Below are 224596 nucleotides of genomic sequence, written 5' to 3' on the forward strand. Positions count from 1 at the left end.
CGCCTGCTCCGCGGGCGAACGCACGCAGACGGCGGGAACTTCTGGTCCTGGCGGGACAAGATGTACGCCATCGCGGGCCGGCTCACGCCCGAATCGCTGGAGCGGGTCGCCACGGCCTGCTACACCGAGATGGTGGCGAGCGGATGGGGAGCCGTTGGCGAGTTCCACTACGTCCACCATCAGCCCGACGGCACGCCCTACCCCGACCACGACATGGAGCTGGCTCTCGCGCGTGCCGCCGAGACCGCTGGCATCCGCTTGACCCTGCTCGACACGTGCTACCTCGCCGGCTCGATAGGAACGGGGCTCTCAGCGCAGCAGCGTCGGTTCGGAGATGGCCACGCAGCGCGGTGGATCGCGCGGTGGTTCTCACTCCGGGAACGGCTCAGGGCCGATCATCCCCAGGTTGTGCTCGGCGCTGCCCTCCACTCCGTGCGGGCTGTGCCGACGGCCGCGATCGCAGAGATCACCCGCGCTCTCTCGGACGACGTTCCCCTGCACGTCCACCTGTCAGAGCAGGTCGCGGAGAACGAGCAGAGCCTGGCAGCCCACGGGCGCACGCCCACCGAGCTGCTCGCCGACGCCGGAGCGCTCACCCGCCGCCTGAGCGTCGTCCACGCGACGCACCTGAGCGAGCACGACATCGCGCTCCTCGGCGCAGCTGGCGTGCACGCGGTCTTCTGCCCGACCACGGAAGCCGATCTCGGCGACGGCATCGGCCCGGGCACGGAGCTCGCCGCCGCCGGCGCGCGGCTGGCGGTCGGCTCGGACCAGAACGCGGTTGTCGACCCCCTCCTCGAACTGCGCGGCCTCGAGGCCGGCGAACGGCTCCGCTCGCAGACGAGGGGACGGTTCTCGCCCGGTGAGCTCACCGAGATCGGCACGACGGCCGGGTACGCGTCGCTCGGCTTCGCCCCGCCTGCGACGCTTGGCGGGCCGTTCGACCTCGTCGAGGTCGACGCCGCCTCCGTGCGGACCGCGGGCTCGCACCCCGCACAGCTCGTGCTCACGGGAACGTCGAGCGACGTGCTCCGCACGGTGGTCGCGGGCCGGGTCGTCTGTGACCGCGAGAGTGACTCGGCGCGGATGGCGCGGGCGGCCGCCGAGCTCGCCGTGCTCTCGGCGGACCCATCATCCAGCGCCGACGGAATCTCAGCAGGGAGCAGCACATGAGCGCGACGGTCTTCAGGAACATCGGCGAGCTCACGACCAACGGAGACCTCGGGGTGCTGCACGACGCGGCGCTTGTGCTCGACGGCCAGCGGGTGGTGTGGGTCGGCGCGGACGTGGATGCGCCAGCGGCCGACAGCAGCTTCGACGTGGGCGGCCGAGCCGTGCTGCCTGGGTGGGTCGATTCCCACACCCACCTCGCCTTCGCGGGGGACCGGTCGACGGAGTTCGCGGCGCGGATGGCGGGGGAGACGTACACGGCGGGCGGCATCAAGGTCTCCGTCGAACGCACGCGCGCAGCGAGCGGTGACGAGCTGCGCTCGCTCATGGCCGAGCGCATCCGCACCGCCAACGTCAACGGCACCACGTGGCTCGAGACCAAGACGGGATACGGCCTCGATGTCGAGACCGAGGAGCGCTCCGCGCGCCTTGCGGCGGAGTTCGGTCAGGACGTGACGTTCCTCGGTGCGCACGTCGTGCCGGACGGCTGGGACGCAGACGACTACGTGGCCCTCGTGAAGGGCCCTATGCTGCAGGCGGTTCGTCCGTACGTGGCCTGGATGGATGTGTTCTGCGAACGAGGCGCTTTCGACGAGGCGCAGTCGAGGGCGGTACTGCAGGCCGGCCTCGACTCCGGTCTCGGACTGCGGGTCCACGGCAATCAGCTCGGTCCCGGCCCCGGGGCGAGGCTGGCGGTGGAGCTGGGGGCGGCGAGCGTCGACCACTGCAATTTCCTGGACGACGAGGACATCGATCGGCTCGCCGCGTCGAGCACCGTGGCCACGCTGCTTCCCGCCTGCGACCTGTCGACTCGCCAGCCGTTCCCGCCGGCTCGGAGCCTCATCGATGCCGGGGCGACGGTTGCGCTGGCGAGCAACTGCAACCCGGGAACCTCGTACACGACGTCCATGGCCTTCTGCGTCGCCACGGCGGTGCTGCAGATGCATCTGAGCGTCGAAGAGGCGGTCTGGTCGGCCACGATGGGCGGTGCCGTCGCGCTGCGTCGGCACGAGGGGGAGCTGCCGATCGGAGGGCTCATGCCCGGCTTCCGTGCAGACCTCCAGGTGCTCGACGCCCCCTCGGTCACGCACCTGGCCTACAGACCGGGGATGCAGCTGACGCAGGCGGTCTGGCAGGCGGGCATCCGTCTCGTCTGAGCTGCGCCGCTCCGCACGATGGGGCACAGGGCTCACTCCCATCGGAGCACCAGCCGCCAGCCGTCCGGGTCTCTGCGCAGGTCGTAGAGGCACGCGTCTGCGTCGTGCCCGTCGCGACTCGCGCTGACCCGCCAGAACTCGGTGTCGAGGCGCGACGGGTCGCCCTCGCCGGCCCACCAACGCTGCTGCACCCGCCGGTAGAACGACTGCGGCAGGCCATGCACGATGTAGGCGAAGCGCTCCCACCAGAAGACGGATGGGAGCTCGTCGACGAGTTCGACCTCGATGGGGTCGTCAAGCGCTGTGGTCATGTCGGAACCCTCGCAGGAGCCACCGACAATGACCGGGCGGTTCAGCCCTCGAGGTCGTCCACGCCTGGCAGCCAGCTCTTCCCCGGCCCGCCCCAGCTGCGCTTGCGCATGACCTTGAACGCATCCTTGTACCAGGGATGCTCGAGGCGGTCGGCGTAGATGATGCCGTTGAGGTGGTCGTACTCGTGCTGCAGGATGCGCGCGAACCAGCCCTCTGCCTCGATCTCGTACTGCGAGCCGTCCAGGTCGGAGGCGCGCAGCAGCGCGCGCTCGGACCTGCGGAGGGGGTAGCGCTCGCCCGGGAACGAGAGGCACCCCTCCGATTCGAGCTCGTCGTCCAGCTCGAGCAGGGACTCGGGCTCGGCCGGCGTCACGTACAACTCGGGGTTGATGGCCACGCCACGGCGCATCGTGCCATCCGCCTCCTCGTAGGAGTAGACGAAGAGGCGCTTGCCGACGCCGACCTGGGGGCCCGCGAGGCCGACACCGGGGGCCGCATCCATGGTCTCGAACATGTCCGCGACGAGCTGGCGGATCTCATCGGTGATCTCGTCGACCGGGGCTGCGGCTTCGTGGAGGACTGGCTCGCCGTAGATGCGAATTGGGAGAGTTGTCATCCCATCAGCGTATCTTCGCGGCAACATCCCTTCACGACGCGCGCCGCACAATAGGATTGCCCATCATGACCATCGCACCCCTCAGTGATCTGGCAGTGCTTCCGGGGCTCTCCCCGGTCCAGATGATCGGCATTCCCCTCGCGCTCGTCGGCGCGGTCTTCATGTCGCTGGGCGCCATGTACCAGCACCGCGGTGTCAGCAAGGTCGAGGCGGCGAGCGGCACGAGTGGTGCTGCCGGGCTCAACCTGAAGCATCTCCTGGCGCTGCTGAGTCGACCCTCCTGGGTCGTCGGCACCGTGATGCTCGGTCTCGCAGTGGTCTTGCAACTCGCTTCGTTCGTCTTCTCGCCGATCATCGTGGTGCAGCCGCTCGGAGTCGTCTCCCTGCTGCTCACGACGCTCCTGACCGCCCGTGCGATCCGCCAGCGGCTCCCGAACGTGAAGATCTTCGCGGTGGCGCTGTGCATCATCGGCGTCGGCGCATTTGTCACCGTGGCGGCGCTCTTCGCGAAGGAGGGGGCGATCTCCGATGAGCAGGTCTCGACGGTGCTCGTCCTCCTCGCGATCGTCGTGGTCGTCTTCGGCACGGCGTTCTTCCTGCTCCGCAAGCGCTTCAAGGCCCTCATCTACGTGCTGGGCGCCGGCATCATCTACGGCTTCGTCGCGACGCTGGCCAAGATCACGATCAACCGCATCCAGCACGACAACTTCGAGTGGCTCACCTTCATCTGCCTCGTCGCGCTGCTCGTCGCGACGGGCGTCGGCGGCTACTTCGTCCAGAACGCCTACGCCTCGGGACCGCCGGACATGGTCATCGCCGGACTCACGGTCATCGACCCGATCATCGCCGTGGCCATCGCCATCGCCGTGCTTGGCGAGGCGAGCGCTGCACCGTGGTACGCCTTCGTGATGTTCATCGTCTCTGGTGCCATCGCCGTGACGGGCGTCTTCGTGCTTGAGCGGGGCCAGACCGAGGATGAGGTCGAGGCGGTGCGCCGGAGCGCAGTGGACGGGCGCGGTGCACTCGATCTCGAGGGTCGCCGCCACGACGCCGAGGGCCGAGCTGCGGGCACGCCGTCCGACGATGCGGACCGAGTCGAGCAGCGAATCGAGGCGCCGGGCCGCAGCGCCGCCTCGAAGCACGGGCCCGCCCGCACCATCGACCAATAGCAGAGCTTCAGCGTGTGCTGCGGCTCCGCCTCAGCGCTCGGCCAGTACCATGACGTGAGATTCCGCGAGCGACGACCACCACCTGTCGCGAGCCCAGACGAGATCGAGGTCACCACCCCGTGCCGAATGAAGGTCGTTCACCAAGCAGCACCGCCGTCGCAGCAGATGGCGAGCGGCCGCTCAAGATCCTGATCGCGGGGGACACCTTCACGCCCAACGTCAACGGTGCCGCCAAGTTCACGGAGCACCTCGCCTCCGGAATGGCCGCGCGAGGGCACGACGTGCACGTCATGGTCCCTGCCGCCAGCAGGCGTCACGGAACGTGGACCGAGCAGTACGACGGTCAGAACATCACCGCCCACCGTCTCCGTTCGCACCGCTGGTGGGCACACGACTGGCTGCGTTACGCGCCGCCGTGGCACATCCGTGCAGAGTCGCAGCGTGTTGTCGACGAGGTGCGCCCCGACGTCGTGCACTTCCAGTCGGCTGTGATCATCGGCCGCGGTGTCGCGATCGAGGCTGAGAAGCGCGGCATCCGGATCATCGGCACGAATCACCTCATGATCGAGAACCTCGTCGATCATTCGCTCCTGCCGCAGGCTCTGCGCGGGCTTGCCGCGAGCATCTGGTGGAAGGATGCGCGTTCCACGCTCGGACGTGCGACGGCCATCACGACGCCGACACGTCGCGCCGCTGACTTCCTCGAGGCCAACGGCGGCATCTCCGATGTGCTCGCGATCTCGTGCGGCATCCGAACCTCCGACTACACCTTCGACTTCTCACCGCGTGAGGCGAAGCGCATCCTCTTCGTCGGTCGCGTGACCGGCGAGAAGAAGATCGATGTGCTGCTGCGTGCCCTCACGCTGCTCCCTGGCGACGTGCACCTCGACATCGTGGGAGGCGGCGACCAGAAGAAGAACCTGCAGTCGCTCGCGAAGCAGCTCGGGCTCGCCGACCGGGTGAGATTCCACGGCTACTTGAGCGACAAGGAGCTTCGCCGCATGTACACGCGCGCCTCCGTGTTCGCGATGCCATCGATCGCCGAGCTGCAGTCGATCGCGACGATGGAGGCGATGGCCTCCGGGCTGCCGGTCGTCGCGGCCGACGCGATGGCGCTGCCTCACCTGGTGCACGACGGCGAGAACGGCTTCCTGTTCGAGCCCAACAACAAGCGGGACCTCGCGGAGAAGCTCTCGAAAGTGCTCTCCCTCTCCTCCTCCGAGCGGGAAGAGCTGGGTCGCGCCGGACTCGACCTCGTGCGCATGCACGACATCGACCGCACGCTCGAGCTCTTCGAGCGCCTCTATCGGGGAGCCTCGGTCAAGGACGTCGCCCGCGACTCCGTCAACGAGCAGGATCACTCGCTCGACTGACCCGCGGGCGACGGCGCTCCGCCGATGCCCGCCTGCCTCACGCCGTTTCCGGCGCGGGGGCCTCTTGCTTCGCGGGCAGGGTCAGGATGCGCGCCCCGTTCGCCGTGATCGCGATGGTGTGCTCGGTGTGCGCGGTGCGGCATCCTGTCGCGCTGCGAAGCGTCCAGCCATCGTCGTCGGTGACGAGCGAGCGAGTGTCGGCCATGACCCAGGGTTCGATCGCGAGCAGCATTCCTGCGCGGAGGCGAACGCCGCGGCCGGGGCGGCCGTCGTTCGCGACGTGCGGGTCCTGGTGCATCGTCGAGCCGATTCCGTGCCCGCCGAACTCCATGTTGATCGCGTAGCCCGCGCTCGTGAGCACCGAGCCGATCGCGTGCGAGATGTCGCCCATGCGGGCATCGGGTCTCGCGACGGCGATGGCGGCCTCGAGTGCGCGCTCGGTCGTCTCGATGAGGGCTTCATCGCGAGGGTCGCGGGTGGGCCCGACGATGAAGCTGATCGCGGCATCCGCGGCGATGCCCTCGGTGATGATCGCGAGGTCGAGCGTCAGGAGGTCGCCGTCTGCGAGGCGGTAGTGGTACGGCTTGCCGTGGAGGACCGCATCGTTCACCGCGGTGCAGATGTAGTGGCCGAATGGGCCACGCCCGAAGGACGGCTCATAGTCGACGTAGCAGGAGGTGGCGCCTGCGTCGTGGATCATCGCCTTGGCCCAGCTGTCGATCTCGAGCAGGTCGGTGCCGACTCGGACGCGAGCCTTCAGGTCCTGCAGGATCGTGCCGACGAGTCGGCCCGTTCGTGCGGCGCGCTCGACTTCAGCCTCGTTGAGGATCTCGATCATCGGGGGACGTCCTTCCGGAGGTGCTGACTATGCCAATAAGTATCCCGGTAAAGATATATCGGATTAGTATTGGGTCATGGTCAGACTCCCGCTCAGCCCCGATGAGATCGAACGAGGGGAACGCCTTGGTCGGTTCCTCCGACGATCACGAGGCGACCGCGCCATGCTGCGCGTGGCGCTCGACGCGGGCGTATCGCCCGAGACGCTGAGGAAGATCGAGTCAGGGCGAGTCGCGACGCCTGCGTTCTCCACGATCGCCGCGATAGCCGGTGTGCTCGGCGTCTCGCTGGACGACGTCTGGGCTCAGATCAACGCGCCGGATGCCGAGGGCGACGCACCGGACGCCGGGGTGCAGATCCGCGCGGCCGGCTGACGGCTCCTAGCTCGACTGTGCGGAACGCGCTTCGAGTGCGGATTCCAGACGCTCGACCTTGCCGTCGAGCTCGCCGCTGTGGCCCGGGCGGATGTCGGCCTTCAGGACCAACGAGACGCGGCTCCCGAACTGCCCGACGGCCTCGGTTGCGGCCTTGACGACGGCGAACACCTCGTCCCACTCGCCCTCGATGGTCGTGAACATCGAATCGGTGCGGTTCGGGAGGCCGGAGGCGCGCACGACGGCGACCGCCGCTGCGACCGCGTTGTGCAATGACGCGTCGCCCTCTCCCGGGGAAGGGGCGTCTGGACTCGGGGTACCGCTTGGTGCGACGGAGAAGGCAACGATCATGCTGACCATCGTGCCACGAGGGGGCCTCGAGGTGGCCTGCAATCGAGACCTGAGTAGGGCGGGTGGGACTCGAACCCCTTTTCGAGCCTGTCGAGATGCCCGCCATTCCGTCGACTTCGCCGGTATGGCGCGGATCTCGCCCCATTTCATTTCAGGGGCAGGCAGGGCGATTTAGGGGCGTTTAGGCTCAGCGTGTGGGCAAAATGTGGGCACGCGGGGGAGCGGTCAGCGCTGTCGAGCGCGCCTTGTCCAGCGCCGTCGCCACATCGTCGAGATCGTCCTCGAACAGGTCGGCGTAGGTGTCGAGCGTCATCGCGGCGGAGGCGTGGCCGAGCATCCGCTGGACGGCCTTCACATGCGCGCCGGACTGGACGGCGAGGGAAGCGGCTGTGTGCCGCAGGTCGTGCGGCGTGATCTTCGCGGGGAAGTCTTGGTCGACGGTGCGGCATCGGTCGCTCGCGGCGGCGAACCACGCGTGGTCGGTCGCCGGAGGCTTGATGTGGTCCACGCCGTTTCCGAAGACGAGCGCGTCGCGGCCTTTGCCCTCGCACTGCCGCGCGAGCATGTTCGCGAGGAACGCTGGGAAGGGGACCGAGCGGCGTTCGTGCGACTTGGGTGTGCCGGTGACGATCCGCGACCCGACGCGGACTGCGTTCTCCTCGACGTGGATGCGGCGCCGGAGCATGTCGAGATGCCGTACGCGGAGTCCGGTCATTTCCCCCCACCGCATGCCTGTGTAGGCGAGGGTGAGTACGATCGTGCCGTGCTCGGCGGTGCGCGCCGTCGCGGCGAGCGCTTCGACCTGGGCGTGGCTGAGGTAGGCGCGGGGCGCTCGAGTCTTGCGGGGGCGCTTGACTCCGGCCGCTGCGTTGGCGACGAGGAGCTTGTCCCGGACGGCGTCGTCGAGGATGCCGTAGAGCACGCCCCAGCAGCGGGCGATGGACGTGGGGCTCAGGCCGAACCCGTGGAGCTCCGAGATCCAGGCTTCGACGGCGCTCGAGCGTATGCGGCCGATTGACTCGTCGCCCCACTTCGGTTCGACGTGCACGCGCCAGGCTGAGTCTTCGGTGTGCCAGGTCGACGCCTTCAGTACGGCCTTGCGTCGCGCGAGGCGCTGGGTGCCGAGATCGCGCACGGTGGCTCGGCCGGCGATGTCGGAGACGAACTCGCCCCGGAGCTTTGAGACCTCGACGGTGTTGGCGAAGGCCTCGGCCTCCCGCTTCGTCTTGAACCCGCGGCGGTCGGTTTGCTTGCCGTCGGGCTTCCGGTAGCGCACGCGGTAGCGGTTACCGGATGCTGTTTCGTATCTCTGGATGGTCGCCATGCTGTTCTGCTCTCATGATGCTAGGTCGAGGCGCTCCTCGGCTGCGCCATAGTTTTCGGGGTCGCGGAGCCAAGCCCGGAGTATGTCGGGTGTGACGTCGAGTTCCGCGCACCACTTCTCGGGGTTGTGCGGGTAGTGGCGCGCGCAGGCCGCTACTGCTTCTGCGGTGAGGAGTGCGTTCGCTGCCCAGCGATCTGCTGCTGCTTCGTTCTTCGGGGAGTCGTCCTCATGTCTGAGGATCGCGTGCCCGAGCTCGTGGGCGAGGACTGACCGGACCTCCGCCCATGTCTGTCCTTCTCGGATGGCGATGCATCCGTGGTCTGGATACCACGTGCCGACGTCGTCCATGGTTCGACGCCAGTGCACGGGTATCCCGAGGCGTTCTGCGAGGTCGAAGAGAAACATGGGCCCATGCTCCACTTGACCACCGACATAACTAGTCCTGGTCGGGGTCAAGCTCTTCCTGCGAGGACTTCTTCTTCGCCACCTTGCGGCCCTTGTCGATCTCATCCCAATCGGGCTCCGCCTCCACGCGCGGGCGGAATGGGGTCACGTTGTTGTCGAATGCTTCCTCAACGCGCCTGTTCTCCATCACGTAGATGAAGCGCGCGGACGTCATGAGATCGTCCTCGACTGCCGCCTCCGCCTCGATCACGATCTCGCTGACGGTGGTCCCGAGGGCGACGGCGAGCGCATCCATCACGTCGATGTCCATGGGGCGCTTGCCGCGCAGCATCTTGGAGAGCTGTGACTGGGATACGCCGGTGGCTGCTGCGAGCTCTGACTGGGTCACGTCGTAGCGGGCTGCCCTCCCTCGGAGGATGCCGACGATCTCACGGGCCAATTCTGTGGGTGTGTATTCCTGCACGACTCAGATCATGCCAGATGTGGACCAATTATGCGAGCCCCTCCCCAAGTCATGCCATATGAACTACGCTAGTCCACATGAACTACGAATCTCCCAGCAGCAAGGCGGCTCGATCCGTACGGGCGCTGCTCGCCGAGAAGCGTGAGTCGATCGAGAGCTTGGCTGAGGCTACAGGGATCGCTCACTCAACGCTGAAGCGACGCCTGCTCACCATCTCCCCGTTCACCATCGACGAGCTTTCGGTGATCGCAGAGCACTTCGGTGTGCGCGTCCACGAGCTGCTCACTCCACCCTCCGAGCGGCTCGCGGCGGTCTAGTCATGACCACAGCAACCGCCGAGAAGTTCCTCACCACGGACGAGGCAGCAGCGCTGCTCAACCTGCGTCCCGGTCTCCTGCGGGAGTGGCACTACCTCGACAAGCAAGACGGCGGAAGCCGGGGGCCGAAGCCTAGAAAGTTCGGCCGCCTTGTCCGCTACCCGGTCAGCGCGATCGACGCATGGCTCGCAGCGCAAGACCACTAGACGAAAAGAGGCCCCGCAGCTGGAACTGCGAGGCCCACGGAAAGGACAACACCTTGTCGCAATCCATCGCCACCCAGACTACCGCCCTCATGCCGTTCTCGTACGGCTCGCACGCCGTGCGCACCGTGCTTATCGATGGCGAGCCGTGGTTCGTGCTCGCCGACCTCTGCACGGTCCTCGGTATCGAGTCGGTCGCTCGCGTCGCGTCTCGCCTCGACGAGGGTGTGCGCTCGAAGCACACCCTGGAAACGGCCGGTGGTCGCCAGGCCATGACGGTCGTCAACGAGGCGGGCATGTACGACGTCGTCATCCGGTCGGACAAGGCCGAAGCGATCGCATTCCGCCGCTGGATCACCAGTGAGGTGCTTCCCTCCATCCGGAAGACGGGCAGCTACGCGGTGAACCCGCCGAGCGGTGCTGAGCTCATGGCGCTCGCCGTGCTCGAGGCTCAGCGCACGATCGCGGCGAGCCATGCGCGGGTCGCCGAGCTCGAGGAGCGGGCTGCTGAGGACGAGCCGAAGGTCGCGTACGTGGACACGTTCGTCGCCGACGGGGATCTGCGCCTCATGCGGAACGTCGCGAAGTCGCTCGGGGTCAGTGAGAGCCAGCTGCGCGCGGAGCTCGTGAACCACGGGTGGGTCTACGTCGAGTCGTCGACTCGCTGGTCCGACTCTGAGCAGCGCAAGCTCCGCATCTTCCGTTACTCCGCCTACGCCGAGAAGCGTGACTACTTCGCCCCGGTTCCGAACCACGACGCCCCGCGATTCAAGGGCGAGCTGATGCACACGCTGAAGGTGACGCCGGCGGGCGCGCTCGCCATCGCCCGCGCGCTGAAGACGTGGGGAGTGGCCGCATGACGTACATCGACTCTCCGTGGCACGCCGCCGCGCAGCTCCTCGCCCTGATCTTCGTCGTCGTCCTCATGTCGGCGGCCCTGCACCGCATCAACGACCGCGCCACCCGGGCTCTCGCTCTGGCCGAGATGGCCCTCGGAAAGGACGAGCACGTGACCGACTCCTACGACCGCTGGTCCGATCAGCGACTCACCGACGAAACCGAGCAGGAGAACTGGCGGGCCGCCCGCATCGGGCAGGCCATCGAGATGACCCCGGACCTCTGGGAGGTGCCCGTGAGTCGCACGTTCTCCGTGCAGGGGCGAACGCGGGTCGAGGCGCTCGAGAACGCTGAGCCGTACCGGGAGGCCTCATGAAGCGGAAGCCCGTCCCGGAGATCTGCCTGTACTGCCGCGACCGCGTCGGCATCGAGCGGTGGATCGTCCCCGAGATCACGTACGACGACGAGGGCGAAGGCCCCGAGCACTTCAAGACCAAAGACAGCGCAGAGAAGCGCATCGAGCAGTGGTTGGAAGACCACGCAACCGAGTTGGAGCCAGCATGAGCGTGAAGATCGCGGGCGGTATGCCCGACGAAGAGAACTCCGGCGTCTACCTGCTGCAAGAGCAGCTGGTGAAGCGCCCACAGGACCGGCACGTCGTTGTCATGGTCATCGACTGCGGTTCGCAGACCGTCAAGTACGGCGAGAAGGGCCGTGAGATCACCCCCACGGCCAGAGCGCTGTTCGTCGAGCCTATCCGCGACGAGGAAGACGTCAACGACGTCGTCGCGGCACTCGGCCGAGCCAGGGCCACGCGCCTCGGACGGGACGAGCTGGACTTCGAGGAGTTCGGCGTCGGTGATCCCTTCGAGTCGCTCGCGCGCAACGTCATCGACAGCGCTCGCGACTTCGCAGCGGAGAACGAGAACACCAAGCCACAGGAGCAGGACGATGACAACGACAACTGAACTCAAGCCCGGCCGCATCGTCGTTGATGCGGATGCACCCCGCGAGGTGTGGATGGACGAGCGCGGCGTCGGCGTCACCGCGTCGGTCGCGAAGGAGATCGCGACCGGCGGGCGCTCCGTCTGGGAGAAGCAGCTCGACACGATGCTCAACGGGTCGACGTGGTTCGGGAACGCTGACACGGAGCGCGGTCACCGTGACGAGGACGACCTCATCGCGCACGCCGCGACCATCGACCCCACCATCGAGGCCAACTCGGCCCTGTGGGCGCACGCCGACTCGGACGACTACCGGGCCACCCCAGACGGTGTCGGCGACGACTCGGTCGCCGAGGTGAAGTCGCTGAAGGAAGGCGACGGCTTCGGCCCGATCCCCGCCGACCACTACGCGCAGATGCAGTGGCAGATGTTCGTACTCGGCAAGTCCCGAGCCCTGTACGTGCGCAAGCGCGACGACGGGCAGGGTGGCGTCGCTGACCTCGACCACAAGTGGGTCGACCGCGACGACGACTACATCGAGTTCCTGCGCGAGCGGGCGGACGCCTTCATCGCATGGCGTGACGCCGACTGCCCGGCATTCGACGACGTCGACGACGTGCTCGGCGACCTCATCCAGGAGGCACTCGAAGCGAAGCAGGGCCTCGCGGCGCCGCAGTCCCGCGACAAGAAGGCCGCCGCCGCGCTCAAGAAGGCGCTCGAGGCTCGTTCGCACTCCGAGTACGGGGTGACCATCACCCTCCCGCTCGGCGAGGTGAAGCTCACCGCCGCCTCCCGCGTCCTCACCCTCGACGAGGAAGCCATCCCCGACCATCTGAAGGCGAAGCGCCACGCGAAGCTCACCGCCGCGAAGACCGCCCGCGACCGCGCAGACGAGCTCGAGCAGGAGCTCGTCCGCGAGTACGGCGTCACCACCCTCGGCTCGTCGCAGTCGCTCCGCATCACCACCACGAGGAGCACGAAGTGAGCCAGCAGACAGCGGAGACGATCGCCGACATCGAACGCATCGTGCTCGCCTCAGGCCAGTGCGTCCGCACCGCCGAGGTCGAGTTCTCCCAGGATGGGGCGACGTGGTCGCCGGTGTTCGCGAAGACCGACGACAGCCCGGTGCCAGCGTTCATCCGAGCCTCCGCGCAGCGCGCCGGCACCACCGAGCCGACGGTCGTGTTCCTCTCATGGGAGGAGGCGATCCCCGCCGACGACGAATACCACGGCCTGTGGATGCGCCGCCCGATGGCGCTCGCCGGGGCTCGCGCTCGCCGCGACGTGTACCGTCGCGCGTTCCGCGACCTCGTCGACATCGTCCCGAACCCCGCCGAGGGCGACGACCCCGACATCGACCGTGCCGCGGCCCCTGCTGAGGAACCGGCGCCGCGCGACTGGGTCGCCGAGCTCACGAACGCTCAGACGCTCGACGAGCTCCGCGAGGTGCACCACGCGGCCAAGAAGGCCCGTGCGGTCAAGACGGCCGAGTTCAAGGCGTGGAAGGTCCGGAAGGCCGAACTCGAAGCGCCCCTCAAGGAAGCCGTGGAGCGAATCGTCGACACGATGCCCGGGCTCGAGAAGCCCGCTGAGCGTGGCTCAGTCGGTGTTGCCCTCGAAGCGGCCCTTGACGAGGCCCAGGCTCGTCGCGTCCCGACTCCCCTCGAGGCCATGCGGGGTCGGCGATGACCGGCTACGTGGACCCCGCGAACGGCGAGGTTGTGGAGTCTCCGATGGAGCTCGTCCCGCTGAACCTCGGCGACATGGACGAGAACCAGATCGCGGCGCTCATCCCCACGCCGCTGCAGGCCGCAGCGGCGTTGCAGAAGGCCCGCTCGGTGAACTCGCGCCTGCCGGGCAAGCTCGACGGCTACCGCAAGGCCTTGCAGGCGGCCGACCGTGAGCTGAAGCTCGCCGTCGCCCTCGAGGTGAAGGCGCTCCGCGAGGACCACCCGAAGGCGACCCTCTCGGAGCTGCGCGAGCTCGCGACCGCTGACGAGCGCGTGCAGCGGGCCTTGGACGCCCGCGACACGGCCTGGCTGCTCTTCGAGTACGCGAAGGACTGGGCGAAGGCCATCGCCGCCGACATCGAGCTGCTCCGCAGCATCAACGCTAACTTCCGGATGGAGCACCGATGAACGCCCTCGAGCAGGCAGAGAAGCGCGTCCGCGACGCCAAGCACGATCTCGACGCGAAGCAGCAGGCGTTCGCCGCGGCACGGGCTCGCTCGTCCGCGATCACCCCGGGTGGGCTCGACGAACCGCTCGACCATGGTGTGCTCTCCGGCACGTCCCGCCGCTCGAATGCTCGGGCGAACGCTCGCCGTGAGGCGGCCTACGACGCCGAGGCGTCCGCGGCCCGTGCGCTGACGCTCGCGAAGCAGGAGCTCGAGGCTGCGCAGTTCCGCGTCGAGCAGACACGCCTCACGGCGCCCGTCGAGTACACGCGGGAGCAGCTGGAAGCCGCCACCCACGTCCGCACGTGGCGCGGGTGGGAGCGCATCGTCCGCGTCAACCGCGCCTCGGTGAAGGTGTTCCGGGAGCCGGGCATGGACGACCTCGTCAAGGTCGACAAGATCCTCGAGGTGCGCTGATGGCCGCCATCTCGCAGGTCGACCGGCAGCAGATGTACGCCCGCGACGTCCACAGGTGCATCCGGTGCGGCGCCGAGCAGCTGCTCACATGCCAGCACCGCGCGGCGGTCGGCATGGGCGGATCCAAGGTTCAGCCGCGCGTCCTTGAGTGCGTCACGGCGTGCCTCGAGTGCAACATGCGCTTCGAGTCGGACCTGCAGGGCGAGGCGCTGCGCTTCGGGTGGAAGGTGCGCCGGTGGGCGGACGCCGCGGCTGTGCCGGTGTTCTACCCGCTCGAGGGCATCTGGTGCGTGCTCATCAACGACACGCGCCGACCAGTCACAGAGGCCGAGGCGGTCGCGATGATGCACGCCGTCTACGGCCAGGAGCAGTACGAGAAGTGGGGGTTGGCAGCATGAGCAAGAAGTTCGATCGAGTGGCGTCGGTGTACAAGCACGCAACGTCTTGGGACTTCTCGACGGCCAAGGAGGTCGCCGAGAGCGAAGACCAAGGGGTGAGCCTCGTCTTCGTGCGGGACTTGAACGAGACCGAGTTCGTCGCCGGAATCGCAGAGCACGACGACGAGGTCGCCGACGCGGCCATCCGCGCTCTTGTGCCGTCGGTTCCGTTCCCACCCGCGGGAACGACCGAGAACAGCGCAGACGCGGACTACTACCGCTCCGCAGCCGAGAGCATCCGCTTCCAAGCCAGCCGCGGGAACGCGTTCGCCGGGAGCAACGTCACCGAGACCGTCGCGAAGCTCTGCGACGCCGTCGCCGACTCGCTGACCGCTGCGGAGGTGCGCCGTGGCTAGGTTCTGGTCAAGGATGCGCGCGTCGATGGCCTCTCGGTTCGTGTGTGGCGTGTGCGGGTTGCAGGGCGCGTGGCGGTTCTGGCTGTTCTCGGCGTTGCTCGAGGGGCGCGGTCACGAGCGCAGGGTGCACCCGGGGGTGTTTCGTGGCTGACTCGATCGTCGAATGGGGCATCTCGGTCGACACCGTCGAGGGCGTGCGTGTGCTGCGTTGCTCGAGCGAGGAGCAGGCCCGGACCGCGTCGGGGCAGTACGAGGGTGTCGTGGTGTCCCGCGAGGTTGTGGCGACCGAGTGGGCCGAGTCTGTGGCGGTGGCGGCATGAGACTTCCCAAGTTCGCCATGACGTACGTCGCCTACTTCCCGGAGCACGGCGTCCTGAAGGTCGGCCGCGCGTGGATCTGGCAGCGCCTCAACGAGCTCGGTGATCTGGGCGCGCACATCATCGTGCTGCAGCGAGGCACTGACGCTTCGTGGGAGCGGGAAGCGCTGAAGGTGCTGGCCCGCTGCTTCCCGAAAGCGTTCGCCAACTACATGGACGCCGAGCCCGTCTTGGGGAAGGGCGGCAAGGGCCACACGGAGTGTTTCGCCGTCGAGGAGTACGACCTGCAGTTCGCGCTCGACAGGTGCATCGAGGGATTCGCGAGAGGGAACGAGACAGGTGAGAACGAAGCAACGAATGATCGACGCGAGCGACCTCGCGTCGCCGGAGTACGAGAGGGTGCCGGACGAGGCGAAGCCGACAGCGTTCGGCCTGTGGTTGCACCTGGACCCGCTGGGGCGGGGGCCGATGGACCCGGAGTGGATCGCGGAGCGCGTCTACCCGAGGCGCGACCGGACGGCGGCAGCCGACATGGTGCTCGATCACCTCGTGATGCTGATCGATGCGGGCTTCCTGGCTACCTACGAAGCGGGTGGCTTCGAGTGGTTGCAGCTCTCGCGGCCGTTGAAGGTCGACAAGCGGGGTGTGACGATCACGACTCCGGACCCGCCCGGGCAGTTTCCATGGACGTCCATGGCTGGGGGGAGAGAGGGCGCGAGGGAGCGGGCGAGAGCCGAGGTGCGGGCCGAGCGGGAGGCGAGCGCAGCGGGCTGGGATGCCGTGCAGAGGGACCGCAGACGCGAGGTGCGCCGCCCGGACAAGCCGTTGGCGCTCAGCGCCCCGCCTGCGTTCTGTCACGAGCACATGCCGGCAGGCTCCGGCGGTACCCCCTGCGGACCATGCAGAGACACCCGCATCGTTCGCGAGGACTGGCTGAGATCCGCCATCTACGAACAGAAACTCACGACCTTCTACGAGCAAGGGGAAGCAGATGACTGGCATGGCGCCGATCTCGGCACCTTCTGAGCGTCTCACCGTCCTGTACGAGGGTCCGGCGCTGGCTCAGCTCAAGAGGGCAGCTCTCCGTGACGGTGTGCCCGTCGAGGGGTTCGTGCACGGGGCGTTGAAGTCAGCGGTGCAGGGCAAGCCTCGTCCCGAAGTAGTCGTGATCTCGACGCAGCAGAGCAACGACATCGTCCGTCTCATCCGAGCGAACTTCGACAACACCACGATCGCTGACTGGGTGCACGTAGACGTGTCCACCGTCGAGGCGATCCGAAAGGAGCTCAGCTGATGGCTGGGGACACGATCATCACTGTCGTCGGGAATCTGACCGCCGACCCGGAGCTGCGCTACACGCAGAACGGCTTGGCGGTGGCGAACTTCACTGTCGCGTCGACGCCTCGCGTGTTCGACCGCCAGGCGAACGAGTGGAAGGACGGCGAGCCGCTGTTCATCCGGTGCTCGGTGTGGAGGGAGTTCGCGGAGCACGTCGCTTCGTCGCTCGTGAAGGGCTCTCGGGTCATCGTGCAGGGCCGCCTGAAGATGCGCCGCTACGAGACCGAGCAGGGCGAGAAGCGCACGTCGACGGAGCTTGAGGTCGAGGAGATCGGCCCATCGCTTCGGTACGCCACGGCGCAGCTCACGAGGACGAGCGGTCAGGGCAAGGGGCAGACCTCGGGCACGACGTCGAGAGGGCAGGGCGAGCAGCAGCGGGGCTGGTATCAGCCGGACCAGCAGCCGTCGGCCGGACCAGCGCAGTCCGAGCAACCCACGTTCAACGACTTCGACGAGCCCCCGTTCTGATGGGTACTCCGACGTGGGCGCCGGAACCGCAGGCGCGCGAAACGAAGCGGGGCGCGTGTGGTCGCCGCTGCTGCTGGCGAGGCCCGCACGGCTCGTGTCAGCCCATCGACCCGGCCACGTGCCGATGCCATGCGGCACCGCCGGAACCGACCGCGAGAGAGAAGCTGTCCGCCCTCATGGCGGAGGCAAAGCAACTACAGGAGCAAACAGCATGAACACGATTTCAGAACTTCAGGTCCGCATCGGCGAAGTCAACATCGCGAACGGGTGGCGGGAGCGCGTAGAGACGTTCCCGACGAGTCAGGCCCGCGCGCATGCGCAGATCACGCGGCTCGCGCTCATCACTACGGAGGTGTCGGAAGCAATCGAGGAGATCCGCGTCGGTCGCCGCCCGGACGAGACGCACTACTCGCACTCCAAGGACTCGGCCTACAACGAGCACGAGCGCTACAACCGTGACGGTTCGTCGCGGAAGCCGGAGGGGGTGCCGAGCGAGCTGGCTGACGTGGTCATTCGCGCACTCGATGCAGCAGACGCCTGGGGGATCGACCTCGAGGCGATGATCGCGGAGAAGCTCGAGTACAACGCTCAGCGCGGATTCCGCCACGGAGGGAAGACAGCATGAGCGAGTCGGTGCGGGCCACGGTGTACCTGCAGCTTGAGGCTGAGCTCCACCACTACTCGCCGAGGGTGCCGGAGGTTCAGTCGGACATCGTGGGCGCCAAGGTCGTGAACTCGACGCAGAGGCGCTCAGCGAAGCCGAAGTCGGGGACGGTCGAGGTGAAGATCCAGGTCGAGATCCCCAAGGCGGCGTTCCTGGCTCTGCGACCGGAGGCGATCGTCGTGATCCCGGACGGCATGACACTGGCCCACCCGATCGAGGTCGAGGCCATCGACCCGAACGAGGAGGAGTCGTGAGCCGCGGGCAGCTGGCGCGGACGCCGGAGAACTTCCCGCTCATGAACGATCGGGCGGGCCGCCGCCGCAAGCGCCGGGCGTGGCAGCTCCTCGCTCGCGAGGGCAACGGAGATCCGCTCGTCGGGTTCTGCACGCTCCTCGAGCAGCTCGTCGACACGGCGTTCGCCGTCTTCGAGAACTTCGTCGAGGTCATCGCCGGAGCCTTCACGTCCAAGAAGCGCGACGACTACGCGCTCGTTCCCGCCTCGCACGCACCGATGGCAGCCCCACCGATGCCGTTGCGGAACGACGCCCTGTGGAACACCTGCCCGCACGGGTACATCGCCGAGGCATGCACGGGTCCAGATGACGCACACGAAGGAGACGCCGATGACTGAATGCCAGCACTGCGGGCGCTTGCTCGGTCACGCGCAGACCTGCCCTGTGAGCGTCGCCAAGCTCGAGGAGGCCGCCAACGTCGCGGGTCTGAAAACGGTCCTCGAGACACGGACCGCGATAGCGGTCGAGGCGGCCATGCAGCAACAGGAGTGGCTCATCGGGCAACGCCGAGCGCTCATCGCCGCCGGATGGTCCGAGCAGGGCGCCGAGACCGCCATCCTCCTCACCATCCAGAACTCCGCCAACCAGAGAGGCGCTCACCATGCCAGTTGACAACATGCCGCACATCACGGCGGAGTCCGCGGATCGGACGCTGACGCTCGGGGAGCTGCGCGAGCTCGTCGAGGCGGCGGCCCTGTATCCACCGTCGACCATCGTTCGGGGTCAGATGATCCCGTTCTTCCTCCCGGATCTCGGGAACACGAAGGGTGGGCGGATCATGAAGCTCGCTCTCGACAAGCCAGAGGAGGCCCGTCGTGGCTAGGTGCGAGCAGGAGATGTGCCCGTTCTGGGCTGGCGATGGTGGGTGCCCGTGCGCGGTGCTCGACATCGGGGAAAACGATCGAGAGGAGGCCCGTCGTGGCTGAGCAGGAGTACACGCCGACCGAGGCGGAGGGTGAGCGCATCGAGGAGGCAGCTTCAAGGCTCCGCCACTATGGCTACGGTCACCTCGCGGAGGCCGTAGAGCGTTTGGCCGAGGTCAGGGCCAACGAGCGCGCGAAGCGACCCGACCGGGAGCAGGTAGCGCGGACGCTGTTCCTCGTGGACAACCCGGATTGCCCGCCTGACCGCATCCACGAGAGCACGCTCTGGGCGACGCTGCGGGATGACTACCTGAGCTCTGCCGACGCCGTGCTCGCTCTCGAACCCGAGGCCCGCGAGGAGCCGGGGACGGCTGCGGTGCGTGCTCTGCATCATCGCACTGAGGTCGAGGTCGTGGAATCGGATTGCATGCAGGACGCGTGCGATCACTCGGAGGGGTGCCCGACGTCTCTGCAGGCGGTGTGCGCGCATTGCTTCTCGCCGGGTGGGGATGACCGGCACGACGACTACAGGGTGGTTCGTGAGTGGCATGAGTGGCCGTGCTGGACGATCAAGGCGCTCGGCGGCGACTCAACTCCCGAGGCCCGCGAGGTCACCGACGCGGAGGTCGAGGCGGCGGCACGCGTGATGTTTGACGGCGACCTCGAACCTGGGGGCACCGCCGAGTACACGTGGGCCGAGATGGTCGTCGAAGACAAGAGCCGAGCCGACATCTGGCGCGCGGATGCTCGCGCCGCTCTCGAAGCCGCTCGGGGGGTGTCCCGTGGCTGAGGGTATGGAGCCGGAGGTGCTGACGCTTCCGACTTCGGTGTCGGCGTGCGTGCTCATTCGCATCGGTGACAACGGGTTCGAGGCGACGTATCTCGAGGCCCAGTCTCGGGTGCCGATGCCGAGATCAGACGCGGCCAGGCTGCTACTGGATCTGGCTATGGACCTCGCAGAGCAAGCGAGGCAGCAGGGTGACGATGAGGGAGTATCTGGTGGCTGAAGTCGAAGTAGGCGGGGCGTTCGGTGCTCCGGAGCGTGTCGATCTGGCGCCGGTGCGCCACGCCCTGTCGCAGGCCCCTGACCTCCTGCAGCACCTCGCGCATCTCGTCATCAAGGGTCGCTTCGAGGATGGTCAGCCGGTGGCTCGTGACGTGCAGTCGACACCTGGCCGTATCGCTCCGATGGATCAGATCGATGCGACGTTCGCGTGGCTGTGGGTGCTGGCCGAGAAGTGGCAGCGCCCGGGGTTGGTGTCGGTGGAGCACATGGTGCGTCGTGCTGACTCGGGGAAGGTGCTGGGGCCTCGGGGGGTGAAGGGAACCCCGGACGGCGGCGACGTGCTGCTCGTATGGGCGAAGACGCTGGTGCATCGCATCGAGGCTCAGTGGGGAGTGCTCGAGATCGGCATGGGCGACCCGAAGGTCTGGGGCCAGTACGAGGCTCGGGAGTTCGTGGAGTCCGCTGACGCGAACCTGCTGCGGCCGTTGGCGATGTGGCCCCTTGACGAGCGCGCCCCGGTGCCGGCGAAGCCGAGGGAGTGCCCGACGTGCGGGGAGCGTGACGTGTGGGCGGATCTCGACTTGGTCACTGCTCTGTGCAAGTCGTGCCGGAAGACGGTGGTCGTGGAGCGGTGGGTGTCGGTCAAGGACGCCGCGCGCATCCTCGACGTCGCCGAGCGGACGATCCGGGACTGGCTGGCCGAGGGGCTCGCGTCGAAGCCGCTCGGCAGGGGGAGGGCTGTGGAACTCGGCTCGGCTCGAGAGGTCCGAGACATGCGGGCGGCGCGCTCGATTCTCAATCTGTCACCGGAACGAAAGCAGGTCGTCTGATGGGATTGTTCATCCGGAAGCTGGCGGCCGCCATCGTGCGCGAGCAGGAGGAGCGCGACCTCGCTGCCTATTACACCTGCGGACACGGGGTGAACACTCTCTATCGGGAATGCTCCCAGTGCGGGGACTTGCCGCACATGGAGTTTCGCGAGACGGCATCTTGAAGCAAACCGGCGCGAGAGAAGATGCTCGATCCGCCGCGTCTTCGGTATAGGATGCACCTGTGCGATTCGTGACTGAAGAGTCACGATGTTGAAGCCCCGGACCTGAACACAGGCCCGGGGCTTCTTGCTTTCCCTGCTGGTGTAATCGGCAGCACGGCGCGCTCTGGCCGCGTCGATCCAGGTTCGAGTCCTGGGCGGGGATCAATGCGGAGCCTGGCTCGAGACGCCGGGTGAGGTGCACTCTCCGCAGAAGACCTCAGGTCGACCGAGCAGTCGAGGTAAGCGGCAAGGCCACCCACCTGAGGCAACACTTCCAACACGTGCAGCCTCAGCTATGGGGTGTGCATCCGGTCACGCGCCCCGGGCACGAGAAGAGCGCGACTACTTCCCTACGGTGGGCGGTGTGCGGCATGGATGAAGACGACAACGAGTGCGTCATCCTCGGCAACGACTGAGCGAGGTGTGCTGTGCGCGTTCAGACAAGAGCGTTCAACGAGCTCAGGGCTGAGTTCCGTGCGCAGTGCGCCGAGGAGGACGCCGCGTGCTGGCTGTGCGGCCAGCGCAACATCGACTACCCAGCACCGTTCGATGACTACTCGAACGACGACCGCTTCCAGCTGGACCACTACTGGCCGGTGTCCACGCACCCCGAGCTGCAGGCAGACCCGGCGAACTTCCGCGCGAGCCACGCCGGGTGCAACCGTGAGCGCGGCAACAAGCCACCCCGCCCGGGGTTGGGCATCCCCTCCCAGGTATGGGTTCGGGTGTAGGACCACTACCCGAGGAGCACACCCCCTATGGCACGTATCCAGGTACTCGAGCTACCCACCCTCGTCGAGGGGGACCGGGTCACCACCCCCTTCGTGTTGGTCATCGACCAGGCCGAGCCGCAGACCGCAACGAGACAGAGCATCCTCGGCCCAGTGTCGGTGTCGCAGGCAGTCGTCACCGACGACTTCGAGCGTGCGGCCAAGGCGGCGGGGGCAACAGCGGTCATCGTCAGCACGCAGACCCTCGACGTGGTGCAGCCGTGAACAGGTTCGCAGCGCTCGGCCTCGCAGTCGAAGCCGCGTCGGGCAAGAGCATCATCGTCATCACTCGCACGCTGAGACAGAACGCCGACGTTCTCGACCAGCTTGTCGCTGTGCCCGACGCCAGTCACTGCATCGCGAAGACGCGAAGAGCGAACGGCGAGCAGAGCGTCGACTACCTGAGTGGTGGCACGGTACGCATACGGTCACACGGTCAAGGCACTCGCGGCATGAGCGCAGACATCATCTTCCTCGACGACGGAGTCGACCAGTTGGTGAGCGTCCCGCACGGGTGGGCATGCCTGAACGCCTCACTGGCCGCGTCACCGCACGCCGAGCTCGTCCGCACCTGAACCCACGGGGTAGGGGCGGTCAAGTTTCTGGGGAACCCGGAGGACGGCAGACTCATGCCGGTGTCGCTTCCTCTCCCTCCTGACCTTTCAGGGGGGTCGCGCGCGTTAAAAGGATGCGATTCTCTCCGCATCGCTCGGCAACGGTGTCGTTCTTGTCGGATCTCTTCGAGGGTGTGGTGATCGTGGCGGAGTTCGAGAAGAAGTCAGCGGTCGACGCGCTCAAGGAGTCGATCGCCGTCGCGACGCACCTGAAGCCTGAGCATCACGCGGCCATCGAGGCGGCCCGGGCGCTGGCGAGGCGCGTGGATGACCTGGACGCGAACGACTGGATCGTCGGCGGGAAGCTCGACAACGTGAGCATGCCGACGTACCTGCGGAGCCTGCAACTCCTCGGCCTGATGCCGAGCACGCCGGCCGCTGGGGCGAAGGGGAAGCCGCGCAATGACCTCGAGGAGTGGAAGCAGCGTGCACGTTCAGGTGGGGCGGACTGAACCGCGCATCTGGACCAAGCCGCTGCGGGAGCTGACGCGCGAGACGAGCCTCGGCTTCGAGGTCATCGACTTCGCTTCGCAGATCCTCGGTGTCACCCTCTACCCCTGGCAGAAGTGGCTGCTCATCCACGCGCTCGAGCTGCTCGCCGACGGGTCGTACCGTTTCCGCCGCGTGGTGGTGCTCGTCGCCCGCCAGAACGGCAAGACGTTGCTCGCCTCTGTGCTCACGGCATGGTGGCTGTTCATCGACTCCGACCGGCACCCTGACCGCGTCCCGCCCATCAAGTTCAAGGTCGTCGGCACCGCGCAGAACCTCGACATCGCTCGAGGCCCGTGGGCGGGCGTCAAGGCGTGGTGTGACCCGGACCCGGACGCCGGCGCGGACGACCTCGACGTGATCGAGGCGCTGCAGGCCGCGACGATGAAGGTCTACGACGCCAACGGCAAAGAGTCGATCATCCTGAAGTCGAAGGCGCACTACGAGGTGCGTGCGGCTGCTCAGGCCCGAGGCAAGCCCGCCGCGCGCGTCATCATGGACGAGCTGCGCGAGCAGAAGAACTGGGAAGCCTGGAACGCGGTGTCGCAGACGACGAAGTCGTTCTGGTCCGGCCAGCTATGGGGCTTCTCGAACGCCGGCACGCCCCGCGCGGTCGTGCTGCAGGCGCAGCGCAAGGCCGGCCGCGAATCGATCGCCGAGTGGGAGCAGTACGTCGAGTCGGGCATCATGTCCGCCGAGGCGTTCGCCAACGAGCACGACATCTCGATCGGGATCTTCGAGTGGTCAGCCGCTGAGGGGCTCCCGAAAGACGACGTCGAGGGAATCCTGCAAGCGAACCCCTCGATCGGGTACGGCGGCATCACCGTCGCCACGTGCCTCTCCGACGCGCGCAGCATGCCCGAGGGTGACTACCGCACGGAAGTCTTGTGCCAGTGGGTGAGCGCGCTCGTCGTGCCAGACGTGGATCAGGAAGCCTGGACGAAGTCAGCTGACGGTCCCGAGTTCGACGAGGCCGGAGAGGTCACCTACGAAGGCTCCCTGGTCTCGTCGACGTCGCCGCTCGTCGTGGGCGTCGACACATCAGCCGACCGGCAGATGACCTACGTAGCGATCGCCGGAGACACTGACGACGGTCGCATCCACGTCGAAGTCGTCGCCATGCGCGCCGGAATGCTCTGGACCGTCCCCTACGTCGTTGCCCTCTGCCAGCAGAACGGGACAACCTTCGTCGCCGTCCAGGCCCGCGGATGCGGGGCATCCGACTTCGTCGAACCGCTCAACAAGGCCGGGTTGACCGTCATCGAGATCCAGGGCACTGCGCTCGGCTCCTCGTGCGGTCGCACGCTCGACCGCATCCGCGATCGCAAGGTCGCCCACCGCGGCCAGCCGATTCTCGACATGGCCGCGTCCGGAGCCGTCACGAAGAAGCTCGGCGAGGTCCGCGTCTGGGACCGCGACGGGTCCATGCCGATCGACGCAGCACCGCTCGTCGCCGTGAGCAACGCCCTCTATGGGCTCGAAAACCTGCCCGAAGTCGAAGAGCAAGGCCCGTCCCCGTACGAATCGCGGGGCCTGATGGTCGTCTAGGAGGAGCCATGCGCAATCTGCGCGCGTACAAGGGCCGTCGTGTCGCCGTGTCTACCGTGACCGGCGAGTACAAGGGCCTGCTGGCCTCCGCGCACGTCGGCGGGATCGAACTCGAAGGTGCCGTCGCCATGGTCAGCGGCCAGGACGTGCAGCTCGCGCCGGTGGTGTTCATCCCGGCACACCAGATCGTGCATGTGCAGGTGGCCCTGTGAGCGAGGACTTCCCGACGCTCGCTGATCTCGGTCGCCGGCACGCGGAGCAGCCGTTCTACGTCGCCGACCCAGGTACGCCCCTCACCTCGTGGGCGGCAGGGCAGTCGCGGGACGCGTTCCGCAAGCAGCCCTCCGTGCGCAAGGTCACGGGCTTCATCGCCCGTCAGCTCGCGTCGACGTCCCTGCACTCGTACCGGCGCCGCGGTGACGACGACCGAGCGCGGCTCTCGAACCACCCCCTGGTGAGCTTCCTCGCCGACCCGGCCAAGTCGCCGGGCGTCTCGGCGATGGACTTCTGGGAGGGGATGCACCTCGACCGGCTGCTCTACGACCGGTCGGCGGCGCTCATCGAGCCCGACCCGAGCACGCTCCTCCCGAAGCGCGCCATCCGCCTCCCAGCCTCCCGAACCACGTTCCACGGCACCGACGGCGTCATCGAGTACGTCGAGACGTACGACGACCACGGCACCCGCAAGATCTACGAGCCCGACAAGCACTGGATGCTCCTCAACCGGGGATATCCGGGGGCGAGCGTCATGGGCGTCTCCGCCGTCGACACGCTCCGAGCGATCCTCGACGGAGCCGACGAAGCGGTGGAGTACCGCGCGGATCTCATGAAGAACCGCGCCGTGCTCTCGGCGGTCATCGAGAAAGAGAAGCCCTGGTCGTCGGAAGACGCGCAGCAGCGGTTCCAGCGATCGTTCGCCGAGTACCGCCGGGGCGGTTCCCGCGCCGGCGGCGTGCCCGTCCTCGAGGACGGCACGACGTGGAAAGACGTGCAGGCGCACAAGCCGATCGACGTCCAAGACATGGAAGCTCGAACGCTCTCCGAGGTGGAGGTCGCGACGGCCTACTGGATCTATCCGGAGTTGCTCGGCACCAGGCCCGGTACGTACGCCAACATGCGCGCCTTCCGCGCGATGCTCTACAGCGTCTGCCTCGGCCCCTACTTCGAGTCCTGGAAGCAGTCGGTGAACACGCAGCTCGTGCCACTGTTCACGCCGCAGAACATCTACGTCGAGCCCAACGTGCAGTCGAAGCTGTCCGGCTCGTTCGAGGAGCAGGCCGACTACATGTCGACGATGGTCGGCGGCCCGATCATGACCCGCAATGAGGGTCGCGCGCGTCTGAATCTCTCACCCATCGACGGCGGCGACGAGCTCATCGTGCCGCTCAACGTCACCGAGGGCGGCCAGGCGTCGCCCCAGTCTGGAAAGGCGGTCACCCATGGTGACGAAACAGTCCACACGGGTGGTGCTCGCGAAGGCGACGCCGTCCAAAGCATCGGATAGCGCGGCCTCGTTCGTCGGATACGCCAGCGTGTTCGACGTCATCGACACGTACGGCGACGTGGTGCGCAAGGGCGCCTTCGCCAAGAGCATCGACGCGCTCACCGCTGAGGGTGCGCAGCCACTCGGCGTCTACTACGCCCACAACATGAACGGCTCCCCGTACGGGCTCGTCGGCGTCGTGAAGTCGCTGACCGAGGACGACTACGGGCTCCGCGTCGAAGCGGATCTCTACGTCGACACGAACCCCGAAGCGAAGTTCCTCCACCAGGCCATGCAGGACGGCGTCATCAACGAGATGTCGTTCGCGTACTACGTGACGGAGAGCTCCTGGGCGACCCAAGAGGGGCAGGACGTCTACGAGATCAAGTCCGTCGACCTGCTCGAGGTGTCGGTGTGCCCGGTCGGTGTGAACCGACAGGCGCTCATCCAGGAAGTCAAGGCGCGGCTCACGCCCCGGGCGAAGGCCGACGCCGAAGACATCGGCGAGCTCACCCCGGTGATCGTCGAAGACGAGGGCACGGAAGAGCTCGAAGAGTCGAAGGCCGACGACGACGAGGAAGCGACCGCCGCCGCGACTCTCGCGGCCGTCCGCCCCCTCCTTGCTGACGCTCTGGCCGCGATCGACGCGCTCGAGAGCAAGGCAGCCACCGACCCAGACCCGGCGGAACCCCCCGCCGAATCAGACTCCAAGGCCGCGGCCGAGGAACCCAAGACGCCGACCGAGCTCCGCGCTCGCAAGGCACTCGCACTGGCGCACTCACGCGCCCGAAAGGAAAACGCATGAACCCCAAGGAGATGCTCGCCGCGGCACAGCTGAAGGTGGCCAACGCTGCCAAGCTCGTCCAGGCCGACGCGAGCGAAGAGAACATCAAGGCGCTCGAGGACGCGAACGTCGAGCACGACGAGGCATTCGCTCGCGTCGAGCGCGCTCAGAAGGCGCTCGGCGCCATGGAGCGCTCGGTCGAGGAGGAGAAGAAGACCGCCCCCGACATGCGCGTCTCGCTCGGTGAGCGATTCACGAAGTCCGAGTCCTACGAGGGCTTCCAGGCCAAGTACGGCCCCTCAGGCGTCCCGAAGGAAGCGTCGATCTCGCTCGACAACGTCAACGTCGGATCGCTCGCCGAGTACGAGGCGAACCGCAAGGCGGCGATGACGACCGACATCGCCCACGTTCCCCCGCAGCAGTTCGCGATGGTCGACCAGACCGTCCGCCCACGCCTGTCGCTGCTCGACCTCGTCTCGCGCGGCTCGATCAGCTCCTCGCACCTCGAGTACCTGCAGATCATCTCGGTCACCCGCAACGCGGACATCGTCCCGGAGAACACGGGCAACGACGCGACGGACACGCTCAAGCCGATCTCCGAGCTCGCCACGCAGCTCGCAGACGCGAAGGCCTACGCCTACGCCGACGGCTACACGGTCACGAACCAGCTGCTCGCCGACGCACCCGCGCTGGCGACGTTCCTCAACAACGAGTTCCGGTACTCGCTGCCGAACGTCGTCGAGGACAAGATGCTCAACGGCACCGGCACCTCGGGCGAGCCCCGCGGACTGCTCGAGACCACGGGCGTCCAGAACCTCACCTATGGGGCCGGCCCCAGCATCCGCAACTTCATCGAGGCGGTGCGCAAGTCGAAGACCAAGATCACCCTCGCCGAGGGCACCCCGCAGGCGGTCCTGATCAACCCCGAGGACGACGAGGCGATCGACCTGTTCGCCGACAACGACGGCCGCTACTACTCCAACGGCCCGTTCGGCACCGGCCCTTCCACCCTGTGGGGCATGCCGCGCGTTCTTTCGACCAAGATCCCCGTCGGCACGGCGATCGTCGGCGAGTTCACGCAGATGGCGCTCCTCGACCGCGAGGGCCTCTCGGTCGTCGCGTTCAACCAGCACAAGGACTACGCGCAGCGCAACCTCACGTACGTCCGTGCGGAGCTGCGCGCCGCGCAGGTCATCTGGCGTCCCGCGCGCTTCGCGGTCATCGAGTCGGCGTAGCCGGAAGAGAGGCAAATCATGGCAACGGTCATTGACGGCGTTCGATACGCCAACGGCGAGGAACCTCGCAGCACCACGGCAGGCCCCGGCCAGCCGAAGCACTCCCCGTTCGGCGAGTTCGAGAAGCGCCTCGAGCGCATCGAGGAGCTCATCGGCATCGATCACGCCGAAGTCGGCGCACCGGAAGGTGCGGCCGTCACGACCGCGGCGACGGGCGAGAAGCGCGACGGGAACCCCGACGCGAAGCAGGACGGCGAACCGCCGGCCAAGCGCCCCACGGCGCGCCGAGTCGAGACGAAGTAACCCGAGGGAGGTGATGGGCGTGACGCTAACCGCGTTCCTCCCAGCGAACTACGACGCTGCGTTCCTCGCGAACGCGGCGTCGCAGTCCATCCGGGGCTACTGCCACTGGCACGTCGCGCCCTCCATCACCGAGACGCTCGTGCTGGACGGGACGGGCGGCAAGGCGCTGCTCGTCCCGTCCATGCACATCACCGCGCTCACGAAAGTCACCTCCGGCGGCAACGACGTCACGGCCCGCGTGAAGTGGTCGCGCCGATCCGGCGTGCTCACGCTCGCCAGCGGATGGTCGCACGAGCTCGGCGACATCGAGATCGAGCTCACGCACGGCTTCGACCTCGCTGACGTGCCGAACCTCGCCGCCATCGTGGTCGCGATTGGTCAGCGCGCATCCGCCGGAAACGACGGCTACGTGCACGAGTCCGCGGGAGGCATGTCGCGTCGGGCGCTGACGGGCAAGGACGGCGCCTCGGCCGGAGTCCCACTGTTCGAGTCGGAGAAGGAAGCCCTCGATCCGTACCGGCTCACCTGGGGGTCGTGATGACGCTCCCGTTCGGCCCCATCCAGCCGATCCCGGAACCAACCATCAGCGGCTCGCTCCTCGGCGACTGGGCCATCTCGGTCACTCGCCTCCGAGCGGGATCAGCGGGGGAGGACCGCCGAGGAGAACCCATCCCGGGCGCCGACGTTTCCGCCGAGCTCCCGCCTGCGATCTTCCAGCCCGAGGGCAACGAAGCGCTCGTCGCGGCCGGAGTCTCCGCCACAGGGACAGAACCGACCGTCTACTGGCCCAACGCGAACCCGGATGTGCGAGTCGGTGATCGGCTCGTCATCGACGGCGACACGTGGTTGGTGCACGAGCGACCCTCGCGCACACCGCTCGGCTTGGTCGTGATCGTCCAGGGCGTCGAGAGCACGAGGGGGTCGCCATGAAGAAGCCGTTCAAGCCCAACAAGCGCGGCATGGCCGCACTCCTGAAGCAGGGCATGCGTGGCGCGGTCGCCGAGCAGGGACGCGCCATCCAGGGCCGAGCCGGTCCGGGCTTCGACATGCAGGTCAACGTCGGCACCCGTGCCCGCGCGACCATCATGACGGAGACCGACGCCGCGAAGCGCCGCCAGGTATCCGACCACGTCCTCGAGCAGGCAGCAGGGGCCGGGCTGACGTGAGCACACCGATCCGCCCGCCCGACGTCGAGGGCATCGTCCTCGACTACCTGAAGTCCTTCGTCGACGCGTCCGTCGTGTCGAAGCGTCCCGACGACGGCACCACGTCGTTCGTCCGCGTCATCGGCACCGGCGGGCCGGGACGCAGCCAACGGATCCTGCAGACCGTGCAGCTGACCATCGACAGCTACGCACCGACCCTGGGCCTCGCGTTCGATCTCGCGCAGGACGTCGACGCCGCGATCCACGCCCTGCCCTCATCGAACGAGCCGGTCAACTCGGTGCCGTGGTCCACGACGCCGCGCAACGACCCCGACCCCGACACCCAGTCACCCCGTTACACGGCCACGTACCAGCTGGTCGTCATCTGCCACTAGGAGGCAACCACTCATGACCACCAACGCGCTCAACGCGCTCATCTTCGGGTCGGACAACGACTCTGTCTACCTGGGCCCCGTCACGTCGCTGACGACCGTCGTCGGCCTCGCAACGCCTGTCCCCGCCGCTCTCGAGGATCGCGGGTGGATCGGCGAAGAGGGCCTGAACCTCGAGCTGTCCGACTCGATCGAACGCATCAAGGGCCACCAGGGCGGCAAGACGGTCAAGACGTTCATGTCGAGCTCGGACACGAACATCACCGTCGCGCTGCTCGAAACGAAGCTCGCGAACCTCCTCGACTACCTGAGCGCAAAGGCCACGAAGGTCGGAACGGGCAACGCGGCGATCGCGAAGATCGACGTGCCCGCGTCCCGTCAGGTCACGATGCTCAGCGGGATGATCGACCTCTTCGACACGTCCGGGAACGGCGCCCACACGCGCATCCTCCTCCCGACGATCTCCCTCGGAGAGCGCCAGGGCATCGCGTTCACCAACAAGGACATCACCGCCTACAACTACAACCTCGAGGTCATCGGCGGCTTCACGATCCTCACGAACGCCAAGGCGATCGTCGAAGACCCGAAGCTCCTCGCCGCGTAGGCGCCCTCGAACCCCCTGGCCGCGGCGCGCGCTCCCGCCGCGGCCAGGGTTCCACCCTCGGAGCGCACCCACCACCTCAGGAGCAAATCATGGCAACCGCCAACACCCGCAAGACCACTCCCGCCCGCACGACCCGCCAGCGGGCAGCAGCCGCCGGCGCGAAGCTGCCCGCCGACCACGCCGTCAAGGCCGAAGCCGAGGGCGAACTCATCGAGATCACCGTGCAGGGATTCGACCTGCAGATCGACCCGGAAGCGCTCAGCGACTTCCGTCTGCACCGCCGCATGGCGCGCGGCGGAGGCGACGGCCAGACCGCGCAGTTCGAGCTGTTCGACCGTGCCTTCGGCGACCAGGCAGAAGACGCGCTCGAGTCGCTCGCCGACGAACGCGGCTACGTTTCGCCCAAAGCCGCTGGCGCGTTGCTGCGCGAAGTGATCGAGGCGGCTGGCCTGGGAAAGTCCTAGCCCTCCCCGCGCTCCTCGCGGAGCACGCGGAGGCCATCGAGGCTGACCTGCAATCCGAGTACGGCGTGGACCTGTGTGACCTCTATCGAGGGGCCATTTCGGCACGCAAGGTCGCGACCTTCATCTGGATGCTCAAGCCCGGATCTCGCCTCGCCATAGAGCGCGGCGGACCCGGGGCGTGGTCCGCCGAAGTTCGAGCCATCCACGAAGAGGGCTACCGCACCATGATCGGCGGCTACGCCGGCTCCGGTGTGAAACGCGCGCAGGTGCCGAAGCCCATCGAGCCTCCCCCCGAGGGGTGGCTGAAGGCCTCGGAAGAGAAGCAAGACCGACAAGCGCAGAAGGCCGCCCGCTGGGCGCAGCGGCAGGACGCGCACTAGCCGGGGCCTGGCCATTCGTGGCGGGCCCCGGCCCCACAACTACACAGCGGAGGTGCCCTTTGGCGAAGAACGGCATCGACCTCGGCACGTACTGGATCCAGGTAGCACCGTCCGCTGACGGCTTCTGGACTGAGTTCCAGAAGCAGGTCGGCGGGTCCGGTGGCAAGCAGGCCGGAGTCACCCTCGGCAAGGCCGTGCAGACCGGATTCCAGGCAGGGCTCGGAGGGTTCAGCTCCGCCGCGCTCGACAGCCTCAGCAAGGACGTCGCGAAGGCGTCCGCCTCCTACGAGGCGGCGTCACGCAAGAGCGCCGACGCTGCTGGCAAGCTCCGTGTTGCCGAAGCGCAGCTCAACGAGATCCGCGCCAAGGGCGGGGACACCTCCGCTCGCCTCGTCGCCGCTGAGGAAAGGTTCGCCGCCGCCCAACGCTCCGCGGCCGACGCCGCCGGCACCAGCAAGGCGGCAGCCGATCGTGTCCGCGAGGCGAAGGAAAAGCTCGCCGACGCCGAAAAGAAGACCGCCTCCGCCACCGAAGCGGGCGGCAAGTCCGCTTCCAAATCAGAGGGCTACCTCGCCCGGCTCCGCACCGCCCTCTACTCGACTGAGGGCAGCTTCGACGGTCTCGGCACGGAGGTCAAGGAAACCAACGGACTGCTCGGCAACTTCGCCCTCGGCGGCGCGATCGCCGGCGTCGCCAGCTCCATCACGTCATCGATCACGTCGAGCATCGGCGAGCTCGCGTCCGAAGCCATCACCGCATCCGACGCGACGGACAAGTTCAAGGGCACCCTGAACTTCGCTGGCCTGGACGACTCCGCGATCTCGAACCTGACCGCGAGCACCCGCCAGTACGCCGACGAAACCGTGTACGGGCTCGACGACATCCAGAACATCACCGCGCAGCTCGCGTCCAACAGCGTCAAGGACTACGACAAGCTCGCCGAGGCCGCCGGAAACCTCAACGCCGTTTCGGGCGGCACCGCCGAGACGTACAAGTCCGTCGGCATGGTGCTCACGCAGACCGCGGGCCAGGGGAAGCTCACGACGGAGAACTGGAACCAGCTCTCCGACGCGATCCCCGGCGCGAGCGGTCGACTGCAGGAAGCGCTCCTCAGCGCGGGCGCCTTCACGGGCAACTTCCGCGAGGAGATGGCCGCCGGCGAGATCACCGCCGAGGAGTTCAACACGGCGCTGCTCGGGCTCGGCAACGACCCCGTCGCGGTCGAAGCGGCGAAGTCCGTCACCACGTTCGAGGGCATGATCGGCAACCTGCAGGCCACCGTCGTCGGCGGCCTGTCGGACGCGATCACTGAACTGAAGCCCCAGATCGGCACGTTCATCGGGTTCTTCTCGGACACCATCGAGGGCGCCGTGCCGATCCTCGTCGGCTTCGTGCAGGGCATCGCACCCCTCGGGGAAGCCGTCGGCGGGATCATCACGATCCTCACGACCGGCGACTTCCAGGGCGGCATCTTCGGCCTCGACGAAGACGCACCCGTGATCAGCTTCCTCTTCACGCTGCGCGAGTCCGCCCAGTCCGTGTTCGACATCCTCACGCAGGGAGACTTCACCGGCCCCATCTTCGGGCTCGAGGAGGACTCCGCGCTCGTCGGATTCTTCTTCAGCCTCCGAGATGCCGCACAGGGTGTCGTTGCGTGGTTCCAGGACGCATCCACCGGCGCCGTCCCCGCCATCATGGAGGGCTTCCGCGGCGTCGGCGACGTGCTCGGCGGCATCATCTCGTTCGTCGACTCCAACAGCGACTGGCTCGTGCCCATGACCGTGGGCGTCATCGCGTTCGTCGCCGCCTACAAGGCAGTCGTGTTCGTCACCGGCGTCATGGCCGCGCTGCGGTCCGGGACGATGCTCGCGACGGCTGCACAGTGGGCGCTGAACATCGCGATGAACGCGAACCCCATCGGGCTCATCATCGCGGGCGTCGCAGCCCTCACGGCCGGTCTCGTGTGGTTCTTCACGCAGACCGAGCTCGGGCAGCAGGTGTGGCAGAACATCGTCAGCTTCATCTCCACGGCCATCACCTGGCTGTGGGAGTCGGTGCTGAGCCCGGTGTTCACCGCCATCGGGGCGATCTTCACGTGGCTGTACGACAACGTGATCTCGCCCATCGTGGCGGGGATCGTCCTCTACGTGCAGGTGTGGGCCGCGATCTTCACCTGGCTGTGGGACAACGTCCTCTCGCCCGTGTTCACGGCCATCGGCGCGATCTTCTCCTGGATCTACAACAACGTCGTGATGCCGATCGTCACCGGCATCGTCATCCTCGTCCAAGCGTGGGCGGCGATCTTCAACTGGCTGTGGACGTCCGTGCTGTCGGTCGTCTTCGCGGCCGTCGGAGCGATCTTCAACTGGCTCTACACGAACGTCATCACGCCCATCGTGAACGGCGTCGTCGCGTACATGCAGCTGTGGGGGCAGATCTTCAACTGGCTCTACACGAACGTCGTGTCGCCCGTCTTCACGGCGGTCGGAGCGGTGTTCACGTGGCTCTACGAGAACGTCATCACGCCGGTGTGGTCCGGGATTCAGTCCGCGATCTCCGTGGTCGCTGACTGGATCACGAACACCCTCTGGCCCGGAATCCAGTCGGTCATCGGCTTCATCGGTTCGGGATTCGAGTCGATGGGCTCCACCATCGCGACCGTCTGGGAGAACATCAAGAAGGCGGCCGTCGCGCCGATCAACTTCGTCATCGAGACCGTCTACAACGACGGCATCAAGACGCTGTTCGACGACATCGCGGAAGCCGTCGGTCTCGACATTCGCATGCCGGAGGCCTCGCCGATCGCGTTCGCGCAGGGTGGCGTCCTTCCCGGCTACACGCCGGGTCGGGACGTGCACGAGTTCTACTCACCCACGGGTGGGCGGCTCGCGCTGTCCGGCGGTGAGGGCATCATCCGCCCGGACGCTCTCCGTGCGCTCGGCGGGAAGGCGTGGCTCGATTCCGTCAACGGCGCCCGAGGTTCCGCTGACGGCGTCGCGTTCGCAGGCGGTGGCATCTGGGACGACATCACCGGCGGAATCGCCGGGGCGGCCTCCTGGATCGGGGACGCGGTCGGGAACGTCGCGAAGATCATGTCGGACCCGTCCGGCGCGATCGACTCGCTCATCCGCACACCCGTGAAGGCGCTCCTCGAGTCCATCGGTGGCGGTTCCTTCGGGTCGATGGTCGCGGAGATCCCGCTCAAGGCCATCGACGGGATCGCGGAGTGGGCGCAGACCAACATCCTGCCGCCCTCACCGTCCGGCACTGGCAACTGGGCAGGGGGCATCACCCTCGAACGGCTGCAGCCGATCCTCGCGAAGTACCCGTCGCTGATGATCACCGACACCTACCGCGACCCGGCCTACAACGCCGCGGTCGGTGGCTCACCCACGAGCTACCACATGGATGCCACGAACCCCGCCGTCGACGTCGCCGGACCGTACTCGGTCATGGATGCGTTCGCGAACGAGGTGCGCAGCATCGGCGGGTGGCGGCAGATCCTCTGGGAAGTCGCCGGCCACTTCGACCACGTGCACGTCGCCAACCAGGGCGGCGTGTTCGGCGACCTCCCGACACGCACCTACGACTCCGGCGGCGTCCTCGAGCCCGGCCTGACCCTCGCCTACAACGGCACGGGGAAGCCGGAACCGATCATGACGGCGGGCCAGTGGGAAGCGATCGAGAACTACGCCAACGGCAACACGAGCAACGCCGGCATGCCGTCCGAGCTCGTCATCGTCGATCAGGACGGTCAGCTCATCGGGCGCATGCGCGTCGAGGCCGCTGACGTGGCCGTGCGGACTCTTGAGGAGGTCGGATGATCACGTTCCAGGCTCGCCACACGCAGCTCGCGACGGTGGTGACCGACGTCGTCCCTTCGGGGGTGGCGTACTCGGTCACCGCCGAGTCGGGCGGCGTGGACTGGCTGGTCGCGGAGGGGGTGGGGATCGGTGCCGCGGTTGCGGTGTCCGACCCCGCTGCGCCCGTCGACGAGCCGGTGACGTACACGACGAGGGTCGGGTCGACGGTGAAGTCCCGGCCGGGCGTCCGCGCTCACCGAGACGACGACACGATCGACACGATCCTCACTTCCGAGGACGGGCGTATCTCCGTGCCCGTCCTCTGGGAGGGTGACGCGGCCGTGACCATCGACCCGCGGGCCACCTACGCGTATCCGCTGGCTTCCCGCTTCGCGGTGCAGCATCGGGCGCTCTCGTCGACGGCGCCCGCGTGGTCGTTCGAGTTCCGTGTCGACATCGACCAGGTCGCGGACGCGCGGAGGCTGCTCGAGACGGGCCGCTTCTGGGTGCTCCACATCCCGGAGCGCTGCGACGGCGGGTCGACGATCCCGCGGGTGATGCTCGCCGGCGTCGACGGCACCATCTCCGAATCGCGGTGGCCGTTGGGCCGCACGTACTCGGTCAAGCTGCAGCAGCTGCAGGCGCAGCAGACGGGCCTCCCCGTGACGGCATGGGGCGACCCGGTCAGGCGGGTGTGGTCGGCGACGACAACGTTCGCCGGCATGCGGCGGAAAGTCAGGGGGGCGTGATGCTTGGTCTTCGCGTGGACTCATGGCGGGGCTCTGAGCGCCTCGAACGCGACCTGCCCGTCACGGGGTGGTCGTGGTCGGAGAAGGTCGGCGCGATGCCCTCAGGGCGCCTGACGGTGGACTTCCCGGCTGGCATGTACCCGACGGGCATGAACGACCCGCTGCGACCCGCAGGGCAGCTCCTGAGCGCCGAGATCATCCAGGACGGGCGCGCATACCCGCTGACGCCGTTCCGCATCACGGAGGCGTCTGAGGGCGTGAACGTGGTCGCGGACTCCGTAGACCTCGACATCGCCGAAGACCCGTGGCCGTTCCCGTCGTCCCCAGCGACCGGGGCGACGCTCCTGCGAGAGGCGGGTCGCCTCGCGGCTCCGCTCGTCGTGAGCCTCGCAGTCCCCGACGTCGCGCTCCCGCAAGGGCTGTCGTGGTCGGGGAAGCGGGATGAGGCGCTCATGGATCTCGCGGCGAGCCGTGGCCTGCGGTGGCAGCTCGAGTCGGACGGTTCACTGACGGCGGTGCCCCTCGGGAACCCCCTCGACCCGGAGCGCACGTACGAGCACGGCGTCGTCATGGACGCCCCGCAGAAGGCCAGCAGGTCGCGAGTGTCGAAGGCCACGGCCGTCCTGCCAGCGCAGGGCGACGAGCCCGCGCAGGTCGTCGTGCGGCGCCTGCTCGACGACGGCTACCAGCCTGACGTGTACGGCACGGTCGGGAAGGTCGAGCAGCTCCAGCAGGGCGCCACGCAGACGGACCTGCAGGCCGCCGCTGAGGCGATGCTCGCCGAGTCCGGCGGCACCAGAGACGTCCGCATTCACCCCGACCCGACACTGCGCGCGGGCATGACGATCCGCGTGAAAGTTCCGCGCCTCGCCGGCACCGAGATCATCCTCGGCCGCGTCGTGTCGCACACCCTCACCTCCGCGGGTGAGCACTCGGTGACGTTGACGGAGGCGCGATGACGGACAACACCATCCACCGCATCTTCCGAGCGCGGACGCGCAGGCGCAGCGGCGAGACGGCCACGCTCGGCGGCACGGTCGAAGAGATCGGCGTGGGCCGCGTGAAGGTGCGCATCATGCCGGAGCTCGAGCCCGTGTGGGTGCGAGCGGACGGCATCACCGCGATCGGCGCGGTCGTCGAGGTCGTCGTCGGCACGGACGGGCGCCCCATCGGGCAGGCCACCCTCGAAGCCATCCCGGACTCCGCGACCATCGCGTACGTCGGCCCCACCGGGGACGTGCTGCGCAACCTCACCGAGCGTCTCGGCGCTCTCGAATGACTTGGAGCACCTGAATGGCCTACACCTACGGGACAACCCCCGTGCACGGCTACCCGACACCACTCGATGACACGCCCCTGGACGCGACGTCGTGGGCGAAGCTCGTCGACACCATCGGCGTCGGCGTGCCCATGGTGTGCGCGAGCGCCACCGAGCAGGCCGAGTACCTGGCCGCGGTCACCGCCGCAGGCATGGGCCCCTCAGTGCGGTCCATCGTCCGCGTCTGCCGCACGGACCTGAACGGCCTCATCATGCGCAACAACGGCACCGGGTGGATTCGGGACTCCTCCGGCAGCCTCAGCGTGTACGGGCAGACGACATCCTCAGCGACGGACACCTCGAACACGTCACGCCTCATCGGCGCGATCCCCGTCGACCTCCCGTGCGCCGCGGACCTCTCGGTGACCGCGGACGTTCTCGTGCGACCTCCCGCCCTCCCTGCTGCCTGGGGTATCCGCGTGTGGTTGCAGGACGGCACGGGCCGTCAGCTCACGGAGAAGCGCCGCTACGGCCACAACATCGACCAGCTGTTCTACGCCGTCATCACGTCCCCCGTGTCCATGCCAGCGGGCGCCGGACGAGTGGAGCTGTGGGGGTCCGTGGACCTGAACTCCGGCCCCATCAACTGGTCGAACATCTCGATCGCCGCGCACTACGCGTGATCCACAACTACATCTAGGAGCACATCATGGCTGAAACCCGCGCGGTGACCTGGAAGGTCAACGACCCGCAGATGATCGGCGTCGACCTCCCGGTCGTGTTCACGCCCAAGTTCGTGAGCGAAGAGCGTGCGGGCGCGACGGTCCTCCCGATCCCTGTGCAGTCGGTCCTCGAGTCGGGGGTGCTGTCCGCGACGGCACTGCTCACCACGAGCGGCGAATGGGCGTGGCAGGTGACCGTCTACGCGCCCGGTCAGCGGTTCGCGTTCGACTTCCCTGTGCCAGCGGGCGCGACGCCACTCGATCTGACGACAGTGCCCATGATCCCGGCATGGCAGCCGTACGAGATGTGGCGCGGCGAGCTCCTGAACGCCGTCATCAAGGCGAAGGGAGACGGGTTCCGCAACCTGCGGGTGGACTCGTCTAACCAGCTCCTCGCGGACTACGTTCGCACCAACTCAGCTACGGGCGGGGAGACGGTGACGACCGTCACGGCGGGGACGATCGCGACCGTCGCGGGTGGGCTCACTGCGGCGCAGCAGACGATCTTCGACGCGCAGACAGTGAAGCTCAATCAGCTCGACACGCAGTTCGTAACGCGCGCAGCGGGCGCGGTCGGCGCGGTCGTCGTCGCCCAGCCGGTCGCGCCGACGGAGACCACCCGCAACGGCGTGCCGGTCGTGTGGATCGATACGTCCGAGGGGAAGACGGTCATCACGCCGACCGCCCCCACGTTCACGATCACGAGCTACACCATCCCGACACAGTCGGGCGTCTTCTACCGGGTGAACGGCACGACCCAAGCAGCCGGCACCTACACAGTCTCCGACGCCCGCACCCTGACCGTCAGGGCTGTCGCAGGATCAGGCTTCGTGCTCTACGGGACCTCCGAGTGGTCCTACACGTGGCTCGGCCCGACACCAACCCCCTCCGACGCGTACAAGAACGCCGTCCTTGCCTCCGGGCCGTCCGTGTATCTCCCGCTCGACGACGTCGCGGGGACGAGTGCCCCGCGCAATCTCGGTGCTGATGCGGTCACGGTTGCCGTGTCCGGGGGCGTGCAGCTCGGCGTTGCCGGCATCGGCGACGGCGTCCGGGCGGCGAAGATCACGGCCTCGACATCGGGGCGCGTCACCATCACGGGCATCTCCAAGCCAGCACGGACCGTAGCGACCGTCGAGGCCATCGTGACGGTTCCCTCAGTGACCTCCGGGCAGGGGCGAGTGTTCGGCAGCTCGTCCGGTGGAATCAACATCGGCCTGTTCAACGCACGCCCGATCGCCGGCGGCGGCGGCACAGTGCTCGCCGACGGCTCGGTCGTCGGGCAACGCGTCCACATGATGGCGATTAAGAACGGAGGAAACCTCAACCTGTTCGTCAACGGACAGCAGGTCGGCGCGCCAATCGTGAACTCCACGAACGTCTCCATCAATGAGCTCGGCATCGGCTACAACGGCACGAACTCAGGCATCGACGTGACGGTCGCGGGCGCCGCGTACTACGACAAGGCGTTGACTCCAGCTGATGCGCTCGCCCACGCGCAGGCTGCGGGGCTCGCGTGACCTGGAACGTGCACAACGGGTCAGCGTGGGTGCCGGCCAACCCGAAGGTGTCGATCAACGGCGCCTGGGTCGGCCCCACGAGCGGCCCGCCGGTGGCCCCGCTGAGGCAGGCTGCGATCAGGACGAAGGTTCCTACCGAGCCTCGCGGTTTCGGGGGCGCGACGCTCGTGTCGTTCCGAACTCGGCACACCGCGCCGCAGCAGATCGTTGGGCCGCGGCTCGGCTACGCGAATGCGGCCGTCTCGAACGACATGACGGTCACCGCCGGCATCGAGCTGCTCGACGGCACGCTCAAGCCTGCGCTCTTCGGTGGCCTCACGAGCGCGACGATCCAGTACCAGAAGCACGTCCGCAGCGACGTCGTGGATCTGACCATCCCGGCGGGCGACTTCTTCGTGCGGACGACGATGCAGGTCCCATCCGGCGGGCAGTTTGCTGGCCCCGCTCACGAGGTGCTCTCGCAGCCCCGCGGCGAGGCATTCGCCGCGGGAGTGAACTTCGCCCACGGCGGCACGGTGACGCCGTCGTACGGCACGTACCCGATCCTGCCGCTCGAGATCGTCGCGCCAACCACGCAGGTCTCCTTCGGCGTGGTCGGCGACTCGATCGCGATGGCGACTGGTGACCACCTCTGGGGGGCGAGCATCGGCGCGATGAGCGGCGGCTTCTTCGAGCGTGCTGCCATGACGGCGAACGTACCGAGCCGCCTCTACGGTCGAGGGGGAGAGGGCTTCAACGTCAGCGACGATGTCTTCACCCGCTACAACGGCTTCCCGGGGCTCGTGCATCTGCTCTGCGAGATCGGCACGAACGAGATGAACGCTTCCGTGCCGGGAGGGCCACGCGTCAACGCGTTGGCGTTCTGGAACAAGGTGAAGACCGTCAACCCGGGCATTCGCTTGTGGCAGTCAACGACCACGCCGTACACGTCGACGACGGATGGCTGGACGACGCTCGCCGGTCAGACCCTCGACCCGCGCTCGGTGGTGCATCCTGCGTGGAACAACTGGCTCCGAGACGGCGCACCGATCTCCGGCGGCGCCCCGGCTTCAACGGGGAGCTCAGGCTCGATCCGTGTCGGGCAGTCCGGTCACCCGTTGGAGGGCATCGTCGAGATCGCCGACAACCTTGAGTCCGCTCGGAACAGCGGGAAGTTCCGCGTCGACAAGGGCGCGCTCACGGCGGACGGTATCCACCCGAACGACCAGGGGCACATCCTCATGGCTGAACCGGTCGCGGCGTGGATGGCGAGCCTGAAGTAGGCGCTCCTACCAGGCGCGAGAGTCCATGAAGGCTTGCTGACATTCGAGGGTGCACAGGTCGCTTCTGTTGGAGAGCACCTTGTCGCAGTGCTCGCACACCTCGGGCCGGTTGCGTCTCGCGATGAACCATCGGATCAGACGGTGGATCGGCAGCACGGCAGCTCCTGACTTCGGGGTGGCCTCATTATGCACCGCTCACCCGCCTCGCGCACCCGTGCGGGGCTTTTCTCATGCCCATAGGAGGCACAGCATGACGTTCTCTAGCGTCGCTACCCGCATCTCGGGCAACGGCAACCAGCTCGGTCCACGCGGCCGCTCCGTGGATCACTTCGTCGTGCACCACGCGGCCGACTCGTCGCTCGCCAACGTGCTCGCGATGATGTCGTCCGGCTCGCGTGAGGTGAGCGCGAACTACGTCGTGAAGGACGGCCAGATCGTCGGTGTCGTCCCCGAGGAGCATCGGGGATGGTCGCTCTCGTCTCCTGAGTGGGACGGCCGTTCGATCACCGTGGAGACCTGCAACTCGGCAACGGGGGACGCGTCCGGCTGGCCCATCTCGGAGCAGTCGTACGAGTCGCTCGCGAAGCTCATCGCCGACTGCGCGACCCGATACGGGTTCCCCATCAACCGAGACCGAGTGCTCGGCCATCGGGAGGTGTTCTCGCGGCACGGAGCGTCGTATGCGACTGCCTGCCCGGGCGGCATCGACCTCGATCGGCTCGTGCGCATGGCGAAGGAAGCGCAGAGCGGAGCCCGCCCAGCCCCCGCTACACCCGAACCGACCGTGGAGGAATCCATGTACGTCGTATTCGTCGCCGAGACCAAGAGCAACTGGCTCATCACCCCGACTTTCGTGCGCAAGATCGTCGACCTGCCCGACGCGTCAGCGAAGGACACCATCGCGGGTATCGAGAAGCTCTCGAAGCCCAAGATCGTTCTCCCGTTCGGTGAGTTCTACGGCATCTGGTCGAACATCAACGCGGGCACCAAGGACGACTCTGCGACGGGCCGAGAGATCCGCGCCCTCGCAGAGCAGATCGCGGCGTCACGATGAAGCGCGTCTACGGCACAGAGGGCACCGGCCCGAAAGGCGCTGGCCGTTCGTCGGTCATGCTCGGCGATGACATCGCAGACCGCGTGCAGTGGGTGTCCAACGAGTTCGGTGCGGCAGGCAAGTCGTTCTCAGTGACGGACGGGTACCGCCCTGACGGGGTGCCCGCCGACTACTACGTCGACGACGCCTCGAAGACCAGCACGGGCGGCTTCAACCAGTGGTACGCCATCGGACAGCACAGGCGTCGTGGGGCTGCGTACGCGGCTCCTGTCGGCGGCTCGGACCACGCGAAGACCGGCCCTGGTCAGGGCGCTATCGACTGCTCTGTGCAGGACATGGCGTTGCGCCACGAACTCATGGGCGTCGTCGGTCTCATCCAGACGGACTCCACGGAGAGCTGGCATTTCGCTGTCCGCCGGACCCCCGCCGCTTGGTGGGACCGCAGCAAGGTCACCTATCCCAACACCGTCACTCCCAAGCCCGCCCCCCAGTCAGCAGTAATCGACTTCCAGGAGGAAGCAATGTACGTCGTATTCGTCGCCGAGACCAAGAGCAACTGGCTCATCACCCCGACTTTCGTGCGCAAGATCGTCGACCTGCCCGACGCGTCAGCGAAGGACACCATCGCGGGTATCGAGAAGCTCTCGAAGCCCAAGATCGTACTCCCGTTCGGTGAGTTCTACGGCATCTGGTCGAATATCAACGCGGGCACGAAGGATGACTCGTCCACGGGTCGCGAGATTCAGGCCCTCGCGAAGCAGCTCGCCGCGAAGAGCTGACCGTGACAGCTCGCGTCTCGTTCGGGCGGTGGGCATGGCGCGAGCTGTCCATCCACCCGTACCTGAAAGCGCTCTACCTGCTCGTCTACCTGACAGCGATCCTGCTCGGCCTGGCCGCGCTCATCGCACCGCCAGCGTCGATCGAAGTGGAGATCGGGCCCGCCCTCACCGTCGCGTGGGGGTGGCTCTCGCTGCTCGCGGGAGTCGTCGGCGCATCCGCGGTCCTTCCGGGCTGGTGGTGGGCGGAGAAGTTCTCCTGCGGCCTCCTGCTGATGGGCCTCGCCATCTACCTCGGCACCGTCATCTACGTGCAGAACACGTCGTCGGGCAACCGATGGGCGCAGATGACGCTGTTCAGCTTCGGCATCCTCCTCGCAGTGTTCCGCATCATCCAGACATGGAAGTACGCCTACGAGCCTCGACCGAAACTGAGGTAGCACGACGATGGACCTCGAAACGCTCCGCGTCATCGGCGCACTCGCCACGACACTCGGCGTCGGAACGATCCTCCCTGCAGCCGCACGGCGCCTGTTCCAGCTGCTCACGGGTCGCGCCGCGCGGGAACGGAGCGAGGTCGACAAGGCATGGGAGGACGTCGAGAAGGCCCGCCGCCGCACCGAGCACTACGCGCGGCGCACTCGCAAGGTCGAAGAGTTCGCATCACTCCTCGTCCGCCGACTCATCGCCGCGCCCTGCGTCGACGAGAGCACGATCCCGCCCTGGCCTGAGTACACGCCAGACACCGACAGCACCCCCACGAAGGAGTAACCGAATGTCCCACGCATCCCCATCCATCGAAGAGCGCTTCCCGACGTCCGTGTCGGCGGGCCCTCCCACCGACGAGCAGGTAGTGGCATCCGGCACGCTCCGGAAGGTGATCGTCGCTGCGGCAACCGCAGTGGATCGCCTCGTGCCCGCCGGCCGCGATAAGAGCATCGCGCTCACCGCCCTCGAAGACGCGCTCATGCGCGGCAACCGGGGCATCTTCAACCCACCGAAGGAGTGACCCGCATGGCCCTCATCCCTGAACCGATCGCGACTCAAGATCACGTCCGCTACCACCGCTTCGGCGGCGCACTCGTGCTGCTCGTCGTCGCCGCGGTGCTCGTCGTGCTGACGACGGGCGCCGCGCTCGCGCCGGCAGCGGCGACCGACGCCCCCATCATCGAGTTCACGCTCAGCTGGGTACTCATCCTGCAGCTGGTCATCGGCTCGCTGTTGCCGATCCTGGTGGGGCTCGTCACGAAGGCGTCCTGGTCGGGTGGCGTGAAGGGAGTGCTGCTCGCGGCGCTCTCGTTCGCTACGTCGATCGCGTCCTCGCTCCTGAACTCCGCCGAGACCGGCACCCCGTACGACATCGGCCAGGGCATCCTGCTCGGCTTCGCGACGTTCGTGACCGCCGTCGCCGTGCACTACGGCATTCTCAAGGGCTCGGGCATCTCGGCCGCCGCGCAGGCGTCCGGAGTCCACGACGGACCCAAGCACGCCGCCTGAGCCGCCCCACACGCGACTTCGCCCCCTCTCGCTGAAGCGATCCCGGACACCCGGGACGACGCTTCGCGGGAGGGGGCGGTTTCGTCGTTCAGTCGGTTGCTGTAGACGCCGAGCGTGACCTGTACTATCCGTCTAAGCAGAGAGAACGCATGCAACGAGACGGGGGACGTGTTAGCTTGTGACTAAACAACAGGTCGCTAACGTCTTCGAGGGAAGCGACGTCGTCAGCATCGTCACTGCCACGGACGGTCGAGACTTCGTCGAGGAGTTCCTTGAGGCACTGGAGCCCAGGGAGAGGGCGAAGATCTATGCATACTTCGAATGGTTGCGAGATGGCCATCGCATCAAGTCGCCTGAGAACATGCGACACATCAAGGACGTGCACGACCCCACCGGGTGCGGTGCTCAGGTTCATGAACTGAAACTCCATCAGAACGGTGGCCGCCGCTTGTATGTTGTCAAGTTCGAGAACCGCTGGTACGCAACGCACGGCGTACTCCGAAAGCCGCCCGACAAGAAAGTGCGCACTGAGGCCTTGAAGGCTTTCTCAATTTTTAATGACGTGTCCATCGACGAAACCGATGAGGAGGAATAATGTCTGCATTCGATCGGGAAGATCCCGAATTCAAGGCGATGTTGGCCGAAGAGGCTGCTATGTTGTCCGCTGCGGAATCCCTTTCAGCGGCCTTGGAGGAATCCGGGATGACACGGGCGGATCTTGCGCGTGCTCTCGGCGTTAGCCCCGCCGAGATTACTCACCGACTTCAAGGCGAGCGCAATATAACGGTCCGAACGCTTGCGGCAACTGCGCACTATCTTGGACGCCGCATACGCATCGAGTTAGAACCGCCGTCCAACGAAGGGTCGCGCTCCCATGAGCGCGCCGCGGAGAGCGGCTACCGGCGGTGGAGTGCACCGAAGGGGAGCAGTACAAAATTCGGTGAGGAGACGGGGCTCGCACGTCTGCGCCCACATGGGCTGGTGAATCACTGATGGTGCGTTCTAACTCCATCCGTCTCGCTGACCCGAGGGTGTTGGACATCAGTGCAGCTTCGCGATCTGTGCCTGAACCCCACGCAGATTGGTATGTGGGAGTCGCTCCAATTGCGGACACTCCCGAAGCGCGAGTTGTGATAGCCACCTTGCATGTACGAGGCAAATCAGGTGGCTGCGATGTCACCGTCGCCGCGCAGATGCTGCATCCGCGCGCGAGGAAGGTGACGACCGAAGAATTCCAGGAGGCTCTTGAACATTCCGATGCGCTGGAAGCGCTCTTCGATTTCGCTCGCATACAGGCGCGAGTGGTCATGGCGATCGTTGAATCCGACGACCAGGTGCCCGTCGCGTCTCCAGAGCCGGAGTTCTCAACGTTAAATCCCGCTGGCGACGACGAGCCCGAGGAGATTGAGCCTCAGTAAAGTGACAGGTCATCGAAACCGCCCCATCTCCTTCGGGAGGTGGGGCGGTTTCGTGCATCTACGACTCGTGCGCCTGCGCGGCCTTGACGATGCGGCTGATGTGCATGGGTGAGAGGCCGACATCCTCGGCGATGTGCGCGCGTGGCATGCCTGCTGCGTGGGCGGCGAGGACGGCGGCTTCCCGATCGGCGTGCGCCTGAGCGAGACGTCGGGCGGCTGCCGCGAGCTTTCGGCTGTGCTCTTCGTCCTGCGGGCGACGCTTCATCGGCGGTTGCGGACTGCAGTGACGAGCGCGGCGACGGCGACGGCGAGCGCAGCAATCCCGATGACGAGCGTGATGATTTCCATGGTTGCTCCTTGTAACGTGGGAGGGGTGGCCCCCGGTGCTTGGTTCACCGGGGGCCTCTCTGGTCAGTCCTTGCGCCTATTGCGCTTGGCTGTCTGCCAGAGGATGACGGCGGTCAGCAGGTTCACTGCCGCTGTCAGTAGGCCGATGATCTCCATCGGTCTCCCTCCTGTCACCGTGTTTCGGTGACAGGATAAGTGTAACATCATGTTGCATAAAAGAGCAACACGATGTTGTGCTTTTCGGGGTCTGGCCAAAGCTCGGGCATTCACCAGCCCTTCTTCCTCGTCGCGCGCTGCGCCATGTGGAGCAGTGCGACCGAGAGCTCGGACGCGAGGCTCTGCGCCGCGAGCGCATCGCCCTCGAGCGTGACTGGGCCGCGGATTTGCGCGTTGCCGTGCGAGATCGCCCATTCCTTCTCGCTCATGGTTCCGACCTCGAGGGCGTGGCGCACCTCGGCTCGCACACCGCCTTCGGTGATCCACTGCAGCATCTCGAGCCACGCGTCGAACACCTCGAGCGGTTCGAGCAGGATCGGCTCGTACGTGTCGCCGTCGACGGTGGCCGGCGTCGGCGCGAGCTCGCCGTCGACGTCCCGCAGTGGGGGCGTCTCGCCCCAGAGGAGCCAGGACATGCCGTCGACGGGCTTCGTTGCCACCGGGCGCCAGCAGACGATGCGTTTCGTCCAGTTCCCGTCGACCCGCTCGCGGACCGTCTCGCACCGCAGCGCCAGCGACTCGAGGGCGACTTCGGCGGTGACCTGCACGGCTGGTTCGTTCATGCCGTGGATGCTCGCACAGGCCGCCGACAGTGACCTCTCCGCGCATTGTCGGTGGTCGGTCGTAGCCTGCCGGCATGCTCACTCACCTTGAGCGCAGCCTCCTCGAGTTCGAGGCAGCGCACCTCAGACACACCGCGGCGAAGCAGGAAGGCATCCGGCAGCACGGCTTCGCGTCGTCGCCCACGGCCTACTACACGATGCTTAGGGCGGTGCTCGCGAACCCCGAAGCGGTCGAGGCGTTCCCGCAGCTGGCCGCCTGGCACAAGCGGGCCGCCGACGCTCGCGCCGGGACGAAGGAACGTCGACGCATTGAGCGGATGGAGAGCGCTTCGCAGAGAGTAAGGAACGAGCTCGCGAGCTAGGCCCGTTTCAGGGTGTGGGCAAAATGTGGGCAGAGCGCCCAGCGACTGACCAGCGAAGGCCCCGACTTCCGCACCATTCCGGGGGAGTAGGGGCCTTGCTCGTGAGTAGGGCGGGTGGGACTCGAACCCACGCATCGTCCAGTTATGAGCCGGATGCCTTAACCAGCTTGGCTACCGCCCCAAGCGCTGTCGATTGTATCCAGAATTCGCGCACACGTGCGGTGGGCGACGGGCTCGACGGGCGCAGGTCTAGACTGATGCCCCAGAAGCGGGGTCGGAGCCGACCTCGGATGCATGAAAAGCAGGGGATGATGAAGCGAGCTGAACAGCGAGCGCAGACGAGACAGGCGCTGCTCGAAGCGGCTTCGCTCGAGTTCGAGGCCAATGGCTATGCCGCCACAGTCCTCAGTGATATCTCGGACCGACTCGGCATGACCAAGGGAACGGTCTACTTCCACTTCCCGACGAAGGCGCTCCTCGCCAAGGCCGTCTCGGCGACCTGGACTGAGATGTGGGATGCAGAGATCGCTCGCTCCCGCGACCGCGGGCTCTCGCTCGACGAGCTCGAGTCACTGATGATCCGGATCGCAGAGCGGTTCCAGTCCGATTCGCTCATGCGGGCCACGATCCGTCTGGTGCGCGAGCGCGAGCTCATCGAGGAAGAACTTCCGAGGCCTTTCGACGCCTGGCTCGAAGTGACCAAGGAAGCGCTGCAGGCGTCTCGGGAATCGGGGGTGCTCCGCGACGACATCGACGTCGACGCGGCCGCCTGGCAGGTGCTCGCGAACCTGGTCGGCATCCAGATGCTTATGCAGGATCTGAACGACGGCAGGAGCATCGTCGAGCGCGTTCGAGAGATGTGGGCGGTCCACCGCGTGACACTCGCGAACCCGGGCCGAACGGCTGACGTCGCGTCGTCGTGAACATGTGATCGAGACGGGGCGCCGACCTCGTCGCGAGGAGACAGCGATGCCGGCAAAGATCAGTCTCTAGTAGGGCATGAAACTCCCGGAACCAGTCCTTTCGGGTGATTCCGAGGATCTTCACGGTCGACAGTATGGGAGGGCGTCGGGTTGTCACCCGGCGCCCTGTCGCGTCGAAAGGTCCCTCTGTGTCTGTGCTCACTCGTCTGAGTCTCAAGTATCGAATTCTGATCGGACTGCTGACCGCTGCAATCGCGGCGGCCGGAATCATCTCGACGGCGCAGCTCAAGCAGGAGCTCATGCCGTCGGTGGAGGTCCCGCAGGGATTCGTGACGGCGACACTGACCGGGGCCTCGCCCGACGTCATGGTGACCGAGGTCACCGAGCCCATCGAGAACGCTCTCCGTGGCGTCTCGGAAGTGCAGTCCGTGACGTCGACGACGTCGGAGGGGTTCGCCCAGATCGTCGTCTCCTGGAGCTTCGACGCTGACAAGACGCAGGTCGAGGCCGAGCTCCGATCCGCCGTCGAGTCGACGAAGTCGCTCCGCCCCGAGTCCTCTACGGCAGAGCTCAACACGTTCTCGCTCGACGCGCTCCCCGTGCTGACGCTCGGCGCATCCTCCGACACAGACACTGCGACGCTCTCGAAGACGCTCACCGACTCCGTGCTGCCCGCTCTCTCGCAGGTCGACGGAGTGCAGAACGTCGAAGTCTCCGGCACCCGCGAGGAGCGAGTGGAGATCAGCCTCCGCCAGGCGGACGTCGAAGCGCTCAAGATCGACACCGCGTCGATCGAACCGACGCTCACTGCCGCTGGCATCGTGCTCCCCGCTGGAGACGTCACGAGCGGCACCGGGGAGATCTCCGTGCAGGTCGGGTCGCAGCTCAGCTCCCTGGATGCCATCCGCGCCCTCCCGTTCACGACGGAGGACTCGACCGTGCTGCTCTCGCAGTTCGCGGATGTCGACATCAAGGAGATCCCCGCGACCTCCATCTCCAGGGTCAACGGCGCGGAGACCCTGACGCTGAGTGTCACGAAGGCGTCCGACGCGAGCACGGTCTCCGTCGCGCACGGCGTCACGGAGAAGCTCGCAGAGGTCACACCCGGACTGCCCTCGAACGTCGTCTTCACGGAGATCGAGAACCAGGCACCGTACATCGAGCAGTCGATCCACGACCTCTCGGTCGAGGGTGGGCTCGGCCTCATCTTCGCCGTCCTCGTCATCTTCCTGTTCCTCGCCTCGTTCCGGTCGACGATCGTCGCGGCGATCTCGATCCCGATGTCCCTGCTCATCACGATGGTGGGCCTGAACGTGGGGGAGTACTCGCTCAACATCCTGACCCTCGGAGCGCTCACCATCGCGGTCGGACGAGTCGTGGACGACTCGATCGTCGTGATCGAGAACATCAAGCGTCGGCAGGGTGACGGCGCCCTGACGATCGAGGGGATCGTGGGCTCCGTCGGCCAGGTCGCTGGCGCCATCACCGCCTCGACGCTCACGACGGTCGCGGTCTTCCTCCCGATCGCGTTCGTCGGGGACATCGTCGGCCAGCTCTTCCGACCGTTCGCGGTGACGGTCTCCATCGCGCTGGTCGCGTCCCTCGTCGTCGCGCTGACGATCGTCCCGGTGTTCGCGTACTGGATGCTGCGTCGCCCCTCGAAGCCCATGAAGCGCGAGCGGTTCGTCCGTGCGCGTGCAGCCCAGGCCGCCTGGACCGCACGCCAGGAGGAAGCAGCCGAGGGACGTTGGGCTCGTCGGTCGGCGAAGCTCGAGGCGAAGAACGAGAAGCGGGAGCAGCGCGGGAAGTCAGCGCTGCCGGTCCCCACCGCCGCCCCCGGTGTCGTCGCGGCACGGGGCGATGGTGAGGAGGGATCGCCGTACGACGGACTGCAGCGAGCCTTCGTGCCCATCCTCGACGCGACCCTGCGGCACCCACGCCGCACGATCGCGGCCGCGCTCGCCCTGCTGCTGCTCACCGGCATCGGCGCAACCGCGCTCCGTAGCGACTTCCTCGGCAGCATGGGTGATGAGACGGTCCTCGTCGAGCAGAAGCTCCCGCAGGGCACGACCATCGACGAGAGCTTGGCGGGCGCCGAGAAGCTCGAGGCCGTCCTCGCCACGAAGGGGAGCGTCGAGACGTTCGTGAGCTCCATCGGGGCCGGCGGTGCTGGCGGATTCGGGGGCGGTGACGCAGAGAGCACCTCGATCACCGTGATCCCCGCAGAGGGGCAGGATGCGGAGACGGTCGCCAACAGTCTGCGCTCGGACTTCGGCGGGCTCAGCGATGTCGGCGAGGTGACCGTGACCACTGCGGCTTCCTCAGCTCTGGCATCGGACGTTCAACTCGCAATCCAGGGCAACGACGCGGACTCGCTGAGCCAGGCGGCCACGCAGCTCGGCGATGCCGTCAAGGACCTCCCCGGCGTGACGGCGGTCTCGAACGACCTCAGCACGGGCGGCAACGTGGTCATGGTCGACGTCGACCGCAGCAAGGCGGCCGGCTACGGCTATACGCAGGCGACCGTCGGCCAGGCGGTCTCCGCCGCGCTGACCGGGACCCCGCTCGGCACGGTGCGCCTCGAGGGCGTCGACCGCGACATCGTGATCGCGCCGACGCAGGGGCCAGTCGCTCTCGACCAGCTCGCCCTCATGCAGCTTCCCGTGACGGCGGTGCAGCAGCAGCGTGCCATCACCGACGCGACGGACGCGTTCACGGAGGAACAGGAGACGAAGGCCGAGGAGCAGGAGGCTGAGGCGGTCGAGCAGATGCAGGAGACCGTCGACGACGCCGTCGAGGCTCGGGACACGGTGTCCGCGCAGCTCGGCGAGCTGCAGACCCAGCTCGCGACGCTGCAGACGGCGCCGCTGACCCCAGCGGTTCCCGACGCCGGCTCCAGCATGACCCCGGAGCAGGCGGCGCAGGCGGAACGGGACGCGCAGATCGCCGCCCTGACCGAAGCGATCGAGCAGGCAGAATCGGGCATCGAGCAGGCCAACGCCGGTGTCGACGCGGCCGTCAAGGCTCAGGAGGACATGGCGGCTCAGTCGCTCGAGGCAAAGGAGCTGCAGGCCAGGCAGGAAGGGCTCGCCGACACGAAGGCGACGCCCATCCGGCTCGGAGACATCGCAGAGGTCCGCGAGGAGGCGACCCCTGGCGCGATCACCCGCAACGACGGCGCGCGCCAGGTCACGGTCTCGGTCACTCCGGCCGAGGGGCAGTTGGGAACCGTCACGCAGGCCGTCTACGCGGCGACCGACGGTCTCGAGCTTCCCGCCGGTGTCACGTTCGTCGTCGGAGGTGCGTCCGCCGACCAGGACGAGTCGTTCCAGCAGCTCGGCATGGCGATGCTCCTCGCCATCGTGCTCGTGTTCCTCATCATGGTGGCGACCTTCCGCAGCCTGATGCAGCCGCTCATCCTGCTCGTCTCGGTGCCGTTTGCCGCCACGGGAGCGGTGGCACTGCTCCTGCTCACGGATACGCCGCTCGGCCTGCCGTCGCTCATCGGACTCCTCATGCTGATCGGGATCGTGGTCACGAATGCAATCGTGCTCATCGACCTCATCAACCACATCAGGGAACGTGGTTCGAGCGTGCACGACGCGATCGTGCACGGGACGAGGCTGCGCCTCCGTCCGATCCTCATGACCGCTGCGGCGACGATCTTCGCGCTCGTGCCGATGTCGCTTGGCCTGACCGGGGGTGGCGTGTTCATCTCCAAGCCGCTCGCCATCGTCGTGATCGGCGGCCTGATCAGCTCGACGCTGCTCACGCTGGTGCTGGTCCCCGTCCTCTACTCCAGCGTCGAGCGCCGGAACGATCGACGGGCTGCCAAGCGCGCGGCTCGCAGGGAGCGCAAGGCCGAGGCGGCCGCCGAGAAGACGGCAATCGCCGCGGCTCCCGCCGGAAGCTGACGCAGGGTGGTGCCGCGCAGCAGCGCGGCGCCACCCTGAGCCGATGTGACGCGAGTCGGCGGCAGAATTCGGCAAGCTCCGACGATCGGGAGAGAATAGCCGGATGCATCCGATAGCCGCCCGTGCCCAGCTCGCGACCGCCCACCGCATCGTGGTCAAGATCGGCTCCTCATCGCTCACGGGCGCCGACGGGCACCTGAACCTCGAAGCCCTGCGCTCGCTCGTGCAGGTCATCGCGGATCGCCACGACAAGGGACTCCAGACCCTCCTCGTCACCTCGGGCGCGGTCGCCGCCGGCATCGGGCCCCTCGGTCTCCCATCGAGGCCGCGCGACGTGGCGACTGCCCAGGCTGCCGCCTCCGTCGGGCAGGGGATGCTCGTGGCCCGGTACGCAGAGGCGTTCGCGGATCGAGCCATCACGGTCGGGCAGATCCTGCTCACGGCAGAGGACACCGTGCGGCGCACCCGCTACAAGAACGCGCAGCGATCGCTCGAGCGCCTGTTCAGGCTCGCGGTCGTGCCGATCGTGAACGAGAACGACGCGGTCGTGACCGATGAGCTCCGCTTCGGTGACAACGACCGGCTCGCCGCGCTGGTCGCCCAGCTCGTCGGGGCCGACGCGCTTGTCCTGCTCACGGACGTCGACGGCCTGTACGACGGCCCGCCCAGCCGCGAGGGCACACGGCGCATCTCCGAGGTGCTCGGCCCGAGCGATCTTGAAGGCATCGAGGTCTCCGGCAGGGGCAGCGACGTCGGAACGGGTGGCATGCTCACCAAGCTCGAGTCGGTCTCCATCGCCACGGGATCGGGCATGCCCGTCGTGTTGACGAAGGCGGAGAACGCGCGCGCGGCCATCGACGGGGAGCGTGTCGGCACGTGGTTCGCCCCGACCGGGAAGCGATCGTCGCGCAAGCGGCTCTGGATCGCCCACGCCGCGCGGGTGCAGGGCAAGATCGTGCTCGACGACGGCGCCGTCGACGCCGTGCTCGGTGGGCGAGCCTCGCTGCTGGCTGCCGGAATCGTGGGCGTCGAGGGCGAGTTCGTCGCCGGCGACCCGGTCGAGCTGGTCTCGAAGGAGGGCGTCGTCATCGCACGAGGCCTCAGCGGCTTCGATGCCGTCGAGATCCCCGACATGCTCGGGCAGTCGTCGAGTTCGCTGCGCGAGTCGCTTGGGACCGGGTACGACCGCGAGGTCATCCATCGCGACGACCTGGTGCTCGTGCGCCCGAAGGGGATCCGCGTCGGCTGAGGGCGACCGCTCGCGGCGTAGAATGCTCTGTCATGACGATCTTGCAGGGTGAGCGCGCGGACACGGCGGACCAGGGCGACGCGGACGAGCTGGCGAGCACCGCCATCATCGAGCTCGCCGAGCGGGCACGGGCGGCATCGCGCGTGCTGGCTCGATCGACGCGTGCGCAGAAGGACGGGGCGCTCGTCGCCCTCGCGGAGGCCCTCGTGCGTGCGACGCCCGAGATCCTCGCCGGCAATGCGCAGGACCTCGAGCGCGGGCGCGTCTCGGGCATGTCCGAAGGTCTCCTCGACCGTCTCGCACTGGACGAGTCCCGCATTCGAGCGATCGCCGACTCCCTGCTCGAGGTCGCGGCGCTGCCCGACCCCGTCGGTGCAGTCGTCCGAGGATCGACCCTGGCCAATGGGCTCCGACTCCGACAGCTGCGTGTTCCGATGGGGGTCATCGGTGTCATCTACGAGGCCCGTCCCAACGTCACCGTCGACGTCGCCGGGCTCGCGCTGAAGAGCGGCAACGCCGTGCTCCTCCGCGGCGGATCCGCCGCCGAGCACTCCAACTCGGCCATCATCGGCACGCTTCGGTCGGCACTGGATGCGTACGGGCTGCCCGCCGATCTCGTGCAGTCGATCGACGAGTACGGCCGCCCCGGAGCCCGCGCACTCATGCGAGCCCGCGGGCACGTCGACCTCGTCGTCCCTCGTGGCGGTGCCGGTCTCATCCAGACCGTCGTCCGCGAGTCTCGAGTTCCCGTCATCGAGACGGGAGTCGGCAACTGCCACGTCTTCGTCGACAGCACCGCCGAGCTCGACATGGCGCTCGAGATCCTCATCAACTCGAAGACGCACCGAGTCGGCGTCTGCAACGCGGCAGAGACCCTGCTGGTGCACTCGGATGCGGCAGAGGCGTTTCTCCCCGGCGCCCTCGCGGCGCTTGCTGAGCGCGGGGTCCGCATCCATGGCGACGACCGCACGAGGGCCGTGGCGCCTCAGGGTGTCGAGGTGCTCGAGGCGACACACGATGACTGGGCGACGGAGTACCTCGACTACGAGATCGCAGTGCGAGTCGTCGACGACTTCGATGAGGCGCTCGTGCACATCCGCGAGTTCAGCACTGGCCACACCGAGGCGATCGTCACGAGCTCGCTGCAGGCCGCAGAGCGCTTCACCGCTGAGGTCGACGCCGCAGCCGTCATCGTGAACGCGTCGACGCGCTTCACGGATGGCGGCCAGTTCGGGCTCGGCGCCGAGCTGGGCATCTCGACCCAGAAGCTGCACGCTCGCGGGCCGATGGGGCTCGAAGAGCTCACGACGACGAAGTGGGTTGTCACGGGCGACGGCCAGATTCGCGCCTGAGCTGCGGCACCTCCCGCGCGAAGATCAGTCCAGGTGATGACGCGTTCCGTCAGGCTCGCCGCGTAGCCTGATCGGAGACGTTGAAGGGACGATCATGACCAGCACCCCACTGCCCATCGAGAACCAGCCGTCGAACTTCGACCAGCACGACGCCTTCGCCCAGGCGCCGAGCACGGAACGCCCCCAGGGCCTCGACCGAGTCTTCCTCGGTGAGCTCGAGGTGTCCCGAGATCGCATCTCGGGTCCGTACGGCTCCCTCCCGACGGAGGGCTCGACCGTGTTCGTCACGAACATGTCGCGCGTCGAGCGTGCCATCCCGACGTGGGCGATCATCGTCGCGATCGCCGGGTTCTTCGTCCTGACGATCTTCAGCCTCCTGTTCCTGCTGGTGAAGGAGGATCGCGTCGTCGGCGGATACGAGGTCCGCATTTCGAATCCGACGGGAACGCTCACGAGCTTCGTGCCGGTTGATGCGCGCTCCGCCGCCTGGATCTGGCAGGACCTCCAGGGCCGTGCGGCCGCCGCGCGGGAGCTCATCGCGTCGGTAACTTCCACCGTTCGCTGACGTTCATCTCGGCGACGCGGTGGCGCCGTGTTTCGGCGCTACGCTGGAGCGCGTGAAGGCCTACGACTCGCTGTCCGTATCCACTGTTCTCCCTCCTGAGCTCGCGCCGCTGCGCACTCTCGCCAAGAATCTGCGCTGGTCCTGGCGCTCGAGCGCTGAACGGCTCTTCGCCGGCATCGACGAGCAGCTGTGGCGAGCGTGCGGCCGCAATCCCATCGTGATGCTTCGCTCACTTCCGGCATCCCGCGTCGCCGAGCTCGCGGCAGATCCCGAGTTCGTCGCGCGGCTCGGTCACGAAGCCGAGGATCTCTCGGCCTACCTCGACAGCGACCGCTGGTTCCACAAGCACACGCGGGGTACCGCGGACGAGGCGACGAGCGTTGCCTACTTCTCGATGGAGTTCGGGATCACGGAGTCGCTCCCCGTCTACTCCGGCGGTCTCGGTGTGCTCGCGGGCGACCATCTCAAGAGCGCAAGCGACCTCGGGGCGCCGATCATCGGCGTCGGCCTCCTCTACACCTACGGGTACTTCTCGCAGACCTTGTCTCGCGAGGGATGGCAGCAGGAGGCTTACGCGGAGCATCCGCCGAAGGACCTCGCCGTCGATCCCGTGTTGGACGCGTCGGGTGCCCAGTCCCGCGTCTCTCTTGCCTTCCCGGACGGGCGGACGCTCGAGATCGCACTCTGGGAGGCCCAGGTCGGCACTGTGCCGTTACTGCTCCTCGACACGAACCTTCCGGAGAACCCTGAGGATCTCCGCGCGATCACGGATCGGCTCTACGGTGGAGACGCCGAGCACCGCATCCGGCAGGAGCTGGTGCTCGGCGTCGGCGGAGTACGAGCCGTGCAGGCGTACGCGGAACTCAACGGACGCCGGCAGCCGACCGTCTTCCACCTCAACGAGGGGCACGCGGGCTTCTCGGGCGTCGAGCGCATCGGTCAGCTGATGGCTGGCGGCGAGACGTTCGAAACCGCGCTCGCCGCAGTGCGGTCGAGCACCGTCTTCACGACGCACACGCCGGTTCCCGCCGGCATCGACCGCTTCGACGCACATCTCGTGCAGCGCTACCTCGGCTCGTCCGGCGGTCTGACCCTGGTGCCTGACGTTCCGCTGGCACGCATCATGGAGCTCGGGGCGGAAGACGACCCTGGCCGCTTCAACATGGCGCACCTCGGTCTCCGCCTCGCGCAGTACGCCAACGGCGTCGCGAAGCTGCATGGCGTCGTGTCCCGAGGCATGTTCGCCAAGCTGTATCCGGGTGTGGCCGCAGAGGAAGTCCCGATCGGCTCGATCACCAACGGCGTCCACATCCCGAGCTGGACCCGCCCGTCGATGCTCCGGGTCATCGAAGCCATGAACGGCGGACGCGAGCTCGCGACGTCCGGCACGTGGAACCACCCGGAGGCGGTCGGCGCCGAGGAGCTCTGGCGCATCCGCGGTGAGCTGCGGGCCGAGCTCGTCAGACGGGCCCGCGAATCAGTTCGCGCCTCGTGGCAGGCGCGAGGCGCACAGGACGCGGAACTCGGCTGGATCCGAGACGTGCTGGATCCCGAGCGGCTCACGATCGGCTTCGCTCGTCGAGTCTCGACCTACAAGCGCCTCACCCTCATGCTGCAGGACCGAGATCGGCTCGCCCGCATCCTCAACAATCCCGATCGTCCCGTCCAGTTCGTCATCGCCGGCAAGGCGCATCCCGCCGATATGGGCGGCAAGCAGCTCTTGCAGGAGCTGGTGAACTTCGCCGATGAGGCGGGGGTTCGCGACCGCATCGTGTTCCTCCCCGACTACAACGTCGCGATCGCGAAGCACCTCGTGGCCGGCAGCGATGTGTGGCTGAACAACCCCGTGCGTCCACAGGAGGCATCCGGCACCTCGGGCATGAAGGCCGTCATGAACGGGTGCCTGACGTTCTCGATCTCAGATGGCTGGTGGGATGAGATGGCGGACGACGCTGTCGGGTGGACGATTCCTGACACCAGCGGAGTCGATGAGCGCACGCGTGACGCTCTTGAGGCCGGTGCGCTCTACGACATCCTCGAGCACGAGATCGCGCCGCTGTTCTACGCGCGCGATGAGCGGGGCCTTCCTGTCGAGTGGGTAGAGAAGGTCCGCCGTTCCGTGTCGGTTGTCGGCCCGAAGGTCGCCGCCGAGCGCATGGTGCGGGACTACGTCACCGACCTCTACCTGCCTGCGGGCCGTTCGGCACGCGTTGCCTCCGACCTCGTCGCTACACGCTCGTTCGCGACTTGGCTCGGCGACGTGCGGGCGGCCTGGCCGGGCGTCCGCGTCGCGTCCGTGGTCGCGGAGAACCGCGAGCCGAAGGCGGGGGAGAGCGTCCGTCTCTCGGCAAGAGTCGAACTCGGCGGGCTGAGTACTGACGACGTCCTCGTCGAAGCCGTCGTGGGTGCTCCCGACGCCGAGGGTGAGCTGCAGAGTACTCGGATCGTCGAGATGCGGCCTGCCCACGAGGGGGGATCGACGTTTGTCGTCGACGTTCCGATCGACGAGCCTGGACTGCTCGGCTACACCGTCCGGGTGCAGCCGAGGCACGCGTTCCTGCAGGCTTCGGCCGAGCTGGGACTGGTCCGTCTCCCCGTGTAGGAGATCGCTCCTGGGTGGCGGCGCCGAAAGTAATGACAGGCTTGTCATTCGGCGTCGTCGTCGGGCATAATTCAAGTGACGACAGAAATGTCGACGTCTGGTAAACGATGCAGTTCGCATCCATTCATCACGTGATCGTTGGGGAAGACGAATCACCAAACGAATGGAGGAGAACTCATGGTTGCACCGAACGCAGGAGGGGTGCTCTACGTGCACTCCTCTCCTAAGGCGCTTTGCCAGCACGTCGAGTGGGGTGTCGGTCGCGCCCTCGGGTACGCCGTCAACCTTCCCTGGATCGACCAACCGGTCATTCCAGGGCAGTTGCGTGCGGAGTTCACCTGGGAAGGCGAGCCTGGCGCTGGGGCGGCCATCGCGTCGCACCTGCGCGGCTGGGCCCACCTTCGCTTCGAAGTCACCGAGGACGCGCGTCCTGGCGTCGATGGCGGTCGCTGGATGCACACGCCTGAGCTTGGTATCTACTACGCCCAGACGGATGCCTCTGGCGGCGTCGTGGTTCCGGAAGATCGCGTTCGGTACGCGATGGAGATCGCTGGCGGCAACGCCTCCGAGCTCCACCGCGAGCTGCGCCTCGCGCTTGGGCAGGCTTGGGACGACGAGTTGGAGCCTTTCCGCATCGCCGGCGACGAGAGTCCCGTCGTGTGGATGCACCACCGAGTCGGCTAGGCCCGCCAAGCGGATGGTCCGCTGAGAGGCGGACCGGAAGCTGTTCTCGACACTCCAAGACTGTGGCCCCTCAGGTTCTCACCTGAGGGGCCACAGTTCTTGCTGCCGGACGTCGAGGCGGCCGGCAGAGGGGGAGGATCTACACTCCGCGGAACGCGACGACGGCGTTGTGCCCGCCGAAGCCGAACGAGGTCGAGATGGCGACCTTGCCCGGTGCGTCGAAGGGACGCGGCTCGGTGACGACGTCGAGGTGGATCGCGGGGTCCTGCTCGTTGAGGTTGATCGTCGGGGGCAGTGTCCCCTCCGAGAGGGCAAGCACGGTGAACATGGCCTCGAGGGCTCCCGCGCCGCCGAGCAGGTGGCCTGTGGACGCCTTGGTCGCGGAGACGGGAATGGAGGCGAGGTGCTCGCCGAAGACCGACTTCAGCGCCGTGAACTCAGCGATGTCGCCGACGGGCGTCGAGGTGGCGTGTGCGTTGATGTGCGTGACGTCCTCGACGGACACACCGGCCTGGCCCAGTGCGGCGGTGATCGCTCGTGCCGCCCCGGTGCCCTCTGGGTCCGGTGCCGTGATGTGGTGTGCATCCGCCGTGACGCCCCCGCCGATGAGCTCAGCGTAGATGCGCGCACCGCGCGCGAGCGCGTGCTCCTCGGTCTCGAGCACGAGCGCCGCAGCACCCTCGCCCAGGACGAAGCCGTCTCGGCTCACGTCGTAGGGACGTGACGCGTGCGATGGGTCGTCGTTGCGCTTCGACAGGGCCTGCATCGCCGCGAAGGAGGCGACAGGGAGCGGGTGGATTGCCGCCTCGGAGCCACCGGCGACGACGACATCGGCGAGGCCCTGCTGGAGGTGCTCGTAGGCGTCTGCGATGGCTTCCGTGCTGGATGCGCATGCTGAGACGACCGTGCGAACACCGGCGCGGGCCTTGATGTCCATGCCGATCGCTGCTCCTGGGCCGTTCGGCATGAGCATGGGGACGGTGAGCGGCATGACCCGGCGCGGGCCCTTCTCGCGGAGCGTGTCCCAGGCGTCGAGGAGCGTCCAGACTCCGCCGATGCCGGTTGCCCAGTCGACGAGGAGGCGTTCGGCGGGGATATCGCCGACGGTGAGGCCTGCATCGGCGAAGGCCTCACGGCCCGCGATGAGCGCGAACTGGCTTGAGGGGTCGAGGCGCTTGGCCTCGTGGCGGGGGAGTACCTCGCTTGCCGGGACCTTTGCGGTCGCGGCGAATTCGATGGGGATCTCGTACTTCGCGACCCATTCGGCCTCGAGTGTGCGAGCTCCTGATTCACCGGCGAGGAGCGCTTCCCAGGTGCTGCGGGCGGTGCCGCCCAGCGGGGAAGTCGCACCGATGCCGGTGACGACGATTTTCTTGGTCATGACAACTGCTCCTGAATGAACTGGGGCGAAGGTGAGACAGTCACTAAGAGTGGGCGGCAGAAGCCGCCCACTCGAAGTGAGGGATCGTCCTTAGGACGCTGCGACGATGAAATTGACGGCGTCGCCCACGGTCTTGAGGTTTGCAACCTCGTCGTCCGGGATCTTGACGTCGAACTTCTCTTCAGCGTTGACGACGATCGTCATCATGGAGATCGAGTCGATGTCGAGGTCGTCGGTGAAAGACTTCTCAACGGTGACCGTGTCAGCCGCGATTCCGGTCTCGTCGTTTACGAGCTCAGCGAGTCCCGCGAGAACTTCGTCGTTGGTAAGTGCCATGGTGTTTCTCCTTGATTGTCAATGACCGAGCCAAGTGTATTGGTCGGCGGGGGTGCGTGGGGGAGGCGTGCGGTGACTTCTGGGGCCCGTTAGGGCAGGACGACGACCTGGGCGCCGTACACGAGGCCCGCGCCGAAGCCGATCTGGAGGGCGAGTCCGCCCGACAGCTCGGGGTTCTCCTCGAGCAGGCGATGCGTCGCGAGGGGCACGGAAGCGGCCGATGTGTTGCCGGTCGTTGCGATGTCACGGGCGATGATGACGTGGTCGGGCAGCGCGAGCTGCTTGGCGAACTCGTCGACGATGCGCATGTTCGCCTGGTGCGGGATGAACGCGGAGAGCTGATCGGCGGTCACGCCTGCTTCTTCCAGCGCGCGGCGCGCGACCTTCGCCATGTCCCAGACGGCCCAGCGGAAGACGCTCGGCCCGTCTTGGCGGAGTGTCGGCCACTCGGAGCCGCCCTGGCGGTAGTCCTGCAGGCTCGCGTTCATGGAGACGGCTTCCCAGCGGGACCCATCGGAGCCGAGGATCGACTTGGAGATGCCGGGAGCGTCGCTCGGGCCGATGATCGCAGCCCCCGCGCCGTCGCCGAGCAGGAAGGAGATCGTGCGGTCCGTGGGGTCGATGAGGTCCGACAGCTTCTCGGTGCCGACGACCAGGACATGCTCGGCGACTCCAGTGCGAACCAGCGCATCCGCCTGCGCGACGGCGTAGCAGTAGCCGGCGCACGCGGCGTTGAGGTCGTAGGCAGCAGCCGGCGTCGCACCGACCAGGTCGGCGAGGCGCGCAGCGAGCGACGGGGTCTGCATCTCGTTGCTGATGGTCGCGACGATGACGGCGCCGATGCGGCTCGGGTCGATGCCCGAGCGTTCGATGGCCTCGCGTGAGGCGTCGACGGCGAGATCGAGCGCGCTCGTCTCCTCGTTCGCTCGAACACGGGTGATGACTCCCGTGCGCTGGCGGATCCACTCGTCAGACGAGTTGATCGGCTCGATGATCTCCGAGTTCGGGACGACGCGCTCGCCGCGGGCGGCGCCCATGGCGAGGATGCGCGTGTACTGCGCGCCCGTCGACTGCACAAGGGTCGGTGTTGCTGTGGTCATGCGAGTCCTCTCGAGGATGCTCTTGGCAGTTCGGTGTGCTCAGGCGTCGGCCGCGATGCGTTCGCGTGCCACGTCGAGGTCTGCGGGAGTGGAGAGTGCGAGGGTCGGGGTTCCCTTGAGTGCTCGCTTCGCGAGTCCGCTCAGGGTGCCGGCCGGGGCGAGCTCGATGAGCGAGGTGACTCCGGCGTCAGCGAAGGAGCGCATGCAGGCGTCCCAGCGCACTGGCTGCGCGAGCTGCCGGATGAGGGCCGCACGGAACTCCACTCCGTCGGTGACGACCGAGCCGGTCTCGTTCGACCAGATCGTGCGGACGGGGTCTCGGACCTCGAAGTGCTCAGCATCCGCGGTCAGCGTCGTGCGCGCCTGCTCCATGTAGCGGGTGTGGAAGGCGCCTGCCACCTTGAGCGGGATCACGCGTGTTCCTGGTGCGGGCTCGCTGCGGAGCGCCGCGAGTGCCTCGGGTGCGCCGGCCGCGACGATCTGTCCGCCGCCGTTGAAGTTGGCGGGGGTGAGGTCGAGTTCCGCGAGGCGTGCGAGAACCACGTCCTCGTCACCGCCGAGAACCGCGCTCATGCTGGTGGGAGTGGCGGCGGCGTCCTGTGCCATCAGCTGCGAACGGCGCGCGACGAACCGCATCGCAGTGTCGGCGTCGAAGATTCCCGCCGCGTAGGCGGCCGTGATCTCGCCGACGGAGTGGCCGGCGACCCCACCGATCGCCGCTGCCGCGCCGGGGATCTCCATGAGGGAGTTCCAGGCGAGGATGCCGGCGGCGACGATGAGGGGCTGTGCGACTGCGGTGTCGCGGATCGTGTCGGCGTCAGACTCCGTGCCGTGCTTCACGAGGTCGATGCCGGACGAGGCGGACAGCTGCTCGAGGGTGTCTCGGTTCCTGGTGTCTTCGATCCAGGGGAGCAGGAAGCCTGGAGTCTGGGAACCCTGGCCTGGGCAGGTGACGACAATCATGGATTCCATCATGACAGCACCTGAGCGTTCAGCCCTGTAGCAACAGTCCCAAGAACTCGAAAGATCATTAGAGGTTTTCTAGTGCGAAGTGCGGCGGCTGCGTCGAGCCACGTTGCTTGCGGGGGTTCCGCCCGACTGGCGGCGGGGTTCTGGCTGCTTCGGCTCGGCGATGTTCCCGAGGATCAGCGCGCACTGGAGGATGAGCGCCTCTCGCGGTCCGGTGGCGTCCCAGCCGATGACCTCGCTGACGCGCTTGAGGCGGTAGCGGACCGTGTTGGGGTGCACGAAGAGCTCGCGGGCCGTCGCCTCGAGCGAACGTCCGTTGTCGAGGTAGCACCAGAGCGTCGTCAGCAGGTCGCTCTGGTGATCGGCGAGTGGCCTGAAGACCCTCGCTACGAGCGTCTGCCGTGCGAGCGGGTCGCCCGCGAGGGCACGTTCTGGGAGGAGCTCGTCGGCCAGCATGGGGCGCTGCGCCTTCCTCCACGCACCCGCCACTGCGAAGCCGGCGAGCGCGGCGCGGGCGCTGCGAGAGGCCTCGACCACGCTCGGCACGGGCGGGCCGAGGACGAGGCGGCCGTCGCCGAAGCTGGGCTCCAGCCGCTCGGCGATCTCCATGAAGGGCACCTGCTCGCCTTCGTCCCCTTCACCGGTGGGGTGGGCTCGACCGATGACGAGCACCAGCCGACCTCCCTGCACGCCGACGAGGAGGTCGACCTTGTTGTGGCGCGCCGTCCGGCGGATCTGGTCGACCTCGAGGATCCTCGGGGTCGTCCCGACGAGCACGCTGACCTCGCCGTGCCCGTGCCAGCCGAGCGCGGCGATACGGCTCGGGAGCTCGTCGTCGTGCTCGCCGGTGAGGATCGAGTCGACGACGAGCGCCTCGAGGCGCGCATCCCACAGGCCTCTGGCCTCGGCCGCGCGTGCGTACACGTCGGCCGCGGCGAACGCGATATCTCGCGAGTACTTCAGCACCGCTTCACGCACGTCGCCGTCGGTCAGCTTCGTGCGCTCCTCAACGACCTCCACGACAACCCGGATGAGCTGCAGCGTCTGCTGCAGGCTCACCGAGCGGAGGAGCTCTCGAGGTGCCGAGTCGAACACGTCGGCCGCCACCCATGGGGTGGCAGTCGGGTCTTCGAACCAGGCGATGAAGGATGAGATGCCCGACTGGGCGACGAGGCCTACGGCACTACGTCGCCCAGGGGGCATGTCACCGAACCAGGGAAGGGTGTCTTCCAAGCGCTTCACCGTTGCGGTCGAGAGCTCTCCCGAGATCGATCGCAGCCAGTTGAGCGTCTGTTCCTTCGTGCGTGGAGCGGGCATGATTCCGAACTGTGAGGAGGCGAGCAGGGGAGGAGCGCTGTTAGGCGTCTCCGCCCGCGCTGCCGCTCGTGCCGGCCTTCGGGTTGTGGAGGTCGTACTTGTCGATGGCCTCCTGCACGACCGAACGGTCGATCTTGCCCTGCGTCGCGAGGCGCTCGAGAGCACGAACGACGACGGAGTGGCTGTCGATCAGGTAGTACCGACGTGCGGCGGGACGCGTGTCGGAGATGCCGAAGTCGTCGGCACCGAGCGTCGTGAAGTCGTTCTTCACGAACGGACGGATCTGGTCCTGAACCGCGTGCGAGAAGTCGCTCACGGCGATGACGGGGCCTTCCGACGCCTGGAGCTTGTCCGTGACGAAGGGAACCTTGGGCTCCTCGTTCGGGTGCGTCCAGTTGTACTCCTCGGCACGGAGGCCGTCGCGACGGAGCTCGTTCCAGGACGTGACCGACCAGACTTCAGCCGCAACACCCCAGTCCTTCTCCAGGAGCTCCTGCGCTTCGAGGATCCACGGCACACCGACACCCGAGGCGAGCAGCTGGACGCGCGGTCCCTGCGCTTCGGTTCCCTTGAGGTAGTAGATGCCCTTGAGGATGCCCTCGACGTCCACGTTCTCCGGCTCAGCTGGCTGAGCCATCGGCTCGTTGTACACCGTGAGGTAGTACATGACGTTCGGGTCCTGCTTCGGGTTCTCCGACTGGGAATCCGGGCCGTACATCCGCTCGATACCCGCTTGCATGATGTGTGCGAGCTCGTAGGCGAAGGCGGGGTCGTAGGTGACGACTGCCGGGTTGGTGGCTGCGATGATCGGCGAGTGGCCGTCCATGTGCTGCAGGCCCTCGCCGGCGAGCGTCGTGCGCCCGGCCGTGGCTCCGATGAGGAAGCCGCGCGTGAGCTGGTCTGCCGCCGCCCACATGGCGTCGGCGGTGCGCTGGAACCCGAACATGGAGTAGTACATGTAGATCGGGATCATCGCCTCGCCGTGCGTCGAGTACGACGAACCGGCTGCCGTGAACGCGCCCATGGCGCCGGCCTCGTTGATGCCGACGTGGTTGATCTGCCCCTGCTCGCTCTCGCGGTAGGCGAGGAGCAGCTCGCGGTCGACCGACATGTAGTGCTGGCCGTTCGGGTTGTAGATCTTCGCGGTCGGGAAGAACGCGTCGACGCCGAAGGTGCGGGCCTCGTCCGGGATGATCGGGACGATGCGCGACCCGAAGTCCTTGGACCGCATGAGGTCCTTGAGGAGGCGGACGAACGCCATCGTCGAAGCGATCTCCTGCGTGCCGGAGCCCTTCTTGATGGACGCGTAGGTCTTGTCGTCCGGGACGGCGATCTGCGTGAACTTCGAGCGACGCTCCGGCACGAACCCGCCGAGCTCGCGGCGACGCTCCTGCATGTACTGGATCGCCTCGTTGTCGGGACCCGGGTTGTAGTACGGGGGCTGGTAGACGTCGGCCTCGAGCGCTGCATCCGAGATCGGGATGTGCAGCTGGTCGCGGAACGCCTTCAGGTCGGGAAGCGTGAGCTTCTTCATCTGGTGCGTCGCGTTGCGGCCCTCGAAGTGCGGTCCGAGACCGTAGCCCTTGATGGTGTGCGCGAGGATGACGGTCGGCTGTCCCTTGTGCTCGGTCGCCGCCTTGTACGCCGCGTAGACCTTGCGGTAGTCGTGGCCGCCTCGCTTCAGGCCCCAGATCTCGTCGTCGCTGTAGTTCTCGACGAGCTTGAGCGCCTCGGGGTCGCGTCCGAAGAAGTTCTCGCGAACGAATCCGCCCGACTCGGTCTTGTACGTCTGGAAGTCGCCATCGGGCGTCTCGTTCATCAGGGTGCGCAGCGCGCCCTTGTCGTCGCGCTCGAGGAGCGAGTCCCACTCGCGACCCCAGACGACCTTGATGACGTGCCAGCCGGCGCCGCGGAAGAAGCTCTCGAGCTCCTGGATGATCTTGCCATTGCCGCGAACCGGGCCGTCGAGGCGCTGCAGGTTGCAGTTGACGACGAAGGTGAGGTTGTCGAGGTTCTGGTTGGCTGCGACCTGCAGCTGTCCGCGCGACTCGACCTCATCCATCTCGCCGTCGCCGAGGTAGGCCCAGACGTGCGAGCCGGAGGCGTCCTTCATGCCGCGGTTGGTGAGGTACTTGTTGAACTGTGCCTGCCAGATCGCGTTGAGCGGCCCGATGCCCATCGAGACAGTCGGGAACTGCCAGAAGTCCTTCATGAGGCGGGGGTGCGGGTACGACGGCATGCCGTGCGGGGCAGCGGACTGCTCCTGGCGGAAGCCGTCGAGCTGCTCGGCGCTGATCTGCCCCTGCAGGAAGGCGCGCGAGTAGTTGCCGGGGGAGGCGTGCCCCTGGAAGAAGACCTGGTCGGGCCCGTCCGCGTGGTCGTAGCCCTTGAAGAAGTGGTTCAGACCCACTTCGTAGAGGGTCGCCTGCGAGGCGTAGGAGGAGATGTGGCCGCCGACGGCGACCCCTTCGCGCTGCGCGCGCTGCACCGTCATGGCCGCGTTCCAGCGGATCCATGAGCGGTAGGTGCGCTCCAGCGACTCGTCACCTGGGAACTCTGGCTCGTCCTCGGGCGCAATCGAGTTCACGTAATCGGTGGTTGGAACCATGGGAACGCCGAGGTGGCGCTCCCGAGACCGCTCAAGAAGGCTGAGCATGATGTCTCGTCCGCGCTGGTGTCCCTGCGCGTCTACGACCGCATCGAGCGATTCGCGCCATTCGGCGGTCTCCTCGGGGTCGCTGTCAACGTAATGCTCTGAGTACGGATCCTGGTTGTTAACAGCCACCGTCGACCTCATTTCGTTCCGGGTTCGTCACGTCTATGGCGCGCGCCAGGTTATGACGCGCAGTCCACCGGCTAGCCTATCTTTGGTTTGTGCGATGCACACGCAGGTTGGCGTGAATCCTTGTCGAAGCGCGCACAACCGAACATCGCCGTCGGAGAGGGCCTGATCGTGAGCGAATTCGCGCCGCCGCTTGAGCCCATTTCTCTGGTCGACCACCGGGGTGGGATGGGCGTGGTGGCCGGGCCGGCACCGTCATCGCGGCTCGTCGTGTTCGTTCCCATGGCATTCACGCCCGTGTGCGCCGACGAGATCTCCGACCTCGCCCAGCTGGTGAGTGAAGCCCGGAATCGGCCCGAGTGGGGCTCCGCGCTCGAGGCTCCCGAGGTGCTCGTCGTCTCGACCGACAGCTCAGCTGCGCTGCGAGCGTGGCTCGTCGAGCTCGGCGCGGATGCACTCCTCACCGGCTGCAGCGACTTCTGGCCGCACGGTTCGGCTGCCCGTGCGTATGGTGCGTTCGACGAGGCCGCTGGCACCGCGACGCGACGCTCATTCCTCGTCAGGGCCGACGGCAGCCACCGGGTTGCCGCATCCGCGCGCCCCGGTGAGGCCCGCGTTCGATCGGACCACGCGGCCGCGCTACACTTGCTCGCCGAGGGCCTTTAGCTCAGCTGGTAGAGCGCCACGTTTACACCGTGGATGTCGTCGGTTCGATCCCGGCAGGGCCCACCACTCCGTATCCCTGGTCAGGGCCATCTGCGTTTCCGTCCACTTCAGGAGCGCAGCGGTGGTTCCCAGCGGGAACGTGTCTTCGGTCAAGGAACCTGACATCGACTTCACGCCCCAGAAGAGTGCGCCCCGGACGACCAGGGCCCCGGCGCAGTCCATACGAGAGCGCCGCTGGCTCGACAGATGAGAGGCAGCGGCGCGGTCGTGATCTTGTCGACTAATAGGACAGCGTGACCTTGGACTTCCACACATTGCCGCTCTTGGCGCAGGTCGTTCGGAACGCGGCGTCATAGCCGTTGCCGCCCTGGCGGGCCATGTAGCGGTCGGCGTAGTGCTCGCACAGCTGGAACGAGGGGCCCGTCACGTAGGCGTAGGCGACTCCGGCCTGCGCGGGCGCCGCGGCGGTGACTGCGCCAGCGGCGAGCATGATCGCTCCAACGACCCCGCCGACGATCTTCTTCGTTGTGGAACCCATGGTGTCTCCTCACTCGGCTCTGTCCTGGTGCCACGACCATATCGGCGCCCAGCGATCCGTCGCCAGGGAAGTTCTGCCCGTTCCGCTGGGGACTCGCCCGGAGTCTGACTCAAGTTCTGGGACACCCCGTGACCGGCCGTGACAGTGGCGCACACATATCCATCGCCCCTCGAAGGGGAACACTCATGGGCGCACCCGCGCTCGCTTCGGGCGTCCGACCTGTACCGTCGAAGCATGAATCTCGAGGCGGGGGAAGAGAATGTGGTCCCAGACTTGCCACCTCGCTCTTCAGTGCCGGTGGGGGCAGAGCGCACCGACTCGTCAGGCATCGTGTGGAGGGCCGGAGTCGACGCCTGGGAGCGAGTCCCGGAACGCCACGGAATGGGTCTCTTCTTGAACGGGCGCCGCGCCGGGATATTCCGTGCTGTGGCTTTGGTGTCCGTGCTGGCAGTCATCTTTCTCGTGCCGCTCGTCGAAGCCTGGTGGATGAAAGTCCTGGTTTTCGCCCTCTGCGCCGTGCCGTTCTTCCTCGCAGTCGGGATCACCCGATGGGCGATCGTCAGAGACTCCAGGAACCCGGTGGACGAGCAGTAGACCTAGCCCTGAGCGGTTGGCAGAAGAGCACGTCGGTTGCCGGTGATCGCGCACGCTTCGGCGGTGAGAGTCGGGGCCCTCGCAGGTTGCTGAGAGACAGGTCCTGGGGCGCGTATCGATGGAGGCCGCGCGCATCTGGGTGCACGACACCGCGAGGCCTTCATCGTGCTTCCGATGTAACCCGTGGCGCTCGGGGATGGAGGAGCACCTGCGGATCGAGCTTGGGGAAGCAACGGAACCAGCATCACCTGGTAATTCACTTTCCAAGGCCGGTCTGTAGTGAAGGCCTTGGCCGTCGATCCCGCGACAGCCAGGTTCTATCCTGCGCCAAGGGGACCTGAGAAATCTTCGCGCGTGCTGGACTCTGCACAAGAGAGTGAAACGAGTTCCACGTGCCCCAATCATCCCCACTCGGGTATGCCCGTCTCCAGGCTCGGGAATCCAAAGACAGCGTTCACTTTGCCGCGTTACTCAACAGCACCGGCATCACGCTGGTCGACACGGAACATGCCGAGAGCTACAGCATCTCAGCGCTCCGAGGTCCATCCTTCATCTGTGCGTGGGCCAGCGTCCCCGCATCGAGCTACCAAGTGCACCGGATGGGAACGTCGATCGAGTCGCGGACCTTGTTCGTCTTCGCGAACGCCGGTCAGGTCCACGTCGGGTTGGACGGGCAGACGGTGCCGCTCGCCCGCGGGGAGGTGTCTGCCGTCGCCCCGGGGAGCTCAACCATCGAGCTCATCGCTGCGGGTGAGCGGACCGAGGTCATCCTGTTCAGCATCGACTTGCCGGTTGCCGGGCGCGGCGATTCTGCTTCTCCCTTGGAAGGCATCACGCGGCTCGTCGACCCAACGCTCAACACGTTCGTCTTCACAGCCTGCTACGGCCTCTCGCAGGCACCCACGCCAGTGTCCAAGGCGACCGCGGACACGATTGAACACGCTGCCGCAACCCTCGCCCGAGGCCTGCTGGCGCGCATGGCTCACCTGCAGGAGCCCGACCTCTACCTGGCCTCCTTGAGGCACATCCGTCTGCATGCTGCTGACGCCAGCCTCACCCCCGTCTCTCTCGCAGATCGGTTCAAGGTCTCGACGCGCAAGCTGCAGGTTCGCTACAACCAGGAAGGCGACACTGTCGTCTCCGCCATCAGACGAAGCCGGGCGGTCATCGCGCGCAGCATCTGGCAACAGGAGCCCTCCCTCGCCGCATCGGTCGTCGCCTCGAGGTCGGGGTTCGCGTCCGCTCGGGGCCTGCGACGCGCACTCGCCGAACTCCCCGACTGAGGTTGCCCACAAGACCGGGCTCGTGGGCGCACCACACCATGTTGGACGGGAGGTTTTCGAACCCGGTCGCGTGCGGTTGCTCGCCCTGCCACCTCAGACGCACCAGCTCAGTGAGATGTAGCCCGCGTGCCCACGAGCGGCCCCCGACAGGAGACCGGAAGGTGCAAGCACGTAGTTGCTGATGGGAGTGCCGAGGGCAGTCGCCGCGCGGTACGAAGAGCCAGCGGCTCCGGTGCCGGTGGAGATGGTGAGACGGGTGGTGCCGGTGAACTGCGACCCAACCATTCCTCCACCTCCGCCCCCTGCGTAGCCGCCGCCCCCGCCACCGGCGGAAGCGGCGAAGGAGCCCCCGCCGTTGTTCAGCCGGGCGGCACCGTTGCCGCCATTGCCGCCGCCGTTGGAGCCGAGCCCGAAGTTCTGACCGTTCGACCCCTCGACCCTGGTCGGCGGTCCCCAGTTGCCATTGGCGACCCGATACTGGGCCGTGCCACCGCGCGTGCCGCCGACAGGGCCATCCGCGGCGGTGGCAGGGTTCACCGCGAGTCCCGGAGCGGTGGAGTTCACCCTGCCGACCGCGCCGACACGTCCGTTGGGGGCGGAGCTACCGGCGTTCGCTGTCCCGTAGTTGAATCCAGTCGTCGCGTCCGGTGCCTGATACACGGTCGTCTGCTGCGTCGAGCCTTGAACGGTCTCTCGTACGGCGGAACCGCCTCCTCCGCCGGAGACCACGAGCGGAGTCCCACCGAGCGCTCCGAGCAGGAGTGCGCTGCCGCCACCACCGGCACCCGCAGGGCCACCAGGGTTGTCGCGGGGGCCGGGCGTCGAGTTTCCCCCACTGCCGTACCCAGTTCCGCCGGCGGCCGTGGTGCCGTCTGTCTTCACCTCGCCGCCCTGCCCGACCACGATCCCGAAGGTACGCTGCGCGACCGTGGCGTTGGTGGGCAGCGTGATGCGCCCACTGGAATTCGCCCCCTGGCCGCCAGCGACGGTGGAGCCCGCACCGCCCCCGGCACCCCGCACAACGAAATCGACGTACCTCGCCCCAGCGGGCACTGTGAAGGTGGTCAGCTGTCCGGCGGTGCTGAAGACCTGGCTGGCCGTCGTGCACGTCGATGCCGCCGCGACTGGAACTGCCGTTGCTGTTGCCAGCACGGGGAGGCTCCATGCCGCCCCGCGCAGAATGCTGCGCCGGCCATGGTCTTTTGCGTCACCTGTCATGTGTTCTCTCGCTTTTCTCGAGTCGTGGGGGACGCGGCTCGCGTGAGAGCGGCACGTGCGCATTCGGAACTGCTGCTCATCCTGGGGAGATCCGCGCGGGAATGCGACGGGTGATCTCCTGACTGCGGATAAGCGACGATTTTCTGCGCAAAATGTCCCGCACGCTTCTTTGTCGTTCCGTGGGGACTTCGAGCGAGTGCGTCACCGAAGAGCTGTAGACAGAGGCGCGTGAGTTGATGTCAGTGCGGTTCGGTGTCGTGAACAGGCACCCGAGCGGACCGCTGGCGACACAAAAACGCACGCAACCGACGAAATTCCGCATCTCAGCGCCGAAAAGCACTTCTGCGCCCCCCGCGTTGTTACTTTTCCCGCATGAACCCACGTGAAACCGCGCACCAGCCTTCAGGCACGCATCTCTCCCGGCGCAACATCGTGACAGCAGGGGCTTGGTCCGTGCCGATCCTGGTCTCGGCCATCTCCTCTCCGCTTGCCTCCGCATCCCGTGAGCCTCGCGTGGATCCGACGGTCACGCGTGTGAGCTCGGGAGGCAGCACGACGCAACCGTACGATCAGTCTCCTTTGCGGTATGAAGCGACCGGCACGTCGGCAAATTCGGCTATATACCAGGACAACAGCGCCTATAACACGCGCATCTACGTTCGCAATAACGGTCCGGAAACGATGCCAGCGGGGTCGACGCTCACCATTTCGATTGTCGTATATCCCGCCTCAGGCGCGTACATCGACATCTCCGCATTCCAATCCGGTACCGCGGCACTTGGTATCAACAGCTCCACTATGACGGGTGGAGCGTTGACGTTCTCGGGCCCTTCCGGATCCAGCGGTGGGTCAATGAATCGGGTCTTCACCATCAATCGCCCTATCCCATCGGGATCGGAGTTCATGATCCAGATCGCGTTCAATATCGCCGACATTAGCGCCGAGCGGCAGCAGGGCGGTCTCAGCGCCCGAATCACAGCCCCAACTGGAACCGTCGATACGAACACAGGCAACAACGTGCGCATCAGCGCGGGCGACGTGTACTACGTGCGCTAGCCGCGTTCCTTCAGGGGTTCGAGGAGCGTCTTCACCGAGCAGAACGCCCCCGCGCAGGCTTGTGAGCTCCCACGCTTGCCAGGCGAAGCGCGGGGGTGTTCGCGGTCCGCAGTCTTCACCGGCACCGGAGCGCTCGCCAGCGAGCACGAAGAATGCGCTGGTTTCGAGAGCACTCGTGGCGCTCGGCTCTCCAGCGGATCACGCCGAGTGAGGTGAAGCCTCAAGCAGGCGGCACACCCGCTACCCGAGGGGCGCGTTCATACTGGCTGCCCAGTCGCGGATCGCTCGACGCTCACTGTCGCCGCAGATGTACCCGTAGGCGCTTTCAGTGACCCCATCGCTCAGGGTCCAGTCGTTGAAGTAGCTATGGGCGTAGCAGTCGGCCATTGCTTCTTTGCTGCCCTGGAACAGGCCCTGGAGGAGGAGCGGTTGATAGCCGCCGGTCGTCCGGGTAACGCGTGTCGTCTGCCTTCTGGAACACGTGCGCGAGCTCATGCACAGTGGTCATCTTGCTGTGCCCGGCCGCGTCGACGATGCCTTCGCTGACAGACCCGCCCGCATTCACTTGGCGAGCCTGCGCATCGGCAACGCGCTGCTCCAGCTCCGCGCGGAACGTGCTTGTCTGGGAGGCGATGCTCTCGACGGAGTACACGCTGAGGTTTGGGTCCACCATCTTGGCGTCCTGGTCTTCCCTCCAGTCGAACAGCACCACGAGGGGCTCAACCGGGCATCGCTCGCCTCATCGTGTGCCCGTGTTCACGGGAGCAGAACCGTGGTGCACTCGCCGCGGGTCACTGTCAGCTGTGAGTGCCCAGTAACTAACATGTGGGCATGACCTCTCAGATGCCGTTCATTCGAGCCACATTCTCCGGCGCCCTCGTCAACCCGGCAGGAAACGGGTACGTGCCAGGAAACGTGGAGGTCAGCGACGGTTGGGTGACGCTCTGGGCACTCACGCCAGACGGGTGGACGGTCGTGGTTCGTGCGCCAGCGCCAGAGGTGAGCGTCAGGTCGACCGCGCAGAAGATCCGCCTCTCCGTCGGCGGACGGCAGTACCTGCTCCTCGCTGACCCCGATGCCGTGATTCGCGCGCTCGGGTACAGCACGGCCGGGGCCGTCGCGGCCGTCCTCGACCGACCGGTTGCGGGAGCCGCAGCCGACGTCGGAGCCCTCCGGAACCAGATCTCGGCTGCCAACTCGTGGAATGTGGGCGGAGGTCCGCAGTTCCTCGATGCCGCACGACAGTCCGGAGCGCGCGTCTCGCGGCTCGGGTACGGGGCGATCGCAGCGATCGGATGCGGAGCCGGCATCGCCGCGGTGCTGCTCGTCACCGTCATCACGGTCCTCATCATCACGCTCTGACGGACCCCAGCGCTGCCCCGTGCGGTGACGCCGTCAGGCCTATGCTGACCCGGTGCACATCACCGAACGTTTCGCGGGGCTCGTCGAAGCCGAACTTGCCGACAAGCCCTTCGCGGTCGTCCGAGTACAAGGCGGCTTTGACGTCGGCTTCGCACTCGCTGATGCCCGGTGGGTGAGCATCCTCGCGGTCAACGACGTTCGCGACAGCATCACGTACAACGTTCGAGTGAACGAGCGCGCGGGGAAGTTCAGCATCAACGACACCCTGCGTCGGATCAGCTGGAGCGCCGGGGTGTCAGGAATGGTCCCTCGACTCGGCTTCTCGATGTCGTACCAGTCGGGCCGGGTCAAGTACGGTCGCGTGATCCAGCTCGGCGTCGCGCCTGGTGGGTTCGAGGTGGCGTTCAGCCCCGAGGAGGAACGGGCTCGCATCAGAGCGATCGGGCAGGAGCTCGGTCTGAAGCCAGGGCTGAGCAGGTCTGCCCTGATCGGGCTTTGGACTGCTGGCGGGGTCATCGGTCTGTGCATCCTCGGCGCGGCGATCGCGCTCATCATCCAAGCGTTCCTCGGGTAGCGCCGCCGGACGCCGACCGACCTCCGGCAACACATTCGAGCGCCTGCGTGGGGCCGTTGTGCGCGCATCCGGACGTCCTTGTGCAGCAGCTCTGTCCAGGCCAGACGGGCTTTCCGAATGCAAGGTGAGTCAGATTCGTTGGTCCTGCCGGCCTCGAGAACAAGCGAGATACTGGGCCTGCTTGAGAAGTCACTCGCGCTTGTCTGGCGGACGAAAGAAAAGCCCACGCTTACGGCATCCTCAGGCCTTTTCGCGGATTGGTGGATGTTGAGCAGTGAACACGCATGAGCGACGAGGGCGGCCTCTGCCTCAACCGGGGAGCATCCAACGCACAGAAGGGAACAAGGGGGCCCAGAGTCGGGGACGACGATGTGATGGAACGTGAGAGCGGATGTTTCTGTGCGTACTTGACGACACCACCGCTCTTAGGGCTTATGCCTACTGCGCGCCGGTGTCAGTTCAGCAGCAATCCTGCGCACACGTTTGCCGCTGCATGCACAAGTGCCCCGGGCACGAAGGTCCCCGTCTTCTCACGCAACCAGCCGAGAATCCAAGCGGCCGCAAATTGGGCCGGGATGACAGGCCAGGCGCGGATATCGACCAGCAGAATCCCGAGGTGCGGCACGACGAACACCAGGGACTGCAACAGGTTTCCTTTCTGGAAGCCGAGTCGACGCGAGAGGACGCCTCCGAGAAGACCGCGGAAAAGAATCTCCTCGCCGAAAGCGCGCAGTACGACGCTGAGCGCGACTCCCAGGGAAGTGAGACGAGCAACTGACACGCCAGGGGCATCAACGACCTCAGCTGGCACCGAGACAATCGCCAGCCAACCCGCGAAGAGCAGCGGGAAGAGGAGGAGACCTGCCCACGCATAGCCGTTCGCCGACCCCCACGTTAGTCCGAGTTGCAGGCGTGCGGCAGCGAGCGTCCGATTCTCACCGCGCGACTGAACGAATAAGTAGATCGCCGCGGGGAGACAAAACAGCACGAACTCGAACATGTCCCAAACCTATCGGCGATACTGCCCACGTGGCCCCCGCGAGTTTGAGCGCCGGCGTGCTCATCCCAGCGCTCACTTGACCGCAGATGATCGAGTGGCGGTGCAGGAGAGCTAGCAACTCCTCCAAGGTCCGCCATTAGTGCGAGCACAGGGCAGTAGCTGCCTCCATCGAGGTCGCCGGTCGCGCCGGCGTGAGTCCGGTCCTCGTGATGACGAAGAGCGGCACACCACCCAGTCCGATGGCCACGGGCATCGCGACGAAGGTCGGAGTCCACGATTGTGCACGACACAGACGACGGTTGTGGTCGCCAGTTCGAGGGCGACGCCAGCAAGACACCCCGAAGCGCCAGCAGTGGCGTTGTGATCCACCAGTCCACGCTCCAGAAATGGACACCGAGCAGCGAAGTCCGCACAGGCCCGGAATCTACGGCGTATCCCAGCAAGGCGCTCGACGGCTCGTCGCTGGTCCTGATCAGGGCAGGTCGAGTTCCCACTCGCCCCGCTGGGAGACGAAGATCAGTGAAGGACCGGCCGCGAGCTCTCCTCGGAAGTCGGCATCCCTGCGCTGCTCGCTGACTGCCTCGTACGGTGTCTCTCCACCGCCGGTGCCGTCTGCGCCCGAGCGGTACTCCGTGATCGACATGCCGACCCCGGTGTCCGGCTTCACGCCCGTGAACGCGCCGCCCGGACCGTCGTAGAGATACGCGCCGTACCCCGTCCCGGATTCGGGGAGCTGGGGCGCAGAGTCGATGGGGCGAACGGTGACCTCCCAGGCTCCGTCGGCGTCGACGAGCAGTGCCGAGGGCGGCTCGTTCGCTGCCCACCACATCGTCTGGCCGGCGAAGGAAGTCGGGTCTGCTGTATAGCCCTCGATGCTCGTGTCGAGCAGGATCATCCCGAGAGCACCCTCGGAGTCCTCGGACCACAGCGTCAGGGGTGCGCTGCCGTCATAGGCGACGTCGATGATGCCGGAACGGGCCTTGGAGACCTCGGCGGGCAGCTCGACGCGCAGCTCGCCGGTGCCGCTCGACGTGTACTCATCGAATGTTCCGAAGGTCTCGGAAGCCCACTCGGCGGAGTCGGCCGCGGGAGCGAGCGAGGACGGTGGCGGAGGCGCGGAGTCTGTTTCCTGATTCTCAGGGGGCGCCACCGACGAGCATCCGGCCAGCACAACTGCTGCCGCGAGCAACGCGATCAAGAGCTGAGGACGTGCTCCGGCGCTTCGTCGAGAACTCGCTCCTGGACTTCGGCGCATGCTCTGAGCCTAGAGAAGTTGGAACATCATGGCGAGGGGTCTGTCTGCGCTCAAGAATCGTCGGCTCACCCTCAGTCCTTGCCGTCCGGCCTTCGTTAGGGTGGCACGGACCTGTATGGGCAGCGACAGCTCAGGAGAAGATCATGCCGAATCGAGCACACCGCGCCGAGGAGGAATCGCTCGCCGACTTCCTCGTGGATTACACCCCCGTCGAGGCGAAGTTCGCGTTGTCTACCGGCGACACTCCGCTCCTTCGAGCGATGCTGAATGCCGATCTGCTCGCCCGTGTCGGCATCGCGGAACGGCTCCTCGACGACGGCGCGGATGCCGCGGTCACGCTCGGGTCGGGGCTCAACGCCCTGCACCTGCTCTTCTCGAACCGAGAGCACGACCTCGACAGGGAAGCGGTGCTCGTCGGCCGACTCATCGCGGGCGGTGCCGACCCGAATGCGGTGTCCAAACGCCAGGGGCCGCCACTGCTCGTCATGATCGACTCGGGGATGGCGTCGCTTGCCGGGGTAGGCGCTGTCATCGACGCGATCACCGAGTCGACGACGATCGACCTCGAGGTGCTCGTCAACCGCAAGGGGAGACCGCGGAAGACGCTGCGTGACGAGATCGCGAGCACTCCGTGGCACCTTCCGGAGGTGAGGGAGCGCTTGGGGATTCCGCAGGATCAGTGAGGGCCGCTGACGCCGCGACCGGAGAGACCAGCCGTTCTCGCAGGAGTCCGGGCTTCGTCAGGTGGCAAGATGCGCGTTTCTCGTCTCAGCCTCCGACCGCGTAGACGTTGTTCGAGACCTGGGTCGCGTGGCTCGGCGCATCGTGCCCGTCCGGGACTACGAAGAACGTGGGTCCGCCTCCGGTACCTGTCGTCATCGTGCCGCCGGGCCCAGCGCATCCGTTGACCCAGTCGTCAGCGTTCGCGTAGGCGAGCAGGCAGACCGCGAGGTCGTCGGATCCAGCGCTCAACCAGAGGTCGGTACCGGCGTAGTGTCCGACCCACCGAACGGTGTCGGCGTCGAACTCATCCAGGGCATACTCGGGGAGGTCGGCGGGTACAACCTTGTCAGCTGGCGGTGCCTCGTCGAGGTCGGCGTAGGTGGATGCTGCGGCTGAGCACGCGGAGGTCGCTCCAAGCAGGAGTGCAGCGCCAGCGAGGGTGAGCGCCTTCGGAGTGCGTGACATCTCCCCATGCTGTCACGGGCGACTCCTCAGTGCCTCGAGGTACCGCCGAGTCATCCCCGTCTGCACGCGCCGCGCGATCGGACCGCCGATGCGCGTGAACCAGCGACCCGGAGCCGAGAACGCCACGATGCTGAACACGACCTCATCCGTCTCGGTCAAGCGGACCTCGAACCGTTCCTCACCTCGTTCCGGATGCCCGGGCAGCGTCCCATATGCGAAGCCACAGGAGGTCGAGGTGCGCTCGGCCCAGACGACGAGGCAGGGGATTCGGAACCGCAGCGGCCCGATGCGCAACCGCATGACCACGCGCGTGCCCTCGCGAAGCGGGACATCGGAGAGCTGAACCTCGGCTCCTGCTCGGCGCTGCGCCTGTCCTTCGAGCAGCTCGATGGCTGCCCGCTCGAACGTGCCGCGCCCGTGCCCGATGACGAGCGACTCGCGGACGTGGCGGTAGCCGCTCGGCAGCCTCTTCTCGGCGGTTGCGCCGACCTCCGCGTAGGTGAGCTCGGACATCGGGCGTCAGTAGTTCGCGGGCTCGTCGACCGCGGACGCAGAGACGACCGCGGCGATCTGCATGCCCTCTGTAGCGCTCGTGAACAACGCCACGAACAGGTCGTCGCCTACTGGCCAGAGGTCGACGTGCTCGATCGACGTCACCACCAGCTTGTTTGCCGCCCAGGAGTCCTTCGCTGGCGCTTCAGCCCGCGGGGCGCCCCATGCCGCGATGAACGCGGACCGCACGTCACTCATCAGGCTGGCGAGGGTCGTCTCTTCGTCGAGCCCGGTCGGCTCCCGCCCCGTGATGATCTCCAGCTCGTGCCCCCAGGCTGCGGTCGTCAGCCGCAGTCCATCGAGTCGACGGAAGCGGATGCCGTCGATACGCGGTTCGTGGAGCAGCTTCCTGCAGGCCGAGACGACCGCACCGATGTCCGCGGACGGCAAGACGAACGGGGTGGTGTCCGGCCCCGGTGCGGGACCCCCGGCCGGGACTTCCTGCTCCTCGCCCTTGACCTCACCGACCCAGGCGTCGAAGGGGTCCGGCTCGCGGACCGACCACTCCGGTGGCACCGAGACATCGAACTCCTGCTCGACCCAGGCGCGGAACTCTGCGAGGGCAGCTACCGATTCGGCGTCTTCGTCGATGGGTGCTTCGCCGATGGAGTAGCTGTTCAGCTCCAGGTAGCCGATGGCCAGGAGGCGGAGGAAGTCGACGGCGTCGTCAGCGGCGAAGAGTCGCTCGCCCTCGGAGCCGAGGACGACCACGCGCACCTCGTCGGAAGGGTCTCGCCAGAGCGCCGCGAAGCCTCCGGTTCCGTCGGTCTGGCCGAGGGGGAACAGTCGGTCGTGTCCGTTCTCTCCTGGCTCGAACCAGCCGGTGAGCGTCTCGGTGGGGGAGAAGGTGATGCCGAGCTCTGCCGTTCCGGCGTACGGAGTCAGGAAGTAGCCGTGCTTGTTCTCGAACCCCCACCCCTGAGCCTCCATCCACGTCCAGGCCCGTTCGAGGGGCTCCGGGATGCTCATCTCCGGCGGGAGCTTCGGTGTGAGGAGCTGTGAGAGTTTCGACATGGCTCAAGCATGCCTGCGTCGTTTGAATGAGTTCGGAGAATGAAGCTGCGTCCGGACGACGAGAGCCCCGCCCCACACTTCGTGGGACGGGGCAGGGGCTCGGCGGGAGCTACGGGCGGAGTAGCACCTTGCCGACACGGCCGGAGGTGAGGCTCGCCTCGACCGCATCCGTGATCTTCTCGAATGGGAACACCTCGGCTACAGGAACCGTTAGCTGACCAGATCCGAGGTGCTGGAGCAGCTCCCCGAACAGGCGCTGCTTGAGGCCGGCGTCGATGGACTGGCTGACCTTGCTGCCCCAGAATCCGCGCACCGTGGCCTGCTTGAAGATGACGTCACCGGAGGACAGCTCGAGCGTGGGGGACGCCATGGCGCCGAAGACGACGAGCTCGCCGTTCTCGGCGAGGAGCGAGAGCACCTCGCCGGCGGACTTGCCGCCCACCGACTCGATGCCGACCTTGATGGGTGCGCCGCCCGTGATCTCGGCGACCCGGTCCCGCCAGCCCTCGGAGCTGGTCGCGACGATGCGCTCGATGCCCTGCTCGCGCAGCTCCTCCACGCCCTCGTCACGGCGCACGAGGCCGACGACGTTCACGCCTCGCGCGGCTCCGAGCTGCGCGATCATGCGGCCGACCGCGCCATTCGCGGCGTTCTGCACGAGCCAGTCGCCGCGCTCGAGGCCAAGCGACTCGAGCAGGCTGATGGCGCTGAAGGGCATCGCGACGAGCTGCGCGGCCGCTTCGTCCGGGACGGAATCCGGCACGGGGACGAGGCCGGCAGCCGGGGTGGTCACGTACTCGGCCCAAGCGCCGAACGACCCGCCAGTGGCGACCCGCTGCCCGACAGCCAGCGAATCGACCCCGGCGCCGAGCGCGTCGACGATGCCGACGGCCTCGGTTCCGGCCCGCGCCGGCAGCTCCGGCTTGAAGCCGTAGGTTCCACGCACGGTCCAGAGGTCGTGGTTGTGGATGGGGGAGAGCAGGATCCGCAGGCGCACCTCGCCGGGGCCGGGCTGCGGAAGCTCGTGATCCTCGACGGTCAGGACGTCCTGGGGTTCTCCGAAAGTGGAGTGGGTGATGGTGCGCATGTTCAGTCCTCCGAGACTGTGATCGTGACGTCGATGTTGCCGCGGGTGGCGTTCGAGTAGGGGCAGACCTGGTGGGCGGCGTCGGCGAGTGCCTGTGCTTCGTCATGTCCCAGGTTCGGGATCACGACTTCCAGCAGCACGGCGAGCTGGAATCCTCCTTCGCCGTTCGGCCCGATGTGCACGCGGCCGCCGACGCTCGAGTCTCGAACGTCGACCTTCTTGCCTCTGGCGACGGCGTGCAGTGCCGAGTGGAAGCAGGCCGCGTATCCTGCGGCGAAGAGCTGTTCGGGGTTCGCGCCGCCGCCTGGCCCGCCCATCTCCTTGGGGATGGCCATCGTGAGGTCGACGGTGCCGTCGCTCGTGACGACGCGACCGTCTCGTCCCTGGCCGGTCGAGAGCGCTTCCGCGGTGTAGAGCACGTCCACAGCTAGTCCTTCTTTCCTTGTGATTCCGCCTGTGCGGCGGTGGTTTGCATGGTCTCAGTCAGGTGCTGCAGCGTGCGCAGGAGCGCCGCCGCCGATTCCTGGCTGTCGAGGCCGGTCCCCGCGGCGATGCGGGCCGGGATGTGCGAGAGCTGTCCGCGCAATGCGGTGCCGCGCTCGGCGAGTGCGACCACGACGACTCGTTCGTCACCTCGACGTCGTTCGCGGGTGATGAGTCCTGCATCCGCCATGCGCTTCAGGAGCGGTGAGAGGGTGCCGGAGTCGAGCTGCAGGAGCTCCCCGAGGGAGCTCACCGATTGCTCGCCGTCGTTCCAGAGGATCACGAGCACGAGGTACTGCGGATACGTGATGCCGACTGGCTCGAGCAGCTTGCGGTAGGCCTGCGTCGTGGCGCGGCTTGCGGCGTAGAGGGAGAAGCAGATCATCTCGTCGGTTACCGGCATGGATAAAGCATTGCACACAACTAAGTTGTGCACAACTCAATCTGGGAAGAGATCAACGCTTGCCCACGTGGCGGCTCAGGTCAGGTCTGGACTGGACTGGCAGAGCCGTTTGCGCCGGGCCTCGGCACGACGGCAAGAAGGCCACCTGCGCGGCCGGGGAACCGTGACCTGAACGTAGCCGTTCGGCCCGATCAGAGGGGATAGATTGATGGCTCCCCAACACGGAGGAGCGCCTGTGGCCCGCCCGTCGTCGAACAAGCGTCGCAGCCCCGGAGCGAGCGGCGCGAAGCGCGTCCGAACGACCACGCGGGCAGGTCGCGGGAATGCCCGCCCGCCGCGCGTCGGCTCGACGACAGCGAAGCGGAGCCAGCCGCCCCGCCGGCAGAACTCCTCCGCGCGGACTGCGACGCGTGCGAAGCGTTCGCCGAGCGCGCGCCGCGCGACTCCCTGGTGGACGCAGCCGACGACCGTGACCTCATCGCTCCGCTATCCCCGCCTCGCGGCGGCCGGCTTCCTGCTGGTTGTCACCGCCGTCACGCTCGCCGCCACGTTCGGAATCCTGTGGCTGTTCGTCCCCGACGTCGCTCTGCGCACCCTCGAGCAGTGCATCCAGTTCGGGACGCGCCTCGTGGGTCTCGGCCAGACCATGGTCGACGCCGTGGCTCGGCTGCTCTGACCGACCGCGGTCTTCCGCTCGCCCACCGTGCTCGTGCGACCGTACGGGGCCTCGACGAACGGGTGACGTCAGCGAGGGGATGCCCGCAGTTCAGAGCCGAGGGCGGATCGTGGAGGCGACTCGCTGCTGAACTGTCGCTCCGAGCAGGCCGCGGAATCGCGAGGCCCACCAGACGAGCGACGCGGCCGCGATGAGGGCGACGAGGAGGCCCACGACGTGGAGCGCCAGGAGAGCCATGCCGCGCTCCGGCAGCAGGAAGCCGTATGGCACCCACCCGTCAGTCGCGCCTCGCAGCAGCACGACGAGCATCCACAGGAGCGGGTAGGGGAGCACGAGCCAGAGCCCACGCCACGGGAGTGGGCGGCGATCTCCGACGATCAGCCAGTCGAGGACCACGTAGGCGGGGAAGACCACGTGCAGGATGGCGCTCACCCAGGGAGGTGCGGAGCCCGTACCAGGGACGAGGGCGTTGTAGATCACCCCGACGATGATCATGCAGCTCGTGGCGATCGCACGCAGCAGGGTGAGCCAATTTGGGGCCGTGCGCCCGCGGACAGCGAGGACGCCAGCGGCGATGAGGAGCAGACTCGTGAACAGGCTCGTCTGATTCGTGAAGTAGCCGAAGAAGTCGAACGGGTTGTCGTCGCCGACCTCGATCCTGCCCGCGTAGGTGAACCCGAGCAGCCCGATGATGCCGAGCCCGACGACGATCCGCAGCGCAGCGACAAGGGCAGGCGCCCTCGCGGTCGTCGTCTTCGGAGTGCTCGTCACCTGCGTCAGCCTAGGGCCGCGCGGCTGACACGTGACTGCGACCGGCCCATCTACGATCGGGACCGTGACCGACGACTCCCTCCTTCGCGACCAAGCAGCCCCCGACTCGCCCGAAGCCGGGTTGGCCGATGCCATCGATGAGGTCCTCGAGGCCGCGACGACGCTGCTCCTCGAGCGTGGCGACGCCGCCGTCGAGGATGGGCAGCTTGATCCGGTGTTCCGAGCCCACGTCGTCGGCATCCTCACAGAGGCGTGGACGAGGTTGGCCGGTCTCCGCGACTACGGGCACCTGCAAGCGCCCGCCGCAATGGATCTGGGCCTCATGCAGGCGACCGCCGATGTCCTCCTGTCGCAGGGATTGCACCCAGCGCAGCCCCTCGTCTCGGCGAACCTCCTGTTCGAGACCGCGCTCCCCGTCTTCGCGGGTCGCCTTCCTGTGCCGACCGTGACCGTCGCGCTCGTCCTGCACGCGAGCGTCTTCGGCAGGTTCGTCCCTGGTGCGCTCGCCTACGCCGAGACGCTGCGCACCCAGCTCTCCGGCGTCCAGCGAGTGGCCGAGCTCAGGCTGGCTCGCCAGCTTCGCGAGACCGTGCTGCCCTCGCTTGCCGGCGATGACGCTGCCCTCGTGGAGGCGATGGCCTGGGATCTGGAGCGTCCCGCCCCCGCAGGCTTCCCGGATGCCCTCATGGACTACGCCGCGCACGAGCTGGCGGGCGCGGCTCCCGTCGAGGTCACGGAGATCGGGACGAGGGGCGCGGTATCGGCGCCAGCCGCCGAAGAGCTCCACGCGATCGCCGTCGAGGCGATCCGGAACGCCCGGCGGCATGCAGGGGCGAGCCGCATCGACGTGGTCGTGCTCTGGCGGCCCTCCACGCTGGTGCTCACGGTCACCGATGACGGCACCGGCGCCGCAGCGCCCCTCGAGCAGCTCGCGGCGACCACGTTCGGGGTCGCATCCATGCGCCAGCGCGCAGCGCTGGTGCACGCCCGCATCCGCTTCGAGACGGACGAGACCGGAACGACCGTGACCATCACCTGCCCGACGACGGCTGGCCCGGAGACGACCCCGGAAACGAGCGCGGACGCCCGAGCCTGAGGCCCGGGCGCCCGCTCCCGTGGGACAGGGGAGCCCTACGGTGTCGGCATGCCGCCGTTCACGTTCAGTGTCTCGCCGAGCACATAGCTCGACTCGGGCGACGCGAGGAAGACGTAAGCGGGCGCAAGCTCAGCCGGCTGACCCATGCGGCCGAGCGGTGTGTCCTCGCCGAACTCCTCGACCTTCTCCGGCGGCTGCCCGTCGGTGACCTGCAGAGGCGTCCAGATCGGTCCGGGGGCGACGGCGTTCACGCGGATGCCCTTGGGCGCGAGCTGCTGGGCGAGCGCCTTCGTGAAGGCGTTGATGGTCGCCTTCGTCGACGCGTAGTCGACGAGGATGGCCGCGGGCGAGTAGGCCTGGATCGACGTCGTGTTGATGATCGTCGAACCCGGCGGGAGGTGGGGGATCGCGGCCTTGGAGATCTCGAACATCGCGTAGACGTTGACCTTGAACGTCTCGTCGAACTGCTCGCTCGTGAGCGTCGTGAGGTCTTCGTTGAAGATCTGCTTGCCCGCGTTGTTGACGAGGATGTCGAGTCCGCCGAGCTTCGCGACCGCCGCATCCGCGAGGCCCTTGACATACTTGTCGTCGGTCAGGTCGCCGGGGAGCTGCACCACGTTGACGCCCGCGTCCTGGGCGATGGCGGTGATCCGGTCGGCGTCCTCCTGCTCCTCGGGCAGGTAGGCGATGGCGACGTCGGCGCCTTCGCGGGCGAATGCGATGACCGTGGCCGCCCCGATGCCGGAGTCGCCGCCGGTCACGAGCGCGCGACGCCCCTTGAGGCGCCCGGATCCCTCGTAGGTGCTCTCACCAAGGTCCGCCGTGTCGCGGAGCTTCGAGTCGAGGCCCGGCTCGGTCTGGTCGTCGGAGTTCGGCGAGATCTCGCTGTAGAGCTTGGTGGGGTCGGTGAAGGTGTACTGATTTGCCATGTTCGTCTCCTGTACGTGGTGTCTGTCGTGGTGTGCGGGCGCCGAGCGGCGGCTAGATCGTCGCGACCGAGCCCGAGTCGACCCGGTAGTTCGAGCCGTTCACGAACGAGGCCCGGTCTGAGCAGAGGAAGGTGATGACGGAGGCGACCTCGCTCGGCTCGCCGCGGCGGCCCAGCTCCATGTACGGTCGCTCCTCGTCGAGGAACGACTCGATCGCCTCGTCGACGTCCGTGCCGAGCTCCTTGGCGCGCTTCTCCATCATCGCGTCGGTCATCGGCGTCGAGATGAAGGCCGGGGAGACCGCGTTCACGAGCAGTCCCTCCGACGCGTAGCTGCGCGAGAGTCCTTTGGAGAGCGCGAGGATGCCGGCCTTCGCCGCGCAGTAGGGAAGCTCGTCGTCGTAGGGCTGCACCGCATCCTCAGAGGCGAGGAACACGATCCTGCCCCAACCGCCCTTGCGGAGCGAGGGGAGGAACTGCCGGACGAGCCGGACGGGACCGAGCAGGTCGATCTCGACGGTCTTCGTCCATCCCTCGTCGTCGATCTCGTGGAATAGCCCCTGCGCCCCGGTGATCCCCGCGGACTGCACGAGGATGTCGATGTCGCCCACGTGCTCCTGCACGAAGCCGTGCAGTTCGGCGAGCTCATCGAGTCGGGTGATGTCGGCCGCGTGCGCGAACAGCCTGCCGTCCGGCGCCTCGAGCTTGGCGGCCGCCTCCGCGAGTGCGTCCGGGTCCTTGTCGCTCAGGACGACGATCGCGCCCTCGTCGAGCAGCTGCCTGGCGGTCTCCCAGCCGATGCCGGAGTCCCCTCCGGTGATGAGTGCCTTCTTGCCGGTAATGCCGAGATCCATGTGCGTGTCTCCAGTCTTGGTTCGAGAAGTGACGTGCGTGGGGAAGAGAAGAATGAGGGGGTCACTGCGGGCTCGCGGATGCCCCGAAGACGTTGGCGGGGCGACCGTGACCGACGCCTTCGATGGCGAAGATCGAGCCGCTGAGGGGTGCGTCGACGAGGTCGCTCTCGGTGAGGTTCTCTCGCGCCGTTCCGACGAACAGCGTCGAGAGCCCGTCGCCGCCGAAGGCGACGGACGTGACATTCGGCGCCGGAAGGGTGAGGTCACCCAGCGGCGACGCGCTCGCGTCCCAGTGCGCCACGCGTCCAGCCCCGTAGATGCCGTTCCAGAACGAGCCGTCGACGTCCCTGGCCAGCCCGTCCGAGTTGCGCCCGTGGATAAACGGCTCCAGCTCGCCGAGGTCGTCGGGGCCAGGGCCGTAGCTCGCCCGGTAGACGGTCTGCGTCGACGTGTCGGTCACGAAGATCGTGTCGCCGGAGTCGCTCCATTCGAGGCCGTTCGTCGTGTGGAACCCACCGAGGAGCAGTCGGACGGTGCCGTCGGCGTCGAAGGTGTACAGGGCTCCATCCGCCGCGGGCGACGTGGTGTTCATCGACCCGACGACGAAGCGGCCGAACGGGTCGACCTTGCCCTCGTTGAAGCGGATGCCACCGTGGGAGTGGACGACGGAGGCGATGGTCTTCTGCAGCTCACCGTCCGGCCCGAGCACGACGATGCGGTCCTGGAGCGACGCCACGAAGCCACCCCCGGCGGCTGGCTGCACGGCGCTGACCGGGGCGGGGAGAGCGGAGACTCGGTCGTCGCTGCCGTCGCGAGCCCCGTCGAGCCTCGCCCGATGGAAGGTGCCCATCGTGATATCGACCCAGGCGAGTTCGGAGGTGCGAGCATCCCACCAGATGCTCTCGACGAGCACCGAGCGCAGCTCGCGGAAGACGGTCGGTTCACTGGTCATCTGTGGCTTCTTCCGGTGCGAGCTGTCTGATCAGGAGGGCGGCGTTGATGAGCGCGAGGTGGCTGAGCGCCTGCGGGAGGTTGCCCCAGAAGGCACCGTCGCCGGTGGCGATCATCTCGGCGAGCAGCCCGACGTCGTTGGTCTGCTCGACGAGCTCGTCCATTGCCGCGATCGCCTCCGAGGAACGGCCGACGCAGGCGAGCGCCGAGACCCGCCAGAAGGCGCAGGCGACGAAGGTGTGCTCTTCGCTGGCGACTCCCGAGTACCGGTAGAGGAGAGCGCCGTGGCCGAGTTCCCTGCTCAGTGCGTCGATGGTGGACGACATGCGCTCACCGCGATCGAAGCCGCTCGGCGCGTGGAGCAGCACAGAGGCGTCGAGGCGATCCGAGCCGGGATGCATGACGTAGCTGGCGAGCTCCTCAGACCAGCAGTGCTCCAGCGTCCACGCTCGGATGCGCTCCCGTTCCGCTCGCCAGCGGTCGACGTCTCCTTCGATGTGCGCGCCCTCCGCGAGCGCGATCGCGTCGTTGAGCGCTTGCCAGCACCCCATCTTGGAGGAGGTGTAGTGCTGTTCTTCGCCGAGTTCCCACATTCCTGCGTCTCGCTTGCGCCAGTCGTCGCAGGCCTTGTCGGCCACCTTGGCGAGGAGTCGTGCGGTTTCGACGTCGAGGAGGTTGCCGTCTTCGACATAGGTGCGGCTGATGGCGATGAGGTCGCCGTAGATGCCGAGCTGCAGCTGCCCTTGCGCGGGGTTTCCCGTCACGACGGGGCCGTTGCCGCGCCATCCGGGGACGTCGTACTTCTCGACGCCCGCGCACGTCTCGCCGTTGAGCGAGTACATGACGTAGATGTCCGGGCCCTGCTCGCGGATGGTGCGCAGCAGCCAGGAGATGGCCGCGTGCGTCTCCTCTCTGAGTCCGAACCAGACGAGGGCGTGCGCGGTGTAGGCGAGGTCGCGGATCCAGGCGAACCGGTAGTCCCAGTTCTTGCCGCCTGCCGGGTTCTCGGGCAGCGACGACGTCCCCGCCGCGGCGATAGCACCCGTGGGACTGTAGATGAGGAGCTTCAGCGCCAGCGCGCTGCGCTGCACCTGCTTGGACCATGGGCCTTCATAGGAGAACTCCTCGGACCAGCTCAGCCAGCTCTCGATGGTTCGGTCGATGCCCTTGTCGACGTTCTCCGGCTCGGGAACGCGGAGGGGCTCACCCTCGGTGGCGGTCAGGACCAGCAGGTGCCGCGAGTCGAGGGCGGTCGTGAACCCGCCGCGGAGCTCGACCTCCTCCGCGCCGCTGCGCGGGTCGGCGCTCTCGGGGCCGTGCTCGCTGCCGACGACGGCGAGGGAGAGCTCGCCGCAGCGGATGATGGTGTGCTGACCGACGCGGTCGAGCCACGGGGATCTGGTGCCGAGCATCGTGCCGGGTACGACGCGCCAGGTGAACTCGACGCTGCCTTCGATGCCGTCGATTCGTCGGGCGAGCTCGGCCCAGGGCAGGCGCCCGGCGACGCCCGTGACCATGGCGTCGGTGACGCGTGCCACACCGCTCTCGCTCGTGTAGGTGGTCTCGAGCACGTTGGTCTGCTCGATGTAGCGCCTCGTGGACGTGAAGTCGCCCGCGGGGGTCAGCTCGACGTACCCGCCGGTCTTGTCGTCGAGAAGGCGCGCGAAGACGGGGAGCGAGTCGAGGTTGGGCAGCGGCAGCCAGTCGACGCGTCCGTCGGGTGTGACGAGGGCGATGGTGCGCCCGTCGCCTATGGCGGCGTAGTCGCGAAGGGGGAATCCGGGGGGAGTCTGCGTCATGAGGGTCACGACGCTACGGGAAGGCTCGGTCCGCTCCGTGGGAGTTTCCTCCGCGTGCCTGAGCGCCTGCCGCTACTCGTGAGCGCGCATGGTTAACGGGTCGCTCGCCTGGTGTCAACCCTCCTGTGACCTCACGGTCGGCGTGCGTAGCGTGCTGTGGACCGGGGAGTGCAGCATCCCGCCGTTGGGTATGGCTGGAGGGAGAACAGGGTGCTCGAGTTCATGGGCAGGATCGGGGTCGACGCCGACTTCTGGGACGGCAGCGCCCGGCTCCTCGAGGCCGCCGAGGAGTGCGCAGGGGACGCCCCGCAGATGCTCGGCGCCCTGCGCGAGCTCCCTCCTGTCCCAGTGCCTGGACGCGGTCGCACTCGCTCGCTGCTGCATCTGCTGTCGAGCATCGCCGCGATCGATCTCACCGCCGCCCGTGTCGTCGAGCCGCACTTCGACGCCGCCGCGATCCTCGCGCAGACGGGGGCGGAAGTCGGACGCGGTGAAGCCTGGGGTGTCTTCGCTTCTGCGTCGCCGGTGGCTGTCCGCTGGCTTCCGGGGGCAGACTCGCACAGCGTGGCCGAGGGTGCAGACGCTGAGCTGACCGGCACCAAGCGCTGGTGCTCGCTCGCAGCGAAACTCGATCGCGCCCTCGTCACCGCGTCGGATTCGATGGGGGAGTGGATGTTCGTGGTCGACCTCCGGCAGGCGGCGGTGGTGCCGCGCGGCGGCGGGGCACCCTTGACCGGCCTCCGTGGAGTGCCGAGCGGGCCGGTCGATCTCCACTCGGCGACTGCGAGAGCCGTGGGGGATGTCGCCGACTGGTACACCTCGCGTCCGGGGTTCGCTTGGGGTGGGATCGCCGTTGCCGCCGTGTGGTTCGGGGGAGCGGTGGCCCTCGGGCGTGCGCTCGAACGCGCTGTGGGCGGCAGGGAACCGGACCAGCTCGGTCTCGCCTGGCTCGGTGAGGCAGATCGTCTGCTGCACGGCGTCCAGGTCCAGCTCGACGACGCCGCCGACCGCATCGACGCGGGGAGCGCCGACTGGGCGCTTGCTCAACGGGTGCGCGGGAACACCGCCTCCGCCTGTTGGCGCCTGCTGGCACTCTGCGGAGAGGCCATGGGGCCTGGCCCCCTCGCCTTCGACGCCACGCACGCACGACGGGTCGCCGACCTCACCATGTATCTCAGCCAGCATCACGGAGCCCGCGACGACGCAGCTCACGGGCAGCAGCTCGCGGCCGCGCTGCACCGCTCCTCCGAAGCCCCATCGATCTCGGGGGACGACTCGTGATCGGCGCCGCATCGGTGGAGTTCACGCATCTGGACACGGGGACACCAGAGGCAGCCTGGCGGGAAGCCGGTATCGAGCACCTTCCGACCCTCGCGCTGGAAGATGCACTCGGTCCGGAGACGCTGCTCATCGTCGGAGCCGCGCACCCCGACGACGAGTGCCTCGGCGCCGCCGGCCTCATCCTCAGGGCACTCGCGGCCGGAGCCGCCGTGCGCGTCCTGCTGTGCACCTGGGGCGAGGCCTCGCACCCAGCTTCGCCGAGCGTCCAGCCCCCGGCGCTCGCCGAGCTGCGACGAGCAGAGTTCCACGAGGCACTCCGACGGCTCCGCACGAGTCCGTCCGCGGGGTCCGAGGCCACCGGCGGCCAGACGGGCTCCATCGAGTCGGTCGAGCTCGGCCTCGGCGACGGCCAGCTCTCGCAGTCCACCGACCTCATCGCAGACGCCGCAGCGAAGATGGTCCGGGATTCGCCGGCACAGCGTGTCGTCATCGCCGCGCCCTACCGGAGAGACGGACACACGGATCACGACACCGTCGGTGCCGCGCTCGCGCGGGCCGCCGCCGAGTCCGGCGCGCTGCTCCTCGAGTTTCCGATCTGGTTCTGGCACTGGGCACACCCCGCGCGCGACAGCGAGTGGCGTCACTGGATGCGACTTCCACTCGCTGCGGCGGAGACCAAGGCCAAGGCGGCCGCCCTCGACGCGCATGTCTCGCAGCTGTACGCGCTCTCCAACGAGATCGGCGATGAGACGGTGCTCGGGGCCAGCCAGGTCGAGCACTTCTCGAGGAGCTTCGAGGTCTTCCGGGTGACGGCGAGCGCGACGCGCGACGCCGGCTCGGCGAGTCACACGTTCGATGGCGTCCATGCAGACGCGGACGACCCTTGGGACCTTCGATCCAGCTGGTACGAGCGGCGCAAGCTCGCCCTCATGGTCGGGATGCTGCCCGACGAGACATACCGGCGCGCCCTCGAGATCGGCTGCTCCATCGGCGAGAGCACCGCAGCACTCGCTGTGCGGTGCGATCACCTGCTCGCCGTCGACGCGAGTGCCACCGCCCTCGGCCTCGCCGCGGCGAGACTCGCCGATCTCACGGGCGTCGATCTGGCCAAGGCAACCCTGCCGCACGAATGGGACAGACTCGGTCTCGGACCCGGTCAGCTCGATCTCGTCATCGTCTCCGAGACCGGCTACTACCTGGCGGAGGACGAGCTCTGCGAGCTCCTCGCCAACTCCCGCCGAGCCCTCTCGCCGACCGGCGTGCTCGTACTCTGCCACTGGCGTGGTCCGATCGACGGCTGGCCGCTCGACGGCGACCGAGTGCACGCCCTCGCAGCACGACTCGGCATGCGCAGCCTCGCCTCCTACTCAGAGGACGAGACCCTCATCGATATCTACGAGAACGGGATGCCGCCGAGCGGTGGCTCCTGCTTCGCCGCCGCTGCAGCCTCTGGTGCGCAGCAGTCTGCGAGCGCTGCCGGATGACGGTGACGAGTCCAGTGAGCGGTTCGGCGACCGGTGCGGGGAACTCGCGCACCCCCATCCGCGATCTGCGGATCGTGGTGCCCGCTCGCGACGAAGCGGAGACGCTGGCCGAGTGCCTCGCCGCGTTGACGGTCGCGATGGACTCGATCCGCTGCGCGAGCGCAGGTGTTCGGGTGCAGCTGGTCCTCGTCCTGGACAGCTGCCGCGACGCGAGCGCGCGGATCGCGGCCCGAGCCTCCGAGCGGGACGAGCGCATCCGCGTGATCGAGGGCCTGCACGGCTCTGTCGGCGAAGCCAGACGAGCGGGGGTGAGGGCCGCCCTCAGCCTCAGCTCCGGGGGCGACCCGACAGCCGTCGACCCGACCTCGACGTGGATCGCCTCCACCGATGCCGACTCCGCCGTGCCGCGGGGCTGGCTGCTCACACAGCTCGAGTTCGCCGACGCAGGCATCGACCTCCTGCTGGGGACGGTGAACGTCGAACCCCAGTCGGATGCTCCGCACGTCGAGGCCGGGTGGCGTCGGGACTACTCGAGCGTCGAAGGGCACCCGCACATCCACGGTGCCAACCTCGGCGTCCGGGCCTCGGCCTACCTCGCCGCCGGTGGGTTCCCTCCGATCCGGGAACACGAGGACACCGGCCTCGCCGCCGCGGTCAGCGCGTGCGGCTTCACCGTGCATTCGACGGCTAGCTCACCCGTCCTGACATCGGGACGGCAACGCGGACGCACGCCGGGCGGCTTCGCTGGCTACCTGGAAGACCTGTGCGCCCCGAATCTCGAGCCACGAGACAATCGGGATACGGCAAGCGAGAGGAGCAGGGCATGACAACGGCACGAGGATTCGACCACGACGTCTACGCGGGGTATCTCAACGCGCACCTCCTGGCCTCGGAGGCGGGGCTGCGCGCATTCAAGTCAGCCAAGGCAACGTGGGCCGGATCGCCGCACGAGCAGACGATGCGGTTGCTCATCGCCCACATCGCGGCCGACCGCCGCGACCTGGCGTCGCTCATCGATCAGCTCGGCTACCGCGAGTCATTCCTGAAGCTCTGGCTCACGAACGCGGCGCGCGTGGCCGGCACATTCAACCCGGTGAACATCCTGCGCCTCAGGCAGCGCCCGAGCACGCAGCTCGAACTCGACACCCTCACCGGCATGGTGCGCGCCAAGCTCTCCATGTGGGAGGCGCTCATCGCAGTGCAGCCCCGGGACCCGCGACTCGTGCTCTCCGGCTTGCAGGAACTCGAAGCGCGTGCGCACACCCAGATCGAGCTCATCCAGAGCATCAGCCGCGACTCCGTCGAGGAACGATTCCTCGAGCAGGACCCACGGGCGGGCGCAGGGCGGTGAGCCGCCGAGCGGTTGTCGTCGGGGCGGGTCCCAACGGACTCACAGCTGCAGCGCTCCTTGCGAGGCGCGGCGTCGAGGTCACCGTGTACGAGCGGGACCCCCAGATCGGAGGAGCGGCGAGGTCCGCCGAGCTGTTCGGGCCCGGTTTCGTGAGCGACCTCGGGGCTGCGGCGCATCCCTTCGGCGTCGCGAGCCCGGCGTTTCGCGAGCTTGAGCTCGAGCAGAACGGGCTCGAATGGGTGCAGCCCGAGATCCCGATGGCGCACCCGCTGCCAGGCGGCCGCGCGGCGATGCTGCACAGGGACATCGAACGCACGGCCCAGGAGCTCGGCGTCGACGGCCCCAACTGGCGACGCCTGCACGAGCACTTCTCGCACCATCCCTTCGAGACGGTGGAGAACGCGATGGGTCCGCTCCTGCGAATTCCCCCGCATCCCGTCGACATGGTGCGACTCGGGGTCTTGGGGGCCCTGCCGGCGGCGACGCTCGCGAACCTCGTCTTCCGAAGCGGCGCGGCCAAGGCACTCCTCGCCGGCTCCTCGGCGCACGCGACGCTGCCGCTCACCCGACCGCTGACATCGGCGTTCGGCATCGCCTTCGGCGCCCTCGGCCACAGCACCGGGTGGCCCGTGGCGAAGGGCGGATCGGCGAGCATCACGGATGCGCTCGCCAGGGTGCTGCTCGCCAACGGCGGCCGCATCGAGACCAACGCAGAGGTCACCGACCTTCGCGACCTCCCGCGGGCTGACGCCGTCCTCCTCGACCTCACGCCGAAGCAGATCCTCCGCATCGCCCCCGAGCAGCTGGAGTCGCGCTATGCCGCTCACCTCGCACGATGGAAGTATGGGGCTGGCGTGCACAAGATCGACTACCTGCTCGACGGGCCCGTGCCGTGGGAGGACGCGCGGGTCGCGTCCGCCGGCACCGTGCACGTCGGCGGGGAGTTCCGGCAGATCATCGAGGCCGAACGCGACATCAACCGCGGGCGCATGCCGGAGAAGCCGTTTGTCATGGTCACGCAGCAATCTGCTGCGGACGCGAGCAGGACACACGATGGCAGGCAGGTCCTCTGGTCGTACGCGCACGTCCCGAACGGGACAGCGCTCGACGTGCGCCCAGCCCTCGAAGCACAGATCGAACGCTTCGCGCCAGGATTCGCAGACGTGGTCCTCGAACGTCGAGAGTGGTCGCCGAGCGCGCTCGAAGCGTGGAACCCGAACCTGGTCGGCGGTGACATCGGCGGCGGTTCGATGGCGGGCACGCAGCAGCTGTTCCGGCCGGCGCCCTCGCTGCATCCCTACCGCGCCGGACGACGGGGACTCTACGTGTGCTCGTCGTCGACGCCGCCCGGGGGCGGGGTCCACGGCATGCCGGGTCTGCACGCTGCACGCGCCGTGATGCGCGATTGGGCACGCCGCGACTGAGCCGTCGGCGCGTCCCGCTACGGTAGACGCATGCATCCACCAGTCACCGGTCCCCAGCACGAGGTTGTGAGCGGACGAGTCCGCGTCAAGGTCGGCCGGGTCGCTGCGGTGCTCCGTTCCCTCGAGGTCGGCGGCGTGCAGCTCGTCGAGGACTTCGGCGACGATGTCCTCCCACCCTTCGGCGCTGGCCTGACGCTGTTCCCCTGGCCGAACAGGGTCAGGGATGGCCGATGGGCGCACGACGGGAAGACGCAGCAGCTCGACATCACGGAGCCAAGCAAGGGCAATGCCTCGCATGGTCTTCTGCGCAACACGGAGTACGCGGTCGTCGGAGAGACAGGCTCGGGCCTCGAACTCTCCGCGACGGTGTTCCCGCAGCACGGCTGGCCCTTCACGCTCCGCCACACGGTGCGGTACGAGGCCGTCGACGACGGCCTCGTCGTCACGCACACGGTCGCCAATCTCGGCACGCAGAAGGCGCTCTTCGCGGTCGGAGCTCACCCGTACTTCCGCGTCGGAGAGGAGCCGATCGCCGATCTCGTCGTCAGCGCCGACCTCGTCGAGCGCGTGCTGCTCGATGATCGACTGCTCCCGGTCGGAACCGAGCCCGTCGTGTCGGGAGGAACGTTCGACCTTCGTGCGGGTCGCAGGGTGGGCGATCTCGACCTCAACTACGCCTTCCGCGTCCGCCCTTCCGGTGACCGCACGCTGCTGACCGTCGAGTCCGCGGCCGGGGCCCGCCTCGAGCTCTGGGGCGACGCCGACTTCCGGCACCTCCAGCTCTACACGCCCGCCGACTTCCCCCGCCCCGAAGAGCACCACGGAGGCACTGGTCTTGCGTTCGCCGCGGAGCCGATGACGTCACCACCGGACGCCCTCAATTCGGGCGTCGACCTCATCGAGCTCGACGTCGCGCAGGTCTGGAGCAGTTCGTGGGGAGTTCGCTTCTCACCGGCAGACGAGAGCTGAGCTCAGACGCCCTTGCCCGAAGAACGGCGGACGACGAGCCGCGGTTCGACGAGCAGTTCCTGCGGCAGCGATTCGCTGCCCGCCTCGGCCTCGATGAGCCACCTCGCGGCTTCTCGTCCGATGACCCCGTTGTGCGGGTCGACGGAGGTGAGCGAGACACCGGCGATGGATGCGAGGAACGAGTTGTCGTAGCCCGTGAGCGCCACGTCGTCCGTCGTCAGGCCGCGCTCCTCGAGCGCACGTTGTACGCCGAGGGCGGCAAGGTCGTTTGGTGCGATGATCGCGGTCGGCGGGGTCGCACGGGACAGCAGGCTCGTCGCCGCGACGTAGCCTCCGAGCTCGGTGAAGTCGCTCTCCTGGACCTGCACGTGTCCGGCGAGTCCGTGCGCCGTCATCGCTTCCTCGTACGCTTCCGCCCGGCTGCGGCCGGCGGCGGCAAGCCCTCCGAGATGCGCGATGTCGCGGTGGCCGAGGGAGGTCAGGTGCTCGACCAGGAGGGCGAGGCCCTTGCGGTCGTCGGTACGCACGCAGCCCGCGTTCGGCAGCCCTTCGGCAAGGCCGGATGCCACGACGACGGGACGATCCTCCGCGAGAGCACCGAGCGAGGCGGCATCAGGAAGGGAGCCGGCGATGAGGACGCTCCTCGGCCGCAGATCGCTGAGCGTCGCGATCGTGCCCTCGTCGAGCTGGCGCACGGTCCCAGACTCGGGCAGCACGGCGGTTGTCATCAGCCCGCGCCGACCCGCCCGGTCGAACTCCAGGCTCGCCGCGTCGATGATCTCCGCGAACACGGGGTTGATCGGGTCTGCCACGAGAATCCCGATGAAGTCGCTCATGTTGGTCGCCAGCGACCTGGCCAGCAGATTCGGTCGGAACCCCAGCTCGTCGGCGGCTGCGAGCACACGGCTCTTCCGCGCCTCGCTGACCTTCTCCGGATCGCTGTACACGAGCGAGACGAGCGACTTGGACACGCCGGCAACCGCCGCCACGTCGCGAATCGTAGGACGCTTTGCGGGATTTGGGACAGCACGACGCTGTTGCTCTGACAAGAGGTCTCCTGGGGGAAACTCTGGGAGAAGGGCTCCGGGGGAGGGAGCTTCGGAGTGCTAACACTACGCGGAAAGTGCGGCACCGGACGGCAGCACCGCCGGTAGAATCGCCCCATGGTGACCCGACTGCGCGACGTGCTCATTTTCGGAGAGCGGAACTGGCCCTCGTCAGGAGCGGAGTCCTGGGACTCGGTCGGTCTCGTCTCCGGCGCGCTCGACGCTGAGGTGGGCCGCATCCTCCTCGCAGTCGATGCCGCCCAGCTGACCGTGAGTGAAGCCGTCGACACATCCGCCGACCTCCTGCTCGTGCATCATCCGCTGCTTCTGCGAGGCGTCACGACCGTGGCGGAGTCGAGCGCGAAGGGCTCGCTCCTCGCGCAGCTCATCCGCGCGGACTGCGCGCTTCTCGCAGCGCACACGAACGCCGACGTCGTGGAGACCGGCACGTCGGCGGCACTCGCCGCTGCGCTCCGGCTCGAGCAGGTCACGCCGATCGTGCCGTCCGCAGACAACCTCGACCGCGGCCTCGGACGCGTCGGCGTCCTCCCGCAGCCCATGACGCTCGGGGCGCTCGCACGGGCTCTCGCGGGCATACTGCCGGCAACCGCGACGGGGATCCGAGCAGCGGGCTCCTTCGACCGCCTCGTCGAGACCGTCGCGCTGTGCGGCGGAGCCGGCGACTCGCTGCTCGAGGACCCGAAGGTCGTCGGGGCCGACGTCTACATCACGAGCGATCTTCGCCACCACCCGGCCTCGGAGTCGCTCGAGCAGACACTCGCACGCGGTCGGGGGCCCGCACTCATCGACACCTCGCACTGGGCGAGCGAGTGGCTGTGGCTCGACCATGCTGCTCGTGAGCTGCGCGCGGAATTCCCGCAACTCGACGTCGAGGTGTCCGAGCTCCGCACCGACCCGTGGGAGTTCGCCATTCCCCAGTAGTGCGCGGCGGGCCACGTGCGCGCCCTGCGCGGGCGGCACACGACTTCACGACAGAATGAGGGAACTATGAACGACAACCAAGACATGAACCGGGGCCAGGCATGAAGGCCAGCGAAGCAGACCAGCGCCGTCTGCTCGACCTGGCCGAGGTCGACACCAAGCGCCGCCGTGTGCAGCACGTCGCGAAGAACCTGCCAGAGCAGCACCACCTGAACGCCCTCGACGAGGAACGGACGAAGCACCGCGCTGAGGTCGTGCAGCTGCTCGGGCAGCTCGAGGACTCGCGCAGCGAACTCAAGAAGATCGAGTCGGATGTGGAGACTGTCGAGGCGCGTCTGAAGCGCGACAACGACCGGCTGCAGGGTGCGTCGAGCCGGAAGGACATCGAGGCGCTGCAGCGCGAGATCGAGGTGCTCCAGCGGCGCCGCACGATCCTCGAGGACGGCGAGCTCGTGGTCATGCAGCGCGTGGAGGAGCAGACCGCGGCGCACGAGGGCGCGCTCGAATCGCAGCGAAGCGTCGAAGACCGCGCGCGGGAGCTCACGGTGCTGCGCGACGCCGCTCGCGACAACCTCAAGGGCGAGTACCGTGTCCTCTCCGAGCAGCGGGCGAGCGTCCTCGCGAGCCTGCCGGCTGACCTCGTCGCGCTGTACGAGAAGCAGCGTGAGCGCTACGGCGTCGGCGCGGCCGAGCTCATCGGCAACATCACGACCGGAACCAACGTGGCTCTCGACCGGCCCGAGCTCGAGAAGATCCGCCGCGCCGCGCCGGATGACGTCGTGATCTGCCCGGACTCTGGCGCCGTCCTGGTCCGCACGGAGAAGTCCGCGCTCTGATCTGAGAAAGTCGAGCGCCCGCCGCTGAGTTCTGACATACTCAGTGGCGGAGCGCCGACGGCGTCGCTTGAAGTGAAACGCATCGTTGCTCCTCAACTATTACTACGGATCGTCCGGCACGTACCTGCCGGTAATGAGGGAGTACTCCTATGGCAACTGTGACCTTTGAAAGCGCATCGCGCGTCTACACCGAGGGCGCTCGTCCCGCGGTCGACAGCCTGGATCTCGAGATCGACGACGGAGAGTTCCTCGTCCTCGTCGGACCATCCGGCTGCGGCAAGTCGACATCGCTGCGCATGCTGGCAGGGCTCGAAGAGGTGAATCACGGCCGCATCCTGATCGGCGACCGCGACGTCACGCACCTCCCGCCCAAGGACCGCGATATCGCCATGGTGTTCCAGAGCTACGCGCTCTACCCGCACATGACGGTCGGCGAGAACATGGGCTTCGCGCTCAAGATCGCTGGCATCAACAAGGAAGAGCGCGCCAAGCGTGTCCTCGAGGCCGCCAAGATCCTCGACCTCGAGCCGTACCTCGACCGCAAGCCGAAGGCGCTCTCCGGTGGTCAGCGTCAGCGTGTCGCCATGGGTCGCGCCATCGTGCGCAGCCCCCAGGTCTTCCTCATGGATGAGCCGCTCTCCAACCTCGACGCGAAGCTCCGTGTGCAGACGCGTACGCAGATCGCGAGCCTCACCCGCCGCCTCGGCGTCACAACGGTCTACGTCACGCACGACCAGACCGAGGCCCTCACGATGGGTGACCGCATCGCGGTCCTCAAGGACGGGGTCCTCCAGCAGGTCGGAACGCCGCGCGAGCTCTACGCGAAGCCGAAGAACGTCTTCGTCGCCGGCTTCATCGGCAGCCCGTCGATGAACATCTTCGGTGCCGACCTCACCTCAGAGGGCGTGCGCTTCGGAACCGACGTCATCCCGCTCGAGCGCGCCACGCTGGCAAAGCTCAAGTCCGGTACCGCCACGGTCGGAGTCCGCCCCGACGACATCATCATCTCGCGCGAGGAGAAGCCGGGCCTCAAGGTCGAGGTCGACCTCGTCGAGGAGCTGGGCGCTGAGGGCTACCTCTACGGCCACTCGATCATCGACGGAACGCGCACAGACATCGTCGCTCGCGTCGACGGCCGCAGCCACCCTGAGGTGGGCGAGACGATCTACGTCACCACGGACAACGACCACATCCACATCTTCGACCCGGAGACCGAGCAGCGCATCAGCGGTGCGCTCACGGAGGCCATCCGCCTGCAGGAGGCGAACGACGCTCTCGCGAGCGGAGCCGCCAACTAGCACGCTTCTCCAGAGCGGCGAACGCCCTCCCCAGATCACAGATCTGGGGAGGGCGTTCTGCTGTGCGACCGAGGAGATGCGTCGGTATGGGAGAGCGAGGGAGCGGGCACCACGAACTGCTGCGTCAGCGCACGACTGAGGGGGAGCCGGCTGGCTCCCCCTCAGTCGTGTGATGCGAGCGCCCGAGGGCGCCGACGGGATTAGCCCTTCGTGGATCCTGCCAGCAGGCCGCGGACGAAGTAGCGCTGCAGCGAGAAGAACACGATGAGGGGCACGAGGATGGAGAGGAACGCACCAGCCGTGAGGAGCGGCCATTCCTGACCACGCGAACCCGTGATCTCGGCGAGCAGCTTCGTCATGGGGGCCACCGCACCGTCCGCGAAGACGAGCGCGACCAGCAGATCGTTCCAGACCCAGAGGAACTGGAAGATGCCGAACGAGGCCACGGCGGGCAGCGTCAGCGGCACGATGATGCGGAAGAAGATCTGGCCGTGGCTCGCACCGTCGACGCGAGCTGCCTCGATGACCTCACGCGGGATCTCCGAGATGAAGTTGTGCAGCAGGAAGATGGCGAGCGGCATGGCGAAGATCGAGTGAGCGATCCACACCTGTGCGAAGCCAGCATCTGCTCCGAACGCGGCGATCACGGGGACACCGAAGATCTCACCGCGGGCGAAGAGCTGCAGCAGCGGCACGAGTGCCATCTGGATCGGCACGACCTGGAGGGCGAAGACGAGGATGAACAGCCAGTTCTTGCCTTTGAAGTCCATCCACGCGAACGCGTACGCGGCGAGCAGCGCGATCGCGAGCGGGATGACCGTCGCGGGGAGCGCGATGACGATGGAGTTCAGGAACGCCTGCGCCATCGTGAGCTGCGTATTGCCGGAGGCGAGCACTTCGACATAGTTGTCGAAGGTCAGGCCCCAGTTCTGGAAGATCGTCCACCAGCCGGTGCTGACGACCTCCGCCTTGGGTCGGAACGAGGAGACGAAGAGCCCGAAGGTCGGGATGGTCCACACCACGGCGATCGTGATCGCAGCGATGGTGGCCCAGCGGCTGGTGAGGTTCTTCTTCACCTTGCCGCTTGTGCTCTTCTCGCCTCGTGCGAGCTGTTCCGCCGTCTTCGTGTCGACGGGCAGTTCGACTGGAACGATGGCGCTCATCGGATCTCCCTCTGCTTCTTCATCTGGTTCGCGTTGTAGATGATGATCGGCAGCACGAGGATGAACAGCACGACCGCGAAGGCGGCCGATCGTCCGGTCTCGAAGGTCTTGAACTGCGTGTACATCTCGTTCGCGATGACGCTCGTGTCGTTCGCGCCCGCGGTCATCGTGCGAACGATGTCGAAGACCTTGAGCGAGGCGATGGAGATCGTCGTGACGACGACGACGAGCGAGGAACGGATGCCGGGGACCGTGACGTTGATGAATCGCTGCCACGGGTTGGCACCGTCGAGGGACGCGGCTTCGATCTGGTCCATCGGAACGCCCTTGATGGCGGCCGAGAGCACGACCATGGCGAAACCGGTCTGCACCCAGATGAGCACGATGATGAGGAAGAACGTGTTCAGTGGCGACTCGGCGAGGAAGTCGTATGGCTGCCCGCCGAACCAGACGATGATCTGGTTGAGGAGGCCGATCTGGTCCTGATCGGCTGGTCGTGCCGTGTACATGAACCGGAAGATGATGGACGCGCCCACGAACGAGATCGCCATGGGCATGAAGACGAGCGCCTTCAGGAACTTCTCACCACGCGACTTGTCGATGAACACGGCGTAGGCGAGGCCCGCGACTGTCGACAGGATCGGCGTCACGACGACCCAGATGATCGTGTTGAGGACGGTCCGGATTCCGCTTGGCTGCGTGAAGATCCAGATGAAGTTCTCGAGGCCGACGAAGTCGCCGGACTTGTTCGTGAACGCCTGGCCGGTGGTCTGGATGCTCGGGACGATGAGTCCGATGATCACCAGGATCAGCGCAGGTGCGAGGAAGCCGATGAGGCCGATCAGGTAGCCGGCGCCTTCACGCGACCGCTGGTCGAACCAGAAGAGCAGCGCACCGAGCAGGATGGCGACGATTGCCGCCCAGGTGTAGGTGCCGAGGATGAACACGAGTGCGACTGGGACTGCGATGCAGACGACGAGCCGCAGGATCGTGTATTTCTTGCCGGGTCGAGGGGCGAGCTCGACGAAGTAGACGATGAGCGCAACCACCGCGAGGAACGCGATGATGACGATCGGGACTTGCAGGAGTGGCGGCAGTTGGGCCAGCCACGTGAAGAAACTTGCCATTGTGACCTTCCAGGGTGGCAGACAAGCACGTGCGCGGGGGACGTCGTCGTCCGTGCGGTGGAATGCGTGTGGAGCACCCGGCGCGACGCCGAGTGCTCCACAACACGGTGCTTAGCTGGAGGGCCAGCCTGATTCGATCTGGGTGGTCACGGTGTTGACGTCCGTGCCGTTGATCCAGTCGATGATGCCCTTCCAGAACGTTCCTGCTCCCACTGCCGAGGGCATGAGGTCAGATCCGTCGAAGCGGAAGGTCGTCGCCGGGTCCTGGAGGATCGCGATGGACTCCTGCAGGATGGGGCTGGACGCGCTTGCCGGGTCGAGACCCGTGTTCGCGCTGATCACGCCTCCGAGGGAGACGCGGCTGTTCGCCCACTCAGGGCTGGAGAGGTACTCCTGGACCTTGACCGTGTCCTCGTCCGCGTTGAACGATCCCACGATCTCGCCGCCGCCCGTGACGGCGAGTTCCTTGCCCTCGACGGGCGGGGTCATGAAGGCCCAGACGTCGCCGTCCTCACCGACCGTGCCGCCCGCTTCGGTGATGAAGCCGTCGTAGAAGGAAGCCTGGTGGTGCAGCGCGCACGTGCCGTCGACGAGCTTCGCGGCTGGGTCGCCGAATGCGGTCGAGTTGATGGAGCGCACGTCGCCGAAGCCTGCGTTGACGTAGTCGGGGTTCGTGAGGATCTTGCCTGCTTCATCGAACGCGGCCTGGATGCGCGGGTCGGTGAAGGGAATCTCGTTCGCGACCCACTGGTCGTAGACCTCTGGTCCCTGCTGGCGGATGACCAGGTCTTCGATCCAGTCGGTGCCCGGCCAGCCGGTTGCGGCGTCTGAGCCGAAGCCGGCGCACCAGGGCGCGGTTCCGGTCTTGGCCTGGATCTCGCCGGTGAGCGTGATGAGCTCTTCCCACGTCTTCGGTACTTCGTATCCGTTGTCCTTGAAGAACTTCGGCGAGTACCAGACGAAGCCCTTGAGGTTCGCCATGAGTGGCGCCCCGTAGACCGTGCCGTCGTACGAGGAGTACGTCTTCCAGTCTTCCGACCAGTACTGCTCGAGGTTGCTGACGACGCCTTCCGGTGCCTCCGTGAGCAGGCCGCCACTGGCGAGGTCGCCCATGAGGCCGGGCTGCGGGAAGATTGCGATGTCCGGCGGGGTACCGCCCTGGGCTCGAACGGAGATCTGCGTCTCGAACTCCTTGGAGCCTTCGTAGACGATCTCGATGCCGTTCTCTTCCGCCCAGCCGGCCCACGATTCCTCGAGGAGCTCGGCTTCGGCGTCGACGATCGTGCCGTAGATCGTGACCTTGTTGTCGCTTGGGCCGCCCGTGCTGTCCTGCACGCCGGGGCCACCGGAACAGGCGGTCAGGGCGAGACCGGCGACTGCGAGTGCGGCAACCGATGTTGCGGCACGTCGCTTCGTGGATGTTGTCATTGAACTCCTCCTTAAGTCCTTGACTGCGAGCGAACCGCCGTTCCGGGCAGTCATTGCCCAGATTTGCTGCAAGAGCTCGTCGGTTCGGCCACGGCATTCCTGAGAGCTGCGTGTGGAAATGCCGTGCGCTTTTGGAGCGTACACGAACTCCTCAGTTGATCCACGCCGTTCACTAAGTCGTTATGAAGGGATGTCCAGCTGCGGTGAATATGGCACGTTCCTCGCTCTGACCCCTGCTCATGGAAGCATCATTCGCTCACGCTGGGTCAGGTTGTCTGGACAATTTCCGGAGCGTTCTCCAGGCACTACGATGGTGCGTGAGCAGGTCGACCAGGCGGTCGCGTCATGGGAAGCCATGCCGAGGAACGTCCGGGCTCCGCAGAGCAGGACGGTGGGTAACGCCCACCCGGGGAAACCCGCGAGACAGTGCCACAGAAAGCAGACCGCCCCGCCGCGTCCTTCGGGATGCAGGGGTAAGGGTGAAAGGGTGGGGTAAGAGCCCACCGGGCGTCTGGTGACAGGCGCCGCAAGGTAAACCTCGTCCGGAGCAAGGCCATACAGGGGATGACGACGCTGCTCGCTGAGTCCCCGGGTAGGCCGCTAGATGCACGCGGCAACGTGTGCGCGAGAGAGATGGCCGCCCCCGATTCACATCGGGACAGAACCCGGCGTATCGGTCGGCCTGCTCACTCTCTTGGTCGCGGTGCCGGGCTCGAAGCTGTTCTGGCTTGCGGCCCGGCCTCCGCCGTTCGATTCAGCGCGTGTCGAGGGTCGGGGATCAGACCCAGTGCTCGGCTGCGAGGCATGCTGAGCCGACGATGCCAGCGTTGTTCATGAACTCGGCGACGACGATGGGGGTCTCGACGTCGATGTAGTGCAGGAACTCGTCTGCCTGCTTGGAGATGCCGCCCGAGACGATGAAGACGTCGGGGGAGAAGAGCGCCTCGAGCTGACGGTAATAGGGAGTGAGTCGCGAACCCCATTCCGAGAACGACAGCTCATCGCGCTCGCGCACCTTCGACGAGGCGAACTTCTCGTAGTCGCTGTGGTCGCCGATGCTGATATGCCCGAGCTCGGAGTTCGGGAACAGGTGGCCCCCGTAGAACATGGCCGTCCCGATCCCCGTGCCGAGCGTCGTCATTATGACGCTGTCGAGTCGCCCGTGCGCCACGCCGAAGCGCACCTCCGCGATGCCGGCAGCGTCTGCATCGTTTGCGAGCGCCACTTCGCGCCCGACCGCCTCGGAGAAGGCCGCCCTGGCGGCGAAGTCGATCCAGCGCGGCGAGATGTTGGCCGCGGAGCGCGTCACCCCGTGCTTGACGATCGCGGGAACGCTGATGCCCACCGGGACGTCCGTGTCGCCGTCGAGGTCCTTGTCCCAGATCTTGCGGACGATCTCCATGGTCGCGTCGATGACCTCGCGCGGGTCGCCGCCGACCGGCGTCGGCACCTTGCGCCGCTTGGAGAGCAGCTCGCCCGTGCGGAGGTCGACGAGTGCCCCCTTGATGCCGGTGCCGCCGATGTCGATGCCGATGGCCTTGGTGGCTCTGCTCTTGCCCATGCGTGTGAGCATATCGGGAGCGGGGTGCCCGTTCGCGCCGTCAGCTCGATGGCACGGTGAGGATCCGCGGGCCGTCTGAGGTGACGACGACGGTGTGCTCCCACTGGGCGCACCGAGAGCCATCGGCGGTCACGACGGTCCAGCCGTCATCCCAGAGGCGCCAGTCCGAGGTTCCGAGCGTGAGCATCGGCTCGACGGTGAAGACCATTCCCTCTTCGATGACCGTGGTGTGCTGCGCGGAGTCGTAGTGCGGGATGATCAGGCCGGAGTGGAAGGCTCCACCGACACCGTGGCCCGTGTAGTCGCGCACGACCCCGTAGCCGAACCTGCTGGCGTACTTCTCGATGACGCGCCCGATGACGTTGACCTGCCGTCCGGGCTTGGCTGCGGCTATGCCGCGCATCATGGCCTCGTGCGTGCGCTCGACGAGCAGCCGCGACTCGTCGGCGACGTCGCCGACGAGGTACATGCGGTTCGTGTCTCCGTGCATGCCCTCGAAGTAGGCGGTGATGTCGACGTTGAGGATGTCCCCGGATTCGAGCACCGTGTCGTCTGGGATCCCGTGGCAGATCACCTCGTTGAGCGAGGTGCAGCTCGATTTCGGGAACCCGCGGTAGCCGAGCGTCGACGGATAGGCGCCTCGCGCGGTCACGAAGTCGTGCGCGATGCTGTCGAGCTCATCGGTGGTGACGCCTGGGACGGCGAACTGCTCGAGGTGCTCGAGGGCATCGGCGGCGATGGCGGATGCCCGTTCGATCCGGGCGATCTCCTCCGGCGTGTAGACGTCCCCGCCCGTCCACGTGTCCGGAGCCTGCTTGCCGACGTACGGCGGGCGGGCGATGGCGGCTGGGACGGATCTGGCCGGGGCGCTGCGGCCGGGGATGAGGAGTCCTGTGTTCGGGTCTTTCGGCATACGCTTGAGCCTATGACCGATACGCATGCACAGGAATTCTGGTACAACTCGCGCACGGGCGAGGTCGAGGTCGGACGGCAGTCCCTCGGCTCCGAGCTCGTCGGCCCGTTCGCATCCGAGGCAGAGGCGAAGCGCGCCCCTGAGAAGCTTCAGGAGCGCGCGAAGGCCTGGGCTGAGGAAGAGGCCGAAGAGGACCGCTGACCTTCGGCGTCCCTCCTCGTTCTCGAGGCGGCCCTAGCCGGACTGGTCCTCGAAGCTCTCCGCCTCCGAGGGGAACGCGCCTGACTTGACCTCGTCGCGGTAGCTCGATGCGGCGTCGAGGAGGATGCCGCGCAGGTCGGCGTACTTGCGCACGAAGCGCGGCATGCGACCGGTGCCGAGGCCCATCGCGTCGGTCCATACGAGGATCTGGCCGTCGCACTCGGCACCGGCGCCGATGCCGATGGTCGGGATGACGAGCTCCCGCGTGATCTCCGCGGCCAGGACGGCTGGGACCATCTCGAGGACCACGCTGAACGCGCCGGCGTCCTGCACCGCCCGAGCGTCCGCTCGAACTCGCTCCGCCGCGTCGCCTCGGCCCTGCACGACGTGCCCGCCGAGGCCGTGCTCGCTCTGCGGGGTGTAGCCGATGTGGGCCATCACGGGGATCCCGGCCTCGACGATGCGCTTGATAGTGGCCTGCGAACGCACGCCGCCCTCGAGCTTCACCGCCTGCACGCCGGCCTCCTTCATGAACCTGACCGCGGTGTCCAGAGCCTGCTCGGGTCCGCGCTCGTAGCTGCCGAACGGAAGATCTGCGACGACGAGGGCTCGCGACACGCCGCGTGCGACGGAGCGTGCCATGGGAATCAGCTCGTCGACCGTGACGGGCAGCGTCGAGGTCTCACCGAGCACCGTGGTGGCCGCGGAGTCTCCGACGAGGAGCACGTCGATGCCTGCCTCGTCAAACACCGCAGCGGTCATGGCGTCGTAGCTCGTGAGCGCGGTGATGCGCTCGCCGGCGGCCTTGGCCGTCTGAAAGTGTCGAATTCGGACTCGCTTCGGTGCACTGGCCTGAGACATGCAGGCCATCATACGGCGGGGCGGCCTCAGGCCCAGTAGCCTAGGGGGAGGCGCACAACAAGAATTGGAGCCCGAGTGGACAAGCAGCAGGACTTCGTACTCCGCCAGATCGAGGAGCGCGGGATCAAGTTCATCCGCCTGTGGTTTACGGATGTTCTCGGAACACTGAAGTCCGTGGCAATCGCACCGGCGGAGGTGGAGGGTGCCTTCAACGAGGGCATCGGACTCGACGGCTCTGCCGTCGAGGGGTTCACGAGGCGGTCTGAGGCCGACATGCTCCTGCACCCGGATCCGTCGACGTTCCAGATGCTCCCGTGGCGCGGTGAGATCGACCCGACCGCTCGGATGTTCTGCGACATCTCCACTCCGGACGGGCAGCCCTCGGTCACAGACCCGCGACGCGTGCTTCGCCGCGCGCTGGACGTGGCGTCGGCGCAGGGCTTCACCTTCTACGTGCACCCCGAGATCGAGTTCTACCTGCTGAAGTCCGACGAGGCACTCAGCGGCGAGCCGGTGCCGGCAGACAACGCTGGCTACTTCGACAACGTGCCAGGCGGAACCGCTCACGACTTCCGTCGTCGCGCAGTGCGCATCCTGGAAGACCTGGGCATCTCGGTCGAGTACAGCCACCACGAGGCTGGCCCAGGCCAGAACGAGATCGACCTCAGGTTCTCGGATGCGCTCAACACGGCCGACAACGTCATGACGTTCCGCACCGTGGTCAAGGAAGTCGCCATCGAGCAGGGCGTGTACGCCACGTTCATGCCCAAGCCGATGTGGCAGCACCCTGGCAGCGGCATGCACACGCACGTCTCGCTCTTCGAGGGCGACACGAACGTGTTCCACGAGCCGGGCGCCGAGTACCAGCTGTCGAAGATCGGCAGGCACTTCGTCGCGGGTCTCCTCAAGCACGCGCCGGAGATCACGGCTGTGACGAACCAGTTCGTCAACTCCTACAAGCGCATCTGGGGCGGAGACGAGGCCCCGAGCTACGCGTGCTGGGGCCACAACAACAGCTCTGCGCTCGTGCGCATCCCGACCTACAAGCCCAACAAGGGCGGCTCGGCTCGGGTCGAGTACCGCGGCATCGACTCTGCGGCCAACCCGTACCTCGCGTATGCGGTCCTGCTCTCGGCCGGCCTCAAGGGCGTGTCGGAGGAGTACGAGCTCCCGGCCGAGATCGAGGGAGACATCTGGGAGATGTCGCCGCGTGAGCGCAGCGTGCTCGGCTTCGACCCGCTGCCCTCGAGCCTCAACGAGGCCATCGCCATCATGGAGAACTCGGAGCTCGTCGCCGAAACGCTCGGAGAGCAGGTCTTCGCCTACTTCCTCGCGAACAAGCGTGCGGAATGGAAGCAGTACCGCGCTCAGGTGACGCCGTTCGAGCTCGCCTCGAACCTGCACTCCTTGTAAGCCGTGCGCTCTGACGGTCTGCGAACGCGCCTCGCGAGGGCGGGTTTCGCTGCGCCCAGCGAAGCCGAGCCGCGCCTTGTGGAGCTCGCCGAGCTGACCGGGGTGCGGGCAGACGACGTGTTCTCCGTCGTCGACGAGCGCGTCGCCGATCCGGACCAGGCGCTCCAGTGGCTCGTGTATCTCGCGCGGCAGCACCCGAGTGCCGTCGACTCGCTGTTCGCGGAGCGACCCAACGCCAAGACCGTCGTCCGTCTGCTCGGGGCGTCGACAGGCCTGGCCGAGTTCTTCCTGCGCCACCCGCGCACGATGGAGGTCGTGCAGTCCGGCGAGTCCGAGCTGCCGACTCGCGCCGAGCTGCAGCGCCGGATGGCGGCGAGTGTCGGCGTCGACGCCGACCAGGCAGACGCCGACGGCGGATTCGGCATGGCTGTCGCGCAGATCACGGGCTCTGAGGCGATTCGCTCGCTCCGCATCCGCTACCGCACCGAACTGGCCCGCATCACCGCCTTCGACCTGGCCCAGGACGACCAGCGCGGATGCGTCCGCGAGGTGAGTCGTGCTCTTGCCGACCTCGCGGGAGAGACGCTGGATGCCGCGATCATGGTCGCCCGTGCAGAGACCCAGGCGCCACCGAGCGGATTCGGACGCTTCCCTGCCGAGGACGTCGAGTGCGTTCGCCTCTCGGTGATCGGCATGGGCAAGGCCGGCGCCGAGGAGCTCAACTACATCAGCGACGTCGACATCATGTTCGTCGCCGAATCGTCCGATCCGGAGCGCGTCGCTGTCCCGAAGGCCGTCGAGATCGGCACGAGGCTCGCCAGCCTCACGATGCGCGTCATCGACTCGACGGACATCGAGCCAGCGCTCTGGGAGGTGGATGCGAACCTCAGGCCCGAGGGCAAGGACGGCGCCCTGGTGCGCACGATCGACTCGTACGCGCGCTACTACGAGCGGTGGGCGAAGAACTGGGAGTTCCAGGCACTCATCAAGTCCAGGGCCATGGCGGGCGACCTGAGGCTCGGAGAGGAATTCGAGCGCCGCGTCGAGCCGCTGATCTGGGCGAGCGCCAGCCGCGCGGACTTCGTCGACCAGGTACGGGCGATGCGCGAGCGCGTGACCGAGCACATCCCTGCAGAGGAAGTCGATCTGCAGATCAAGCTCGGACCTGGCGGGCTCCGCGATATCGAGTTCACCGTCCAGCTCCTTCAGCTCGTGCATGGTCAGCATGACGAGACCGTGAGGGAACGGTCGACGCTCGCGGCGCTCGAGGCGCTCAGCGAGGGCGGCTACATCGGGCGCGACGACGCGAATCAGTTCTCCTCCGACTACGAGTTCCTTCGCCTGCTCGAGCACCGGATCCAGCTGCGTGCCCTGCGGCGCACGCACCTCATGCCGACGAGCGACATCGAACGTGCCGTCCTGGCTCGCTCGGCGAGCTTCGCGAACTCACGCGAGCTCACCGACGAGTGGCAGCGGGTGAAGCTCCGTGTCCGCGGTCTGCACGAGAAGGTCTTCTATCGCCCACTGCTCTCCGCGGTCGCGGCGCTGCCCACGGAGGGGTTCGCGCTGAGCTCGGACCAGGCGGAGGCTCGCCTGCGCGCCATCGGATTCCTCGACCCGCGGGGCGCGCTCGCGCACATCACTGCGCTCGTGAAGGGGGTGTCCCGCAGAGCGATCATGCAGCGCACGCTGCTGCCGGTGCTCATCGACTGGTTCTCGCAGGGCAGCGACCCCGACAGCGGATTCCTCGCCTTCAGGAAGCTCTCGGAGCGGCTCGGCGACACCGCGTGGTACCTGAGGCTCCTGCGCGACAGCTCGGCGGCGGCCAAGCGGCTCACGCAGCTGCTCTCCGGTTCGAAGTTCGCAGCAGAGTTCTTCGAGCTCTACCCGGAGGCGGTGAAGTGGCTGGACGACGACGCCCAGCTGAAGCCCCGCACCCTCACCGCGCTGCTCGACGAGGTCGCCACCACGATCCGCCGCCACGACGACGAGGTTGCCCTTCGGAGGGCCCTTCGCACGTTCCGTCGGCGCGAGGTCCTGCGCCTGGCCATCGGCGGTCTCCTCAGCCTCATCGACATCAAGCAGACGGGCGCGGGTCTCTCCGACATCGCGACGGCGACGCTCCACGGTGCGTACGACGCGGTCCGACGCATCGACAAGGTCGAGTACCCTCCGTTCGCGATCATCGCCATGGGCCGTTACGGCGGTCGCGAGCTCGGCTTCGGCTCGGATCTCGACGTCCTCTACGTCTTCGAGAAGGGCGACTTCGAGAACCCCGACCTCGCGAGTCGGCGAGCCCTGTCGCTCGTGCACCGGATCGTGGAGTTCACGGCCGACCCGCGCATGCCGATCGACCTGGATGCGGGGCTCCGCCCTGAGGGCAAGTCCGGGCCCCTCGTCCGGTCGCTGTCCGCCTATCGCAGCTACTACGCCCGCTGGTCGCTCGGCTGGGAGACCCAGGCGCTGCTGCGTGCCCACGACGTCGTCGGGGATGCCAACGTGCGTGACCGGTTCATGGACCTCGTCGACGAGGTCCGGTACGGCAAGGAGCTGTCCGAGGACGGCCTTCGCGAGGTACGGCGCATCAAGGCGAGAGTCGAGAACGAGCGGCTGCCGCAGGGAGCGGATCCAACGCGACATCTCAAGCTCGGGCGCGGCTCGCTGAGCGACGTCGAGTGGCTCGCCCAGACCCTGCAGCTGCAGCACGCGACGCATCGCACGTCCCTTCGGACGACATCGACGCTCGGCACCATCGACGCCGCACAGGACGAGGAGCTGCTGACGCCGACCGACGCCAATCAGCTGCGCGACGCCTGGCTGCTGGCCTCGCGGGTGCGCTCGGCGCTGTACCTGGCGACGAACAAGCAGTCCGACCTGCTGCCCCAGGACGGTCCGACGCTCGATGCAGTGGCACGTGCACTGGGCTACGCGCCGGGCTCGGGCCCGCACCTCGAGGACGACTACCTCGGGGAGACCCGCCGCGCTCGTCGCGTCTTCGAGCGACTCTTCTACGGCGAGTAGCCGCCCGCTCCTTGCTCCGTCAGACGCGGACGAGAGCGAGGACTGAGAGCCTTCGACTTAGGACTGCGCGGACTGCTGCTCGATGATGGCGCGCTCGAGGCTGTCGGCGATCAGGACCGCGTCGAGGCCGGACTGCCTGCCGATGCCGACGGCGTGCTGGGCCTCGTGCGAGGCGAGTGCCTGCAACGCGGACTTCGGCGTCGTGAACTCGTGGGCGAGGAGCTCGTCGATGGCACTGTCGACGTCCGCGTTGTGCCGGTGCCAGTCCTCGCTCTGCGGCTCGGACGAGAGCCGACGGACGGCCGCGGCGTGGATGCTCGCGGCGAGCCGCTTGTGGTGGTCGATCGCGGCCAGAGCCTGCTCGTGGAGTTCTGCTTCATCCATCCACCCAGCCTGCCATGCCGTCCAGCGCCTACCTGGAAGGCACGGAGGTGCCGGCGTGCACATCGCCACGCGCAAAACGCCCGGCCCGCCTCGCAGAGTGCGAGACAGGCCGGGCGTGGAGCTACCGCGACGAGTTAGACGCCGTAGTAGAGCTCGAACTCGTACGGGTGCGGGCGCTGCGCGAGCGGCTGCACTTCGTTGACCGTCTTGTAGTTGATCCAGTTCTCGATGAGCTCCGGCGTGAAGACGTTGCCCTTGGTGAGGTACTCGTGGTCAGCCTCGAGAGCTGCGAGCGCCTCAGGCAGCGAGGTGGCGAGCTGCGGGATGCTCTTCGCCTCTTCCGGGGGAAGCTCGTAGAGGTCCTTGTCGACGGGCTCGTGCGGCTCGATGCGGTTCTGGATACCGTCGAGGCCGGCCATGAGCTGGGCCGCGAACGCGAGGTACGGGTTGGCCGAGGCGTCCGGTGCGCGGAACTCGATGCGCTTCGCCTTCGGGTTGGAGCCCGTGATCGGGATGCGGATCGCAGCCGAGCGGTTTCCTGCCGAGTAGACCAGGTTGATGGGAGCCTCGAAGCCCTTCACCAGGCGGTGGTAGGAGTTCGTCGTCGGGTTGGTGAACGCCGCGAGCGAGTTGGCGTGCGCAAGCAGACCGCCGATGTACCAGCGAGCCGTGTCGGAGAGCGAACCGTAGCCGGCCTCGTCGTAGAAGAGCGGCTCGCCGTCCTTCCAGAGCGACTGGTGCGTGTGCATGCCCGAGCCGTTGTCGTTGTAGAGCGGCTTCGGCATGAACGTGGCCGACTTGCCCCACTGCTCAGCGGTGTTCTTGACGATGTACTTGAACTTCAGGATGTCATCTGCAGCGCTGACCATCGTGTCGAAGCGGTAGTTGATCTCCTGCTGCCCGCCGGTGCCCACCTCGTGGTGCGAGCGCTCGAGGATGAAACCAGCCTCGATGAGCTTGAGCGTGATGTCGTCGCGCAGGTCTGCCGTCTTGTCGACGGGGGAGACGGGGAAGTAGCCACCCTTGAACGGCGTCTTGTTGCCGAGGTTGCCGCCCTCTTCTTCGCGGCCGGAGTTCCAGGCGCCCTCTTCGGAGTCGACCGAGTAGAAGCTCTGGTTCGACGTCACGGAGTAGCGCACGTCGTCGAAGATGTAGAACTCGGCCTCGGGAGCGAAGAACGCTGTGTCGGCGATGCCCGTCGAGGACAGGTAGTCGACAGCCTTCTTCGCGACCTGGCGCGGGTCGCGGTGGTAGATCTCACCGGTGCGCGGGTTGTAGATGTCGAAGACCATGATCAGGGTCTTGGCGTCACGGAACGGGTCGAGGTACGCGGTCGTCACGTCGGGGATGAGCTGCATGTCCGACTCGTGGATCGACGCGAAACCGCGGATCGAGGAGCCGTCGAAGAGCTGGCCGACGGAGAAGAACTCCTCGTCGACGGTCGACGCGGGGATGTTGAAGTGCTGCTGCACACCCGGGAGGTCGGTGAAGCGGATGTCGAGGAACTTGACATCGTTATCGGCGATATAGGCGAGGACTTCAGACGGTTCTTTGAACATGGCTTCTCCGGGTCGTGTCGAAGGTGTTGGCGGACGGGGTCCTGTCACAAGCTAACCACTCGCTGTTGCCCCTTGGTCACTGTTATGTTTCGTGCACGTTACGCAGAGCGTGATATGCAGGGGCGATCGGGCACCGAGGAGGCTCGGATTGCGAAGGTAAACTGTCCGGATGCCCGCACAGTCAAGCAGTCCGGAGTTCGCACGCCCGGAGAACAACCGCTACCCGGGCTACCGCCTCGGCTACCCCGAGGAAGGGCGAGGCTCGATTGGGCCCATGCGCCGACGCATCCCCGCCCTCATCGTGGACTACGCCCTCGCTGCCGGCGTCGCGTTCCTCTTCTTCGACTACGAGTCGATCGCGATCCTGCTCCTCTTCTTCTCCATGAGCTCCGTGGGCATCATGCTCTTCGGGGGTTCGGCGGGACACCTGCTGTTCCGGATGCGCGTGACCAGACTCGATGGCTCAGCCCCCGGCTACGTGCGTCCCCTCATCCGCCAGCTCCTCGTGACGCTCGTGCTGCCCATGCTCGTCTGGGACAGCGACCAGCGCGGCGGCCACGACATCATGACAAAACTCGCCCTGCGGCTCGTGTAGAGCGACAGGGCGAGTCTCTGGCGGGGATGCTGCGGATCAGCGCATCTGCGAACGCGACGAGCGCATCCGCATCGGGTCAATGCCCTTGGGGATCGGAAGCGCGTTGCTGCCGAGCGCCTTGAGTCGGCTCGTCACGGCGACGATCTCCGGCTTGGTGAGCTTCTTCGGGAGCTTGTTGAGGGTCTTGCGGACCTTGACGAGCTTCACGTCGTCGGCGCCCGTCCCCACGTGGAAGTGGTGGATGGGCACGTTCGGCAGGATTCGCGCGGTCTTGCGGCGCTCGTCGTCGAGCAGTCGCTTGGTGCCGGACTTGCTGCCCTCGGTGAGGATGACAACGCCGGGCTTGCCGATCGCACGGTAGACCGCATCCTGCGTCTTCGCGTTGAAGGCGACCGGCATCTCGCTGGTCTGCCAGGTTCCGCGCATGGCGCTGGTGAGCACCTGGCCGGTTGCACCGGCGCGCCCTTCGAGTTGCCCGAAGGCCACCCGCTCGGCGCGCCAGTTCAGCGTGAACATGAAGAGGAGCACGCCGACCATGAGGCCGAGGATCATCGTGAGGATCCAGATGAGCGCGTTCGATCCAGGCAGGAAGATGCTCACGAGCGCTGCGATGATCAGGGGGACGAGCACGGCAGCGGCCATGATCCAAGGTGCGGTCTTGTCGTACTTGACCGTCATCTTGAGGACTTGCCAGATCTGCTTGAAGCGACCTGGTTCTTTTTCCGCTGCTGCGCTGGCTTGTGGAGAGTTCGCCATAGTGCATCCAGAATACCGGCACTTCACCCCGTATTCACATTCGGACTCGTGACGACTTCTCCACAGACGATGAAGCTGGTGCACTCCGCTGGTGTGGGGACCGTCAGACTCCCGTTGTGCGAGCCAGAAATCTGCCGGGAACCGACCGCCTCGACCGCCCCGAGTGCTTCGACGTCGTGGGCTGGCGGGTCGTCGAGGTGCTCGACGATACCGGCGCCTGGCATCGCCTCCTGGCGGTGTCGAGGGAGCAGGCGGCACCGGATGAGGAGGAATGGCTCTCCGGGGCAGCAGGCGTCTCGCAACCGCAGCTTCCTGCCGCAGCTCTCAACGGCACGGTTGAGCTTGTCGTGGAGGTCGAGGCGAGCGGGGGACCGACGCTCACCGAGCTCTGCGAGGTCTTCGACGAGGTCAGCGCCCCGAGCATCCCCGTGCTGCTCGACATTGGTCTGACGGATCGCCGAGAGGCCGTGGCGGTACTCGAGGCGACGATCGGATCCAGCGTGGGGGAGCTGCTCGACCGGCCATACCCCCTCGCGACCGGTGAGATCGTGACGATCCTCGCCCCGCTCGCCGAGACGCTCGCCGAGCTTCACCGAGCGGGCCTCGCTCTCGGCGGCTTGGGCCTCGAGGACGTTCGGCTCACCGCTCAGGGGCGACCCGTCGTCAAGAGGTGGGACACGCTGTCACGCCTCGAGGGGTTCGACGACCGGCTGCAGCCCGGCATCGTCCGCGACTGGAAGGCCTTCGAGGGCTTCGCCGATCTGGTCCTCGCGCAGCTGCCGACCGAGCTCGAGCTGCCGGCGGCACTCGAGCGCGAACTCGACAGGTGCTTGAGCGGTGATGTGGATGCTGAGCTGCCCGAGCGCCTGCTCGACGCGCTCTTCGCCTGGCACGATGCAAGTGACATCCAGGACCCGGCTGCGGGAGAGCGCTCTCCACGTCGGGCCTTGCTGGCGCATGAGTCGACGCTGCCGCACGTGGCTCCGGCTACCGGCGGGCACGATGACTTCGATCCTGCGGGTGCCGACACACGCCGCTTGACCAGTTCGCTGCTCGACGGCGATGACGACGACGCAGGCGGGGACTTCGCCGAGGCAGGCGCTGCAGGCAGAGACGTCCGCCTCGGGCACTCCGTGCGGGCCCGAGGGGAAGCCAGACGTCGAGATCGCCCCGAGGCTCCCGATCAGCGGGCGTCTCGCGATGGGCGGAGCAGGAGGCGGCAGCGGGCGCGTCGGCAGCCCGGTTTCCTGCGCCGCACGCTGGGCACCATCAGGCTGCCTTTTCGCATCGCGGCAGCTGCCGCAGTGGTCCTGTGCATCTGCGCCGCGACGCTGGGGGTGCTCGGTGAGGCACCTGGTGGGGGAGAGGATTCGGCTCCGAGCGTGCCAACGAGCGATGCTCGGCCCGCCCAGACCGCTGAGTCGGGCCCTCCGAGCTCCGGGAACCCGCCGGTGAACGAGACGATGCCCGTCGCCGACTCAGCTGGGGCCCCTGACTGGCGCGCACGCGCCATGGCGGACGATCCGACCGTCGCCGTGCTGGCCCTGGTCGAGCGGCGGGCCGAGTGCCTTGCCAGCGAGACCGCCGGTTGTCTCGAGGAGGTGTACCAGAGTGACGCGCCGGGCCTGCACGCGGACCTCGCCCGCGGTGGGGGCGCAGCAGACCAGCTCGCGGGACTGACAGCGGCGACACTCAGGGATCGCTACGGCGACCTCGTCGTGGTGGATCTGTGGCCGGCGGACGCGATCCAGGCCGCAGAGACACCACCGGCCTCCCTCACGATTGCTCGTGGGGAGGCCGGCTGGCGTCTGCGGGATGTCCGAGGAGCGGCAGCTCCTCAGTGACGGCTCTAGAGTCCGAGCTGTCCTTCGAACGCGCCCTCTTCGAGGCGGTTCTTCACCTGCGAGAGGAAGCGAGCCGCGTCGGCACCGTCGATGATGCGGTGGTCGTAGCTCAGCGCGAGGAAGACCAGTGAGCGAATCGCGATGGACTCCTGGCCGTCTGCCGTCTTCACGACAGCGGGACGCTTCGCGACGATCCCGGTCCCGAGGATCGCGCTCTGCGGGAGGAAGACGACGGGCGTGTCGAACAGCGCGCCGCGCGAGCCCGTGTTCGTGACCGTGAACGTTCCGCCGGCAAGCTCGTCCGGGAGCAGCTTGTTGTCACGCGTGCGCTCGGCGAGGTCAGCGATCTGGCCTGCGAGGCCGGCGATGTCGAACTGCGACGCCTTCTTGATGACCGGCGTGAGCAGGCCGCGCTCGGTGTCGACCGCCATGGCGATGTTCTCGGACTCCGGGTAGACGATGGAGTCTCCGTCGACCGTGGAGTTGATGATCGGGAAGCTCTGGAGCGCTTCTGCCGCCGCGAGGGTGAAGAACGGCAGGAACGAGAGCTTGTTGCCCGTCTTCGCGTGGAAGTCGCCCTTGACGCGGTCACGCAGCTGCGCGATGCGAGTCACGTCGACCTCGACGACCGTCGTGAGCTGGGCCGTCGAGTTCATCGAAGCGACAGCGCGCTCGGCAACGACCTTGCGGAGACGCGACATCTTCGCCGTCGTGCCACGCAGCTCGGAGACCTCGAACGGAGTGGGCTCGCCGGGGGTGCCGGCCGAGGCTGCCGCTGCCGGAGCTGCGGACTTGCTCGACTCAGCGAAGGCGACGACGTCTTCCTTGCGGATGCGCCCGCCGACTCCGGTGCCCTGGACCTTCGAGAGGTCGACGCCAGCGTCTGCCGCGAGCTTGCGAACGAGCGGCGTGACGTAGCGGGGGTCGGAGCTCGAGGCGGCCTGCGCCGTCTCACCAGCCTGCTTGGGCTGCGAAGGCTGCTTGGGCTGCGCCGGCGGCTTCGGAGCGGAAGCGGACTGCTGCGCCGTCTGCGCGGCAGGGGTCGCGGCCTGCTTGGCGGGAGCCTCAGACGTCGTCTCCTTCTCGGGAGCCGGCTCTGCGTAGCCCTCGTCTTCCTTGTCTGCAGGGGCTTCTTCGGCCTCGGGAGCCGCGGCGGGCTGCGAGGTCGACTCGGCTGCTTCCTCGACCTCGGGCTCGGCCTGAGCCTCTTCGGCCGCAGGAGCGCTGTCGTCGGAGGACGACGCGCCGGAGCCGTCGCCGAGGCGAGCGAGCACTGCGCCGACCTCGACGGTCTCGTCTTCGCCAACGAGGATCTCCTCGAGGACGCCGGCGATGGGCGACGGGATCTCGGTGTCGACCTTGTCCGTCGAGACCTCGAGCAGTGGCTCGTCGACCTCGACGGTGTCGCCGACGCTCTTCAGCCAGCGGGTGACGGTTCCTTCGGTGACACTCTCGCCGAGTGCCGGGAGCGTTACGTCTTCGCTCATGATGTGGGTTCTCCTTGAGTGGTTCTGGCTGGTCAGAGGGCGTGCAGCGGGACTCCGGCGAGCAGACGCGCTGCCTCGCCGATCGTCTCACCCTGCGTCGGGTGGGCGTGGATGAGGTGCGCGACGTCCTCTGGGTAGGCCTCCCAGTTGACGATGAGCTGAGCTTCGCTCACGAGCTCGCCGACGCGGCCGCCGATCATGTGGACACCGACGATCGGGCCGTCGTTGACGCGCACGAGCTTGACGGTGCCGCTTGTGCCGAGGATCGAGCTCTTCGCGTTGCCCGCGAGGTTGTACTCGGCCGTGGAGATGGCGTCGTCGCCGAACTTCTCCTTCGCCTTCGCCTCGGAGTAGCCGACGGATGCGATCTCCGGGTCGGAGTACGTGATCTTCGGGATGTTGATGTCCTCGACCTGCACGGGGTTGAGGCCGGCGATCTGCTCGGCGACGAAGATGCCGTGCTGGTAGCTGCGGTGCGCGAGCTGAAGGCCGGGAACGATGTCGCCGATGGCGTAGACGCCGGGGACGTTGGTCTGCAGCGTCTCGTCGACGGGCACGAAGCCGCGGTCCGTCGTGACGCCGACCTCTTCGAGGCCGATGCCGTCGGTCACGGGGCCGCGACCGACCGCGACGAGGAGCAGGTCGGCGTCGAGCACGTCGCCCGACTCGAGCTCGACGTGCACGCCGTACTCGTCCTGCGTGACGCCCTTGAAGCGGACGCCGAGCTTGAAGTCGATGCCACGCTTCTTGTAGGCGCGCTCGAGCTGCTTGGAGACGGACTCCTCTTCAGCGGGAGCGAGGTGCTTGAGGCCCTCGACGATCGTGACCTCGACGCCGAACGAGCGCCAGACGCTGGCGAACTCCAGGCCGATGACGCCGCCGCCGAGGATGACGACGCGGTTCGGGAGCCACTCGAGCTCGAGCGCCTGCTCGCTCGTGATGACGTTGCCCGAGATCTCGAGGCCCGGCAGCGAACGCGAGAAGGACCCGGTTGCGAGGACGACGTTCTTGCCCGTGAGCGTGTCGTCCCCGACCTGGACGGTCGTAGGGGAGACGAGCTTGCCCTCTCCCTGGAAGACGGTGACGCCCTTGGCCTTCAGGAGGCCCTGGAGGCCCTTGAACTTGCTGGCGACGATTCCCTCGCGGAAGGCGTTGACCTTCACGATGTCGACGCCCTGGAACTCGGTGAGCACGCCGACCGATGATGCCTCGTGTGCGTTGTCGGCAAGCTCTGCCGCGTGGAGCATGGCCTTGGTAGGCACGCAGCCACGGTGGAGGCAGGTGCCTCCGAGCTTGTCCTTCTCAACCAGAGCGACGGTTGAGCCCAGCTGAACGGCGCGGATAGCTGCGGCGTATCCCGCACTTCCTCCGCCAAGGACGACGAGGTCGAAATTGTGTTCTGACACCCGGAAAACTCCCTCAATGGAATTCATAGAGAAGCGGCGGCCGGTTTCTGGTCGCCACGCGCGGCGAAATTACCCCTCAGGGAAGCCTACACGCGTCGAACTGGCAGGAATAACCAGCTCAGGAACGGGACTCGAGCAGTGCGATGAGCGTTCGCACCATGACGCCGGTGGCGCCCTTGGGGACGTAGCCGTAGGCGGTCGAGGTGTTGTTCGAGGGGCCCGCGATGTCGAGGTGCACCCAGGGGATGGTGCCTTCGCCGTCGGCTCGCTCGCCGACGAAGCGCTCGAGGAACGCGGCCGCGACGAGCATGCCGGCCGAGCGGTTGCCGGAGCGCATGTTGGCGAGGTCAGCCACGGGGGACTTGAGCGTTTCTCCGACCTCCTCCGGGATGGGCATCGCCCAGGAGGGCTCGCCGATCGAGCGCGATGCCTCGATGACGCTGCTGATCCAGGCGTCGTCGTTGCCCATGACCGCGGTGGTGCGGTCGCCGAGGGCGACGATCTGGGCGCCGGTCAGCGTCGCGATGTCGATGATGAGGTCGGGGTGCTCTTCGCTGGCTGCGGCGATGCCGTCGGCCATGACGATGCGGCCCTCTGCGTCGGTGTTGGTGATCTCGACGGTCTTGCCGCCGTAGATCGTCACGACGTCGTCGGGGCGTGTGGCCGTGCTCGAAGGCATGTTCTCGGCGATGCAGAGCCAGCCCGTGATGGCGACCTTGATGTCGAGCTCGACCGCGGCCTGGAGAACGCCGACGATCGTCGCCGCTCCGGCCATGTCGAACTTCATGCCGACCATGGAGCCGGCCGGCTTGAGCGAGAGCCCGCCCGTGTCGAAGGTGATGCCCTTCCCGACGAGCGCGACGTGCAGCTGCGCGCCCTCCGGCCGGTAGTCGAGACGGACGAGACGTGGGCCGCGCGAGGAGCCCTGTCCGACGGCCGTCAGGCCGCCGAAGCCCCCATCGCGCAGCTGCTCGGCGTCCCAGACCCGGGACTCGATGCCCTTCGACTCTGCGACGCGCACCGCGATGTCGGCGAGGGCAGCGGGAGGGAGGTCGTTCGGTGGCGTGTTGACGGCATCCTGGACCAGAGCGACGGACGACGCGATGGCGCTCACCCTGGCGATCTCGGCGGATGCGCGAGCCTCGTCGGCAGTCACGATGCTGATCGTCGCCAGCGCGGTGTCATCTTCCTCGGACTTGTAAGGCGTGAAGCGGTAGCTGGCAAGGACGGCGCCGAGGAGGACTGCCTCGCGGATCGCGGGGTCGAGGGCGTCGACATCGATGGAGATGGCCGAGGTGGCGACTGCGCGAGCCAGGGCACCTCCTGCTCGCCTCGCCTGCTCCTCGTCGCTTGCGTCGCCGAGACCGAGGGCGATGGCCGCCCGGACACCGCCCTCGACCGGGATGGCGATCTTCTGCGTCTCGCCGCTCTTGCCGAGGAAGCCCGTGGCCTCGAGATACCGCTCGAGATCCGGCAGCCCGGCGGGAGCCGAGACGGTGAGCGATTCCTCCAGTCGGATCACGGGGAGCACCAGCAGCTGTGCATCGGGAGCGGATTCGGCGAGTTCCAGGGTGGCAAGCGTCATGCAGGCCAGCATATTGCGAGCGCGTGGAGCCACGCCTGCCGTCTCGTGCGCCAAGCGCGAACGCCCGTACCAACGTCAGCCTTCCGACCTAGCATTGGAGCTATGAGCGAGACTGAGCGCATCTTCCGAGTGGCTGCCGCATGGCATGACGTCCCTGCAGGCCTGCCCCTCATCGTCGCGCTGCGTGGCGGTCACGACGCCGGAGCCGTGGCGGCGCAGGTCTCCGACGAGATCATCGGTCTCGACGAGGACGCCCGGATCGTCGCGGAGTTCGATGTCGACGAGCTCTACGACTACCGCGCGCGGCGCCCGATCGTGTCCGTCTCGAATGGTCGAGTGAAGTCCGTGTCGTCACCTCGTCTCGACCTCAGGCTCGTCGCCGACGAGCTCGGCCAGGAGTTCCTGTTCCTCTCTGGCTTCGAACCGGACTACCGGTGGCGGCTGTTCAGCGAGGCACTCGTGGATGCTGTCGACGCGCTCGAGGTCTCCTCGACGACCTGGGTGCACGCCGTGCCCATGCCGGTTCCCCACACGCGTCCCATTCGCATCGCCGCGACCGGCAATCGCGAGGAGCTCGTGGATTCCCTCTCGGTGTGGAACCCGACGACCGAGGCGCCGGCTCACGTCATGCAGTACTTCCAGGTTCGGGCTGAGGAGCTCGGCCATCCCGTTCTGAGCCTCGCGATGCTGATTCCGCACTACGTCGCCGACTCCTCGGTGCCGGCGGGCGCGGTCGCGGCGCTGTCCGCCCTGGGAAGCGCGACCGGTCGCATGATCGCCACCGAGGCGTTGCGTGAGCGGGATCGCACGTTCCGCGCTGGCGTCGATGCCGAGCTCGAGTCCAATCCGGATGGGCAGAAGCTCATCCACGCCCTCGAGACGCAGCACGACGCCTACCTGCAGAATCTCGCGGTGACCAACGACTTCGAGGACGCGGCCGGCGAGCTGCCCTCTGCAGACCAGCTCGCCGCGGAGATCGAGCGCTATCTGGCGCTTGGCCGCGACGACGACGCCTGAGGTCCTGCCCGGGTTCGTCCCGGTGACCGTTTCGGTGTGACGGCCTTCTCGTCCGCGCCGTGTGGCGTGTCCCGGTGGCGGGACGCGAGACAATAGTTCAGATGAACCGCCGCCTTGCTCCCGCGATGTTCGCCATCACGGCGATCGCCTACATGGTCGCCGTCACGCAGCGATCGTCACTCGGGGTCGCCGGCGTGCTCGCCAGCGAGCGTTTCGAGGTCGGGGCCGCTGCGCTGTCGACGCTGGCCGTCGCGCAGCTGGCGGTCTATGCCGCCCTGCAGATTCCGGTCGGCATGCTGCTCGACCGATTCGGGCCGTCGAGGCTCATCCTCGTCGGGGCGCTGCTCATGTCCGGAGGGCAGCTGATCGTGGCGCTTGCGCCGGAACTCGGTGTCGCGGTCATGGGCCGGATGCTCGTCGGTGCCGGGGACGCGACGACCTTCGTCTCAGGGCTCCGGATCATCGCCGCGTGGTTCCCGCCGCGGCGGGTGCCGGTCTTCGTGCAGTGGTACGGCAACCTCGGCCAGCTGGGACAGGTGCTCTCTGCTGTCCCGTTCGGCTTCCTGCTGCGGTCCACGTCCTGGACGCCGGCGTTCCTCTCCGTCGCAAGCCTCGCACTGATCACCTCGGTCGCGGTCGCGGTGTTCCTGCGGGACAGCCCGGAGCTGCGCAGAGCCGGCGAGGCGATCAGCGTCCGTGGCGTCATGGGGAAAGTCGCCCAGGCCGCGCGCCGCCCGGGGACGAGGCTCGGATTCTGGGCGCACTTCACGACGCAGTTCCCTGGAACGGTCTTCGGCCTGCTGTGGGGGTTCCCGCTCATGACGCAGGGCATGGGGCTGGAGCCGGCCCTTGCCTCGTCGCTGCTCCCCGTGATCGTGCTCGCGGGAATGGTCCTCGGCCCATTCCTCGGGGTGCTCACGGGGCGATACCCGCTCCGGCGTTCCAACCTCGTGCTGATCTGCGCCCTGCTCATCCTGGGCGTCTGGGTGGCGATGCTCCTGTGGCCCGGCCTGCCGCCGCTCTGGCTCCTGATCGTGCTCCTGGTCGTGATGGGCATCGGCGGCTCGGGCTCGGCGATCGGCTTCGACTACGCTCGCACCTTCAACCCCGCTTCGAGCCTCGGATCGGCGTCCGGCATCGTGAACGTCGGGGGTTTCGTCGCGAGCTTCACGACCATGTTCCTGATCGGCATCTCGCTGGACGGGCTCGGCATCGGCGTGGCGGGAGCAGTGGACTGGCAGCAGTACAAGCTCGCGTTCTGGGTGATCCCCGGCATCATGCTCATCGGGCTGAGCGGCCTGCTGCTCAGCAGACGACGCACGAGGGGCCGCATGGCGCGCGATGAGGGAATAATCATCGACCCGCTCTGGGTTGCAATAGGCAGGAGATGGTTCGGGTCGGGCAGGCGTGGGATGTGAATGTCACGCGTGAATCCAAGGTTTCTCCCGAAACCGTGCCATAATCAACGGATGGACCCTGCGGGTCTGCCTCTGCGCAGACTTGACAAGGGCCTTCCTTATGCCCGCACCGTGACGAGAGGGGTCTGAACATGGCGACACGCACGGGAGCTACCACGGCTACTGCAGAAGCAACCGAGGACATCAAGAAGGCGCCAGCGCGCAAGCGCGCAGCGCCGGTCAAGAAGGCGAGCGCCGAATCGAGTGCCGCTGTCGAGACCGAGAGCGCAGCTGACGAAGCAGCGGGCACCAAGAAGCCTGCCGCGAAGCGCGCACCTGCGAAGCGCAAGGCAGCGACTGCCTCGGAGGGCGCGCCAGCCAAGGCTGCGCCCCGCAAGCGGGCGGCGACGAAGAAGAAGGCTGAAGGCGACGAGCCGGAAGACGGCGTCGAAGAAGGCGAGATCGAAGAGGTCGATGTCGACGCGGATGCGTCCGATGCCGTCGACTCCGACGACGACTCGGTCAAGCCGGCCGACCCGAAGGACGCGAAGGCCGACTCCGAGAAGGCGCGCGTCAAGGGTGCCATCGTGCTCACGCCGAGTGACGACGAGGAAGAGACCCCGGTCTACTCCGCTGCGATCACCGGCGCGACGGCCGACCCCGTCAAGGACTACCTGAAGCAGATCGGAAAGGTCGCACTGCTGAACGCGGCCGAAGAGGTCGACCTCGCCATGCGCATCGAGGCGGGCCTGTTCGCCGCCGAGAAGCTCAAGGAGCAGGAGGGCGAGCTCGACAAGCAGCTCGTTCGCGAGCTCAAGTGGGTCTCTCGTGACGGCGATCGCGCGAAGAGCCACCTCCTCGGCGCCAACCTCCGACTGGTCGTGAGCCTCGCCAAGCGGTACACGGGTCGCGGCATGCAGTTCCTGGATCTGATCCAGGAGGGAAACATGGGCCTCATCCGTGCAGTCGAGAAGTTCGACTACACGAAGGGCTTCAAGTTCTCGACGTACGCCACCTGGTGGATCCGTCAGGCGATCACGCGCGCAATGGCCGACCAGGCGCGCACGATCCGCATCCCGGTGCACATGGTCGAGGTCATCAACAAGCTGGCTCGCGTGCAGCGCCAGATGCTGCAGGACCTCGGTCGCGAGCCCACGCCTGAGGAGCTCGCCAAGGAGCTCGACATGACGCCCGAGAAGGTCGTCGAGGTGCAGAAGTACGGTCGCGAGCCGATCTCGCTCCACACCCCGCTTGGTGAAGACGGCGACAGCGAGTTCGGTGACCTCATCGAGGACACCGAGGCTGTCGTTCCAGCCGACGCAGTGAGCTTCACGATGCTGCAGCGTCAGCTCGAGTCGCTGCTCGACTCGCTTGCAGAGCGCGAAGCTGGCGTCATCCGCATGCGCTTCGGCCTCGGAGACGGCATGCCGAAGACGCTTGACCAGATCGGCGACACGTTCGGCGTGACCCGCGAGCGTATCCGCCAGATCGAGTCGAAGACGATGGCGAAGCTGCGTCACCCGTCACGCTCGCAGTCGCTGCGCGACTACCTCGAGTAGGCACGAATCCAGTACGACGAAGGCCCGGATGCTTGCATCCGGGCCTTCGTCGTACGCGGTCGAACCGCGGTGGTGTCTCGGTGGCGGCTACTCCGCCGGCTGACCAGCCGCAGCCTTCTCGCCGTGCAGGCGCGAGGTCTCGTCGTGCCAGGCGACCGCCTGCTTGCGAAGCTTCTCTTCGTGGCGCGTCGCGTGGTGCGCGCAGAAGAGGAGTTCGCCGGCGCTCAGCTGGACGCGGACGTAGGCCTGAGCTCCACACGCGTCGCAACGGTCTGTTGCGGCAATTGGCGCCGAGTCGGTGCGCAGGGCCGTTGTGCTTTCCGTCATGATGCCTCCAAAGCTTCAGTGATCTGCCGATCAGGACAATTAGAGCACGGGCACCGGATTCCCGTGTGCTTTCGGCGGTCAGGTTCGCCCTGCGCGTAGCAGTGTTTCACCCGCGTGACGACCCGGGGTCCGTCGTGGGCGCGTGAGATACTGGCCGCGGTCGGCGAGCCGGGGGATTCTCGCCGCAGACGCTGACGCGCACGTGGTTGCGCAGGATGAGGAGTGTGCATGGGTGGCAAGCTGCGGCGGATGATCGCCGTCGGTCTCGGACGGAGCGCGCGCGGAGCGATGCGTCTCCGCGGAGGCGGCTCAGCAGTCCCCGGCAGAGTGGCGCTCGCCATCTCCCCGGACTTCCTCGAGACGGCCGTGGCGAAGCTCCCGCTCGGCGTCATCTTCGTCTCCGGGTCGAACGGCAAGTCGACGACGACGCACTTCCTGACCCGCATGCTTCGGCGGCACGGGCTCAGGGTGTTCACGAACTCCTCCGGCGGCAACCTCCCGCAGGGCATCGCGTCGTCGATGCTCCCGGATGTCGACGTCAACGGCAACCTGCGAGCGGACATCGCTGTCCTCGAGGTCGACGAGGCCTACGGGCCCCGCCTCCTCCCGCACCTGCATCCACGCGGGGTGCTGCTCCTCAACGTGCAGGTCGATCAGCTGAACCGCTTCTACGACCCGTCTCGGGTCACTGAGTTCCTCAGGACCATCGCGGCCGCATGCGGCGACTTCAGCGTCCTGAACGCCGATGACGCATCGCTTCGCGGACTTCCCGTCTCGCTGGATGCGCCGGTGACCTGGTTCGGGGTCGCACCTGAGCTCATCGAGCAGTCCCCGAATGGTCTCTCGAACTTCGATGACATCTCAGCCGCGAGCGTCGAGGTCGCCGCAGGCGAGCGCGCCGTGCAGGTCGTGGCACTGCAGGGGCGCGATGCGACGCTGCGGATCGGCGACGAGGAGCTGGAGATCCGTCTCCCCGCGCGTGGCCTGCACTACGCGCTCGATGCTGCTGGTGCAGCGGCGACTGCTCAGCGCATCCTCGGCGATTCCTTCGTTCCCGCGCTTGTCGCGGAGGCGCTCGGCGAGTCGCAGACCGTGTACGGGCGTGGTGAGGTGATGAGCGTCCGCGGGGAGGACATCGAGATCATCATGATGAAGAACCCGCCGAGCCTGCAGATGAACCTCGATGCGCTCGAGGAGGCTCCGGAGCAGGTGTTCGTCTCCGTCGACGAGGGAACCCCCGACCCGTCCTGGATCTTCGGTGCCGATCTCAGCCGCCTCGAGCACGTCGACGTTGTCTCCGGCACGAAGGCCTGGCAGATCGCGACGAGGCTCGGCTACGGCGACATTCCGGTCGGTCTCGTGGAGCCCAGCCTCGGGGAGGCGCTCGAGAAGTTCCTGGCACTGCCCAAGCCCAGCCGCGGCATGAAGACCATGATCGTCAACTACGAGCAGATGATGTCGATTCGCCGACGACTCGGGCAATCGGGTATCGAGGGGAAGGTCAACTCATGAAGCTGCGAATCGCTCACCTCTACCCGGTGGAGCTCGGAATCAACGGAGATGTCGGCAACGTCACGGTGCTCGCGAAGCGTGCGCGCGTGCGCGGCTTCGATGTCGAAGTGGTGAACGTCGGACGTGGGGCGGCCTCGCTGCCCGGCGACATCGACCTGCTGCACGTCGGCTCCGGCCCTCTTGCTGCCGTGCAGACGGTGCAGGCTGACGCGCTGCAGCACGCTGAGCAGCTCCGCGACCTCGTCGCGGCTGGCCTGCCGCTGCTCGCGATCGGCGGAGGGTGGGAGCTGCTCGGATCGAGCATCACCCACGATGACGGCGAGCTCACCGGTCTCGGCGTCTTCGCCTCCAGGGCTGTCCGGGAGCCGGCGCAGAGCGTCGCGGAGACGGTCGTGCGCACCCCGGGTGGACTCCTCGCGGGGTTCGCGAACCACAATGCCGTCACCTCCCTCGACGCGGGGTCGGAGCCGCTCGGCGAGGTTGTCCGTGGCTTCGGCAACGGCGGCTCAGCTGCGGAGAACAGCGGAGCCGAGGGCGTGCAGCGCCTGGGCGCGATCGGCACGCACCTGCACGGCCCCATCCTGGCCTTGAACCCCACGCTGGCAGACCAGCTCCTGCAGCAGGCCGTGCATCGTCACGATGCTGACCGCACGCTCGGCGACGGCGGAGCGGAACTGGAACGACTCGACGGCTGGTCGCAGAACGCACGCCACGCGTTGATGCGGAGAATCGGCGTGTCCGCTCCAGCGGTTTGACCTAGCTGTCTGACCGTCTGACTGTCTGACCGAGGCGCTGGCGTGCCTCAGCGCACGCCAGCGCGTCGCTCAGCGGCGGCTGAAGCTCCGCGAGACGCGGGAGGTGAGTCCCGTCACGATCTCGTCGCCGACGGTTTCGCCCCACACCGCCCACTGCTCCGCGGTCGCCTCTCCCTGCGAGCCGTCGCCGAAGACGATGCAGGGTGCGCCCGCCGAGATGCCATCAGCATCGCTCGGGAGCGCGACGACCGTCTCGTCGACGCCCACCTCGACGACCGGTGCGACGTGTCCATCGACAACCACGTAGGCGCCTGAGTCGGGGTCGGACTGGATACCGTCGCCGAAGCCCACGGCGATGCTCGCGAGGCCGTGGCGTGCATCCAGGACCGGGGCTCGCAGCTGCATGGCCGGCCTCAGCCCGAGGTCCGCCGCACTTCGATCGCCGAACGGCGAGATGCCGTAGGCGGCGATGCCGACCCTCACGAGGTCGAAGTGCGCCTCGGGCAGATCGATGACGGCCGCGCTCGCTCCGAGATGGAGGAGCTCGAACTCCGCGCCGAGGCTTCTGGCCTCGTCGACGGCGGCCTCGAACAGGGCCGTCGATGCGAGGTCGGCACTGTGCGAGGTGTCAGAGAGATGGCTCCACGCGGCGACGACCTCGAGCTTGCCGAGCGACTGCAGCCTGAGGGCCTCCGTGACGAACTCGGCCCAGCGCGGCTGGTCGGCGCCCCCGCGGTGCAGGCCGGTGTCGATCTTGAGGTGCACTCGTGGTGTGCGCGCCGCGTCGCTCGCCGCAATCGCCTCCAGCTGCCAGAACGTCTGCACGCCGAGGTCGACTCGCGCTTCTGCCGCGGCCGCGAAGTCGGTGTCCTGGCCATGCATCCAGGCGAAGAGGGGTACCTCCACGCCTGCAGCGCGGAGATCGATCCCCGCGGTCGACTCCAGAACGCCGAAGGAGGAGACCCCAGCCTCCAGCCCCGTGCGCACGACCTCGTGCAGGCCGTGCCCATAGGCGTTCGACTTGACGGCAAGCATGAACTGCGAGCCGGAGGCAAGCTCCTTCAGGGCGCTGATGTTGTGGCTGATGGCCTCGAGATCGACGTGCGCCGTTGCGCGGCTCATGTGTAGCTCCGTTCGAATCGGGGACTCATCCGGCTCGCGATGGCCGCAGCTCGCAGGCCGGTCGCATGCTGCCAGTCGAGGATGCTCGGCTCGCCGACGGCCGGGTCGCCGAAGAGGGTCGCCAGCTCGCCCGGCTGCGCTTCTGCGCCGAGCAGGTCGACGGAGAACTGGTCCATCGAGATGGCGCCGACGATGGTGCGCGTCTTCCCGCCGATGAGCACGGATGCGGTGTTCGAGGCACGGCGGACAACCCCGTGGGCGTAGCCGACGCCGACGAGTGCGAGCTGCGTCGCTTCCGTCGTGACGTAGCTGTACCCGTAGGACACGCCCTCGCCGGCTCCGACATCCTTCACGGCCAGGATCTCGGCGCTCACGCGCATCGCGGGCCGGTAGGCGCGATCCGTGAGCCCGAACAGGGAGCCGCCCGTGATCCTGTCGGAGTTCACGGAGTCCGCGTCGAGCAGCTTCGTGCTCAGATGCGACAGGGAGGCGCGCTCGAGCCCAGGGGAGACGATGAAGCCGTCGTATCCCTCGCTGTCGAGTGCTTCTGCGACGCGGAGAGCGCCATGGCCGTAGGCGTCTGCGCGCAGGTCGGCGTAGCTGGCCGTCTCCGAACCGAGGAGTCGGGTCGAGTTCTCGCGGATCGCGCGGAGGTCGATGTGGATGCGTCTGCGCACCGGCTCGGGAGTCTGCACGTTGTGCCCTCTCTGGTCGTCGCTGGCGTGGTCAGGCTAGCACCGGCGGTTCGGTGGCCCGCTGAGGCGCGCGTGTGGGCGCTGTGGTGTGGGAGCCGCGAGAAAGCCCGCATCCGGTCTACGCTCGAAGGTGGCCTGCCGCTGAACGCGGTTGGCCGAGATCACAGGCACGATGACGCAGAAGAAGGACGAGGACCTCGGTGGCGAATTCCGGAGACGCATACTCAGCCAGACACCTCTCGGTGCTCGACGGGCTCGATGCGGTCCGGAAGCGGCCGGGCATGTACATCGGCTCGACCGACTCGCGTGGCCTCATGCACTGCCTGTGGGAGATCATCGACAACTCGGTCGACGAGGCCCTTGCCGGTCACGGCTCACGCATCCGAGTCCAGCTGCACAGCGATGGATCCGTCAGCGTCGATGACGACGGGCGAGGCGTCCCCGTCGACATCGAGCCGAAGACCGGTCTCAGCGGCGTCGAGGTCGTCTTCACCAAGCTCCACGCGGGTGGCAAGTTCGGCGCAAGCAACTACGGGTCGGCGGGAGGCCTCCACGGTGTCGGTGCCTCGGTGGTGAACGCGCTCTCCGCGCGCCTCGACGTCGAGGTCGACCGGGGCGGGAAGACCTACGCGATGAGCTTCCGGCGCGGCGAGCCAGGCATCTTCGAGGATGGTGCCGGCGGGCCCAGCCCGACGTCGAACTTCGTCCCCTTCACGGATACGAGCGAGCTCCGCGTCGTGGGCAAAGCGAAGCGCGGCGTCTCCGGCACACGGGTTCGCTATTGGGCTGACCCGCAGGTGTTCATCCGCGAGGCGAGCTTCCAGACCAACGACCTCGCCGAGCGCGCGAGGCAGACGGCGTTCCTGGTACCAGGCCTCGAGATGGTCATCGAGGATGCCCGTGACGAGTCGGTCGCGCCCACGACGCAGCAGTTCCGCTTCGACGGCGGGATCACGGAGTTCGCCGACTTCCTGGCACCGGACGCTCCGACGACGGACACCTGGCGCATCGAGGGGAGCGGGGAATTCACGGAGACCATCCCGGTGCTCGACGACGAGGGCCTCCAGCTCGTGACGAAGGAAGTCGCGCGCACGATGCACGTCGATCTCGCGTTGCGCTGGGGCACCGGCTACGAGACGACCGTGAAGAGCTTCGTGAACATCATCTCGACGCCCAAGGGCGGCTCTCACCTCGCCGGGTTCGAGCAGGGGATGCTCCGTTTCTTCCGGGCAGAGGTCGAGAAGAATGCCCGACGCCTCAAGGTCGGCAACGACAAGCTCGACAAGGACGACGTCCTGGCGGGCCTCACCGCCGTCGTGACGGTCCGCATCCCGGAGCCCCAGTTCGAGGGGCAGACGAAGGAGGTCCTGGGAACGCCAGCGGCCAGGGCGATCGTCCAGAAGGCCGTGACGGCAGGCCTGACCGAGAAGTTCTCGTCGACCAAGCGCCAGGACAAGGCCGAGGCCAACCTCCTGCTCGACAAGGTCGTGCAGGAGATGAAGTCGCGCCTCTCCGCTCGCGCCCACAAGGAGACGCAGCGACGCAAGAACGCACTCGAGAGCTCCTCGCTGCCGACCAAGCTCGTCGACTGCCGATCGAACGATGTGGCGCAGAGCGAGCTCTTCATCGTCGAGGGTGACTCCGCGCTCGGCACCGCGAAGCCGGCGAGGAACTCGGAGTTCCAGGCGCTCCTCCCCATCCGCGGCAAGATCCTCAACGTGCAGAAGGCCTCGGTCTCCGACATGCTCTCCAACTCGGAGTGCGCGTCGATCATCCAGGTCGTCGGCGCAGGGTCGGGGCGCAGCTTCGACATCGGCCAGGCTCGCTACGGCAAGGTCATCCTGATGAGCGACGCCGACGTCGACGGCGCGCACATCAGGACGCTGCTGCTCACGCTCTTCTTCCGCTACATGAGGCCCATGCTCGACGCGGGTCGTGTCTTCGCGGCCGTGCCGCCCCTGCACAGGGTGGTCATCATGCATGCGGGCAGGAAGCCCAACGAGACCGTCTACACCTACTCCGAGAAGGAACTGCACACGCTGCTCTCGAAGCTCGAGAAGCAGGGGAAGCGGTACCAGGATCCGATCCAGCGCTACAAGGGCCTCGGCGAGATGGATGAGGACCAGCTCTGGAACACGACCATGGACCCGAGCGCGCGCCTGCTCAGGCGCGTCACGAACGCGGACGCGCACAACGCCGAGCGCGTGTTCGATCTGCTCATGGGCAGCGAGGTCGCGCCTCGCAAGGAGTTCATCATCGAAGGATCCGAGCACGTGGCTCGGGCGGACATCGACGTCTAGCTGCACAACTCGGTGGCCAGGACGCCGGACGCCAGAGGCCGGCTCCCGATCGGGGGCCGGCCTCTGGCATGCTGCGCGCAGCAGCTCAGTCTGTCGCCGGTGTCTCAGGGCTGCTCTCGGCTGACGACGCGTCGGCGGCGGCGTCGGCGTCGGCGAGTGGTGTCGGGTCTCCGATGCCGCGTCCGATGAGGTCGACGACCTGGTCGAGTGGCGTGCCAGACGCGTCGCGCTTCGCGCCGCCCGTCGGGAGGGCGCGGATCGCACCATCACGCGCGTTGCCGAACGGGGCGCCCGGGCCGACCCAGGCGGCGCTGAGGCGTCGCTCCCCGCGCAGGAGCCGCTGGGCCCGGACGCCGCCGGTCGCGCGCCCCTTCGCCGGGAACTCGCTGAGGCTGGACACCTTCGCCGTGCCCGAGTCGGTGCCCTCGAGGGCGTCCTCGTTTCGCGCGACGCTCGCGACCTCGCAGATCTCGACGTTGGCCGCCGCGACGACGGAGAACGCGAGGACCACGGCGCCGTCGGAGACTTTCATGCCGGCCATGCCGGCCGCGGAACGGCCCTGCGGACGAACGAGCTTCCCCGAGAAGCGCAGCAGCTGCGCGTCATCCGTCACGAAGACCAGCTCATCCTCGTCTGAGGCGAGGGCGGCCCCGACGACCTCGTCCCCGGCCTTGAGCGTCATGATCTCGAGCTCTCGGTTCTTGCCGAAGTCGATGCCCGTCACCCGCTTGACGACGCCCAGCTTCGTCCCGAGCGCGATCGGCGTCTCCTGGTCGATGGGCACGAGCGCGACGACCTGCTCCTTGGGGCTCGTGAGCCCGATGAAGTCGTGTGCCTTGACTCCGGCCGAGAGCAGCACCGACCCCTGGGGGCTGGAGGGGAGGGCCACGACGGGCACGCGGATCAGCCGCCCGAGGTTCGTGACGGCGCCGAGCTCGCCCTGGACCGTCGTGGTGACGTGGGAGCGCACAGCGTCGTGCTTGCTGCGCCTCGACGGCTGCTGGAGGCGCGCATCCGCGTCAGCCGTGTCGACCCTGAGGAGTCGCCCCGTGGTGGAGAGCAGCACCTGGGTGGGCGAGTCCGCGAGCTGCAGCTGCGTGGTCTCGATCGCCTTGCCACGCTTCGGCGGGGTGCCCTGGCCCTCGGTGAGCAGCGTGCGTCGCGGCGTCGCGAAGCGGTCGCTGGTCTCCTGGAGCTCGGAGCCGACCTGCGCGCGCAGCAGTTTCTCGTCGCCGAGCAGACGCTCGAGCTCGGCGATCTCCTGCTTGAGCTGGTCGCGCTCCGACTCGAGCTCGATGCGCGAGAACTTCGTGAGGCGGCGTAGGCGCAGCTCCAGGATGTAGTCCGACTGCAGCTCCGAGAGATCGAAGACGATGCGCAGCCGCTCGCCGGCCGCCGAGGCGTCGTCGCTCGACCGGATGATCTGGATGACCTCGTCGATGTCGAGGATCGCGACGAGGAGGCCCTCGACGAGGTGCAGGCGCTCGAGCCTCCGCGCGAGCCGGAAGGCGCTTCGCCTGCGCACCACCTGGATGCGGTGGTCGAGGTACACGCGGAGCAGCTCGATGAGCCCGAGCGTCTGCGGACCCCCGTTGACCAGCGCCACGTTGTTGATGTGGAACATGTCCTCGAGGGGCGTGTGCCGGTACAGCTGCTCGAGCACGGCGTCTGGGTCGAATCCGGTCTTGATCTCGATGACGAGGCGCAGGCCGTGCTTGCGGTCGGTGAGGTCGGCGACGTCGCTGATGCCGGCGAGCTTCTTCGCCTGGACGCCGTCCTTGATCTTCTCGATGACCTTCTCGGGTCCGACCATGTAGGGGAGTTCGGTCACGACGATGCCCGACTTGCGGGCCGTCACCCGTTCCACGCTTGCCGTGGCACGCGTCCGGAATGATCCGCGACCTCCCGCGTACGCATCCCTGATGCCGTCGAGGCCGGTGATCCGCGCGCCGGACGGCAGGTCCGGGCCCGGGATGAACTGCATGATCTCCTCGAGCGTCGCACCGGGGTTCTCGAGCAGGTGCAGCGCCCCCGCGATCACCTCTCCGAGGTTGTGCGGCGCCATGTTCGTGGCCATGCCCACCGCGATGCCACTCGCTCCGTTGACGAGGAGATGCGGCCAGGCAGCAGGAAGCACTTCGGGCTGCGTGGTCGAGTTGTCGTAGTTCGGCACGAAGTCGACGACGTCCTCGTCGAGCTCCGCGGTGAGCGCCAGAGCGGCGGCATCGAGGCGAGCCTCCGTGTAGCGCGGGGCTGCCGGGCCGTCATCGAGCGATCCGAAGTTGCCGTGCCCATCGATCGTCGGCACGCGCTGCACGAAGCCCTGGGCCATGCGCACGAGCGCATCGTAGATGGCGGTGTCGCCGTGGGGGTGGAGGCGTCCCATGACCTCGCCCACGACGCGCGCCGACTTGACGTGCCCCCGGTCGGGTCGGAGCCCCATCTCGGCCATCTGGTAGAGGATGCGCCGCTGGACCGGCTTCAGGCCGTCGCGCGCGTCCGGGAGCGCTCTCGCGTAGATGACCGAGTACGCGTACTCGAGGAAAGAGGACTGCATCTCTGTCGAGACGTCGATGTCCTCGATGCGCTGCTCGCTCATCGAAGCGGAGTCGTCGTTGCGTGTTGTACTCATGTCACCTGTCGGGAGGGTCGTGCTCGGCGCCCCTGTGGGAGACTGGGACGGATGTCGTCCATGCTATTCAGCGCGGCGAGCGGTCGCCCGACGCTCTCCGACGTGTTGCCGAATTCGCTCGCTTCTCTGCGGGGTGAGACCGGGTCCCTCGGGCTGCCGGAGACCCGCTCGGTCGTGGTCATGCTCGTCGACGGGCTCGGAGCCTCGATGCTCCGCGCCCGCACGGGGCACGCCAGGCGCCTCACGGCGGACTGGCGCAAGAAGGACACCGCCTTCTCGTTCCCGTCGACCACCGTCGCGGGGATCACCTCGCTCACGACGGCGACTCGAGCTGGTGAGCACGGGCTGCTCGGCTACTCCCTCTTCGACCGGGCTGCTGGGGTCATCCGCAACCAGCTCTCGGGCTGGGGGGACGGGATGGACCCCGCAACCTGGCAGCTGCGCCGCACGATCTTCGAGGAGCTGCGTGACGGGGGCTCCGATGTGCAGAGCATCGTCGTGGGGATGCCGCAGTACCGCGACTCCGGCCTCACGCACGCCTCCCTCCGTGGTGCCCTCTACCTTGAGGGCGGCACGATGCAGGAGCGGGTCGAGGTCACGCTGCGGGCACTCGACGACCACCCTCGCGCGCTCATCTACCTGTACAACGCGGAGCTCGACCAGGCGGGGCACGCCCATGGCTGGGAGTCGGACGCCTGGCTGGCACGCCTGGAGGAGCTCGACGCGGCCTTCGACGGACTCGCCAGGGGAGTGGATGCCGGCACCGGCATCCTCGTCACTGCCGACCACGGCATGATCGACATCCCCAGGCATCGCCAGATTGATGTCGACGACGACGACCCGCTCTTCGACGGCGTGCTCGCCATGGCGGGCGAGCCACGGCTTCGCCACCTCTACCTCGAGCCGGGAGCACCGGCGGAGGCCGCGGGAGACCTGCGCGACAGGTGGATCGCATCCCAGGGTGCGCGCGCCACGATCGTCACGCGGCAGGAGGCGGTCTCCGACGGGTGGTACGGACCGAATGTCGACCCCGTCGCTGCAGAGCGCATCGGCGATGTCGTCGTCGCGGCGACGAAGGGAGTCACGTTCTACGCCGCTTCGATGCAGTCAGGTGCAAGGCTCGTCGTCGGCCAGCATGGATCGATCACCCCGGAAGAGACGATCGTCCCGCTCATCCGCGCGGGGGCCTTCACGCGCTGAGACGCGCCGCTACTCGTCGCTGCGGGTCCCGAAGACGATCTCGTCCCAGCTCGGCATCGCGGCGCGCCCAGTGCGCTTCGACGAGTGCTTCGACGGTGCGGGTTCGTGCGCCTCGTGCTTGGGGTCATCGAGTCCGTCGAGCGGGACGTCGACTGCCCGCACACCACCTGAGCCGAGATCGCTCGGCTCGATGGTCTCCGTCTCGAAGCTGTCCTCGTCCCGAACTCGGGGAGTGAAGAGCTTGACGGGCGTCTGCTCGGACGCTGTCGAGTGAGCATCGTCGCTCTCGCGCCCTGAGTCCTGATCATCGCCGTCCTCGGCGTCGTCCTCGAAGGACTGCGGGACGCGCTCCCCGCGACGTCGCCGGAGGGCCTCGAGGAGATCCGCCGTCTCGTGGTGCTGCTGCTCGGTCGCTCGCTCGAGCCGTGACGCCGCGGCACCGATCCACGAGACCGGCTCCTTGCTCACCGGCTCCACGGAGGGTGCCGGTGAGGCTTCACGCTGCGGGGACTCCATGACGGCGCGGAGCCGGGGGCTGCCGAGCGACGCGGGCTCGCCCTGCTGCGAGAGCATCGTCGCCGTCGGGTTCAGAGGGGTGAGCGCCTGCGTCTTCGGCTCGAAGCCCCACAGCGCTTCTCGCGAGATCTCGTCCACGGCGAACGACAGGCCGATTCTCCAGCCCTCTTCGTCGTCCTTCCAGGCATCCCAAATCACCGCGGCCGCCGAGGACGCCTCGAGGCGGTCGTCGATGACCTCGCCGAAGCTCGTGCCGTCCTGGCCGAGGGGGTCGGTGTCGGTCTTCAGCCGGACGGTGACCGCGCGCGCCTGGCGCACGAGGTAGTCGCGCTCGGCGCGAACCGGTCCCTCGAAGCGGACCACGTCCTCACGGGCTGCCCCAGTGAGCTCGATGACCTCGTCGATCGTCTTCCCGGCGCGGATGAGCTGCTGGATGGCCCGCGGAGGCACCTTCGGCGCGTCGACGCGAGTGGAGATGCGCGGGCGCAGCGCGTCGCGGAGCGCTTCGTCGATCACGACGCGGAAGCGCTGGCCGTCATCTCCGGACACGACGAGGGCACCTTCATCCAGGTCGATGAATCTGAGCTCATGCATGCTCGTACTCCTTGGCGTTGCCGATTCCTGCGCCACAGCATCACACGTGACGAGGGCGGAATCGGGGAGCCCCGGGGCGCGCCGTCCAACTCAGGCGAGTATTCGATCTCGCTCCGCGCGAACACTGCTCACTTCGGTTTGAGTTTCACCCCTGAGTCGTGCACAATTGCCGCGCCTGGGGGAGTTCCCCCCCATTGAAGAGATTTGGATAGGTATGGCGACCGACTACGACGCACCTCGCAAGACCGACGATGACGCAGAGTCCATCGAGGCGCTGAAGGAGCGAGTGCCGGATCGTCTCTCCGGCAGCGTTGACGCCGAAGATGCGGACAACCCCGGCAGCTTCGACCTCTCTGCAGCAGACCTCGCAGACGTTGAACTCGAGACCGTGGTGATCCCGCCGCAGGCCGACGAGTTCACCTGCGTCGAGTGCTTCCTCGTCAAGCACCGCTCGCAGCTCGAGAAGAGCTCGGCCCTCGGGCCGATCTGCCACGACTGCGCAACCGCCTGATCGAAGGCAGAGCACACGACCGAAGCCGCATCCTCAGGGATGCGGCTTCGGTCGTCTGTCGGTGAGACAGGGGAACGCGGCTCAGGGTCGAGCGACGGGCGCGTCCCGCTGCATCAGCTCGTCTGACGCCTGTTCACGGCCCGAGCCTCGGTGATGGCAGCCGCGAGCTCGGTGGGCCGACGCGTCGAGATGAGCCAGTAGGGGACCGGGTCCGCGTCGTCGGTGATCTCGATCGTGAGCGAGGTCGGGATCCAGCCGCGGATGCACAGCCAGGCACGCAGGTCCAGCTGGGGGCCCGCGGCGAGACGAGCACGCTCACGGGTCGTGTGGGGGAGGCACTGCCCGGTGAAGCTCAGTGGCACGTGGGCGCCCGCGACCCGGACCTGGGTCGCCGTGACCTCGATGATGGGCGAGTAGGCGAGGACGAGCGTGAGGAACGCGGCGTAGAGCGTCACTGCGATGGCCGCGCCGATCCAGAAGTTGATCGGCGTGAACACGAGGATGACGGCGGGCACCATGAGGAAGCCGACGGCGTACACCCACGCGGCTGGCCACAAGCGCTCGTGGAAGACAGGCATGGAGATATTGCATCACGCTTTGTCGTGCGCCGCTGTCAGATCACGATCCGGTCACGCCTCGGCTAGGCTCGTACGGTGAGCATTGCCATAGATGTGCCCGTCTCGGGCGTCCTCCCCACGTTCGCCCAGCCAGGCGACGCCGGGGCCGACCTGATCGCGACCGAATCCGTCACTCTCGCCCCCGGCCAGCGCGCCGTCGTGGGCACGGGGGTTCGACTCGAGCTTCCGGCGGGAACCGTCGGCTTCGTGATGCCGCGCTCGGGGCTGGCGGCGAAGCACGGCATAACGCTCGTCAACGCGCCTGGCACCATCGACTCCGGCTATCGGGGTGAGGTGAAGGTGATCATGCTCAACACCGATTCGTCCGAGAGCTACGCCATCGCGGCAGGCGACCGGATCGCGCAGCTCGTGGTCATGCAGCTCGCGCCAGTGCGTTTCATCCAGACCGAGCAGCTCTCCGCCTCGCAGCGTGGAGAGGGCGGCTTCGGCTCCACCGGCTATTCGTCTGACCAGGAGGCACCCAATGGGACTGTTTGATTTCCTCAAGAAGGAAGAAGAGAAGCCTGAGAAGGCCGACAAGCTCACCGTCGACGATGACGGCATCGACGAGGAAGAACTCGACGACGCGGTTGAGCTCGAAGACGACGAGGACATGGACGCGAAGTCCGCGCCTGACGATCGCGAGACCCGCGGGCCCTTCGATATCTCCGAGGCGAGCCCCGCGAAGCGCTACGTGGACCTGGGGGCGCTGCGCATCCCGGCGCGCGAAGGACTCGGGCTCCGGCTCGAGGTCGAGGAGAAGACGAAGCGACTCGTCGCCGTCGCCCTCGACTACAAGGAGTCGACCATGCAGATCCAGGCGTTCGCAGCGCCACGGTCCACCGGCCTCTGGCACTCGATCATGGCCCAGCTCGCCGAGCAGGTCCGCAAGCAGGGCGGAACGGCGGAAGAGGTGGAGGGCATCCTCGGCCCCGTCCTCGACACGAAGATCCCGGTCGTCATCAAGGGTGCTGCGTCGAACCAGACCAGGTCCGCGCGCTTCTTCGGTGTCGATGGTCCTCGCTGGTTCCTCCGAGGCGTCCTGACGGGCAAGGCGTTGCGCGACGAGGCCACCCGCGTCGAGCTCGTCGAGCTGTTCAGGAGTGTCGTCGTCGTCCGCGGTGATGCCCCGCTGCCGCCACGTGAGCTCCTGACGCTCGTCGTCCCGAAGGCCATGGCCGACCCGACGTCGAAGACGGCAACCGAGGACGCCGCATCCGGGGAGGCAGAGCAGGCATGACGCTGCCCGAGGACGAACGGCCCGAGCAGGCAGAGCCCTCCGCCGACGCGCCCAACAGGCGCAAGCTGGAAGACGCCGCGAAGTCGTCGTCGCTCGGCAGGCTCACGGAGGGCGGCATCTCCGGCGCGTCGCTCCTGGCTGCCATGGGCGGTGTTCGCGGCCTGGTCGAGACACTGCTTCCAGGCATCGTGTTCCTCGTGCTGTTCACCCTCGGCACCGAGTTGTGGATCGCCGTCCTCGCGCCGGCGGTCCTCGGTCTCCTCTTCATCGTGGTCCGCGCAGTGCAGAAGGAGCCCGTCGTTCCCGCGATCTCGGGCCTCGTCGCGCTCCTGATCTCCGGCATCCTCGCGATGACGACGGGCAGGGGCGAGAACTTCTACCTCGTCGGGTTCTACACCAACGCCGCCTACGGTGCGGCTCTGCTCGTCTCGGTCCTCGTCCGCTGGCCCGTCATCGGTCTGGTCACGGGGCTCATCACCGGGCAGGGGTCGAGCTGGCGCCAGGACCGCGCGATGCTGCGGTGGATGTCCGTCATCACGCTCGTGTGGGTCGGCTTCTTCGCGCTTCGACTCGTCGTGCAGCTGCCGCTCTACTTCGCCGGCAACGTCGAGGCGCTCGGCCTCGCCCGGCTGCTCATGGGCACCCCCATGTATGCCGTCGTCCTGGTCGTGACGGTGCTCTTCGTCCGGGCGCTCCTGAGTGCGTCCCGGTCGGGAGAGCAGAGTGAACCAGGTAAAGTATCTTGATGTCAAGATAAAAGCGTCTCGATCAACTCAGGATCACCTTCGAGGCAAGCCACGGCGAGACGCGAGATGATTGCTGGGCGCGGGCCGCGCACCCAGAGTTGCAAAGAAGGAGCCGAGACGTGACCGCAGTCAACAGCTTCGGAGCCAAAGACACGCTCAGTGTCGACGGCACCGAGTACGAGATCTTCCGCATCGACAAGGTTGAGGGGTTCGAGAAACTCCCCTTCAGCCTCAAGGTTCTCCTCGAGAACCTCCTCCGCACCGAAGACGGCGCGAATGTGACCGCAGAGCAGATCCAGAAGCTCGGTTCGTGGGTGCCTTCGGCAGACCCGGACACCGAGATCCAGTTCTCTCCAGCGCGTGTCGTCCTCCAGGACTTCACCGGTGTTCCCTGCATCGTCGACCTCGCCACCATGCGCGAGGCCGTGACCCAGCTGGGCGGTGACCCCGAGAAGGTCAACCCGCTCGCTCCCGCTGAGCTCGTCATCGACCACTCGGTCATCGCCGACCTCTTCGGTCAGGCCGACGCGCTCGAGCGCAACGTCGAGATCGAGTACCAGCGCAACGGCGAGCGCTACCAGTTCCTCCGCTGGGGCCAGACCGCCTTCGAGGACTTCAAGGTCGTCCCCCCGGGAACGGGCATCGTCCACCAGGTCAACATCGAGTACCTGGCGCGCGTCACCTTCGTCCGCGAGGTGGGCGGCGTGCTGCAGGCCTACCCGGACACCCTCGTCGGCACCGACTCCCACACCACGATGGTCAACGGACTCGGCGTGCTCGGCTGGGGCGTCGGCGGCATCGAGGCAGAGGCGGCCATGCTCGGCCAGCCCGTGTCGATGCTCATCCCGAAGGTCGTCGGCTTCAAGCTCAAGGGCCAGATCCCCATGGGCGTCACCGCGACCGACGTCGTCCTCACGATCACCGACCTCCTGCGCAAGCACGGCGTCGTCGGCAAGTTCGTCGAGTTCTACGGCGAAGGTGTCGGCGCAGTGCCGCTCGCCAACCGCGCCACGATCGGCAACATGAGCCCCGAGTTCGGCTCGACGGCCGCCATGTTCCCGATCGACGACGAGACCCTCAGCTACCTGCGCCTCACGGGCCGCAGCGAGGAGCAGGTCAAGCTCGTCGAGGCGTACGCCAAGGAGCAGCACCTCTGGCACGACCCGAGCAAGGAGCTCTCCTACTCGGAGTACCTCGAGCTCGACCTCTCGACCGTCGTCCCGTCGATCGCCGGCCCCCGCCGCCCGCAGGACCGCATCGAGCTGTCCAAGGCCAAGGGCCAGTTCGGCGCCGACCTCAACGACTACACGGCGGAAGACTTCGGACTCGTCGACGTCGCCGGAGAGGACAGCTTCCCGGCGTCAGACCCCGCCAAGCTCACGCCGACCTCCGAGGACTCCGACGTCCGCGAGCAGCAGACGGCGCCGACCTTCTCGCACGACCGCAAGCCGGTCCAGGTGCAGGGTGCTGACGGCCAGAGCTACACGATCGACCACGGCTCGGTCGCCATCGCGGCCATCACGAGCTGCACCAACACCTCCAACCCGTCGGTCATGCTCGCGGCGGGTCTTCTCGCCAAGAAGGCGAGCGAGCGCGGCCTGAAGGCGAAGCCGTGGGTCAAGACCACGCTCGCCCCCGGCTCGAAGGTCGTCACGAACTACTACGAGAAGGCCGGACTCACCGACTCGCTCGAGGCGCTCGGCTTCTACACGGTCGGATACGGCTGCACGACGTGCATCGGCAACTCTGGTCCCCTCAACGAGGAGATCTCCGAGGCGATCAACGACAACGACCTCGCCGTCACCGCTGTCCTCTCCGGAAACCGCAACTTCGAGGGTCGCATCAACCCCGACGTGAAGATGAACTACCTGGCTTCGCCGCCGCTGGTCATCGCCTACGCGCTCGCCGGAACGATGGACTTCGACTTCGAGACGCAGGCGCTCGGCAAGGACTCCGACGGCAAGGACGTCTTCCTCAGCGAGATCTGGCCGACCGCAGACGAGGTGCAGTCCACGATCGACACGTCCATCGACACGGACATGTTCACGCGCGAGTACGGCGCGGTCTTCGACGGCGACGAGCGCTGGCGCTCGCTCCCCACGCCCACCGGCGCCACGTTCGAGTGGGATGACCAGTCGACGTACGTCCGGAAGCCCCCGTACTTCGATGGCATGGTCATGGAGCTCACGCCGGTCACCGACATCAAGAGCGCGCGCGTGCTCGCCAAGCTCGGCGACTCGGTCACGACCGACCACATCAGCCCTGCTGGATCGATCAAGGCAGACAGCCCCGCCGGAAAGTACCTGACGGAGCACGGCGTCGGCCGCAAGGACTTCAACTCCTACGGCTCGCGTCGCGGCAACCACGAGATCATGATCCGTGGAACGTTCGCGAATATCCGCCTCAAGAACCAGCTCCTCGACGGCGTCGAGGGCGGCTACACGCGTGACTTCACGCAGCCCGACGGCCCGCAGTCGTTCATCTACGACGCCGCGCAGAACTACGCGGAGTCCGGCACGCCGCTGGTCGTCCTCGGTGGCAAGGAGTACGGCTCCGGCTCTTCTCGCGACTGGGCTGCCAAGGGCACGAGCCTGCTCGGCGTCCGCGCCGTCATCGTCGAGAGCTTCGAGCGCATCCACCGCTCGAACCTCATCGGCATGGGTGTCGTCCCGCTGCAGTTCCCGGCAGGCGAGAGCTGGGCATCGCTCGGCCTCGATGGCACGGAGTCGATCTCGATCGAGGGCATCGAGAAGCTCAACGAGGGCTCCACGCCCAAGACAGTGCACGTCATCGCTGAGCCCACCTCTGACTCGCCCGAGGGCAAGCAGACGATCGAGTTCGATGCTGTCGTCCGCATCGACACCCCCGGTGAAGCCGACTACTACCGCAACGGCGGAATCCTGCAGTACGTGCTCCGCCAGCTCGCCACGGCGTAGCGGGCGCAGCGCAGAACCGAAGGGCGGAGCCGAGAGGCTCCGCCCTTCGGCGTCGTACACGATTCGCGCCCTCACTCGCTGAGTACGGGCGCTGTGCGCGTGCATCTCCGGTCGATACCGTTGGAGCGATTTCCCACGACGAAGGAGTTCCGCATGAGCACTGAGATTCCCATCCGCACCGTACTGAGCCCAGGCCGCTATGTGCAGGGCAAGGGCGCACTTGCACGGCTCGGGGAGTTCGTCGCGCAGATCGGGTCCACCCCGCTGCTGCTCGCGGACGACTTCGTCTGGGACCTCCTCGGGGAGCGCCTCTCGACCTCGTTCACCGGGGGAGAGGCCGAGGTCCCGCGCGAGCGCTTCAACGGCGTCGCCTCCTCGGGAGAGATCGACCGCATCGTCGAGGTCATCACGGCGAGCGGCAGCGACGTGATCGTCGCCGTCGGTGGAGGCAGCACGATCGACGCCGCGAAGGCCGCGGGCCACCTCGCTGGCGTCCGATGGGTGAGTGTCCCCACAGTCGCATCCACCGACGCGCCGACCTCGGCGCTCGCCGTCATCTACACGGAGGCAGGGGAGTTCGAGGAGTACCGCTTCTTCCCGCGCAACCCCGACCTCGTGCTCATCGACTCCCAGCTCGTGGCGGATGCACCCGCACGGTTCCTCGTGGCTGGTTTCGGCGATGCGCTGGCCACCTGGCTCGAGGCCCGTGCGACGAGCCGCTCCAACGCGAGCACGATGGCGGGTGGGCTGCCCACGCAGACCGGAACGGCCCTCGCGAAGCTCAGCTGGGACGTCCTCTGGGAGAACGCGGCGACCGCGCTGGACGCCGTCGAGGACGGCGTGGTGACGCCGGCTCTCGAGCGCGCCATCGAGGCGAACACGCTGCTCTCGGGACTCGGCTTCGAGTCAGGTGGGCTCGCTGCCGCCCACGCGATCCACAACGGGCTGACAGCCGCCCCGCAGACGCATGGCCTGCAGCACGGCGAGAAGGTCAACATCGGATCGATCGCTCAGCTCATCCTCGAGGGGGCTCCCGCGGAGGAGATCCGCGATTTCATCGTCTTCACCACGAAGCTCGGGCTTCCGACGACGCTCACGGAGATCGGGCTCTCCACCGACGACAAGCACGAGCTGCGGCTCGTCGCCGAGGCCGCGACCGTGGCGGGGGAGACGATCCACAACATGCCGTTCGCGGTGACGTCCGACGATGTCATCTCCGCGCTCACCTCGCTCGAGCGGCTCTCGCGCCGTATCCGCGCCGAGGCCGGGCTCCCCGAGCCTGTCAAGTACCACGCCAAGCACTGACGACGACCCCACGACACGAAGGCGCCTCCTCACCCGAGCTTCGGGGAGGAGGCGCCTTCGTTGTCAGCTGACGGGGTCAGTGCGCCGCGGCTCCGCGGATCGGCGGCGTATGGAAGGTGCCTCCGAACGCCTTCTGGGAGGCTCCGACCCGGTCGAGGTAGGGCGTGATGCCTCCCGCCTGGAACGGGTAGCCAGCTCCCAGGATGAGGCACAGGTCGATATCCTCCGGCCCCGCAACGACCTGCTCATCGAGCATCCGCTTGATCTCGTCGGCGAGGCCGACCTCGACGCGGTCGGCGAATGAGGCGGCGGTCATCGGCGTCTTGCCACCCGCGACGATCTGCACGGCCTTCTTGTCGAAGCCCTTCACGCGGCCCTTGCCGTCACGGTCGTACAGCTTGCCGTAGTCGGCCAGCCTGTGGAGGTTCTCGGACTCGAAGAACCGATCAGGGAACGCCTTGTGATGCGTGTCGAGCACGTGGGCGCCGACCTTGAGCCCCACCAGCTCGAGCAGCTCGAACGGTGTCATCGGGAGGCCGATCCTGTCGAGCGCGTGGTCCACGGTCTCGAACGAGGTGCCGGTGTCGACCGCGTTCATGGCCTCGCCAAGGACCTTGGCGAGGACGCGGTTCACGACGAATCCTGGCGCATCCCTGGTGATGACGGCGGTCTTCTTGAGGTTCTTCGCGGTTGCCATCGCCGTCGCCAGCGTCGCGTCGTCGGTGCTGTCGGTCCGCACGACCTCGATGAGCGGCATCTGCGCGACGGGGTTGAAGAAGTGGAAGCCCACGAGGCGCCCCGGGTGTTCGAGCTGAGCGCCGATCTCCGCGACCGAGAGGGAGGAGGTGTTCGTGGCGAGAACGGTCTCGGGTCCCACGATCTTCTCGAAGTCCGCAAAGACCTGCTGCTTGACGCCCAGCTCCTCGAAGACCGCCTCGATGACCCAGTCGCAGTCCGCGAACTCGCTCCGGTCGGTCGTGCCGTGGACGAGGCCGATCAGTCGGCCGTACTCGTCGCTCTCGATCCGCCCCTTCTCGTGCAGCTTCTCGAGCTCGCGCCGGATGGCCGCGACTCCCGTGTCGACGCGAGCCTGGTCGAGATCGGTGATGACGACCGGCACCTTCAGGCGGCGCACGAAGAGCGTCGCGAACTGTGTCGCCATGAGGCCGGCACCGATGACGCCGACCTTGTCGATGCGGCGAGCGAGGGCCTTGTCCGGGGCGCCTGCGGGGCGCTTCGCACGCTTCTGCACCAGGTTGAAGGCGTAGATCGAGGCCACAAACTGGTCGCCGGAGATGAGGTCGGCCAGGGCCTCGTCCTCCGCGGCGAAGCCCTTCTCCCGGTCGTCGCCCTTCGCGAGCTTCAGCAGCTCGAGTGCGCGGTAGGGAGCGAGCGCGACGGTGCCGAGCTTCTCCTCAAGCGACTTCCTGGCGATGCTGATCGCGAGATCCCACTTCGCGAGGCGCTCGAGGCGTCCGGGAGCGTTCGGCCGCTTGACCTCGATGTCTCCGCCGATGACCTTGTCGGCCCAGGCCAGCGAGTCCTCCAGGAAGTTCAAGCTCGGGAAGATCGCGTCGGCGATGCCGAGCTCCGCCACCTGGGGTCCCTTGAGCATCCGGTTCTGCTTGAGCGGATTCTCGATGATGACCTTGAGGGCGTTCTCGATGCCGATGAGATTCGGGAGGATGCTCGCGCCTCCCCAGCCCGGAACGAGGCCGAGGAAGGTCTCGGGCAGGGCGAATGCCGGAACGGTCGCGTCGACCGTGCGGTAGTCGGAGTTGAGCCCGATCTCGACGCCGCCTCCGAGCGCGAGTCCGTTGTAGAACGTGAAGCTGGGTACTCCGAGCTTGCCGAGGGAGCCGAGCACCTCATGGCCGAGCCTCGCGAGGAGGAGCGCGACCTCTCGGCTCGGGATCGATCCCACGTTGGAGAGATCAGCTCCGGCTGCGAAGTTGAAGCGCTTGCCCGTGATCGCAACCGCATGGATGTCATGGGAGGAGGCGCGGGCGCGCAGGCCGGAGAGGACCTCGCCGAGTTGGGCGAGCGTCTCCGGTCCGAGCGTGTTCGGGCGCGTGTAGTCGTGGCCGTTGTCGAGGGTGATGAGGGCCAGCGTGCGGCCGCTCGGCAGCGTGACGTCACGGACGAGCGAGTGCGTCACGACCTCGTCGGTGCTCATGGCGAGCAGGGGAGCGTAGCGTGCTCGAAGATCGGTTGCCATGGTGCTCAGCGTCCCTTCTTGCCGAAGCCTCGGCGTGCGTGCGACTTGCCGTTCCAGTTCGGGTTCTCCCAGATGACCGTGCCGCCCTGTCCGAGTCCGACGCACATCGCGGTCAGGCCGAAGCGAACTTCCGGGTGCTCCTCGAACTGCTTCGCGAGCTGCGTCATGAGGCGGACACCTGAGGATGCGAGGGGATGCCCGATGGCAATGGCTCCACCGTACGGGTTGACCGAGGGGTCGTCGTCGTCAATGCCGTAGTGGTCGAGGAACGACAGCACCTGGACGGCGAAGGCCTCGTTGAGCTCGAAGAGTCCGATGTCGTCGATCGTCATGCCGGCGCGATCGAGGGCCTTCTCGGTCGAGGGCACGGGCCCGAGACCCATGACCTCGGGCTGCACTCCGGCGAACGCGAACGTCACCATGCGCATCTTCGGGGCGAGGCCGAACTCCTTCGCGGCGGCGCTCGAGGCCAGGATGGCGGCCGTGGCCCCGTCGTTGAGCCCGCTGGCATTTCCGGCCGTCACTCGGCCGTGCGGGCGGAACGGGGTCTTCAGCGTCGAGAGCGTCGCCATGTTCGTCTCTGGTCGGAGCGTCTCGTCGCGGGTCGCAAGGCCCCAGCCCGCTTCGGATTCGATGGCGACGGGGATGAGGTCCGGCTGCAGCTGGCCGTTCTCGTAGGCGGCAGCGGCCTTCTGCTGGCTGCGCATCGCGTAGCGGTCGCTGCGTTCGCGTGTGAGCTGCGGGAATCGATCGTGGAGTCGCTCGGCGGTCTTGCCCATGTTCAGGGCGTCACCGCTGACGAGCTGCTCGGCGACGAAGCGCGGGTTGGGGTCTGCACCGATGCCGAGCGGGTGCCTGCCCATGTGCTCGACGCCGCCGGCGATGGTGACGTCGTAGGCCCCGAAGCCGATGCCGGACCCCATGGTGGTGACGGCCGTCATGGCGCCAGCGCACATGCGGTCGATGGCGAGGCCGGGAACGGTGTTCGGAAGTCCAGCGAGGATCGCCGTGGATCGGCCGAGCGTCAGTCCCTGGTCGCCCTGCTGGGTCGTCGCGGCGATGGCGACGTCGTCGTAGCGTTCGTGCGGGATCTGCGGGTTCCGGTCGAGGAGACCCTTGATCGCCTTGACTGCGAGGTCATCCGCACGGGTCTTCCAGTACATGCCCTTCTCGCCCGCACGTCCGAATGGGGTTCGAACGCCGTCGATGAACAACACTTCTCGATTGGCCACACTGCCTCCAAGCATCTATTGACTCGGTCATCCTATGGATGCTCGCCTGATCGGAAGCCAATGCGTCGTGTGAAGCTACGAATCCTCGTCGTTCTGCACGGAAGTCAATTGGTCAGCTTCTACAAAAGCCGAGGCGATTCCCTGTGCAACCTCGCTGGTCTGCCAGGCCCGTGCGCCGAGCTCGCGCAGGTGCTCGGCGACGGCGTCGGCGGAGACAGGCTGACGCGGGACCCAGGCGGCTCGACGCAGCAGCTCCGGAGTGAGCAGGTTCTCAACCGGCATGTGGAGGGTCTCAGCGTGGGCGACGAGGAACTCGCGCGCGAGCTTGAGCCGACGGTCCGCCTCGGGGGAGCGCTGCTCCCACTGGCGGTGGTGCGGCATGCGGTCCGGGGCCCGTGGCGCCTGCGGAGGCAGCTCCTCGGTCGTGAGTCCGCGCTCGACGGCACCCCACCAGCGGTCGAGCTGGGTTCGGGATGCGCGTCCGGTGAATTCCTTCAGGCGTGCCAGCTCGCCTCGAGTGCGGGGCATGGCTGTCGCGACCGCTGCGAGCGCTCGGTCCGGGAAGAGTCGCCCAGGGGCGGTGTCGGTACTGCGCGCCGCCTCGTCGCGAGAGAGCCAGAGCTCCCTCGCCACAGCGAGGGCCCTCGGGCTGCGGAGCCGGCTGATGCCGCCGATCCGGCGCCACGGGTCCGGCTTCTTGACCCCCAGCTCGCGAGTGAGGATGTCCGCGAACTCCTCGCGGGCGGCATCGAGCTTCTCGGCGTCGATGAGCTCCTGGTGGAGCTGGTCCCTGACGTCGATGAGCAGCTCCACGTCGAGCGCAGCGTACGCGAGCCAGGTCTCCGGCAGTGGGCGAGTCGACCAGTCGGCGGCTGAGTGCGCCTTCTCGAGCGTGATGCCGAGCAGGCGCTCGATGACGGCGCCGAGCCCGACTCGCTCGTACCCGAGGAGCCTCGCCGCGAGCTCGGTGTCGAAGATGAGGCTCGGGTCGAGATCGAGCTCGCGGAGGCACGGAAGATCCTGTGTCGCCGCGTGGAAGATCCACTCCTCGTCGCCGATGATCTCCTGCAGCCGCGCGAGCGATCCCGTCGCGATGGGATCGATGAGGAGCGTGCCGCTCCCTCGCCGGTAGAGCTGCACCAGGTAGGCGCGCTCCGAGTATCGGTATCCGGATGCGCGCTCCGCATCCACGGCTACGGGTCCCGTGCCGGCGGCGAGACGATCGAGTGCCGCCTGCAACTGCGCTTCGGTCTCGATCACCTCCAGTCCGCCAGCTTTCAGACGGTCGGCATCAAGCCCCATCTTTCGCCTTCCTCAAGTGCTGGAGAACCTGGACTCCGTCGTCGGCCTCGGTCTCCGGGGGCATGCCCGCCAGCAGGCAGAGCAGCTCGCCCCAGGCTTCCGCGTGAGCCGCGAGGTCCGTCTCCCGTGGGGTCCAGGATGCTCGGAGTTCGATCTGGGCGCCCTCGCCCTGGTCTTCCAGCTCGCCGAAGCCTCGACCGTTGATGGTCGTCGCCGTGCCGGACGGGTGCTCGAAGGCCGCGCCTCTGGACTCAAGGGCATCCATCAGCCACGACCAGGCAACGGGCGCGAGGAAGGGGTCGACGCCGATCTCGGGTTCGAGGGGAGCCTGGGCGAAGCACACGACGCGGAAGGCGCCGCGCCAGGCTTCTGGCTCGCTCTCGTCGTGCAGCAGGATGAACCTGCCGGTTCCGAGTTCGGAATCGCTCGCGTGAGCAGTAGGCCGCACGTCTCCGGAGAGGGCGAGCGACTCGGGGGCCAGGTTCGCCGGGGGGCGGATCTCGCTCACCGTGAGGGCAGAGCGGAACTCGGCCGCACGGACCGCCTCTACGGCGGCCTCGAACTCCGGGGCGGATCGATGCAACGGGACAACCACGCGACGAGACTAGGCCTGGCCCTGGGCTCCGCAGATCAGGCGCGCCGTGTCGGAACGTCGCCCGTCCGGCGTGTTCACGGCCGGGTTGCGTCATCATCGACGTGATGTGTGCCGCAAAACGTGCCTCAACCGAGTCGTCGTCGTCGGCGACGAAATTCGCCGCAGCCTCGCTCGGCGCTCTCGTCGTGGGACTCGGGGCCGTCGTCGCGACCGCCTCGACCATGGTCGCGCGCGCAGTCGTCACCCCGCCGCGACGCCGCAAGGATCCGGTCCGCCTGCTCGGCGTCGACAAGCAGGCAGGGACCGTCACGCTCGCACGAACGCCCGAGACGGCCGCTCCCGGGCACTACAGCCTCGTCTTCGCGGCAGAGACGGGTCGCGCCAACGTGGGTGCAGTGGTCGACGAGTCAGAGCGCACCGTGACGAGGCGCTTCTGGGGGGAGCAGGGCGCGCAGCTCGAGCGGGTGCGGGCCGTGCGCCTGGCATCGGCGCCGCAGCTGTGGGTTCGGGACCTCAACCTGCCCTGGCGCTGGGTCGATGTGCAGACGCCACTCGGTGCGATGCCAGCCTGGCTCATCCCCGCGGCTCAGGCCAGCGACTCGTGGGCGATCCACGTCCACGGTCGCGGTGCGGTCATGACGGAGCCCCTCCGGGCCGTTCCGCTCTTCCGCGGTCGAGGCTGGAACTCGCTCGTCGTGAGCTACCGCAACGACGCTCTGGCGCCGCCCTCGCCAGACGGCAAGTTCGGCCTGGGAGCCACGGAGTGGCGCGACGTCGAGTCGGCGATGGACTGGGCCGTGTCCAGGGGTGCTCGGCGCATCATCCTCGTCGGGTGGTCGATGGGCGGGGGCACGGTCATGCAGGCGGCCCTCAACGCGCGACACCGGGAGCTCATCGCGGGCATCTTCCTCGAGTCTCCGGCGTTGAGCTGGCGATCGATCCTTCGATATCAGGGGTCGGCCATGCGGCTCCCTCGTTTCGTGACCGCCCTCGGCATCTGGCTCATCGGCAGCCCGCTCGCGCGGCCCCTCCTCGGCCTGGAAGCGCCGATTCCGCTCTCGAAGCTGGAGATCCTTGATCGGCTCGCCGAGCTGACGGTGCCCATCCTGCTCTTCCACTCGAGTGGCGACACGGTTGTGCCGGTCGATGCGAGCCGGGAGCTCGCCAGGCGGCGCCCGGACCTCGTCACCTATCGGGAGTTCGAACGGGCACTGCACACGCGGCTCTGGAACGTCGACAGCGGGAGATGGGAGCAGTCGCTGGACGAGTGGCTGGCGACCTTCTAGGAGCGTCCGTCCGCCGAGAGGAGCTCGAGCAGCTGGCGCTTCGCCCGCGCCTGCAGGGCCACCATGCCGCTTCGTCGCAGCGGTGAGACCAGATCCGTGAGCCCGAGGGCGCCCGGGAGATCCTCGGGAAGCCCCAGGAGAGCCTCCGGTTGCTGCCCATCCACGCCCTGGACAAGCGCAGCCGCGAAGCCCCGTGTCATCGGCGCGCCGGGTGGAACGGAGATGCGCAGGCGCACACGCCGCTCCGGGGTCAACGAGACGTCGAAGAAGACGGGCGACTGACACTCGATGACGCGCTCGAACGACGCTGTGTCGCCCGGGTCGACGCCGGGGAGCTCTGCACCGATCTCGGCGAGGAGTTCGAGGCGGTCGCGGGGTGATACCTCGAGCAGCTCCTCGCGGAGCAGATCGAGGGATTCCGGAAGCGTGACGTCGTGCATGCCACCACGGTACCGGGCAGGTGCCCTGACGACGCGCAGCTGAGCGGCTGACGGTAGGATCTACAGGAGCCCGCACCGGGCATTACTCACTGGAAAGTACGAGGACTCCGTGGGCGTAGGCCGCTTGCTGCACCTGACCGAACTCTCACCGACCGTCACGGCGGCAGAGATGGTGAAGGACCTCGTGCCTCCCAGGCAGTTCGACGCCGCCAAGTTCGCCACGTACCGGCCCGATCCCGAGTACCCGTCCCAGGCCGCCGCCGTTGAGGCGGGGGAGCGCTTCGCCGGAGTGAAGGCAGCTCCCGCGTCCGGCAGCAAGGGCCTCTTCGGCTTCCTCAAGAAGGCACCACCCGTCAAGCCCGGCATCTATCTCGACGGCGGCTTCGGCGTCGGCAAGACGCACCTGCTCGCCTCGATCTGGCACGCGCACCCGGGACGCAAGTACTTCGGCACCTTCATCGAGTACACCGCGCTCGTGGGCGCTCTCGGCTATGCCGAGGCGGTCCGCTCACTGCGGGGCACCAGCCTCATCGCCATCGACGAGTTCGAGCTCGACGACCCGGGCGACACGATGGTCATGTCCAGACTCCTCGGTGAGCTCGTCGACTCGGGTACGAGCATCGCCGCGACGAGCAACACCCCGCCGAACGCACTAGGCGAGGGTCGCTTCGCGGCCTCGGACTTCCTCCGCGAGATCACGAAGCTGGCCGACGTCTTCGACACCCTGCGCATCGACGGGACCGACTACCGGCGCCGCGACATGTCCGGCCACGCCGCCGTCACGCCGCCGGAGCGCCTCGACTCGCTGGTGGAAGACGCGGTCGCCGACGGCAGGTCCGTCGCGTACGACGGCTTCGACGACCTCGTGCAGCACCTCGCCACCGTGCACCCATCCAAGTACGTCCGGCTCGTCGAGGACATCGACCTCCTCGCCCTCAGCGATGTGCACGAGCTGACCGACCAGGCTGAGGCCCTCCGCTTCGTCGCCTTCATCGACCGCGTCTATGACGCGCAGATCCCCATCGCGGCTTCTGGGCTCGCCCTCGACCGGATCTTCGGCGGCGGGATGATCGACGGCGGCTACCGGAAGAAGTACCTGCGCTGCGTCTCCAGGCTCATCGCCTCGACTGCGCAGGAGCAGACCGCCTCCGTGTGACGGGCGCGTCCCGTGCCACGCCTCCGGTGGCGCGATGACGCTCGCGACACAGACTCGTAACACACCGGGCCGCTCCGAAACATGATGGAAACGGTCCCGCCCCATCACTGACACGCGCCTTGCGCAGACTCATTGCATCTCCCCACTCCGTGTCACGACGACGCGGCCTCCAGGTCGCAGCACGGGTGGCGAAAGCGAGGATGCAATGGATACCGGTGGAACCGCCTGGCTGATGATCAGCGCAGCGCTTGTGCTCTTCATGACACCAGGACTCGCCCTCTTCTACGGCGGCATGGTGAAGGAAAAGAGCGTCGTGAGCATGATGATGCTCTCGTTCGGGGCCCTCGGCCTCGTCGCAGTGCTCTGGATCCTCTACGGCTACAACATGTCGGCTGTCTCGGGAGATTCCTTCTTCCAGTTCGCGGGAGACCCCCTCTCCGACTTCGCGCTCACCAACCTGATCCAGGACAGCAACGCGACCGCCGGTGCGGCGTACGGCGGCACCTTCGCCATCATCACCACTGCTCTCATCTCGGGAGCCATCGCAGACCGAGCCAAGTTCGGTGCCTGGATGCTCTTCGCCGGCATCTTCGCGACGTTCGTGTACTTCCCCGTCGCTGCCTGGGTCTGGGGCGGTGGCTGGATCATGCAGCTCGGCGCGCAGCTCGGCTTCGAGGGTGTCGAGGTCATCGACTACGCGGGTGGCACGGCGGTGCACATCAACGCCGGAGCGGCCGCGCTGGCCCTCGCTCTTGTCCTCGGCAAGCGCGTCGGCTTCGGCAAGGGCATCACGCAGCCCCACAACGTTCCTCTTGTCCTCCTCGGAACCGCGATCCTCTGGTTCGGCTGGTTCGGCTTCAACGTCGGCGCGGCGTGGGGAGACCTCGAGGGCACCGAGTTCCCGGGACCCGGACTGCTCTTCATCAACACCATCGCGGCTCCCGCCGCGGGTATCCTCGGCTGGATCATCGTCGAGAAGCTGCGCAACGGCAAGGCGACCTCGATCGGTGCCGCGTCGGGCGCGATCGCCGGCCTGGTCGCGATCACACCGGCCTGCGCCGTGCTGACGCCCGGATGGGCGCTGCTGCTCGGCCTCGTGTCCGGTGTCCTGTGCGCCTTCGCGATCGAGCTGAAGTTCAAGCTCGGCTTCGACGACTCGCTCGACGTCGTGGGCCTGCACCTCGTCGGCGGCCTCGTCGGCTCCATCTGGCCCGGCCTGTTCGCCTTCGACACCGGTCTCTTCACCGGTGGCGGGTTCGAGCAGCTCATCGTCCAGCTCATCGCTTCCCTCGGTGTCCTCCTCTACTCGTTCGGAGTGAGCTTCCTCGTGGCCTGGGTCATCCAGAAGACCATCGGCTTCCGGGTGCGCCACGAGGACGAAGTGGCCGGCGTCGACGTGGTCGTGCACGGCGAGACCGGCTACGCGCTGTCCCGCTGATCACGCGGACGGCCTTCGGGGGCTGTGTATCCACACCTGTGGATGCACGGCCCCCGTTCTCGTTCCTCACCCCGAGCGCACCCCCAAGGGATGGGACTCGGCAACCCGGTACGGTTGAGGGCATGAGCGCACCTGTGATCGCAGCAATCGTCGCCGTGGTCCTCGCCATCGTCGGCATCGTCGGCATCATCGTTCCCGTGCTGCCAGGCAGCATCACGATCGTCATCGGCTTCCTCGTCTGGGCGATCTTCGCCGGCTCGTGGCCCGTCTGGGTTGCGTTCGCGATCGGCGCCATTCTGCTCATCACGGGCATGATCATCGGCTGGGTGCTCACGGGGCGTGGCCTGCGCAAGAAACAGGTCCCGAATCGCTCCGTGCTCATCGGGCTCGGCGTCGGCATCGTCGGGCTGTTCGTGCTGCCGGCGTTCGGGCTGCCGATCGGCTTCGCCGTCGGTCTCGTGGCCTCGGAGTACGTGAGGGTCCGGGAGTTCCGCGCAGCTCTCGACTCGAGTTGGACCGCAGTGAAGGCGCTGGGCCTCGGCATGGTTATCGAGCTCATGTGCGCGCTCGTCGCCACGACGATTCTCGCGATCTCGGTCTTCGTCCACTTCATCTGGCTCTGAGTTTCCTGAACTCTCGGGCAGGTCTGACTTCGACTTTTGCGCAGATCCCCATACCCTGGGTGGAGCTGTCCGCGTTCTGTGCGCGAGAGCAGATCGTGTTCGGAGGAGCCGTATGTCGAACGGGGAGACCTCGAACGCCGTACTGGCGTTCGTGAAGAAGCGCCCTGGTGAGCTCGCTGCGGCGACCATGAGCGTCATCGCCGTGGGTGCCGTGGTCGCTGCGCTGACGGTCTCGAGCGGTCAGGGCGCCAAGGTCGCCGAGCCGATCGACACGGTTGCCGCCCCGGAGACGACGAGCGTTGCCGCATCGACGGCGAACTCGAGTGACGTCGTGAACCTGCACATGCTGGCGCAGCCGCTCGCCAGCCTGCCTGCTGAGCGGGTGGGATCTGCGCAGAAGACTGCGCTGGAGGATGCCCTCAAGCAGGTCAAGGACGCACTCAGTGCGACGGCGTCGGAGGCAGATTCGCTGCAGACGGCGTATACGGCGCTCCAGAACGCAGTGGGCGGTATGGCCACGAGCACGCTCGCGCTGGGTCGTGAGCATCGCCTGCAGGTGACGCTCGCATCGGCGGACATCCTCACGGCCTACGACGCTGCGCTCATCGAACTGGATGACGCCGCCGACGACCGTGCGCGCACGAGCGGCATCGCATCCGTCGTGCGCCAGGGCACCGCCGCTCAGAGCTCCCACAGCGCCGCCGTCAACTCCCAGCAGGGCGAGGACCCCAACGCGCCGGAGCCTCCACTGGATGATTCCGGAGACGACGAGCCCACCCAGGCCCCCAGCCCGTCGGAGCCGGTACCGCCGGCGCTGACGGCCCAGCCTGTCCCGGACGGTCCTGGTGCCAGCACGCCCCCGACGGAGCCCGAAGAGACACCGGCGCCGACGGATCCCCCCGTTCCGGAGCCGACCGAGGGTCCCAACGAGCCGCAACCGACCGGGGAGCCGACGCCCACCGCCGAATCGGGCAGTACACCGAGCACCTGACGCTCGGGCGTTGGCCCGGACATCAGAGAGCCGGCCGCAGTGCATCCCTGCACTGCGGCCGGCTCTTGTGCTGAGCCCGGCCGTGCGGGCGCCCGTCTGTCAGATCAGGCTCGTGCCCTGCGCCGCCTCAGGAGCAGCGCGAATGCTCCCGCGAGCAGGCTCGCCCCACCGCCGACAGCCAGGAGTGCGCCGAGATCGGCCCCGGTGCTCGCGAGCTGCTGGGCTTCCGCGCCTGGGCCATCGTCCGAGCTGTCCCCGTGTGCGCCTGGGGCCGCGGGACCTGCGCCGGGCGTCGCGAACGCACCGGGTCCACCAGCATCGCTCGGAGTCGGAGTCGCAGTCGGGGTCGACTGCGACTCGGAGGGGACCGGCGTGCTCGTCGGATCCGCCGTCGCCGTCGGCTGCGGCGACGGCTCTTCGGCGAAGTCCAGTCCGATGAGGAACGGGTTGTGATCGGAGGAGCGGTACACATCGCCCGAGTAGAGCTGTGTGCGGTTGTAGTTGTTTCGGCTGTACTCCGTGCCGACCTGCTCGTAGGCGTTGATCGTCCAGACGTCGGCGCCCGTGACCGCGTCCTCCGCTGCGTTGCTCGCCAGGATGTGGTCGAGCGACCCGACAGCGCCGCCGAAGCTGTACGAATACTCGGTACCCGGTGAGCCGGGAACTCCAGCGGCGCGGTTGCGCGCATCCCCCAGGTTCGTGAAGCCCGCATCCGCGAGCACGCGCATGGGGGCCTCGTGGGAGTAGCTGTTGAAGTCACCGGTCAGGAAGACCAGATCGGTGCCGTGCTCCGCGCGCTGTGCCTCCGTGAAGCGGACGAGGGCCTGCGCCTGCCGTGTTCGGTCGCCGTTCCAGCCACCGACGGCTGCTGCGGGTCCGACGTCGTCGTCGTCGTTGGCATTGTCGCCGTCGCCTGAACCGCCCTTCGACTTGAAGTGGTTCGCGACGACGACGAACTCCGTGTCCGTCGCTGGGTCAGAGAACGCCTGGGCGAGGGGCGCGCGACCGTTCGCGAAGGCCGGGTCGTCGAGGATGCTCGATGGGTGGCTCACCTCGACGGAGGCTGGCTGGTAGATGAACGCCGTGCGGATGACGTCGTCGCCCGTGGACGGCACCTCTGCGGGGGATGGAACGTGGGCCCACCGCTCCGAGCCTGCCGCCGTGTTGAGCGCCGTGACGAGATCGACGAGCGCCGCGTCGCGGTCCTTGCCGAAGTCCGACGAGTCCTCGATCTCCTCGAGCGCGACGATGTCGGCGTCGAGCTGATTGATCGCGGCCACGATCTTCGCTTCCTGCCTCGCGAGGTTCGCCTCGTCCCAAGCGCCGCGCGGGAGGCATCCGTTGGCGCTCACCGGCTTGCCATCCCGATCGGTGTAGCTCTCACTCGGGTCGCAGAAGTCGACGCCGAGGCTCGTGAAGTAGTTGAGCACGTTGAACGTGCCCAGCTGGAGGCTGCCGCCGACCAGCTCGGGAGCGGGCTCGCGGGCATCGGAGAAGGTGGCTGGTGCGCCGTTGCTGCCCGTGAGCGTCGATGTGGGCTGGAAGCGGTAGCTGTCGAAGGAGTAGTGCACGACGACTGGCTGCGTGAAGTTCGCTGTCGCACCGATCGTGACGGGCGACTCGATGCTCAGGTAGGGGAGCGGGATGTCGGCGTTGATGAGGCCGCCACCTTCTCGACGGAGGAAGTCAGTCGATGCGCCGTCATCGAGGATGACGCTGTTGGCGGCGTTGTACTCCTCCTGCGCGACCGCCTCTGGGCTGCCCGGTGCCCCAGCCTCCGTCGGCGTCACAAGCAGACGTTCGCCGACGGAGAGCCCGATCTCTCCGTACTGGTTGAGCGCGTAGTTGTCTGCCACTCGGTAGGTGCCAGCTGGGGCGAGGAGCATTCCCTCGAAGCGCTCCCGCTCCTCGTCCGTCTCCGGCCACTCGATCGAGAGGGGCTCTACGACGTCCGCAGGCCCGCGCTCGAGCTGCTCGACAGCGCTTGCGCTGATCTGTGTCGACTCGAACCGCTCAGCGACCCGTCCGGTGACCGCGACTCGATCGCCGATCCTGACGTTGGCGGCGGCTGCCGGGCCGTAGACGAAGATGCCGGTCGAGGCGGTGTGCGCGGTCGGGTCGGTCGCGCCTCGGGTCTGGATGTTGAAGCCGCCGAGTCCGCCTTCCGCGTAGACCGCGGTGACGATGCCCTCGGTCGTCACCGTCTGGTCGACCATCGGCGACGCCGAGCCCGTGCCCTGGATCTCCGCGATCGACGCGAGCTCCGTGCTTGGCGGCACCGTCGGGGTCGAGCTCGCCGTGGGCTCGGGGGTGGTGGTCGAGCCGTTCGCGGAGCTCTCGGGGGTCGGCGCCGCGGCGACGAAATCGGCGGAGTTCTGGTCGGTGTCGACCCCCGTCGTCGCGCGCTGCGTGCTCAGAGCATTGTCGAGTTCCGGCGCAGGAGCTGAGCCCTCGAAGACGCTCGCGGTGCCATAGCCGACAAGATCAACGACTGCAGCCGCGCCTGTGCCGTCCGCTCCGGGAAGGCTGATCACGTCGATCGTGCTCGCGAGAGCCACGATGCCACCACGCGCGCCCATGGCGATGTCGCCGCTCGAATCAGGGGTCGGCAGCTCGCCGGTGCTGGCGCTGCCGGCTGCCAGCGCGAGGAGATAGTGACTCCCAGGTGCCACATCGCCCGAGAGTTCGGCGACTCCGCCGAGGTTGCCGCTCGCGGAGAAGTACTGGACGGACCAGCCTTCGATGCTCACCGCCGAAGCGCTCGGGTTGTAGAGCTCGACGAAGTCGTTCGAGAAGCTCGACCCCGTGTTGCCACCGCCGCCGTACGCCTCGTTGATGACGAGCTCGGTGCCGCTGGGAGCCGCGAAAGTCGGGGGCGCGGCGGCAACGAGCAGGCCGCCTCCAGCAAGGGTCGACGCGGTTCCCACCGCAAGGAGCTTCTGCCAAGTTCGAGTCACGGTGTCCTCCTGGGCGTGCGTCTGTGACGGGTCGCGGTCACCGTATCGCCACGGTCTCGCCCAGCGACTTCGCGCACGTGAACACCCGGTGAACGGGGCAGCCCGTCTACCCGGCCTTCGAGCGCGTCGCTGAGCCGGCCTTCGAGCGCTTGGCTGAGGCATCGGCCTTCGGCGCAGCCTTGGTCTTTCCCTGCTTCGCGGGAGCGGACTTCTTCGGAGTCGTCTTGCTGGCAGCGTTCTTCTTCGCGCCCGCCTTCTTCTTGCCGCTCCTGCCCTGAGCTCCGGCGCTCGACCTCGTCTTCTTCGCGACGCCCTTCTTCGCAGGTGTCGTCTTCCCCTTGTCGATGCTCCTGCGAAGCGCCTCCATGAGGTCGATCACCTCGCCGCCTGGTTCAGAATCCTCGGACTCGCCGAAGGTCGCCGCCGTGTCGAGGGCGTCCCCCTCCGCGAGCTTCGCGTCGATGAGCTGCTGCAGCTGCTCCTGGTAGTCGTCGGTGAAGCGATCCGGCGCGAAGTCGGCCGCGAACGAGTCGACCAGCGACGCCGACATCTTCAGCTCCTTCGCCGAGATCCTCACGCGTTCGTCGAGGGCCGGGAACTTCGCCTCGCGCACCTCGTCGTCCCAGAGCAGGGACTGCAGCATGAGCACGTCGCCTCGGGTCCGAAGCGCGCCCAGCCGCGACTTCTGCCGCAGCGAGAAGTGCACGATGGCGGTCCTGTCGGTCTTCTCCAGTGTCTTGCGCAGCAGCACGTACGCCTTCGCCGACTTCGAATCGGGTTCGAGGAAGTAGCTGCGGTCGAACATGATCGGGTCGAGCTGTCTGCTCGGCACGAACTCGACGACGTCGATCTCACGGCTGCGCTCTTCCGGCAGTGAGCTCAGGTCCTCCTCCGTGAGTACGACGGTCCTGTCCTCCTCGGCGTAGGCCTTGTCGATGTGCTCGAAGTCGACGACCTTCCCGCAGACCTCGCAACGTCGCTGGTAGCGGATGCGCCCGCCATCCTTGTCATGGACCTGGTGCAGGTGCACGTCGTGGTCCTCGGTGGCGCTGTACAGCTTCACGGGCACATTGACGAGGCCGAAGGCGATCGAGCCTTTCCAGATGGATCTCATGCGCCCAGTACAGCCGACCAGTCACGTCGTAAACCGGGCCGAGGCTGTGTATTCGCCGTTCCACGACTCAGGAGTCCGGTGCATCCTGGGCCGATGGCGACGTCCCAGCAGACGGTGGTGGTCGAGGGGCACCGGGTGACCCTGACGAACCTCGACAAGGTGCTGTACCCCGCGTCGGGCACGACAAAAGCGGAGGTGCTCTCGTACTACGCGGAGATCGCGCCCTTCATGCTTCCGCACATCCGGCAGCGGCCGGTGACCCGGAAGCGGTGGGTGGACGGCGTCGGCACGGCAGAGCACCCCGGGAAGGTCTTCTTCCAGAAGGATCTCGAGGCGAGCGCGCCGGACTGGGTGCCGCGGGAGGGGATCGATCACCGGGACCACAGGAACGAGTATCCGATCGTCCGTGATGTCGCGACGCTGACGTGGCTCGCCCAGGTCGCGGCGCTGGAGCTCCACGTGCCGCAGTGGCGCTTCTCGGCTCACGGCGCCGCTCTGAATCCGGACCGGATGGTGCTCGACCTTGATCCGGGGGAGGGCGCTGGGCTCCTGGAGTGCGCCGAGGTTGCGCGCCTCGCGCGCCGCATCCTGAGGGACATGGGGCTCGACCCGGTCCCGGTGACCAGCGGCAGCAAGGGCATCCACCTGTACACGGCCCTCGACGGAACCCACACCTCCGAGCAGGTATCGCAGGTCGCGCACGAGCTCGCGAGAGCCCTGGAGGCCGACCACCCCGAGGTCGTCGTGAGCGAGATGAGAACGGCCCTGAGAACAGGCAAGGTGCTCGTGGACTGGAGCCAGAACAGCGCCGCGAAGACCACGATCGCTCCCTACTCGCTTCGCGGGCGCGCGCGTCCGACCGTCGCCGCTCCGCGCACGTGGCGAGAGCTCGCCTCCAACAGGCTTCGGCAGCTCGAGTTCGCCGAGGTGCTGGAGCGGATGCGCACACACGCGGATCCACTCGCACCCGTTGCCGAGGCGGGCCAGGAGGACAGGCTGCTGCGCTACCGATCGATGCGCGATGCCATGAAGACGACCGAGCCCGTGCCCGAGGCCGCCCCACGCCCCTCGGACGGGCGGAGCTTCGTCATCCAGGAGCACCACGCGCGGCGGCTCCACTACGACGTCCGCCTCGAGCGCGACGGCGTGCTGGTGTCCTGGGCAGTCCCGAAGGGCATACCCCCCGAGACCACGCGGAACCACCTCGCGGTGCAGACCGAGGACCACCCGCTCGAATACGCGACGTTCGAGGGGACGATCCCGAGCGGCGAGTACGGGGCGGGCGAGGTGCACCTCTGGGACTCCGGCACCTACGAGCTCGAGAAGTGGCGGGACGGCGAGGAGGTCATCGTCACGCTCCACGGTGCGGCCTCGGGCGGACTCGGCCAGCCGACACGGGTTGCCCTCATCCGCACACGGGGGAGCAGCGACGCGAAGGACACCTGGCTGCTGCACCGGATGGAGCGAGGAAGCCCTTCGACGAAGACGCCGAAGACGAAGCGCCACGGCCCCTGGCAGGAAGGCGGCGCCGGGAGCGCGATAGCGCCCATGCTCGCAACGCCTCGCGAGGAGGGCATCTTCGAGGACGAGGAGGAGTGGGCGTTCGAGATGAAGTGGGACGGCCTCCGTATCGTCGCCACCGTGCAGCCGGACGACATTCGTCTGCGCACGAGGAACGGCAACGACGTGACGGCGGTCTACCCGGAGGTCGTCGAAGCGCTTCGGGCGAGCACGGCGGGCCGGTCGGTGGTCGTGGATGGCGAGGTCGTGGCGCTCGACCGCAGGGCACGGCCGGACTTCGGTCGGCTGCAGGCGAGGATGGGCCTGCGGGCGCCTCGGGACGTGGCACAGGGCGTGAAGGACGTGCCGGTCGAGTACTTCGCGTTCGATCTGCTCGAAGTCGACGGCCAGAGCCTGCTTCGCCGGCCATACGTCGAGCGCCGTGCCCTGCTCGATGAGGTCGTGCGGGAAGCGCATGGCCTGCGGGTGCCACCGGCGATCACGGGCGACGCCCGACTTGCCCTATCCAGCAGTGCGGAGCTCGGGCTCGAGGGCATCATGGCGAAGCGTCTCGAGAGCGTCTACCGGCCGGGACGGCGCTCGGACAGCTGGGTCAAGGTCAAGCACCACAGGTCCCAGGAGGTGATCGTCGGCGGGTGGAGGCCGGGCCGTGGACGCCGGGCGGGTGCGATCGGTTCGCTGCTCCTGGGGGTGCCAGGGGCAGAGGGGCTTCGCTACGTCGGCCGGGTCGGCACCGGCTTCAGCGACCGAGAGCTGGAGCGCGCGCTCGGCAAGCTCGAGTTGGAGACGAGGGGGACCTCGCCGTTCGAGGACATACCGGCGTCAGACGCGAAGGGTGCCGTCTGGGTGGGTCCGGTGTTCGTCGGGGAGGTCGAATTCGCGGAGTGGACCGCTGGCGGAAGGCTCCGGCAACCGAGCTGGCGAGGATGGAGGCCGGACAAATCGCCCGCAGACGTGGAGCCTCCGGGGCCTGAGCTCCGAGCGTGAAGCCGACCGGTGACACCTGGGCTGAGGACGACGAAGGCCGGGCCCGCCATGGCGGACCCGGCCTTGCGTGAGACCGTTCAGCCGTTGACGCCGGCGGGCGGAATCGTGTCGTCGCGGTGCTGGGCTGCGTCCTCGCGGACTTGCGTCGGCGGCTGGTCGGGTCGTTCCTGGTTCGGTTCGCCGGTGCCGAGGCCCTGGATCGACTCGGCTTCGAGCCGCTCGTTGGTCTCGTCGAGGGCGGCGTCGTTCTCGGACTCTGGGTTCGCGTGCTGATCTGACATGACAACGACCGTACGCATACCAGCCGAGACGAAGATGAGTGCGTGACGGGCCCCTCCCGGGCTGGTCGCGCATCCGTTCACACGGAGACCATAAGGTGCTGGTGGAGAATCGGCATCGCCCGACCTTGAGGAGACTGCTGTCCATGACGAGCACCCGGCCCGCGCCGCCTGCCCACGCACGAGCGACGCCGCAGCGACGCCGGCGACGCTCACTCGGCAATGTCGTTCTTGGCGTGCTCGGCACGGCCCTCATCTTCGCTGGAGCGGCTGTCTTGGCGGCGTCGCTCTTCGCGCCGACGACGGTTGAACGCGGATACGGTCAGGTCAAAGCTGCCGTGAACGACGTCGCGGCTGAGGTGCAGCTTCCCGCGGTGCGCCTCGGTGTCGAAGGCGGACAGGCGGAACTCGACGTGTGCGACGGGGCCTTCATCGAGATGACCTCGTACCGGAACACCGTCGGCGTGCCAGCCGTCTACGCGGCGCACAACAACTGCGGGGGCGACATCGTCTTGAACTGGGAGGTGGGCACGCAGTTCGAGGTCGAAGGGCAACCAGGCACGTTCGAGGTCGTCGACGTGCGGCACACGGCGAAGCACTGGGAGACGACCGAGGCGCTCATCGGGTTGCAGGGTGATTTCGCGCTGCAGTCGTGCTTCTACGGCGAAGACCGGATGCAGTTCGTCGGCGTCCGTCCCGTATCCGGCTAGGGCTGAATGCCGGTTCCCGGCATGCACGAAACGGTGGCGGAAATCAAGAGCTGGAGCCTTGATTATGTCGTCACCTATTCTGCGGAGATGATTACCGCACGAGCAAGGGCGCTCCTCGACTTCGAGACCGCGAATCCTGAGCGCAGCGTCTCGAAGCTGGAGAAGATCCGAGGGCTCGGCCTGACCCCTGATGGCTACGAGGCCCGGCTCGGACAGCTGGTCGCCGACGTCGACGTCATGGCCGAGTATCCCGAGCTCGTCTATCGCTACTGGAACCAGCGGCGCGGGCAGGCATCCCGCCGCTGAGCTCCTCAGCTGGAGCGTGCTACGGCGCTCTGGCGCCCGACGTTACGCGTTCTGGTTGACGCTCTCCCAGTCGGCGAGCGTGGCCGCAGCGTTGTACGTTGCGGTCAAGAAGCTATGAAGAAGCGCATCCGGGTCAGTGGATGCACGCACCGCTTCGTAGGGCAGGAGGAACTCGCCGAGCGCATCGTCCCAGTACGCGCCGTCCGGAACCTGCGCCTCGGCGAAGCCTGCTGGTGAGGGGTACGCATAAGAGTAGTACGCGCCCTCGCCGCGGCCAGATGCGTGCGACTGACCTCCGTCTCGTGGGTGAGCAGCGTCTCCGGCAGAGGGCTGAGCAATCTCCCCCTCGCAGGCGAAGGCACGCTGGCGAGGAGCGCATAGCTTGGAGAGCGACGAAGGGATACGACATGGACAACGCAGAACGCGGAAGCAACAGGAGTGGCGCGAACGGATCAACGCAGATGAGCGTCGGCATGTCCCTCGGGCTCCTCATCGGCGTCACCCTCGCACTGATCCTGGACAGCTGGGCCATCGGACTGGGCATCGGGGTTCTGGTCGGCATCCTCATCGGAATCGTCTGGTTCCTCGCGGTCCGAGGCAGAGCTAGCCCGGACGGTGAAGGAGACGCTCGTGCAGACGCCGGCGCCTGAGCGAACGCGCTCACGTCGATCCCTGCGCGCCGTTGCACGCTGACCACAGAGATCTGCATACTGAGGCCATGCCCCGCGTTCAGCGCATCATTCTCGCGTCCGGCTTGCTGCTGACCGCTGCGCTTGCGCTGGTGGTCGTGGCGAGCCAGATCGGCATGACGTGGTACTCCGCGCCTGGCGCCAGCGGAGTCGCCACGGAGCAGACCGCGGTGTTCGAACCAGCGATCGTCGGGACCGTGGTGACCGCCCTCGCCGCGCTCGCGCTTCTCGCGCAGGTCCTGGTCGCCGCACGGCGCACCGTGCCGCGGTGGACCTGGGCTGCGTCTGGCGCAGTCTCCGCTCTCGCCGTGGTCGCAGCCGTTGTCGTGTCCACGGCAGACCGCCCAGTGTTCTAGGTCTCGCCGCTGTCGCGCGCTAACTCTGATCGGGAAGCCAATCCGAGGTGAAGACGATATCGAGGAGCATCGTCGTGATCTCCAGGCCGGCGAGGGCTCCCGCGGCCAACAGGACGATCGCGACCGTCACGACGGTTCGACGCCGTCGTCCGAGCGGGGTGAGGAGCAGGACACCGCTCGCGAGCACCACGGCACCGAGCACGAGGCCGAACAACGGGAAGGTCATCCACGTATCTTGGCTCGACGAGAATCCTGGTGCCTGTGAGCGCGGCCGCAAAGCTGCCCCTCCGCGTCAGCCGCCTAGGATCGCGCCATGACCAAAGTCGCGGGCCCCCGATCGGGCAACGGGTACTGGGGCACGCAGATCGTCGTGACCGCGCTGCTCGGGGCCGGGAGCGTTGCAGCCAGCTACGTCCTCCTCGTCGTCAAACCGGATGAGCCGGGCGGCGCGGTCCTCATCGCGCTCATCGGCATCGCGCTCCTCACTACCTTCGCGTGGACCGTCGACACGGCGACACGGTCGACCCCGCTGGAGCGAGCTCTCTTCGCCTGGGCGATCATGCAGCACGAGGCAGCGGGACACGGGAACGACGCACTCGCGATGAGCGATGCTGCGCGGGCACGTGATGGCACCCTCGACGCCGATCGAATCCGCACCCTGCAAGCCCTTCGGCCCGGCAATCCCTACCCGACTCACCTCCCGGTCTCGGATGCAGCGAGAGGCGAACCCGCGACGGCCAGGCGAGACACCGGCCCGGACCGTACCCGCCTCGCGCTGGCCGCGCTCTTCCTCGCCTTGACAGGCCTCTACTTCAGCTGCATTCCGCCGGTGTTCATTCTCGGCTGGCCGTTCCAGCTCGCCGCGTCGATCATGGCGGTGTTCGCGATCGTGCCGCGCGGTCGTGGGCGCCGCCTGGGTATCGCCGCAGCGAGCGTGTCCGTGCTCGGGACGATCGTGACGCTCGTCTTGCTGCTCGTGAGGATCCTCCAGGCGCTCACCTGACGCTCGTCGGGTGGCACGGGCGAGGCTGCCGCAGTGCGTGGTTGAGCGCGCGGAGGAACAGCTCGATCCTCGCGTCCTCCTCTCGCAACCTCCGATGAGCTGCCGCGATACAAGGCCCGGGCAGCGCTGGGGCGCGGATCCCGTCGTCACATCCGAGTCATCACCCTGCGCACACTCCGGCCTACCGTTCCGCGACAGCTATGTGCCAAAAAACGAAAACGTGCCACTAAATTGCTCGCAAATCCGGTTAATTTCTTACTCTCTGAGCGGCACTTCATACCAAGTGCCACGTTTTGACCTGGGTGCAAGGATTGCCCAGCCCCCCCCCCCCGCTTCGTCCACCCGAGAAGGAAGTCGTGCACGAAACATCTTCGAACCAGATCCCCCGCCGAACGGTAGTCGGAGCATGGCATGGTCAGTGCCTGTCATCGCGGCCGCAGTCGCAGCTCCCCATGTCTCGGCGAGCCAGCTGTGCAGCGCAAGCGTCGACTTCAACACGGTTGCGACGAATGGAACCAACTCTTCAACGGGCTTCCCGTCGGCCGTCAGCAGCGTGACGCTCGCAACCGGAACGCCGGCCTACCGCGTTCGAATCACACAGACGGATTCCGTGAACACCCAGTTCGGGACTGCATCCAGCTTCTACAACTTCTCGCAGAGCGCGCGGGCCTGGACGAACAATGACCAGCTCGCAACTCTTCCTGGGCCCGCCGGTCGACTCATCCTGAACCAACGACGCCCCGCAGGCAGCAGTGCGAGCCCGGTGTACCAACGCGTCCGGTTCGAGATCATCAACGCTGCTGGTGTTGCGGTGGATGTCACGAACTTCCGCATCACGCTCGATGACATCAATAAGACCGCGAACCACGATGATGTGATCGCGTTCGTGGACGCACCTGCAACCGTGGTTGCGAGCTACGGCAACTCGACTGGTACGGGGACGGTCACTAATCCATTCCGCCGGGCGAACACGGATGGTGTTCCAGCGGGGAGCCCCACCACGTTCTACCGCGACACCTTCGACCTCGGTGCGGTCCCCGCTTCGGGAACAAGGTTGGATTACGTGGGCGGCACGCCGTATGGATGGCAGTACGTGACGATCAGCGCTCTCTCCTTCACCGCTCCAGGAGCTTGCTGACGACAGCTCACGGCTACTGAGCTCGAATATTGCGGCGGGCCGTCGACATCACGACCGTCCGCTCACCAATCGAGCACCATGACCGGGCCGCCATCGCGAATCTTGCGAGAGCGGCCCGGTGACGGTCTTTCGCCGCACACGGCGTGGGGAGAGCATCCCACCCGCTGACAAGAACACCGCGACGAACGTCGACGCTGACAGGTCCCGCGGGCCGAACGGCCTACTCGTCGAGTCCGGCCAGCTTGGACATCCGCTGAGCGCGTTCCAGACGACGGCGCTGGCGACGGTTCCTGAGGAACCGGACAAAGTAGAGCCAGCCGGGGACCACGAGGGCGAGTCCGATCACCAGCGAAGTGACGTGAAACCAGACCGTGAGCCCTCCGACGAGCGGCGGTACGGCGATGAGGAGCACGGCCGCCAGCCAGCACCGAAGGGCAGCAAGCAAATTGGAGGACCGGTAGTTGAAGCTCACACGTCCACGGTATCGGCCACGTTCGACTTTCTCCGCGACGTTTCAAGCCGTGCAGACGGAGTATTTGCGAGCTCTGGTGACTAGGCCCTGCGGCGGTGCTGCAGAACAGCCGCCGCGAGTGCGGCGAGGGCGACACCAGCGAGCCCCAGAATCCACGGCAGCGCAGATGCGCCGGTCGTCGCGTTCTCGGTCGAGTCCGGAGGTTCCGGGGCGCCGATAACCTCGACCGTCTGCGCGGGCTCTTCCGACGCCACCGTGCTCGGTTCCGCCAGGACTGCACCCGCTGGGAGTGCGCACGAGGCGGCGCCAGCGAAGGGGACACCGTTGATCGTGCCGCCGTTGAGGATCGCGTCCTGGTCGATGGGGGTGACCGCGAGGTCGTAGCTCGTGAGGACGATCGTCATCTGCGCCAGGTAGGTGCAGTGGAACGCGGTATTGGTCGGCATCCACTCAGAGGCGAGGCGCATGCCCTTCGCGGAGTTCGCGCGACCCTCGACGGCCTGCAGGTTCACAGGGTCGTTCGCGAAGGCCTCACGCTGGGCCGCGTCCCACGTGTTCGCCCCACCGGTCCAGGCCGCGGCGAGCGGGACGATGTGGTCGATCTGGACGGCACCGGACGTCGCGACACCACGGGTGAAGGGGACTGCTTCGCCCGTGTACGGGTCATCGAGGATGCCTCGTTCCACGATGCAGTCGCTTCCATCGCGGAGTACGACGTTCGTGAGGTCCCGCTGCGGCATGTCATTGCGGGCATCGCACCCGTTTTCGTCCGGGTCGGACCAGTGCTTGAAGAGGTCGCGGTCGTACCCCGTCGCGGACGAGTTGATCGTCCGCAGCCCCTCAGCGGCAGCTGCGACCGCGGCACCGTCGACGTACCAGGCACCGTCCACCTGAGATGCGAATCCGGCGTCGATCAGCGGCGCGACGTTGCTCTTCGCCACGTCGAGTGCGATCGGAACGTGCGCGGTGGCGGGTTCCGCCAGAGCAGGGGAGGCGACGGCGGTAGTGACCGCGATCGCAAGGAACGCTCTAGCGGCGCGAGCGCGGAGGAGGGAGGAGGACATGCGTGTCTGCAAGGCTAGAACGAGGTGACTGCCCTTTTCGGCGGACGCGCGCGGGAAGCGGAAGAGGAGGTGCCGAGGCAGCTCGGAGATCTCGAGGCGGGCGTCAACCTGTTCTGAGGAGTGTCCGTGTTCCGTGTTGAGCGTCGAGCGGTGCCGCAACGGCCTTGATCTACCCAGAGACCCGTCGCGCGAGGAGCGGGAGCGGCGCAGAGACGACCAGGAGCAGCGCGAGAGCGAGCAGCACGCTGGGCGTCGTGAGCGCCGCGCTGGTGCCACCAGCGAACGCGCTACCTGCGGCTGAAGCCACGAGCGAGACACTGATCCGGAGACCGGAGGCTCTTCCGATGGAGCCTGGGTCGGCCGCGTTCTCCGTCGCTGACGCCAGGAGTACGGCGATGGGGCCGGCTGCCGCACCCACGCAGAAGAGGAGCAGCCCGAACAGCCACAGGCTCTCCAACGTCAATGCAGAGAGTGCGAGCGCAGTACCCGTGAAGGCGAGACCCGAGACCAGCTGCAGGCGTGGAGAGGCGGACCACCGGATGGCGCCGTAGGCGATCGCACCGAGCACCTCACCAAGTGCGAGAGCTGCGAACAGAAGACCAGAGGCGTCGATGGCGTCGTTCGCTTCGGCGACGCGGGGGACAACAAGAACTGCGACTCCACCGACGGTTCCCGTAACTACGGCGAGGGCGAGAACCGACAGCATCGGACCCCGGAGCCACCTCACGGGTTCACGTGGTTGAACGGCCGCTGGAGTAGCGTCACTGCCACGAGCGATGCGCAGGAAGAACCCGGCGCTGAGCACGCCGATACCCCCAATCATCAGGATGATGACGTCCGGGCTGGCGACGAGGACGACCATGCTCACGAGGAGCGGCCCGAGAACCAGGCCCGTTTGGAAGCAGGCTCCAAGGAGTGAGTAGCTCGCGACGCGTTCTCTTGGACCGAGCGAGGATCTCGCGAGCCAGACACGGACCGCCGTCGTGATCTCCGGCAGTGAAACTCCCGCGACGAAGGCAGCGATGAGCAAGGCCGCCGTCCAGGAAGAAGCGGAACGGCCAGAGAGGACGAGCGCGAGGATCGCGACGAGGAACGTCGCAGCTGCGGCGGTGATGGTCGTGCGTGTTCCGATCCGATCGATCAGGTATCCCTGGGCGATCAGGCCGACTGCGGTGCCGCACGTGAATGCCGCGCTCGTCCACCCCGCGATGACGAAGGACCCGGTCCAGGCGTGCACGGTCAGGACCACGGCGACAGGGAGCATTCCCAGGGGCACGGTTGAGATCAAGACCGAGAGAAGGTGTCCGGCCACTCGCCGGTCTCGCATCAATCCGCGATAGATCTGCCGATGCTCCGCGCCCGAGGACGCACTCATCGTCGTGGGGGAGTCATGCGTGCGTGGGGCAGCCTGCTGCTCGACATGGTTCCGAGAATCGCAGATCGACGTTGGCAATCGCCCGCGAGCAGTCGATCCTTGCGGTCCGCCTGCAGCGTCATGCCAGCGTTCCGCCGTTCTCGCACCACCGCCCTTGCCCTCATGACTCGAGGTCGACATGGCGCCTCGGGGGCCGTCCGTGGTCGGGGCCCCGAAGGTCGCGTGACCGCTCGACGATTCTTGGGGAGTGGCCGACCCGTTTCGCAGGATGGGCGGCCTCGTCGACAGCGGCTAGGTTGATCCGAGGCATCTCATTCGGCTCAAGGAACGCGTCGAAACGTACTCGTACTCGGAGGACCACATGATCGGTTACGCAGACCTGCAGGATCTTCAGGGGGAGCAGCGCGAGCGCATCCAGGCGCTGTACGATCGCAGTCATCGCCTCTGGGCTCTCCCGAACGATATGGGCAAGATTGACGCGCTTGAGGAGTTCATCGGTGACTGTGAACGTGCGCAGTTGCCGCCCCTCATCGCCAGCGCGCTCTTCGACCTGCACGTCACCTACGGTGACGGCGGTCTCACTCGCGAAGCGCTGACAGCTTTCGCTCGACTCATGCGTCACCTCGACCGCTACGGCGACCTGGTTCATCCAAGCAACGTCACCCGCATGCTCAACGCAGTTGCCACGAGTACCCTCACCATGCTGAACGACCCAACACTGCCACTCGAGCAGCTCACGCGAGTCATCGATCTGGTCGAAGCTCAAGTTCGCAGGCGAGGCACCGACCCAGTCGGCGTGCTGGTCGCCAGGGCTGCAATTGCCTCGGCCCGCGGCGATGGCCGCGAAACAGCCGACTGGATCGAGCGGTGGCGTTCCGAAGCGAGTGAGGAATGGCGAGCCGACGATCTCGGTGTCATCCAAATCGAGTTGCCGCTTATCGCGAGTTTCGACCTGAAGCGCGCCACCGAGACACTCGAGCAGCGACTTCGGATGGTGGGCATCGACCGTGGTCGACTCGACCTTCAGCAGCGCATCGAAGCGATTCCTGTGCTCGCTATGCTCGCGTTCTTCCATCTCCGCTCCGGCAAGGTCGCCGAGGCCCGCGCCATCGCCGATCAACTGCTCGATGGCGTGGGCATCGAAGTCCTCGTCCGCGAGGCCGTGGCCTGCCAGCTCATCCCCATCCTGGAGCATCGTCCCGACGCAGCCCTCTTCGTTGTCGACGACGTCTTGCGCAACCTGTCGTTGGACGAGAGCGACGCGGAGACCTTGGCCGCGGTGGCTCGAAATCGGCTCCTCGCCGACCCTGATGGGGACGAAGGTGGCTTGATCCGAGTTCTCGCGCAGCAGGCCGCGGCCGCCCTCGACCGGCGCGGTGCGACCGACGTGCACGTCCGTGAGCTCGCAGACTTCTGGTGGGCGGGCCTTGAGTCCCGGCCCGCGCCGAGTGCGGTCGACGACGGCGAGACCTGGGGAGACCCAAGTGAGCGTGCGCTGCTGATCCTCTCCGCTGGGTGGCTCACAAGAGCAGGCTCGGTGCGCGAAGACCGCATCCCCGTGTCCTTGTGGGAGAGATACACGGCGCTGTTCGACAGATTCCGTGAGCTCATGGCAACAGCGAGTATGGAAGAGACGAATGCCCTCGCTGCCGAGCTCGAAGCTGAGGGAGAACGTCTCCGCTGCGCAACCACACGCTTCTGTGTCCCGCTATTTCACTCGCTGCAGTCGTCGATGCTCGGCGCCAACGGCCAGGTCGTCGACCTCTACCAGCGCGCGCAGCGCTCCCTGGCGAAAGACCCGACGGCGGTGAACGCCACGTACCGCGGGTTCGCTCCCTCGGCCTTCCTCCTCGCGCTCCTCGATGGTGTCTCCACGCCCAGTGTGCCGTGTGCGCAGGTCGACGCGGTCATCGACGTCGAGGATCAGCTCCGGACGTGGACAGGCGGCTCAGAGGCTCGAGTCCATTTCGCTCGAGCGGAGATCGCCGCCCACAATGGCGACCTGGCGGAGCTGCGCGAACGCACCGACCGCATGTTCGCCAGCCTCTCTGCCGGTGAGGAGCCCTTTGATCGGAACATCCTCGACCTCGTCGCAGTCCGGCAGACGGCGCTGACCCTCCCCGACATCGCCCGGAAGGCGGCCATCCGCGTCGCGGAAGCAGGCAACGAGCTGCAACGGCGTGGCGCGGCAGGCTGGTTGTGCTGGATGCGGGTGCGCGACGGTGACCCTTCCGGTGCCACCGAGCTGGCTGCGCTGCTCGAGTCGGTCGGTGGTGCCACCGAAGAGATCGAGCAGTTGCCCGGCTGGGCGATGCTCGAGGCGTTGACCGACGCAGATGTCGATCTCGTCTCGGTAGTGGATGCGCTCCTCACCGAGGCAGTCGCGGGTGACTGCACGGAAATCGAACTCTTCGCGGCCGCGAGCCGAGTGCTGCAAGACCGAGCCCCGAACGACCCGCGGGGAGTGGAACTGAGGAATGAGGTCGAGAGAACCGCACGCCTTCTCGACGAGCGCAACGGCCACAACGGGTGGAGCACGCATCTTCACGACCGTTGGCTGAACGAGGACCGGGTCTTCGGGGCGCGAGCATGAGGGACGAGCGCTTCCTCGTCGACCTCCGCGGGCTCGTCGACATCCTGTCCCATCACTTGTACTCCAGCCCGAGGGTCTACCTGCGTGAGCTCATACAGAACGCGCGGGATGCGGTGGTCGCACGGCACGAGATCGATCCTGACTCACCAGAGCAGATCAGCATCACCGTCGACGAGGCTTCCGGGGCGGTGATCGTCCGAGACCAGGGCATTGGCCTCACCGAACAGGAAATGCGCGACGTGCTCGCGACCATCGGCGCGTCGAGCAAGCGAGAAGACTTCGCTCGGACCCGGCGCAAGTACCTCGGACAGTTCGGCATCGGGCTGCTGTCCTGCTTCCTGATCGCGGACCGCATCGAGGTACGTTCTCGCAGCGCCAGGACTGCAGATGCGGCCACGATCAGCTGGGTGGGTAGCGCGGACGGCACCTTCACCATCAGCCCCGCCACCGAACCCCTCGCTGAGCCAGGCACTGAGGTGCGCGTAGAGGCCCGACCCGACGAGTGGGAATGGACCCAACCGCATCGAGTGCGACTGCTGGCAGAGCGCTTCGCGGGACTGCTCGAGCTGCCCGTCGCGCTCCATCGCGGACCCGTCTTGCCCGCTGAGATCGTCAGCCAGCGGACACAGCCCTGGCGGGGCAGCGCACAGGAGATGGAGGACTGGGCGCACCAGGAGCTGGGATTCCGGCCACTCGCAATCCTCCCGGTCGCTGTGCCCGGCGCGGGGGTGCGCGGGCTCGCGTTCATCGCTGATAGCCCCGGCCAGGTTGGCACGCGTCGAGGTGACACTGTCTACTCGAAGGGGATGTTCGTCACCGACAGCAGCGTGCAATTGGTTCCATCCTGGGCGTACTTCGTACGCCTCGTCGTGGAAGCCGGTGATCTGCCGCTCACTGCATCCCGCGAGGCACTTCAAGATTCGGTCACCATCGACGCCGTCAAAGAGCAGGTGGGCATACAGGTCCGGGAAGGCATCGAGCGTTTCGCTGAGAACGATCCCGCTGGGTTCGCCAGATTCCTGGATGTCCACGCCAAAGGCCTGATGGCGATGGCGGTCAGCGACGACGACATGCTCGATCTCGTGTCGCAGAGCGTGAAATGGGAGACCAACGAGGGCTACCAGACCCTGGCGCAGATGCGGCGCCGCGCGGAGGTGGTGCTCTATACGACCTCGATGACTGACTTTACGGCTTTCGCTCCGATTCTCGCCGCGCGCGGGACACCCCTCGTGAACGCCTCCTATGTCTACGGACGTGAGATCCTGCGACGTCTGGTCGAGCGTCCGCTTCGAGGGGCACGGCTGCGAGCTTTCGATGCGGGGCGCTTCATCGATGAGCTTCAGCGTCCGCTTGCCGGGGACACTGCGGCCCAGCTACTTGAGGAGCAGGCGCGCCCGGTGCTGCAACAACTCGGGGTCGCACTCGACCTGCGAGAATTCTCGCCCGTCACGGTGCCGGTGCTGTTCCTCGGCGCCTCCGGGGACGCTGAGTTCGACGCAGCCAGCGACGACGAAGCCGACGGCGATGACGCCTGGGGCGACCTCCTCAGCGATCTCGTCACGCCAGCTGAGTCGTCTGCGCCGCGCGGCCCACGCCTGGTCGTCAACGTCGGAAGCACTTCTGTGCGCGCCTTCGGGACGATCAAGGATCGCTACGTCCGAGAGGAGGCGATCGCCGGCCTCTACGTCATCGGCAGGCTCACCGCGGGGGAACGCCTCCAGCCACAAGACGCAGTGCTCCTCAACCGGGCCCTGCAGGCGCTGATGACGGCGGCGGGTGATACCGAGACCGAGTGAACAACCCGCCGCGGCGGCATCCTCACCTCGGCGCACCGCGCGAGCATCCTGCAGTTCAGTGCACATTGGATCCACGACGTGGACGAGGTCAGTGCGGTCGTGCTTCGATCACACGCAGGTGTCGTGCCCACCATGACCTCGGTATCTTTCCGCGATTTCTCGTTATGGGAGAAGGTTCTGAACGAACCGGGAACAGCACACAAATCTGCTCACAATTCCACAACCACGCGTCCCCGAACGAGTTCAGCCGTCTAATGTGCTGACTGGCGTCGAACTCCTCGTAGAGGGTTAGCGCCTGAATTGAGCGCGACGATCGGGGTGGCAATGCTCTCTGCATATGCTCAGGGCCTCAAGGATGGTGATGCCCTGCAGTGGATGCACGAACAGGGCTGGGGTGTTCGAGATGATGAAGCGTTAGTTCGTGCCCATGTGGACTTCATCGGGACCCGAACGTTCTTGGTGGGACGCAACTGGCAAACGACGACGGCCGTCGACACCAACGCGGACTCGTATGATCCCGATCTTGTCCTGGTGTGTTTCGTTGTGAAGGGCTGTCTCCTTCTCCAGGCCGCAGGGGAAACGACAGAAGAAGTGCCTGCGCCGTACTTCTTCACGTATTCAGCGCGTCGACCGGTGCGCATCTCGGCTGTGGAGCCCTGTTCGTGCCTCCTTCTTGGGATACCAAGGGAGCGTCTCGTGGAGCTTCCGTGGGTCGAGAGTCAGGCCCCAGGGCCCTTCCTGACGAGCAGCAGTTTTCGAAAAGTCCTCATTGCGTCCTTGAACGCCTCCTTCGAATCGCAAATCAAGGAGGGGCAGGTTGGTTTCCACTCCTGGAGGCGCGGGGTCGAGGACCTTCTGCTTGCAACGCTCGCCGCTACGAACGTGCGGCAGAGTACGAACGGTCAATCGCCGCGAGATCTACGTCTCGCTCGCGCGCACCACCTGATCGAGGAGAATTTCCGAGATCCAGCCTTTTCGGTCCAGGTGCTGGCCCGTGACCTTAACATCTCCCTTTCGCAGCTGCACCGAATTTTCGCAGATGAAGGCAATTCAGTCGGAGTGCTTATTCGCCGCTTGCGCGTAGACCGGGCGCGGACGCTTCTCCGGTCAAGCGACAATTCAAAATCGGACCGTTACAGAATCGCACAAGAAAGCGGATTCAGGTCCCTGCGAACCATGCGTCGCCTTTTGAGGCAAGAATCCGCAGGAAGCAAGCCTGCCGGCGACTGAGTCCTGACACGAGTGCCGGTGGGGCCTGCAGAGACGGAAGTGCCCAACAGAGAGGCGAAGTGGGCCTTGAGGGGCGACCGTCTGGGGTGCGCATGATTCTGAATGCTCACGAACGCCCTGTCGGTGTTCACGTCCGGGTGTACTGCAGCAAGATCGCAGCCAGCTCTTACTCCGACTCCGGAGGCGACACCCACGACAACGGCACCAGTCCGATGCGAAGGTGCCCAAAGGGAATGGCGTCGCTTCCGCCGGCCAGGTCTGCGTCGGCCAGCGACTGGCGATGCTGTTTGCAACGTTCGTATGTGAGTACCGCTGAGAACCTCTAAGGGGGACACCTTCGTCTTCGAGGCTAAGGCCATCTCCTCCGCGGAAGCCCTTGCGGGGGAGTGGTGCGACCGGTGCGCCGACCGTTGCGGATCGCGCCAGTCGGAACGGTCGCAGGGGAAGCAAAACCCCCGGACCAGCCGGCCGGTTCGAGTTCGTCGACGACGTGCTCCATCAGTGGCAGGACGGCGAGCTCGTGCCCGGCAAAAAGGGCGCTGAACTGATCGCGCTCGTGCACCTCCGAGACGCCGTCCGAGCTCTCGTGGACGCCGAAGCCGACCTCGACACACCGGACAGTGTTCTGGCCCCGCTGCGGGCGACTGCAGCCTCCCTCTACGCCGCGTACGTGGCGAAGTACGGCGCCCTGAACCGGGGGCAGCTCGTGGAAGGCAAGCCCGACCCGGAGACGGGCGAGGCGTCGCTGTCGTGGCGCCGGCCGACGCTCGGCGGGTTCCGCCGCGACCCCGACTACTACCTCGTGATGGCGGTCCAAGACTGCGACCAGCAGACCGGCGAGCATGGGCCCGCCCCGATCCTCAGCCGGCGCGTGAACACCCGCCCGGTCGCCGTCAAGCGGGTCGAGAACGCCGCCGAAGCCCTCGCCGTGTGCGCCGGGGAACCACTGGGAGGTCCTGTCCGTTCAGCATCGCGCACGCCCGGTCGATGGCGGCCGCGATGAGCGCTCGGTCCGCCCAGTCTCGGGAGCCCGTGAGGAGGATGCGGAAGCGCCACTCGGTCGGGGGCGAGTGCCGGTCGAGTTCGTCGCCGAGGCCGTGGAAGTACCGGCCGAGCGCGTGCGGACGCGACACGTCAGCCTCACTCAGCGCGTCCGGCGAGCCGAGGGCCAGAATTGCCGGGCTCAGCATGTGCTTCTGGTGCGTCAGGTCGGCGAGGGCGTGGAGGACCTTCGCGACATGCTGCGCTGGCACTCCCTTCACCTGCTGGAGGACGCGGTCGGCGGGGTGCTCGCCGTTCAGGAGATAGGGGTCGTTCATGGCTGGTTCCGTTCTGCGGTGCCCGTCCGGTGGGCGGCGGGACGGGGCGCTCGGTCGATGCGCACGCAGCCGTCGGAGGTGGTCTGCGGGCCGACGCGGACGGCGACGTACTTCGGCTCCGGCGCTGGCAGGGGAGCAGCGGCAGGGGAGCAGCGGCAGGGGGAGTGGAGGAGCTTTGAGCGGCGGCCTCGCTTGGCCGGGTGTCGCTCGGTGTCATGAGCGGTCCACCGCTGCGAGCACGGCCTGGAGGGTGTCGCTGATGCTCTGGCCGGTCGCCAGGCACGCTTCGACGTCGTCCATCGCCCGGTGGCCCGTGGATGGTGCGACCCGGTCTATGTCGAGGCCGGAGTAGCGGGCAAGGAACAGCTCGACGCTGGTGAGGTCGACGCTGCGGTGATGGAGCTTCGCGAACGTCACCGGGAGGTGCTCGCGCAAGAAGTTGCGATCGAGGGTGCTCGAGTTGCCGACGAGCAGCAGCGGGACGCCGTCTGCGTGTGACTCGAGGTAGGCGGCGACGCGCGCGTCCACGTCTGCGACGGGCAGGCTGGCGCGGTCGACGTCGGCGATGAGGCCGCTCTTGGTGTGCATGTTCACGACGAAGTCGTTCATGCGGTCGCGCCACGGAAATACAGGTAGGAACGAATCGCGGGGGCTCCGCTGTGCGACGACGAGTGAGATTCCGTTGTCGACGGGGGAGAGGTTGTTCGTCACGATCTTGGCGGCGACCTCGAGGACGAGGCCGGTCTGCTCGTCGAGACCGGTGGTCTCCAAGTCGATGCAGGCGAGGAGGGACGGGTGCGGGTCATGAGTGCTCATGCTCTCCTATGCGGAGGGTCGCGCGGAGCACTGGATTCTTGATTCGTCGCGCGGGATTGGGGGCCCGACGCGGCTTATGTACCTGGTCGGGCCCCACAGACGTGTGCTTTAGGCGGGCCAGCTGATGGTTACGAAGCCGCTGCCACCACTGCTCGGAGGCGAGAAAGTCCCGCCGTTGGATGCGGCACCCTGTGTGCTGGTGGCGATGAGGGTCGGATTCGAGACGACGAAGTTCGATCCCGCGCCGCCGCCGCTGCCCGCGGCAGATGCATTCGAGTTCGCGGTGTCCCAGATGCGTGCGGCACTTCCACCGCCTCCGCCCGCGTAACCTCCGCCGCCACCGCCAGAGGAGGATCCGGTCGGTGCCGAGTTGGTGCCACTTACCGAGGCGCCGGTGCCGCCATTGCCGCCAGCGTTTGCGCCTGTTCCGGAGTTTCCGCCGGCCGTGCCGAAGGTTCTGGCGATGTTCGTGTTGTTGGAGGTACCTGCGACTCCTGCGGCGCCTCCCGTGGCTCCTGTCGCGGAGGTGCCACCGGTCTGTTGGACGTTGAAGCCGTTGAAGTCTGCTCGCGAGCCACCGCCCGCCGCTGTTCCGGGGCTTGCACCATTCCCGCCGTATATCCCAGTGATATTCGCGTTGCTCGCGTTGGCGTCTGCGGACCCGCCACCGCCTCCGCCACCCGCCACTGCGACAAGAGTGGTACCCAGGCGAAGTGCGCTGCCGGCGCCACCTGCACCGCCTGTTGACGAGACGCTTGCAGGCGTCGCCGGGTCTTGGGAGATGCCTCCGTTGCCGTAGCCCTGTCCGCCAGCTGCTGCTATGTCGGGTGAGGATGGGCCGGATCGTCCGCCGCTGGCGGCGATGACGTTGAACGTTTGGCCAGGTGTCACGTTGAGCGTGACGGTCACAAGAGCGCCGGCGGCTCCACGGCCTTGTTGGGTCATCTGGCCGTTGAAGCTGCGCCCGGCTCCGCCGCCGCCACCGGCGATCGACACAGTGATCTTCGTGATGCACGGGGGCACGATCCAAGTACCGGTGACGGCAGCGGTGCCAGCGGTTCCCCCGTTGAAGGTGATCGTGCCCGACTCTCCGCAGGAGGCGGCTGCGAACGGGGCTACAGCTCCGGTCGCGATGATGGGTACCGACCAGGCTCCGGCAGTAAGGAGAGTCCGGCGTGCGGGATTGGATTCTGAGGGGGTGGTGGTCATGGGTCCTCTTCGATGTGGCGGGCCGGTTCGGGTTCCCGGCCTGGACGGTCAAAACGTGCTTCGGGCCACGGGCCCGCTCATCGACGCCCGGCCCCGGGAAATGTGCAGGCCAGTGCGAGGTAGCCTCAGCCGGTCGCGCACACTCCTGGGACTGTGGGGTCGTTCGCCAGATTAGAAGCCGGCTAGGGCTTGCCTAGATCGCCAAGACAAACTGACGCGGATGCAGTACCTGCCAGCGCGCATGTGCGGGCCTGCAAGAACGACGGCAGGGCCGTCATCGGAACGCGGCGCTGTTCAAGATTGCGGCTCGAGCCCGGATTTCTGCCCTTTGGTGTCGTCAATCAGCTTGTCGACATCAACGGTGACGGCGACATCGACTGGACTTGGAACGCGGAGGGTTTGTGCCGCGTGTTCGCCTGACTCGAGCGCGCGCTGCTCAGCCAGGGCGCGTTGGAGTGACCTCACGGAGCCGAAGCCAGAGAGCTTGGCGACTCTCGCGAGTTCTGCTCCTGTTGGACGAGCTTCGCGGAGATGGGCATTGGCCAGATTCACTCTGGTTCGACGCAAGAGCTGGCCGGGAGTGGTTCCGGTGCCATCAAAGACAGCATGTAGGCGAGACTTTGACATTGCGAGGTCAGTAGCCAGGTGTCTGATTGTGAATGAGGGGTCCGTGGCGTTCGCATCGATCACGGCCATGGCACGCCCGATTTCCTCGGACTGGGCGTAGGACGTGAAGGAGTACCGGTCTCTTGCCGTTGAGTCCAGCGAAGCGGCGAGGAGGTTCTCGAGACCCCGCCTCCAAGCAGGGAATGCTGCCGATGCCTCCGTAATGGGAGAGGCCAGCGATGCATGGGCCGCGCTGATGAAAATAGAGGCGATTGTGGAAGTGACGCTGACGGAAGTGCTGTTTCTGAGCAAGTCCGGGTTCTGAACCGTTAGCCGAGTCTTGAGCGTCGCCAGCACAACTCGTGACGCGGGCTCGTGGGTGATCAGCGAGAACATATCTGCATTGCCGTGGACAACGTGGTCGCCAGGGCGAAGGGTGTGCGTGCCGACGTCATTCACCACCTGGTGGTCGCCAGAGACGCCTACGACGACGATCGCCCGGACGTTCGGTTCGGTGTCCGAACCGATGATCTCGATCTCAGCCGGCGTGTGCCAGATGCGGCCAATGGCGAAGGTATCCGTCCAGATGAGATCTGCGTTCAGGCGGAATGTCCCTCGGTAGGAGCGCACGTGCCAACCGCGCTTGCCGAGCCAGTCAACGGCATCCGGGCCTGTGAGGTGTACGTCGCGGTCATCCGGCACTCGATCTTCTTTCGCTGGGGGGAGCGTCCCGGAAGGGACCAGGGAACTGTTGGGCACCGGGCGAACCCTCGGCAACTCCAGTGACGAAAAATCCTGTCCCGGTGTCAGCGAATCCGCGAGTCGACGCGAATGTCTCAATTCGCGGGAACAGGCCTCGCCCATATCCCATGAGTGGGGAGCTCATCAGGATCTCGGCGTGTTCCTCTCAGCGATGCTATGCGCCTGGGGTCATCCACGTGCGTGTTCGGATGCTTGAAGTCCCCACCTCGAGCGACCGTGCCAAATCGTCCTCGAGTTCGACACGAAAGTCCACGATGTGTCGTTCGTTTCACCGCGGGGGACAGCTGAGAGAGAGCATCAAGCGCGAACGCAGCAGCGGGTTGCGCTTCCCCTAATTCCACGGAGTCTCACCGGATGGCCGACCTGGATTCGAACGAAGGAGAACGCGCGCGCCGTATCGTCATCCACAGCACCGTGTGGTCAGTTCCGATTTTCAGTGCCGCTGTCGCGACTCCGACTGTTGCTGCGTCGAGTGGGTGTGCGAGCGGAGCTATCGTGTGGAGCGACCCTGGATTTGTGCGTGTTTCCAGTATGTCGGGACACGGAACCGTGACCGCTACTGGACCAAGCGGCAGCGCACTGATCGACTATCAGATCACCTCCAGCGTCCAGGCCAATGGTGCCCTCAACCCAGACTCCGAGCATCTCAGTCCGAACGGCCAGGGACTCAAACTCGACTCGACACCGCAGGCGACCCTCGCGCCAGACGTCTTCGATCCTCACCACAGCAGCGATACACACGTCTCATTTGACGCTCCCATTCAAAATGTCCGATTTCGCATCGGTGACGTCAAGACAATGGGAACCCCCAACGCAATCGTTGCCAAGCAGTGGGTTGGTATCCGCAACATCGTCGGGCGCCAAACGGTCTCAGCAGTCGCTGGAATTGGGATGACCTACGAGACCGCTCCAGACATCTACTCCGCCCATGTCTTCGGAGGAGTGAACCCCGAGGACCCGGACCGCGAAGTCCAATTTGTCCTGGTCGGCCCCATCACCGAGTTCAGCGTCTTGTTCAAACGCCAAGGTGTGGCTGCAGGCGGCGGCATCCACCTCACGAACATGAACTTCGACCTCGACTGCTGACCAAGACCGCCATCGCACGAACCATTCAAGAGAAACCAGGAATATGAACAATCCCCAGCCCGCCCACATCTCCCGTCGCACAATCGTCACCGCAGCGGCATGGACCATCCCTGTCATCAGCGCCGCGACAGCTGTTCCTCTCGCGGCAGCTTCGACCCTTCTGTGCACGGGCACCGCTACCGCGTCGGCAGTCGCCGTCGCCGGCAATCCCTCGGAATGGACAGCGACCGTCCCGGGAAGCGCCACGACCTACACCGTCCGGGCTGTGTCAACACTCGGGCCGGGAACGACCACTACACAAAACGGCGTCTCACACAACCTCACGGACGACGGAGCAGGATGGAACGGGGAAGCCGCTGCAGATGGCAGCGACGACTACGAGTTCTCCGGCTTTGGCGCAGCTGGATCGCTCGTGCTCAATCAACGCATCGATGGCACGACCGCACCGGCCTCGACCTTGGCCCCGACGCAGACGCTCACGTTCGAATTCGTCGACAGCACGGGGGCAGCATTCACGCCGAAGAACTTCGAGCTGACGGTCTTCGACATCTCTTCGGTTGCCAACTCCGGTTGGCGAGCCACCTACTGGGACGCGGTGGGATTCAGCGTGACGCCAGAATCGATAACCCCGAGCCCAGCATCGGCCGGAGTCGGCGCAGGCACGCTCGCGGATCCATTCCACCGGGAGGGGGACAACGAGTTCACCCCCTTGGACTCAGACTTCCTCGACGTGTTCCGTTTTGCGAGCTTCCCGACCGGCTCGACGATGCTGTACACACAGAACGGCGGGGCGCAGGGTTGGCAGTTCATCTCCATCGCCGGCCTCAAATTCGAAGTCGAGGTGCCGTGTCCGGCAGCAGATTGATCGGGATGAACAGTGCCATTGCGAGAGCCGTCTCGTGCGGAGCCAGTGCCAGTTCATCCTGACTTCGCACCGCTCTCGCGTGTGGCGCGCTGGCCACTCGTACGCTGAAACAGCCGCTTCAACGTTCAGCCCCGGCACGTCGGGGGACCTGCATTCGGGCGCCGTTGGACAGCGGTACCAGGCCCCGCCGGAATCACTTCCGGCGGGGCCTTTCATTTTGTCCGGATCGCATCCGATGCACGGTGATGCACCGGGGCAAGGTGGTCCTTGGACGTGCGGCCCCGGGTGCACCAGCCGAACGCGACACGCCGTGCGGACTGCCCCGCAACCCAACCCTCTTTTAACTCCAAAAACCCCCGAAAACCCCCGTTTCGAACCCGCATTCGGTCCGTGTGAACCCGTAGAGTTTGAGTCAGGCGGGTCGAACAGGCCCGGAAAATCAAGAGAGTCGGGGCATGCCGGTCATGCTCGGGCAGGTGGCTCAGACTCGGCAGGTTGATGGTTCGGGTCCCCACCAGAGGCCGCGCTCTCGGAGGCGCCTTCACTACCTACTGTCGTACGGGACGCGTCGCGGGAAAAGGTCGTGAATCTGAAGTTGGCCACCGGGTTCATCCACGATCCAGGAGTTCGAGCGCCGCGCCCGAGAGTTGGACGCGGGCACGCATCTCTACCGGTTCGACAGCTTCAGTGTGGACGCGCTCGACCGACGCACGGTGTGCGGCGAGTCGCTCGAGCGCAACTTGGTCACTGGCGCCCCCGAGGTAGTGGCTGTAGATGTTCATGGTCACCGTGGCGCTGCTGTGCCCGAGCCAGCTGGAGACAGTGGCGACATCGATTCCTGCCGAGAGCCAACGGGTTGCAGCGGTATGGCGGAGATCATGGATTCGGAAGCCGATTCCGAGTGTTTTCCAGTCGAGGAAGCGTTTGAAATTCGTGCCGTTGAGTCGCCCGCCGACACGGGACGTGAAGATCAGAGCGTCGGATGTCTTGCCACTGATGCGACGCTCGATGATGTCTCGCGCCCGCGGTGAAAGAGGTACTCGACGCGCCCGACCGCTCTTCGTTGACTTCGGCTCGTAGCCGTCTGAGGCGCTACTGGACACGGTGATGTAGGGCCTGGGGATCGCTTCGTAGCGTGAAACTCGGAGGTCAGCCAGTTCGCCCCAGCGTAGGCCGGTCTCGAGGAAGAACTCGAGGATCTCAGCGTACGGTCCATGCCTTTTCGCAGCGCCGGCCACGACGGATGCGCTCTGCTCGTAGGTCATGGCCCTGATCGATTCCGGGGATGTCGCGACGGCCGTGGGCACAGACGTTTTCGAGATCGGATCGGCACCCACGAGTTCCTGCGAGATCGCCCACGTGAACACAGATTTCACTGCCGTTCGCCACCGAACGACACTGGAACGTTGGTAGCCGGCGGCGAGGAGCTCGTCGTACCACTGGGCGATCATGGGCGTGGTGATGCGGCCGATCGGCAGTTTCGCCAACCGCTCTGGAAAGTAGGTCTCCGTCGCGAAACGGATCGCGTCGAGCGATTGCGGGTTCATGACACCATCTTTCGCCTCGACAAAGGCGGCGGCGACGGCGGAGAACTTCGTGCGCCCCTTCACCGGCTTGATGAATATCTGCTCCCGCAGCGCGATCTTCTGCGTCACCTCCCATTCGCGAGCCTGGCTCTGCTGGTTGGGCTCGAAGACCTTCGAAGCGACCTCGACCCCGCCCGTGTAGATCCGAACTCGATGCTTGCCGTTCCCGAGCGTCGTGATCATGCTGCGCTCTCGTTGGAACCGGATAGGAACGTCTTGAGCCAAGCTCGGACCTCTGATTCGAAGAACCGGATCTGCTTACCCATCTTGAGCGGGTTCTTCGGGCCCTTCCCTTCTGAGTTGAAGTGGTAGAGCGTGCTCTTAGGGAGGCCAGTGAGTTCGGCCAGATCCTCCACCGAGTAGAGGCGACCGAGGGGTGCCCCGGCACCGAGCTCGACCGGCTGAGGGGCGCCAGCGACCTTGCGGCTGCGGGTGGACGTGGACGATGCGTTCTGAGTGCTCATGTCACTCCCTATGCGCGAACTCGCGAGGAAGAGCGAAGAAGGGCGCCCGGACCGTTGCGGACCGTTGCGGACCGTGCCGGTCAAGACCGGCATTCCACCGGCACGCGCCAGGAGAGAGCCCCGCCCGCTGCGTCGAGGCGACACCGTTCCGTTGCGGACCGTTGCTTGTGCTTGCCGATCCGACCACAAGCACCGCACCCGGTGGCTCCACCGGCATTTGACCGGCATTTGTCGCCATCTGGCTAGCAAAAACCCCCGAAGCAGAAAGAGCGAATGTCTTCCCGGCCGGGGGTTTCTCGCGGTGGGTGATGCGGGACTCGAACCCACGACCTCTTCCGTGTGAAGGAAGCGCGCTACCAACTGCGCCAATCACCCGCGACGAGGACTAATCATGCCACAGATTCGGGCTGTGGATGATCACCGACGTGCGCGAGGGTGTTGTGTGTCGCCACTCCGGCAGGCCCTGACCCGCACAGCAGGCTCGTGACGCCTCCCGACGGCGTTCGCCCATCGTGCAGGCAGCTCGAGAGTGGGCATCGCTCTGTTTTCGCGATCGCGACCTGCCGTTCTGACCAGGTCTTTCCTCGAATTACACCGGTGGATTTTGTATCGCGGCCCGAGTTCCTATAGAGTCATTCTCGCGCTGGTCAAGCCGGAACGGAAGTTCCCGAGACAAGCGCGATGCGGATGTGGCGCAGTGGTAGCGCATCACCTTGCCAAGGTGAGGGTCGCGAGTTCGAATCTCGTCATCCGCTCGAGTGTGACTCAGTCTGGTGGTAAACACCAGAAAGAGTTTGCACGGGTTTCAACCCACAACACGGTGACGTGGCCGAGAGGCGAGGCAGCGGCCTGCAAAGCCGTCCACACGGGTTCGAATCCCGTCGTCACCTCGCAATGGGCGATTGGCGCAGCGGTAGCGCGCTTCCCTGACACGGAAGAGGTCACTGGTTCGATCCCAGTATCGCCCACCATTGAGGAGAAGGCCCCTGAGAAATCAGGGGCCTTCTTCGTGTCTCGTCGAAGTCCTGATCGGAAGGCGTGAGGCCCGTGACGAATCCCGAACACGCAGAGACCCGGGTGCTCTCGGCGGCCGGCACCAGCACTGCCCGCCCCGAACTCGAGGAACGCTACTTCCGCCGCATGGCTGCCGCCGTTGACGAGAAAACTCAGCTCACGGACTGGCTGCGCGGCGGTCGGGTCCTCGACATCGGTGCCGGGGGAGGAGAGCTCGCGGCGAGAATCGCAGTGCTCCCTGACATCGAAGAGACCATCGCACTCGACGACTCCGCCGATGCGATCGCGCATCTCGAGCAGATGCCCGGCATCACGGTGCGCTCAGGCTCCGCGGACCAACTGGAGGTGCTCGGCCTGCGTGATCTGGACGGCATCGTGATGAGCTCGGTCCTGCACGAGATCGCGTCGTACGGCCCGAACGGGCCGGAGAACGGGCGTCAGGCCGTCATGGCGAACCTCACGATCATCGCGAAGGCGCTCAGCCCGGGCGGAGTCCTCGTCATCCGTGACTTCGTGACACCCGCTCGACCGGATCGCCTGACGACGCTCGTCACCCCCGGCCACGATGGCGACGAGCTCCTCAGCGCCTACTTGAAGCGCGTTCCGCTCCCCGAGCTGAGGCGCCTCGAGAGCCTCGGCCAGCACCGCTTCGTCGGCTCAGCTCGCGTGGTGGCTGAGGCGCTGCTGACCGTGAACTGGGGCGCCGAGTCGTTGCCGCGCGAGACACAGGAGCAGTACTGTCAGTTCGAGCTGGACGAGCTCGTCGACGCCGTCGAAGCGCTTGGTGCCGGACTGCGGCTGGTGCACCGGGAGGCCTGGGTGCAGCCGGGGTACCGACAGCACCTGGCCGCCTGGTCCGTGCTCGAGCAGGACGGCACCCCGTGGTTCCCGGAGACGAAAGCCATCTGGGTCTTCGAGAAGGCGATCTCGCCGCTCTCGACACGCGCCTGATCGTGACCACGGTGGTTCAGTCCGCGTGAAGCGAGCCGGGTGGCGGTCATCGCTTCGTCCCCGACTGCCCCTCGAGTGCGGCCGAACCTCAGTCCTTCCACTCCCAGACTGTCGTCCGACCTCGGATCTTCACCCCAGTGGTGTCAGTGGTGACACGCACGACCCCCGTCCCCTCCAGCCACCGGCGGAAGTTCGGTCGGTCGAAGGGCTCAGCATCGAGCGCCGCCCCGAGCGCCAGAGCCATCCCCGACGTGAACTTCTCGCCGAGCAGGGCTCGGGTGACGGCCCAGTCCCGCCAGACGACCTCACCGAGGCGCACACGAGCCGCCTCGACGATCTGCGCGTGGTCGAAGGGGAGGTGGGGCACGCTGTCGAGCGGATGCCAGCGCAGTTGCCCGTCGCGCGCCTCGGCGCGCAGGAAGACGAGGCTGGCGAGCGAGATCGTGGCGCTGCGTGGGTCGCGCATCGTGCCGTCGAACCAGCCGAGCTGGCGCGTCAGTCGCACATCATCGTCCGGTATCCCAGCCTTCGTCCGCATCGCACGCAGCACGGGGCCAGCCCCGTGCTCCCCGGACAGCAGCAGGACGCCGGGGATGGCCTCCACCCCGGCGTGCGGCGCGTTCTCGCGCACCGCGACGCCGAACTCCAGCCGCTCGTCGCGATAGCGCACAGCGAGTGCATCCATCGCGACGAGCGGCTGGTCGTAGGACTCGGTCAACGCAGCACCGTCTGCTTCGCGAGCACCGCCCGAACGTCCGGGAACGTCTGCCGCCGCACGAAGCCGCCGTCCTCCCAGATGGGCTGCAGCAGGGACTCCGCCTCCTCGGCAGGCGTGGCCCGCTCGATCAGGCGCATGCGGCCGTCGGCGTCCGTCACCACCGCCAGGCGGCCCGTCGCGCTCTTCTTCGTTCCGCTGTCCGTCACAGGGTCCTTCCGGATGTCGACGCCGCGACCATCGACCTGGATCCACGTCGCCTTGATCGCCGACATGAACGTGTCCCTGGTCTGGTACTGGTACCCGAAGCTTCCCATGCCGAAGACGACGTTGCCAGAAGCGAAGCCCTTCGCGGCCAGCCGCTCGGTGATCAGCACCGCCCGCTCGCGGGTGATGGAGTCACCGTAGATGGCCCCGATGTGTGGGTCGAGCTCTTTGTAGCCGGCCTCGTTCACCGTCCCGCCGAACGTGTCCCAGAGCAGTTCGATGACGCCCTTCCGCTCAGCCGCGCCAGCGTCTGGGGCTCCCTCCTCCACTCCACAGAGGATGTCGACGGGGTTCCCGGAGTCTGGCCGGATGACCAGCTTCCCGTCCCGGGCGAGCACCTCTTCTCGGAGCGCCGGCAGGTACTCGGTGAGCACACGCCAGAGATCGAAGGTGTCGGAGACGACGGAGACGATGCCGCTCGGGTAGAGGCCGAGCAGCCCCTCGAAGAGCTCACGCTCGCCGACCGTCGCGATACCCGCGCACATGACCGAGTGCTCCGTGGCTGGCACGCTGCCAGCGACGAACGCTCCGCCGTAGTGACGCTCGATCCAGTCGATGGAGACGAGTGAGTCGGTGCCTGTGAAGCTGAGCAGGTGCGCGGCGCCGCTCATCGCGGCGGTCTCGTTGGAGGACATCCCTCGGTAGGAGAAGTCGTGCCCCTGCCAGTCGACAGCAGCCAGGGGCGTCCCCGTTCTCCTCGCCGCGGTCTCGAGCGTCTCGCGCATCGCCTTGGCGATCGTCGCGGTCGTCGATGCCTGCCAGATCTCCGCGCTCAGCACCGTCTCGATGTAGTTGGTGAGCCAGAAGAAGTCGGGGTGCGTGTTCTCGAGCGTGAAGCTCGGAATTCGAAGCGGCACTGCTGTGCCCTCCGGCACGGCACAGAACCGCAGGGGGAGGAAGCCGAGGCGGTGCAGCGCGCGGATGTGGGCGCTGCCGATCGTGTTCGGCCCGAGGATGCTCGCGAGACGAGCCTCGTAGGCCTGGCAGACCTGATCCTCGTCGGCCTCGAAGAAGACGCGGAAGCTATCCGCGTATCGCTCGAGGAACGCCTGGAGTCCGAAGTGCACGACCGCGCCGATGTCCGGGATGCGGGAACCGCGGTTGGTGTAGTTGGAGTAGACGCCGGTGACGTCGCCGGCGAGGCCGTACTGCTGGAGGTGGCCGAGCTTGTAGGCATCGGTCTGGAAGAGGGGAGCAACAGGTGTGTAGTCCATGGTCTTTCCTTTCGGGGGAGCTTGTAGCGTCGAGGTCGCGTCTGCCGCGACTCAGTACTCGACGTAGGGGGCGAGGATGTTCCGGATCGAGAGCACCTTGGTCGCGACGCCCTCGCGTGCGGAGCCGGGGTGCGAGTCGGTGGTGATGATCTCGCCGAAGTGCTGTCTGAGGGCGGGGGCGTCGCCCGAGAAAACCCCGTGGCTCACGAAGAGCGTCAGGCGCTCCTTGGGCAGTCCAGTGGCCTCTGCCAAGCCCCTGAAGGTGCCGCCTCCGTCGCAGATGTCGTCGACCACGAGGAAGCGCCCGTGGCGGGGGAGAGCCTCGCAGCTGAAGCCGGAGAGCTTCCCGGTCTCGAAGTCGCGGTGCTTCTCGGCGCGGAAGAGCGGGAGGTGCAGCGCGGACGCAGCGGCCTGTGCTCGGCCGACGGCACCTGCATCCGGTGCGATGACACCGACGTAGTCGTGCGCGGATCCGACGCGTCCGATCGTCGCTCGCCGCACGTAGGGCGCCGAGCCGACGATCTTGACGTTGTCGATCAGGCCGGGAGCGACCGAGGAGTGGGGGTCGAAGACGATCACCTGATCGAGCCCGAAGCTGTTGATCAGCTCGGCGTAGACCTTCGCCCCAAAAGGGATGCCCCGGTCGGCACGAGCCGCCGGGATATAGGGGAGGACCGCGACTGCCCGCTGTCCGAGCTGACGCGCGTAGTCGGCCCAGAGCCCAAGGGTGATGAGGTCGCTCGGGTCGGCGCCCGTGACGGTCGCGTAGGCGGGCTTCTCTTCGAGATCCGCGGGGACGACGAGGGTCATCTCGCCTCCGGGAAATCGCAGGACTCGGATGGCGCTTGTGGCCTTCCAGCCGGAAGGCATCTGTGCTTGGAAGTGGATGCTCATGCTTCGACCGTACCAGCTATTCGTAGATTTACGAATAGCTCTCCGGGAGACGCAGGCAACACGCAGAAAGGCCCACCCGGATGAACCGGGTGGGCCTTTGCGCACGTGTCAGATCAGACGCGGCGGAACTGATTGACCAGCGGGCAGTCGAAGGGGTCGCGAGCCTGGAGGCCGACCCTGTTGAGGTAGTCGATCACGATGCCGTACGACTTGATAAGCGTCGTCTCGGTGTACGGGACCTCGAGGTTCTGGCAGTGCTCGCGAATGATCTCGCGAGCCCTGGCGAGGTGCGGGCGCGGCATGCTCGGGAAGAGGTGGTGCTCGACCTGGTAGTTGAGGCCACCCATGAGCGCGCTCGCCCACCAGCCGCCGCTCACGTTCCGCGAGGTGAGGACCTGCTTGCTGAAGAAGTCCATCTTCACGTCGGCCGGGATGATCGGCATGCCCTTGTGGTTCGGGGCGAACGATGCGCCCATGTAGACGCCGAAGACGGCCATCTGCACGGCGATGAAGGCGAACGCCATGCCGAGGGGGAGCAGCCAGAAGATGGCTCCGAGGTAGATCGCGAAGCGGACCGTGATCATCGTGAACTCGACCCAGCGTCCCTTGATGGGCTGGCGAGTGAAGAGCGACTTGATCGAGCGGAAGTGCAGGTTGTAGCCCTCGAAGGTGAGCAGCGGGAAGAACAGGTAGCCCTGCTTCCGCGTGATCAGTGCGAGGAGGCCGGTCTGCTTCCGAGCGTCCTCCTCCGTGAAGGAGATCGTGTCGAAGTCGATGTCAGGGTCTTTGCCCATCTTGTTCGGGTTCACGTGGTGCTTCGTGTGCTTCGTCATCCACCAGCTGTAGCTCATGCCGACGACACCAGCAGCGAGGAAACGACCGAGGCGGTCGTTGCCCGGGCCGGACTCGAGCACCTGTCGGTGCGACGCCTCGTGGGCGATGAAGGCGAACTGCGTGAAGATGACGCCGAGGGCGGCAGCGATGAGCAGCTGGAACCAGCTGTCGCCGAGCAGGATGAACCCGGTGATGGCTCCGCCCAGTGCGAGGAGGAGACCAGCGGCCAGCATCCCGTAGAACCAGCGAGTGCGCTTGAGGAGGCCCATCTCGCGGATGACCTTCGACACGGCGCTGTAGCTCTGCGTGACGGACTTCGCTCCCGGGGTGCGGGGCTTGGTGGTACGGATCCGGCCGATGCCCTGGGGGAGCGCAGAAGATGAAGTCGTAATGTGAGGATCCCCTCGGTCGGCAACCTTTGGTTGTTTCGTTCGCCAAAGGCAGTGCGCCGATCGCTGACTTCAGGCTAGCGGGATGAGCTGCCTTGTTGGCTGTGTATCTGTGCGAGTCGTCACCCAGCGTCTTCACACGCGATGTATCGCGATTGCGCGTATCTTGATGCAATCACGGATCGCGCCGGTCGGCGCACTTGGAGGAATCATGGCTTCGACGGGCAGCGGCGCAGGCGACACCACGGGCTCAGCGAGGGGTGAGCGGATGCGGGAGTCCGCGAACTCTGGCGCGCGCGTCCAGGCCGTCCACACGGGCCTGAAGAAGGTCGTGACCGGACGAGAGAGCGTCATCAAGAATCAGGCGGTGAAGCTTGCCGAGAAGCTCGACGTCAAGACCGAGGGCCGACACCACCAGAAGATCCGCCTGGCGCTCCTGGCCCTGAACAGCCTGGTCGACACGCTCGGCAAGGATGGCAAGGCCGAGTCGGAAGCCAAGGCCTCAGCCGGCGCCGGTGACGCGAAATCGGCAAGCGGAGGCCCCCGTCCCTCGGCGGCACCCTCCGATTCTGACGCGCCCGAGGACATCGGCACCTTCACGCCCCGCGAAGGGCGTCGGAAGAACTAGGTGTCCCGCTCCTCAGGGAGCGGGGTCCCTGCGCCGTGCGGAGGCAGCCGCGCGATAAAGTGGTCGCTTGTTCATGCCTAACGACAAGGAGCATCGTGACCAGCGATCCCGTTGACCTCGAGACCGAAACCCGCCCGCACAAGAACGGCGGCGCGACGACCACCGGATTCGAGCTCTTCACAGACCGCTCCGTCGTCGCGATGAAGCTCGACGGTGTGCTCGTCGACCTCGCCACCGTGGTGCCCGACGGGGCGAGCGCGGAACCGGTGACGAGCGACAGCGCCGACGGACTCAGCATCCTCCGCCACTCGGCCGCGCACGTCATCGCGCAGGCCGTGCAGAAGATCAACCCGGATGCGCGGCTCGGCATCGGTCCGCCCATCACCGACGGCTTCTACTACGACTTCGACGTCGAGACCCCGTTCACGCCGGAAGACCTCAAGGCCATCGAGAAGGAAGCCCAGCGCATCCAGCGACAGGGGCAGCGCTTCGTGCGTCGGGTCGTGACCGACGATGAGGCACGGGCCGAACTCGCCGACGAGCCCTACAAGCTCGAGCTGATCGGACTCAAGGGCAGTGGCGCGAACGCCGACAACGAGTCGGTCGAGGTGGGCGCTGGTGAGCTCACTATCTACGACAACGTCGACGCGAAGACGGGAGAGGTCTACTGGAAGGACCTCTGCCGGGGGCCACACATCCCCTCGACCCGGATGCTCAGCAATGGCTTCTCGATCCTTCGCTCTGCGGCCGCCTACTGGCGCGGGTCCGAGAAGAACCCGCAGCTCCAGCGCATCTACGGAACGGCCTGGCCGACGAAGGACGAGCTGCGGGCCTACAAGGAGCGCATCGAGGAGGCCATGAAGCGCGACCACCGTCGCCTCGGCCGCGAGCTCGACCTGTTCAGCTTCCCGGACGAGCTCGGATCCGGGCTGCCGGTGTTCCATCCCAGGGGCGGGATCATCAAGCTCGAGATGGAAGAGCACTCGCGAAAGCGCCACGTGCAGGAGGGGTACAGCTTCGTCTCTACCCCGCACATCACGAAGGGGCGTCTCTACGAGATCTCCGGGCACCTCGACTGGTACCGAGACGGCATGTATCCGCCGATGCGCATCGACGAGGAAGTGGACGAGGCGGGCAACGTCACCAAGCAGGGCCAGGACTACTACCTGAAGCCCATGAACTGCCCGATGCACAACCTGATCTACAACCAGGGCGCGCACTCCTACCGTGAGCTGCCACTGCGGATGTTCGAGTTCGGCACGGTCTACCGCATGGAGAAGTCCGGCGTCGTGCACGGCCTGACCCGCGCACGCGGCTTCACCCAGGACGATGCCCACATCTACTGCACGCGCGACCAGATGCGGGACGAGCTGACCCGCACCCTCAAGTTCGTGCTCTCGCTGCTCAAGGACTACGGCCTCGACGACTTCTACCTCGAGCTGTCGACGAAGAACCCCGAGAAGTTCGTCGGCGACGACGCAACGTGGGAGGAGGCGACGCGCACGCTCGAGGAGGTCGCCACCGAGTCCGGTCTCGACCTGGTCCCCGATCCGGGCGGAGCCGCGTTCTACGGTCCAAAGATCTCCGTGCAGGCGCGCGACGCGATCGGCCGCACCTGGCAGATGTCGACCATCCAGCTCGACTTCAACCTGCCTGAGCTCTTCGACATGGAGTACGCGGCTCCGGATGGCACGCGCCAGCGTCCCGTCATGATCCACCGCGCCCTCTTCGGCTCGATCGAGCGCTTCTTCGGCGTGCTCGTCGAGCACTACGCCGGTGCCTTCCCGGTCTGGCTGTCGCCCGTGCAACTCGTCGCCATCCCGGTTGCGGAGCAGTACGGCGACTACCTCCAGGGCATTGTCGACGAGCTGCGATCCCACGGCGTGCGAGCCGAGCTCGACGCGTCCGACGATCGCATGCCGAAGAAGATCCGCAACCACACGAAGGCGAAGGTGCCGTTCCAGCTCATCGCCGGCGAGGACGACCGCGCCGCGAAGACGGTCTCCTTCCGCTTCCGCGATGGAACCCAGCGCAACGGCGTTCCGATCGAGGACGCGATCCGCCTCGTCCGCGGCGCCGTCGACGAGCACCTGCTCGTGAACACGGCAGAAGACCTGGCATGAGCGCGCTCGGGTTCCCCGAAGGCGAGCTCGACGGCCTCGACATCGAGCGCTCGGCTGACTTCGCCGGGGTGCCCGACTCCTTCCAGCGGCTCTGGACGCCGCACCGGATGGCGTACATCCAGGATGGTCAGGACCCCGCTCAGGATGCCTGCCCGTTCTGCGTCGGGCCCACGATGGACGACGAGAAGTCGCTCATCGTGGCCCGGGGCGAGCACGCGTTCGTGGTCATGAACCTCTATCCGTACAACTCCGGTCACCTCCTCGTGTGCCCGTACCGGCACGTGGCGATGTACGACGAGGCCTCCGAGGCCGAGGTGCTCGAGATCGCGCATCTGACGCAGACCGCGATGCGTGTGCTCCGCGCCGTCTCGAACGTCGACGGCTTCAACATCGGGATGAACCAGGGTCGTCTGGCCGGAGCTGGCATCGCCGGGCACCTGCATCAGCACATCGTGCCTCGCTGGCAGTTCGACGCCAACTTCTTCCCGATCATCGCGAAGACGAAGGCGTTCCCATCGCTGCTCGGCGAGACCCGCCAGGCCCTCGCCGACGCCTGGCCGAAGGCCTGACCGACCGCGATTCGATTGGGCAGTCGCCCAATCAAGCCGGGACGCACGCGCGTCTACACTTGAGCCAATTCACCTCCGAACCGCCATGCACTCTCTGCACGCGGAAAGTAAGGACATCATGAGCGAAAGCACTGCCCCCCTCGTCGCCGCCGACGGGACCGTAGGCTCCAACCGGGTCAAGCGCGGCCTCGCGGAGATGCTCAAGGGCGGCGTGATCATGGACGTCGTCACCGCAGAGCAGGCGCGCATCGCCGAAGATGCCGGCGCTGTCGCCGTCATGGCCCTCGAGCGCGTCCCGGCCGACATCCGCGCGCAGGGCGGCGTCGCCCGCATGAGCGATCCCGACCTCATCGAGAGCATCATCGCCGAGGTCTCCATCCCCGTCATGGCGAAGGCTCGCATCGGGCACTTCGTCGAGGCGCAGGTGCTGCAGGCGCTCGACGTCGACTACATCGACGAGTCCGAGGTGCTGAGCCCCGCCGACTACGTCAACCACATCGACAAGTGGCAGTTCACGACGCCGTTCGTCTGCGGCGCCACGAACCTCGGTGAGGCGCTGCGACGTATCAACGAGGGCGCCGCCATGATCCGCTCGAAGGGCGAGGCCGGCACGGGCGACGTATCGGAGGCGACTAAGCACATCCGCAAGATCCGCGGGGAGGTCGCCGCCCTCACGTCCATGACCCACGACGAACTCTACGTCGCCGCGAAGGAGCTCCAGGCTCCATACGAACTCGTGCGCGAGATCGCCGAGACCGGCAAGCTGCCCGTCGTGCTCTTCACCGCGGGTGGCGTCGCGACCCCGGCCGACGCCGCGATGATGATGCAGCTCGGCGCAGACGGTGTCTTCGTCGGCTCCGGCATCTTCAAGTCGGGCAACCCGGCCCAGCGCGCGGCCGCCATCGTGAAGGCGACCACCGCGTTCGACGACCCTGCCGTGATCGCTGCCGCATCGCGCGGACTCGGCGAAGCCATGGTCGGCATCAACGTCTCCGACCTCGCAGCCCCGCACCGTCTCGCTGAGCGCGGCTGGTAGCGAGGCGTTGGCGACTCCCGTAGTCGGCGTCCTCGCCCTGCAGGGCGACGTCCGTGAGCACCAGCAGGTGCTCACGGACCTCGGCGCCGAGGTGGTGCTCGTGCGGACCCAGGCGCAGCTCGAGGCGGTCTCGGGGCTCGTGATCCCCGGAGGCGAGTCGAGTGTCATCGACAAGCTGTCTCGGATCTTCGACATCGCCCAGCCCATCCAGGATCGAATCGCAGCAGGGATGCCGGTCTTCGGCACATGCGCCGGCTTGATCATGCTCGCCGACACCGTCGTCGACGCGATCAGGGGCCAGCAGAGCTTCGGCGGCCTCGAGGTGTCGGTGCGGCGCAACGCGTTCGGCTCGCAGAACCAGTCGTTCGAGACGCAGATCGAGGTTCCGGAGCTGGGCGAGCCGGCCGTGCACGCCACCTTCATCCGCGGCCCCGTCGTGGATGCCGTCGGGAGCCGTGCCCGCGTCATGGCGGCGCTGCCGGACGGTCGAGTAGTCGCCGTCGCGCAGGGCAACCTCCTCGGGACGTCGTTCCACCCCGAGATGAACGGCGAGACCCGGTTCCACAGGTACTTCCTCGACCGGGTCGCCGAGCACGCCGACTGAACGACGCCACGCACCGACCGATTCGACAGAGAACCAGGAGCAGAACATGGCGAGACGCCGTCCGAGCAAGGCAGCCAGGAGCAAGCAGGTCAGCGATTCCCTCGCGGCCTTCATCCGTGATGCCCCCTCCTCCTATCACGCGGCAGCTGAGGTCGCACGGCGGCTCGAGGATGCCGGCTTCACGTCGCTCGACGAACGCGATGAGTGGCCGCAGGATGCCGGCGGCTACGTCGTCGTCCGCGACGGCGCTGTCATCGCGTGGCGAGTGCCGGAGTCCACGTCGCCGATCACGCCGTTCGCGATCGTCGGAGCGCACACCGACTCGCCTGGGTTCAAGCTCAAGCCGAACCCGGAGTCGGCATCGCAGGGCTGGCAGCGCCTCGAGGTCGAGGTCTACGGCGGGCCACTGCTGAACTCCTGGCTCGACCGCGAGCTGCGCGTCGCGGGCCGTCTCGCCCTCGCTGACGGCACCACCGTGCTCGCCGCTTCAGGACCCATCGCGCGCATCCCGCAGCTTGCGATCCATCTCGACCGTGGCGTCAACGAGCGCGGACTCGTCCTCGACCCGCAGCGCCACACCCACCCGGTCCTCGGTCTCGAGGCGGCGGGAGGCGTCGTGGCGGCGCTCGCATCCGACGCCGGGGTCGACCCGGATTCGATCACGGGCTTCGACCTCTTCCTCGCAGATGCCCAGGACGCCCAGCTCTTCGGACACGGCGAGGCGCTGTTCGCCGGGGCTCGCCTCGACAACCTCGTCAGCGTCCACGCCGCGACGACGGCACTCGTCGAGACCGTGCCGAGTGGCGTGATCCCCGTCATCGCGGCCTTCGACCACGAAGAGGTGGGTTCCGCGAGCCGTTCAGGCGCGGCCGGCCCGTTCCTCGGCGACGTGCTCGCTCGCATCCAGGAGGGCCTCGGTGCGGGACCCGCCCAGCAGCGTCGCGCGCTCGCCGCGTCATGGCTCGTCTCGAGCGACCTGGGCCACAGCGTGCACCCGAACTACCCGGAGAAGCACGACGACGAGACCCGGCCCATCGCGGGCCGAGGGACCCTCCTCAAGCTGAACGCGAACCAGCGCTACGCGACGGATGCGCGCGGGAGCGCACTCTGGACCGGCGTCTGCCAGAACGCCGGCGTGGCCGTGCAGGCCTTCGTGTCGAGCAACTCGCTGCCGTGCGGTTCGACGATCGGCCCGATCGCGTCCACCGAGCTCGGCATCTCGACCGTCGACGTCGGCATCCCCATCCTCTCCATGCACTCGGCCCGCGAGCTGGCCGCGATCGCCGACATCGAGGCCCTCGAACGCGCACTCGCTGTGTTCCTCGCGGGTGCTTGGCCGGAGCACGCGTAAACTAGACGAAGAGACCGCTCGCCGACGGCGACCAGTGGCGTCCACTTCTCGGGCCACGGTGTCAGCGTGCATACGAACAGCAGCAGGCGCCCACCGCAGGTGAGACGCGCTAGAACAACGGAGAACAGATGTCCGGACACTCCAAGTGGGCGACGACCAAGCACAAGAAGGCCATCATCGACTCGCGTCGCGCGAAGTCGTTCGCCAAGCTCATCAAGAACATCGAGGTCGCGGCGAAGATCGGCGGCGCCGACATCGCTGGCAACCCCACGCTGGCTGACGCCATCCAGAAGGCGAAGAAGACCAGCGTCCCGATCGACAACATCAACCGGGCCGTCAAGCGCGGCGCGGGCCTCACGGGCGAGTCGATCGACTACACGACGATCATGTACGAGGGCTACGGCCCTGGTGGCATCGCGCTGCTCATCGAGTGCCTCACCGACAACAAGAACCGCGCGGCGGCTGAGGTGCGCACCGCCATGAGCCGCAACGGCGGCAACATGGCCGACCCTGGCTCTGTTGCGTTCAACTTCGAGCGCAAGGGCGTCATCGTCGTCCCCCACGAGGAGACCCCCACCGAGGACGACGTGCTCGAGGTCGTCCTCGACGCCGGCGCCGAGGAGGTCATCGACCACGGGCACGTATTCGAGATCCGCACGGAAGCCAGCGAGATGGTCGGCGCACGCACGGCCCTGCAGGCCGCTGGCATCGACTACGACTCCGCCGACGCCGAGTTCGTGCCGAACGTCAAGGTCGAGGCCGACGCCGACACCGCTCGCAAGGTGTTCCGCCTCATCGACGCACTCGAGGACAGCGACGACGTGCAGAACATCTTCACGAACATCGACGTCTCCGCCGAGGTGCAGCAGCAGCTCTCCGAAGACGACGAGTAGTCCGAGTGCCGCGGCGAATCCTGGGCATCGACCCCGGCCTCACGCGCTGCGGCCTCGGCATCGTCGACGCGCACGGCCGACAGCGTGTCGAGTTCGTGCACGTCTCGGTGGTCACGTCAGCTCCCGGAGATGAGCTGCAGCGGCGCCTCCGACTCCTCGCAGACGGCATCGAGGCCGTGCTCGACGAGTTCAAGCCGGATGCCATCGCCCTGGAGCGCGTCTTCGCCCAGCAGAACCTGCCGAGCGTCATGGGGGTCGCCCAGATTTCTGGAGTGATCCTCGTCGCGGCGGAACGTCGGGGCATCGCCGCTGTCCTGCACACCCCGTCGGAGGTCAAGGCCGCCGTCACCGGCTACGGCTCAGCCGAGAAGAAGCAGGTCGGCACGATGGTGCAGCGCATCCTGCGACTCGACGACATCCCCAAGCCGGCCGACGCCGCCGACGCGTTGGCGCTCGCTATCTGCTCGGCTTGGAAATCCCCGCTCGACGCCTTCAAGTCAGCGAGGGGCCAGACGCCAGCGCAGCGAGCCGTCGCGTCAGCCGGGCGGCCTGCGGACGCGCCGACAACCGCGCAGAGCGCGTGGCTCGCCGCCGAGCGTGCCGCGAAATCCCGCGGCCGCCGCGTACGGTAGACCGGTGATTGATTCCCTCCGCGGCCAGGTGCTGTACCGGACCGCCACAACGGTCACGATCGAGGCCGCGGGTGTCGGCTACCAGGTCTTCGTGACCCCAGCGCATGCCCTGCAGCTCCGCCTCGACACCGAGGTGCTGCTGCGCACGCACCTCGTCGTCCGCGAAGACGCCTGGACCCTGTACGGGTTCCAGCGACCCGAGGAACTCGAGATCTTCGAGCACCTCATCACGGTCACCGGAGTCGGTCCCAAGTCCGCGCTCGGCGTGCTCGCTCATCTCGAGCCGGAACAGGTCGCCCGCGCGGTCAGCGAAGAGGACGTCAAGGCCTTCACGGCAGTGAGCGGCATCGGCCCCAAGACCGCCAAGCTCATCATCCTCTCGCTCGCGGGCAAGATCGCTCTCGCGCCTGCCCCGGGCACGACCACGGGGGAGCCGTCCTCCGACAGCGGAGCGGCGGCGGTGCGCCGCGACGTGGTCGAAGCGCTGCTCGGCCTCGGCTACGCAGAACGGCAGGCTTCGCCCGCGGTCGAGGACGCCGCGAAGGCGCTCGAGGGTGAAGAGCAGGACGTCGCGAAGCTGCTGCGGGCCACACTCAAGCTGCTCGGGCCGGCCGGGAGCCGATCGTGACCGACGCCTCGCACATCCCGGAAGCACCCGAGTCCGAGGCGGAGATCGCCTTCGAGGGAGCCCTCAGACCGGCGAACCTCGCCGAGTTCGTCGGCCAGGCGAAGGTGCGAGTGCAGTTGGAGCTGCTCCTCAAGGCAGCCGCCCTGCAGAGTCGCACCCCAGACCACATCCTGCTCGCGGGCCCCCCTGGCCTCGGAAAGACGACGCTGGCTCTCATCGTCGCCGAGGAGACGGGGCAGCCCATTCGGCTCACGAGCGGTCCCGCGCTGCAGCACGCGGGCGACCTGGCGGCCGTCCTCTCCAGCCTGGTGCCGGGTGAGCTGCTGTTCATCGACGAGATCCACCGCATGGCGCGCACGGCCGAGGAGATGCTGTACCTCGCCATGGAGGACTACCGCATCGACATCATGGTCGGCAAGGGCGCAGGCGCCACGAGCGTTCCGCTCGAGCTGGCCCCCTTCACCGTCATCGGCGCCACCACCCGAGCGGGCCTCCTCCCGAACCCGCTTCGCGACCGCTTCGGCTTCACCGCGCACCTCGAGTTCTACGAGGACGCCGAGCTGGAACGGGTCCTCGCCCGTGCGGCCCGCCTGCTCGACCTCCGCGTCGACGACGCGGCGCTCGCCGAGATCGCGACCCGGAGCCGGGGCACACCGCGAATCGCGAACCGACTCCTCCGGCGAGTGCGCGACTACGCCCTCGTCCACGAGACCGACGCCAACGAGCAGGCCGTGCAGCACGCACTCCTGGTCTACGACGTGGACGCGCTCGGCCTCGACCGCCTCGACCGCGCCGTCCTGCAGGCGCTCATCGATCGCTTCGCCGGGGGACCGGTCGGCGTGAGATCGCTGGCCGTCTCCGTCGGCGAGGAGGCGGAGACCGTCGAGAGCGTGGTCGAACCCTTCCTCGTCCGGACCGGCCTCGTCACCCGCACGCAGAGGGGCCGCGTCGCAACGCAGCAGGCCTACGCGCACCTCGGGCGCACCCTCCCTGGCGGGGCAGCACCCCAGCGGTCAGCTCTCGACATCTAGGAACCAGCTTCACCCCTCCAGCTCTTGCTGAGCGACATCCGGACGACCGCGACGTACACTAGATGCGTTTGCCGTCGTTCCGGGCGTGCATAGTCGTAGTACGGACTGCCAGAAAGGCACCCACAATGGATCTCACGCTTCTCCTTCCCCTCGTCCTCCTCGGCGTCATGATCTTCTTCATGTGGCGCAGCAACAAGAAGAGGTCCCAGCAGCAGCAGGAGATGCGCAGCAGCGCGGTCATCGGCGCGGATGTCATGACGCAGAGCGGCGTCTACGGCACGATCGTCGACATCGACGAGGAGAACAACATCACGACGATCGAGTCGGAGCCGGGCACTCGCCTTCGCGTCCACTCGATGACCGTCGCGAACATCCTCACACCAGCCGTCCCGGACGACGCTTCCGCGCTCTCCGAGCACGAGGCCGTCGAAGAGCGTCCCGAGCTCGAGGCCGAGGCTGAGTCCGAGCGTCGCGACAGCGACAACGGGTCCGAGTCCGGACCGAACATCAACAAGGCGTAGGCGACTCCCTCACCTCTCACGCACGGGCCTCGTCTTGAGGTCAGAAGGCAGAACTCTCTTGGCGAAGTCGACAACGTCATCGGCGCGTCGTGGTCGGGGTGCTGGCATCGTCCAGCGCGCCTGGCGCACGCTCACGTGGCTCTTGATCCTCATCCTTGCCCTCGTGGGCCTCAACTGGCTGGCCGTCGCCACGCAAGGCGGTCAGTGGACGCCTCGCCTCGCGCTCGACCTCGAGGGTGGTACCCAGGTCGTGCTCGCGGCGCAGCTGCCGGAGGGCCAGGCAGACCCGTCGTCCGAGCAGATGCAGCAGGCGGTCTCGATCATCCGCCAGCGCATCGACGCGTCCGGCGTCTCCGAGGCGGAGATCACCACCCAGGGCGGTCGGAACATCGTCGTCTCCGTCCCAGGTGAGATGGACCAGCTCACGCGAGACCGCATCGAGAACTCGGCCAAGCTCGAGTTCCGTGCCGTGCTCGTCGCCGACCAGGCGGCGAACAGCCAGGCCATCCCGGCCGACCAGCTGCCGGAGGAGCTCTCGACGACGCCCACCGCGGAGCCGACGAATGCGAGCGACCTCAACTGGGTCACCGAGCAGATGTACGTCGACTTCCTGCAGTTCAACTGCGCCGACCTCGCACCCGCTGCGGACATCGACCCGACCCAGCCGCTCATCACCTGCGACGACAGCGGGACGGAGAAGTACGTCCTGGGGCCGGTCGAGGTGACCGGTGAGCGCATCGCAGACGCCACGAGCGGCCTCACGACCACGAGCACCGGCGCGACCACCAACCAGTGGGCCGTGAACATCGAGTTCGATGCGCAGGGCACGCAGGAGTTCGCTGCCGTGACCGAGCGACTCGTCGGGTTGACGGAGAACCAGAACCGCTTCGCCGTCACGCTCGACAACCAGGTCATCGTGGCTCCGACCACCAACGCGGCGATCACCGACGGCAAGCCGCAGATTTCCGGAAACTTCAACGAGGAGAGCGCCAAGGCCCTCGCCGACCAGCTTAAGTTCGGCGCGCTGCCCTTCAACTTCGTCGCGCAGTCGACCTCCACCATCTCGGCGACCCTGGGCAGCTCACAGCTTGTGAACGGCCTCATCGCCGGTCTCATCGGGCTCGCGGCCGTCGTCGTCTACTCGCTGTTCCAGTACCGCACGCTCGGACTCGTGACCGTCGCGTCGCTGGTCATCGCCGCGGCCCTGACCTACATCGTCGTCACGTATCTCTCCAACCAAGAGGGGTACAGGCTCTCGCTGGCGGGTGTCGCGGGCCTCATCGTCGCCATCGGCATCACGGCCGACTCGTTCATCGTCTACTTCGAGCGCATCAAGGATGAGCTGAGAGACGGCAAGGGGCTGGTTTCGGCCGTCGAGGGCGGCTGGACACGCGCCATCCGAACGATCCTCGCATCCGACGCCGTCAACTTCCTCGTGGCCATCGTGCTCCTGTTCGTGGCCGTCGGCAACGTGCGCGGCTTCGCGCTGACACTCGGCATCACGACGATCATCGACATCATCGTGGTCACCCTCTTCACCCACCCCCTCATGCGCCTGCTCGCTCGGACCCCGTTCTTCGCGGACGGACACCCCGCTTCGGGCCTCGATCCCAGATCGCTCGGCGCTGTGTACCGCGGCCGCGGCACGTTCCGCACCCCGGAGCAGAAGAAGCGCGGCGCAACACGCGAGGCCGAGCGCCGACAAACGCTCGCCGAGCGCAAGGCAGAAGCCGCCAAGAAGGCCGGCGGCGATGACCTCGTGGCGGCCGGATCGGCCAATGCCGATCAGACGTCGACCACGAGCAATGGGGAGAAAGCCTGATGAGCAAGTTCCAGACCCTGGGCAACGACCTGTACACGGGGGAGCGCTCGTTCAACTTCGTCGGCAGACGGAAGATCTGGTTCTCCATCGCGGGAATCGCAGTCCTCATCTCGATCCTCGTGCCGATCCTCCGCGGAGGCCTCGAGCTCGGCATCGAATTCACCGGTGGCTCCGAGTTCCTGGTCTCGCAGCCGGCGACCGACGAGCAGGAGCCGGCCATCGCGGCCGCCGCCGAGTTCACGGCGACCCCCGCGAAGGTCGCGGTCCTTGGCGACGGCGGAATCCGCGTGCAGACCGACGCCCTCTCCGAGGACGCCAACACTGAGCTTCGCGCGCAGCTCGCCGAGGCGTACTCCGTGCCTGTCGAGGACGTCAACCTGTCCACGATCGGGCCATCGTGGGGGCAGGACATCACCCGTCAGATGGTGATCGGCCTCGGTGTCTTCGTGGCGATCGCCGCCATACTGATGTCGCTGTACTTCCGCACCTGGAAGATGTCGATCGCGGCGCTCGTCGCCCTCGCCCACGACCTCGTCGTGACGGCGGGCGTCTACGCCGTCACCGGCGTCGAGGTCACCCCCGCGGCCGTCATCGGCTTCCTCACCATCCTCGGCTACTCCCTCTACGACACCGTCGTGGTCTTCGACAAGATCCGTGAGAACGCCGAGGACTACAACGCGGAATCCTCCCGGACCTTCGGCGAGCTCGTGAACCTGGCCATCAACCAGACCCTCGTGCGCTCGATCAACACCTCAGTCGTGGCGCTGCTCCCGGTCGGAGCGATCCTGTTCATCGGCGCCTTCCTGATGGGCGCGGGCACGCTGCGGGACATCGCCCTCGCACTGTTCATCGGAATCTTCGTCGGAGCGCTCTCCACGATCTTCGTCGCGGGCCCGCTCTACGCGGCGCTGCGCTCACGCGAGCCGGAGATCGCCCGCACGGACAAGCGCATCCTCGCGGCTCGCGCGCGCACGCTCAAGGAGCGCGACGAGGCCGATGCGGACGCCGAAGACGACGAAGCGGCAGCCGCCTTGGAGTCCGAGCCGGCACCCAAGGCCTCCGCGTCCTGAGGACACCCCGCACGGTGATAACTTGTCATCACCCTGGTCCGCGTACCCACGCAGGCCAGGGTGATGATGCATATGGAGGTGCTGCATGAGTGAAGTCTCCTCGTTGCGCTGGCGAATGCCGCGAATGTTCGCGAAGCAGCCGGTGCACGTCCTCGAGCCGATTCTCAAGTCGCTCAGAAAGCACGATCCTCGAGCGAACACGGCACTCGTGCAGCGGGCCTACGAGGTGGCGAAGGACGCCCACGAGGGGCAGTTCCGCCGCAGCGGCGAGCCCTACATCACGCACCCGGTCGCCGTCGCGAAGATCCTCGCCGATCTCGGCATCGGCTCGATCACCGTGGCGGCCGCGCTCCTCCACGACACCGTCGAAGACACCGACTACACGCTCGACGAGCTTCGATCCGACTTCGGCGACGAGATCGCGATGCTCGTCGACGGCGTGACGAAGCTCGACAAGGTCAAGTACGGCGACAACGCGCAGGCCGAGACCGTCCGCAAGATGGTCGTGGCGATGTCGAAGGACATCCGCGTCCTCGTCATCAAGCTCGCCGACCGTCTGCACAACGCTCGAACGTGGGGCTTCATGTCCCCGGAGAAGGCGAAGAGCAAGGCGAAGGAGACGCTGGAGATCTACGCGCCCCTGGCGCACCGCATGGGTATCCAGGCGATGAAGAACGAGCTCGAGGATCTCTCCTTCGCCGTCATCAATCCCAAGATCTACTCCGAGATCAAGAACCTCGTCGCCCACAGGCAGCCCGAGCGCGAGAAGTACGTACAGCGGGTCATCGCCGAGGTGCAGTCGGACCTCCGGCAGTTGAAGATGCGGGGCGACGTCTACGGGCGCCCCAAGGAGCTGTACTCGATCTACCAGAAGATGATCGTGCGGGGCCGCGACTTCGACGAGATCTACGACCTCACGGCGATCCGCCTCATCGTCGACTCGGTGCGCGACTGCTACGGCGTCCTCGGAGCCATCCATGCCAGGTGGACACCCATGCCAGGGCGATTCAAGGACTACATCGCGACACCCAAGTTCAACCTCTACCAGTCGCTGCACACCACGGTGATCGGACCGGACGGCAAACCCGTCGAGATCCAGATCCGCACGATCGAGATGCACCGCCGCGCAGAGTTCGGCGTCGCGGCGCACTGGATGTACAAGCAGAACGCCCAGTCCGGCAAGCAGGACAAGGCTGACGAGACCCGCACCGAGATGGCGTGGCTCAAGCACCTGAGCGACTGGCAGCAGGAGACCACCGACCCTGGAGAGTTCCTCGACTCCCTCCGCTTCGACCTCGGCGCGAAGGAGGTCTACGTCTTCACGCCCCAGGGCAAGGTCATCGGATTGAGCGCTGGGGCCACTCCTGTCGACTTCGCGTACTCGATCCACACCGACGTCGGCCACCGGACCATGGGCGCGAAGGTCAACGGGCGTCTCCTGCCCCTCGACTCGAAGCTGCAGAACGGCGACGTCGTCGAGGTCTTCACCTCGAAGAACCCGGATGCCGGACCGAAGCAGGACTGGCTGACCTTCGTCGCCAGCGCCCGAGCCAAGAACAAGATCAGGCAGTGGTTCTCGAAGGAGCGCCGAGACGAGGCCATCGAGCAGGGGAAGGACTCCGTCGCCAAGGCGCTGCGGAAGGCCGGTCTCCCGCTGAACAAGGACCACGTCCAGGAGGCGTTCTCCTCGGTCGCGTCGAACCTCCGCTACCTGGACGTGACCGCCCTCTACGCCGCAGTCGGCGACGGGCACGTCTCGACCCAGTCGGTCATGGAGAAGCTGCAGGCAGCCCTTCGCCAGGAACAGGACGTCCCCGCCGCGGATGAGGCGCCGCAGTTCACCCCCGGCACGACGATCCCGACCACGAGCGACTCCGGCGTCCTCGTCCGGGGTGCACCGGACATCCTCGTCAAGGTCGCCAAGTGCTGCACTCCGGTGCCCGGTGACGACATCCTCGGCTTCGTCACGCGCGGCCAGGGCGTCTCCGTGCACCGCGCGGACTGCAACAACGTCGCGAGCCTCCGGCGCGAGCCCGAGCGCATGATCGAGGTCCAGTGGGCCCCCAGCTCCTCGAGCGTGTTCCTCGTGAACATCCAGGTGGAGGCGCTCGATCGCTCCGGACTGCTCAGCGACGTGACGCGCGTGCTGAGCGAGCACCACGTCAACATCCTCTCCGCAACCGTGCACACCTCGAAGGCTCGCCTCGCCATCAGCAAGTTCTCGTTCCAGATGGGCGACACGACGCACCTCGACCGCGTGCTCAACGCCGTCCGCAGGATCGACGGCGTCTACGACGTGTACCGGGTCAAGACGCAGTAGCGCTCGCACAGCGGGCCAGCGTCGCGCGGTCCCTCGCGAGGGAGACGAATGGCCTCCGGTGGCTGGGATAGTCCGCGAGGAGCTCCACCGGGTCCCTGGCGAGCAGCCGCACCGCGTGATCGATCGACGCCTGGCTGCTCTCCGGGTCGTGCAGGAGATCCAGGAGCGCGAGATCGGTTCGGACGACCCGGACGCCACCGACGAGCACAACGGCCTCCGGCGGCGGAGCAGTGGACCTGTACCTCACACCCGCACGTTGCCGCCTCGGCGGTCGCGCACCACGCGGGGACGCCAGCGTGACCTGCTGCGGCGCAGGGCCGCCCGCATGCACCCAGATCGCTGACGCGCCACCCACGGCGCAGCTGCCGGTCACGAGGCGCGCGAGCGTCGAAGCCCGGTTCGCCGAAGTGAGCTGCCCGGCGATCGACGCGTACCCCACGGCACACGCGTGGCCGAAGCGGAAGATCTCACCGTCCCGCTCCATGACCTGGAGCTCGGCGAAGGGCAGAAGACGAAGTGGGGCAGGATGCACGCTCGCATCCTGCCCCACTTCATGGCTCACACGGCAAACGGTCTCGACTGCTGTGGAGTGACGCTCAGACTCAGCTGCCGATGGCCGCGAGCCAGACGCGGCGGGCTTCGAGGGCCTCTTCGGCCTCCTTGACAGCCCGCTTGTCTCCCCGCGCCTCAGCATCGGCGCGCTCCGCCTCGAGCTTCTCGATGGCCTCGGTCAGCTGGCTGTGCATGCCCTGGCTCCGGGCCTGACGCTCGGGGTTGGACTTCTGCCAGTGATCGTCGTCGAGCTTGCGCACATGCTGCTCGATGGCACGAAGGCGGTCTTCCGTGGCCTTAAAGTTCTCGCGGGGCACACGCCCGATCTCATCCCACCGACGCTGGATGTCGGCGAGCTTCTCCCGCGCCGCCCGACGGTCGGTCAGCTGGAGGATCGGGGTCGCCTCTTCGAGAAGAGCAGCCTTGGCCTCGTAGTTGGCGGAGTACTCGACGCTTTCTGCTGCGTCGACCTCGCCCTTGGCCTGGAAGAGCACATCTCCGGCTGCCTTGAACTGGTTCCAGAGCGCGTCGTCGTACTTGCGGCCCGCACGGCCCGCTGCCTTCCACTCGTCGAGGAGTCTGCGGTACTCAGCGACACCGTCGGCGCCGCGGGGGGCAAGCGCCTCAGCCCGCTCCAGGATCTTCGTCTTGGCATCGCGAGCCGTCTTGTGGCTTGCGTCGAGCTCCGCGAAGAAGGCTCGGCGCTCGCGCTCGAGCGTGCTGCGCGCGCCACGGAACCGCTTCCAGAGCGCGTTGGCCTCGGCCTTCGGGAGCCTGGGCCCGTCCTGCTGGTGGGTCTTCCACTTCGCGAAGAGCTCGTCGATGCTGGCCGTCGTCTGCTTCCACTGGATGGAAGCAGGAGCCTGGGCGGCGAGGCGCTCAGCCTCGACCACGATCGCCTCGCGCTCCTGGAGCGCCCCGGCGATCTCTTCCTGCTGCGCCTCGCGCTGCTGCTCGGTGAGCTCGCTGACGGTGCCGCCGAGCGCTTCGAGGCGCGAACGGAGGGCGGCGAGGTCGCCGACCGCGTTCGCGTCGCTCAGCTGTGCGCTGAGGTGCTTGGCGGACTTGGCGATGTCAGAGGCCGGGGCTCCGTTCTTGACGCGCTGCTCGAGGAGAGACACCTGGCCTTCGAGGTCGGAGAACTTGCGAACGAAGTACGCGAGGGCTTCCTCTGTCGTGCCATCGGGGTACTGGCCGACCTTGCGCTCAGTTCCATCTTCGATCACGTACACGGTGCCGTCTTCTTCGACGCGGCCCCACGGATTCTGGGGGAGTGCAGACATGGCGAGTATTCCCTCACGGTAGGCGTTTGCGCAGCTTGCGCGACTGACTCCCCATGCTAGGACACTGCGGGCGCTTCGTTCACCAGGGCATGCCCAGTCTCGCCGTCCCGCTCCGGCAGGCTGCCCGCTCGATCCGCTACTGAAGGGAGAGCGAGGTGATGACGGCGGGCGCCACGGGAGCGCCGTCGCCGCCGCCGGAAGCCGGGTCGACGCCCGGCTCGACGATCCCCGCGACGAACTCGTCCAGGCCGCCCGTGACCTTTCCCATGACGGTGTAGCCGCCTGCGGCATCGCCAGGGAGGATGGTGTCCTCGTAGACGATGAAGAACTGGCTGCCCATGCTCTCGGCGTTGCCGCCCTGGCGAGCCATGGCGATCGTGCCTGCTGGGTAGACGCCGTCTTCCGGCGCATTCTCAATGGGACCCCAGCTATAGCCGGGTCCGCCGGTCCCCGTTCCTGTCGGGTCGCCGCACTGCAGGACGAAGAGCCCCTCGGTCGTGAGTCGGTGGCAGGAGGTGTCGGTGAAGTAGTTCTGGCCGTTGAGCGCGACCATGTTCGCCACTGCCTGCGGGGCGGCTGCGCCATCGAGCTCGATGCCCAGCGTGAGGTCGCCGTTGAAGGTCATCTCGCCCGTCCAGGTGCGTCCCTCGGCCAGGGCCGGGTCCGGTACTTCGCCGGACGGCGTGGCCGCCGGGGACGTCGTCTCGTCCGCGGCGGGGGCTGGGGCTCCTGGACCGCCCGTGAAGTAGAAGACCTGCAGTGCGCCGACGACGAGGGCGACCACGACAAGAGCGATCGTCCATGTGCGGTTATCTCGGCTGCGGCGCCGGACGCCGCGCTCGTGGACGGCGACGCGCGCCTCGTACTCGCGGGTCCGCCGACGCTGTTCGCGGGAGTTCTTGTCCGAAGTTGCCACTGTGCCTCATTCGCTTGTCTTCAGCATGCCGTGCAGGCACCAGAGGGGAGTTTACTAACATCGGGCTTCATGACAGGTGACGCGCCAAGCCTTGCGGGCACAACTGCGCCCCTCGCGGTGCGGATGCGCCCGAGATCCCTCGACGAGGTCGTGGGTCAGCGGCACCTGCTGCGCCCCGGCTCACCCCTGCGCGCCCTCGCCTCACCCGAGCAGGACACGCGTGCTGGAACGTCCGTGATCCTCTGGGGGCCACCCGGCACGGGCAAGACGACCCTCGCCCAGGCCATAGCGCACACCTCCGGCAAGCGATTCACGCAGCTCTCCGCCATCTCCGCCGGCGTGAAGGACGTGCGGCAGGTGATGGATGAGGCCCTCACCCAACGTGACCTGTACGGCATCCAGTCGGTGCTGTTCCTCGACGAGATCCACAGGTTCACCAAGGCGCAGCAGGATGCGCTGCTTCCCGGCGTGGAGAACGGCTGGGTCACGCTCGTCGCGGCGACCACGGAGAACCCCTCGTTCTCGGTCATCAGTCCGCTGCTCTCCAGGAGCCTGCTGCTCACCCTGCAGCCGCTCGACGAGGCAGACCTCATCGAGCTGCTCGACCGCGCGACCACTGACAAACGCGGCCTCGGCGGCGCCTTCGAGGTGGCGGATGACGCCAAGCGCGCGATCGTGCAGTTCTCCTCCGGCGACGCACGACGAGCGCTCACGACCTTGGAAGCGGCGGCGGCCGCCGCTCAGGCCTCCGAGCAGACGACGATCGATGCCGAGATCGTCTCGAGTGCCTCTGACCAGGCGCTGCTCCGCTACGACCGGGACGGCGATGAGCACTACGACGTCATCAGCGCCTTCATCAAGTCGGTGCGAGGCAGCGATCCTGATGCGGCACTCCACTACCTGGCTCGCATGATCGTCGCGGGGGAGGACCCGCGTTTCATAGCCCGCAGGCTCATCGTGCTCGCGAGCGAGGATATCGGCCTCGCAGAGCCGCGGGGGCTCGAGATGGCCGTGGCCGCGGCCGACGCCGTCCAGCTCATCGGCATGCCGGAGGGACGCATCCCGCTCGCGCAGGCGACCGTCTTCCTGGCGACTGCCCCGAAGTCGAACGCTGCCTACTCGGGGATCAACGCGGCGATCGCCGACGTCAAGGCGGGCGGCATCGGCCGCGTGCCGAAGCACCTCAGGGACGCGCACTACGCCGGGGCGAAGCGCCTCGGCCACGGCAAGGGCTACCGGTATCCGCACGACGACGCACGGGGGGTCTCCGAGCAGCAGTACCTCCCCGACGAGCTGAGCCAGCGCGAGTACTACTCGCCGACCCGGTTCGGAGAAGAGCGGGAGATCGCCGCGAGACTCGAGAAGCTGCGGGCCATCACGAAGCCAGGACTCTGAGTGCGGCTGCGGCTGTGCTAGTCTTTCTCGGTCTACCTCCCGGGGTTGCGTGCGGCTGCGCGTCCGAGAGCAAGGCGTGCAGTCTGTAGCCGACGCACGCGCGACACTGCTCAAGTTTGACGCCGGGGCATGGCCTTGGCGGAGAGCAACTTCATTTCTGCGCGCTCACGCGCGCCAAACTTCGCTCGAAAGGCAATTGTGTCCAAGACCTCACGTTCACGCAGCAAGGTGCGCCTCAGCCGCGCACTCGGCATCGCACTCACCCCGAAGGCAGAGCGCGCGCTCGAGAAGCGCCCGTACGCACCGGGAGAGCACGGCCGCACGCGTCGCAAGACCGACAGCGACTACGCCGTCCGTCTGCGCGAGAAGCAGCGTCTGCGCGCCCAGTACGGGCTCCGCGAGAAGCAGCTTCGCATCGTCTTCGAAGAGTCGCGTCGCGCGGCAGGCCTGACGGGTGAGAACCTCGTCGAGCTGCTCGAGATGCGCCTCGACGCGCTTGTCCTGCGTTCGGGCTTCGCCCGCACCACGGCACAGGCTCGTCAGCTCGTCGTGCACCGCCACATCCTCGTCGACGGCAAGCTCGTCGACCGCCCCAGCTTCCGCGTGAAGCCGGGACAGCTCGTCCAGGTCAAGCAGCGCTCGGAGGCCCTCGAGGTCTTCCAGGTCGCCGCAGCCGGCGGCCACGCGGACGTCCTCCCCAAGGTCCCCGCGTACCTCGATGTCGACCTCGCAACGCTCCAGGCGCGCCTCGTGCGCCGTCCGAAGCGCGTCGAGGTCCCGGTGACGTGTGAAGTCCAGCTCGTCGTCGAGTACTACGCTGCTCGCTAGCCAAGCAGGCGCTCCGGTTCGCCGGAACTGGCAGTTCGGGACAGTCCGAGCCGCGAGAGCCAACTAGCATAGGGGCGGGTCATCGCAAGATGGCCCGCCCCTTTGTCTGTCCTGCGGCACTGTGCCGCTCGTCTACGCGTGCGGCAGCCCCGTTCGTCTATCCGTGCGGCAGCTCGCTGCACTCAGTAAGGAGCACCATGTCTGGTGGCGACATCGCCGGCCTCATCGCGGCCGGAGTCTTCCTCGTCCTCGTCCTTCTGCTCGCGGTACCTCTGCTGAAGCTCGGCGGCGTCCTCGACGAGGTGCGCAGCGGCATCCGCGAGTCCGTCGATGCGATCACCCCGACGCTCGCCGAGACGCAGGTCACCGTCCTCGAGGCCAACAAGCAGCTCGCGAAGATCGACAGCATCACCACCCACGTGTCCGAGACGACGAGCAACGTCTCCAGCCTCGTCGCGCTCACCGCCGCCAGCGTCGGCGGCCCCCTCATCAAGCTCGCCGGGTTCTCCGCGGCAGTCCGCGCCGGCATCTCGAGCTTCAAGAGCGACGGGCCGACCAAGTCCAAGGTCAAGTCCACGCCGAAGAGCACCCCGAAGAAGCCGAAGCCGCGCGCTACGCGCTGACCAGTCCGACCCCCTCACCCCTCTTCACAGGAGTTCGCATGCGCACAGCACTCAGCATCATCGGCGGCATCGCCGCAGGGTTCGCCCTCGCTCACCTCGTCAACTCGACTCCGGCAGGGCGCAAGTTCTTCGCCGGCGTGAACGGTCGCGTCGACGAGTTCACCGAGGCCGTCGCCGAGGGCTACCGGGCCCGCACGCAGGACCTCTCCGCGGCCATCGCCGACATCAAGTAGCGCGACCAGCACATCCCCCGTCGCCGGGGCGACCTTCGTCGCCCGTCGCCAGAGAAAGAGCCACACCGCACGATGCAAACCGCTGAGATCCGTCGCCGCTACCTCGACTTCTTCGAGAAGCGCGGGCACACCGTCGTCCCTTCCGCGCCCCTCGTCAGCGACGACCCGACGATCATGTTCACGATCGCCGGCATGGTGCCGTTCATCCCGTACTTCACCGGGATCGTGCCGCCTCCGTTCGATCGCGCCGTCAGCGTGCAGAAGTGCATCAGGACCAACGACATCGAAGAGGTCGGGAAGACGCCTCGGCACGGAACCTTCTTCCAGATGTGCGGCAACTTCTCGTTCGGCGACTACTTCAAGCAGGGCGCGATCGAGTTTGCTTGGGAGCTCCTCACCTCCCCGGAGAGCTCCGGCGGTCTCGGCTTCAAGCCGGAAGACCTCTGGATCACGGTGTACGAGAAGGACGACGTCGCTCGCGGCATCTGGCGCGAGGTGACGGGCTTCAGCGACGACCGCATCCAGGGCCTCGGGATGAAGGACAACTTCTGGTCGGCCGGAGGCCCAGGCAGCCCCGCTGGCCCCTGCTCGGAGATCTTCTTCGACCGTGGCCCCGAGTACGGCGTCGACGGCGGCCCCGCAACCGATGACGACCGCTACGTCGAGATCTGGAACCTCGTCTTCATGCAGTACGAGCGAGGCGCAGGCACGACGAAGGACGACTACGAGATCGTCGCCGACCTCCCCAAGCAGAACATCGACACGGGCATGGGTCTCGAGCGCATCGCGTTCATCAAGCAGGGCGTCGACAACATGTACGAGATCGACCAGGTTCGGCCCGTGCTCGACAAGGCCGCCGAGATCTCCGGCAAGCGCTACGGCGCGGTGCACACCGACGATGTGCGGATGCGCGTCGTCGCCGACCACGTGCGCTCGTCGCTCATGCTCATGGCCGACCGCGTGGAGCCGGGCAACGAAGGACGTGGCTACATCCTGCGTCGCCTGCTCCGTCGAGTCGTTCGCGCCATGCGCCTCCTCGGGTTCGAGGGGGCGAGCCTGCCGCAGCTGCTCCCAGCGTCCAAGGACGCCATGCAGGACGCCTACCCGGAGCTCGTCGATGAGTTCCCGCGCATCTCGCGCCTCGCGTACGCTGAGGAGGAGACCTTCCTCCGGACGCTCACGGCCGGCACCGCGATCCTCGACACCGCGGTCACCGAGACGCGGGCCAGCGGCGTGCAGCACCTCTCCGGTGAGACCGCGTTCAAGCTGCACGACACCTTCGGCTTCCCCATCGACCTGACCGTCGAGATCGCCGAGGAGGCAGGGGTCAGCGTCAACCGCGAGGCCTTCGAGCGCCTCATGAGCGAGCAGCGCACGCGGGCGAAGGCGGATGCCAAGTCCAAGCGCTCGGCCCTCGCCGACGTCTCGGTCTACAGCGAGTTCCGCTCGCTCGGCGAGACGACGTTCGTGGGCTACACCGACCTCGCCCACGAGAGCGAGGTCCTCGGTCTCATCGTCAACGGCGTCCCCGCCGCCAGCGCAGGCGCCGGTCAGCAGGTGGAGATCATCCTCGCGAGCACCGCGCTCTACGCGGAGTCCGGGGGACAGGAGGCCGACTCCGGCCAGATCACCTCCGCAGCCCGCGGACTCGTTGCCGACGTCGTCGACGTCCAGCGTCCCATCGCCGGACTCGTCAGCCACACCGTCACCGTCGTCTCCGGCGAGGTCGCTGTCGGCGACCGAGTGGAGACGATCGTCGACCCCGCCTACCGACGCAGCGCCAACCAGGCTCACACGGCGACGCACCTGCTGCACGCCGCGCTGCGCGACGTCCTCGGGCCAGACGCCCACCAGTCCGGCTCCTACAACAAGGCCGGCTACCTGCGGCTCGACTTCTCCTGGAGCCAGGCGCTCACGGTCGACACGAGAGCCGAGCTCGAGGGCATCGTGAACGACGCCATCCGCGCCAACCATGTCGTCTCGACCCGGGAGATGGACCTCGACGAAGCGAAATCCCTGGGGGCTCGCGCCCTGTTCGGCGAGAAGTACGGCAGCCGCGTGCGGATGGTGGACATCGGCGGACCGTGGTCGCGCGAGCTCTGCGGCGGCACCCACGTGGGCAGCTCTTCCGAGGTGGGGATCGTGAACCTCATCGGCGAGTCATCCGTCGGTTCCAGCAACCGGCGCATCGAATCACTCGTCGGCCGCGACGCCTTCGCGGACTTCGCCGTCGAGCGCGCCATCGTCTCGCAGCTCACGAGCAGCTTGAAGGCGCCGCGGGAGCAGCTTGCCGATCGCGTGCAGGACCTCGCCGCGAGCCTCAAGACCGCGCAGAAGCGCATCGCGGAGCTCGAGGCGGCGGAAGCCATGCAGCGCGTCCCGGCTCTTGCCGCCGAGGCGAGCACCGCGGGGGGCGTCGTGCTCGTCGCGAAGCACCTCGGTGAGGTTCGGAGTGCCGATGAGCTCCGCTCGCTGGCGCTCGCCGTCCGCGAGCAGCTCGGCGAGCGCCCGGCCGTCGTCGCCCTCGGGGCCGCCTCGAACGGCAAGCCGATCGTGCTCGTCGCGACCAACGCCGCCGCCCGGGACACCGGTGCAGCGGCAGGCGCTCTGGTCCGCATCGCCGCCCCGATCCTCGGTGGCGGCGGCGGCGGCAAGCCGGATGTCGCCCAGGGCGGCGGCACCGACGTCGAACGGCTCGACGACGCGCTTGCCGCCATCCGCTCAGCACTGGCGAATGACTGAGTTCCGGATCGGCACCCGACTCGGCGTCGACGTGGGCAAGGCCCGCGTCGGCGTCAGCCGGAGTGATCCGCACGGCATGCTCGCCACCCCCCTCGAGACCGTGCCGCGCGACGGCGCCAAGGGCGACGCGCACGCCAGGCGCATCGCGGAACTCGTCGCCGAGTACGACGCCATCGAGATCGTCGTCGGACTGCCCCTGTCGCTGTCGGGTGCGGAGACCGCCTCGACCGCCGACGCGAGGGCCGTCGCCGAGCAGATCGCGTCGAGCTCTCCGGTGCCACTCAGGTTGGTGGACGAGCGTCTGACGACGGTGAGTGCAAGCCGCCAGCTCCGAGACGTCGGCCGGAAGGCCTCCAGGTCTCGGCACATCATCGATCAGATGGCCGCGGTGGTCATCTTGCAAACCTCGCTCGACGCGGAGCGCCAATCCGGACGTGCACCGGGTGAGCTCTTCTCCCGAAAGGATCAGGACTCTGTCGGACAACCAGACCCCCAGTAGCCACGACGGACGAAAGCGCTTCACACCTGACGACCCATTCGGCGATCTCTTCTCCGACGAGGCGGCCCCGGCAACGGATGCCGGTGCTGCCAGCCCGCGGAGGGCAGGCGGCAGCCGACGCCGCGAGTCGACCGCGGCACGCCGTGGCAAGCGGAGTCTGCTCGTCATCCTCGTGCTCGTGGTCGTCGTCGCCGTGAGCGCGGCGGTCGTGTGGTTCGGGTTCGGCTCGCAGCTGCGCAGCATCTTCGGCGGCGGCGCCGCCTCCGCCGACTTCGAGGGGTCGGGAAACGGCACGGAGCTCGCCTTCACGATCGAGTCCGGCGACACCGGGACCTCGATCGGAGAGCGCCTCGCCGACGTGGGCATCGTGAAGACCTCCGGTGCCTTCGTGGATGAGGTGCTGGCTCAGCCCGAGGACCCGGTGTTCATTCCGGGCAGCTACGGCATGCAGGAGGAGATGAGCGCGGAATCAGCGCTCGTGTCGCTCCTCGATCCTGCGAACCGTCAGGAGTCGACGGTCGTGATCCCGGAGGGGACCGCCCTCCAGGACGTCTACGCTCTCATCGAGGGCGGCGTCGGCATCCCCGTCGCCGACCTTGAGGCCGCCGCGGTTCCCGCGAACTTCGGCCTCCCTGCCGAAGCCACGACCCTCGAGGGTTTCCTGTTCCCGGCGACCTACAGCTTCGATCCGGGCGTCGACGCCACGACGGTGCTTAAGACCCTGGTGGACCGCATGTTCCAGTCGCTCGACGAGCACGGAGTAGCTCCGGAAGCCCGCTGGGACACGGTGCGCCTCGCCTCGCTCATCCAGAAGGAGGCCGGGCTCAGAGAGGACTACTACAAGGTCTCGAGGGTCTTCCTGAACCGACTCGACATGGGCATGCTCCTCCAGTCGGACGCCACGGTCGCCTACGGAACGGGCAACACGCACCGGGTCTCGACGAGCGATGCCGAGCGCGCCGACGCGGCGAACGCCTACAACACCTATGTGCATCCCGGGATGGTGGTCGGCCCCATCTCGAACCCCGGCGACATCGCGATCGACGCGGCGGTGAACCCTGCGGACGGCCCCTGGGTGTACTTCGTGACCTGGAACCTCGACACGGGGGAGACCATCTTCTCCGAGACGTTCGAGGAGCACGAGGTCGCGGTCGCCAAGTGGCTGGCGTGGATGGCCGAGCACCCCGAATATGGGTGAGGCTTCGACGAGGCTCGCCGTCCTGGGGTCTCCGATCGGGCACTCGAAGTCTCCAGCGATCCACTCGGCCGCGTACGAGGTCCTCGGTCTCGACTGGAGCTACGAGCGCTTCGACGTGCCGCAGGGTGGGCTGGCGGGTTTCCTCGCGTCGAGGGGGCAGGGATGGCGCGGGTTCTCCGTGACCATGCCCCTGAAGCACGAGGCTCGCGCGTTCGCCTCCACGCTCGCGCCCGCCGCATCGGAGATCGGCGCCGTCAACACGCTGGTCTTCGACGGGGCGGACGCGGGCGCCCCGGCTCGAGGGTGGAACACGGATGTGACGGGCTTCGTCGCGGCGCTCAACGAGGCAGGTGTCCTCTCGGCTCCTCGGGTGCGGCTGCTCGGCGCTGGCGGTACGGCGGCCGCCGTCATCGCAGCGCTGCCCTCGCTGGCGGCGACCGAGCTCTCCATCGTCGTCCGAGCGCCGGAACGAGCGCAGGGCATGGCGGCGCTCGCGCGCTCGCTGGGGGTCGAGGTCGAGGTGCTGACCTTCGCTGCGTTCGACGCGCTTCCCCCCGAGGCGCGCGCCGCGGAGCTCGTCGTCAACACCGTGCCGGGAGACCGGGACCACGTCGGCATCGACGCATCGTGGGTGCAGGGGGCGGTGCTCTTCGACGTGCTCTACGACCCGTGGCCCACGAAGCTCGCGACGCGCTGGCAGTCCGCCGGTGGTCAGGTGGTCTCGGGACTCGAGCTCCTCCTGGCCCAGGCACTCGTGCAGGTTCGGCTCTTCACCGGCCGTGATGAGTCGGAAGTCCTCCCCAGGGAGGCCGAGGTTCGCTCGGCGATGCGAACCGCCGCGCTGCGCGTGTCAGAATAGTCCAATGCTTCGATGGCTCACGGCCGGGGAATCCCACGGCCCAGAACTCCTTGCGATCCTCGAGGGACTCCCAGCTGGTGTCCCGCTTTCCCTCGACGATCTCCGCACCGACCTCGCCCGCCGGAAGCTCGGCCACGGCAGAGGCGCACGAATGAAGTTCGAGCAGGACGAGCTCACGCTGTCCGCCGGCGTCAGGCACGGTTTCACGATGGGGTCGCCGATCGGCATCCGGATCGGCAACACCGAGTGGCCCAAGTGGGTCGAGGTCATGAGCCCCGAGCCGGTCGACGCGGCTGTGTTCGACACGGGACGCGGTGCGAAGCTCACGCGCCCGCGACCGGGGCACGCCGACCTCATCGGCATGCAGAAGCACGGCTTCGACGAGGCGCGCCCGGTCCTCGAGCGCGCGAGCGCACGCGAGACGGCGGCGCGTGTCGCGCTCGGCGCGATCGCGAAGCGCTTCCTCTCGGAGCTCGGGATCACGACGTTGAGCCACACGCTCGCCATCGGGACGGTCCGTGTGCCCGAGGACGCGCCGCTGCCCGCCTACGGCGACCTGGCCGCCATCGACGCGGATCCGGTTCGCGTGTTCGACGAGGAGACTTCCGCTGCCGCAGTCGCCCTCATCGATGAGGTCCGAAAGAGCGGCGACACGCTCGGTGGCGTGACCGAGGTGCTCGTCTGGGGCCTGCCGCCCGGCATCGGCTCCTACGTGCACTGGGATCGCCGCCTCGACGCGCGACTCGCGAAGGCGCTCATGAGCGTTCAGGCGATCAAGGGGGTTGAGGTCGGCGACGGCTTCGAGACCACACGTCGTCCAGGCACCGCGGCGCACGACCCGCTGTACGTCCGCGACGGCTCCATCGTCCGCTCCAGCGACCGTGCAGGTGGCATCGAGGGCGGCATGGCGACCGGCACGGTGCTCCGAGTCCGGGCCGGCATGAAGCCGATCGCGACCGTCCCGAAGGCCCTCCACACCGTCGATGTGGCGACGGGCGCGGATGCGGCTGCGCACCACCAGCGTTCCGACGTCTGCGCGGTCCCAGCGTCCGGTGTCGTCGTCGAGGCGATGGTGGCCCTCACGATCGCCGACTCCATCCTCGAGAAGTTCGGGGGCGACTCCGTCGGCGAGACGAAGCGGAACATCGAGAGCTACCTCGCGAGCATCCCGCCGCTGCTGCGCACGTCGAGCGAGTCCGTCTCCGAGGCCGAGCTGCAGGCCGGTCCCGTCGACGAGACGCCGATGGGGGACTCGCTCAGCGAGTGGCGCGTATGAGCGTCGTGCTCATCGGCCCGCCTGCCGCGGGCAAGTCGAGGGCGGGCCGACGCCTGGCCAAGGTGCTGGACGTGAGCTACGTCGACACCGACAAGGTGATCGTCGCGCGCCACGGCGCGATCCCCGAGATCTTCGTCGAGCACGGGGAGGCCGAGTTCCGGCGTCTCGAGCGGGACGTCATCGCCGAGCACCTCGAGACCACCGAGGTCCTGTCGCTCGGTGGTGGTGCCGTGATGGATGCGCAGACCCAGTCCCGCCTCGGCGGGCACACCGTCATCCTCCTGACGGCGACTCCCGCCGCTATCGCCGAGCGCATCACCGGCAACGCGAAGCGCCCGCTCATCACGGGCATCGAGAGCTGGACCCAGATCTACGAAGCACGCCGCGAGACCTACGAACGTCTCGCGGATGCGACGTTCGACACTTCATTCCGGCCCATGGTCCGCGTCGTCGAAGACATCGCGGAGTGGCTGGAGCAGCAGACCAAGGAAGGACCAAGCGACGTTGCCTGAGATCATCGAGGTTCCCGGCGCCCACGGCGACATCATCATCGGGGCTGGTCAGTTCCGCGAGGCGGCTGCGGTCATCCCCGGCCTCCTCGGGGAGGGCGTCGCCAAGGTCCTGATCGTGCACGCGCCCCACCTGGCGGATGTCGCCGAGCGGGTGCGCGAGCAGCTTGTCGGCGAGTACAACCAGGTGCTCATCGCGGAGATCCCGGATGCCGAGGGAGCGAAGCGCATCGAGGTCGCGGCGTTCTGCTGGCAGATCCTGGGCCAGGCCGACTTCACGAGGTCCGACGCGGTCATCACGATCGGCGGGGGAGCGACGAGCGACATCGGCGGCTTCATCGCCGCGACGTGGCTCCGGGGTGTCAAGGTCGTGCACATGCCGACGACGGTGCTCGCCATGGTCGACGCGGCCATCGGCGGCAAGACGGGCCTCAACACCAACGAGGGCAAGAACCTCGTCGGCTCCTTCCACCCGCCGGCGGGGGTCGTCATCGACCCGGAGATTCTGGCCGGACTCCCTCGCAACGAGCTGCTGGCCGGCTTCGCCGAGGTCGTGAAGGCCGGCTTCATCGCCGAGCCCGAGATCCTCGACATCATCGAGCGCGACCCGGAGCGCGCGACCGACCCGACCACGCCCGAGTTCCTGCGGGTGCTCGAGCTCGCGATCCGCGTCAAGGCGAGGGTCGTCGGCGAGGACTTCACCGAGCAGGGCCTGCGCGAGATCCTCAACTACGGGCACACGCTCGGCCACGCCATCGAGAACGCGGAACGGTACCAATGGCGTCATGGCGCCGCCATCTCCATCGGCATGGCGTTCGTCGCCGAGCTGGCCCGCCTCTCGGGGCGCCTCGACGACGCCACGGCGGATCGACACAAGTCCATCCTCGAATTGCTCGGCCTGCCCACGAGCTACCCGGCCGGCCGCTGGAAGACGCTCCTCGCGACGATGCGTCGGGACAAGAAGGCTCGCGGAGCCATGCTGCGCTTCGTCGTGCTCGACGGCCTCGGCCGTCCCACGATCATGCAGGCGCCGGACGAGAGCCTGCTGTTCGCCGCGTACCAGGAGATCGCGAGCTAGGTCTGCGCCGGCCGCCGGTCAGCAGCAGCTCACGCGCTCCGGCGCCTGCAGGTAGGTGAACGAGCTCAGCGCCGTGAAGCCTGCTCGGTGGAACAGCCGCCGGGAGACGGCGTTGCTCTCGACCACCATCGCGAGGCAGGAGGTCGCACCGCGCTGAGCCGCTTCCTGCTGGGCATGGCGCAGGAGCAGCCGACCGTGGCCTCGCCCTCGGTGTGCGCTCTGGGTGACCAGGCAGTCGATGACCCCGGTGCCGTCGACCACGGTGACCCGAGCGAGCGCCACAAGCGTTCTCTCCTGCCGGACGCCGAGGAAGCTCGACCCTCCTGAGCTGAGGATGCGCGGGGCGAGGCGCCGGTCGCGCGCCAGTCTGCGGTCGCTCCAGCTGAGCCAGGCGTCGAGCCAGTCCGGGGGGAGTTCGGGACCAGCCTGCGTGACCGCGACGAGGTCGCCGGACGACTCGCCGCCGCCCGACTCGCCCTCGAGAGCTGCCGGTTCTCCGCCGCGAAGCGAGCGGCCGAGGATCCTGCCCGTCAGCGTGGGGGAGTAGCCGAACGCCTCGAGGGCCGCGACGTCGCGGGCATCCGCCGACCCCGTCGCGAGGAACTGGCTGGGGAGTCCACGAACGCGATACGCCTCCTCGACGGCGCCGAGCGCGAGCTGCGTGTCCTCGGCCGGGCCGAGCATCCACACGCTGTTCGCGCGCCTCGTGAATCCCTCTGCGAATCCGAGGCGCCATCCGCCGATTCGCCGCTCATCCAGAGCGGGCCAGCTCGCCATCAGCGCGGAGGTGGCCTGCGCGACCGTCGGCAGCAGCGCCGGCTCCTCGGTGGCTGGTCCAGGTTCCGCGGTCATGGATTCGAGGCTACGGGCAGGCGAGCAGCCGCGCCAGCATGCTCGGCCGGGACCGCTCGCGACATCGTCTAGCCTGGACGGCGGACCTGACGGCATGCCTCGCTCGCCCGGGACGCAGACGCAGTGACCGCATCCATCGAGCAGGAGGATCCACAGTTGACCAGGCGCATCGTCTTCCTCGACATCGACGGCACGCTCATCGACGAGCGGGAGCACATCCAGCCCTCGACCGTCGAAGCCGTGTCCCGAGCCCGGGACGCGGGACACCTGCTCTTCATCTGCACCGGCCGGTCCCGCGGCGAGATCTACCCGCAGATCCTCGACCTCGGCTTCGATGGGATCGTGAGCGCCGGCGGGAGCTTCGTCTGGCTCGACGGCGAGACCCGCGTCTCGCGGACCATGTCCCTCGAGGACGCCGCGTTCGCCATCGACTTCTTCACGGGCGCCGGCATCGACTTCTACGTGCAGAGCGACGCCGCCGTCGTCGCCAGCCCGGGGTTCCGCGCGCATCTGCGCCAACTCCTCGCGGCCGAGGTCGCCGACTCGAACCGCGTCGAGTCTGACGGCGAGCTGCAGTTCGAGAAGTTCTTCGACGATGGAGGCGAGGTGCTGCGCGACGACATCGGCAAGATGTGCTTCCTGAGCGCGGCCACGTCGATCGCCGAGATCCGCGCCGCTTTCGCGGGGCGCTTCGACGTCATCAACGCCACCGTGCCGGTTCTCGGTCCCCAAAGCGGGGAGCTCCTGCAGCTCGGCGTCAACAAGGGGAGCGCGATTCTCGAGGTCTGCAGGATTCTGGATCTCGACCCGGCTGACACGATCGGCATCGGCGACAGCATCAACGACGTCGAGATGCTCCAGGTCACGGGCATCGGCATCGCCATGGGCAACGCCCCGGACGCCATCAAGGCCCACGCCGACCAGGTCACGACGGGCGTCGACGACAACGGGGTGTGGAACGCGTTCGTCAGCAACGGCCTGATCACCGCAGACGCCTCGGTGGCGCCGACCGCCGCGTACGCCTGAGGCCGATCGCTAGACTGGCCGGCATGCGCATCCTCGTCCTCGGCGGCCCGAACCTCAACCGGCTCGGCACCCGCGAGCCCAAGACCTACGGCACCCAGACCCTGGACGACATCATCGAACTCCTCCGCGAGCGAGCGGGGAGCGGCGTCGAGATCGATGCCCGCCAGTCGAACTTCGAAGGGCAGCTCGTCGAGTGGCTGCACGAGGCGGCCGACGCACGCACCCCGGTCATCCTGAATCCCGCAGCCCTCACGCACTACTCGATCGCGTTGCGCGATGCGGTCTCCATCGTGACGGAGACCGGCACTCCGCTCATCGAGGTGCACCTCTCGAACCCCCACGCTCGTGAGGTCTTCCGCCACACGAGTGTCATCTCGCCGGTCGCGACCGGCGTCGTCGCAGGGCTCGGCGCCGGTTCGTACCTCGCCGCGCTCGAGGGCATTCGGGCGATGAGCGAGGCGACGAGGCCCTCTCCAGAGACCCTGCACTAGACTTCTCCGGGGCCGCTGGGGCAAACGCCTCGCGCCGACAGCTCGCGCGTACCTCAACCAGGTGCCAATAACTGAAGAATCCCGCAGCACCGCGGGATGGACACGGAGAAACTTCCATGGCAACTACGGCAGACATCAAGAACGGCGTTGTACTCCTCATCGAGAAACAGCTCTGGCAGGTCATCGACTTCCAGCACGTGAAGCCCGGCAAGGGCGGTGCGTTCGTGCGCACCAAGCTCAAGCAGGTCGTCAGCGGCAAGACCGTCGACCGCACGTTCAACGCTGGCGCCAAGATCGAGACCGCGACCGTCGACCGGCGCGACTTCCAGTACCTCTACCGCGACGGAGACGGCTACGTCTTCATGGACCAGAGCGACTACGACCAGATCACGCTCGACGAGAAGATCGTCGGCGACGCCGCGAAGTACATGCTCGAGCAGCAGAGCGTGCAGATCGCGCTCAACGAGGGCGAGCCTCTCTACATCGAGCTCCCGCCGTCCGTGGTCCTCGAGATCACGTACACGGAGCCGGGCCTCCAGGGCGACCGCTCGAACGCCGGCACGAAGCCTGCGACCGTCGAGACGGGTGCCGAGATCCAGGTCCCGCTCTTCCTGAACGCCGGCACCAAGGTCAAGATCGACACCCGCACGGGCGACTACCTGGGCCGCGTCAACGACTAGTGAGCGCGCGCACGAAGGCGCGCAAGCGCGCCATGGACATCCTGTTCGCGTCGGATGTGCGGGGGACCCCGATTCCGGAGCTCCTCGGACAGGAAGCGGAACGGGCAGCAGATGAGCCCGACCGCGCCGCGAGCTGGCGCTACGCCAGGGAGATCGTGCTCGGCGTCATCGAGCACGCCGACGAGATCGACGGCTACATCGTCGAGACGGCCCGCGACTGGACGCTCGAGCGCATGCCGGCCCTCGACAGGTCGATCCTCAGGGTCGCCATCTGGGAGCTCAAGTACAACGACGAGATCCCCGCTGCGGTCGCCATCACCGAGGCGGTCAGCGCAGCTGGCGAGTACTCGACGGATGCGTCGGGCAAGTTCATCCACGGAGTGCTCGGCCGCATCAGCGAGCAGTAGCCCGGTGCTAGGCTGGTGGCCTGGGTCGATGCCGCGAGAGCGGTGGAGGCCCAGGCCCCAGTCGGGTTCCGGCCGACCGGATCCCCTGCAGCTCGCCTGCAGTTTCGGCGGCTCCAGTCCAGACATCCTTTAACACCGTCCAGTGAGGCGGGGAAGGAGGTCGACGTGTCCCAGCGAACCGTGCTGAATCACGACGACGTTCACAGAGCCCTCGTGCGCATCGCGCACCAGATCCTCGAGCAGAACCGCGGGTCGAAGGACCTGCTCCTGCTCGGCATCCCGAGCCGCGGAGTTCCTCTCGCGAAGCGCCTCGCCAGTCTCATCGCTGGCTTCGAGGCCTCGAACGGAACCCACGTCGAAGCCGGCGATATCGCCGGTGCGCTCGACGTCACGATGTACCGCGACGACCTGCGGAGGGGCCCGGCGCGCGTCTCGCAGCCGACGCACATCCCCGTGGGCGGCATCGACGGCAAGACGATCGTGCTCGTCGACGACGTGCTCTTCTCGGGTCGGACCGTGCGCGCTGCGCTCGACGCGCTGAGCGATACAGGCCGCCCGCGCGCCGTGCAGCTGGCCGTGCTCGTCGACCGAGGCCACCGGGAGCTGCCCATCCGCGCCGACTACGTGGGCAAGAACCTGCCCTCGGCACGGAGCGAGCGAATCGGCGTGGAGCTCACCGAGCTCGACGGCGGCGACCGCGTGGTCATCACGGACGGAGCTCGCGCATGAAGCACCTGCTCTCCACGAAGGGCATGTCGCGCGACGACGCCATCATGCTCCTCGACATGGCCGAGGACATGTCCGACGTCGGCGACCGCGAGGTGAAGAAGCTCCCCGCCCTGCGCGGTATCACCGTCGTCAACCTGTTCTACGAGGACTCGACGCGCACGCGGATCTCCTTCGAGGCCGCCGAGAAGCGCCTGTCCGCCGACGTCATCAACTTCGGGGCCAAGGGCTCGAGCGTCTCGAAGGGAGAATCGCTCAAGGACACGGCCCAGACCCTCAAGGCCATCGGCGCCGACGCCGTCGTCATCCGGCACCCCTCGAGCGGGGCCCCGCAGCTGCTGGCCGAGCGCGACTGGATCGACGCCCCCATCCTCAACGCCGGCGACGGCATGCACGAGCATCCGACGCAGGCCCTGCTCGACGCCTTCACGCTGCGCCGACGTGTCCACGGGCGCGCTGCGGCACGCGGCAAGGGCCTCGACGGCTGCCACGTCGTGATCGTCGGCGACATCCTGCACTCCCGTGTCGCCAGGTCGAATGTCTGGCTCCTGACCACGCTCGGCGCCGAGGTCACGCTCGTCGGACCCCCGACGCTCGTCCCGGTCCGCACGGAGGCCTGGCCAGCGACCATCACGAGCGACCTCGACGGCGCGCTCGCGACCAAGCCAACCGCGGTCATGCTCCTGCGCATCCAGGCTGAGCGGATGCACGACGCGTTCTTCCCGAACACCAGGGAGTACGCGAAGAACTGGGGCCTCGGTGAGGCCCGCTTCCGAGGCTTGCCCGAGACTACGATGGTCATGCATCCGGGCCCGATGAACCGAGGCCTGGAGATATCCTCCATCGCCGCCGACTCACCGCAGTCGACAGTGCTCGAGCAGGTCGCGAACGGCGTCGCCGTCCGCATGGCAGCGCTCTACGTGCTCTGCTCAGGCGAACGTGCGGGGAGCGGCTCGTGAACCAGGGCCAAGGAAACGAGAGAGGCACCATGACCACGCTGTACCGAGGCGCCCAGCTGCTTGGCGTCGACCCCGTCGACGTCCTCGTCAGCGGGACGACGATCACCGAGGTCGCGCCGGCCGGCACGATCGGCGTCGAGAGCGTGGAGAGCGTGATCGATGTCGAGGGACTCGTCCTGCTCCCCGGGCTCGTCGACCTCCACACCCACCTGCGCGAGCCGGGCTTCGAGTCGAGCGAGACCGTCCTGACCGGCACACGCGCAGCGGCCTTCGGCGGCTACACGACGGTGTTCGCAATGGCGAACACCTCACCGGTGCAGGACACCGCCGGCGTCGTCGAGGCGGTAGCGGCGCTCGGCCGATCCGCCGGCTACGCCGACGTGCGACCGATCGGCGCCGTCACGGTCGGGCTCGGGGGAGAGCAGCTCTCGGAGATCGGGGCGATGGCCCAGTCGAACGCCGAGGTCCGGGTGTTCTCGGACGACGGCAAGTGCGTCTTCGACCCCCTGATCATGCGCCGCGCACTCGAATACGTGAAGGCCTTCGGCGGCGTCGTCGCACAGCACGCGCAGGACCCGCGCCTCACGGCCGGCGCGCAGATGAACGAGGGCGCCCTCTCCGCAGAGCTCGGTCTCGGCGGGTGGCCCGCCGTCGCCGAATCGTCGATCATCGCGCGCGACGCGCTCCTCGCCGACCACGTCGGGTCGCGCCTCCACGTCTGCCACGTCTCGACCAGGGAGGGCGTCGACGTCGTCCGCTGGGCCAAGTCACGAGGCATCGACATCACTGCGGAGGTCACGCCTCACCACCTCCTGCTGACCGAGGAGCTCGTCCGCGGCTACGACGCGAGGTTCAAGGTCAACCCGCCGCTGCGCACCCAGGATGACGTGATCGCCGTGCGCGAGGCGCTCGCCGACGGCACGATCGACATCGTCGCAACCGACCACGCACCGCACCCGGTTGACGCCAAGGAGACCGAGTGGGATCAGGCTGCGATGGGCATGGTGGGCCTCGAGTCAGCCCTGCGCGTCGTGCAGCACACCATGGTCGACACCGGCGCGCTCACGTGGGCGGACGTCGCCCGGATCATGTCGGAGACCCCAGCCCGAATCGGCGGCGATGCCATCTCAGGCCGCCCCGTCGCGGCCGGCGAGCTCGCCAACCTCGTCTTCTACGACCCCGCTCCCACCGCCGACTTCACGACGGACTCGCTCGGCGGGAAGAGCATCAACTCGCCCTTCCTCGGCATGCCGCTGCCCGGCCGGGTCGTGCACACGGTCTACCGGGGCACACGCACCTTGGACGATGGCGCGCTGCTGTCCGCCGAGGGTGCCGCTGACGCCGCCAAGGCCAGAGCGAAGGACCTCGCCTGATGGACGATCGCGTACTCCCCGCGACGCTCACGATCGTCGCCTTCCTCATCATCGTCGTGCTCATGTGGCTCGGCTGGCGACGCCGCGTGCGAGGGCAGGCCGGAATCTCGTCGCCCCTCGAGGCGCCGCACTCGACCCAGCAGCCGCTCGGACACTGGCACGACGTCCACTACGTCTCGACAAGCCGCACGGGCGACGCGCTTGACCGGATCGTCGTGCCCCCACTCGGCTTCCGGGGACGAGCGGAGGTCACCGTGCTCCGTGAGGGGCCAGTCGTCCGGATCGCCGGCGAACGCGCCTTCTTCATCCCAGCGGGAGACATCGAGGCGACGATCGACGGCACCGTCACGATCGACCGCGTAGTCGAGAACGGCGGCCTGACGATCATCCGCTGGCTCCTGCCCGCCGACGAGCACGCGAACCCGCGCGTGAGCGTCGAGACTTCACTCCGAGTTGTCGACGCCACGGCGCGCGAACAGCTCAAGACCGCGCTGCACTCGCTGCAGCTGACACCAGCCCCCACGACCGAGGAGTCCTCATGACGCCACCAATTCCCGCCGTGCTCGTTCTGGAGGACGGCACGCG

Annotated in this window: 236 protein-coding genes, 7 tRNA genes and 1 other RNA gene (2 of these 244 only partly in view); 164 read left to right on the forward strand and 80 right to left on the reverse strand. The window is 67.3% G+C overall.

Annotation, left to right across the window (positions count from 1 at the left end; all coding sequences use genetic code 11):
- Window positions 1-1173: the 3' portion of a formimidoylglutamate deiminase gene (locus tag C5E05_RS01570; protein ID WP_104340905.1), read on the forward strand. 186 nt of this gene lie to the left of the window's left edge; only the last 1173 of its 1359 coding nucleotides appear in the window; its start codon lies beyond the left edge, outside the window; its stop codon occupies window positions 1171-1173.
- Window positions 1170-2327: an imidazolonepropionase gene (gene hutI, locus C5E05_RS01575; RefSeq protein ID WP_104340906.1), complete on the forward strand. Its 1158-nt coding sequence runs from the start codon at window positions 1170-1172 to the stop codon at window positions 2325-2327. Before C5E05_RS01570 ends, hutI begins: the two co-directional genes overlap by 4 nt.
- Window positions 2328-2359: 32 nt before the next feature.
- On the opposite strand, the gene C5E05_RS01580 is transcribed toward hutI, so the two are convergent.
- The gene (locus C5E05_RS01580; protein ID WP_104241425.1) at window positions 2360-2638 is read right to left on the reverse strand and encodes a hypothetical protein; all 279 of its coding nucleotides are present in this window, start codon (window positions 2636-2638) and stop codon (window positions 2360-2362) included.
- Between the two features lie 41 nt (window positions 2639-2679).
- Entirely contained in the window at window positions 2680-3255 is a 576-nt protein-coding gene (gene def / locus C5E05_RS01585; RefSeq protein ID WP_104241424.1) for a peptide deformylase, read from the reverse strand.
- A 65-nt stretch (window positions 3256-3320) separates the two neighbouring features.
- On the opposite strand from def, the gene C5E05_RS01590 reads away from it, so the two are divergent.
- Entirely contained in the window at window positions 3321-4424 is a 1104-nt protein-coding gene (locus C5E05_RS01590; protein ID WP_104340907.1) for a DMT family transporter, read from the forward strand.
- A gap of 119 nt (window positions 4425-4543) precedes the next feature.
- Window positions 4544-5797, forward strand: a complete 1254-nt coding sequence (locus C5E05_RS01595; RefSeq protein WP_258063130.1) for a glycosyltransferase — start codon at window positions 4544-4546, stop codon at window positions 5795-5797.
- 37 nt (window positions 5798-5834) lie between these two features.
- Here C5E05_RS01595 and map (C5E05_RS01600) read toward each other — a convergent pair whose 3' ends face one another.
- On the reverse strand, window positions 5835-6635 hold the full coding sequence (map, locus tag C5E05_RS01600; protein WP_104340908.1) for a type I methionyl aminopeptidase: 801 nt from the start codon (window positions 6633-6635) through the stop codon (window positions 5835-5837).
- Window positions 6636-6711: 76 nt separating this feature from the next.
- Here map (C5E05_RS01600) and C5E05_RS01605 point away from each other — a divergent pair, with 76 nt between their 5' ends.
- Entirely contained in the window at window positions 6712-7008 is a 297-nt protein-coding gene (locus tag C5E05_RS01605) for a helix-turn-helix domain-containing protein (RefSeq protein WP_104340909.1), read from the forward strand.
- 6 nt (window positions 7009-7014) lie between these two features.
- Here the strand turns inward: C5E05_RS01605 and C5E05_RS01610 are convergent, their stop codons facing one another.
- The 4 genes from C5E05_RS01610 to C5E05_RS01625 form a co-directional block, all read right to left on the reverse strand.
- The gene (locus tag C5E05_RS01610) at window positions 7015-7359 is read right to left on the reverse strand and encodes a thiamine-binding protein (RefSeq protein WP_104298809.1); all 345 of its coding nucleotides are present in this window, start codon (window positions 7357-7359) and stop codon (window positions 7015-7017) included.
- Window positions 7360-7546: 187 nt separating this feature from the next.
- A complete protein-coding gene (locus C5E05_RS01615) occupies window positions 7547-8683 on the reverse strand; it encodes a site-specific integrase (RefSeq protein ID WP_104340910.1) in 1137 nt (378 codons plus the stop codon).
- A 12-nt stretch (window positions 8684-8695) separates the two neighbouring features.
- Window positions 8696-9088: an ImmA/IrrE family metallo-endopeptidase gene (locus C5E05_RS01620; RefSeq protein WP_181059295.1), complete on the reverse strand. Its 393-nt coding sequence runs from the start codon at window positions 9086-9088 to the stop codon at window positions 8696-8698.
- 31 nt (window positions 9089-9119) lie between these two features.
- On the reverse strand, window positions 9120-9551 hold the full coding sequence (locus tag C5E05_RS01625) for a helix-turn-helix transcriptional regulator (protein ID WP_104340912.1): 432 nt from the start codon (window positions 9549-9551) through the stop codon (window positions 9120-9122).
- A gap of 77 nt (window positions 9552-9628) precedes the next feature.
- Between C5E05_RS01625 and C5E05_RS01630 the strand changes: the two genes are divergently transcribed.
- From C5E05_RS01630 to C5E05_RS01910, 58 genes are all read left to right on the forward strand, one after another.
- On the forward strand, window positions 9629-9868 hold the full coding sequence (locus C5E05_RS01630) for a helix-turn-helix transcriptional regulator (protein WP_104340913.1): 240 nt from the start codon (window positions 9629-9631) through the stop codon (window positions 9866-9868).
- A 2-nt stretch (window positions 9869-9870) separates the two neighbouring features.
- Window positions 9871-10074: an AlpA family transcriptional regulator gene (locus C5E05_RS01635; RefSeq protein ID WP_104340914.1), complete on the forward strand. Its 204-nt coding sequence runs from the start codon at window positions 9871-9873 to the stop codon at window positions 10072-10074.
- 53 nt (window positions 10075-10127) lie between these two features.
- Complete coding sequence (locus C5E05_RS01640) at window positions 10128-10931, forward strand: BRO family protein (RefSeq protein ID WP_181059297.1); 804 nt, start codon at window positions 10128-10130, stop codon at window positions 10929-10931.
- A complete protein-coding gene (locus C5E05_RS01645; RefSeq protein ID WP_104340916.1) occupies window positions 10928-11284 on the forward strand; it encodes a hypothetical protein in 357 nt (118 codons plus the stop codon). The genes C5E05_RS01640 and C5E05_RS01645 overlap by 4 nt, the downstream gene beginning before the upstream one ends.
- Window positions 11281-11472, forward strand: a complete 192-nt coding sequence (locus tag C5E05_RS01650) for a hypothetical protein (RefSeq protein ID WP_104340917.1) — start codon at window positions 11281-11283, stop codon at window positions 11470-11472. Before C5E05_RS01645 ends, C5E05_RS01650 begins: the two co-directional genes overlap by 4 nt.
- A complete protein-coding gene (locus C5E05_RS01655; protein WP_104340918.1) occupies window positions 11469-11876 on the forward strand; it encodes a hypothetical protein in 408 nt (135 codons plus the stop codon). The genes C5E05_RS01650 and C5E05_RS01655 overlap by 4 nt, the downstream gene beginning before the upstream one ends.
- Entirely contained in the window at window positions 11860-12837 is a 978-nt protein-coding gene (locus tag C5E05_RS01660; protein WP_104340919.1) for a hypothetical protein, read from the forward strand. Before C5E05_RS01655 ends, C5E05_RS01660 begins: the two co-directional genes overlap by 17 nt.
- Window positions 12834-13541 carry a hypothetical protein gene (locus C5E05_RS01665; protein WP_104340920.1) on the forward strand — a complete coding sequence of 236 codons (708 nt, stop codon included), beginning with the start codon at window positions 12834-12836 and terminating at the stop codon, window positions 13539-13541. Before C5E05_RS01660 ends, C5E05_RS01665 begins: the two co-directional genes overlap by 4 nt.
- Window positions 13538-13990: a hypothetical protein gene (locus C5E05_RS01670; protein ID WP_104340921.1), complete on the forward strand. Its 453-nt coding sequence runs from the start codon at window positions 13538-13540 to the stop codon at window positions 13988-13990. Before C5E05_RS01665 ends, C5E05_RS01670 begins: the two co-directional genes overlap by 4 nt.
- Window positions 13987-14445: a hypothetical protein gene (locus C5E05_RS01675; protein ID WP_104340922.1), complete on the forward strand. Its 459-nt coding sequence runs from the start codon at window positions 13987-13989 to the stop codon at window positions 14443-14445. The genes C5E05_RS01670 and C5E05_RS01675 overlap by 4 nt, the downstream gene beginning before the upstream one ends.
- Window positions 14445-14843, forward strand: coding sequence for a hypothetical protein (locus tag C5E05_RS01680; protein ID WP_104340923.1), 399 nt, complete (start codon window positions 14445-14447; stop codon window positions 14841-14843). Before C5E05_RS01675 ends, C5E05_RS01680 begins: the two co-directional genes overlap by 1 nt.
- Window positions 14840-15238 carry a hypothetical protein gene (locus C5E05_RS01685; RefSeq protein ID WP_104340924.1) on the forward strand — a complete coding sequence of 133 codons (399 nt, stop codon included), beginning with the start codon at window positions 14840-14842 and terminating at the stop codon, window positions 15236-15238. Before C5E05_RS01680 ends, C5E05_RS01685 begins: the two co-directional genes overlap by 4 nt.
- A 143-nt stretch (window positions 15239-15381) precedes the next feature.
- On the forward strand, window positions 15382-15558 hold the full coding sequence (locus C5E05_RS19995) for a hypothetical protein (RefSeq protein WP_181059299.1): 177 nt from the start codon (window positions 15382-15384) through the stop codon (window positions 15556-15558).
- A 354-nt stretch (window positions 15559-15912) separates the two neighbouring features.
- Window positions 15913-16581 carry a hypothetical protein gene (locus C5E05_RS01690; RefSeq protein ID WP_104340925.1) on the forward strand — a complete coding sequence of 223 codons (669 nt, stop codon included), beginning with the start codon at window positions 15913-15915 and terminating at the stop codon, window positions 16579-16581.
- A complete protein-coding gene (locus tag C5E05_RS01695; RefSeq protein WP_146080993.1) occupies window positions 16547-16849 on the forward strand; it encodes a hypothetical protein in 303 nt (100 codons plus the stop codon). The genes C5E05_RS01690 and C5E05_RS01695 overlap by 35 nt, the downstream gene beginning before the upstream one ends.
- Window positions 16849-17361 (forward strand): single-stranded DNA-binding protein, encoded by a 513-nt coding sequence (locus C5E05_RS01700; protein WP_104340927.1) that lies wholly within the window; start codon window positions 16849-16851, stop codon window positions 17359-17361. The genes C5E05_RS01695 and C5E05_RS01700 overlap by 1 nt, the downstream gene beginning before the upstream one ends.
- 211 nt (window positions 17362-17572) lie before the next feature.
- On the forward strand, window positions 17573-17986 hold the full coding sequence (locus C5E05_RS01705; protein ID WP_104340928.1) for a hypothetical protein: 414 nt from the start codon (window positions 17573-17575) through the stop codon (window positions 17984-17986).
- Entirely contained in the window at window positions 17983-18279 is a 297-nt protein-coding gene (locus C5E05_RS01710; RefSeq protein ID WP_104340929.1) for a hypothetical protein, read from the forward strand. The genes C5E05_RS01705 and C5E05_RS01710 overlap by 4 nt, the downstream gene beginning before the upstream one ends.
- Window positions 18276-18656: a hypothetical protein gene (locus tag C5E05_RS01715; protein WP_104340930.1), complete on the forward strand. Its 381-nt coding sequence runs from the start codon at window positions 18276-18278 to the stop codon at window positions 18654-18656. Before C5E05_RS01710 ends, C5E05_RS01715 begins: the two co-directional genes overlap by 4 nt.
- Window positions 18649-18930: a hypothetical protein gene (locus tag C5E05_RS01720; RefSeq protein WP_104340931.1), complete on the forward strand. Its 282-nt coding sequence runs from the start codon at window positions 18649-18651 to the stop codon at window positions 18928-18930. The genes C5E05_RS01715 and C5E05_RS01720 overlap by 8 nt, the downstream gene beginning before the upstream one ends.
- Window positions 18920-19141 carry a hypothetical protein gene (locus C5E05_RS01725; protein ID WP_104340932.1) on the forward strand — a complete coding sequence of 74 codons (222 nt, stop codon included), beginning with the start codon at window positions 18920-18922 and terminating at the stop codon, window positions 19139-19141. The genes C5E05_RS01720 and C5E05_RS01725 overlap by 11 nt, the downstream gene beginning before the upstream one ends.
- Before the next feature lie 95 nt (window positions 19142-19236).
- The gene (locus C5E05_RS01730; RefSeq protein WP_104340933.1) at window positions 19237-19971 is read left to right on the forward strand and encodes a hypothetical protein; all 735 of its coding nucleotides are present in this window, start codon (window positions 19237-19239) and stop codon (window positions 19969-19971) included.
- 209 nt (window positions 19972-20180) lie between these two features.
- The gene (locus tag C5E05_RS01740; RefSeq protein ID WP_104340935.1) at window positions 20181-21017 is read left to right on the forward strand and encodes a DNA-binding protein; all 837 of its coding nucleotides are present in this window, start codon (window positions 20181-20183) and stop codon (window positions 21015-21017) included.
- The gene (locus tag C5E05_RS20000) at window positions 21017-21181 is read left to right on the forward strand and encodes a hypothetical protein (protein WP_181059301.1); all 165 of its coding nucleotides are present in this window, start codon (window positions 21017-21019) and stop codon (window positions 21179-21181) included. Before C5E05_RS01740 ends, C5E05_RS20000 begins: the two co-directional genes overlap by 1 nt.
- A gap of 130 nt (window positions 21182-21311) precedes the next feature.
- A tRNA-Gln gene (locus C5E05_RS01745) sits at window positions 21312-21383 on the forward strand.
- A gap of 265 nt (window positions 21384-21648) precedes the next feature.
- Window positions 21649-21951, forward strand: a complete 303-nt coding sequence (locus C5E05_RS01750; protein ID WP_104340936.1) for a hypothetical protein — start codon at window positions 21649-21651, stop codon at window positions 21949-21951.
- Between the two features lie 27 nt (window positions 21952-21978).
- Entirely contained in the window at window positions 21979-22215 is a 237-nt protein-coding gene (locus C5E05_RS01755; RefSeq protein WP_104340937.1) for a hypothetical protein, read from the forward strand.
- On the forward strand, window positions 22212-22565 hold the full coding sequence (locus tag C5E05_RS01760; protein WP_104340938.1) for a hypothetical protein: 354 nt from the start codon (window positions 22212-22214) through the stop codon (window positions 22563-22565). The genes C5E05_RS01755 and C5E05_RS01760 overlap by 4 nt, the downstream gene beginning before the upstream one ends.
- 152 nt (window positions 22566-22717) lie before the next feature.
- Window positions 22718-23056, forward strand: coding sequence for a hypothetical protein (locus C5E05_RS01765; RefSeq protein ID WP_146080994.1), 339 nt, complete (start codon window positions 22718-22720; stop codon window positions 23054-23056).
- Complete coding sequence (locus tag C5E05_RS01770; RefSeq protein WP_219819481.1) at window positions 23031-24641, forward strand: hypothetical protein; 1611 nt, start codon at window positions 23031-23033, stop codon at window positions 24639-24641. Before C5E05_RS01765 ends, C5E05_RS01770 begins: the two co-directional genes overlap by 26 nt.
- An 8-nt stretch (window positions 24642-24649) precedes the next feature.
- Window positions 24650-24853 (forward strand): hypothetical protein, encoded by a 204-nt coding sequence (locus C5E05_RS01775; protein ID WP_104340941.1) that lies wholly within the window; start codon window positions 24650-24652, stop codon window positions 24851-24853.
- A complete protein-coding gene (locus C5E05_RS01780) occupies window positions 24850-26145 on the forward strand; it encodes a phage portal protein (RefSeq protein WP_104340942.1) in 1296 nt (431 codons plus the stop codon). Before C5E05_RS01775 ends, C5E05_RS01780 begins: the two co-directional genes overlap by 4 nt.
- Entirely contained in the window at window positions 26081-26929 is an 849-nt protein-coding gene (locus C5E05_RS01785; RefSeq protein ID WP_104340943.1) for an HK97 family phage prohead protease, read from the forward strand. Before C5E05_RS01780 ends, C5E05_RS01785 begins: the two co-directional genes overlap by 65 nt.
- On the forward strand, window positions 26926-28143 hold the full coding sequence (locus C5E05_RS01790) for a phage major capsid protein (protein ID WP_104340944.1): 1218 nt from the start codon (window positions 26926-26928) through the stop codon (window positions 28141-28143). The genes C5E05_RS01785 and C5E05_RS01790 overlap by 4 nt, the downstream gene beginning before the upstream one ends.
- An 18-nt stretch (window positions 28144-28161) precedes the next feature.
- Window positions 28162-28446: a hypothetical protein gene (locus tag C5E05_RS01795; RefSeq protein WP_104340945.1), complete on the forward strand. Its 285-nt coding sequence runs from the start codon at window positions 28162-28164 to the stop codon at window positions 28444-28446.
- Between the two features lie 19 nt (window positions 28447-28465).
- A complete protein-coding gene (locus C5E05_RS01800; RefSeq protein WP_146080995.1) occupies window positions 28466-28984 on the forward strand; it encodes a hypothetical protein in 519 nt (172 codons plus the stop codon).
- On the forward strand, window positions 28984-29376 hold the full coding sequence (locus C5E05_RS01805) for a hypothetical protein (RefSeq protein ID WP_146080996.1): 393 nt from the start codon (window positions 28984-28986) through the stop codon (window positions 29374-29376). Before C5E05_RS01800 ends, C5E05_RS01805 begins: the two co-directional genes overlap by 1 nt.
- Window positions 29373-29612 carry a hypothetical protein gene (locus C5E05_RS01810; protein WP_104340948.1) on the forward strand — a complete coding sequence of 80 codons (240 nt, stop codon included), beginning with the start codon at window positions 29373-29375 and terminating at the stop codon, window positions 29610-29612. The genes C5E05_RS01805 and C5E05_RS01810 overlap by 4 nt, the downstream gene beginning before the upstream one ends.
- Complete coding sequence (locus tag C5E05_RS01815) at window positions 29609-29986, forward strand: hypothetical protein (RefSeq protein ID WP_104340949.1); 378 nt, start codon at window positions 29609-29611, stop codon at window positions 29984-29986. The genes C5E05_RS01810 and C5E05_RS01815 overlap by 4 nt, the downstream gene beginning before the upstream one ends.
- A gap of 13 nt (window positions 29987-29999) precedes the next feature.
- Window positions 30000-30587, forward strand: coding sequence for a hypothetical protein (locus tag C5E05_RS01820; protein WP_104340950.1), 588 nt, complete (start codon window positions 30000-30002; stop codon window positions 30585-30587).
- Window positions 30588-30676: 89 nt separating this feature from the next.
- Window positions 30677-31051: a hypothetical protein gene (locus C5E05_RS01825; RefSeq protein WP_104340951.1), complete on the forward strand. Its 375-nt coding sequence runs from the start codon at window positions 30677-30679 to the stop codon at window positions 31049-31051.
- 65 nt (window positions 31052-31116) lie between these two features.
- On the forward strand, window positions 31117-31431 hold the full coding sequence (locus C5E05_RS01830; protein ID WP_104340952.1) for a hypothetical protein: 315 nt from the start codon (window positions 31117-31119) through the stop codon (window positions 31429-31431).
- Between the two features lie 59 nt (window positions 31432-31490).
- Window positions 31491-35255, forward strand: coding sequence for a tape measure protein (locus tag C5E05_RS01835; protein ID WP_104340953.1), 3765 nt, complete (start codon window positions 31491-31493; stop codon window positions 35253-35255).
- Entirely contained in the window at window positions 35252-35983 is a 732-nt protein-coding gene (locus C5E05_RS01840; protein WP_104340954.1) for a hypothetical protein, read from the forward strand. Before C5E05_RS01835 ends, C5E05_RS01840 begins: the two co-directional genes overlap by 4 nt.
- A gap of 14 nt (window positions 35984-35997) precedes the next feature.
- Entirely contained in the window at window positions 35998-36942 is a 945-nt protein-coding gene (locus C5E05_RS01845) for a hypothetical protein (RefSeq protein WP_104340955.1), read from the forward strand.
- On the forward strand, window positions 36939-37262 hold the full coding sequence (locus C5E05_RS01850) for a hypothetical protein (RefSeq protein WP_104340956.1): 324 nt from the start codon (window positions 36939-36941) through the stop codon (window positions 37260-37262). The genes C5E05_RS01845 and C5E05_RS01850 overlap by 4 nt, the downstream gene beginning before the upstream one ends.
- Window positions 37263-37276: 14 nt before the next feature.
- A complete protein-coding gene (locus tag C5E05_RS01855) occupies window positions 37277-37924 on the forward strand; it encodes a hypothetical protein (protein WP_104340957.1) in 648 nt (215 codons plus the stop codon).
- A 26-nt stretch (window positions 37925-37950) separates the two neighbouring features.
- On the forward strand, window positions 37951-39483 hold the full coding sequence (locus C5E05_RS01860; protein WP_104340958.1) for a LamG-like jellyroll fold domain-containing protein: 1533 nt from the start codon (window positions 37951-37953) through the stop codon (window positions 39481-39483).
- Window positions 39480-40745, forward strand: coding sequence for a hypothetical protein (locus C5E05_RS01865; protein ID WP_104340959.1), 1266 nt, complete (start codon window positions 39480-39482; stop codon window positions 40743-40745). Before C5E05_RS01860 ends, C5E05_RS01865 begins: the two co-directional genes overlap by 4 nt.
- A gap of 250 nt (window positions 40746-40995) precedes the next feature.
- Window positions 40996-41799, forward strand: a complete 804-nt coding sequence (locus tag C5E05_RS01870; protein ID WP_181059303.1) for a peptidoglycan recognition family protein — start codon at window positions 40996-40998, stop codon at window positions 41797-41799.
- A complete protein-coding gene (locus C5E05_RS01875; protein WP_104340961.1) occupies window positions 41796-42578 on the forward strand; it encodes a hypothetical protein in 783 nt (260 codons plus the stop codon). The genes C5E05_RS01870 and C5E05_RS01875 overlap by 4 nt, the downstream gene beginning before the upstream one ends.
- 2 nt (window positions 42579-42580) lie before the next feature.
- Entirely contained in the window at window positions 42581-43015 is a 435-nt protein-coding gene (locus C5E05_RS01880) for a hypothetical protein (protein WP_104340962.1), read from the forward strand.
- Window positions 43016-43022: 7 nt separating this feature from the next.
- Window positions 43023-43346, forward strand: a complete 324-nt coding sequence (locus tag C5E05_RS01885; protein WP_104340963.1) for a hypothetical protein — start codon at window positions 43023-43025, stop codon at window positions 43344-43346.
- Between the two features lie 4 nt (window positions 43347-43350).
- Window positions 43351-43584 carry a hypothetical protein gene (locus C5E05_RS01890; protein ID WP_104340964.1) on the forward strand — a complete coding sequence of 78 codons (234 nt, stop codon included), beginning with the start codon at window positions 43351-43353 and terminating at the stop codon, window positions 43582-43584.
- A 5-nt stretch (window positions 43585-43589) separates the two neighbouring features.
- Window positions 43590-44072: a hypothetical protein gene (locus C5E05_RS01895; protein ID WP_104340965.1), complete on the forward strand. Its 483-nt coding sequence runs from the start codon at window positions 43590-43592 to the stop codon at window positions 44070-44072.
- A 178-nt stretch (window positions 44073-44250) separates the two neighbouring features.
- Window positions 44251-44667, forward strand: a complete 417-nt coding sequence (locus C5E05_RS01900; protein WP_104340966.1) for a type II toxin-antitoxin system RelE/ParE family toxin — start codon at window positions 44251-44253, stop codon at window positions 44665-44667.
- A gap of 59 nt (window positions 44668-44726) precedes the next feature.
- Window positions 44727-45065: a helix-turn-helix domain-containing protein gene (locus C5E05_RS20680; protein ID WP_374953441.1), complete on the forward strand. Its 339-nt coding sequence runs from the start codon at window positions 44727-44729 to the stop codon at window positions 45063-45065.
- 137 nt (window positions 45066-45202) lie between these two features.
- Entirely contained in the window at window positions 45203-45490 is a 288-nt protein-coding gene (locus C5E05_RS01910; RefSeq protein ID WP_146080998.1) for a hypothetical protein, read from the forward strand.
- Window positions 45491-45548: 58 nt separating this feature from the next.
- On the opposite strand, the gene C5E05_RS01915 is transcribed toward C5E05_RS01910, so the two are convergent.
- Together C5E05_RS01915 and C5E05_RS01920 are read right to left on the reverse strand one after the other, a co-directional pair.
- Window positions 45549-45755 carry a helix-turn-helix domain-containing protein gene (locus tag C5E05_RS01915; RefSeq protein WP_104340969.1) on the reverse strand — a complete coding sequence of 69 codons (207 nt, stop codon included), beginning with the start codon at window positions 45753-45755 and terminating at the stop codon, window positions 45549-45551.
- Window positions 45756-46104: 349 nt separating this feature from the next.
- Window positions 46105-46617 carry a hypothetical protein gene (locus C5E05_RS01920; RefSeq protein WP_104340970.1) on the reverse strand — a complete coding sequence of 171 codons (513 nt, stop codon included), beginning with the start codon at window positions 46615-46617 and terminating at the stop codon, window positions 46105-46107.
- A 74-nt stretch (window positions 46618-46691) separates the two neighbouring features.
- On the opposite strand from C5E05_RS01920, the gene C5E05_RS01925 reads away from it, so the two are divergent.
- Window positions 46692-46979 (forward strand): DUF3263 domain-containing protein, encoded by a 288-nt coding sequence (locus C5E05_RS01925; RefSeq protein WP_104340971.1) that lies wholly within the window; start codon window positions 46692-46694, stop codon window positions 46977-46979.
- A gap of 106 nt (window positions 46980-47085) precedes the next feature.
- On the opposite strand, the gene C5E05_RS01930 is transcribed toward C5E05_RS01925, so the two are convergent.
- Window positions 47086-47160: transfer RNA gene (locus C5E05_RS01930), tRNA-Ile, on the reverse strand.
- Between the two features lie 130 nt (window positions 47161-47290).
- On the opposite strand from C5E05_RS01930, the gene C5E05_RS01935 reads away from it, so the two are divergent.
- From C5E05_RS01935 to C5E05_RS01965, 7 genes are all read left to right on the forward strand, one after another.
- Window positions 47291-47902 (forward strand): ScbR family autoregulator-binding transcription factor, encoded by a 612-nt coding sequence (locus C5E05_RS01935; protein ID WP_181059305.1) that lies wholly within the window; start codon window positions 47291-47293, stop codon window positions 47900-47902.
- A 188-nt stretch (window positions 47903-48090) separates the two neighbouring features.
- Complete coding sequence (locus C5E05_RS01940; RefSeq protein WP_258064737.1) at window positions 48091-51816, forward strand: efflux RND transporter permease subunit; 3726 nt, start codon at window positions 48091-48093, stop codon at window positions 51814-51816.
- A 103-nt stretch (window positions 51817-51919) separates the two neighbouring features.
- The gene (gene proB / locus C5E05_RS01945) at window positions 51920-53065 is read left to right on the forward strand and encodes a glutamate 5-kinase (RefSeq protein WP_104241413.1); all 1146 of its coding nucleotides are present in this window, start codon (window positions 51920-51922) and stop codon (window positions 53063-53065) included.
- A gap of 32 nt (window positions 53066-53097) precedes the next feature.
- Window positions 53098-54417, forward strand: coding sequence for a glutamate-5-semialdehyde dehydrogenase (locus tag C5E05_RS01950; protein ID WP_104340973.1), 1320 nt, complete (start codon window positions 53098-53100; stop codon window positions 54415-54417).
- A 94-nt stretch (window positions 54418-54511) separates the two neighbouring features.
- Window positions 54512-54982 carry a hypothetical protein gene (locus C5E05_RS01955; RefSeq protein WP_104241411.1) on the forward strand — a complete coding sequence of 157 codons (471 nt, stop codon included), beginning with the start codon at window positions 54512-54514 and terminating at the stop codon, window positions 54980-54982.
- A gap of 52 nt (window positions 54983-55034) precedes the next feature.
- Entirely contained in the window at window positions 55035-57584 is a 2550-nt protein-coding gene (glgP, locus tag C5E05_RS01960) for an alpha-glucan family phosphorylase (protein WP_104340974.1), read from the forward strand.
- Between the two features lie 177 nt (window positions 57585-57761).
- The gene (locus tag C5E05_RS01965) at window positions 57762-58268 is read left to right on the forward strand and encodes a DUF3145 domain-containing protein (protein WP_104241409.1); all 507 of its coding nucleotides are present in this window, start codon (window positions 57762-57764) and stop codon (window positions 58266-58268) included.
- 139 nt (window positions 58269-58407) lie between these two features.
- Here C5E05_RS01965 and C5E05_RS01970 read toward each other — a convergent pair whose 3' ends face one another.
- The 6 genes from C5E05_RS01970 to aceE form a co-directional block, all read right to left on the reverse strand.
- A complete protein-coding gene (locus C5E05_RS01970; RefSeq protein ID WP_104241408.1) occupies window positions 58408-59649 on the reverse strand; it encodes a beta-ketoacyl synthase in 1242 nt (413 codons plus the stop codon).
- A 90-nt stretch (window positions 59650-59739) separates the two neighbouring features.
- Window positions 59740-59985 carry an acyl carrier protein gene (locus C5E05_RS01975; RefSeq protein ID WP_068479114.1) on the reverse strand — a complete coding sequence of 82 codons (246 nt, stop codon included), beginning with the start codon at window positions 59983-59985 and terminating at the stop codon, window positions 59740-59742.
- A gap of 89 nt (window positions 59986-60074) precedes the next feature.
- Window positions 60075-61085, reverse strand: a complete 1011-nt coding sequence (locus C5E05_RS01980) for a beta-ketoacyl-ACP synthase III (RefSeq protein WP_104241407.1) — start codon at window positions 61083-61085, stop codon at window positions 60075-60077.
- 39 nt (window positions 61086-61124) lie between these two features.
- Window positions 61125-62048, reverse strand: coding sequence for an ACP S-malonyltransferase (locus C5E05_RS01985; RefSeq protein WP_104340975.1), 924 nt, complete (start codon window positions 62046-62048; stop codon window positions 61125-61127).
- A gap of 78 nt (window positions 62049-62126) precedes the next feature.
- A complete protein-coding gene (locus C5E05_RS01990) occupies window positions 62127-63371 on the reverse strand; it encodes a CdaR family transcriptional regulator (protein ID WP_104241405.1) in 1245 nt (414 codons plus the stop codon).
- Window positions 63372-63411: 40 nt separating this feature from the next.
- The gene (gene aceE / locus C5E05_RS01995) at window positions 63412-66156 is read right to left on the reverse strand and encodes a pyruvate dehydrogenase (acetyl-transferring), homodimeric type (protein ID WP_104242081.1); all 2745 of its coding nucleotides are present in this window, start codon (window positions 66154-66156) and stop codon (window positions 63412-63414) included.
- 120 nt (window positions 66157-66276) lie between these two features.
- Here aceE and C5E05_RS02000 point away from each other — a divergent pair, with 120 nt between their 5' ends.
- Both C5E05_RS02000 and C5E05_RS02005 read left to right on the forward strand, forming a co-directional pair.
- Window positions 66277-66819: a redoxin domain-containing protein gene (locus C5E05_RS02000; protein ID WP_146080999.1), complete on the forward strand. Its 543-nt coding sequence runs from the start codon at window positions 66277-66279 to the stop codon at window positions 66817-66819.
- Window positions 66810-66885: transfer RNA gene (locus tag C5E05_RS02005), tRNA-Val, on the forward strand. The genes C5E05_RS02000 and C5E05_RS02005 overlap by 10 nt, the downstream gene beginning before the upstream one ends.
- A gap of 214 nt (window positions 66886-67099) precedes the next feature.
- Here C5E05_RS02005 and C5E05_RS02010 read toward each other — a convergent pair.
- Window positions 67100-67357, reverse strand: coding sequence for a hypothetical protein (locus tag C5E05_RS02010; RefSeq protein ID WP_104306854.1), 258 nt, complete (start codon window positions 67355-67357; stop codon window positions 67100-67102).
- Window positions 67358-67591: 234 nt separating this feature from the next.
- On the opposite strand from C5E05_RS02010, the gene C5E05_RS19715 reads away from it, so the two are divergent.
- Both C5E05_RS19715 and C5E05_RS02020 read left to right on the forward strand, forming a co-directional pair.
- On the forward strand, window positions 67592-67951 hold the full coding sequence (locus C5E05_RS19715) for a hypothetical protein (RefSeq protein ID WP_146081000.1): 360 nt from the start codon (window positions 67592-67594) through the stop codon (window positions 67949-67951).
- 599 nt (window positions 67952-68550) lie between these two features.
- On the forward strand, window positions 68551-69234 hold the full coding sequence (locus C5E05_RS02020; RefSeq protein ID WP_104241401.1) for a hypothetical protein: 684 nt from the start codon (window positions 68551-68553) through the stop codon (window positions 69232-69234).
- 93 nt (window positions 69235-69327) lie between these two features.
- Here the strand turns inward: C5E05_RS02020 and C5E05_RS02025 are convergent, their stop codons facing one another.
- Window positions 69328-70386 (reverse strand): hypothetical protein, encoded by a 1059-nt coding sequence (locus C5E05_RS02025; RefSeq protein ID WP_104340978.1) that lies wholly within the window; start codon window positions 70384-70386, stop codon window positions 69328-69330.
- 438 nt (window positions 70387-70824) lie between these two features.
- On the opposite strand from C5E05_RS02025, the gene C5E05_RS19720 reads away from it, so the two are divergent.
- Window positions 70825-71508, forward strand: a complete 684-nt coding sequence (locus tag C5E05_RS19720) for a hypothetical protein (protein WP_146081001.1) — start codon at window positions 70825-70827, stop codon at window positions 71506-71508.
- A 364-nt stretch (window positions 71509-71872) separates the two neighbouring features.
- On the opposite strand, the gene C5E05_RS02035 is transcribed toward C5E05_RS19720, so the two are convergent.
- Window positions 71873-72220, reverse strand: coding sequence for a hypothetical protein (locus C5E05_RS02035; RefSeq protein ID WP_104340979.1), 348 nt, complete (start codon window positions 72218-72220; stop codon window positions 71873-71875).
- Window positions 72221-72339: 119 nt separating this feature from the next.
- Between C5E05_RS02035 and C5E05_RS02040 the strand changes: the two genes are divergently transcribed.
- The gene (locus C5E05_RS02040) at window positions 72340-72870 is read left to right on the forward strand and encodes a hypothetical protein (protein ID WP_146080520.1); all 531 of its coding nucleotides are present in this window, start codon (window positions 72340-72342) and stop codon (window positions 72868-72870) included.
- Window positions 72871-72922: 52 nt separating this feature from the next.
- The gene (locus C5E05_RS02045; protein WP_104340980.1) at window positions 72923-73444 is read left to right on the forward strand and encodes a hypothetical protein; all 522 of its coding nucleotides are present in this window, start codon (window positions 72923-72925) and stop codon (window positions 73442-73444) included.
- A gap of 454 nt (window positions 73445-73898) precedes the next feature.
- On the opposite strand, the gene C5E05_RS02050 is transcribed toward C5E05_RS02045, so the two are convergent.
- Together C5E05_RS02050 and C5E05_RS02055 are read right to left on the reverse strand one after the other, a co-directional pair.
- Window positions 73899-74444, reverse strand: coding sequence for a CPBP family intramembrane glutamic endopeptidase (locus C5E05_RS02050; protein ID WP_104340981.1), 546 nt, complete (start codon window positions 74442-74444; stop codon window positions 73899-73901).
- A 472-nt stretch (window positions 74445-74916) separates the two neighbouring features.
- Window positions 74917-75642 (reverse strand): hypothetical protein, encoded by a 726-nt coding sequence (locus tag C5E05_RS02055; RefSeq protein ID WP_104340982.1) that lies wholly within the window; start codon window positions 75640-75642, stop codon window positions 74917-74919.
- Between the two features lie 200 nt (window positions 75643-75842).
- Between C5E05_RS02055 and C5E05_RS02060 the strand changes: the two genes are divergently transcribed.
- Window positions 75843-76382, forward strand: coding sequence for a hypothetical protein (locus C5E05_RS02060; RefSeq protein WP_104340983.1), 540 nt, complete (start codon window positions 75843-75845; stop codon window positions 76380-76382).
- Window positions 76383-76467: 85 nt separating this feature from the next.
- Here the strand turns inward: C5E05_RS02060 and C5E05_RS02065 are convergent, their stop codons facing one another.
- The 6 genes from C5E05_RS02065 to C5E05_RS02090 all read right to left on the reverse strand — a co-directional run bounded on the left by C5E05_RS02065 (window position 76468) and on the right by C5E05_RS02090 (window position 80426).
- Window positions 76468-76887, reverse strand: a complete 420-nt coding sequence (locus C5E05_RS02065) for a hypothetical protein (RefSeq protein ID WP_104340984.1) — start codon at window positions 76885-76887, stop codon at window positions 76468-76470.
- 12 nt (window positions 76888-76899) lie between these two features.
- The gene (locus C5E05_RS02070) at window positions 76900-77400 is read right to left on the reverse strand and encodes a DUF1990 family protein (protein WP_104340985.1); all 501 of its coding nucleotides are present in this window, start codon (window positions 77398-77400) and stop codon (window positions 76900-76902) included.
- 6 nt (window positions 77401-77406) lie between these two features.
- The gene (locus C5E05_RS20005) at window positions 77407-78453 is read right to left on the reverse strand and encodes a hypothetical protein (protein WP_181059307.1); all 1047 of its coding nucleotides are present in this window, start codon (window positions 78451-78453) and stop codon (window positions 77407-77409) included.
- Between the two features lie 109 nt (window positions 78454-78562).
- On the reverse strand, window positions 78563-79540 hold the full coding sequence (locus tag C5E05_RS02080; protein ID WP_104340986.1) for a zinc-binding dehydrogenase: 978 nt from the start codon (window positions 79538-79540) through the stop codon (window positions 78563-78565).
- A gap of 2 nt (window positions 79541-79542) precedes the next feature.
- Window positions 79543-79965: an organic hydroperoxide resistance protein gene (locus C5E05_RS02085; RefSeq protein ID WP_104241389.1), complete on the reverse strand. Its 423-nt coding sequence runs from the start codon at window positions 79963-79965 to the stop codon at window positions 79543-79545.
- Window positions 79966-79967: 2 nt separating this feature from the next.
- The gene (locus tag C5E05_RS02090; protein WP_181059309.1) at window positions 79968-80426 is read right to left on the reverse strand and encodes a MarR family winged helix-turn-helix transcriptional regulator; all 459 of its coding nucleotides are present in this window, start codon (window positions 80424-80426) and stop codon (window positions 79968-79970) included.
- 469 nt (window positions 80427-80895) lie between these two features.
- Here C5E05_RS02090 and C5E05_RS19725 point away from each other — a divergent pair, with 469 nt between their 5' ends.
- Complete coding sequence (locus C5E05_RS19725; RefSeq protein WP_146081002.1) at window positions 80896-81102, forward strand: hypothetical protein; 207 nt, start codon at window positions 80896-80898, stop codon at window positions 81100-81102.
- A 90-nt stretch (window positions 81103-81192) separates the two neighbouring features.
- On the opposite strand, the gene C5E05_RS02100 is transcribed toward C5E05_RS19725, so the two are convergent.
- Window positions 81193-81873, reverse strand: coding sequence for a Pr6Pr family membrane protein (locus C5E05_RS02100; RefSeq protein WP_104241386.1), 681 nt, complete (start codon window positions 81871-81873; stop codon window positions 81193-81195).
- 64 nt (window positions 81874-81937) lie between these two features.
- Here C5E05_RS02100 and C5E05_RS02105 point away from each other — a divergent pair, with 64 nt between their 5' ends.
- A complete protein-coding gene (locus C5E05_RS02105) occupies window positions 81938-82969 on the forward strand; it encodes a sensor histidine kinase (RefSeq protein ID WP_104241385.1) in 1032 nt (343 codons plus the stop codon).
- Window positions 82970-83004: 35 nt separating this feature from the next.
- On the opposite strand, the gene C5E05_RS02110 is transcribed toward C5E05_RS02105, so the two are convergent.
- The 4 genes from C5E05_RS02110 to C5E05_RS02125 form a co-directional block, all read right to left on the reverse strand.
- Entirely contained in the window at window positions 83005-83898 is an 894-nt protein-coding gene (locus C5E05_RS02110; protein WP_104241384.1) for an SDR family oxidoreductase, read from the reverse strand.
- 52 nt (window positions 83899-83950) lie between these two features.
- Complete coding sequence (locus tag C5E05_RS02115) at window positions 83951-84751, reverse strand: SDR family NAD(P)-dependent oxidoreductase (RefSeq protein ID WP_104306841.1); 801 nt, start codon at window positions 84749-84751, stop codon at window positions 83951-83953.
- Window positions 84752-84812: 61 nt separating this feature from the next.
- On the reverse strand, window positions 84813-85703 hold the full coding sequence (locus C5E05_RS02120; protein WP_104340987.1) for an SMP-30/gluconolactonase/LRE family protein: 891 nt from the start codon (window positions 85701-85703) through the stop codon (window positions 84813-84815).
- Window positions 85693-87501, reverse strand: coding sequence for a glycoside hydrolase family 15 protein (locus C5E05_RS02125; protein WP_104341192.1), 1809 nt, complete (start codon window positions 87499-87501; stop codon window positions 85693-85695). Before C5E05_RS02125 ends, C5E05_RS02120 begins: the two co-directional genes overlap by 11 nt.
- 210 nt (window positions 87502-87711) lie before the next feature.
- On the opposite strand from C5E05_RS02125, the gene C5E05_RS19730 reads away from it, so the two are divergent.
- From C5E05_RS19730 to C5E05_RS02150, 6 genes are read left to right on the forward strand one after another with little or no spacing between them, the layout of a single operon-like run.
- Complete coding sequence (locus tag C5E05_RS19730; RefSeq protein WP_146081003.1) at window positions 87712-88782, forward strand: acyl-CoA dehydrogenase family protein; 1071 nt, start codon at window positions 87712-87714, stop codon at window positions 88780-88782.
- Complete coding sequence (locus tag C5E05_RS02130) at window positions 88779-90266, forward strand: bifunctional PIG-L family deacetylase/class I SAM-dependent methyltransferase (RefSeq protein WP_146081004.1); 1488 nt, start codon at window positions 88779-88781, stop codon at window positions 90264-90266. The genes C5E05_RS19730 and C5E05_RS02130 overlap by 4 nt, the downstream gene beginning before the upstream one ends.
- 2 nt (window positions 90267-90268) lie before the next feature.
- A complete protein-coding gene (locus C5E05_RS02135) occupies window positions 90269-91093 on the forward strand; it encodes a glycosyltransferase family 2 protein (protein ID WP_181059313.1) in 825 nt (274 codons plus the stop codon).
- Complete coding sequence (locus tag C5E05_RS02140) at window positions 91090-91617, forward strand: hypothetical protein (protein WP_104241378.1); 528 nt, start codon at window positions 91090-91092, stop codon at window positions 91615-91617. Before C5E05_RS02135 ends, C5E05_RS02140 begins: the two co-directional genes overlap by 4 nt.
- Window positions 91614-93041 (forward strand): NAD(P)/FAD-dependent oxidoreductase, encoded by a 1428-nt coding sequence (locus C5E05_RS02145; RefSeq protein ID WP_104340990.1) that lies wholly within the window; start codon window positions 91614-91616, stop codon window positions 93039-93041. The genes C5E05_RS02140 and C5E05_RS02145 overlap by 4 nt, the downstream gene beginning before the upstream one ends.
- A gap of 30 nt (window positions 93042-93071) precedes the next feature.
- Complete coding sequence (locus tag C5E05_RS02150) at window positions 93072-94010, forward strand: aldose 1-epimerase family protein (RefSeq protein ID WP_104340991.1); 939 nt, start codon at window positions 93072-93074, stop codon at window positions 94008-94010.
- Window positions 94011-94012: 2 nt separating this feature from the next.
- On the opposite strand, the gene C5E05_RS02155 is transcribed toward C5E05_RS02150, so the two are convergent.
- The gene (locus C5E05_RS02155) at window positions 94013-94999 is read right to left on the reverse strand and encodes a LacI family DNA-binding transcriptional regulator (RefSeq protein ID WP_181059315.1); all 987 of its coding nucleotides are present in this window, start codon (window positions 94997-94999) and stop codon (window positions 94013-94015) included.
- A gap of 174 nt (window positions 95000-95173) precedes the next feature.
- On the opposite strand from C5E05_RS02155, the gene C5E05_RS02160 reads away from it, so the two are divergent.
- The 3 genes from C5E05_RS02160 (at window position 95174) to C5E05_RS02170 (ending at window position 98132) form a co-directional block, all read left to right on the forward strand.
- Window positions 95174-95998 carry a Nif3-like dinuclear metal center hexameric protein gene (locus tag C5E05_RS02160; protein ID WP_104340993.1) on the forward strand — a complete coding sequence of 275 codons (825 nt, stop codon included), beginning with the start codon at window positions 95174-95176 and terminating at the stop codon, window positions 95996-95998.
- A 101-nt stretch (window positions 95999-96099) separates the two neighbouring features.
- A complete protein-coding gene (locus tag C5E05_RS02165) occupies window positions 96100-96834 on the forward strand; it encodes a zinc ribbon domain-containing protein (RefSeq protein WP_104241373.1) in 735 nt (244 codons plus the stop codon).
- 149 nt (window positions 96835-96983) lie between these two features.
- Window positions 96984-98132: an ABC transporter ATP-binding protein gene (locus C5E05_RS02170; protein WP_104241372.1), complete on the forward strand. Its 1149-nt coding sequence runs from the start codon at window positions 96984-96986 to the stop codon at window positions 98130-98132.
- Window positions 98133-98332: 200 nt separating this feature from the next.
- On the opposite strand, the gene C5E05_RS02175 is transcribed toward C5E05_RS02170, so the two are convergent.
- The 3 genes from C5E05_RS02175 to C5E05_RS02185 all read right to left on the reverse strand — a co-directional run bounded on the left by C5E05_RS02175 (window position 98333) and on the right by C5E05_RS02185 (window position 101850).
- Entirely contained in the window at window positions 98333-99295 is a 963-nt protein-coding gene (locus C5E05_RS02175; protein WP_104241371.1) for a carbohydrate ABC transporter permease, read from the reverse strand.
- Window positions 99292-100422, reverse strand: a complete 1131-nt coding sequence (locus C5E05_RS02180) for a carbohydrate ABC transporter permease (protein ID WP_104241370.1) — start codon at window positions 100420-100422, stop codon at window positions 99292-99294. Before C5E05_RS02180 ends, C5E05_RS02175 begins: the two co-directional genes overlap by 4 nt.
- Window positions 100423-100533: 111 nt before the next feature.
- On the reverse strand, window positions 100534-101850 hold the full coding sequence (locus C5E05_RS02185; protein WP_104340994.1) for an ABC transporter substrate-binding protein: 1317 nt from the start codon (window positions 101848-101850) through the stop codon (window positions 100534-100536).
- Between the two features lie 322 nt (window positions 101851-102172).
- Here C5E05_RS02185 and rnpB point away from each other — a divergent pair.
- Window positions 102173-102539, forward strand: an RNA gene (gene rnpB / locus C5E05_RS02190) — RNase P RNA component class A.
- 89 nt (window positions 102540-102628) lie between these two features.
- On the opposite strand, the gene ppgK is transcribed toward rnpB, so the two are convergent.
- Window positions 102629-103411 (reverse strand): polyphosphate--glucose phosphotransferase, encoded by a 783-nt coding sequence (gene ppgK, locus C5E05_RS02195; protein ID WP_104242077.1) that lies wholly within the window; start codon window positions 103409-103411, stop codon window positions 102629-102631.
- Between the two features lie 40 nt (window positions 103412-103451).
- Entirely contained in the window at window positions 103452-104324 is an 873-nt protein-coding gene (gene map, locus C5E05_RS02200) for a type I methionyl aminopeptidase (RefSeq protein WP_104340995.1), read from the reverse strand.
- Between the two features lie 12 nt (window positions 104325-104336).
- Here map (C5E05_RS02200) and C5E05_RS02205 point away from each other — a divergent pair, with 12 nt between their 5' ends.
- Window positions 104337-104525, forward strand: coding sequence for a hypothetical protein (locus C5E05_RS02205; RefSeq protein ID WP_104241367.1), 189 nt, complete (start codon window positions 104337-104339; stop codon window positions 104523-104525).
- Window positions 104526-104558: 33 nt separating this feature from the next.
- On the opposite strand, the gene panB is transcribed toward C5E05_RS02205, so the two are convergent.
- Window positions 104559-105386: a 3-methyl-2-oxobutanoate hydroxymethyltransferase gene (gene panB / locus C5E05_RS02210; RefSeq protein ID WP_228502331.1), complete on the reverse strand. Its 828-nt coding sequence runs from the start codon at window positions 105384-105386 to the stop codon at window positions 104559-104561.
- Window positions 105387-105461: 75 nt separating this feature from the next.
- On the opposite strand from panB, the gene glnA (C5E05_RS02215) reads away from it, so the two are divergent.
- Window positions 105462-106799 carry a type I glutamate--ammonia ligase gene (gene glnA, locus C5E05_RS02215; RefSeq protein WP_104241365.1) on the forward strand — a complete coding sequence of 446 codons (1338 nt, stop codon included), beginning with the start codon at window positions 105462-105464 and terminating at the stop codon, window positions 106797-106799.
- Between the two features lie 3 nt (window positions 106800-106802).
- Window positions 106803-109820 carry a bifunctional [glutamine synthetase] adenylyltransferase/[glutamine synthetase]-adenylyl-L-tyrosine phosphorylase gene (locus tag C5E05_RS02220; protein ID WP_104241364.1) on the forward strand — a complete coding sequence of 1006 codons (3018 nt, stop codon included), beginning with the start codon at window positions 106803-106805 and terminating at the stop codon, window positions 109818-109820.
- A 57-nt stretch (window positions 109821-109877) separates the two neighbouring features.
- Here the strand turns inward: C5E05_RS02220 and C5E05_RS02225 are convergent, their stop codons facing one another.
- Together C5E05_RS02225 and glnA (C5E05_RS02230) are read right to left on the reverse strand one after the other, a co-directional pair.
- Entirely contained in the window at window positions 109878-110204 is a 327-nt protein-coding gene (locus C5E05_RS02225; RefSeq protein ID WP_104241363.1) for a hypothetical protein, read from the reverse strand.
- Window positions 110205-110338: 134 nt separating this feature from the next.
- Entirely contained in the window at window positions 110339-111763 is a 1425-nt protein-coding gene (gene glnA / locus C5E05_RS02230) for a type I glutamate--ammonia ligase (protein WP_068492563.1), read from the reverse strand.
- Between the two features lie 169 nt (window positions 111764-111932).
- Here glnA (C5E05_RS02230) and C5E05_RS02235 point away from each other — a divergent pair, with 169 nt between their 5' ends.
- Window positions 111933-112358 carry an RDD family protein gene (locus tag C5E05_RS02235; protein ID WP_104241362.1) on the forward strand — a complete coding sequence of 142 codons (426 nt, stop codon included), beginning with the start codon at window positions 111933-111935 and terminating at the stop codon, window positions 112356-112358.
- Window positions 112359-112394: 36 nt separating this feature from the next.
- Here the strand turns inward: C5E05_RS02235 and C5E05_RS02240 are convergent, their stop codons facing one another.
- The gene (locus C5E05_RS02240) at window positions 112395-113114 is read right to left on the reverse strand and encodes a DUF4191 domain-containing protein (protein WP_104298719.1); all 720 of its coding nucleotides are present in this window, start codon (window positions 113112-113114) and stop codon (window positions 112395-112397) included.
- A 116-nt stretch (window positions 113115-113230) separates the two neighbouring features.
- Between C5E05_RS02240 and C5E05_RS02245 the strand changes: the two genes are divergently transcribed.
- Window positions 113231-114958, forward strand: coding sequence for a hypothetical protein (locus C5E05_RS02245; protein WP_146081005.1), 1728 nt, complete (start codon window positions 113231-113233; stop codon window positions 114956-114958).
- 5 nt (window positions 114959-114963) lie between these two features.
- Here the strand turns inward: C5E05_RS02245 and sucB are convergent, their stop codons facing one another.
- The 3 genes from sucB to C5E05_RS02260 form a co-directional block, all read right to left on the reverse strand.
- Window positions 114964-116445, reverse strand: a complete 1482-nt coding sequence (gene sucB / locus C5E05_RS02250) for a 2-oxoglutarate dehydrogenase, E2 component, dihydrolipoamide succinyltransferase (protein WP_104241359.1) — start codon at window positions 116443-116445, stop codon at window positions 114964-114966.
- A 32-nt stretch (window positions 116446-116477) separates the two neighbouring features.
- The gene (gene lpdA / locus C5E05_RS02255; protein WP_228496588.1) at window positions 116478-117878 is read right to left on the reverse strand and encodes a dihydrolipoyl dehydrogenase; all 1401 of its coding nucleotides are present in this window, start codon (window positions 117876-117878) and stop codon (window positions 116478-116480) included.
- 91 nt (window positions 117879-117969) lie between these two features.
- The gene (locus C5E05_RS02260) at window positions 117970-119436 is read right to left on the reverse strand and encodes a leucyl aminopeptidase (protein ID WP_104341193.1); all 1467 of its coding nucleotides are present in this window, start codon (window positions 119434-119436) and stop codon (window positions 117970-117972) included.
- A gap of 102 nt (window positions 119437-119538) precedes the next feature.
- Here C5E05_RS02260 and C5E05_RS02265 point away from each other — a divergent pair, with 102 nt between their 5' ends.
- From C5E05_RS02265 to C5E05_RS02275, 3 genes are all read left to right on the forward strand, one after another.
- Entirely contained in the window at window positions 119539-120453 is a 915-nt protein-coding gene (locus C5E05_RS02265; protein WP_104298722.1) for a proteasome assembly chaperone family protein, read from the forward strand.
- A gap of 101 nt (window positions 120454-120554) precedes the next feature.
- Window positions 120555-121871, forward strand: a complete 1317-nt coding sequence (locus C5E05_RS02270; RefSeq protein WP_104241356.1) for a nitrate/nitrite transporter — start codon at window positions 120555-120557, stop codon at window positions 121869-121871.
- Window positions 121872-122002: 131 nt separating this feature from the next.
- Complete coding sequence (locus C5E05_RS02275) at window positions 122003-123409, forward strand: RNA polymerase sigma factor (RefSeq protein ID WP_104241355.1); 1407 nt, start codon at window positions 122003-122005, stop codon at window positions 123407-123409.
- Between the two features lie 87 nt (window positions 123410-123496).
- Here C5E05_RS02275 and C5E05_RS02280 read toward each other — a convergent pair whose 3' ends face one another.
- On the reverse strand, window positions 123497-123736 hold the full coding sequence (locus C5E05_RS02280) for a hypothetical protein (RefSeq protein ID WP_104241354.1): 240 nt from the start codon (window positions 123734-123736) through the stop codon (window positions 123497-123499).
- Between the two features lie 228 nt (window positions 123737-123964).
- Between C5E05_RS02280 and C5E05_RS02285 the strand changes: the two genes are divergently transcribed.
- On the forward strand, window positions 123965-125248 hold the full coding sequence (locus C5E05_RS02285; RefSeq protein WP_228496586.1) for a Mur ligase family protein: 1284 nt from the start codon (window positions 123965-123967) through the stop codon (window positions 125246-125248).
- The gene (locus tag C5E05_RS02290) at window positions 125245-126003 is read left to right on the forward strand and encodes a type 1 glutamine amidotransferase (protein ID WP_104241353.1); all 759 of its coding nucleotides are present in this window, start codon (window positions 125245-125247) and stop codon (window positions 126001-126003) included. The genes C5E05_RS02285 and C5E05_RS02290 overlap by 4 nt, the downstream gene beginning before the upstream one ends.
- Window positions 126004-126072: 69 nt before the next feature.
- Here C5E05_RS02290 and C5E05_RS02295 read toward each other — a convergent pair whose 3' ends face one another.
- Together C5E05_RS02295 and C5E05_RS20315 are read right to left on the reverse strand one after the other, a co-directional pair.
- On the reverse strand, window positions 126073-127125 hold the full coding sequence (locus C5E05_RS02295) for an alanine racemase (RefSeq protein WP_104340997.1): 1053 nt from the start codon (window positions 127123-127125) through the stop codon (window positions 126073-126075).
- Window positions 127122-127802 carry an alanine racemase C-terminal domain-containing protein gene (locus tag C5E05_RS20315; protein WP_219819482.1) on the reverse strand — a complete coding sequence of 227 codons (681 nt, stop codon included), beginning with the start codon at window positions 127800-127802 and terminating at the stop codon, window positions 127122-127124. The genes C5E05_RS02295 and C5E05_RS20315 overlap by 4 nt, the downstream gene beginning before the upstream one ends.
- Window positions 127803-128020: 218 nt before the next feature.
- Here C5E05_RS20315 and C5E05_RS02305 point away from each other — a divergent pair, with 218 nt between their 5' ends.
- Entirely contained in the window at window positions 128021-130120 is a 2100-nt protein-coding gene (locus tag C5E05_RS02305) for a type IIA DNA topoisomerase subunit B (RefSeq protein ID WP_104340998.1), read from the forward strand.
- Window positions 130121-130205: 85 nt separating this feature from the next.
- On the opposite strand, the gene C5E05_RS02310 is transcribed toward C5E05_RS02305, so the two are convergent.
- Window positions 130206-132752 carry a DNA topoisomerase (ATP-hydrolyzing) subunit A gene (locus tag C5E05_RS02310; protein ID WP_258064740.1) on the reverse strand — a complete coding sequence of 849 codons (2547 nt, stop codon included), beginning with the start codon at window positions 132750-132752 and terminating at the stop codon, window positions 130206-130208.
- A 51-nt stretch (window positions 132753-132803) separates the two neighbouring features.
- Here C5E05_RS02310 and C5E05_RS02315 point away from each other — a divergent pair, with 51 nt between their 5' ends.
- Window positions 132804-133952, forward strand: a complete 1149-nt coding sequence (locus C5E05_RS02315) for an alkaline phosphatase family protein (RefSeq protein ID WP_104340999.1) — start codon at window positions 132804-132806, stop codon at window positions 133950-133952.
- Between the two features lie 9 nt (window positions 133953-133961).
- On the opposite strand, the gene sepH is transcribed toward C5E05_RS02315, so the two are convergent.
- On the reverse strand, window positions 133962-135062 hold the full coding sequence (gene sepH, locus C5E05_RS02320) for a septation protein SepH (RefSeq protein WP_104341000.1): 1101 nt from the start codon (window positions 135060-135062) through the stop codon (window positions 133962-133964).
- 214 nt (window positions 135063-135276) lie between these two features.
- Here sepH and C5E05_RS02325 point away from each other — a divergent pair, with 214 nt between their 5' ends.
- Window positions 135277-135573: a DUF4193 domain-containing protein gene (locus C5E05_RS02325; protein ID WP_104241348.1), complete on the forward strand. Its 297-nt coding sequence runs from the start codon at window positions 135277-135279 to the stop codon at window positions 135571-135573.
- A gap of 113 nt (window positions 135574-135686) precedes the next feature.
- Here C5E05_RS02325 and C5E05_RS02330 read toward each other — a convergent pair whose 3' ends face one another.
- A complete protein-coding gene (locus tag C5E05_RS02330; RefSeq protein WP_104241347.1) occupies window positions 135687-136151 on the reverse strand; it encodes a DUF3093 domain-containing protein in 465 nt (154 codons plus the stop codon).
- A gap of 75 nt (window positions 136152-136226) precedes the next feature.
- Between C5E05_RS02330 and dut the strand changes: the two genes are divergently transcribed.
- From dut to C5E05_RS02355, 5 genes are all read left to right on the forward strand, one after another.
- A complete protein-coding gene (gene dut / locus C5E05_RS02335; RefSeq protein ID WP_201297641.1) occupies window positions 136227-136688 on the forward strand; it encodes a dUTP diphosphatase in 462 nt (153 codons plus the stop codon).
- Window positions 136675-137430: a DUF3710 domain-containing protein gene (locus C5E05_RS02340; RefSeq protein ID WP_104241346.1), complete on the forward strand. Its 756-nt coding sequence runs from the start codon at window positions 136675-136677 to the stop codon at window positions 137428-137430. Before dut ends, C5E05_RS02340 begins: the two co-directional genes overlap by 14 nt.
- A complete protein-coding gene (locus tag C5E05_RS02345; protein WP_104241345.1) occupies window positions 137427-138176 on the forward strand; it encodes a DUF3159 domain-containing protein in 750 nt (249 codons plus the stop codon). Before C5E05_RS02340 ends, C5E05_RS02345 begins: the two co-directional genes overlap by 4 nt.
- Before the next feature lie 119 nt (window positions 138177-138295).
- Complete coding sequence (gene acnA / locus C5E05_RS02350; protein ID WP_104241344.1) at window positions 138296-141112, forward strand: aconitate hydratase AcnA; 2817 nt, start codon at window positions 138296-138298, stop codon at window positions 141110-141112.
- A 153-nt stretch (window positions 141113-141265) separates the two neighbouring features.
- Window positions 141266-142417: a glycerol dehydrogenase gene (locus C5E05_RS02355; RefSeq protein WP_104341001.1), complete on the forward strand. Its 1152-nt coding sequence runs from the start codon at window positions 141266-141268 to the stop codon at window positions 142415-142417.
- Window positions 142418-142493: 76 nt separating this feature from the next.
- Here the strand turns inward: C5E05_RS02355 and C5E05_RS02360 are convergent, their stop codons facing one another.
- The 4 genes from C5E05_RS02360 to C5E05_RS02375 all read right to left on the reverse strand — a co-directional run bounded on the left by C5E05_RS02360 (window position 142494) and on the right by C5E05_RS02375 (window position 147764).
- Entirely contained in the window at window positions 142494-144635 is a 2142-nt protein-coding gene (locus C5E05_RS02360) for a 3-hydroxyacyl-CoA dehydrogenase NAD-binding domain-containing protein (RefSeq protein ID WP_104341002.1), read from the reverse strand.
- Window positions 144636-144640: 5 nt separating this feature from the next.
- Complete coding sequence (locus C5E05_RS02365; protein ID WP_258063782.1) at window positions 144641-145867, reverse strand: thiolase family protein; 1227 nt, start codon at window positions 145865-145867, stop codon at window positions 144641-144643.
- A gap of 75 nt (window positions 145868-145942) precedes the next feature.
- Window positions 145943-147169: an HRDC domain-containing protein gene (locus C5E05_RS02370; protein ID WP_104341003.1), complete on the reverse strand. Its 1227-nt coding sequence runs from the start codon at window positions 147167-147169 to the stop codon at window positions 145943-145945.
- A complete protein-coding gene (locus C5E05_RS02375; protein WP_104241339.1) occupies window positions 147159-147764 on the reverse strand; it encodes a DUF3000 domain-containing protein in 606 nt (201 codons plus the stop codon). Before C5E05_RS02375 ends, C5E05_RS02370 begins: the two co-directional genes overlap by 11 nt.
- 104 nt (window positions 147765-147868) lie before the next feature.
- On the opposite strand from C5E05_RS02375, the gene C5E05_RS02380 reads away from it, so the two are divergent.
- A complete protein-coding gene (locus tag C5E05_RS02380; RefSeq protein ID WP_104341004.1) occupies window positions 147869-149050 on the forward strand; it encodes an alpha/beta hydrolase in 1182 nt (393 codons plus the stop codon).
- On the opposite strand, the gene C5E05_RS02385 is transcribed toward C5E05_RS02380, so the two are convergent.
- On the reverse strand, window positions 149047-149490 hold the full coding sequence (locus C5E05_RS02385; RefSeq protein WP_104241337.1) for a SufE family protein: 444 nt from the start codon (window positions 149488-149490) through the stop codon (window positions 149047-149049). The two genes, C5E05_RS02380 and C5E05_RS02385, sit on opposite strands and share 4 nt — an antisense overlap.
- Before the next feature lie 169 nt (window positions 149491-149659).
- On the opposite strand from C5E05_RS02385, the gene zapE reads away from it, so the two are divergent.
- The 4 genes from zapE to C5E05_RS02405 all read left to right on the forward strand — a co-directional run bounded on the left by zapE (window position 149660) and on the right by C5E05_RS02405 (window position 153698).
- A complete protein-coding gene (gene zapE / locus C5E05_RS02390) occupies window positions 149660-150646 on the forward strand; it encodes a cell division protein ZapE (protein ID WP_104341194.1) in 987 nt (328 codons plus the stop codon).
- Between the two features lie 205 nt (window positions 150647-150851).
- Entirely contained in the window at window positions 150852-152084 is a 1233-nt protein-coding gene (locus tag C5E05_RS02395) for an ammonium transporter (RefSeq protein WP_104241336.1), read from the forward strand.
- A 122-nt stretch (window positions 152085-152206) separates the two neighbouring features.
- Complete coding sequence (locus C5E05_RS02400) at window positions 152207-152707, forward strand: DUF456 domain-containing protein (protein ID WP_104341005.1); 501 nt, start codon at window positions 152207-152209, stop codon at window positions 152705-152707.
- A 112-nt stretch (window positions 152708-152819) separates the two neighbouring features.
- Entirely contained in the window at window positions 152820-153698 is an 879-nt protein-coding gene (locus C5E05_RS02405; RefSeq protein ID WP_104306819.1) for a hypothetical protein, read from the forward strand.
- A gap of 104 nt (window positions 153699-153802) precedes the next feature.
- On the opposite strand, the gene C5E05_RS02410 is transcribed toward C5E05_RS02405, so the two are convergent.
- Together C5E05_RS02410 and C5E05_RS02415 are read right to left on the reverse strand one after the other, a co-directional pair.
- Complete coding sequence (locus tag C5E05_RS02410) at window positions 153803-156655, reverse strand: ExeM/NucH family extracellular endonuclease (protein ID WP_181059317.1); 2853 nt, start codon at window positions 156653-156655, stop codon at window positions 153803-153805.
- Window positions 156656-156761: 106 nt separating this feature from the next.
- Window positions 156762-157769 (reverse strand): Ku protein, encoded by a 1008-nt coding sequence (locus C5E05_RS02415; RefSeq protein WP_104298739.1) that lies wholly within the window; start codon window positions 157767-157769, stop codon window positions 156762-156764.
- A 93-nt stretch (window positions 157770-157862) separates the two neighbouring features.
- Between C5E05_RS02415 and C5E05_RS02420 the strand changes: the two genes are divergently transcribed.
- Complete coding sequence (locus C5E05_RS02420; RefSeq protein ID WP_104341007.1) at window positions 157863-160277, forward strand: ATP-dependent DNA ligase; 2415 nt, start codon at window positions 157863-157865, stop codon at window positions 160275-160277.
- 77 nt (window positions 160278-160354) lie between these two features.
- Here C5E05_RS02420 and C5E05_RS02425 read toward each other — a convergent pair whose 3' ends face one another.
- Window positions 160355-160558 carry a hypothetical protein gene (locus C5E05_RS02425; protein ID WP_104328134.1) on the reverse strand — a complete coding sequence of 68 codons (204 nt, stop codon included), beginning with the start codon at window positions 160556-160558 and terminating at the stop codon, window positions 160355-160357.
- A gap of 143 nt (window positions 160559-160701) precedes the next feature.
- Between C5E05_RS02425 and C5E05_RS02430 the strand changes: the two genes are divergently transcribed.
- The gene (locus C5E05_RS02430) at window positions 160702-161265 is read left to right on the forward strand and encodes a hypothetical protein (RefSeq protein ID WP_104341008.1); all 564 of its coding nucleotides are present in this window, start codon (window positions 160702-160704) and stop codon (window positions 161263-161265) included.
- Between the two features lie 87 nt (window positions 161266-161352).
- Window positions 161353-161571 (forward strand): DUF3263 domain-containing protein, encoded by a 219-nt coding sequence (locus C5E05_RS02435; protein WP_181059319.1) that lies wholly within the window; start codon window positions 161353-161355, stop codon window positions 161569-161571.
- Window positions 161572-161613: 42 nt separating this feature from the next.
- On the opposite strand, the gene C5E05_RS20320 is transcribed toward C5E05_RS02435, so the two are convergent.
- A complete protein-coding gene (locus C5E05_RS20320; protein WP_219819483.1) occupies window positions 161614-162027 on the reverse strand; it encodes a DUF5996 family protein in 414 nt (137 codons plus the stop codon).
- On the opposite strand from C5E05_RS20320, the gene C5E05_RS02440 reads away from it, so the two are divergent.
- Both C5E05_RS02440 and C5E05_RS02445 read left to right on the forward strand, forming a co-directional pair.
- Window positions 161979-162221 carry a hypothetical protein gene (locus C5E05_RS02440; RefSeq protein WP_104241327.1) on the forward strand — a complete coding sequence of 81 codons (243 nt, stop codon included), beginning with the start codon at window positions 161979-161981 and terminating at the stop codon, window positions 162219-162221. The genes C5E05_RS20320 and C5E05_RS02440 overlap by 49 nt on opposite strands.
- A gap of 68 nt (window positions 162222-162289) precedes the next feature.
- Window positions 162290-162616 (forward strand): hypothetical protein, encoded by a 327-nt coding sequence (locus C5E05_RS02445; RefSeq protein WP_104341010.1) that lies wholly within the window; start codon window positions 162290-162292, stop codon window positions 162614-162616.
- Between the two features lie 19 nt (window positions 162617-162635).
- On the opposite strand, the gene C5E05_RS02450 is transcribed toward C5E05_RS02445, so the two are convergent.
- Window positions 162636-162842, reverse strand: a complete 207-nt coding sequence (locus tag C5E05_RS02450) for a hypothetical protein (RefSeq protein ID WP_104241325.1) — start codon at window positions 162840-162842, stop codon at window positions 162636-162638.
- Between the two features lie 87 nt (window positions 162843-162929).
- Here C5E05_RS02450 and C5E05_RS02455 point away from each other — a divergent pair, with 87 nt between their 5' ends.
- Window positions 162930-163619: a hypothetical protein gene (locus C5E05_RS02455; protein ID WP_104306812.1), complete on the forward strand. Its 690-nt coding sequence runs from the start codon at window positions 162930-162932 to the stop codon at window positions 163617-163619.
- 406 nt (window positions 163620-164025) lie between these two features.
- Window positions 164026-164757 (forward strand): hypothetical protein, encoded by a 732-nt coding sequence (locus C5E05_RS02460; protein WP_104241323.1) that lies wholly within the window; start codon window positions 164026-164028, stop codon window positions 164755-164757.
- Window positions 164758-164977: 220 nt separating this feature from the next.
- On the opposite strand, the gene C5E05_RS02465 is transcribed toward C5E05_RS02460, so the two are convergent.
- The 4 genes from C5E05_RS02465 to C5E05_RS19740 all read right to left on the reverse strand — a co-directional run bounded on the left by C5E05_RS02465 (window position 164978) and on the right by C5E05_RS19740 (window position 168743).
- The gene (locus tag C5E05_RS02465) at window positions 164978-165229 is read right to left on the reverse strand and encodes a hypothetical protein (protein ID WP_104241322.1); all 252 of its coding nucleotides are present in this window, start codon (window positions 165227-165229) and stop codon (window positions 164978-164980) included.
- 80 nt (window positions 165230-165309) lie between these two features.
- A complete protein-coding gene (locus C5E05_RS02470) occupies window positions 165310-166293 on the reverse strand; it encodes an HNH endonuclease family protein (RefSeq protein ID WP_104341011.1) in 984 nt (327 codons plus the stop codon).
- A 169-nt stretch (window positions 166294-166462) separates the two neighbouring features.
- Window positions 166463-167581 (reverse strand): MFS transporter, encoded by a 1119-nt coding sequence (locus C5E05_RS02475; protein WP_181059321.1) that lies wholly within the window; start codon window positions 167579-167581, stop codon window positions 166463-166465.
- A 247-nt stretch (window positions 167582-167828) separates the two neighbouring features.
- The gene (locus C5E05_RS19740) at window positions 167829-168743 is read right to left on the reverse strand and encodes a hypothetical protein (protein ID WP_146081006.1); all 915 of its coding nucleotides are present in this window, start codon (window positions 168741-168743) and stop codon (window positions 167829-167831) included.
- On the opposite strand from C5E05_RS19740, the gene C5E05_RS02480 reads away from it, so the two are divergent.
- The 3 genes from C5E05_RS02480 to C5E05_RS20685 all read left to right on the forward strand — a co-directional run bounded on the left by C5E05_RS02480 (window position 168726) and on the right by C5E05_RS20685 (window position 173287).
- Complete coding sequence (locus C5E05_RS02480) at window positions 168726-170261, forward strand: hypothetical protein (RefSeq protein WP_146081007.1); 1536 nt, start codon at window positions 168726-168728, stop codon at window positions 170259-170261. The two genes, C5E05_RS19740 and C5E05_RS02480, sit on opposite strands and share 18 nt — an antisense overlap.
- Window positions 170258-172057: an HSP90 family protein gene (locus C5E05_RS02485; RefSeq protein WP_104341014.1), complete on the forward strand. Its 1800-nt coding sequence runs from the start codon at window positions 170258-170260 to the stop codon at window positions 172055-172057. Before C5E05_RS02480 ends, C5E05_RS02485 begins: the two co-directional genes overlap by 4 nt.
- A 375-nt stretch (window positions 172058-172432) precedes the next feature.
- The gene (locus tag C5E05_RS20685) at window positions 172433-173287 is read left to right on the forward strand and encodes a helix-turn-helix domain-containing protein (protein WP_374953442.1); all 855 of its coding nucleotides are present in this window, start codon (window positions 172433-172435) and stop codon (window positions 173285-173287) included.
- An 893-nt stretch (window positions 173288-174180) separates the two neighbouring features.
- On the opposite strand, the gene C5E05_RS19745 is transcribed toward C5E05_RS20685, so the two are convergent.
- From C5E05_RS19745 to C5E05_RS02510, 4 genes are all read right to left on the reverse strand, one after another.
- Window positions 174181-174606, reverse strand: coding sequence for a hypothetical protein (locus C5E05_RS19745; RefSeq protein ID WP_146081009.1), 426 nt, complete (start codon window positions 174604-174606; stop codon window positions 174181-174183).
- 213 nt (window positions 174607-174819) lie between these two features.
- Window positions 174820-175422, reverse strand: coding sequence for an exonuclease domain-containing protein (locus tag C5E05_RS02505; RefSeq protein ID WP_104341018.1), 603 nt, complete (start codon window positions 175420-175422; stop codon window positions 174820-174822).
- A gap of 108 nt (window positions 175423-175530) precedes the next feature.
- Window positions 175531-176631 carry a hypothetical protein gene (locus C5E05_RS19750; protein WP_146081010.1) on the reverse strand — a complete coding sequence of 367 codons (1101 nt, stop codon included), beginning with the start codon at window positions 176629-176631 and terminating at the stop codon, window positions 175531-175533.
- 294 nt (window positions 176632-176925) lie between these two features.
- Complete coding sequence (locus tag C5E05_RS02510) at window positions 176926-177939, reverse strand: helix-turn-helix domain-containing protein (protein ID WP_104341019.1); 1014 nt, start codon at window positions 177937-177939, stop codon at window positions 176926-176928.
- Between the two features lie 414 nt (window positions 177940-178353).
- Here C5E05_RS02510 and C5E05_RS19755 point away from each other — a divergent pair, with 414 nt between their 5' ends.
- Window positions 178354-179085, forward strand: coding sequence for a hypothetical protein (locus C5E05_RS19755; protein ID WP_146081012.1), 732 nt, complete (start codon window positions 178354-178356; stop codon window positions 179083-179085).
- Between the two features lie 265 nt (window positions 179086-179350).
- On the forward strand, window positions 179351-179950 hold the full coding sequence (locus tag C5E05_RS02520; RefSeq protein WP_146081013.1) for a hypothetical protein: 600 nt from the start codon (window positions 179351-179353) through the stop codon (window positions 179948-179950).
- Between the two features lie 608 nt (window positions 179951-180558).
- Here C5E05_RS02520 and C5E05_RS02525 read toward each other — a convergent pair.
- The 3 genes from C5E05_RS02525 to C5E05_RS02535 all read right to left on the reverse strand — a co-directional run bounded on the left by C5E05_RS02525 (window position 180559) and on the right by C5E05_RS02535 (window position 182375).
- A complete protein-coding gene (locus C5E05_RS02525) occupies window positions 180559-181719 on the reverse strand; it encodes a site-specific integrase (protein WP_104341022.1) in 1161 nt (386 codons plus the stop codon).
- Complete coding sequence (locus C5E05_RS20015) at window positions 181716-182000, reverse strand: AlpA family transcriptional regulator (protein ID WP_181059322.1); 285 nt, start codon at window positions 181998-182000, stop codon at window positions 181716-181718. Before C5E05_RS20015 ends, C5E05_RS02525 begins: the two co-directional genes overlap by 4 nt.
- Window positions 182001-182302: 302 nt before the next feature.
- Window positions 182303-182375 (reverse strand) — tRNA-Val (locus tag C5E05_RS02535).
- A 308-nt stretch (window positions 182376-182683) separates the two neighbouring features.
- On the opposite strand from C5E05_RS02535, the gene C5E05_RS02540 reads away from it, so the two are divergent.
- The 4 genes from C5E05_RS02540 (at window position 182684) to C5E05_RS02555 (ending at window position 183965) form a co-directional block, all read left to right on the forward strand.
- Window positions 182684-182755: transfer RNA gene (locus tag C5E05_RS02540), tRNA-Gly, on the forward strand.
- A 64-nt stretch (window positions 182756-182819) separates the two neighbouring features.
- Window positions 182820-182890, forward strand: a tRNA-Cys gene (locus C5E05_RS02545).
- A 6-nt stretch (window positions 182891-182896) separates the two neighbouring features.
- Window positions 182897-182971 (forward strand) — tRNA-Val (locus C5E05_RS02550).
- A 76-nt stretch (window positions 182972-183047) separates the two neighbouring features.
- The gene (locus C5E05_RS02555; protein WP_146081015.1) at window positions 183048-183965 is read left to right on the forward strand and encodes a methyltransferase domain-containing protein; all 918 of its coding nucleotides are present in this window, start codon (window positions 183048-183050) and stop codon (window positions 183963-183965) included.
- 88 nt (window positions 183966-184053) lie between these two features.
- Here C5E05_RS02555 and C5E05_RS02560 read toward each other — a convergent pair whose 3' ends face one another.
- The 4 genes from C5E05_RS02560 to C5E05_RS02575 form a co-directional block, all read right to left on the reverse strand.
- Window positions 184054-184683: an NUDIX hydrolase gene (locus C5E05_RS02560; protein ID WP_104341025.1), complete on the reverse strand. Its 630-nt coding sequence runs from the start codon at window positions 184681-184683 to the stop codon at window positions 184054-184056.
- The gene (locus C5E05_RS02565) at window positions 184680-186161 is read right to left on the reverse strand and encodes a nicotinate phosphoribosyltransferase (protein ID WP_104341026.1); all 1482 of its coding nucleotides are present in this window, start codon (window positions 186159-186161) and stop codon (window positions 184680-184682) included. The genes C5E05_RS02560 and C5E05_RS02565 overlap by 4 nt, the downstream gene beginning before the upstream one ends.
- A gap of 51 nt (window positions 186162-186212) precedes the next feature.
- Window positions 186213-187055: a phosphoribosyltransferase family protein gene (locus tag C5E05_RS02570; protein ID WP_104341027.1), complete on the reverse strand. Its 843-nt coding sequence runs from the start codon at window positions 187053-187055 to the stop codon at window positions 186213-186215.
- 113 nt (window positions 187056-187168) lie between these two features.
- Window positions 187169-188248, reverse strand: a complete 1080-nt coding sequence (locus tag C5E05_RS02575; RefSeq protein WP_258064764.1) for an acyl-CoA desaturase — start codon at window positions 188246-188248, stop codon at window positions 187169-187171.
- A 241-nt stretch (window positions 188249-188489) separates the two neighbouring features.
- Between C5E05_RS02575 and C5E05_RS02580 the strand changes: the two genes are divergently transcribed.
- From C5E05_RS02580 to C5E05_RS02645, 14 genes are all read left to right on the forward strand, one after another.
- Window positions 188490-188906 (forward strand): hypothetical protein, encoded by a 417-nt coding sequence (locus C5E05_RS02580; protein WP_104341028.1) that lies wholly within the window; start codon window positions 188490-188492, stop codon window positions 188904-188906.
- Between the two features lie 200 nt (window positions 188907-189106).
- Window positions 189107-191029 carry a threonine--tRNA ligase gene (gene thrS, locus C5E05_RS02585; protein ID WP_104341196.1) on the forward strand — a complete coding sequence of 641 codons (1923 nt, stop codon included), beginning with the start codon at window positions 189107-189109 and terminating at the stop codon, window positions 191027-191029.
- Complete coding sequence (locus tag C5E05_RS02590) at window positions 191026-191598, forward strand: HIT domain-containing protein (protein WP_104241301.1); 573 nt, start codon at window positions 191026-191028, stop codon at window positions 191596-191598. The genes thrS and C5E05_RS02590 overlap by 4 nt, the downstream gene beginning before the upstream one ends.
- A gap of 118 nt (window positions 191599-191716) precedes the next feature.
- On the forward strand, window positions 191717-192634 hold the full coding sequence (gene pdxS / locus C5E05_RS02595; protein WP_104341029.1) for a pyridoxal 5'-phosphate synthase lyase subunit PdxS: 918 nt from the start codon (window positions 191717-191719) through the stop codon (window positions 192632-192634).
- A 7-nt stretch (window positions 192635-192641) separates the two neighbouring features.
- Window positions 192642-193238, forward strand: a complete 597-nt coding sequence (pdxT, locus tag C5E05_RS02600) for a pyridoxal 5'-phosphate synthase glutaminase subunit PdxT (RefSeq protein ID WP_104341030.1) — start codon at window positions 192642-192644, stop codon at window positions 193236-193238.
- Between the two features lie 46 nt (window positions 193239-193284).
- A complete protein-coding gene (locus C5E05_RS02605; protein WP_104341031.1) occupies window positions 193285-194589 on the forward strand; it encodes a M18 family aminopeptidase in 1305 nt (434 codons plus the stop codon).
- A 128-nt stretch (window positions 194590-194717) separates the two neighbouring features.
- On the forward strand, window positions 194718-195482 hold the full coding sequence (locus tag C5E05_RS02610; RefSeq protein ID WP_104241297.1) for a YebC/PmpR family DNA-binding transcriptional regulator: 765 nt from the start codon (window positions 194718-194720) through the stop codon (window positions 195480-195482).
- Window positions 195483-195487: 5 nt separating this feature from the next.
- Window positions 195488-196114 carry a crossover junction endodeoxyribonuclease RuvC gene (gene ruvC / locus C5E05_RS02615; protein WP_104298769.1) on the forward strand — a complete coding sequence of 209 codons (627 nt, stop codon included), beginning with the start codon at window positions 195488-195490 and terminating at the stop codon, window positions 196112-196114.
- 4 nt (window positions 196115-196118) lie between these two features.
- Window positions 196119-196742, forward strand: a complete 624-nt coding sequence (gene ruvA / locus C5E05_RS02620; protein ID WP_104341032.1) for a Holliday junction branch migration protein RuvA — start codon at window positions 196119-196121, stop codon at window positions 196740-196742.
- Window positions 196739-197773, forward strand: a complete 1035-nt coding sequence (gene ruvB / locus C5E05_RS02625) for a Holliday junction branch migration DNA helicase RuvB (RefSeq protein WP_104341033.1) — start codon at window positions 196739-196741, stop codon at window positions 197771-197773. The genes ruvA and ruvB overlap by 4 nt, the downstream gene beginning before the upstream one ends.
- A 125-nt stretch (window positions 197774-197898) precedes the next feature.
- Entirely contained in the window at window positions 197899-198294 is a 396-nt protein-coding gene (yajC, locus tag C5E05_RS02630; RefSeq protein WP_181057836.1) for a preprotein translocase subunit YajC, read from the forward strand.
- 58 nt (window positions 198295-198352) lie between these two features.
- Window positions 198353-200116: a protein translocase subunit SecD gene (gene secD, locus C5E05_RS02635; RefSeq protein WP_228496575.1), complete on the forward strand. Its 1764-nt coding sequence runs from the start codon at window positions 198353-198355 to the stop codon at window positions 200114-200116.
- On the forward strand, window positions 200116-201186 hold the full coding sequence (gene secF, locus C5E05_RS02640) for a protein translocase subunit SecF (protein WP_104341034.1): 1071 nt from the start codon (window positions 200116-200118) through the stop codon (window positions 201184-201186). The genes secD and secF overlap by 1 nt, the downstream gene beginning before the upstream one ends.
- Window positions 201187-201271: 85 nt before the next feature.
- A complete protein-coding gene (locus C5E05_RS02645) occupies window positions 201272-203506 on the forward strand; it encodes a bifunctional (p)ppGpp synthetase/guanosine-3',5'-bis(diphosphate) 3'-pyrophosphohydrolase (protein ID WP_104241291.1) in 2235 nt (744 codons plus the stop codon).
- Here the strand turns inward: C5E05_RS02645 and C5E05_RS02650 are convergent.
- The 3 genes from C5E05_RS02650 to C5E05_RS02660 all read right to left on the reverse strand — a co-directional run bounded on the left by C5E05_RS02650 (window position 203493) and on the right by C5E05_RS02660 (window position 206257).
- The gene (locus C5E05_RS02650; RefSeq protein WP_146081016.1) at window positions 203493-204068 is read right to left on the reverse strand and encodes a hypothetical protein; all 576 of its coding nucleotides are present in this window, start codon (window positions 204066-204068) and stop codon (window positions 203493-203495) included. The genes C5E05_RS02645 and C5E05_RS02650 overlap by 14 nt on opposite strands.
- 40 nt (window positions 204069-204108) lie before the next feature.
- Window positions 204109-205341, reverse strand: coding sequence for a DUF349 domain-containing protein (locus C5E05_RS02655; RefSeq protein WP_104341036.1), 1233 nt, complete (start codon window positions 205339-205341; stop codon window positions 204109-204111).
- A 136-nt stretch (window positions 205342-205477) separates the two neighbouring features.
- Complete coding sequence (locus tag C5E05_RS02660; RefSeq protein WP_104341037.1) at window positions 205478-206257, reverse strand: peptidylprolyl isomerase; 780 nt, start codon at window positions 206255-206257, stop codon at window positions 205478-205480.
- A gap of 69 nt (window positions 206258-206326) precedes the next feature.
- On the opposite strand from C5E05_RS02660, the gene C5E05_RS02665 reads away from it, so the two are divergent.
- The 11 genes from C5E05_RS02665 to aroB all read left to right on the forward strand — a co-directional run bounded on the left by C5E05_RS02665 (window position 206327) and on the right by aroB (window position 217497).
- Window positions 206327-207652, forward strand: a complete 1326-nt coding sequence (locus tag C5E05_RS02665; protein ID WP_104241287.1) for a replication-associated recombination protein A — start codon at window positions 206327-206329, stop codon at window positions 207650-207652.
- Window positions 207653-207850: 198 nt separating this feature from the next.
- Window positions 207851-208480, forward strand: a complete 630-nt coding sequence (gene rpsD / locus C5E05_RS02670; protein ID WP_104241286.1) for a 30S ribosomal protein S4 — start codon at window positions 207851-207853, stop codon at window positions 208478-208480.
- A 197-nt stretch (window positions 208481-208677) separates the two neighbouring features.
- Window positions 208678-209103: a DUF948 domain-containing protein gene (locus C5E05_RS02675; RefSeq protein ID WP_104241285.1), complete on the forward strand. Its 426-nt coding sequence runs from the start codon at window positions 208678-208680 to the stop codon at window positions 209101-209103.
- 38 nt (window positions 209104-209141) lie between these two features.
- On the forward strand, window positions 209142-209336 hold the full coding sequence (locus tag C5E05_RS02680; protein ID WP_104241284.1) for a Na+ dependent nucleoside transporter N-terminal domain-containing protein: 195 nt from the start codon (window positions 209142-209144) through the stop codon (window positions 209334-209336).
- A 72-nt stretch (window positions 209337-209408) separates the two neighbouring features.
- Window positions 209409-212078, forward strand: coding sequence for an alanine--tRNA ligase (alaS, locus tag C5E05_RS02685; protein ID WP_104341038.1), 2670 nt, complete (start codon window positions 209409-209411; stop codon window positions 212076-212078).
- Complete coding sequence (gene ruvX / locus C5E05_RS02690; RefSeq protein WP_104341039.1) at window positions 212071-212577, forward strand: Holliday junction resolvase RuvX; 507 nt, start codon at window positions 212071-212073, stop codon at window positions 212575-212577. Before alaS ends, ruvX begins: the two co-directional genes overlap by 8 nt.
- A complete protein-coding gene (gene mltG / locus C5E05_RS02695; RefSeq protein WP_181059351.1) occupies window positions 212522-213775 on the forward strand; it encodes an endolytic transglycosylase MltG in 1254 nt (417 codons plus the stop codon). The genes ruvX and mltG overlap by 56 nt, the downstream gene beginning before the upstream one ends.
- Window positions 213768-214634 (forward strand): shikimate dehydrogenase, encoded by an 867-nt coding sequence (locus tag C5E05_RS02700; RefSeq protein ID WP_104241281.1) that lies wholly within the window; start codon window positions 213768-213770, stop codon window positions 214632-214634. Before mltG ends, C5E05_RS02700 begins: the two co-directional genes overlap by 8 nt.
- Before the next feature lie 4 nt (window positions 214635-214638).
- Window positions 214639-215910, forward strand: a complete 1272-nt coding sequence (gene aroC / locus C5E05_RS02705) for a chorismate synthase (protein ID WP_104241280.1) — start codon at window positions 214639-214641, stop codon at window positions 215908-215910.
- The gene (locus C5E05_RS02710) at window positions 215907-216422 is read left to right on the forward strand and encodes a shikimate kinase (RefSeq protein ID WP_104241279.1); all 516 of its coding nucleotides are present in this window, start codon (window positions 215907-215909) and stop codon (window positions 216420-216422) included. Before aroC ends, C5E05_RS02710 begins: the two co-directional genes overlap by 4 nt.
- Complete coding sequence (gene aroB, locus C5E05_RS02715) at window positions 216415-217497, forward strand: 3-dehydroquinate synthase (protein ID WP_374953189.1); 1083 nt, start codon at window positions 216415-216417, stop codon at window positions 217495-217497. Before C5E05_RS02710 ends, aroB begins: the two co-directional genes overlap by 8 nt.
- 18 nt (window positions 217498-217515) lie before the next feature.
- Here the strand turns inward: aroB and C5E05_RS02720 are convergent, their stop codons facing one another.
- A complete protein-coding gene (locus C5E05_RS02720) occupies window positions 217516-218349 on the reverse strand; it encodes an N-acetyltransferase (protein ID WP_181059324.1) in 834 nt (277 codons plus the stop codon).
- A 123-nt stretch (window positions 218350-218472) separates the two neighbouring features.
- Between C5E05_RS02720 and C5E05_RS02725 the strand changes: the two genes are divergently transcribed.
- The 9 genes from C5E05_RS02725 to carA all read left to right on the forward strand — a co-directional run.
- Window positions 218473-219375, forward strand: coding sequence for an HAD family hydrolase (locus tag C5E05_RS02725; protein ID WP_104341041.1), 903 nt, complete (start codon window positions 218473-218475; stop codon window positions 219373-219375).
- A 23-nt stretch (window positions 219376-219398) separates the two neighbouring features.
- Entirely contained in the window at window positions 219399-219866 is a 468-nt protein-coding gene (gene aroQ / locus C5E05_RS02730; protein WP_104341042.1) for a type II 3-dehydroquinate dehydratase, read from the forward strand.
- Between the two features lie 116 nt (window positions 219867-219982).
- A complete protein-coding gene (efp, locus tag C5E05_RS02735) occupies window positions 219983-220546 on the forward strand; it encodes an elongation factor P (RefSeq protein ID WP_104241274.1) in 564 nt (187 codons plus the stop codon).
- A complete protein-coding gene (gene nusB, locus C5E05_RS02740; protein ID WP_068484434.1) occupies window positions 220546-220953 on the forward strand; it encodes a transcription antitermination factor NusB in 408 nt (135 codons plus the stop codon). The genes efp and nusB overlap by 1 nt, the downstream gene beginning before the upstream one ends.
- A 165-nt stretch (window positions 220954-221118) precedes the next feature.
- On the forward strand, window positions 221119-221682 hold the full coding sequence (gene pyrR / locus C5E05_RS02745; protein ID WP_104241273.1) for a bifunctional pyr operon transcriptional regulator/uracil phosphoribosyltransferase PyrR: 564 nt from the start codon (window positions 221119-221121) through the stop codon (window positions 221680-221682).
- Window positions 221679-222638 (forward strand): aspartate carbamoyltransferase catalytic subunit, encoded by a 960-nt coding sequence (locus tag C5E05_RS02750; RefSeq protein WP_104298781.1) that lies wholly within the window; start codon window positions 221679-221681, stop codon window positions 222636-222638. Before pyrR ends, C5E05_RS02750 begins: the two co-directional genes overlap by 4 nt.
- A gap of 29 nt (window positions 222639-222667) precedes the next feature.
- Entirely contained in the window at window positions 222668-224011 is a 1344-nt protein-coding gene (locus C5E05_RS02755; RefSeq protein ID WP_104241271.1) for a dihydroorotase, read from the forward strand.
- Window positions 224011-224553: a hypothetical protein gene (locus C5E05_RS02760; RefSeq protein ID WP_104241270.1), complete on the forward strand. Its 543-nt coding sequence runs from the start codon at window positions 224011-224013 to the stop codon at window positions 224551-224553. The genes C5E05_RS02755 and C5E05_RS02760 overlap by 1 nt, the downstream gene beginning before the upstream one ends.
- Window positions 224550-224596, forward strand: the 5' end (the start) of a protein-coding gene (carA, locus tag C5E05_RS02765) for a glutamine-hydrolyzing carbamoyl-phosphate synthase small subunit (protein WP_104341043.1). The gene runs 1126 nt beyond the window's last position; only the first 47 of its 1173 coding nucleotides appear in the window; it begins with the start codon at window positions 224550-224552; its stop codon lies beyond the right edge, outside the window. The genes C5E05_RS02760 and carA overlap by 4 nt, the downstream gene beginning before the upstream one ends.

This window comes from Pseudoclavibacter sp. AY1H1, assembly GCF_002931055.1.
Lineage (GTDB): Bacteria > Actinomycetota > Actinomycetes > Actinomycetales > Microbacteriaceae > Pseudoclavibacter.

Bases quoted from the DNA above. Each gene is read 5' to 3' on its own strand.
- C5E05_RS01615 (WP_104340910.1), bottom strand. From the start codon at position 8,683: ATGGCGACCATCCAGAGATACGAAACAGCATCCGGTAACCGCTACCGC.
- C5E05_RS02290 (WP_104241353.1), top strand. From the start codon at position 125,245: ATGAAGCTGCGAATCGCTCACCTCTACCCGGTGGAGCTCGGAATCAAC.
- C5E05_RS01980 (WP_104241407.1), bottom strand. From the start codon at position 61,085: ATGACCACAGCAACACCGACCCTTGTGCAGTCGACGGGCGCGCAGTAC.
- C5E05_RS19755 (WP_146081012.1), top strand. From the start codon at position 178,354: ATGGCCGACCTGGATTCGAACGAAGGAGAACGCGCGCGCCGTATCGTC.
- C5E05_RS02440 (WP_104241327.1), top strand. From the start codon at position 161,979: ATGGACAACGCAGAACGCGGAAGCAACAGGAGTGGCGCGAACGGATCA.
- pdxS (WP_104341029.1), top strand. From the start codon at position 191,717: ATGAGCGAAAGCACTGCCCCCCTCGTCGCCGCCGACGGGACCGTAGGC.
- C5E05_RS02265 (WP_104298722.1), top strand. From the start codon at position 119,539: ATGAGCGAGACTGAGCGCATCTTCCGAGTGGCTGCCGCATGGCATGAC.
- C5E05_RS02125 (WP_104341192.1), bottom strand. From the start codon at position 87,501: ATGACGCAGACTCCCCCCGGATTCCCCCTTCGCGACTACGCCGCCATA.
- C5E05_RS02315 (WP_104340999.1), top strand. From the start codon at position 132,804: ATGTCGTCCATGCTATTCAGCGCGGCGAGCGGTCGCCCGACGCTCTCC.
- C5E05_RS01705 (WP_104340928.1), top strand. From the start codon at position 17,573: ATGAACACGATTTCAGAACTTCAGGTCCGCATCGGCGAAGTCAACATC.
- C5E05_RS02295 (WP_104340997.1), bottom strand. From the start codon at position 127,125: ATGAGCCGCGCAACGGCGCACGTCGATCTCGAGGCCATCAGCCACAAC.
- sepH (WP_104341000.1), bottom strand. From the start codon at position 135,062: ATGCATGAGCTCAGATTCATCGACCTGGATGAAGGTGCCCTCGTCGTG.
- C5E05_RS02090 (WP_181059309.1), bottom strand. From the start codon at position 80,426: ATGCCGGTAACCGACGAGATGATCTGCTTCTCCCTCTACGCCGCAAGC.
- C5E05_RS02395 (WP_104241336.1), top strand. From the start codon at position 150,852: ATGGATACCGGTGGAACCGCCTGGCTGATGATCAGCGCAGCGCTTGTG.
- sucB (WP_104241359.1), bottom strand. From the start codon at position 116,445: ATGAGCGAAGACGTAACGCTCCCGGCACTCGGCGAGAGTGTCACCGAA.
- C5E05_RS01795 (WP_104340945.1), top strand. From the start codon at position 28,162: ATGGCAACGGTCATTGACGGCGTTCGATACGCCAACGGCGAGGAACCT.
- C5E05_RS01855 (WP_104340957.1), top strand. From the start codon at position 37,277: ATGGCCTACACCTACGGGACAACCCCCGTGCACGGCTACCCGACACCA.
- C5E05_RS01985 (WP_104340975.1), bottom strand. From the start codon at position 62,048: ATGATTGTCGTCACCTGCCCAGGCCAGGGTTCCCAGACTCCAGGCTTC.
- C5E05_RS02270 (WP_104241356.1), top strand. From the start codon at position 120,555: ATGAACCGCCGCCTTGCTCCCGCGATGTTCGCCATCACGGCGATCGCC.
- C5E05_RS02205 (WP_104241367.1), top strand. From the start codon at position 104,337: ATGACCGATACGCATGCACAGGAATTCTGGTACAACTCGCGCACGGGC.
- C5E05_RS01645 (WP_104340916.1), top strand. From the start codon at position 10,928: ATGACGTACATCGACTCTCCGTGGCACGCCGCCGCGCAGCTCCTCGCC.
- C5E05_RS01755 (WP_104340937.1), top strand. From the start codon at position 21,979: ATGGCACGTATCCAGGTACTCGAGCTACCCACCCTCGTCGAGGGGGAC.
- ppgK (WP_104242077.1), bottom strand. From the start codon at position 103,411: ATGGGCAAGAGCAGAGCCACCAAGGCCATCGGCATCGACATCGGCGGC.
- C5E05_RS02680 (WP_104241284.1), top strand. From the start codon at position 209,142: ATGCGCACAGCACTCAGCATCATCGGCGGCATCGCCGCAGGGTTCGCC.
- C5E05_RS01805 (WP_146080996.1), top strand. From the start codon at position 28,984: ATGACGCTCCCGTTCGGCCCCATCCAGCCGATCCCGGAACCAACCATC.
- C5E05_RS02150 (WP_104340991.1), top strand. From the start codon at position 93,072: ATGCATCCACCAGTCACCGGTCCCCAGCACGAGGTTGTGAGCGGACGA.
- C5E05_RS01675 (WP_104340922.1), top strand. From the start codon at position 13,987: ATGAACGCCCTCGAGCAGGCAGAGAAGCGCGTCCGCGACGCCAAGCAC.
- C5E05_RS01685 (WP_104340924.1), top strand. From the start codon at position 14,840: ATGAGCAAGAAGTTCGATCGAGTGGCGTCGGTGTACAAGCACGCAACG.
- proB (WP_104241413.1), top strand. From the start codon at position 51,920: ATGCATCCGATAGCCGCCCGTGCCCAGCTCGCGACCGCCCACCGCATC.
- C5E05_RS02185 (WP_104340994.1), bottom strand. From the start codon at position 101,850: ATGACAACATCCACGAAGCGACGTGCCGCAACATCGGTTGCCGCACTC.
- C5E05_RS01690 (WP_104340925.1), top strand. From the start codon at position 15,913: ATGATCGACGCGAGCGACCTCGCGTCGCCGGAGTACGAGAGGGTGCCG.
- C5E05_RS02425 (WP_104328134.1), bottom strand. From the start codon at position 160,558: ATGTCAGATCAGCACGCGAACCCAGAGTCCGAGAACGACGCCGCCCTC.
- C5E05_RS02610 (WP_104241297.1), top strand. From the start codon at position 194,718: ATGTCCGGACACTCCAAGTGGGCGACGACCAAGCACAAGAAGGCCATC.
- C5E05_RS02060 (WP_104340983.1), top strand. From the start codon at position 75,843: ATGCCGAATCGAGCACACCGCGCCGAGGAGGAATCGCTCGCCGACTTC.
- C5E05_RS20000 (WP_181059301.1), top strand. From the start codon at position 21,017: ATGGGATTGTTCATCCGGAAGCTGGCGGCCGCCATCGTGCGCGAGCAG.
- C5E05_RS02285 (WP_228496586.1), top strand. From the start codon at position 123,965: ATGGGTGGCAAGCTGCGGCGGATGATCGCCGTCGGTCTCGGACGGAGC.
- C5E05_RS02355 (WP_104341001.1), top strand. From the start codon at position 141,266: ATGAGCACTGAGATTCCCATCCGCACCGTACTGAGCCCAGGCCGCTAT.
- C5E05_RS02180 (WP_104241370.1), bottom strand. From the start codon at position 100,422: ATGGCAAGTTTCTTCACGTGGCTGGCCCAACTGCCGCCACTCCTGCAA.
- C5E05_RS20015 (WP_181059322.1), bottom strand. From the start codon at position 182,000: ATGAGCACTCAGAACGCATCGTCCACGTCCACCCGCAGCCGCAAGGTC.
- C5E05_RS01610 (WP_104298809.1), bottom strand. From the start codon at position 7,359: ATGATCGTTGCCTTCTCCGTCGCACCAAGCGGTACCCCGAGTCCAGAC.
- C5E05_RS02370 (WP_104341003.1), bottom strand. From the start codon at position 147,169: ATGGGGCTTGATGCCGACCGTCTGAAAGCTGGCGGACTGGAGGTGATC.
- C5E05_RS01605 (WP_104340909.1), top strand. From the start codon at position 6,712: ATGGTCAGACTCCCGCTCAGCCCCGATGAGATCGAACGAGGGGAACGC.
- C5E05_RS02385 (WP_104241337.1), bottom strand. From the start codon at position 149,490: ATGCACGACGTCACGCTTCCGGAATCCCTCGATCTGCTCCGCGAGGAG.
- C5E05_RS01860 (WP_104340958.1), top strand. From the start codon at position 37,951: ATGGCTGAAACCCGCGCGGTGACCTGGAAGGTCAACGACCCGCAGATG.
- C5E05_RS01695 (WP_146080993.1), top strand. From the start codon at position 16,547: ATGACTGGCATGGCGCCGATCTCGGCACCTTCTGAGCGTCTCACCGTC.
- C5E05_RS01870 (WP_181059303.1), top strand. From the start codon at position 40,996: ATGACGTTCTCTAGCGTCGCTACCCGCATCTCGGGCAACGGCAACCAG.
- C5E05_RS01680 (WP_104340923.1), top strand. From the start codon at position 14,445: ATGGCCGCCATCTCGCAGGTCGACCGGCAGCAGATGTACGCCCGCGAC.
- alaS (WP_104341038.1), top strand. From the start codon at position 209,409: ATGCAAACCGCTGAGATCCGTCGCCGCTACCTCGACTTCTTCGAGAAG.
- C5E05_RS02505 (WP_104341018.1), bottom strand. From the start codon at position 175,422: ATGAGCACTCATGACCCGCACCCGTCCCTCCTCGCCTGCATCGACTTG.
- hutI (WP_104340906.1), top strand. From the start codon at position 1,170: ATGAGCGCGACGGTCTTCAGGAACATCGGCGAGCTCACGACCAACGGA.
- C5E05_RS01650 (WP_104340917.1), top strand. From the start codon at position 11,281: ATGAAGCGGAAGCCCGTCCCGGAGATCTGCCTGTACTGCCGCGACCGC.
- C5E05_RS02525 (WP_104341022.1), bottom strand. From the start codon at position 181,719: ATGATCACGACGCTCGGGAACGGCAAGCATCGAGTTCGGATCTACACG.
- C5E05_RS02080 (WP_104340986.1), bottom strand. From the start codon at position 79,540: ATGCGCACCATCACCCACTCCACTTTCGGAGAACCCCAGGACGTCCTG.
- efp (WP_104241274.1), top strand. From the start codon at position 219,983: ATGGCAACTACGGCAGACATCAAGAACGGCGTTGTACTCCTCATCGAG.
- map (WP_104340995.1), bottom strand. From the start codon at position 104,324: ATGCCGAAAGACCCGAACACAGGACTCCTCATCCCCGGCCGCAGCGCC.
- yajC (WP_181057836.1), top strand. From the start codon at position 197,899: ATGGATCTCACGCTTCTCCTTCCCCTCGTCCTCCTCGGCGTCATGATC.
- C5E05_RS02175 (WP_104241371.1), bottom strand. From the start codon at position 99,295: ATGAGCGCCATCGTTCCAGTCGAACTGCCCGTCGACACGAAGACGGCG.
- C5E05_RS02605 (WP_104341031.1), top strand. From the start codon at position 193,285: ATGGCGAGACGCCGTCCGAGCAAGGCAGCCAGGAGCAAGCAGGTCAGC.
- C5E05_RS02115 (WP_104306841.1), bottom strand. From the start codon at position 84,751: ATGGATCTCGGCATTACCGGCAAGAAGGCACTCATCACCGGAGGGGAC.
- C5E05_RS02460 (WP_104241323.1), top strand. From the start codon at position 164,026: ATGGCATGGTCAGTGCCTGTCATCGCGGCCGCAGTCGCAGCTCCCCAT.
- C5E05_RS02485 (WP_104341014.1), top strand. From the start codon at position 170,258: ATGAGGGACGAGCGCTTCCTCGTCGACCTCCGCGGGCTCGTCGACATC.
- C5E05_RS02580 (WP_104341028.1), top strand. From the start codon at position 188,490: ATGGCTTCGACGGGCAGCGGCGCAGGCGACACCACGGGCTCAGCGAGG.
- aroQ (WP_104341042.1), top strand. From the start codon at position 219,399: ATGCGCATCCTCGTCCTCGGCGGCCCGAACCTCAACCGGCTCGGCACC.
- C5E05_RS02260 (WP_104341193.1), bottom strand. From the start codon at position 119,436: ATGACGCTTGCCACCCTGGAACTCGCCGAATCCGCTCCCGATGCACAG.
- C5E05_RS02325 (WP_104241348.1), top strand. From the start codon at position 135,277: ATGGCGACCGACTACGACGCACCTCGCAAGACCGACGATGACGCAGAG.
- C5E05_RS02065 (WP_104340984.1), bottom strand. From the start codon at position 76,887: ATGTCACGCACTCCGAAGGCGCTCACCCTCGCTGGCGCTGCACTCCTG.
- C5E05_RS19715 (WP_146081000.1), top strand. From the start codon at position 67,592: ATGAATCTCGAGGCGGGGGAAGAGAATGTGGTCCCAGACTTGCCACCT.
- C5E05_RS01850 (WP_104340956.1), top strand. From the start codon at position 36,939: ATGACGGACAACACCATCCACCGCATCTTCCGAGCGCGGACGCGCAGG.
- C5E05_RS01875 (WP_104340961.1), top strand. From the start codon at position 41,796: ATGAAGCGCGTCTACGGCACAGAGGGCACCGGCCCGAAAGGCGCTGGC.
- C5E05_RS01660 (WP_104340919.1), top strand. From the start codon at position 11,860: ATGACAACGACAACTGAACTCAAGCCCGGCCGCATCGTCGTTGATGCG.
- glnA (WP_068492563.1), bottom strand. From the start codon at position 111,763: ATGTTCAAAGAACCGTCTGAAGTCCTCGCCTATATCGCCGATAACGAT.
- C5E05_RS02400 (WP_104341005.1), top strand. From the start codon at position 152,207: ATGAGCGCACCTGTGATCGCAGCAATCGTCGCCGTGGTCCTCGCCATC.
- lpdA (WP_228496588.1), bottom strand. From the start codon at position 117,878: ATGAATTCCATTGAGGGAGTTTTCCGGGTGTCAGAACACAATTTCGAC.
- C5E05_RS19720 (WP_146081001.1), top strand. From the start codon at position 70,825: ATGAACCCACGTGAAACCGCGCACCAGCCTTCAGGCACGCATCTCTCC.
- C5E05_RS01590 (WP_104340907.1), top strand. From the start codon at position 3,321: ATGACCATCGCACCCCTCAGTGATCTGGCAGTGCTTCCGGGGCTCTCC.
- C5E05_RS01975 (WP_068479114.1), bottom strand. From the start codon at position 59,985: ATGGCACTTACCAACGACGAAGTTCTCGCGGGACTCGCTGAGCTCGTA.
- C5E05_RS02165 (WP_104241373.1), top strand. From the start codon at position 96,100: ATGAAGGCCAGCGAAGCAGACCAGCGCCGTCTGCTCGACCTGGCCGAG.
- C5E05_RS01955 (WP_104241411.1), top strand. From the start codon at position 54,512: ATGACCAGCACCCCACTGCCCATCGAGAACCAGCCGTCGAACTTCGAC.
- C5E05_RS01635 (WP_104340914.1), top strand. From the start codon at position 9,871: ATGACCACAGCAACCGCCGAGAAGTTCCTCACCACGGACGAGGCAGCA.
- C5E05_RS01840 (WP_104340954.1), top strand. From the start codon at position 35,252: ATGATCACGTTCCAGGCTCGCCACACGCAGCTCGCGACGGTGGTGACC.
- C5E05_RS01785 (WP_104340943.1), top strand. From the start codon at position 26,081: ATGGTGACGAAACAGTCCACACGGGTGGTGCTCGCGAAGGCGACGCCG.
- C5E05_RS02435 (WP_181059319.1), top strand. From the start codon at position 161,353: ATGATTACCGCACGAGCAAGGGCGCTCCTCGACTTCGAGACCGCGAAT.
- C5E05_RS02275 (WP_104241355.1), top strand. From the start codon at position 122,003: ATGGCGACACGCACGGGAGCTACCACGGCTACTGCAGAAGCAACCGAG.
- thrS (WP_104341196.1), top strand. From the start codon at position 189,107: ATGAAGCTCGACGGTGTGCTCGTCGACCTCGCCACCGTGGTGCCCGAC.
- C5E05_RS02720 (WP_181059324.1), bottom strand. From the start codon at position 218,349: ATGACCGCGGAACCTGGACCAGCCACCGAGGAGCCGGCGCTGCTGCCG.
- C5E05_RS01825 (WP_104340951.1), top strand. From the start codon at position 30,677: ATGGCAACCGCCAACACCCGCAAGACCACTCCCGCCCGCACGACCCGC.
- C5E05_RS02280 (WP_104241354.1), bottom strand. From the start codon at position 123,736: ATGACGGAAAGCACAACGGCCCTGCGCACCGACTCGGCGCCAATTGCC.
- secF (WP_104341034.1), top strand. From the start codon at position 200,116: ATGAGCAAGTTCCAGACCCTGGGCAACGACCTGTACACGGGGGAGCGC.
- C5E05_RS02225 (WP_104241363.1), bottom strand. From the start codon at position 110,204: ATGGATGAAGCAGAACTCCACGAGCAGGCTCTGGCCGCGATCGACCAC.
- C5E05_RS01700 (WP_104340927.1), top strand. From the start codon at position 16,849: ATGGCTGGGGACACGATCATCACTGTCGTCGGGAATCTGACCGCCGAC.
- C5E05_RS02710 (WP_104241279.1), top strand. From the start codon at position 215,907: ATGAGCGTCGTGCTCATCGGCCCGCCTGCCGCGGGCAAGTCGAGGGCG.
- C5E05_RS01925 (WP_104340971.1), top strand. From the start codon at position 46,692: ATGCTCACTCACCTTGAGCGCAGCCTCCTCGAGTTCGAGGCAGCGCAC.
- C5E05_RS02455 (WP_104306812.1), top strand. From the start codon at position 162,930: ATGACCAAAGTCGCGGGCCCCCGATCGGGCAACGGGTACTGGGGCACG.
- C5E05_RS02020 (WP_104241401.1), top strand. From the start codon at position 68,551: ATGGGAACGTCGATCGAGTCGCGGACCTTGTTCGTCTTCGCGAACGCC.
- C5E05_RS01710 (WP_104340929.1), top strand. From the start codon at position 17,983: ATGAGCGAGTCGGTGCGGGCCACGGTGTACCTGCAGCTTGAGGCTGAG.
- C5E05_RS02415 (WP_104298739.1), bottom strand. From the start codon at position 157,769: ATGAGATCCATCTGGAAAGGCTCGATCGCCTTCGGCCTCGTCAATGTG.
- C5E05_RS02160 (WP_104340993.1), top strand. From the start codon at position 95,174: ATGGTGACCCGACTGCGCGACGTGCTCATTTTCGGAGAGCGGAACTGG.
- C5E05_RS02040 (WP_146080520.1), top strand. From the start codon at position 72,340: ATGACCTCTCAGATGCCGTTCATTCGAGCCACATTCTCCGGCGCCCTC.
- C5E05_RS01970 (WP_104241408.1), bottom strand. From the start codon at position 59,649: ATGACCAAGAAAATCGTCGTCACCGGCATCGGTGCGACTTCCCCGCTG.
- C5E05_RS02755 (WP_104241271.1), top strand. From the start codon at position 222,668: ATGACCACGCTGTACCGAGGCGCCCAGCTGCTTGGCGTCGACCCCGTC.
- C5E05_RS02470 (WP_104341011.1), bottom strand. From the start codon at position 166,293: ATGTCCTCCTCCCTCCTCCGCGCTCGCGCCGCTAGAGCGTTCCTTGCG.
- C5E05_RS02235 (WP_104241362.1), top strand. From the start codon at position 111,933: ATGCCCGCACAGTCAAGCAGTCCGGAGTTCGCACGCCCGGAGAACAAC.
- C5E05_RS01655 (WP_104340918.1), top strand. From the start codon at position 11,469: ATGAGCGTGAAGATCGCGGGCGGTATGCCCGACGAAGAGAACTCCGGC.
- C5E05_RS19740 (WP_146081006.1), bottom strand. From the start codon at position 168,743: ATGGAAGAACGCGAGCATAGCGAGCACAGGAATCGCTTCGATGCGCTG.
- C5E05_RS02050 (WP_104340981.1), bottom strand. From the start codon at position 74,444: ATGTTCGAGTTCGTGCTGTTTTGTCTCCCCGCGGCGATCTACTTATTC.
- C5E05_RS02445 (WP_104341010.1), top strand. From the start codon at position 162,290: ATGCCCCGCGTTCAGCGCATCATTCTCGCGTCCGGCTTGCTGCTGACC.
- map (WP_104340908.1), bottom strand. From the start codon at position 6,635: ATGATCGAGATCCTCAACGAGGCTGAAGTCGAGCGCGCCGCACGAACG.
- C5E05_RS20005 (WP_181059307.1), bottom strand. From the start codon at position 78,453: ATGTCGAAACTCTCACAGCTCCTCACACCGAAGCTCCCGCCGGAGATG.
- C5E05_RS01990 (WP_104241405.1), bottom strand. From the start codon at position 63,371: ATGCCCGCTCCACGCACGAAGGAACAGACGCTCAACTGGCTGCGATCG.
- def (WP_104241424.1), bottom strand. From the start codon at position 3,255: ATGACAACTCTCCCAATTCGCATCTACGGCGAGCCAGTCCTCCACGAA.
- C5E05_RS02110 (WP_104241384.1), bottom strand. From the start codon at position 83,898: ATGGCAAATCAGTACACCTTCACCGACCCCACCAAGCTCTACAGCGAG.
- aroC (WP_104241280.1), top strand. From the start codon at position 214,639: ATGCTTCGATGGCTCACGGCCGGGGAATCCCACGGCCCAGAACTCCTT.
- ruvX (WP_104341039.1), top strand. From the start codon at position 212,071: ATGACTGAGTTCCGGATCGGCACCCGACTCGGCGTCGACGTGGGCAAG.
- C5E05_RS02750 (WP_104298781.1), top strand. From the start codon at position 221,679: ATGAAGCACCTGCTCTCCACGAAGGGCATGTCGCGCGACGACGCCATC.
- C5E05_RS02645 (WP_104241291.1), top strand. From the start codon at position 201,272: ATGAGTGAAGTCTCCTCGTTGCGCTGGCGAATGCCGCGAATGTTCGCG.
- C5E05_RS01890 (WP_104340964.1), top strand. From the start codon at position 43,351: ATGTCCCACGCATCCCCATCCATCGAAGAGCGCTTCCCGACGTCCGTG.
- C5E05_RS02070 (WP_104340985.1), bottom strand. From the start codon at position 77,400: ATGTCCGAGCTCACCTACGCGGAGGTCGGCGCAACCGCCGAGAAGAGG.
- C5E05_RS02170 (WP_104241372.1), top strand. From the start codon at position 96,984: ATGGCAACTGTGACCTTTGAAAGCGCATCGCGCGTCTACACCGAGGGC.
- C5E05_RS01720 (WP_104340931.1), top strand. From the start codon at position 18,649: ATGACTGAATGCCAGCACTGCGGGCGCTTGCTCGGTCACGCGCAGACC.
- C5E05_RS01725 (WP_104340932.1), top strand. From the start codon at position 18,920: ATGCCAGTTGACAACATGCCGCACATCACGGCGGAGTCCGCGGATCGG.
- C5E05_RS19745 (WP_146081009.1), bottom strand. From the start codon at position 174,606: ATGAACGACCCCTATCTCCTGAACGGCGAGCACCCCGCCGACCGCGTC.
- C5E05_RS02760 (WP_104241270.1), top strand. From the start codon at position 224,011: ATGGACGATCGCGTACTCCCCGCGACGCTCACGATCGTCGCCTTCCTC.
- C5E05_RS01895 (WP_104340965.1), top strand. From the start codon at position 43,590: ATGGCCCTCATCCCTGAACCGATCGCGACTCAAGATCACGTCCGCTAC.
- C5E05_RS02590 (WP_104241301.1), top strand. From the start codon at position 191,026: ATGAGCGCGCTCGGGTTCCCCGAAGGCGAGCTCGACGGCCTCGACATC.
- panB (WP_228502331.1), bottom strand. From the start codon at position 105,386: ATGTCTCAGGCCAGTGCACCGAAGCGAGTCCGAATTCGACACTTTCAG.
- C5E05_RS02655 (WP_104341036.1), bottom strand. From the start codon at position 205,341: ATGTCTGCACTCCCCCAGAATCCGTGGGGCCGCGTCGAAGAAGACGGC.
- C5E05_RS01630 (WP_104340913.1), top strand. From the start codon at position 9,629: ATGAACTACGAATCTCCCAGCAGCAAGGCGGCTCGATCCGTACGGGCG.
- C5E05_RS02340 (WP_104241346.1), top strand. From the start codon at position 136,675: ATGGGACTGTTTGATTTCCTCAAGAAGGAAGAAGAGAAGCCTGAGAAG.
- C5E05_RS02380 (WP_104341004.1), top strand. From the start codon at position 147,869: ATGTGTGCCGCAAAACGTGCCTCAACCGAGTCGTCGTCGTCGGCGACG.
- C5E05_RS01670 (WP_104340921.1), top strand. From the start codon at position 13,538: ATGACCGGCTACGTGGACCCCGCGAACGGCGAGGTTGTGGAGTCTCCG.
- C5E05_RS01580 (WP_104241425.1), bottom strand. From the start codon at position 2,638: ATGACCACAGCGCTTGACGACCCCATCGAGGTCGAACTCGTCGACGAG.
- C5E05_RS01950 (WP_104340973.1), top strand. From the start codon at position 53,098: ATGACGATCTTGCAGGGTGAGCGCGCGGACACGGCGGACCAGGGCGAC.
- C5E05_RS02570 (WP_104341027.1), bottom strand. From the start codon at position 187,055: ATGAGCATCCACTTCCAAGCACAGATGCCTTCCGGCTGGAAGGCCACA.
- C5E05_RS01620 (WP_181059295.1), bottom strand. From the start codon at position 9,088: ATGTTTCTCTTCGACCTCGCAGAACGCCTCGGGATACCCGTGCACTGG.
- C5E05_RS02450 (WP_104241325.1), bottom strand. From the start codon at position 162,842: ATGACCTTCCCGTTGTTCGGCCTCGTGCTCGGTGCCGTGGTGCTCGCG.
- C5E05_RS01820 (WP_104340950.1), top strand. From the start codon at position 30,000: ATGACCACCAACGCGCTCAACGCGCTCATCTTCGGGTCGGACAACGAC.
- C5E05_RS02330 (WP_104241347.1), bottom strand. From the start codon at position 136,151: ATGCCTGTCTTCCACGAGCGCTTGTGGCCAGCCGCGTGGGTGTACGCC.
- C5E05_RS01965 (WP_104241409.1), top strand. From the start codon at position 57,762: ATGGTTGCACCGAACGCAGGAGGGGTGCTCTACGTGCACTCCTCTCCT.
- C5E05_RS20685 (WP_374953442.1), top strand. From the start codon at position 172,433: ATGCACGAACAGGGCTGGGGTGTTCGAGATGATGAAGCGTTAGTTCGT.
- C5E05_RS01920 (WP_104340970.1), bottom strand. From the start codon at position 46,617: ATGAACGAACCAGCCGTGCAGGTCACCGCCGAAGTCGCCCTCGAGTCG.
- C5E05_RS02345 (WP_104241345.1), top strand. From the start codon at position 137,427: ATGACGCTGCCCGAGGACGAACGGCCCGAGCAGGCAGAGCCCTCCGCC.
- C5E05_RS02480 (WP_146081007.1), top strand. From the start codon at position 168,726: ATGCTCGCGTTCTTCCATCTCCGCTCCGGCAAGGTCGCCGAGGCCCGC.
- zapE (WP_104341194.1), top strand. From the start codon at position 149,660: ATGGTGAAGGACCTCGTGCCTCCCAGGCAGTTCGACGCCGCCAAGTTC.
- C5E05_RS02565 (WP_104341026.1), bottom strand. From the start codon at position 186,161: ATGGACTACACACCTGTTGCTCCCCTCTTCCAGACCGATGCCTACAAG.
- C5E05_RS02430 (WP_104341008.1), top strand. From the start codon at position 160,702: ATGACGAGCACCCGGCCCGCGCCGCCTGCCCACGCACGAGCGACGCCG.
- C5E05_RS01885 (WP_104340963.1), top strand. From the start codon at position 43,023: ATGGACCTCGAAACGCTCCGCGTCATCGGCGCACTCGCCACGACACTC.
- C5E05_RS20680 (WP_374953441.1), top strand. From the start codon at position 44,727: ATGTTGTCCGCTGCGGAATCCCTTTCAGCGGCCTTGGAGGAATCCGGG.
- C5E05_RS02405 (WP_104306819.1), top strand. From the start codon at position 152,820: ATGTCGAACGGGGAGACCTCGAACGCCGTACTGGCGTTCGTGAAGAAG.
- C5E05_RS01790 (WP_104340944.1), top strand. From the start codon at position 26,926: ATGAACCCCAAGGAGATGCTCGCCGCGGCACAGCTGAAGGTGGCCAAC.
- C5E05_RS02240 (WP_104298719.1), bottom strand. From the start codon at position 113,114: ATGGCGAACTCTCCACAAGCCAGCGCAGCAGCGGAAAAAGAACCAGGT.
- C5E05_RS02140 (WP_104241378.1), top strand. From the start codon at position 91,090: ATGACAACGGCACGAGGATTCGACCACGACGTCTACGCGGGGTATCTC.
- C5E05_RS02665 (WP_104241287.1), top strand. From the start codon at position 206,327: ATGACAGGTGACGCGCCAAGCCTTGCGGGCACAACTGCGCCCCTCGCG.
- C5E05_RS01810 (WP_104340948.1), top strand. From the start codon at position 29,373: ATGAAGAAGCCGTTCAAGCCCAACAAGCGCGGCATGGCCGCACTCCTG.
- C5E05_RS19750 (WP_146081010.1), bottom strand. From the start codon at position 176,631: ATGACCACCACCCCCTCAGAATCCAATCCCGCACGCCGGACTCTCCTT.
- C5E05_RS01775 (WP_104340941.1), top strand. From the start codon at position 24,650: ATGCGCAATCTGCGCGCGTACAAGGGCCGTCGTGTCGCCGTGTCTACC.
- C5E05_RS02310 (WP_258064740.1), bottom strand. From the start codon at position 132,752: ATGAGTACAACACGCAACGACGACTCCGCTTCGATGAGCGAGCAGCGC.
- C5E05_RS02120 (WP_104340987.1), bottom strand. From the start codon at position 85,703: ATGACCAGTGAACCGACCGTCTTCCGCGAGCTGCGCTCGGTGCTCGTC.
- C5E05_RS02700 (WP_104241281.1), top strand. From the start codon at position 213,768: ATGGGTGAGGCTTCGACGAGGCTCGCCGTCCTGGGGTCTCCGATCGGG.
- C5E05_RS01915 (WP_104340969.1), bottom strand. From the start codon at position 45,755: ATGAAGCGTCGCCCGCAGGACGAAGAGCACAGCCGAAAGCTCGCGGCA.
- C5E05_RS02675 (WP_104241285.1), top strand. From the start codon at position 208,678: ATGTCTGGTGGCGACATCGCCGGCCTCATCGCGGCCGGAGTCTTCCTC.
- C5E05_RS02360 (WP_104341002.1), bottom strand. From the start codon at position 144,635: ATGGCAACCGATCTTCGAGCACGCTACGCTCCCCTGCTCGCCATGAGC.
- C5E05_RS02420 (WP_104341007.1), top strand. From the start codon at position 157,863: ATGGCGACGTCCCAGCAGACGGTGGTGGTCGAGGGGCACCGGGTGACC.
- C5E05_RS02010 (WP_104306854.1), bottom strand. From the start codon at position 67,357: ATGGGTTCCACAACGAAGAAGATCGTCGGCGGGGTCGTTGGAGCGATC.
- C5E05_RS01935 (WP_181059305.1), top strand. From the start codon at position 47,291: ATGAAGCGAGCTGAACAGCGAGCGCAGACGAGACAGGCGCTGCTCGAA.